The 230,686-nt window shown below is 71.9% G+C and carries 185 protein-coding genes, 4 tRNA genes and 3 pseudogenes (1 of these 192 cut by a window edge); 94 read left to right on the top strand and 98 right to left on the bottom strand.

Annotated features, from left to right (window positions below):
• From IG86_RS0104015 to IG86_RS0103995, 5 genes are all read right to left on the bottom strand, one after another.
• Positions 1-423, bottom strand: the beginning of a protein-coding gene (locus IG86_RS0104015) for a glutamate-5-semialdehyde dehydrogenase (protein WP_030819253.1). Its footprint begins 861 nt before the window's first position; 423 of the gene's 1,284 nt are visible here — the first part of the coding sequence; the start codon lies at positions 421-423; its stop codon lies off the left edge, out of view.
• A gap of 180 nt (positions 424-603) precedes the next feature.
• Positions 604-1,005: a hypothetical protein gene (locus tag IG86_RS0104010; protein WP_385871170.1), complete on the bottom strand. Its 402-nt coding sequence runs from the start codon at positions 1,003-1,005 to the stop codon at positions 604-606.
• A 105-nt stretch (positions 1,006-1,110) separates the two neighbouring features.
• Positions 1,111-2,238, bottom strand: coding sequence for a glutamate 5-kinase (gene proB, locus IG86_RS0104005; protein WP_030819251.1), 1,128 nt, complete (start codon positions 2,236-2,238; stop codon positions 1,111-1,113).
• Positions 2,239-2,315: 77 nt separating this feature from the next.
• Entirely contained in the window at positions 2,316-2,753 is a 438-nt protein-coding gene (locus IG86_RS0104000; RefSeq protein ID WP_030819250.1) for a GtrA family protein, read from the bottom strand.
• Positions 2,750-3,745: a glycosyltransferase family 2 protein gene (locus IG86_RS0103995; RefSeq protein WP_030819249.1), complete on the bottom strand. Its 996-nt coding sequence runs from the start codon at positions 3,743-3,745 to the stop codon at positions 2,750-2,752. The genes IG86_RS0104000 and IG86_RS0103995 overlap by 4 nt, the downstream gene beginning before the upstream one ends.
• A gap of 183 nt (positions 3,746-3,928) precedes the next feature.
• Here IG86_RS0103995 and IG86_RS0103990 point away from each other — a divergent pair, with 183 nt between their 5' ends.
• Both IG86_RS0103990 and IG86_RS0103985 read left to right on the top strand, forming a co-directional pair.
• Complete coding sequence (locus IG86_RS0103990; RefSeq protein WP_030894705.1) at positions 3,929-6,808, top strand: bifunctional glycosyltransferase/CDP-glycerol:glycerophosphate glycerophosphotransferase; 2,880 nt, start codon at positions 3,929-3,931, stop codon at positions 6,806-6,808.
• Positions 6,805-7,953, top strand: a complete 1,149-nt coding sequence (locus IG86_RS0103985) for a glycosyltransferase (RefSeq protein WP_030819245.1) — start codon at positions 6,805-6,807, stop codon at positions 7,951-7,953. Before IG86_RS0103990 ends, IG86_RS0103985 begins: the two co-directional genes overlap by 4 nt.
• Positions 7,954-8,054: 101 nt before the next feature.
• Here the strand turns inward: IG86_RS0103985 and galE are convergent, their stop codons facing one another.
• From galE to folC, 18 genes are all read right to left on the bottom strand, one after another.
• Positions 8,055-9,068: a UDP-glucose 4-epimerase GalE gene (galE, locus tag IG86_RS0103980; RefSeq protein WP_030819243.1), complete on the bottom strand. Its 1,014-nt coding sequence runs from the start codon at positions 9,066-9,068 to the stop codon at positions 8,055-8,057.
• A gap of 59 nt (positions 9,069-9,127) precedes the next feature.
• Positions 9,128-10,744, bottom strand: coding sequence for a glycosyltransferase family 2 protein (locus IG86_RS0103975; RefSeq protein WP_037941871.1), 1,617 nt, complete (start codon positions 10,742-10,744; stop codon positions 9,128-9,130).
• Between the two features lie 70 nt (positions 10,745-10,814).
• The gene (gene obgE / locus IG86_RS0103970; RefSeq protein ID WP_030819241.1) at positions 10,815-12,260 is read right to left on the bottom strand and encodes a GTPase ObgE; all 1,446 of its coding nucleotides are present in this window, start codon (positions 12,258-12,260) and stop codon (positions 10,815-10,817) included.
• 177 nt (positions 12,261-12,437) lie between these two features.
• Entirely contained in the window at positions 12,438-12,692 is a 255-nt protein-coding gene (gene rpmA / locus IG86_RS0103965) for a 50S ribosomal protein L27 (RefSeq protein WP_030027134.1), read from the bottom strand.
• A 13-nt stretch (positions 12,693-12,705) separates the two neighbouring features.
• On the bottom strand, positions 12,706-13,026 hold the full coding sequence (gene rplU / locus IG86_RS0103960; protein ID WP_015033583.1) for a 50S ribosomal protein L21: 321 nt from the start codon (positions 13,024-13,026) through the stop codon (positions 12,706-12,708).
• 275 nt (positions 13,027-13,301) lie between these two features.
• On the bottom strand, positions 13,302-17,081 hold the full coding sequence (locus tag IG86_RS0103955; RefSeq protein ID WP_037941868.1) for an Rne/Rng family ribonuclease: 3,780 nt from the start codon (positions 17,079-17,081) through the stop codon (positions 13,302-13,304).
• A gap of 235 nt (positions 17,082-17,316) precedes the next feature.
• Entirely contained in the window at positions 17,317-18,096 is a 780-nt protein-coding gene (locus IG86_RS0103950; protein ID WP_030819237.1) for a TIGR03936 family radical SAM-associated protein, read from the bottom strand.
• A 110-nt stretch (positions 18,097-18,206) separates the two neighbouring features.
• Positions 18,207-19,292, bottom strand: coding sequence for a hypothetical protein (locus IG86_RS0103945; RefSeq protein ID WP_037941866.1), 1,086 nt, complete (start codon positions 19,290-19,292; stop codon positions 18,207-18,209).
• A gap of 76 nt (positions 19,293-19,368) precedes the next feature.
• Complete coding sequence (locus tag IG86_RS0103940; protein WP_173429168.1) at positions 19,369-21,294, bottom strand: TIGR03960 family B12-binding radical SAM protein; 1,926 nt, start codon at positions 21,292-21,294, stop codon at positions 19,369-19,371.
• A gap of 72 nt (positions 21,295-21,366) precedes the next feature.
• Positions 21,367-22,887: a CYTH and CHAD domain-containing protein gene (locus tag IG86_RS0103935; protein ID WP_030894687.1), complete on the bottom strand. Its 1,521-nt coding sequence runs from the start codon at positions 22,885-22,887 to the stop codon at positions 21,367-21,369.
• A gap of 49 nt (positions 22,888-22,936) precedes the next feature.
• Complete coding sequence (gene rodA / locus IG86_RS0103930; protein WP_030819231.1) at positions 22,937-24,136, bottom strand: rod shape-determining protein RodA; 1,200 nt, start codon at positions 24,134-24,136, stop codon at positions 22,937-22,939.
• 15 nt (positions 24,137-24,151) lie between these two features.
• A complete protein-coding gene (gene mrdA, locus IG86_RS0103925; RefSeq protein WP_030819229.1) occupies positions 24,152-26,323 on the bottom strand; it encodes a penicillin-binding protein 2 in 2,172 nt (723 codons plus the stop codon).
• A 13-nt stretch (positions 26,324-26,336) separates the two neighbouring features.
• The gene (gene mreD / locus IG86_RS0103920) at positions 26,337-27,044 is read right to left on the bottom strand and encodes a rod shape-determining protein MreD (RefSeq protein ID WP_030894684.1); all 708 of its coding nucleotides are present in this window, start codon (positions 27,042-27,044) and stop codon (positions 26,337-26,339) included.
• Positions 27,045-27,057: 13 nt separating this feature from the next.
• Positions 27,058-28,005 (bottom strand): rod shape-determining protein MreC, encoded by a 948-nt coding sequence (gene mreC, locus IG86_RS0103915; protein ID WP_030819225.1) that lies wholly within the window; start codon positions 28,003-28,005, stop codon positions 27,058-27,060.
• Between the two features lie 133 nt (positions 28,006-28,138).
• Positions 28,139-29,158 carry a rod shape-determining protein gene (locus tag IG86_RS0103910; protein ID WP_030008578.1) on the bottom strand — a complete coding sequence of 340 codons (1,020 nt, stop codon included), beginning with the start codon at positions 29,156-29,158 and terminating at the stop codon, positions 28,139-28,141.
• Positions 29,159-29,453: 295 nt separating this feature from the next.
• Positions 29,454-29,864, bottom strand: a complete 411-nt coding sequence (ndk, locus tag IG86_RS0103905) for a nucleoside-diphosphate kinase (RefSeq protein ID WP_030027161.1) — start codon at positions 29,862-29,864, stop codon at positions 29,454-29,456.
• A 104-nt stretch (positions 29,865-29,968) separates the two neighbouring features.
• Positions 29,969-30,337, bottom strand: a complete 369-nt coding sequence (locus tag IG86_RS0103900; protein WP_030819222.1) for a DUF4233 domain-containing protein — start codon at positions 30,335-30,337, stop codon at positions 29,969-29,971.
• A 2-nt stretch (positions 30,338-30,339) separates the two neighbouring features.
• Positions 30,340-31,878, bottom strand: a complete 1,539-nt coding sequence (gene folC / locus IG86_RS0103895) for a bifunctional tetrahydrofolate synthase/dihydrofolate synthase (protein WP_030819220.1) — start codon at positions 31,876-31,878, stop codon at positions 30,340-30,342.
• Between the two features lie 117 nt (positions 31,879-31,995).
• Here folC and IG86_RS0103890 point away from each other — a divergent pair, with 117 nt between their 5' ends.
• The gene (locus tag IG86_RS0103890; protein WP_051784949.1) at positions 31,996-33,108 is read left to right on the top strand and encodes a rod shape-determining protein; all 1,113 of its coding nucleotides are present in this window, start codon (positions 31,996-31,998) and stop codon (positions 33,106-33,108) included.
• On the opposite strand, the gene IG86_RS0103885 is transcribed toward IG86_RS0103890, so the two are convergent.
• Both IG86_RS0103885 and IG86_RS0103880 read right to left on the bottom strand, forming a co-directional pair.
• Positions 33,105-34,253 (bottom strand): sensor histidine kinase, encoded by a 1,149-nt coding sequence (locus IG86_RS0103885; RefSeq protein ID WP_030819217.1) that lies wholly within the window; start codon positions 34,251-34,253, stop codon positions 33,105-33,107. The two genes, IG86_RS0103890 and IG86_RS0103885, sit on opposite strands and share 4 nt — an antisense overlap.
• 236 nt (positions 34,254-34,489) lie before the next feature.
• Positions 34,490-37,111 carry a valine--tRNA ligase gene (locus IG86_RS0103880; RefSeq protein ID WP_030819215.1) on the bottom strand — a complete coding sequence of 874 codons (2,622 nt, stop codon included), beginning with the start codon at positions 37,109-37,111 and terminating at the stop codon, positions 34,490-34,492.
• 127 nt (positions 37,112-37,238) lie between these two features.
• On the opposite strand from IG86_RS0103880, the gene IG86_RS0103875 reads away from it, so the two are divergent.
• Positions 37,239-38,165, top strand: a complete 927-nt coding sequence (locus IG86_RS0103875) for a hypothetical protein (RefSeq protein WP_030819213.1) — start codon at positions 37,239-37,241, stop codon at positions 38,163-38,165.
• A 74-nt stretch (positions 38,166-38,239) separates the two neighbouring features.
• On the opposite strand, the gene clpX is transcribed toward IG86_RS0103875, so the two are convergent.
• The 5 genes from clpX to IG86_RS0103850 all read right to left on the bottom strand — a co-directional run bounded on the left by clpX (position 38,240) and on the right by IG86_RS0103850 (position 42,965).
• Positions 38,240-39,526 carry an ATP-dependent Clp protease ATP-binding subunit ClpX gene (gene clpX / locus IG86_RS0103870; protein ID WP_030026955.1) on the bottom strand — a complete coding sequence of 429 codons (1,287 nt, stop codon included), beginning with the start codon at positions 39,524-39,526 and terminating at the stop codon, positions 38,240-38,242.
• Positions 39,527-39,679: 153 nt separating this feature from the next.
• Positions 39,680-40,348: an ATP-dependent Clp protease proteolytic subunit gene (locus tag IG86_RS0103865; protein ID WP_030649987.1), complete on the bottom strand. Its 669-nt coding sequence runs from the start codon at positions 40,346-40,348 to the stop codon at positions 39,680-39,682.
• A gap of 55 nt (positions 40,349-40,403) precedes the next feature.
• Positions 40,404-41,021: an ATP-dependent Clp protease proteolytic subunit gene (locus IG86_RS0103860; protein ID WP_030649990.1), complete on the bottom strand. Its 618-nt coding sequence runs from the start codon at positions 41,019-41,021 to the stop codon at positions 40,404-40,406.
• A 310-nt stretch (positions 41,022-41,331) separates the two neighbouring features.
• Positions 41,332-42,726, bottom strand: a complete 1,395-nt coding sequence (tig, locus tag IG86_RS0103855; protein WP_030819209.1) for a trigger factor — start codon at positions 42,724-42,726, stop codon at positions 41,332-41,334.
• A gap of 162 nt (positions 42,727-42,888) precedes the next feature.
• Positions 42,889-42,965 (bottom strand) — tRNA-Pro (locus tag IG86_RS0103850).
• Positions 42,966-43,133: 168 nt separating this feature from the next.
• On the opposite strand from IG86_RS0103850, the gene IG86_RS0103845 reads away from it, so the two are divergent.
• Positions 43,134-43,204 (top strand) — tRNA-Gly (locus IG86_RS0103845).
• Positions 43,205-43,273: 69 nt separating this feature from the next.
• Here IG86_RS0103845 and IG86_RS38320 read toward each other — a convergent pair.
• Complete coding sequence (locus tag IG86_RS38320; protein WP_244305767.1) at positions 43,274-43,780, bottom strand: site-specific integrase; 507 nt, start codon at positions 43,778-43,780, stop codon at positions 43,274-43,276.
• Between the two features lie 266 nt (positions 43,781-44,046).
• On the opposite strand from IG86_RS38320, the pseudogene IG86_RS42110 reads away from it, so the two are divergent.
• Positions 44,047-44,304 (top strand): annotated as a pseudogene (locus IG86_RS42110) (UTRA domain-containing protein); the annotation flags it as partial.
• A 90-nt stretch (positions 44,305-44,394) separates the two neighbouring features.
• Complete coding sequence (locus IG86_RS42850; RefSeq protein ID WP_157854761.1) at positions 44,395-44,532, top strand: hypothetical protein; 138 nt, start codon at positions 44,395-44,397, stop codon at positions 44,530-44,532.
• A 165-nt stretch (positions 44,533-44,697) separates the two neighbouring features.
• On the opposite strand, the gene IG86_RS43885 is transcribed toward IG86_RS42850, so the two are convergent.
• On the bottom strand, positions 44,698-45,159 hold the full coding sequence (locus IG86_RS43885) for a hypothetical protein (RefSeq protein ID WP_199839037.1): 462 nt from the start codon (positions 45,157-45,159) through the stop codon (positions 44,698-44,700).
• Between the two features lie 683 nt (positions 45,160-45,842).
• On the opposite strand from IG86_RS43885, the gene IG86_RS0103820 reads away from it, so the two are divergent.
• Complete coding sequence (locus IG86_RS0103820; RefSeq protein ID WP_157854760.1) at positions 45,843-46,079, top strand: hypothetical protein; 237 nt, start codon at positions 45,843-45,845, stop codon at positions 46,077-46,079.
• Between the two features lie 63 nt (positions 46,080-46,142).
• On the opposite strand, the gene IG86_RS0103815 is transcribed toward IG86_RS0103820, so the two are convergent.
• The 4 genes from IG86_RS0103815 to IG86_RS0103800 form a co-directional block, all read right to left on the bottom strand.
• The gene (locus IG86_RS0103815) at positions 46,143-46,877 is read right to left on the bottom strand and encodes a nucleotidyltransferase domain-containing protein (protein WP_030894670.1); all 735 of its coding nucleotides are present in this window, start codon (positions 46,875-46,877) and stop codon (positions 46,143-46,145) included.
• 8 nt (positions 46,878-46,885) lie between these two features.
• Positions 46,886-47,080 (bottom strand): membrane protein, encoded by a 195-nt coding sequence (locus IG86_RS0103810; protein ID WP_030008564.1) that lies wholly within the window; start codon positions 47,078-47,080, stop codon positions 46,886-46,888.
• A 155-nt stretch (positions 47,081-47,235) separates the two neighbouring features.
• Entirely contained in the window at positions 47,236-47,691 is a 456-nt protein-coding gene (locus tag IG86_RS0103805; RefSeq protein ID WP_030894664.1) for an HD domain-containing protein, read from the bottom strand.
• Positions 47,688-49,088, bottom strand: a complete 1,401-nt coding sequence (locus IG86_RS0103800; protein WP_030894661.1) for a pyridoxal phosphate-dependent decarboxylase family protein — start codon at positions 49,086-49,088, stop codon at positions 47,688-47,690. Before IG86_RS0103800 ends, IG86_RS0103805 begins: the two co-directional genes overlap by 4 nt.
• Before the next feature lie 180 nt (positions 49,089-49,268).
• Here IG86_RS0103800 and IG86_RS0103795 point away from each other — a divergent pair, with 180 nt between their 5' ends.
• Positions 49,269-49,970, top strand: a complete 702-nt coding sequence (locus tag IG86_RS0103795; RefSeq protein WP_051784946.1) for a DUF4232 domain-containing protein — start codon at positions 49,269-49,271, stop codon at positions 49,968-49,970.
• Positions 49,967-50,569: an AAA family ATPase gene (locus IG86_RS0103790; RefSeq protein WP_030894655.1), complete on the top strand. Its 603-nt coding sequence runs from the start codon at positions 49,967-49,969 to the stop codon at positions 50,567-50,569. Before IG86_RS0103795 ends, IG86_RS0103790 begins: the two co-directional genes overlap by 4 nt.
• A 77-nt stretch (positions 50,570-50,646) precedes the next feature.
• Here IG86_RS0103790 and IG86_RS0103785 read toward each other — a convergent pair whose 3' ends face one another.
• Positions 50,647-51,789, bottom strand: a complete 1,143-nt coding sequence (locus IG86_RS0103785; RefSeq protein WP_030650079.1) for a PP2C family protein-serine/threonine phosphatase — start codon at positions 51,787-51,789, stop codon at positions 50,647-50,649.
• A 117-nt stretch (positions 51,790-51,906) separates the two neighbouring features.
• Between IG86_RS0103785 and IG86_RS0103780 the strand changes: the two genes are divergently transcribed.
• On the top strand, positions 51,907-53,142 hold the full coding sequence (locus IG86_RS0103780; protein ID WP_030894653.1) for a GNAT family N-acetyltransferase: 1,236 nt from the start codon (positions 51,907-51,909) through the stop codon (positions 53,140-53,142).
• Between the two features lie 109 nt (positions 53,143-53,251).
• On the opposite strand, the gene IG86_RS0103775 is transcribed toward IG86_RS0103780, so the two are convergent.
• Positions 53,252-54,058, bottom strand: a complete 807-nt coding sequence (locus IG86_RS0103775; protein ID WP_030894651.1) for an Fpg/Nei family DNA glycosylase — start codon at positions 54,056-54,058, stop codon at positions 53,252-53,254.
• A 68-nt stretch (positions 54,059-54,126) separates the two neighbouring features.
• Positions 54,127-54,612 carry a ribose-5-phosphate isomerase gene (locus tag IG86_RS0103770; RefSeq protein ID WP_030650089.1) on the bottom strand — a complete coding sequence of 162 codons (486 nt, stop codon included), beginning with the start codon at positions 54,610-54,612 and terminating at the stop codon, positions 54,127-54,129.
• 219 nt (positions 54,613-54,831) lie between these two features.
• On the opposite strand from IG86_RS0103770, the gene IG86_RS0103765 reads away from it, so the two are divergent.
• Positions 54,832-56,268: an amino acid permease gene (locus IG86_RS0103765; RefSeq protein ID WP_030819144.1), complete on the top strand. Its 1,437-nt coding sequence runs from the start codon at positions 54,832-54,834 to the stop codon at positions 56,266-56,268.
• A gap of 84 nt (positions 56,269-56,352) precedes the next feature.
• On the opposite strand, the gene IG86_RS0103760 is transcribed toward IG86_RS0103765, so the two are convergent.
• A complete protein-coding gene (locus IG86_RS0103760) occupies positions 56,353-56,937 on the bottom strand; it encodes a biotin transporter BioY (RefSeq protein WP_030650093.1) in 585 nt (194 codons plus the stop codon).
• Between the two features lie 285 nt (positions 56,938-57,222).
• Between IG86_RS0103760 and IG86_RS0103755 the strand changes: the two genes are divergently transcribed.
• Positions 57,223-58,620, top strand: coding sequence for an amino acid permease (locus tag IG86_RS0103755; RefSeq protein WP_030819142.1), 1,398 nt, complete (start codon positions 57,223-57,225; stop codon positions 58,618-58,620).
• 90 nt (positions 58,621-58,710) lie between these two features.
• Here the strand turns inward: IG86_RS0103755 and IG86_RS0103750 are convergent, their stop codons facing one another.
• Positions 58,711-59,493, bottom strand: coding sequence for an SDR family NAD(P)-dependent oxidoreductase (locus tag IG86_RS0103750; RefSeq protein WP_045936768.1), 783 nt, complete (start codon positions 59,491-59,493; stop codon positions 58,711-58,713).
• Positions 59,494-59,673: 180 nt separating this feature from the next.
• Between IG86_RS0103750 and IG86_RS0103745 the strand changes: the two genes are divergently transcribed.
• Both IG86_RS0103745 and IG86_RS0103740 read left to right on the top strand, forming a co-directional pair.
• Positions 59,674-61,077, top strand: a complete 1,404-nt coding sequence (locus tag IG86_RS0103745; RefSeq protein WP_030819138.1) for an amino acid permease — start codon at positions 59,674-59,676, stop codon at positions 61,075-61,077.
• 160 nt (positions 61,078-61,237) lie between these two features.
• Positions 61,238-61,894 (top strand): superoxide dismutase, encoded by a 657-nt coding sequence (locus IG86_RS0103740; RefSeq protein WP_030036236.1) that lies wholly within the window; start codon positions 61,238-61,240, stop codon positions 61,892-61,894.
• 126 nt (positions 61,895-62,020) lie between these two features.
• On the opposite strand, the gene IG86_RS0103735 is transcribed toward IG86_RS0103740, so the two are convergent.
• Positions 62,021-62,671 carry a mycothiol-dependent nitroreductase Rv2466c family protein gene (locus IG86_RS0103735; protein WP_030819136.1) on the bottom strand — a complete coding sequence of 217 codons (651 nt, stop codon included), beginning with the start codon at positions 62,669-62,671 and terminating at the stop codon, positions 62,021-62,023.
• Positions 62,672-62,810: 139 nt separating this feature from the next.
• On the opposite strand from IG86_RS0103735, the gene pepN (IG86_RS0103730) reads away from it, so the two are divergent.
• The gene (pepN, locus tag IG86_RS0103730; protein ID WP_030894636.1) at positions 62,811-65,369 is read left to right on the top strand and encodes an aminopeptidase N; all 2,559 of its coding nucleotides are present in this window, start codon (positions 62,811-62,813) and stop codon (positions 65,367-65,369) included.
• 277 nt (positions 65,370-65,646) lie between these two features.
• Positions 65,647-66,609, top strand: coding sequence for a hypothetical protein (locus tag IG86_RS0103725; RefSeq protein ID WP_030819132.1), 963 nt, complete (start codon positions 65,647-65,649; stop codon positions 66,607-66,609).
• On the opposite strand, the gene IG86_RS0103720 is transcribed toward IG86_RS0103725, so the two are convergent.
• Entirely contained in the window at positions 66,585-67,469 is an 885-nt protein-coding gene (locus IG86_RS0103720) for a pyridoxamine 5'-phosphate oxidase family protein (protein ID WP_030894635.1), read from the bottom strand. The two genes, IG86_RS0103725 and IG86_RS0103720, sit on opposite strands and share 25 nt — an antisense overlap.
• Positions 67,469-67,927: a VOC family protein gene (locus IG86_RS0103715; RefSeq protein WP_030819128.1), complete on the bottom strand. Its 459-nt coding sequence runs from the start codon at positions 67,925-67,927 to the stop codon at positions 67,469-67,471. Before IG86_RS0103715 ends, IG86_RS0103720 begins: the two co-directional genes overlap by 1 nt.
• A 122-nt stretch (positions 67,928-68,049) precedes the next feature.
• Between IG86_RS0103715 and IG86_RS0103710 the strand changes: the two genes are divergently transcribed.
• Together IG86_RS0103710 and IG86_RS0103705 are read left to right on the top strand one after the other, a co-directional pair.
• Positions 68,050-68,610 (top strand): CGNR zinc finger domain-containing protein, encoded by a 561-nt coding sequence (locus IG86_RS0103710; protein ID WP_030894633.1) that lies wholly within the window; start codon positions 68,050-68,052, stop codon positions 68,608-68,610.
• 273 nt (positions 68,611-68,883) lie between these two features.
• Positions 68,884-72,207, top strand: coding sequence for a S8 family serine peptidase (locus tag IG86_RS0103705; protein WP_030819124.1), 3,324 nt, complete (start codon positions 68,884-68,886; stop codon positions 72,205-72,207).
• 74 nt (positions 72,208-72,281) lie between these two features.
• Here IG86_RS0103705 and IG86_RS0103700 read toward each other — a convergent pair whose 3' ends face one another.
• Positions 72,282-73,775 carry a M28 family metallopeptidase gene (locus tag IG86_RS0103700; RefSeq protein WP_030819122.1) on the bottom strand — a complete coding sequence of 498 codons (1,494 nt, stop codon included), beginning with the start codon at positions 73,773-73,775 and terminating at the stop codon, positions 72,282-72,284.
• Positions 73,776-74,035: 260 nt separating this feature from the next.
• On the opposite strand from IG86_RS0103700, the gene IG86_RS0103695 reads away from it, so the two are divergent.
• Positions 74,036-75,064 (top strand): aspartate-semialdehyde dehydrogenase, encoded by a 1,029-nt coding sequence (locus tag IG86_RS0103695; protein ID WP_030819120.1) that lies wholly within the window; start codon positions 74,036-74,038, stop codon positions 75,062-75,064.
• Between the two features lie 58 nt (positions 75,065-75,122).
• Here IG86_RS0103695 and IG86_RS0103690 read toward each other — a convergent pair whose 3' ends face one another.
• Positions 75,123-75,623 carry a DUF1203 domain-containing protein gene (locus tag IG86_RS0103690; protein WP_030894631.1) on the bottom strand — a complete coding sequence of 167 codons (501 nt, stop codon included), beginning with the start codon at positions 75,621-75,623 and terminating at the stop codon, positions 75,123-75,125.
• A 139-nt stretch (positions 75,624-75,762) separates the two neighbouring features.
• Here IG86_RS0103690 and pepN (IG86_RS0103685) point away from each other — a divergent pair, with 139 nt between their 5' ends.
• A complete protein-coding gene (gene pepN, locus IG86_RS0103685; protein WP_030894629.1) occupies positions 75,763-78,354 on the top strand; it encodes an aminopeptidase N in 2,592 nt (863 codons plus the stop codon).
• A 97-nt stretch (positions 78,355-78,451) separates the two neighbouring features.
• Here pepN (IG86_RS0103685) and IG86_RS0103680 read toward each other — a convergent pair whose 3' ends face one another.
• From IG86_RS0103680 to IG86_RS0103665, 4 genes are read right to left on the bottom strand one after another with little or no spacing between them, the layout of a single operon-like run.
• Positions 78,452-79,354, bottom strand: coding sequence for a LysR family transcriptional regulator (locus tag IG86_RS0103680; RefSeq protein ID WP_030819114.1), 903 nt, complete (start codon positions 79,352-79,354; stop codon positions 78,452-78,454).
• Positions 79,355-79,364: 10 nt separating this feature from the next.
• On the bottom strand, positions 79,365-80,285 hold the full coding sequence (locus tag IG86_RS0103675; RefSeq protein WP_045936767.1) for a DMT family transporter: 921 nt from the start codon (positions 80,283-80,285) through the stop codon (positions 79,365-79,367).
• A 49-nt stretch (positions 80,286-80,334) separates the two neighbouring features.
• Positions 80,335-81,267 (bottom strand): EamA family transporter, encoded by a 933-nt coding sequence (locus IG86_RS0103670; protein ID WP_030819110.1) that lies wholly within the window; start codon positions 81,265-81,267, stop codon positions 80,335-80,337.
• A gap of 51 nt (positions 81,268-81,318) precedes the next feature.
• Entirely contained in the window at positions 81,319-82,641 is a 1,323-nt protein-coding gene (locus tag IG86_RS0103665; protein ID WP_051784945.1) for an MFS transporter, read from the bottom strand.
• Positions 82,642-82,748: 107 nt separating this feature from the next.
• Between IG86_RS0103665 and IG86_RS0103660 the strand changes: the two genes are divergently transcribed.
• Positions 82,749-83,240: a MarR family winged helix-turn-helix transcriptional regulator gene (locus IG86_RS0103660; protein ID WP_030819106.1), complete on the top strand. Its 492-nt coding sequence runs from the start codon at positions 82,749-82,751 to the stop codon at positions 83,238-83,240.
• 110 nt (positions 83,241-83,350) lie between these two features.
• On the opposite strand, the gene IG86_RS0103655 is transcribed toward IG86_RS0103660, so the two are convergent.
• Both IG86_RS0103655 and IG86_RS0103650 read right to left on the bottom strand, forming a co-directional pair.
• Entirely contained in the window at positions 83,351-83,593 is a 243-nt protein-coding gene (locus IG86_RS0103655) for a hypothetical protein (protein WP_030650150.1), read from the bottom strand.
• Positions 83,594-83,613: 20 nt separating this feature from the next.
• A complete protein-coding gene (locus IG86_RS0103650; protein ID WP_030819104.1) occupies positions 83,614-85,608 on the bottom strand; it encodes a 4-alpha-glucanotransferase in 1,995 nt (664 codons plus the stop codon).
• A gap of 231 nt (positions 85,609-85,839) precedes the next feature.
• Between IG86_RS0103650 and IG86_RS0103645 the strand changes: the two genes are divergently transcribed.
• Positions 85,840-88,854, top strand: coding sequence for a glycoside hydrolase family 84 protein (locus IG86_RS0103645; protein ID WP_030819102.1), 3,015 nt, complete (start codon positions 85,840-85,842; stop codon positions 88,852-88,854).
• 39 nt (positions 88,855-88,893) lie between these two features.
• On the opposite strand, the gene IG86_RS0103640 is transcribed toward IG86_RS0103645, so the two are convergent.
• Positions 88,894-89,436 carry an HNH endonuclease gene (locus tag IG86_RS0103640; RefSeq protein ID WP_030650158.1) on the bottom strand — a complete coding sequence of 181 codons (543 nt, stop codon included), beginning with the start codon at positions 89,434-89,436 and terminating at the stop codon, positions 88,894-88,896.
• A 286-nt stretch (positions 89,437-89,722) separates the two neighbouring features.
• Between IG86_RS0103640 and IG86_RS0103635 the strand changes: the two genes are divergently transcribed.
• The 14 genes from IG86_RS0103635 to IG86_RS0103570 all read left to right on the top strand — a co-directional run bounded on the left by IG86_RS0103635 (position 89,723) and on the right by IG86_RS0103570 (position 108,712).
• Positions 89,723-90,805 (top strand): mechanosensitive ion channel family protein, encoded by a 1,083-nt coding sequence (locus IG86_RS0103635; RefSeq protein WP_385871164.1) that lies wholly within the window; start codon positions 89,723-89,725, stop codon positions 90,803-90,805.
• Positions 90,806-90,939: 134 nt separating this feature from the next.
• On the top strand, positions 90,940-92,184 hold the full coding sequence (locus tag IG86_RS0103630; protein WP_030819098.1) for an ROK family transcriptional regulator: 1,245 nt from the start codon (positions 90,940-90,942) through the stop codon (positions 92,182-92,184).
• Positions 92,185-92,296: 112 nt separating this feature from the next.
• A complete protein-coding gene (locus IG86_RS0103625; protein WP_030819095.1) occupies positions 92,297-93,637 on the top strand; it encodes an ABC transporter substrate-binding protein in 1,341 nt (446 codons plus the stop codon).
• A 4-nt stretch (positions 93,638-93,641) separates the two neighbouring features.
• Complete coding sequence (locus IG86_RS0103620; protein ID WP_030819093.1) at positions 93,642-94,586, top strand: carbohydrate ABC transporter permease; 945 nt, start codon at positions 93,642-93,644, stop codon at positions 94,584-94,586.
• Positions 94,583-95,437, top strand: a complete 855-nt coding sequence (locus IG86_RS0103615) for a carbohydrate ABC transporter permease (RefSeq protein WP_030819091.1) — start codon at positions 94,583-94,585, stop codon at positions 95,435-95,437. The genes IG86_RS0103620 and IG86_RS0103615 overlap by 4 nt, the downstream gene beginning before the upstream one ends.
• Positions 95,438-95,442: 5 nt before the next feature.
• Entirely contained in the window at positions 95,443-96,717 is a 1,275-nt protein-coding gene (locus IG86_RS0103610) for a 6-phospho-beta-glucosidase (RefSeq protein WP_030894619.1), read from the top strand.
• Complete coding sequence (locus IG86_RS0103605) at positions 96,708-97,697, top strand: N-acetylglucosamine kinase (RefSeq protein WP_030819087.1); 990 nt, start codon at positions 96,708-96,710, stop codon at positions 97,695-97,697. The genes IG86_RS0103610 and IG86_RS0103605 overlap by 10 nt, the downstream gene beginning before the upstream one ends.
• A gap of 209 nt (positions 97,698-97,906) precedes the next feature.
• Positions 97,907-99,316 (top strand): hypothetical protein, encoded by a 1,410-nt coding sequence (locus IG86_RS0103600; RefSeq protein WP_385871173.1) that lies wholly within the window; start codon positions 97,907-97,909, stop codon positions 99,314-99,316.
• A gap of 143 nt (positions 99,317-99,459) precedes the next feature.
• The gene (locus tag IG86_RS0103595) at positions 99,460-100,410 is read left to right on the top strand and encodes a glutamate ABC transporter substrate-binding protein (protein ID WP_234316104.1); all 951 of its coding nucleotides are present in this window, start codon (positions 99,460-99,462) and stop codon (positions 100,408-100,410) included.
• 122 nt (positions 100,411-100,532) lie between these two features.
• On the top strand, positions 100,533-101,807 hold the full coding sequence (locus IG86_RS0103590; RefSeq protein ID WP_030819081.1) for a hypothetical protein: 1,275 nt from the start codon (positions 100,533-100,535) through the stop codon (positions 101,805-101,807).
• Complete coding sequence (locus IG86_RS0103585) at positions 101,804-104,692, top strand: serine/threonine protein kinase (RefSeq protein ID WP_030894616.1); 2,889 nt, start codon at positions 101,804-101,806, stop codon at positions 104,690-104,692. The genes IG86_RS0103590 and IG86_RS0103585 overlap by 4 nt, the downstream gene beginning before the upstream one ends.
• A 3-nt stretch (positions 104,693-104,695) precedes the next feature.
• Positions 104,696-106,279 (top strand): PP2C family protein-serine/threonine phosphatase, encoded by a 1,584-nt coding sequence (locus IG86_RS0103580; protein ID WP_051784944.1) that lies wholly within the window; start codon positions 104,696-104,698, stop codon positions 106,277-106,279.
• A 33-nt stretch (positions 106,280-106,312) separates the two neighbouring features.
• Positions 106,313-107,638 (top strand): VWA domain-containing protein, encoded by a 1,326-nt coding sequence (locus IG86_RS0103575; RefSeq protein ID WP_030894613.1) that lies wholly within the window; start codon positions 106,313-106,315, stop codon positions 107,636-107,638.
• A gap of 45 nt (positions 107,639-107,683) precedes the next feature.
• On the top strand, positions 107,684-108,712 hold the full coding sequence (locus IG86_RS0103570) for an FHA domain-containing protein (RefSeq protein WP_030819073.1): 1,029 nt from the start codon (positions 107,684-107,686) through the stop codon (positions 108,710-108,712).
• Here the strand turns inward: IG86_RS0103570 and IG86_RS0103565 are convergent, their stop codons facing one another.
• Positions 108,713-109,696 carry a methyltransferase domain-containing protein gene (locus IG86_RS0103565; protein ID WP_030894611.1) on the bottom strand — a complete coding sequence of 328 codons (984 nt, stop codon included), beginning with the start codon at positions 109,694-109,696 and terminating at the stop codon, positions 108,713-108,715.
• An 83-nt stretch (positions 109,697-109,779) separates the two neighbouring features.
• Here IG86_RS0103565 and IG86_RS0103560 point away from each other — a divergent pair, with 83 nt between their 5' ends.
• Positions 109,780-110,184 carry a globin gene (locus IG86_RS0103560; protein ID WP_030819069.1) on the top strand — a complete coding sequence of 135 codons (405 nt, stop codon included), beginning with the start codon at positions 109,780-109,782 and terminating at the stop codon, positions 110,182-110,184.
• Positions 110,185-110,235: 51 nt separating this feature from the next.
• Here the strand turns inward: IG86_RS0103560 and IG86_RS0103555 are convergent, their stop codons facing one another.
• From IG86_RS0103555 to IG86_RS0103515, 9 genes are all read right to left on the bottom strand, one after another.
• Entirely contained in the window at positions 110,236-110,952 is a 717-nt protein-coding gene (locus tag IG86_RS0103555) for a DUF8010 domain-containing protein (RefSeq protein WP_030894608.1), read from the bottom strand.
• The gene (locus IG86_RS0103550) at positions 110,949-111,398 is read right to left on the bottom strand and encodes an acyl-CoA thioesterase (RefSeq protein ID WP_030655344.1); all 450 of its coding nucleotides are present in this window, start codon (positions 111,396-111,398) and stop codon (positions 110,949-110,951) included. The genes IG86_RS0103555 and IG86_RS0103550 overlap by 4 nt, the downstream gene beginning before the upstream one ends.
• A 22-nt stretch (positions 111,399-111,420) precedes the next feature.
• Positions 111,421-113,085 carry an energy-dependent translational throttle protein EttA gene (gene ettA / locus IG86_RS0103545; RefSeq protein ID WP_078848321.1) on the bottom strand — a complete coding sequence of 555 codons (1,665 nt, stop codon included), beginning with the start codon at positions 113,083-113,085 and terminating at the stop codon, positions 111,421-111,423.
• 191 nt (positions 113,086-113,276) lie between these two features.
• The gene (locus IG86_RS0103540; RefSeq protein WP_030894604.1) at positions 113,277-113,822 is read right to left on the bottom strand and encodes a hypothetical protein; all 546 of its coding nucleotides are present in this window, start codon (positions 113,820-113,822) and stop codon (positions 113,277-113,279) included.
• An 88-nt stretch (positions 113,823-113,910) separates the two neighbouring features.
• The gene (locus IG86_RS0103535) at positions 113,911-115,383 is read right to left on the bottom strand and encodes a bifunctional phosphatase PAP2/diacylglycerol kinase family protein (RefSeq protein WP_030819062.1); all 1,473 of its coding nucleotides are present in this window, start codon (positions 115,381-115,383) and stop codon (positions 113,911-113,913) included.
• A 101-nt stretch (positions 115,384-115,484) separates the two neighbouring features.
• Positions 115,485-116,804, bottom strand: a complete 1,320-nt coding sequence (locus IG86_RS38310) for a thioester domain-containing protein (protein WP_030894601.1) — start codon at positions 116,802-116,804, stop codon at positions 115,485-115,487.
• 68 nt (positions 116,805-116,872) lie between these two features.
• Positions 116,873-117,280, bottom strand: a complete 408-nt coding sequence (locus IG86_RS0103525; protein ID WP_030819059.1) for a single-stranded DNA-binding protein — start codon at positions 117,278-117,280, stop codon at positions 116,873-116,875.
• Positions 117,281-117,380: 100 nt separating this feature from the next.
• Positions 117,381-119,225 (bottom strand): GTPase, encoded by a 1,845-nt coding sequence (locus IG86_RS0103520; protein ID WP_045936763.1) that lies wholly within the window; start codon positions 119,223-119,225, stop codon positions 117,381-117,383.
• Between the two features lie 4 nt (positions 119,226-119,229).
• The gene (locus tag IG86_RS0103515; RefSeq protein WP_030894598.1) at positions 119,230-120,855 is read right to left on the bottom strand and encodes a dynamin family protein; all 1,626 of its coding nucleotides are present in this window, start codon (positions 120,853-120,855) and stop codon (positions 119,230-119,232) included.
• 332 nt (positions 120,856-121,187) lie between these two features.
• Here IG86_RS0103515 and IG86_RS0103510 point away from each other — a divergent pair.
• The 3 genes from IG86_RS0103510 to ctaF all read left to right on the top strand — a co-directional run bounded on the left by IG86_RS0103510 (position 121,188) and on the right by ctaF (position 123,611).
• A tRNA-Arg gene (locus IG86_RS0103510) sits at positions 121,188-121,260 on the top strand.
• Between the two features lie 250 nt (positions 121,261-121,510).
• Positions 121,511-123,232, top strand: coding sequence for an aa3-type cytochrome oxidase subunit I (gene ctaD, locus IG86_RS0103505; protein WP_107051831.1), 1,722 nt, complete (start codon positions 121,511-121,513; stop codon positions 123,230-123,232).
• Positions 123,222-123,611 carry an aa3-type cytochrome oxidase subunit IV gene (gene ctaF, locus IG86_RS0103500; protein WP_030819054.1) on the top strand — a complete coding sequence of 130 codons (390 nt, stop codon included), beginning with the start codon at positions 123,222-123,224 and terminating at the stop codon, positions 123,609-123,611. The genes ctaD and ctaF overlap by 11 nt, the downstream gene beginning before the upstream one ends.
• A 6-nt stretch (positions 123,612-123,617) precedes the next feature.
• Here ctaF and qcrB read toward each other — a convergent pair whose 3' ends face one another.
• Complete coding sequence (gene qcrB / locus IG86_RS0103495; protein WP_030894595.1) at positions 123,618-125,324, bottom strand: cytochrome bc1 complex cytochrome b subunit; 1,707 nt, start codon at positions 125,322-125,324, stop codon at positions 123,618-123,620.
• Positions 125,325-125,468: 144 nt separating this feature from the next.
• Here qcrB and IG86_RS0103490 point away from each other — a divergent pair, with 144 nt between their 5' ends.
• Both IG86_RS0103490 and IG86_RS0103485 read left to right on the top strand, forming a co-directional pair.
• Complete coding sequence (locus tag IG86_RS0103490) at positions 125,469-126,752, top strand: phosphoribosyltransferase family protein (protein ID WP_030894592.1); 1,284 nt, start codon at positions 125,469-125,471, stop codon at positions 126,750-126,752.
• A 49-nt stretch (positions 126,753-126,801) separates the two neighbouring features.
• Complete coding sequence (locus IG86_RS0103485; protein ID WP_030819048.1) at positions 126,802-127,923, top strand: sulfite oxidase; 1,122 nt, start codon at positions 126,802-126,804, stop codon at positions 127,921-127,923.
• Between the two features lie 35 nt (positions 127,924-127,958).
• Here the strand turns inward: IG86_RS0103485 and IG86_RS0103480 are convergent, their stop codons facing one another.
• Entirely contained in the window at positions 127,959-128,423 is a 465-nt protein-coding gene (locus tag IG86_RS0103480; protein WP_030819045.1) for a phospholipase, read from the bottom strand.
• 188 nt (positions 128,424-128,611) lie between these two features.
• Here IG86_RS0103480 and IG86_RS0103475 point away from each other — a divergent pair, with 188 nt between their 5' ends.
• Entirely contained in the window at positions 128,612-129,094 is a 483-nt protein-coding gene (locus IG86_RS0103475; protein WP_030819043.1) for a hypothetical protein, read from the top strand.
• 76 nt (positions 129,095-129,170) lie between these two features.
• Here the strand turns inward: IG86_RS0103475 and IG86_RS0103470 are convergent, their stop codons facing one another.
• Entirely contained in the window at positions 129,171-129,944 is a 774-nt protein-coding gene (locus tag IG86_RS0103470) for an alpha/beta fold hydrolase (protein ID WP_030894589.1), read from the bottom strand.
• Positions 129,945-130,090: 146 nt separating this feature from the next.
• On the opposite strand from IG86_RS0103470, the gene IG86_RS0103465 reads away from it, so the two are divergent.
• From IG86_RS0103465 to IG86_RS0103445, 5 genes are all read left to right on the top strand, one after another.
• A complete protein-coding gene (locus IG86_RS0103465; protein WP_030819039.1) occupies positions 130,091-130,504 on the top strand; it encodes a GNAT family N-acetyltransferase in 414 nt (137 codons plus the stop codon).
• Between the two features lie 116 nt (positions 130,505-130,620).
• Positions 130,621-131,883, top strand: coding sequence for a S8 family peptidase (locus IG86_RS0103460; RefSeq protein ID WP_244305766.1), 1,263 nt, complete (start codon positions 130,621-130,623; stop codon positions 131,881-131,883).
• A gap of 265 nt (positions 131,884-132,148) precedes the next feature.
• Positions 132,149-133,444 (top strand): hypothetical protein, encoded by a 1,296-nt coding sequence (locus tag IG86_RS0103455; protein WP_244305765.1) that lies wholly within the window; start codon positions 132,149-132,151, stop codon positions 133,442-133,444.
• Positions 133,445-133,536: 92 nt separating this feature from the next.
• A complete protein-coding gene (locus IG86_RS0103450) occupies positions 133,537-134,589 on the top strand; it encodes a WxL protein peptidoglycan domain-containing protein (protein WP_030894583.1) in 1,053 nt (350 codons plus the stop codon).
• A gap of 60 nt (positions 134,590-134,649) precedes the next feature.
• On the top strand, positions 134,650-135,819 hold the full coding sequence (locus IG86_RS0103445) for a hypothetical protein (RefSeq protein ID WP_030894582.1): 1,170 nt from the start codon (positions 134,650-134,652) through the stop codon (positions 135,817-135,819).
• A gap of 70 nt (positions 135,820-135,889) precedes the next feature.
• Here the strand turns inward: IG86_RS0103445 and IG86_RS0103440 are convergent, their stop codons facing one another.
• From IG86_RS0103440 to iolC, 4 genes are read right to left on the bottom strand one after another with little or no spacing between them, the layout of a single operon-like run.
• A complete protein-coding gene (locus tag IG86_RS0103440; RefSeq protein WP_030819029.1) occupies positions 135,890-137,389 on the bottom strand; it encodes a CoA-acylating methylmalonate-semialdehyde dehydrogenase in 1,500 nt (499 codons plus the stop codon).
• A 13-nt stretch (positions 137,390-137,402) separates the two neighbouring features.
• Positions 137,403-139,277: a 3D-(3,5/4)-trihydroxycyclohexane-1,2-dione acylhydrolase (decyclizing) gene (iolD, locus tag IG86_RS0103435; protein ID WP_030894580.1), complete on the bottom strand. Its 1,875-nt coding sequence runs from the start codon at positions 139,275-139,277 to the stop codon at positions 137,403-137,405.
• On the bottom strand, positions 139,274-140,149 hold the full coding sequence (gene iolB, locus IG86_RS0103430) for a 5-deoxy-glucuronate isomerase (RefSeq protein WP_037941854.1): 876 nt from the start codon (positions 140,147-140,149) through the stop codon (positions 139,274-139,276). Before iolB ends, iolD begins: the two co-directional genes overlap by 4 nt.
• 7 nt (positions 140,150-140,156) lie before the next feature.
• Complete coding sequence (gene iolC / locus IG86_RS0103425) at positions 140,157-141,143, bottom strand: 5-dehydro-2-deoxygluconokinase (protein WP_267886289.1); 987 nt, start codon at positions 141,141-141,143, stop codon at positions 140,157-140,159.
• A 26-nt stretch (positions 141,144-141,169) separates the two neighbouring features.
• Between iolC and IG86_RS0103420 the strand changes: the two genes are divergently transcribed.
• The 5 genes from IG86_RS0103420 (at position 141,170) to IG86_RS0103400 (ending at position 146,350) form a co-directional block, all read left to right on the top strand.
• Positions 141,170-142,084, top strand: coding sequence for a sugar phosphate isomerase/epimerase family protein (locus IG86_RS0103420; RefSeq protein WP_030894574.1), 915 nt, complete (start codon positions 141,170-141,172; stop codon positions 142,082-142,084).
• A 20-nt stretch (positions 142,085-142,104) separates the two neighbouring features.
• A complete protein-coding gene (locus IG86_RS0103415; protein ID WP_030819014.1) occupies positions 142,105-143,118 on the top strand; it encodes a Gfo/Idh/MocA family protein in 1,014 nt (337 codons plus the stop codon).
• Between the two features lie 282 nt (positions 143,119-143,400).
• Positions 143,401-143,601 (top strand): helix-turn-helix transcriptional regulator, encoded by a 201-nt coding sequence (locus IG86_RS0103410; protein WP_030655426.1) that lies wholly within the window; start codon positions 143,401-143,403, stop codon positions 143,599-143,601.
• A 140-nt stretch (positions 143,602-143,741) separates the two neighbouring features.
• A complete protein-coding gene (locus IG86_RS0103405; RefSeq protein ID WP_030819010.1) occupies positions 143,742-143,975 on the top strand; it encodes a heavy-metal-associated domain-containing protein in 234 nt (77 codons plus the stop codon).
• 116 nt (positions 143,976-144,091) lie between these two features.
• The gene (locus tag IG86_RS0103400) at positions 144,092-146,350 is read left to right on the top strand and encodes a heavy metal translocating P-type ATPase (protein WP_030894572.1); all 2,259 of its coding nucleotides are present in this window, start codon (positions 144,092-144,094) and stop codon (positions 146,348-146,350) included.
• Positions 146,351-146,731: 381 nt separating this feature from the next.
• Here IG86_RS0103400 and IG86_RS0103395 read toward each other — a convergent pair whose 3' ends face one another.
• Together IG86_RS0103395 and recD2 are read right to left on the bottom strand one after the other, a co-directional pair.
• Positions 146,732-148,021: a citrate synthase gene (locus tag IG86_RS0103395; RefSeq protein ID WP_030029946.1), complete on the bottom strand. Its 1,290-nt coding sequence runs from the start codon at positions 148,019-148,021 to the stop codon at positions 146,732-146,734.
• A gap of 182 nt (positions 148,022-148,203) precedes the next feature.
• Positions 148,204-150,459 carry an SF1B family DNA helicase RecD2 gene (gene recD2 / locus IG86_RS0103390; protein WP_030819006.1) on the bottom strand — a complete coding sequence of 752 codons (2,256 nt, stop codon included), beginning with the start codon at positions 150,457-150,459 and terminating at the stop codon, positions 148,204-148,206.
• 265 nt (positions 150,460-150,724) lie between these two features.
• Here recD2 and IG86_RS38305 point away from each other — a divergent pair, with 265 nt between their 5' ends.
• Both IG86_RS38305 and IG86_RS0103380 read left to right on the top strand, forming a co-directional pair.
• Positions 150,725-151,267 (top strand): DUF937 domain-containing protein, encoded by a 543-nt coding sequence (locus IG86_RS38305; protein ID WP_051784943.1) that lies wholly within the window; start codon positions 150,725-150,727, stop codon positions 151,265-151,267.
• Between the two features lie 153 nt (positions 151,268-151,420).
• Positions 151,421-151,912, top strand: a pseudogene (locus tag IG86_RS0103380) (GNAT family N-acetyltransferase); the annotation flags it as partial.
• Here the strand turns inward: IG86_RS0103380 and IG86_RS0103375 are convergent.
• Complete coding sequence (locus IG86_RS0103375) at positions 151,863-152,789, bottom strand: EamA family transporter (RefSeq protein ID WP_030894566.1); 927 nt, start codon at positions 152,787-152,789, stop codon at positions 151,863-151,865. The pseudogene IG86_RS0103380 and the gene IG86_RS0103375 sit on opposite strands and share 50 nt — an antisense overlap.
• 88 nt (positions 152,790-152,877) lie before the next feature.
• Between IG86_RS0103375 and IG86_RS0103370 the strand changes: the two genes are divergently transcribed.
• The gene (locus tag IG86_RS0103370) at positions 152,878-153,783 is read left to right on the top strand and encodes a LysR family transcriptional regulator (RefSeq protein WP_030819002.1); all 906 of its coding nucleotides are present in this window, start codon (positions 152,878-152,880) and stop codon (positions 153,781-153,783) included.
• Between the two features lie 86 nt (positions 153,784-153,869).
• On the top strand, positions 153,870-155,690 hold the full coding sequence (locus IG86_RS0103365) for a glycoside hydrolase family 3 protein (protein WP_030894565.1): 1,821 nt from the start codon (positions 153,870-153,872) through the stop codon (positions 155,688-155,690).
• A gap of 75 nt (positions 155,691-155,765) precedes the next feature.
• On the opposite strand, the gene IG86_RS0103360 is transcribed toward IG86_RS0103365, so the two are convergent.
• Positions 155,766-157,199 carry a S28 family serine protease gene (locus IG86_RS0103360; protein WP_030894563.1) on the bottom strand — a complete coding sequence of 478 codons (1,434 nt, stop codon included), beginning with the start codon at positions 157,197-157,199 and terminating at the stop codon, positions 155,766-155,768.
• Positions 157,200-157,933: 734 nt separating this feature from the next.
• Here IG86_RS0103360 and IG86_RS0103350 point away from each other — a divergent pair.
• Entirely contained in the window at positions 157,934-158,488 is a 555-nt protein-coding gene (locus IG86_RS0103350; RefSeq protein ID WP_030655453.1) for an EF-hand domain-containing protein, read from the top strand.
• Positions 158,489-158,520: 32 nt separating this feature from the next.
• On the opposite strand, the gene IG86_RS0103345 is transcribed toward IG86_RS0103350, so the two are convergent.
• Complete coding sequence (locus tag IG86_RS0103345) at positions 158,521-162,372, bottom strand: ABC transporter ATP-binding protein (RefSeq protein WP_030894561.1); 3,852 nt, start codon at positions 162,370-162,372, stop codon at positions 158,521-158,523.
• A 219-nt stretch (positions 162,373-162,591) separates the two neighbouring features.
• On the opposite strand from IG86_RS0103345, the gene IG86_RS0103340 reads away from it, so the two are divergent.
• Complete coding sequence (locus tag IG86_RS0103340; protein ID WP_051784942.1) at positions 162,592-163,536, top strand: hypothetical protein; 945 nt, start codon at positions 162,592-162,594, stop codon at positions 163,534-163,536.
• On the opposite strand, the gene IG86_RS0103335 is transcribed toward IG86_RS0103340, so the two are convergent.
• The 3 genes from IG86_RS0103335 to speB all read right to left on the bottom strand — a co-directional run bounded on the left by IG86_RS0103335 (position 163,526) and on the right by speB (position 166,953).
• The gene (locus IG86_RS0103335) at positions 163,526-164,158 is read right to left on the bottom strand and encodes a hypothetical protein (protein ID WP_030894556.1); all 633 of its coding nucleotides are present in this window, start codon (positions 164,156-164,158) and stop codon (positions 163,526-163,528) included. The two genes, IG86_RS0103340 and IG86_RS0103335, sit on opposite strands and share 11 nt — an antisense overlap.
• Before the next feature lie 128 nt (positions 164,159-164,286).
• Positions 164,287-165,972 carry a thiamine pyrophosphate-binding protein gene (locus IG86_RS0103330; RefSeq protein WP_030818991.1) on the bottom strand — a complete coding sequence of 562 codons (1,686 nt, stop codon included), beginning with the start codon at positions 165,970-165,972 and terminating at the stop codon, positions 164,287-164,289.
• 18 nt (positions 165,973-165,990) lie between these two features.
• The gene (gene speB, locus IG86_RS0103325) at positions 165,991-166,953 is read right to left on the bottom strand and encodes an agmatinase (protein WP_030032703.1); all 963 of its coding nucleotides are present in this window, start codon (positions 166,951-166,953) and stop codon (positions 165,991-165,993) included.
• Between the two features lie 116 nt (positions 166,954-167,069).
• On the opposite strand from speB, the gene IG86_RS0103320 reads away from it, so the two are divergent.
• The 4 genes from IG86_RS0103320 (at position 167,070) to IG86_RS0103305 (ending at position 172,008) form a co-directional block, all read left to right on the top strand.
• The gene (locus tag IG86_RS0103320; protein WP_030894549.1) at positions 167,070-168,467 is read left to right on the top strand and encodes a PucR family transcriptional regulator; all 1,398 of its coding nucleotides are present in this window, start codon (positions 167,070-167,072) and stop codon (positions 168,465-168,467) included.
• A 125-nt stretch (positions 168,468-168,592) separates the two neighbouring features.
• Positions 168,593-169,750 carry an acyl-CoA dehydrogenase family protein gene (locus IG86_RS0103315; RefSeq protein ID WP_030894547.1) on the top strand — a complete coding sequence of 386 codons (1,158 nt, stop codon included), beginning with the start codon at positions 168,593-168,595 and terminating at the stop codon, positions 169,748-169,750.
• 6 nt (positions 169,751-169,756) lie between these two features.
• A complete protein-coding gene (tesB, locus tag IG86_RS0103310) occupies positions 169,757-170,632 on the top strand; it encodes an acyl-CoA thioesterase II (protein WP_030818984.1) in 876 nt (291 codons plus the stop codon).
• A gap of 122 nt (positions 170,633-170,754) precedes the next feature.
• Positions 170,755-172,008: an acyltransferase family protein gene (locus tag IG86_RS0103305; protein ID WP_078905789.1), complete on the top strand. Its 1,254-nt coding sequence runs from the start codon at positions 170,755-170,757 to the stop codon at positions 172,006-172,008.
• A 69-nt stretch (positions 172,009-172,077) separates the two neighbouring features.
• Here IG86_RS0103305 and IG86_RS39665 read toward each other — a convergent pair whose 3' ends face one another.
• On the bottom strand, positions 172,078-176,019 hold the full coding sequence (locus IG86_RS39665) for an FG-GAP-like repeat-containing protein (RefSeq protein WP_051784940.1): 3,942 nt from the start codon (positions 176,017-176,019) through the stop codon (positions 172,078-172,080).
• A gap of 589 nt (positions 176,020-176,608) precedes the next feature.
• Here IG86_RS39665 and IG86_RS0103295 point away from each other — a divergent pair.
• On the top strand, positions 176,609-183,109 hold the full coding sequence (locus tag IG86_RS0103295; RefSeq protein ID WP_051784939.1) for a polymorphic toxin-type HINT domain-containing protein: 6,501 nt from the start codon (positions 176,609-176,611) through the stop codon (positions 183,107-183,109).
• A 580-nt stretch (positions 183,110-183,689) separates the two neighbouring features.
• On the opposite strand, the gene IG86_RS0103285 is transcribed toward IG86_RS0103295, so the two are convergent.
• The 3 genes and pseudogenes from IG86_RS0103285 to IG86_RS0103280 form a co-directional block, all read right to left on the bottom strand.
• Positions 183,690-184,958 carry a tyrosine-type recombinase/integrase gene (locus tag IG86_RS0103285; protein WP_030894533.1) on the bottom strand — a complete coding sequence of 423 codons (1,269 nt, stop codon included), beginning with the start codon at positions 184,956-184,958 and terminating at the stop codon, positions 183,690-183,692.
• Positions 184,958-185,103, bottom strand: a pseudogene (locus tag IG86_RS40805) (helix-turn-helix domain-containing protein). Before IG86_RS40805 ends, IG86_RS0103285 begins: the two are co-directional and overlap by 1 nt.
• Before the next feature lie 28 nt (positions 185,104-185,131).
• On the bottom strand, positions 185,132-185,449 hold the full coding sequence (locus IG86_RS0103280) for a replication initiator (protein ID WP_385872794.1): 318 nt from the start codon (positions 185,447-185,449) through the stop codon (positions 185,132-185,134).
• Between IG86_RS0103280 and IG86_RS45460 the strand changes: the two genes are divergently transcribed.
• On the top strand, positions 185,370-185,579 hold the full coding sequence (locus IG86_RS45460; RefSeq protein WP_037941848.1) for a MafI family immunity protein: 210 nt from the start codon (positions 185,370-185,372) through the stop codon (positions 185,577-185,579). The two genes, IG86_RS0103280 and IG86_RS45460, sit on opposite strands and share 80 nt — an antisense overlap.
• A 1,056-nt stretch (positions 185,580-186,635) precedes the next feature.
• On the opposite strand, the gene IG86_RS0103270 is transcribed toward IG86_RS45460, so the two are convergent.
• Both IG86_RS0103270 and IG86_RS0103265 read right to left on the bottom strand, forming a co-directional pair.
• The gene (locus tag IG86_RS0103270; RefSeq protein WP_030818980.1) at positions 186,636-187,442 is read right to left on the bottom strand and encodes a phosphatase; all 807 of its coding nucleotides are present in this window, start codon (positions 187,440-187,442) and stop codon (positions 186,636-186,638) included.
• 56 nt (positions 187,443-187,498) lie between these two features.
• A complete protein-coding gene (locus IG86_RS0103265; protein WP_030818978.1) occupies positions 187,499-188,077 on the bottom strand; it encodes an SACE_7040 family transcriptional regulator in 579 nt (192 codons plus the stop codon).
• Positions 188,078-188,189: 112 nt separating this feature from the next.
• Here IG86_RS0103265 and IG86_RS0103260 point away from each other — a divergent pair, with 112 nt between their 5' ends.
• The 10 genes from IG86_RS0103260 (at position 188,190) to IG86_RS0103215 (ending at position 201,460) form a co-directional block, all read left to right on the top strand.
• Positions 188,190-189,806, top strand: coding sequence for a carboxyl transferase domain-containing protein (locus IG86_RS0103260; RefSeq protein ID WP_030818977.1), 1,617 nt, complete (start codon positions 188,190-188,192; stop codon positions 189,804-189,806).
• 16 nt (positions 189,807-189,822) lie between these two features.
• Positions 189,823-191,880 (top strand): acetyl-CoA carboxylase biotin carboxylase subunit, encoded by a 2,058-nt coding sequence (locus tag IG86_RS0103255; RefSeq protein ID WP_030894527.1) that lies wholly within the window; start codon positions 189,823-189,825, stop codon positions 191,878-191,880.
• Positions 191,881-191,891: 11 nt separating this feature from the next.
• Positions 191,892-192,809, top strand: a complete 918-nt coding sequence (locus IG86_RS0103250; RefSeq protein WP_030818974.1) for a hydroxymethylglutaryl-CoA lyase — start codon at positions 191,892-191,894, stop codon at positions 192,807-192,809.
• Between the two features lie 7 nt (positions 192,810-192,816).
• On the top strand, positions 192,817-193,977 hold the full coding sequence (locus IG86_RS0103245; protein ID WP_030818972.1) for an acyl-CoA dehydrogenase family protein: 1,161 nt from the start codon (positions 192,817-192,819) through the stop codon (positions 193,975-193,977).
• A 148-nt stretch (positions 193,978-194,125) separates the two neighbouring features.
• Complete coding sequence (locus IG86_RS0103240; RefSeq protein WP_030818970.1) at positions 194,126-195,166, top strand: ABC transporter substrate-binding protein; 1,041 nt, start codon at positions 194,126-194,128, stop codon at positions 195,164-195,166.
• A 109-nt stretch (positions 195,167-195,275) separates the two neighbouring features.
• Entirely contained in the window at positions 195,276-196,175 is a 900-nt protein-coding gene (locus IG86_RS0103235; RefSeq protein ID WP_030818969.1) for a siderophore-interacting protein, read from the top strand.
• 147 nt (positions 196,176-196,322) lie between these two features.
• Entirely contained in the window at positions 196,323-197,813 is a 1,491-nt protein-coding gene (locus IG86_RS0103230) for a pyridoxal phosphate-dependent decarboxylase family protein (RefSeq protein ID WP_030818968.1), read from the top strand.
• A complete protein-coding gene (locus tag IG86_RS0103225) occupies positions 197,797-199,098 on the top strand; it encodes a lysine N(6)-hydroxylase/L-ornithine N(5)-oxygenase family protein (RefSeq protein ID WP_030818967.1) in 1,302 nt (433 codons plus the stop codon). Before IG86_RS0103230 ends, IG86_RS0103225 begins: the two co-directional genes overlap by 17 nt.
• A complete protein-coding gene (locus tag IG86_RS0103220; protein ID WP_030818965.1) occupies positions 199,095-199,682 on the top strand; it encodes a GNAT family N-acetyltransferase in 588 nt (195 codons plus the stop codon). Before IG86_RS0103225 ends, IG86_RS0103220 begins: the two co-directional genes overlap by 4 nt.
• On the top strand, positions 199,679-201,460 hold the full coding sequence (locus IG86_RS0103215; protein ID WP_030818963.1) for an IucA/IucC family protein: 1,782 nt from the start codon (positions 199,679-199,681) through the stop codon (positions 201,458-201,460). The genes IG86_RS0103220 and IG86_RS0103215 overlap by 4 nt, the downstream gene beginning before the upstream one ends.
• A gap of 169 nt (positions 201,461-201,629) precedes the next feature.
• Here IG86_RS0103215 and IG86_RS0103210 read toward each other — a convergent pair whose 3' ends face one another.
• Positions 201,630-203,219 carry a beta-N-acetylhexosaminidase gene (locus IG86_RS0103210; RefSeq protein ID WP_030818961.1) on the bottom strand — a complete coding sequence of 530 codons (1,590 nt, stop codon included), beginning with the start codon at positions 203,217-203,219 and terminating at the stop codon, positions 201,630-201,632.
• Positions 203,220-203,271: 52 nt separating this feature from the next.
• Here IG86_RS0103210 and IG86_RS0103205 point away from each other — a divergent pair, with 52 nt between their 5' ends.
• From IG86_RS0103205 to glmS, 3 genes are all read left to right on the top strand, one after another.
• The gene (locus IG86_RS0103205) at positions 203,272-204,159 is read left to right on the top strand and encodes a DUF4429 domain-containing protein (protein WP_030818959.1); all 888 of its coding nucleotides are present in this window, start codon (positions 203,272-203,274) and stop codon (positions 204,157-204,159) included.
• A 97-nt stretch (positions 204,160-204,256) separates the two neighbouring features.
• Positions 204,257-204,532 (top strand): hypothetical protein, encoded by a 276-nt coding sequence (locus IG86_RS0103200; protein ID WP_030025937.1) that lies wholly within the window; start codon positions 204,257-204,259, stop codon positions 204,530-204,532.
• A 71-nt stretch (positions 204,533-204,603) separates the two neighbouring features.
• Positions 204,604-206,421, top strand: a complete 1,818-nt coding sequence (glmS, locus tag IG86_RS0103195) for a glutamine--fructose-6-phosphate transaminase (isomerizing) (protein ID WP_030655524.1) — start codon at positions 204,604-204,606, stop codon at positions 206,419-206,421.
• Positions 206,422-206,506: 85 nt separating this feature from the next.
• On the opposite strand, the gene IG86_RS0103190 is transcribed toward glmS, so the two are convergent.
• Both IG86_RS0103190 and IG86_RS0103185 read right to left on the bottom strand, forming a co-directional pair.
• Positions 206,507-207,076 carry an acetate uptake transporter gene (locus IG86_RS0103190; protein WP_030655527.1) on the bottom strand — a complete coding sequence of 190 codons (570 nt, stop codon included), beginning with the start codon at positions 207,074-207,076 and terminating at the stop codon, positions 206,507-206,509.
• 98 nt (positions 207,077-207,174) lie between these two features.
• On the bottom strand, positions 207,175-207,708 hold the full coding sequence (locus IG86_RS0103185; RefSeq protein WP_030655530.1) for a universal stress protein: 534 nt from the start codon (positions 207,706-207,708) through the stop codon (positions 207,175-207,177).
• 323 nt (positions 207,709-208,031) lie between these two features.
• On the opposite strand from IG86_RS0103185, the gene IG86_RS0103180 reads away from it, so the two are divergent.
• The 4 genes from IG86_RS0103180 (at position 208,032) to IG86_RS0103165 (ending at position 210,892) form a co-directional block, all read left to right on the top strand.
• The gene (locus IG86_RS0103180; protein WP_385872802.1) at positions 208,032-208,457 is read left to right on the top strand and encodes a hypothetical protein; all 426 of its coding nucleotides are present in this window, start codon (positions 208,032-208,034) and stop codon (positions 208,455-208,457) included.
• A gap of 376 nt (positions 208,458-208,833) precedes the next feature.
• Complete coding sequence (locus IG86_RS0103175; protein WP_030655537.1) at positions 208,834-210,006, top strand: helix-turn-helix domain-containing protein; 1,173 nt, start codon at positions 208,834-208,836, stop codon at positions 210,004-210,006.
• Positions 210,007-210,111: 105 nt separating this feature from the next.
• Positions 210,112-210,714 carry an oligoribonuclease gene (gene orn / locus IG86_RS0103170; RefSeq protein WP_030818947.1) on the top strand — a complete coding sequence of 201 codons (603 nt, stop codon included), beginning with the start codon at positions 210,112-210,114 and terminating at the stop codon, positions 210,712-210,714.
• 105 nt (positions 210,715-210,819) lie between these two features.
• Positions 210,820-210,892 (top strand) — tRNA-His (locus tag IG86_RS0103165).
• Positions 210,893-210,957: 65 nt separating this feature from the next.
• Here the strand turns inward: IG86_RS0103165 and IG86_RS0103160 are convergent.
• Positions 210,958-212,001 carry a LacI family DNA-binding transcriptional regulator gene (locus tag IG86_RS0103160; protein WP_030818945.1) on the bottom strand — a complete coding sequence of 348 codons (1,044 nt, stop codon included), beginning with the start codon at positions 211,999-212,001 and terminating at the stop codon, positions 210,958-210,960.
• 105 nt (positions 212,002-212,106) lie between these two features.
• Between IG86_RS0103160 and IG86_RS0103155 the strand changes: the two genes are divergently transcribed.
• From IG86_RS0103155 to IG86_RS0103140, 4 genes are read left to right on the top strand one after another with little or no spacing between them, the layout of a single operon-like run.
• The gene (locus tag IG86_RS0103155) at positions 212,107-213,459 is read left to right on the top strand and encodes an ABC transporter substrate-binding protein (RefSeq protein WP_030894519.1); all 1,353 of its coding nucleotides are present in this window, start codon (positions 212,107-212,109) and stop codon (positions 213,457-213,459) included.
• 7 nt (positions 213,460-213,466) lie between these two features.
• A complete protein-coding gene (locus tag IG86_RS0103150; protein WP_030894517.1) occupies positions 213,467-214,462 on the top strand; it encodes a carbohydrate ABC transporter permease in 996 nt (331 codons plus the stop codon).
• Positions 214,459-215,283, top strand: a complete 825-nt coding sequence (locus IG86_RS0103145) for a carbohydrate ABC transporter permease (RefSeq protein WP_030818939.1) — start codon at positions 214,459-214,461, stop codon at positions 215,281-215,283. The genes IG86_RS0103150 and IG86_RS0103145 overlap by 4 nt, the downstream gene beginning before the upstream one ends.
• On the top strand, positions 215,280-216,683 hold the full coding sequence (locus tag IG86_RS0103140; protein ID WP_030818937.1) for a GH1 family beta-glucosidase: 1,404 nt from the start codon (positions 215,280-215,282) through the stop codon (positions 216,681-216,683). The genes IG86_RS0103145 and IG86_RS0103140 overlap by 4 nt, the downstream gene beginning before the upstream one ends.
• A gap of 2 nt (positions 216,684-216,685) precedes the next feature.
• Here IG86_RS0103140 and IG86_RS0103135 read toward each other — a convergent pair whose 3' ends face one another.
• The gene (locus tag IG86_RS0103135) at positions 216,686-217,504 is read right to left on the bottom strand and encodes an NAD(P)H-binding protein (RefSeq protein WP_030894513.1); all 819 of its coding nucleotides are present in this window, start codon (positions 217,502-217,504) and stop codon (positions 216,686-216,688) included.
• A gap of 118 nt (positions 217,505-217,622) precedes the next feature.
• On the opposite strand from IG86_RS0103135, the gene IG86_RS0103130 reads away from it, so the two are divergent.
• From IG86_RS0103130 to IG86_RS0103115, 4 genes are all read left to right on the top strand, one after another.
• On the top strand, positions 217,623-218,123 hold the full coding sequence (locus IG86_RS0103130; RefSeq protein ID WP_051784938.1) for a MarR family winged helix-turn-helix transcriptional regulator: 501 nt from the start codon (positions 217,623-217,625) through the stop codon (positions 218,121-218,123).
• A gap of 116 nt (positions 218,124-218,239) precedes the next feature.
• Positions 218,240-219,526 carry an MFS transporter gene (locus tag IG86_RS42840; RefSeq protein WP_157854758.1) on the top strand — a complete coding sequence of 429 codons (1,287 nt, stop codon included), beginning with the start codon at positions 218,240-218,242 and terminating at the stop codon, positions 219,524-219,526.
• 107 nt (positions 219,527-219,633) lie between these two features.
• The gene (locus IG86_RS40500; protein WP_037941842.1) at positions 219,634-220,761 is read left to right on the top strand and encodes a PKD domain-containing protein; all 1,128 of its coding nucleotides are present in this window, start codon (positions 219,634-219,636) and stop codon (positions 220,759-220,761) included.
• A gap of 194 nt (positions 220,762-220,955) precedes the next feature.
• Positions 220,956-221,330, top strand: a complete 375-nt coding sequence (locus IG86_RS0103115; RefSeq protein WP_030894494.1) for a hypothetical protein — start codon at positions 220,956-220,958, stop codon at positions 221,328-221,330.
• A gap of 40 nt (positions 221,331-221,370) precedes the next feature.
• On the opposite strand, the gene IG86_RS0103110 is transcribed toward IG86_RS0103115, so the two are convergent.
• The 6 genes from IG86_RS0103110 to IG86_RS0103085 all read right to left on the bottom strand — a co-directional run bounded on the left by IG86_RS0103110 (position 221,371) and on the right by IG86_RS0103085 (position 225,471).
• Positions 221,371-221,670 (bottom strand): DUF3303 family protein, encoded by a 300-nt coding sequence (locus tag IG86_RS0103110; RefSeq protein WP_030894492.1) that lies wholly within the window; start codon positions 221,668-221,670, stop codon positions 221,371-221,373.
• A 119-nt stretch (positions 221,671-221,789) separates the two neighbouring features.
• A complete protein-coding gene (locus IG86_RS0103105) occupies positions 221,790-222,452 on the bottom strand; it encodes an NADPH-dependent F420 reductase (protein ID WP_030818926.1) in 663 nt (220 codons plus the stop codon).
• Positions 222,453-222,497: 45 nt separating this feature from the next.
• The gene (locus IG86_RS0103100; RefSeq protein ID WP_030894489.1) at positions 222,498-223,148 is read right to left on the bottom strand and encodes a disulfide bond formation protein B; all 651 of its coding nucleotides are present in this window, start codon (positions 223,146-223,148) and stop codon (positions 222,498-222,500) included.
• 2 nt (positions 223,149-223,150) lie between these two features.
• Positions 223,151-223,315 carry a DUF5993 family protein gene (locus IG86_RS43480; RefSeq protein ID WP_167751130.1) on the bottom strand — a complete coding sequence of 55 codons (165 nt, stop codon included), beginning with the start codon at positions 223,313-223,315 and terminating at the stop codon, positions 223,151-223,153.
• Between the two features lie 52 nt (positions 223,316-223,367).
• Positions 223,368-224,774 (bottom strand): sensor histidine kinase, encoded by a 1,407-nt coding sequence (locus IG86_RS0103090; RefSeq protein WP_030894485.1) that lies wholly within the window; start codon positions 224,772-224,774, stop codon positions 223,368-223,370.
• A gap of 7 nt (positions 224,775-224,781) precedes the next feature.
• A complete protein-coding gene (locus tag IG86_RS0103085) occupies positions 224,782-225,471 on the bottom strand; it encodes a response regulator transcription factor (protein WP_030655573.1) in 690 nt (229 codons plus the stop codon).
• Between the two features lie 79 nt (positions 225,472-225,550).
• On the opposite strand from IG86_RS0103085, the gene IG86_RS0103080 reads away from it, so the two are divergent.
• On the top strand, positions 225,551-226,105 hold the full coding sequence (locus IG86_RS0103080) for a hypothetical protein (RefSeq protein ID WP_030894482.1): 555 nt from the start codon (positions 225,551-225,553) through the stop codon (positions 226,103-226,105).
• Between the two features lie 66 nt (positions 226,106-226,171).
• Here IG86_RS0103080 and IG86_RS0103075 read toward each other — a convergent pair whose 3' ends face one another.
• Positions 226,172-226,585 carry a hypothetical protein gene (locus IG86_RS0103075; RefSeq protein ID WP_030894480.1) on the bottom strand — a complete coding sequence of 138 codons (414 nt, stop codon included), beginning with the start codon at positions 226,583-226,585 and terminating at the stop codon, positions 226,172-226,174.
• A gap of 135 nt (positions 226,586-226,720) precedes the next feature.
• On the opposite strand from IG86_RS0103075, the gene IG86_RS0103070 reads away from it, so the two are divergent.
• Positions 226,721-227,614, top strand: coding sequence for a LysR family transcriptional regulator (locus IG86_RS0103070; RefSeq protein ID WP_030818915.1), 894 nt, complete (start codon positions 226,721-226,723; stop codon positions 227,612-227,614).
• A gap of 16 nt (positions 227,615-227,630) precedes the next feature.
• Here IG86_RS0103070 and IG86_RS0103065 read toward each other — a convergent pair whose 3' ends face one another.
• Together IG86_RS0103065 and IG86_RS0103060 are read right to left on the bottom strand one after the other, a co-directional pair.
• Positions 227,631-228,509, bottom strand: coding sequence for a spermidine synthase (locus IG86_RS0103065; RefSeq protein WP_030818913.1), 879 nt, complete (start codon positions 228,507-228,509; stop codon positions 227,631-227,633).
• 34 nt (positions 228,510-228,543) lie between these two features.
• A complete protein-coding gene (locus tag IG86_RS0103060; RefSeq protein ID WP_030818912.1) occupies positions 228,544-228,945 on the bottom strand; it encodes a hypothetical protein in 402 nt (133 codons plus the stop codon).
• Positions 228,946-229,195: 250 nt separating this feature from the next.
• On the opposite strand from IG86_RS0103060, the gene IG86_RS0103055 reads away from it, so the two are divergent.
• Positions 229,196-230,521 carry an NsdA family TPR-like regulatory protein gene (locus tag IG86_RS0103055; protein WP_030894477.1) on the top strand — a complete coding sequence of 442 codons (1,326 nt, stop codon included), beginning with the start codon at positions 229,196-229,198 and terminating at the stop codon, positions 230,519-230,521.
• Positions 230,522-230,686 lie beyond the last annotated feature (165 nt).

Genomic DNA, 230,686 nt, shown 5'->3' with positions numbered 1-230,686 from the left:
GGCGGCGTCGACGGTGACGTTGGGGCGGGCCTCGTAGATGATGCCGACGACGCCGAGGGGGACCCGGATCTGGCGGATGTCGATGCCGTTGGGGAGGGTGTTGCCGCGGACGACCTCGCCGACGGGGTCGGGGAGGGCGGCGACGTCGCGGACGTCGGAGGCGATGGCGGCGACCCGCTCCCGGGTCAGGGTGAGGCGGTCGATGACGGTCTCGCTGGTGCCGGCGGCGCGGGCCTTGTCCGTGTCCACGGCGTTGGCCGTGATGATCTCGGCGGTACGGGCCTCCAGCGCGTCCGCGATCGCCAGCAGGGCCGTGTCCTTGGCGGACCGCGGGAGTGGGGCGATGGCCGCGGCGGCGGTGCGGGCGCGGTGCGCCGTGGCGAGGACGGGCGAGGTGACGGTGGCGTCGTCGAGCGAGGTCATGCGGCCAGGGTAAGCCCCTGCCGGTACCCGGCCGACGGGGCTTCCATCTCGCGAGACGTCCCCCTGACGCACGCCGCTGCGCGGAGCCTCTCCCCGCCCCGCCCTTTCTCCGTTTCCCGGGCCCTGCCCGGACCCGCGCCTCGAACGCCGGCGGGCTGGAAGAGGCGGGGCTTCGACGGGTCAGTAGGGGTGGACGCCCACCGGGTGGGCCGGGGGCGGGCCGTAGCCCTCCGCCACGCGCAGGTGGTAGGTGGCGCGGTCGATGACCTCCAGGCCGACGATCTCCCAGGGCGGCAGCTGCGCCGAGGAGCGGTGCTCGCCCCACAGGCGCAGCGCGACGGCCGCCGCGTCGTGGAGGTCGCGGGCCTCTTCCCAGTACCGGATCTCCGCGTGGTCGTCGGCGTACCGGCTGGTCAGCAGGAACGGGTGGTCGTGTGCCAGTTGCTCCAGCCCCCGCCGGACCTCGGACAGCGGGGCCGGCTTGCCGGAGACGCTCAGGGTCACGTGCCACAGGCGCGAGGCCTGGTCCTGGTCCTGCTCGGGCCCGCCGCCGTCACCGTCCCCCGTACCGACGCTGGTCAGCGCTCGTCTCACCAGCCGCCTCCTGTCTCCGCTACGCGTGTCCGCCTGCTCCGCCCCTCACAGTTGACCAGTCCCCGGGCGGCCGCGCTGCGGTTTTGCCGAACCTCAGCCCTGGAGCAGGACCAGATCGTCACGGTGGACGACCTCCCGCTCGTACGCGGGTCCGAGTTCCCGCGCGAGCTCGCGAGTGGAGCGGCCGAGGAGCTGCGGCAGCTCCTTGGCGTCGAAGTTGACCAGACCCCGGGCGACGGCGCGGCCGTCCGCCGCTCGCAGCTCCACCGGGTCGCCCGCGACGAAGTCGCCCTCGACCGCGGCGATCCCGGCGGGCAGCAGCGAGCTGCCCCGCTCGGTGACCGCGCGGACGGCGCCGTCGTCCAGGACCAGGTGGCCCTGCGGGGTGGAGGCGTGCTGGAGCCAGAGCAGCCGGTCCGCGCTGCGGCGTCCGGTGGCGTGGAAGAGCGTGCCGGTCCCCCGTCCGGCCAGGGCGTCGGCGGCCTGGCTCGCGGAGGTGAGCACCACGGGGATGCCGGCGGCCGCCGCGATCCGTGCCGCCTCGACCTTGGTGACCATGCCGCCGGTGCCCACGCCCGCCTTGCCGGCGCTGCCGATGGAGACGTGCGCGATGTCCTCGGGCCCGTGGACCTCGTCGATGCGGGTGGTGCCGGGCTGGGAGGGGTCGCCGTCGTAGAGGCCGTCGACGTCGGAGAGGAGGACGAGGAGGTCCGCGCGGACGAGGTGGGCGACGAGGGCGGCGAGCCGGTCGTTGTCGCCGAAGCGGATCTCGTCCGTGGCGACGGTGTCGTTCTCGTTGACGACGGGGAGGGCGCCCATGGCCAACAGCTGGTCCAGGGTCCGGTACGCGTTGCGGTAGTGGGCGCGCCGGCTGGTGTCGTCGGTGGTGAGCAGCACCTGGCCGACGCGCAGGCCGTAGCGCGCGAAGGAGGCGGTGTAGCGGGCGACGAGGAGGCCCTGGCCGACGCTGGCGGCGGCCTGCTGGCGGGCCAGGTCCTTGGGGCGGCGGCGCAGGCCGAGCGGGGAGAGCCCGGCGGCGATGGCTCCGCTGGAGACGAGGACGATCTCCTTCTCACCGCCGCTGCGGGCCTTGGCCAGGACGTCGACGAGCGCGTCCACCCGGTCGGCGTCGAGCCCGCCCGCCGCGGTGGTCAGGGAGGAAGAGCCGACCTTGACCACGATCCTGCGGGCGTCCACGACACCTTGCCTAGCCGCTGACACGTTCTTCCCCTTGCCCCTTGCCGTCAATGCCTGCCACCTCAATCTACGGGGTGGCCGACGGGGACCGCTCCGGGGTTTCAGACCGTGGACGAGGTCCTGGCCCGCCCCTGGCGCTCCTCGTCCCCGGCGGCCCGGCCGGCGCCGGGCACGAGGATCTTGCGGGAGAGCAGGAAGGTGAACGGGATGGCGACGATCGCCGCGACCAGCGGGGCGATCCGGGTGTCCATCCCGGCCCAGGTCACCAGGGCGTAGAGGCCGGCGGACTGGATGACGTAGTTGGTGACGTTCGTCAGCGGGAAGAGGAGGAACTTCTTCCAGGTCGGCCGGGTCCGGTAGGTGAAGTAGGTGTTCATGAAGAACGAGCCGACCATCGCCAGCACGAAAGCGAGCGAGTAGGCGGCGAAGTACGGCATCCACGGGTGCAGGAGCAGGTAGATGCCGAAGAAGGTGCCGGTGTTGACCCCGCCCACCAGGGCGAAGCGGAATACCTGGCCGAGCTGTTCCCTGCGGGTCATCGGGTGCTGCGCTCCGCGATCGTCGGCTCCGCCGCCGGGGCGGTGCCCGCGGTCCTCGGGAGGGGTTCGGAGCCGTGCGACTCCTTCACCAGGAAGTGCGGCCGGCGCTTGGTCTCGTAGTAGATGCGGCCGATGTACTCGCCGACGAGGCCCAGCATGATCAGCTGTACGCCGCCCAGGCCCGTGATGATGGCCACAAGGGTGACGTAGCCCGGTGCGTCCACACCGTTGGTGATCGCCATGGCGGTGATCCACAGCGCGTACAGGCCGGTCAGGGCGACCAGCGACACGCCGAACCAGATACCGATCCGCAGCGGCCGGTTGTTGAAGGAGATCAGGCCGTCCATGCCGTAGTTCAGCAGGGCGCCGAACTTCCACTTGGTCTCGCCGGCCTCGCGCTGCGCGTTGCGGTAGTCGAAGTGGACGGTGTCGAAGCCGATCCAGGAGAACAGGCCCTTGGAGAAGCGGTTGTACTCCGGCAGGGACAGCAGCGCGTCCACGGCCGGGCGCGACAGCATCCGGAAGTCGCCGACGCCGTCGGTCAGCTCCACGTCGACCCAGCGGTTGACGCCCCGGTAGTAGAGGCGGCTGAGCGCGGAGCGCACCTTCTTGTCGCCCTCGCGGGTGCGGCGGGCGATGATCTGGTCGTGGCCCTGCCGGTAGTGCTCCAGCATGGTCGCGATGAGCTCCGGCGGGTGCTGGAGGTCGGCGTCCATGATCACGACGGCGTCGCCGGTGGCCTCGCGCAGGCCGGCGAGCATGCCGGCCTCCTTGCCGAAGTTGCGGCTGAATGAGACGTAGCGCGTCTGTTCGCCGTGCTCCGCGGCGATCTTCCGGAGCTTGCCGAGGGTGCCGTCGCGGCTGCCGTCGTCGACGTAGCAGACCTCGTACTCGACGGGCAGGGAGTCCAGGACCCTGCGGATCTCGACGTCGAAGCTGTCGATGACGGCTTCTTCGTTGTAGCAAGGGACAACTACGGACAGCTTGGTCATGAACACTTCCTGCTGGATCCGAACGGGTGATTGTCGGCGACCGGACCCGCCTCTCACCTCTTCCTTAGAAGTATGCACGGCGAGCGACCACCGAGAGTCGCCCTGCCTGAGCCGAGGGCGGCACACGGTAGCTTTGACGGGATAAGCGGAATGAGCGGAACGAAACGAAACGAAGGGATCGAGGTGCACGTGCCCGACGTCTCCGTGGTCGTCATCGTCTACAACGACGCAGAGCGTCTGTCGACAGCAGTCCAGTCGGTTCTCGACCAGACACTCCAGGGTGTCGAGGTCGTGATCGTCGACGACTGCAGCCAGGACCGCTCCTTCGCGGTCGCCCAGGAACTCGAGTCAGCGCACCCGGGGAGGGTGCGCGCCTTCCAGCTGCCGCAGAACAGCGGCGGCTGCGGTGCGCCGCGCAACCACGGCATCCAGCAGGCCACGGGAACGTACGTGATGTTCCTCGACAGCGACGACGTGCTGGAGCGCAACGCCTGCCGGAACATGCTGGCCGCCGCCGAGCGGACCGGCTCCGACCTGGTCTCGGGCATGTGCGTTCGCGTGCACCTCGACAACCGGTGGGGCAAGACCACCGAGTGGTACCCCTGGATCTACTCGCGCACGCGCACGCTGGAGTCGATCACCGAGTTCCCGGACCTGCTGGTCTACGACACCCTCTCCACGAACAAGTGCTACCGGCGCGCGTTCCTGCTGGAGCAGGGCCTGGAGTTCCCGGTCGGCATCCACTACGAGGACCTGCTGTTCTCCGCGCAGGCGTACGTGGCGGCCCGGCGCATCACGCTGATCCCCAACCACGTGTACTTCTGGAACGTCGTCGAGAAGGCCGCGGCCAAGTCGATCAGCAACCGGCGCCACGAGATCGCGAACTTCGTCCACCGGATGGAGATCCACCGGCGCGTCGACGAGCTGCTGGCGGCCAAGGGCCACACGGACATCAAGTCCGCGAAGGACGCCAAGTTCCTCAAGCACGACCTGGTCCTGCACCTGCGCGACCTGCCACTGCTGAGCGACGAGTACCGCCAGGAGTTCGCGGGCCTCGCCAACGGCTACCTCGCCGGCATCGATCCGGAGGCGTACGAGCACGTCACGCACCTCCAGGCGATCTGCGCCTACCTGCTGGGCAAGGAGGACTGGGACAACCTGCTCCCGGCCGCCGACGCGATGATCAACAAGGGTCGGCTGACCTCCTCGCTCGCCGAGCGCGACGGCCGGATCTACTGGTGCGCGCAGCACATCGACGGCCCCGACGCCGACGAGGCCCGCCGGATACTGGACGTCACCGAGCAGGGTTTCCACACCACCCCGCTGCCGTCCCTCACCCTGGGCAACCGCCTCACCTCCTACGAGGACGACGGCCGCGGCACCGTCACGCTGTCCGGCACCGTCGTGAACCCGCTGGGCCGCATCGACGCCGACGCCGAGCTGAAGGCCACGCTGGAGCTCCGGGCCCGCCGGCAGGTCGGCGTGCGTTCCTTCAGCTTCCCGGTGACGACCGTGCGCCACGCCGGTGACACGATCGAGTGGCGCACCACCGCCGACATCGGCGGCACCGTGCGCCCCCTCGGCATCATCGACGCCGTCTGGGACGTCCGCCTCAAGCTGACCGCCGGCGGCGAGCGGATCGTCACCCGCGTCTCGGTCGGCGGCCTCGACCTGGATTCGGCGGCCCGGCTGCGCGTCCGGCCGCGGCTGACCCGCCTGGTCTCCGACCGTTTCGCGGCGGAGATGACCAAGAAGGGCAACCTCTCCTACGTCCTGACCGCCGAGGGCGCCGCCGCCGTCCGCACCCAGTCGCTGATCAACAACGCCATACAGGGCAAGGCGGCCGGGGTGGTCAAGCGGGGCCTGCGCAAGGCCCTGCGGGCCCGCCGGAACATGGGCTCCGGCGAGCAGAAGGTGAAGATCTACCACGAGGTCTTCTCGAAGCTGCCCGTCAAGAAGGGCACGGTCGTCTTCGAGAGCCACATGGGCAAGCAGTACAGCGACAGCCCCAAGGCCATCTACGAGGAGATGGTCCGCCAGGGCGTGCCGTTCGAGGCGATCTGGTCGTACGCGGGCGCCAGGCCCACCGGCTTCCCGAAGGACGCCACCCTGGTCAGGCGCTGGAGCTGGCAGTACCTGCGCGCCCTGGCCCAGGCGGAGTTCTGGGTCGACAACCAGGGCTTCCCGCTGGCCCTGGCCAAGCGCCCCGGCACCACGTACATCCAGACCTGGCACGGCTCCGCGCTCAAGCGGATGGGGTTCCACGAGCCCCGCACCAAGGCGCAGGGGCGGGCCGGCCAGGCCCGCTTCCAGGCGGCCGTCGACCGTTTCGACCACTTCCTGATCCGCTCCGAGCACGACGCCCGCACCCTCGCCAAGGGCTTCCGGCTGCGCGACGAGGTACTGCTGCGCACGGGCTACCCGCGCAACGACGCCCTCGTCGAGGCGCACCGGGCCGAGGCGGACAGCGGCGAGCGGGTCCGCGGCGCCCTCGCCGCCGAGCTGGGCATCGACCCGGACAAGAAGGTGCTGCTGTACGCGCCGACCTTCCGGGCCGGCGCGGACGGCGCGGTGGAGGGCTTCGCCTTCCCCTTCGACGTGGAGGAGTTCGCGGACCGGCTCGGCGACCGCTTCACGCTGCTGGTGCGGACCCACTACCTCAACAGCGTCTCGCTGCCGCCGTCGGTGGCCGGCCGGGTCGTCGACGTGTCGCGGCACCACGACATCACCCCGCTGCTGGCCCTCGCCGACGGACTGATCACCGACTACTCGTCCGTGATGTTCGACTACGCGGTCCTGGACCGGCCGATGGTGTTCTTCGCGTACGACTACGAGAAGTACGCCACCGACATCCGCGGCACGTACTTCGACCTGAAGGAGAAGGCCCCGGGCCCGGTGGTGGCCACCGCGGACGAGCTCCTGCAGGCGCTGGCGGCCTTCGAGGAGGCGGACGCCAAGTACGCGGAGGCGCGGCAGCGCTTCCTCACCGAGTTCGGCGAGTACGACCGCGGGGACGCGGCCCGCCAGATCGTCGAGAAGTTCTTCACCGGGAGCGGCAAGTGAGCCGGGACATCTTCATCGTCTCCAACAGCGTCGACGAGATCGGCGGCGTGACCACCTGGTCGCACCAGATGGCCCGGCTGTTCACCGAACGCGGCCACCGGGTGCACATCGTCGGCATCGCCCCCGTCGCCGAGGAGATCCGGCACAAGCTGCCGCAGGACCTGCCGTACGAGATGACCACGCTCTACGACGCCCACCCGCCGGCGGCGCGCCGGCTGCGCGGCATCAAGGGCCGGCTGAACGCGCCCGAGCGGCGCCGCCAGGCGGCCCGGCGGGCGCAGATGCGGGTCAAGGCCGACCGGCTGAGCGATCTGCTGCGCGGGGCCCGGCCGGGCGGGGTGGTCATCGTCACCCAGGTCTGGGCGATGGAGTGGGTGGCGCTCGCCGACACCAAGGGGCTGTCCGTCGTCGGCATGAGCCACGAGTCGTTCGAGGCCAGCCAGAAGTCGACCCGCGGCGAGCGGGTCCGCCGGTACTACCCGGAGGTCGACCGGCTGCTGGTGCTGACCGCCGAGGACGCGGACCTGTGGATCCGGGCGGGCATGGAGAACGTCGGCAGCATGCCGAACCCGATCCCCTTCATGCCCGACACCCCCGCTCCGCGCACCTCGAAGGTCGTGGCCAGCGTCGGCCGCCTCGCCTTCGAGAAGGGCGTCGACCTGCTGCTCGACGCGTGGGCGGACGCGGCGCCGCACCACCCGGACTGGGTCCTGCGGATCTACGGCGCGGGCGTGGAGGAGGCGGCCCTGCGGGCGCACTGCACCAGCCTGGGCATCGACGACTCCGTCGAGTGGATGGGCAGCACGGACGACGTGCTGGGCGCGCTGCGCGGGGCCTCGGTCTTCGCACAGGCCTCGCGCGCCGAGGGCTTCCCGATCACGCTGCTGGAGGCGATGGCGGCGGGCGTGCCGGTGGCCGCCTTCGACTGCGCGCCGGGCGTGCGGGAGATCGTCGAGCACGGCGAGGACGGGCTGCTGGCGCGGCTGGGCAACACGATGGAGCTCGCCGGACACCTGCACGTGCTGATGTCCGACGGCGAGCTGCGCGACCGGCTCGGCGACAACGCCTTCCACGCGGTGAAGCGCTACTCCAGCGCCGAGATCACCGACCGGTGGGAGGCGCTGTTCTCCTTCCTGGAGCGCTGACGGCCCGGCCGCACGCGACATGACGAGGCCGCCCGCCCCGGAGGTGTCCGGGGCGGGCGGCCTCGTCATGTGACCAGGGTGGCCGTCAGGCCTTGTGGACCTCAGGCCTTGTGGACGTCGCGGTGCGCGTCCTTGCGGGCCACCTTGTTGGCCTCCCAGCCCGCCCAGGCGGAGGTGACCATCTCGCGGACGTCGTGGCGGGCCTTCCAGCCCAGCACGGTGTTGATCTTGTCGGCGGAGGCCACGACCTTCGCCGGGTCGCCGGGCCGGCGCGGGCTGATGACCGGGGCGCGGTCGTGCCCGGTGCCCTTGTTCAGCAGCTCGACCATCTCGGCGACCGATACGCCCTCGCCGCGCCCGATGTTGACGGTGAGGTCCTTGTAGTCCTCGGCCGCGGCCCACTCGGCCAGCTTGCGGGCGGCCGCCACGTGGGCCTCCGCCAGGTCCTCGACGTGGATGTAGTCGCGGATGCAGGTGCCGTCCGGCGTCGGGTAGTCGTCACCGAAGATCTTGGCGCCCTGGCCGGCGTCGTACCGCTCGAAGACCATCGGGACCAGGTTGAAGACGCCGGTGTCCGCGAGCTCCGGGGTCGCGGCGCCCGCCACGTTGAAGTAGCGCAGGCAGGCGGTGGAGATGCCGTGCGCCTTGCCCGCGGCGCGGACCAGCCACTCGCCGGCCAGCTTGGTCTCGCCGTACGGGCTCAGCGGCGCGCACGGGGTGTCCTCCGTGACCAGGTCCACGTCGGGCATGCCGTACACGGAGGCGGAGGAGGAGAAGAGGAAGTTGCGCACGCCCGCGTCGGCCACGGCCTGGAGCAGGACCGTGAGGCCCTGCACGTTCTCGTGGTAGTAGTACAGCGGCTTCTCGACGGACTCGCCGACCTGCTTCTTGCCCGCCAGGTGCACCACGCCCGTGATCTTGTGCTCGCGGATGGTCTTCTCCAGCACCAGCCGGTCCAGGACCGAGCCGACCACCAGCGGGACGCCCTCCGGGACGCGGTCCTCGTTGCCCGTGGAGAGGTCGTCGAGGACGACGACCTTCTCCCCCGCGAGCACCATCGCGCGGACGACGTGCGCGCCGATGTAACCGGCGCCACCGGTGATCAGAAACGTCATGTGTATCTCCTTGGTCCTGTCCGACTTCGGTGGGAAAAGCGCAGCGGGGCGCACCGGGTTCAGCCCGCCCCCCGGGCCGCCCGGGCCCGGTGGAGGCGGTTGCGCACGAGGTACAGGGCTCCCTCGGCGCCCGGCGCGAGGCGCAGCGCGAGGGCGCCGGCCCCCGTCCGGTAGGGCTGCGCCAGCAGAACACCGTACCGGCTGCTGGGCAGGGCCCGACGGCGGAGCAGCCGGCCCCGGGGGCGCAGGGAGGTGAACACCGAGCTCCCGTCGGCACACTGCACGCCCACCCCGACGTTCCAGGCCTGCATCCTGCGCAGCCCCTGGCGGCGGCCGGTGACGGCGAGGTCGGCGAGGCGGAAGGGCAGTACGGCCAGCCAGCCGCCGCTGCGGTCGGGCCGCAGCTCGACGGGGCGCGCGAGGACCGGTTCGCCGCCCGCGCGGGGCATGAAGCTCAGGCGGGCGGTCTGCGGGCCGGCCTCGGCGAGGCGCCCGTAGAGGTCGTGCACGCGGATGCTGACGGCGCCGCGGCCGGCCGGTTCGGCGTCGACGGTGACGGGCAGCTCCTCGACCGGCAGCGTCGACAGGCCGTCCAGCTCGACGGGGAGCTCCTCGCTCCACACCGGCTCGCCGGAGGCGCCGACCGCGTACGGGGGCAGCAGGCGCGGCGGCTGCGCGGCGAGGCGGGTCAGCCGCTCGACGTCGGCGGGCGGGGTCGCGGTGGCGCGCAGCACCCGCACGATCCAGCGGGCGTGGGCCGCGGCCGCCTCGACGTCCGCATCGGCGAAGGTGTCGACGTACTCGCGGGTGAGGGTCCACCAGGCGGCCCGGTAGTCGGGGTTCGAGCCGAGCTCGCGCAGGTACATGCGCAGGTCGTACTCGAGGAACTTCACGTGGCAGGCGCTGCCCAGGACCGGCGATGCCTCGGCCAGGGTCCGGGCGGCCGTGCGGTGGGCCTCGATGCGCGAGCGCCAGTTCCCGACGTCCTTGCGGTCCAGGGAGATCGACACCTGGGCGGCGCTGCGGCGCACGTGCCACACGTAGACGAGGTCGCCGGTGACGGCGATGCGCGGGGCCGCGGCGAGGACGCGGGCCGTGAAGGCGAAGTCCTCGTAGACGAACCGGCCGTCGGGGAAGCGCAGGCCGTGCTCCTCCAGGAAGGCGCGCTCGTAGAGCTTGTTGACGCAGAGGGTGTCGCGGACGAGTTCCGGCCGGTCCGCCGGGTGCTCGATGACGTCGCCGGGGGTGTAGAGGCCGGGCATCCACGGCACGTCGTGGTGCTGGGGCAGCTCGCGCCGCACGGCCGCGCCGACGGTGACCGGCGCGCGGTGCTCCTCGGCCGTGCGCACCAGGGCGTCCGCCGCGCCCGGCGGCAGGATGTCGTCGCTGTCGAGGAAGAGCACGTACCGGCCGGACGCCGCGGCGATCCCGTCGTTGCGCGGGGTACCGCACCCGCCGCTGTTCTCCGCCCGGTGCACGACCTTGAGGCGGGGGTGGACGGAGGCCAGTTCGTCCAGCACCCGCGCGGTGCCGTCGGACGAGGCGTCGTTCACCGCGATGACCTCGGTGACCACCGGGCCCTGGGCGAGGGCCGAGGAGACGGCCTCGCCCACGAGCCCGGCGTCGTTGTACGCGATCACCACGACGGAAACGGTGGGGAGGTTGCTGCTGTTCACCCGAAGGATCCTAGGCGACCGGGATAAAGGCGCCTTCAAACCCTCCGGGACCCATTCCCTCGGGAGTGGACTAGAACGGCCGGAATTCGTCGTACTCCTTCTGCGCCGAGTCCCCGCGCTGGGCTTCCTTGTCCTTGCGGCGGGTGGTCGCCGGACGCGGGGCGTCCAGACGGTGGTCCTCGCCGCGGCGGCCCAGCATCTCGGCGCCGGCCATCACGGTCGGCTCCCAGTCGAAGACGACCGCGTTGTCGTCGGAACCGATCGCCACGCCGTCGCCGGCGCGGGCCCCGGCCTTCTTCAGCGCGTCCTCGACACCGAGGCGGTTGAGGCGGTCGGCCAGGTAGCCGACGGCCTCGTCGTTGTTGAAGTCGGTCTGGCGGACCCAGCGTTCCGGCTTCTCGCCGCGCACCACGTACACGTCCTCGGCCTCGTCGTAGGCGACGGTGAAGCCGGCGTCGTCCACGGCCTTCGGGCGGATGACGATGCGGGTCGCCTCCTCCTTCGGCTTGCGGGCACGGGCCTTGGCGATGACCTCGGCGAGGAAGTAGGAGAGCTCCTTCAGGCCCGTACGGGCGACCGCGGAGACCTCGAAGACCTTGTAGCCGCGGGCCTCCAGGTCGGGGCGCACCATGTCGGCGAGCTCCTGGCCGTCCGGGATGTCGACCTTGTTCAGGACGACGAGGCGCGGGCGCTTCTCCAGACCGCCGCCGTAGAGCTTGAGCTCCTCCTCGATGACGTCGAGGTCGGCGATCGGGTCGCGGTCGGACTCCAGCGTGGCCGTGTCCAGGACGTGCACGAGCACCGAGCAGCGCTCGACGTGGCGCAGGAACTCAAGGCCCAGGCCGCGGCCCTGGCTGGCGCCCGGGATCAGGCCGGGGACGTCGGCGATCGTGTAGACGGTCGAGCCGGCGGTGACGACGCCCAGGTTCGGGACGAGGGTGGTGAAGGGGTAGTCCGCGATCTTCGGCTTGGCGGAGGAGAGCACCGAGATCAGCGAGGACTTGCCGGCGCTCGGGAAGCCGACCAGCGCCACGTCGGCGACGGTCTTGAGCTCCAGGACGATGTCGCCGGTGGTGCCGGGGACGCCGAGGAGCGCGAAGCCGGGGGCCTTGCGGCGGGCGGAGGAGAGCGCGGCGTTGCCGAGGCCGCCGCGGCCGCCCTCGGCGGCCACGTAGGTGGTGCCCTGACCGACGAGGTCGGCGAGGACGTTGCCCTCCTTGTCGAGGACGACGGTGCCGTCCGGCACGGGCAGGATCAGGTCCTGGCCGTCCTTGCCGGAGCGGTTGCCGCCCTCGCCGGGCTTGCCGTTGGTGGCCTTGCGGTGGGGGCTGTGGTGGTAGTCCAGCAGGGTGGTGATCGCCTGCTCCACCACCAGGATGACGTCGCCGCCGCGGCCGCCGTTGCCGCCGTCGGGGCCGCCGAGCGGCTTGAACTTCTCCCGGTGAACGGAGGCGCAGCCGTGGCCCCCGTTACCCGCGGCGACGTGCAGCTCGACGCGGTCCACGAAGGTGGTCATGGTTGTTCCTCCAGATACAGCGGGATCGTCCGGAAAAATCCGGTGGCAGGCCTTGCTGCCCATTAAACGTGTCTATGTGACAACGCGCCGAGGGCGGACCTCTCTTCCCGGCCTGAGCCGGGAAGAGCTGAGATCCGCCCTCGGGAAGTTACGAACGCTTGATCAGCAGAAGCTGGATCAGGCGGCCGGAACGATGTTGACGACCTTGCGGCCACGGTGCGTGCCGAACTGCACGGCACCGGCCTGCAGCGCGAACAGCGTGTCGTCGCCACCACGACCGACACCCGAGCCCGGGTGGAAGTGGGTGCCGCGCTGGCGGACGAGGATCTCGCCGGCGGAGACGACCTGACCGCCGAAGCGCTTCACGCCGAGCCGCTGGGCATTGGAGTCGCGCCCGTTCCGGGTGGACGATGCGCCCTTCTTGTGTGCCATGTCTCAGTCCCTCTTACTTCGCAGCCGCGGGGATACCGGTGACCTTGATCGCCGTGTACTGCTGGCGGTGACCCTGGCGACGGCGGTAGCCGGTCTTGTTCTTGTAGCGCAGGATGTCGATCTTGGCGCCCTTGTGGTGGTCCACGACCTCGGCCGTGACCTTGATACCGGCCAGGACCCACGGGTCGCTGGTCACGGCGTCGCCGTCGACAACGAGCAGGGTCGAGAGCTCGACCGTGTCGCCAACCTTGGCAGTGGAAATCTTGTCAACCTCAACGATGTCGCCGACAGCAACCTTGTGCTGGCGACCACCGCTGCGCACGATGGCGTACACGCGGATCTCTCTCTCACTCGGGACGGATGCTCCTGAAGCCAGCCGCTCAGACGGGCCGGGGCCCGCGCTGATCCGGAATGGACGAGCGGCCTCTCCCGCACAGCGCTTGCGCGCCGGAAGCCGGAGGAAGGTGCTCAGGAGCTCGACGCGCGCTGAACGGATTCGTACAGGACACGCCGACGGTCTAGGTTACGGGGCCGCTTCCGGAGGGTCAAACCGGGCCCCGCACGGCCGTGGGCCCCGCCGCTCGGCGGGGCCCACGGTCACGGGACGGATCAGGCTTCGGCCGGAGCCGAGACGGACGGGGCAGCCTGCTGCTCCGCCGCCGCGGTCTTCTTCGTCGCCCGCTTCGTCGCGGTCTTCTTGGTCGTGGCCGCCTTCTTGGCCACGGTCTTCTTGGCGGCCGCCGCCTTCTTGGCCGGGGCCTTCTTCGCCGCGGTCGCCTTCTTGGCCGGAGCCTTCTTGGCGGCCTTCTTGGCCGGGGCGGCCTCCGGCTCCTCGGCCGGGGCGGCCTCCTCGGCTGCCGGGGCGGCCGGCTCGGTCACCGGGGCCTCGACGACCACCACGGCGGCCTCCGCCGCGCCTGCCGGGGAACCGGCGGGTGCGGTGGCCTTGCGGGTGGCACGACGGCGCGGACGGGCCGGCGCGGCCTCCGCCACCGGGGGCTCCTCGGCCGCGGCGGCCGGCTCGGGCTCGGCGACGGGCTCGGGCTCCGGGACGACGACCGGCTCGGGGGCCGGGGCCGGCTCAGGCTCCGCCGCGACGACCGGCTCCGGGGCCGGCTCGGCGGCGGACGTCGGCGCGGTGGCCTTACGGGTCGCACGGCGACGGGTACGGCCCTTCGGTGCGGCCTCCTCGACCGGGGCGGCCGGGGCGGCCTCGACCGACTCCGCGGCCTCCACGGCCTCGGTGACGACCTCGGTGACCGGCTCCAGGACGGTGTCGGCCGGCTCGGTCACCGGCTCGGCGACGACCTCGGCCACGGGGGCCGGGGCCTGCGCCGGAGCGGCCTCACGCCGCGGGGCACCCGCGGGAGCGGTCGCCTTGCGGGTGGCACGGCGACGGTTGCGGCGCCCGCTCAGACCCGCAGCGGCCTCCGCCTCGGCCGCGGAGCCGTACAGCTCCTCGCCCGCGGTGAACTCCGGCTCGGGCAGCGCCTTCGGCGCGGCCACTTCGGCGGCGACCTCGGCCTCGGACTCGAAGGCCTCGGCCTCCGGGGTCTCGACGGTCTCGACCTCGTGGTCGTGCTGGTCGAACTCGGTGCGGCCGCCACGGCGCTTCGAGCGCTTGCCGTTGCCACCGCCGCCGATCGCGGCCGGCGTCTCCATGTGGACGATGACACCGCGGCCGTTGCAGTGGACGCAGGTCTCGGAGAAGGACTCCAGCAGACCCTGGCCGACCCGCTTGCGGGTCATCTGGACCAGGCCGAGCGAGGTGACCTCGGCGACCTGGTGCTTCGTACGGTCACGGCCCAGGCATTCCAGCATGCGCCGCAGGACCAGGTCGCGGTTGGATTCCAGGACCATGTCGATGAAGTCGATGACGACGATGCCGCCGAGGTCGCGCAGCCGCAGCTGGCGCACGATCTCCTCGGCCGCCTCCAGGTTGTTCCTGGTGACGGTCTCCTCGAGGTTGCCGCCCTGACCGGTGAACTTGCCGGTGTTGACGTCGATGACGATCATCGCCTCGGTCTTGTCGATCACAAGCGAGCCGCCCGAGGGCAGCCACACCTTGCGGTCGAGCGCCTTGGCGAGCTGCTCGTCGATCCGGTACGTCGCGAAGACGTCGACCTCGGAGGTCCAGCGCTGCAGCCGGTCGGCCAGGTCTGGGGCGACGTGCGAGACGTAGCCGTGGATGGTCTCCCAGGCGCCGTCGCCGCTGACGATGACCTTCGAGAAGTCCTCGTTGAAGATGTCGCGCACGACGCGGACGGTCATGTCCGGCTCGCCGTACAGCAGGGACGGCGAAGAGGTCGTGATCTGCTTCGACTTCTTCTGGATGTCCTCCCACTGGGCCTGCAGACGCTCGACGTCGCGGCGCAGCTCGTCCTCGCTCGCACCCTCGGCGGCCGTGCGCACGATGACGCCCGCGTCCTCGGGGACGATCTTCTTGAGGATGGTCTTCAGGCGCGCGCGCTCGGTGTCGGGCAGCTTGCGGCTGATGCCGGTCATCGAGCCCTCGGGCACGTAGACCAGGTAGCGGCCGGGCAGCGAGACCTGGCTGGTCAGGCGGGCGCCCTTGTGGCCGATCGGGTCCTTGGTGACCTGCACCAGGACCGACTGGCCGGACTTGAGGGCGGACTCGATGCGGCGCGGCCCGTTGGCCATGCCGAGCGCCTCGAAGTTGACCTCACCGGCGTACAGGACGGCGTTGCGGCCCTTGCCGATGTCGATGAACGCGGCCTCCATCGACGGCAGCACGTTCTGGACCTTGCCCAGGTAGACGTTGCCGACGTACGAGGTCGCTTCTTCCTTGTTGACGTAGTGCTCGACGAGCACGTTGTCCTCGAGGACGCCGATCTGCGTGCGCTCGCCGGACTGGCGGACGACCATCACGCGCTCGACGGCCTCGCGGCGGGCCAGGAACTCGGCCTCGGTGATGATCGGGACGCGGCGGCGGCCCTGCTCGCGGCCTTCGCGGCGGCGCTGCTTCTTCGCCTCCAGACGGGTCGAGCCCTTGATGGACTGGACCTCGTCGGACGGCTCGGCCTTCTCGCGCGCCGGGCGCGGCTCGCGGACCTTGACGACGGTGCGCACACCGTCCTCGTCGCCCGCTTCGGCGACCTCGGCGCCCGTGTCGCCGCTGCGGCGACGGCGACGGCGGCGACGGCGGCTGGAGGTGGATCCGAGGGCCTCGTCGCCCTCGTCGAAGTCGGCGGCCTCTTCCTCGGTGTCGGCCTCCTGCTCGGCGGCCTCGGCCTCGGTCTCCTCCTCGGCGGACTCGTCGAGGTCGGCGGCCTCACCGCGACGGCGGCGACGGCCACCACGGCGGCGACGGCGCGAGGGGCGCTCGCCCGACTCGTCGCCCTCTTCGAAGTCCGAGGCCTCGGCGGACTCGTCCTCGAGGTCGGCGGCCTCGGCCTCCGGCTCCTCCTCGGCGAGCACCTCGGGCAGCGAGACCGGCGCGGTCTCGGCGGCGCCACGGCCACGGCGGCGGCGACGGCCGGCGGGCTGCGCGGCCTCGACGGGAGCGGCGGCCTCGGTCTCCTCTTCCTCCTCGACCTCCTCGGCCTCGCTCGCGGCGGCGGCCGCGGCGGCCATGGCGGCGGTCTCGGGGGTCTGGAACATCGGCTCGGTGAAGACCGGCGCCTGGAAGACGGCCACGGCGGGACGCACCGCGCGGCGGCCACGGGCCGGCGCGGCGGGCGCCTCGGCGGCCTCGGGCTCGGCGGCGGCAGCGGGCTGCTGCGCGGCGGCGGCCGCGGTCGTGGAACGGGTGGCGCGGCGGCGGCCGCGCTTCGGGGCGTCCACGGCGTCGGCGACGGTCACGGCGCGGGCGGCGGCCTTGGGGGCCTCCTCCACCGCGGGGGCGGCCTCGGTGACGGTCTCGGCGGCCGGAGCGGCGACGGCGCGGGTGGCACGACGACGGGCACGCGGAGCCGGAGCGGCCGAGGCCTCCTCGACGACCGGAGCGGCAACGGCCTCGGCGGCAGCCGGGGCCTCCACAACCGGAACCTCGGCAGCCTCAGCCGCCGGAGCGGCCACGGCGCGGGTGGCACGACGACGGGCACGCGGAGCCGGAGCCGCCGCGGCCTCCTCGACGACCGGAGCGGCAACGGCCTCGGCGGCGGGCTCGACGACGGCCTCGACGGCCTGGGCCTTCGGAGCGGCCACGGCGCGGGTCGCACGACGGCGGGGACGGGCGGGGGCGGCGGCCGGAGCGGCCTCCTCGACGGGGGCGGGCTCCGCCACCGGCGTCACCTCGGCGGCTGCGGCGCCGCCGGGCGGACCGGCCGGCCGGGAGGCGGCGCGGCGACGCCTGCGCGGGGGCAGGTTGTCGCTGGGGCTGCCGCTGTCGGCGCCGGCGGGGGTGGTGTCGTTTTCGTTGTTGAGCATTGCGGGCGGTTCTCCCGTCACGCTCCCGGGCGCCGCGGCTGACTTCCGGTCCGGCACGGCTCCGCGCGATGACGCGGAGCCGGCCTCCGGGGCGCGTTCGCCACACGGGAGCTGTAGTCCATGGCCGCCGGTTCCGTACGTGTTTGTCCGTACGGCCTGGCGGAAGTCTTCAGGTCTGTACGCGGCCCGACCCAGGTGGCTCCCGAGTGCCAGGGCTGCGCGACGACGACGATCCCTACGCGGCGGGACCTTCCGGCGCCTTCGCGTCGGCGGTCACGGCGACCGTGGGTGGGGCGGCCGTGTCTGCCTCGCGGTCGGGCGCGAGCGGGTCGGTCACCGTGCCGGACTCCTCGTCGAAGAGCCCCTGCGCCAGCCTGGTCACCGCAGAGGGGACCGGCGGCGCCAGGTCGGCCACAGCTCGGAGACCGGACAGGACGTCGTCGGGTCGCACGGCAGGTGTCAGATGCCGAACAACCAGCCGCAGTATCGCACAAGCATTGTCCAGCGGCCTATCAGCCGGCGCGGGAAGCGCTTCGAGGCTGACGACCGCACCGCGGGTGTCGAAGGTCCGCACGCCGTTCTTGGTCCGGCGCTGCACCTCGACGGTCTCGGCGGCGAGGAAGACCTCCACCGCCCGCTCGGCCTCGGCGAGCTCCACGCCGTCCAGGCGCAGCTCCCACACGGAGGCGGTCAGCCGGTCCGCGAGGCCGGAGGTACGGGCCTCGACGGCGTCGATGATGTCGAGCCCGGCCGGCATGGACTCGTCGAGCAGCTTGCGGAGGGTCTCGGGGTCGCGGGACGCCGCGAGACCGATCTCCAGGTATTCGGCCTCGCTGCCGGTGCCGGTCGGGGCGGCGTTCGCGTAGCTGACGCGGGGGTGCGGGGTGAAGCCCGCCGAGTACGCCATCGGCACCTCGGCGCGGCGCAGGGCCCGCTCGAAGGCGCGCTGGAAGTCTCGGTGGCTGGTGAACCGGAGGCGGCCGCGCTTGGTGTAGCGCAGTCGGATGCGCTGCACCACCGGTGCGGGAGGCGGGCCTTCGGGCTGTCGCTTGCCCAGTGGTTCTTCTCCTTGTGCGGGGCTCCGCGGCTCGCGCTTCGCCCTGAGGTCTGTCGACCCGCTCCGGCTCACCCCTGCCGTCGGGGCAGGGAGATCTCGTCTGCGGGTGCCGCGTCGGCGGCTGTCGTACTACCCAGAGTACGCGCCCGTGACCTCGCCGGTTCCACCGGAGGAGTACCGAAGAGCGCCCGGCGCACGGTGGCCCTTGCCTCGCGGACGGCTGAGCGGCCGGTCCGCCAGACCTCGCGCACGGCGTGTCCGACGGGGGTGAGGACGTGCCGGTACACCTGGGAGGCGGGCCATCCGACCAGTACCCGGCCGACCCACTTGAGCCCGCGCCACAGGGCGGCGACGATCCGCCCGGCCACGCCCCAGGCCCAGACGAGGACCTGCCCGACCGGCGTGAGGACGTACCGGTAGAGGGCGGCGGCCAGCCACGCCACGCCGAGGCCGACGGGCCGCAGCAGGTACCGGTACCCGGCGACCACGAGCCATGCGAGGCCCAGCCCGACCGGCCGCAGCAGGTACCGGAACACCGCGACCGCCAGCCACACGAGGCCGTGGCCGACGGGGGTCAGCACGTACCGGTACACCGCGGCGGCCAGCCAGGCGATCCCGCGGCCGACGGGCGCGAGCACGTAGCGCCACAGCGCGACCCACGGCCAGACGAACAGCGTCATGCCGAGGACCCACCCGATCCAGGTCACGCCCTTGGCGAGGGGTGCGAGCAGGTAGCGCATGCCGCCGCGGCCGATCCAGGCCAGCGCCTCCCCGAGCGGACGCAGCACGCGGGCGGTCAGGAACCGCCCGGCCGGCGCCAGCACCTGGTCGTACAGGCCCCGCCACACCCGCGCCAGCCCTCGGCCGACCGGGGTGAGCACGTAGCGCCACAGCCCGACCCACGGCCAGACGAAGACCAGCTTGAACAGGGTGGTCAGCAGCCACCCCAGCGCACGGAGCAGCGGCTCGACGACATGGACGTACAGCGGCCCGAGGACGTGCCGGTGCACGGCCCGGCCCGCGGCGACCAGCAGTTCCCAGACCACTCGTACGGGCAGTACGGCGAGTACGGCGACGATCTTCACGGGGATCCTGATGACGCCCACCAGGCACCCGTCGCCGCCGCCGGCCGGAGGCCGTTTGTCCATGTCCATGCAGTGGAGGACACGGCGGAGGCCCCCACCCGTTGCGGGCGGGGGCCTCTCGTGACCCAAGGGTTACTTCGGCGGGCTACTTCACGACCGACAGCGGCAGCAGCTTCTTGCCCGTCGGGCCGATCTGGATCTCGGTCTGCATCTGAGGACACACGCCGCAGTCGAAGCACGGGGTCCAGCGGCAGTCGTCGACCTCGGTCTCGTCGAGGGCGTCCTGCCAGTCCTCCCAGAGCCAGTCCTTGTCGAGACCGGAGTCCAGGTGGTCCCAGGGCAGGACCTCCTCGTAGGTGCGCTCGCGCGTGGTGTACCAGGCGACGTCGACGCCGTAGGCGGGCAGCGTCTTCTCCGCGGCCTCCATCCAGCGGTCGTAGCTGAAGTGCTCGCGCCAGCCGTCGAAGCGGCCGCCCGACTCGTAGACGGCCCGGATGACGTCGCCGATGCGGCGGTCGCCGCGGGAGAGGAGGCCCTCGACGATGCCCGGCTTGCCGTCGTGGTAGCGGAAGCCGATGGAGCGGCCGTACTTCTTGTCGCCGCGGATCTTGTCGCGGAGCTTGCCCAGGCGGGCGTCCGTCTCCTCGGCCGACAGCTGCGGCGCCCACTGGAACGGGGTGTGCGGCTTGGGCACGAACCCGCCGATCGACACCGTGCAGCGGATGTCGTTCTGGCCGGAGACCTCGCGGCCCTTGGCGATGACGTTGACCGCCATGTCGCCGATCTGGAGCACGTCCTCATCGGTCTCGGTGGGCAGGCCGCACATGAAGTACAGCTTCACCTGGCGCCAGCCGTTGCCGTAGGCGGTGGCGACGGTCCGGATCAGGTCCTCCTCCGAGACCATCTTGTTGATGACCTTGCGCATGCGCTCGGAGCCGCCCTCGGGGGCGAAGGTCAGGCCGGAGCGGCGACCGTTGCGGGTCAGCTCGTTGGCCAGGTCCACGTTGAAGGCGTCCACGCGGGTCGACGGGAGGGACAGGCCCACCTTGTCGTCCGAGTAGCGGTCGGCGAGGCCCTTGGCGATGTCGGCGATCTCGGTGTGGTCCGCGGACGACAGCGAGAGGAGGCCGACCTCCTCGAAGCCGGTCGCCTTGAGGCCCTTCTCCACCATCTCGCCGATGCCGGTGATGCTTCGCTCCCGCACGGGGCGCGTGATCATGCCGGCCTGGCAGAAACGGCAGCCGCGGGTGCAGCCGCGGAAGATCTCCACGGACATGCGCTCGTGGACGGTCTCGGCGAGCGGGACCAGGGGCTGCTTGGGGTACGGCCACTCGTCGAGGTCCATGACGGTGTGCTTGGACACGCGCCACGGCACGCCGGAGCGGTTGGGGACGACGCGGCCGATGCGGCCGTCCGGGAGGTACTCGACGTCGTAGAAGCCCGGCACGTAGACGTTGCCCGTCTTGGCGAGGCGCAGCAGGACCTCTTCGCGCCCGCCCGGCCTGCCTTCGGCCTTCCACGTGCGGATGATCTCGGTCATGTCGAGGACGGCCTGCTCGCCGTCGCCGATGACCGCGCAGTCGATGAACTCCGCGATCGGCTCCGGGTTGAAGGCCGCGTGGCCGCCCGCGAGGACGATCGGGTGGTCGACGGTGCGGTTGCGGGCCTCCAGGGGGATGCCGGCGAGGTCCAGCGCCGTGAGCATGTTGGTGTAGCCCAGCTCCGTGGAGAAGGACAGGCCGAACACGTCGAAGGCGGAGACCGGGCGGTGGCTGTCCACGGTGAACTGCGGCACGTTGTGCTCGCGCATCAGCTCTTCGAGGTCGGGCCACACGCTGTAGGTGCGCTCGGCGAGGACGCCCTCACGCTCGTTGAGCACCTCGTAAAGGATCATCACGCCCTGGTTGGGCAGCCCGACTTCGTATGCGTCCGGGTACATGAGGGCCCAGCGGACGTCGCAGCTCTCCCACGGCTTGACCGTGGAGTTGAGTTCACCGCCGACGTACTGGATGGGCTTCTGCACGTGCGGAAGCAGGGCCTCAAGCTGAGGGAAGACCGACTCGGTCATCACGCGACTTTCGTGAAGCGGGCAGGGGGCAGCTATCAAGCGTACCCCGATGGCTCAGCCGCCCCCACCGCATGATCACTTCAGGGCGGTCCGCAGGGCGGGGGCCGAGGCCTTCGCCCAGACGCCGGGAAGTTCCCGTTCGCGCCGCTCGGCCAGGGCTTCTTCGCGACCGTAGAGCACACCCCAGGTGAAGGCCGGCTCCCCCGCGTCCGTCGCCTGGGCCGCGAGAGCGCGCAGGGCGTCGCGTGCGACCACGCTGTCCTGGTGGTCGCCGAGCAGGGTCTGGACCTTCTTGAGGGCCTTGGCCAGGTGTTTCGCCGGTTTGCCCAGCTCGGGCACGGCCGACTCCGCCGCGTAGCGGACGCGTTTGGCCGCCTTGCGGGCCTCGTGGAGGGCGAGGTCCCGCTCCCGGCCCTCGTCGAGGGCGAGCGCGCCGTCGATGCGGGTGGCGAGGCGGGCGTAGTCGCGGAGCACCGCCTTGGGGAGGATCTTCTCGGGAGGCTTGGCGGCGCCGGCGAGCAGCGGGGGCGCGTCCAGCAGCGCGTCGAGGGCGTTGAGCAGGGTGACGTAGCGGTCGCTGTCCAGCGCGGCCAGGGCCCTGCGCCGCGAGGCGGAACGCCGGCTGGTGTTCCATGTCCGCAGCCGGCTGCGGACCGGGCCGGTGAGGAGGGTGCGGGGCAGTTCGGCGAGGTGGTCCTGGAGCCGCTCCATCAGGACCTCCTGGTCGCGGTCGACGCCGAGTTCGGCGGCCAGCCAGCGCAGCTGCTCGCCGATGGGGTCGGTGACGTCGCGGTCCAGGACCTTGCGGTAGGTCTTGAAGGCGCTGCGCAGCCGGCGGGTGGCGACCCGCATCTGGTGGACGGAGTCGGGCAGGTTCCGCCGTACGGCCGGGTCCTGGGCGACCAGGGCGTCGCGCTGCTCGGTCAGGTACGCGACGACGTGCGCGCCGGCGGTGCCTTCGGGTCCTGCTCCGGCGGGCCGGGCCGGGGGCTCGGCGTCGGTCTCCACGAGGGCCCGGGCGAGCTTCGAGGGGGCGTCGGAGACGCGGAGGCCGGCCTTGCGGAAGGCCTTCTCGACGGCGTCGAGCAGCTCGGGGTCGACGCCGTCGGCGAGTTCCACCTCGACCTCGGTCCAGCCGGCGGTGGCGTCGCCCCGCTCGGCCACGACCTCGTCGGTGCTCAGTTCCGCGAGGAGCGCCCCGTCGGCGTCGAGGAGGTGGCTGACGCGGCGGGAGGAGACCAGTCGGACCTGCGGCCGGAGTCCGGCGTCGCGGACGCGGGAGCGGACGAGGGCGGCGAGGGCGGGCGGGACCGTGTCGCTGAGCGCGGCCCCGACCTCGTCGCGCACTCCCGGGGAGACGGGCAGTTTGAGGTGCCAGCCCTCGTCCGCGCCGCCCGTTCTGCGCCGCAGGGTGAGACCGTCGGCGGCGAGCCGCTGGTCGGGGGTGTCGTAGTAGACGGCGTCGAGGTCGACGGTGCCCTGGTCGGTGACGGCCGCGATGGCGGCCGTCCCCGTCAGGTCCGGCACCCCGCGCCGGGCAGATTTGGCCTTGGAGAACTCGAATTTCCGCTCGATCTCGCGCTTTGTGTCCGCCATGTACCGAACTTAGTCCTGAACGGAACACGTCTGCAGGATGAACGGAACATCAGGCTGACAATGGCCTTTGGACCTTGATCGACTGGAGGAGTCCGACCGCTATCCACACGGCGAACATCGACGAGCCGCCGTAGGACACGAACGGCAGCGGCAGGCCGGCCACCGGCATGATGCCGAGGGTCATCCCGATGTTCTCGAAGGACTGGAAGCCGAACCAGGCGATGATGCCGGCGCACACGATCGTCCCGTAGAGCTCGGTGGTCTCCCGGGCGATCACGCAGGCCCGCCACAGGATGACGCCGAGCAGCAGCAGGATCAGGCCCGCTCCGAGGAAGCCGAGCTCCTCGCCGGCCACGGTGAAGACGAAGTCCGTCTGCTGCTCGGGCACGAACTGGCCGGTGGTCTGCGAGCCCTTGAACAGCCCCGAGCCGGTCAGGCCGCCGGAGCCGATGGCGATGCGCGCCTGGTTGGTGTTGTAGCCGACGCCGGCGGGGTCGAGCTCGGGGTTGGCGAAGGCCGCGAAGCGGTTGATCTGGTACTCGTCGAGGACGCCGAGCTGCCATATCAGGACGGCCCCGGCCACGCCGGAGCCGAGGAGGCCGAACACCCAGCGGTTGGAGGCCCCGGAGGCGAGCAGCACGCCGAGCACGATGACGACCATGACCATGACGGACCCGAGGTCGGGCATCAGCATGACGATGCCCATCGGGGCGGCGGCCAGGCAGAGCGCCTTGACGACCGTGCGGTGGTCCGGATGGGCGAGGTCGCCCGCGTCCACCCGGGTGGCGAGCAGCATCGCCATGACCAGGATGATCGTGATCTTCACGAACTCGGACGGCTGGAGGGAGAATCCGCCGCCGATCACGATCCACGCGTGGGCGCCGTTGATGGTGGCGCCGAGCGGGGTCAGCACGGCGAGGATCAGCACCAGCGAGAGCCCGTAGAGGACCGGCACGGCTCCGCGCAGGGTGCGGTGGCCGAGCCAGACGGTGCCGATCATCAGCACCAGGCCGATGCCGGTGTTCAGGGCGTGCCGGGCGAGGAAGTAGTACGGGTCCCCCTGGTTCAGGCTGGTCCTGTTGCGGGTCGCCGACCACACGAGCAGGGCGCCGAGGAAGGACAGGGCGAGCGAGGAGAGCAGGATCGGCCAGTCGAGCCGGCGCAGCACGGAGTCGCGGGCGGTGAGCCTGGCCATCGGGCCGCGCTCGGGCGCGTACCGCGAGACGGAGAACTTGTTGGCGGTTGGCATGTCGGTATGGGGTCCTCAGTCGTGCCGTGTCGGGGGTGGCCCGGCGAGTGCCGGCGGTTCCAGGTCCTCCGGGGACGGCGGTACGTACGGCCGGATGTCGGGGGATTCGATGGAGCCGTCGGGGTTGATCCTGGGCAGTTTCGTCTCCGGGGCCGGCAGCAGGGCCCTCTTCGGGTCCGGCTTCCCTTCCATGGTCAGACCGTAGATGGCGTTGTAGAGGTTGCGCACGGCGGGGCCGGAGGCGCCGGAGCCGGTGCCGCCCTGGGAGATCGTCATGACGATCGTGAAGTCCTTGGTGTAGGTCGCGAGCCACGACGTGGTCTGCTTGCCGTAGACCTGGGCGGTACCCGTCTTCGCGTGCATCGGGATCTTGTCCTGGGGCCAGCCGCCGAAGCGCCACGCGGCGGTGCCGCCGGGTTCGACGACCATGCGCAGGCCCCTGTCGAGGTCGGCGATGGTCTGGGCGCCGATGGGGAGCCTGCCGTGGGACTGGGGCTTGAGCATCTCCACGTGCTTGCCGTCGGGGCTGATCACGGCCTTGCCGACGGTGGGGTTGTAGAGGGTGCCGCCGTTGCTGATGGCGGAGTAGGCGGTGGCCATCTGGATGGGGGTGACGAGGACGTCGCCCTGGCCGATGGCGAAGTTGATGCTGTCGTAGGCCTTGAGCTGGTTGCCTTCGAGGCAGCTCTCGTAGGCGATCTGCTCGACGTAGGTGCCGCCCCGCTTGCCCTGCTTGCACCAGGAGTTCTTGTTGGCCGCCCAGAAGCTCTGCTTCCACTGGCGGTCGGGGATGCGGCCCTTGACCTCGTTGGGCAGGTCGATCCCGGTCTCCGAGCCGAGTCCGAACTCCCGGGCGGTCCGGTAGAACCAGTCGTGGGCGTCCTTCTTCGGGCTGAGGCCGCCGTCGCGCTGCCACTCCTTGTGCCCGAGGGCGTAGAAGACGGTGTTGCAGGAGAACTTGAGGGCCTCGCCGAGGGTGATGGGGCCGTGTCCCTTGGACTCGAAGTTCGCGAAGCTCCGGCCGCCGAGGCTGTAGGAGCTGCTGCAGTTGTACTTGTCGTTGAACTTGTAGCCGGCCCGGACGGCGGCGCTCGCGGAGACCACCTTGAAGATGGAGCCGGCGGGGGCCATGCCCTGGATGGCCCGGTTGAGCAGCGGGTAGTTGGAGCTCTTGCTGGTGAGCTTGGCGTAGTCCGCGCCGGAGATGCCGCCGACCCAGGCGTTGGGGTCGTAGTCGGGCTGGGAGGCCATCGCGACGATGCGGCCGGTCCTGGCCTCCATGACGACGACGGCGCCCGAGTCGGCCTCGTACTTGCGGCCGGTGATGTTGTCGGTCTCGTTGCGGACGACCTTCATCGCCTGCTGGAGCTCGTACTCGGCGACGGCCTGGACGCGGGCGTCGATGCTGGTGACGAGGGTGGATCCGGCGATCCCGGGGTCGGACTTGGTCTGCCCCATGACCCGGCCGAGGTTGTCGACCTCGTACGAGGTGACCTCCGCCTTGCCCCGCAGCTGCCGGTCGTAGGTGCGCTCGATGCCGGAGCGGCCGACCTGGTCGGACCGCAGGTGCGGGGAGTCGGTGTCCTTGGCCTTCTGGATCTCCTCGTCGGTGACGGGCGAGAGGTAGCCGAGCACCTGCGAGGTGCGGGCCCCTCCGGGGGCCGGGTAGCGGCGGACGGCGGTGGGTTCCGCGGTGATGCCGGGGAACTCCTCCGGCCGTTCGCGCAGCTGGAGCGCCTGCTGGGTGGTGGCTTCGAGGGTGACCGGGATCGGCTGGTACGGGGAGCCGTTCCAGCAGGGCTTGGGCGTCTGGGAGTCGCAGAGCCGGACCTTGTCCATGACCTCCTTGGGGGTCATGTCCAGGACGTCGGCGAGGCGGGTCATGACGCCCTTGCCCCTGTCCTTCATCTTCATGAGCGCGGTGCGGCTTGCGGAGACGACCAGGCGGGTCTCGTTGTCGGCGAGGGGGACCCCGCGGGCGTCGAGGATCGAGCCGCGCACGGCGGGCTGGACGACCCGCTGGACGTGGTTGCTCTTCGCCTCGTGGTAGTACTCCGCGCCGTTGCGGATCTGGAGGAACCAGAGCCGGCCGCCGAGGGTGATGAGCATCGAGAAGACGAGGACCTGCATGATGACGAGCCTGATCTGCACCCGGGAGGTGCGGCCGGTCTCCGGGACGTTGGTCACGTCTGCTCCTCCCTCACAGCTTCTTGACGCTCTTCACACCCTTGGCCGGCTTGACGCCCTTTATGCGGACGGCCTTGTTGGCGCGGACCCGCGCGGTCTTCAGTCGCAGGCCGCCGCGCTGGCTGCCGATGCGCAGGCCGGTGCCGCCGGTCAGCCAGCCGGCGGAGACGTCGGCGGCCTTGTTGGCGGGACCGCCGCCGGCCTCGACGGCCATCGGGTCGTTCTCGGCCCGACGGGCGAGCGCCATGATCCACGGCACGGTGAACGGCGCGAGCAGCAGGTCGTAGAGGGTGGCGGTGAACACCAGCCCGGTCAGGCCGACGTGCCGGGCGGCGGTGTCGCCGACCAGGGCGCCCACGCCCGCGTAGAGCAGGGTGGAGCCGATCGCGGCGGCGACGACGGTCAGCATCGGGCCCCAGGCGGAGCGGAACCGCCCGCCGTCGGGGCGGACCAGGCCGGCGACGTAGCCGATGACGCACAGGACGAGCGCGTACCGCCCGGCCGCGTGGTCGGCGGGCGGCGCCAGGTCGGCGAGGAGTCCGGCGCCGAAGCCGATGAGCGCACCGCTGACGTGCCCGTACACGAGTGCGAGGGAGACGACGGTGAGGAGGAGCAGGTCGGGTACGGCACCGGGCAGTTGGAGCCGGCCCAGGACGGTGACCTGGATGACGAGGGCGACCACGACGAGCGTGGCCGAGAGCAGGATCCGGTTGAAGCGCATGCGGGGTCGGCTCCTAGTCGTCGGCCGGCTGGGCCGCCAGGCTGGCGGACCCGGACGGAGTGACCGTGACGGTGACCGTCGGGGTGGGCTTGGGGGCCTCGGGCTTGGGCGGCAGGACGGCGTCGCGGGGGTCCTCGCGCGGCGGCATCACGACGACTCCCACGATGTCGAGTCGCGAGAAGCCGACGAACGGACGCACCCATACGGTGCGGGTCAGGTCGCCGCGGGAGGGGTCGACCTTGACGACCTCGCCGATCGGGACGCCCGGCACGAAGGGCTTGTTGCCGCGCGAACCGAAGGTGACGAGCCGGTCGCCGGGGCTGACCTTGGCCTTGCCGTTGAGCATCTGGACCGACAGGGCGCGGTCGCCCTGGCCGGTGGCGAAGCCGAGTTCGCCGGTCTTCTCCAGGCGCGTGCCGACGGTGAAGTCGGGGTCGTTGGCGAGGACGACGGTGGAGGTGTCGGGGCCGACGGTGGTGACCCGGCCGACGAGCCCGTCGCCGTTGAGGACGGTCATGTCGCGCTCGATGCCGTCCTTGCTGCCGGCGTCGATGGTGACGGTCCAGGAGAAGCCCTGGGCCGCTCCTATGGCGATGACCTCGGCGCCCTTGATGCCGTACTGTCCGGCGCCGGCCCGCTTGAGCATCTCGTCGAGTTCGTGGATGCGGCTGCGGGTCTGGTCCTCGCTGCCCAGCTTGGCCTTGAGGGCCGCGTTCTCGCGCTCCAGCGTGGCGATGCGGTTGTGGCGCTCCCCGGAGTCCCGTACGGCCCCTATGGCGTTGGCGACCGGATCGACCGCGGTCGCCACACCTTCCTCGACCGGCCCGAAGACCGCTGCGGCGGCCTGCCGGGCACCGTCGACCGGTGACTCCTCGCCTGCCCTGATGTCCACCGTGATCAACGCGAACGCGATGGCGATCAGAAGCACCAGGAGCAGCCGGCTTTCTCGTGTGTCCCTCACGTGCGGCGGCCGTGCCTTCCTCGTCGGAATTCTCTTTTGCCTGTATATCAACGATCCGCCGCACGGGCCCGGTAGCACCCGTACGGCGGATCCTTGTGTTCCGCTTACCCCCTCCGGCGGGGAGGGGCCGTTGTCAGCGACGGGGCTGGGCGTCCAGGACCTGCTGGAGGGCCTCGAACTCCTCGACGCACTTGCCGGAGCCGAGGGCGACGGAGTCGAGGGGGTCCTCGGCGATGTGGATCGGCATGCCGGTCTCTCGGCGCAGCCGCTCGTCGAGGCCGCGGAGCAGGGCGCCGCCGCCGGTCAGGACGATGCCGCGGTCCATGATGTCGCCGGAGAGCTCCGGCGGGCACTTGTCGAGCGTCGTCTTGACCGCGTCGACGATGGAGTTGACCGGCTCCTCGATGGCCTTGCGGACCTCGGCGGCCGAGATGACGACCGTCTTGGGCAGGCCCGAGACCAGGTCCCGGCCGCGGATCTCGGTGTGCTCGTCCTTGTCGAGGTCGTACGCCGAGCCGATGGTGATCTTGATCTGCTCGGCGGTCCGCTCACCGAGGAGGAGCGAGTACTCCTTCTTGATGTGCTGGATGATCGCGTTGTCGAGCTCGTCGCCGGCCACCCGGATGGACTGTGCCGTGACGATTCCGCCGAGGGAGATGACGGCGACCTCGGTGGTGCCGCCGCCGATGTCCACGACCATGTTGCCGGTGGCCTCGTGGACGGGCAGGCCCGAGCCGATGGCGGCGGCCATGGGCTCTTCGATGATGTGCACCTGGCGGGCGCCGGCCTGCGTGGACGCCTCGATGACCGCGCGGCGCTCCACTCCCGTGATGCCGGAGGGAACGCAGACCACGACGCGCGGACGCGCCAGGTAGCGACGCTTGTGGATCTTGAGGATGAAGTACCGGAGCATACGCTCGGTGATCTCGAAGTCGGCGATCACGCCGTCCTTGAGGGGCCTCACGGCGACGATGTTGCCGGGCGTGCGCCCGATCATCTTCTTCGCCTCGGAGCCGACCGCCAGGATGCCACCGGTGTTCGTGTTGATGGCGACCACGGACGGCTCGTTCAGGACGATCCCCCGGCCCCTCACGTACACCAGCGTGTTGGCGGTCCCGAGGTCGATCGCCATGTCACGGCCGATGAACGACATGTTGTTCCCCTTGTTCCCCATGAGGAGCGTCTGGCCTTCCAGTTGAGAGCGGCTGCTGTCAGGTCGGCGAGGTGGGTGTGTGGGTGGAGGCCCCATCGTAGTGCCGGGGTACGGACACCGCGCGACGGGACTCCGGCAATCCCGCCGGAACGGATACCCGCCCCCTTAGTGGTGACGACGTGTCCTGCCCAGGCGTTCCCGCTCGGGCCCGGAATTACCTGGGGGCGACCGAAATTACTTCGGTCGCCCCAGGTCATGAGCGCTATTCGGCTGATGTCTCGTCAGGAGGGACTGATCAGAGCGCGGGGAAGAAGAGCTTCAGCTCGCGCTCGGCCGACTCCTCGGAGTCCGAGGCGTGGATCAGGTTCTCCCGGGTGACGGTACCGAAGTCACCCCGGATGGAGCCGGGCGCCGCGGCGATCGGGTCGGTGGGTCCGGCCAGCTGGCGGACGCCCTCGATGACGCGTTCCCCTTCGACGACCAGGGCCACGACCGGGCCGCTGGACATGAAGCCCATCAGCGGCTCGTAGAACGGCTTGCCCTTGTGCTCGCCGTAGTGCGCCTCCAGGGTCTCCTGGTCGAGCGTGCGCAGCTCCAGGGCGGGGATGGTCCAGCCGGCCTTCCGCTCGATGCGGCCGATGATCTCGCCGACCAGGCCACGACGGACGGCGTCGGGCTTGAGCAGGACGAGGGTGCGCTGGGTCATGTTGCGGCTCCTTGCGGCATACGGGTGCGGTGGGACGAATCTACAGGGCCGTCCGGGGCGCTCCGGCCGTCCGGGGGCCGGGATCGGAGCGGCCCGGAGATCCGTCAGGCGGTGTCGGACGCCGCGGGCGCCGCCGACGCCTCCTGCGCGGCCGCCCAACGCTCCTTGATCGAGTCGATCCTCCGGCCGTAGTGCACCGAGCACCACCACAGGCCGGCGAACACCGCGCCGAGGAAGAACATCGTCGGGACGACGAACCCGCTCGCGATGAGCCCGATCTGCAGGGCCCAGCCCAGCTGGACCGCCCCGGGGCGCGACAGCATGCCGCACAGCAGCACCGACAGCAGCATCGCGACCCCGCACACCGTCCAGACCGTGGCCTGGGTCAGGTCCGGGTCCTTCATGGCGACCAGTCCCGCGAAGCCGATCACGAAGAACTCGCCGATCAGCGTGCTCGCACACAGCGTGCGCATCCTCAGCCCCTCTTCAGCAGCAGGCGGGCCTCGCCCACCGTGATCACGGAACCGGTCACCAGGACACCGGCCCCTCCGTACTCGGCCTCTTCCTCGGCCAGGGTGATCGCCGCCTCCAGGGCGTCGTCCAGCCGCGGCTCCACCTGCACCCGGTCCGTGCCGAAGACCTCGACGGCGACCGCCGCCAGCTCGTCCGCGCCCATCGACCGGTGGCTGGAGTTCTGCGTGACCACGACCTCCGCGAAGATCGGCTCGAAGGCCTCCAGCACCCCGCGCACGTCCTTGTCCTCGCTCGCGGCCACGACGCCGATGAGCCGGCTGAAGCCGAACGCCTCGGTGACCGCCTCCGCGGTGACCGCCGCACCCGCCGGGTTGTGCGCCGCGTCCAGGATCACCGTCGGGCTGCGCCGCACGACCTCCATGCGGCCAGGCGAGGTCACCGACGCGAAGGCCTTCCGGACGGTGTCCACGTCCAGCACCCGCGCGTGCTGCCCGCCGACCCCGAAGAAGGCCTCGACCGCGGCGAGCGCCACCGCCGCGTTGTGCGCCATGTGCGCGCCGTACAGGGGCAGGAAGATGCCGTCGTACTCGCCGCCCACACCGCGCAGCGTCAGCTGCTGCCCGCCGACCGCGACCTCGCGCGAGACGACGCCGAACTCCATGCCCTCGCGGGCCACCGTCGCGTCCACCTCGACGGCCTTCTTCAGCAGCACCTGGGCCGCGTCGACCGGCTGCTGCGCCAGGATCACGGTCGCGTCCTGCTTGATGATGCCGCCCTTCTCCAGGGCGATCTCACCGGGTGTGGAGCCGAGCCGGTCGGTGTGGTCCAGGCTGATCGGGGTGACCACGGCGACGGATCCGTCGATCACGTTGGTCGCGTCCCAGCTGCCGCCCATGCCGACCTCGACCACGGCCACGTCCACCGGGGCGTCCGCGAAGGCCGCGTAGGCCATCCCGGTGAGCACCTCGAAGAAGGACAGCCGGAACTCCTCGGCGGCGTCGACCATCTCCACGTACGGCTTCACGTCGTGGTACGTCTCCACGAACCGCTCGGCCTCGATCGGCGCCCCGTCGAGGCTGATCCGCTCGGTGATCGACTGCACGTGCGGGCTCGTGTAGCGGCCGGTGCGCAGCTCGAAGGCGTTCAGCAGGGCCTCGATCATGCGGGCCGTGCTGGTCTTGCCGTTCGTCCCGGTGATGTGGATGGAGGGGTAGGCGCGCTGCGGCTCGCCCAGTACGTCCATCAGCGCCGCGATCCGCGACACCGACGGCTCCAGCTTGGTCTCGCCCCAGCGGGTGGAGAGTTCCTGCTCCACCTCCAGCAGCGCCTTGGCGACCTCCGGGTCTACTGGCCGGGCGGGCACCGGGTCCCCCTGGGGCGGCCCGGCCTGGGCGCGCAGGGTGCGGCTGCCGGCCTCGATCACCGCCAGGTCGGGGTCGCGGTCGGACTCTTCCGCCACGATCTGGTCGAACTCGTCGAAGGCACCGGCGAGGTCTTCGTCGTCGTGGCGGTCGTGGCTCTCGGGCTGCTGGTCACTCACAGGGCCAGTCTACGGACGGCCACCGGGAGGACTTTCGGCCCGGCCGTTTCGGGACCTTCGGCGCCGGAAGCGACCTGATCGTTATGCAAGCCTTGCGAGCAGCAGATAGGGGAGCAAATGCCGCAGGCCAGCACCAACAAGACAGCTTCCAGCCGCGACATAGGGATCGACCTGGGGACCGCGAACACCCTCGTCTACGCGCGGGGGCACGGGATCGTCCTCAATGAGCCGTCCGTGGTCGCCGTCAGGGCGGGCACCACCACCGCCCTCGCCGTCGGGGCGGAGGCGAAGGAGACCATCGGCCGCACCCCGGGGTCGATCACCGCGATCCGCCCCCTCAAGGACGGCGTGATCTGTGACTACGAGGCCGCCGAGGAAATGATCCGGCACTTCGTGCGCAAGGCGGTCCCCGGCCGGCGCACCCGCACCCGGATGGTGATCTGCGTGCCGTCCGGGGTGACCCCGGTCGAACGGCGGGCCATCGTCAACGCCTCCACCCGGGCCGGCGCCAAGGCCGTTCACCTGATCGAGGAGCCGATGGCCGCGGCGATCGGCGCCGGACTGCCCGTGGCGGAACCGCGCGGCTCCATGGTCGTGGACATCGGCGGCGGAACCTCCGAGGTCGCCGTCATCTCCCTGGGCGGCATCGTCACCTCCCGCTCGCTGCGCGTCGGCGGCGACCGGCTCGACGCGGCGATCATGGACCACGTGCGCAAGGAGCACGCGCTGCTCATCGGCGAGCGCACCGCCGAGCACGCCAAGCTGGCGATCGGCTCGGCCTGGCCGGTGCCGGACCGGCCGGAGCTGGAGGACCTCACCTTCACCGTGCGCGGCCGCGAGAAGGTCGGCGGCATGCCGAAGACGCTCGCGCTGGGCGCCCGGGACGTACGGGCCGCGCTCGACGAGCCGGTGGAGGCGATCATCGCGGCGGTCCGCGGCACGCTGGAGGAATGCCCGCCGGAGCTTTCGGGCGACGTGATGGAGCACGGGATCGTCATGACCGGCGGCGGCGCCCTACTGCCGGGCCTCGACCTGCGCATGGCCTCGGCGACCGGCATCCCGGTCTTCGTCGCCGACGACCCGCTGGACTGCGTCGCCCTGGGCTCCGGCCGCTGCGTGGAGGACCTGGACACGCTGAACGGCCTGCTGACCCCGGCCCGGGGCCAGGGAGTGTCCGCAATGCAGCGCCGGCCGCCCGCCGGGCGGGCGGGACTTTGCGGACCGCCCTAGCCGCGCGGCAGTGTGGCGACGACCTCGTACGTGGCGTCCGTGCGGGTCGCCGTCAGGGTGCCGCCGAGGCTGCGGACGCGCTCGGACATGCTCGCCGTGCCCGAGCCCGCCGAGACGGGGGCGCGGCCCGGGGTCCGGGCCGGCAGGGCGTTGCTGACGGCGATCCGCAGCCGCGGGCCGTCCGCCGCGATCGACACGTCGATGGTCTCGCCGTGCGCGTGCTTCGCGGCGTTGGTCAGGCACTCCTGCACCACTCGGTAGACGGCCGCCTGCCGCAGCGGTGACAGGCCGTGCAGCCCCTCGTCCATGGCCAGCCGGACGGGCGAGCCGGCCCGTCCGCTCTCCTCGGCCAGCGCCGGCAGCCCGTCCACGCCCGGGGTCGAGGCCCGTTCGCCCCGCTGCACGATGATCTCGTTGAGCACCAGGTGGGCCCGGCGCGCGGTGTCGGCCAGCTCCTCGAAGTCCTTGGCGTGCGCCGTCTCGCGCGCCCGTACCGACAGCACCTCGGAGCGCACCGTCAGGAGGGTCAGTTCCCGTCCGACGAAATCGTGCACGTCGCGGGCGACGGAGGTGCGTTCCTGCTGGACCGCCTGGAGCACGGCGGACTCGGCCCGCCGGGCGGCGAGTTCGCGCACCAGGTCGTGCCGGTAGGCGGCGATCCCCACCGCCGAGGCGAGCGCGCCGATGGGCACGACGATGCCGAGGAAGCCGCTGAGCGTCTGCCCCTCGGGCTCGGGCCAGCCGGGCACCCAGAACATGACCAGCGCGAAGGCGATGTACCCGAGCGTCGCCAGGATCCCCGCCCGGCGCCCGCGGAAGCGGCCGACCGAGTAGAGCGCGAACTGGATCAGGGTCAGCTCGTGGAGCCATCCGATGAAGAGCAGCGCGGCCAGGTACGGGATCCAGGGCAGCCGGCGGCGCACCAGCAGGGTCGCGCAGCCCAGGGCGAGCACGACGGCCGCGGCGGGTCCGCTCAGCGAGTTGTCGGCGGCGGCCAGACCCGGCAGGTCGAGGGCCATCAGTCCGAGGCAGCCCAGTGCGGTGAGCACGTCGACCGCCCGCGGTGAACCGGCCCAGGTGTCGGTCAGCCGCCGGCCGGCGGCCACGCACCGGTGGAACACCGGGGCGACGGGCTTGACGTGCATGCCCTCCATCATCCGTGGTCGGCGACCGGGATGAGATCCAGCCGACCGGGAAACGCAGTGATTTAGGGCACTTCGGACAGGCCGGAGGTCCCGGCGGCCCGCGACCCTGCGCCCTGCCGCGGGCCCCTCCCCCGCTCCCGGCCTCGGAGGAACGACAACGGGAACGGCGCACGGAGCACGGCGAAGGCCCCCGCACCGGCTGACCGGTGCGGGGGCCTTCGCCGTCGTACGAGGGACTACGCGGCGGGCAGCGTCTCCAGCTGGGCCTGGATCCGGGCGATGTCCGCCTCGGCCTTGGCCAGCCGGCCCTTGATCTTGTCCACGACGTTGTCGGGGGCCTTGGCCAGGAAGGCCTCGTTCCCCAGCTTCGCCTCGGCCTGCGCCTTCTCCTTCTCGGCCGCGCCGAGGTCCTTCGTCAGGCGCTTGCGCTCGGCCTCGACGTCGATGGTGCCGGACAGGTCGAGCGCGACCGTGGCTCCGGCGACCGGAAGGGTCGCGGTGGCGCTGAAGGAGTCGCCCTCGGGCTGGAGCCGCAGCACCTGGCGGATGGCGGCCTCGTGGGCGGCCAGCACGGTGCCGGTCAGGTCCAGGCGGGCCGGGACCTTCTGCTTGTCGTCGAGGCCCTGCTCCTTGCGGAAGCGGCGGACCTCCTTGGTCAGCGTCTGGATGCTGCCGATCTCCGCCTCGGCGGCGTCGTCGCGGAAGCCGCTGTCCTCGGGCCAGTCGGCGATGACCAGCGACTCGCGCCCGGTGAGGGTGGTCCACAGGGTCTCGGTGACGAACGGGACCACCGGGTGCAGCAGGCGCAGCATGACGTCGAGGACCTCACCGAGGACCCGCGCGGAGACCTTGGCCTGCTCGCCGCCGGCGAAGAAGGTCGTCTTCGACAGCTCGACGTACCAGTCGAAGACCTCGTCCCACGCGAAGTGGTAGAGCGCCTCGCTGAGCTTGGAGAACTGGAAGTCCTCGTAGTACGCGTCGACCTGCGCGATCGTCTTGTTCAGGCGGGAGAGGATCCAGCGGTCGGTGGCCGACAGCTGCTCGGCCGGCGGCAGCTCGCCTTCGATCGTGGCGCCGTTCATCAGGGCGAAGCGCGTGGCGTTCCAGATCTTGTTGGCGAACTTGCTGGACGCCTGGACCCAGTCCTCGCCGATCGGGACGTCGGTGCCGGGGTTGGCGCCCTTGGCCAGGGTGAAGCGGACGGCGTCGGAGCCGTACTTGTCCATCCAGTCCAGCGGGTCGACGACGTTGCCGAAGGACTTCGACATCTTCTTGCCGCGCTCGTCGCGGACCAGGCCGGTGAGCGCGATCGTCTTGAACGGGACCTCGCCGTCCATGGCGTACAGGCCGAACATCATCATCCGGGCGACCCAGAAGAAGATGATGTCGTGGCCGGTGACCAGGACGTCGGTGGAGTAGAACTTCGCCAGGTCCGGGGTCTTCTCCGGCCAGCCGAGCGTGGAGAACGGCCACAGGCCGGAGGAGAACCAGGTGTCGAGGACGTCGGTGTCCTGCGTCCAGCCCTCGCCGGTGGGCGCCTCGTCGTCCGGGCCGAGGCAGACGACCTCGCCGTCCGGGCCGTACCAGACGGGGATGCGGTGGCCCCACCACAGCTGGCGGGAGATGCACCAGTCGTTGAGGTTGTCGACCCAGTCGAAGTAGCGCTTCTCCATCTCCACCGGGTGGATCGCGACGCGGCCGTCGCGGACCGCGTCACCGGCGGCCTTGGCGAGGGTCTCGACCTTGACCCACCACTGGAGGGACAGGCGCGGCTCGACGGTGGTGCTGCAGCGCGAGCAGTGCCCGACGGAGTGCAGGTACGGGCGCTTCTCCGCGACGATCCGGCCCTGCTCGCGCAGCGCGCCGACGACCGCGGAACGGGCCTCGTAGCGGTCCAGGCCGAGGAAGGGGCCGTGGACGGTGATGACACCGTGCTCGTCCATGATCGTCAGGTTGGGCAGGTTGTGGCGCTGACCGATGGCGAAGTCGTTCGGGTCGTGCGCCGGGGTCACCTTGACGCAGCCGGTGCCGAACTCCGGGTCGACGTGGGTGTCCGCGACGACGGGGATCGAGCGGTCGGTCAGCGGGAGCTTGATGAGCTTGCCGACCAGGTGCTTGTAGCGCTCGTCGTCGGGGTGGACGGCGATGGCCGTGTCACCGAGCATCGTCTCGGCGCGGGTGGTGGCGACGACGAGGGTGTCCTCGCCCTCCCCGTACTGGATGGAGACGAGCTCGCCCGCGTCCTCCTGGTACTCCACCTCGATGTCGGAGATGGCCGTCAGGCAGCGGGGGCACCAGTTGATGATGCGCTCGGCGCGGTAGATCAGGCCGTCGTCGAAGAGCTTCTTGAAGATGGTCTGGACGGCCTTGGACAGGCCCTCGTCCATGGTGAAGCGCTCACGGGTCCAGTCGACGCCGTCGCCGAGGCGGCGCATCTGGCCGAGGATCTTGCCGCCGTACTCTTCCTTCCACTGCCAGACGCGCTCGACGAACGCCTCACGGCCCAGGTCGTGGCGGGACTTGCCCTCCTCGGCGAGCTGCTGCTCGACCTTGTTCTGGGTGGCGATGCCGGCGTGGTCCATGCCGGGCAGCCACAGCGACTCGTAGCCCTGCATGCGCTTGCGGCGGGTCAGGGCGTCCATGAGCGTGTGCTGGAAGGCGTGGCCCAGGTGCAGGGAGCCGGTGACGTTCGGCGGCGGGATGACGATGGTGTACGGGGGCTTCTCACTCGCGGGATCGGCCGTGAAGTACCCACGCTCTACCCAGCGCTCGTAGAGCTTCCCCTCTACATCGGCCGGCGTGTAGGCGGTCGGCAGTTCGGAGTCGGGGCTGCTGGGTGTCTGCGTGTTCTCGGTCACGGGGCTCAGTTTAGGGCCGTAACAGTCCAGTCATGAAACCGGTTAGAGAGGGGCCCGGCGCCCTGGCGGGCTTCGGCTTCCGACAGGATGTGAGGAACGTATAAGCAACCTCAGAGGGGGACGCGGGATGAGCTACAACCAGCCGGGGCCTTACGGACAGCAGCCTCAGCAGCCCGGACCGTACGGACAACAGCCTCCGCCGCCCGGCCCGTACGGCCAGCCCGCGCAGCCGGGCCCGTACGGCCAGCCCGCGCCCCCGCAGCCGGGCTACGGCTACCCGCAGCAGCCGGGCGTCCCGCCGCAGGGCTACCCCCCGCAGCCGCAGACCCCGGCCTACGGCTACCCCCAGCAGGCCCCGTACGGCGGCCAGCCCCCGAAGAAGTCCAAGGCCGGCGTGATCATCGGCGTGGTCGTGGCGGTCGCGGTGATCGCGGGCGGCGGCTGGTACCTCGTGGGCGGCGGCGCGGGCGGCAACATCTCCGCGGACACCAAGGGCTACAAGCTGGTCGCCCCGGAGTCGGTCGACGACTTCAAGAAGGACCCGAAGTACCAGGACAAGCCCTTCACCGACAAGGACAAGCAGGAAGCCGAGGCCGCGGGCATCAAGAACCCGACCAAGGCGTCCATGAACTACCAGGCGGGCGACCCCAAGAACCCGCTGTCGGCCAAGGGCCTCAACTTCTCGGGTGTCTACGGCGAGATCGCCGACCCGGAGAAGACCGTGGACGGCTACTTCGCCATGGCCAAGCTGGAGAGCGCCAAGGACGGCAAGTCCGATGTGGAACTCGTGGGCAGCCCCAAGGCAGTGACCCCGGCCGGGTTCGAAGGCGCCGTCATGAAGTGCCAGGACGTCAAGTTCACCGCGAAGGACACGAACACGAAGGGGCCCAAGGAGGCCACCCTCCCGATCTGCATCTGGGGCGACTACAGCACGCTGGCCATGGTCAGCGCGACGGACGTGGCCTCCATCCTCGCCGGCAAGCCGGGCTACAACCAGGAGCAGACCGCGGAACTCGCGGCGAAGCTCTACAAGACCGCCCGCGTCAAGAACTAGCGGACGGCGGAACACGCGAAAGGGGCGCCCCGGTGGGGGGCGCCCCTTTCGCGTACCGGGCCACTGCCCTGCGGCTAGGCCGACTTCTCGTGCGGGCCCTGGTCCTTCGGGACGATGCGCGGGACCAGCGTCGGGTTGACGTTGGAGCGGACCACGTCCGCCGTGATGACCACGCGGGCCACGTCCTTGCGGGACGGGACCTCGTACATCACCGACATCAGGACCTCTTCCATGATGGCGCGCAGGCCGCGCGCGCCCGTCTGGCGGAGGATCGCCTGGTCCGCGATGGCCTCCAGCGCCTCGCGCTCGAAGTCCAGCTCCACGCCGTCGAGTTCAAACAGGCGCTGGTACTGCTTGACCAGCGCGTTGCGCGGCTCGATGAGGATCTGGAGCAGGGCCTCGCGGTCCAGGTTGTGCACGGAGGTCAGCACAGGGAGGCGGCCGATGAACTCGGGGATCATCCCGAACTTCACCAGGTCCTCCGGCATGACCTCCTGGAACTGGTCGCTGGCCTCGATCTCGCGCTTCGAGCGGATCGTCGCCCCGAAGCCGATGCCCTTGGCGCCCGCACGCGACTCGATGATCTTCTCCAGACCGGCGAAGGCGCCGCCCACGATGAAGAGCACGTTCGTCGTGTCGATCTGGATGAACTCCTGGTGCGGGTGCTTGCGGCCGCCCTGCGGCGGCACGGAGGCCGTCGTGCCTTCCAGGATCTTCAGGAGGGCCTGCTGCACGCCCTCGCCGCTCACGTCGCGCGTGATCGACGGGTTTTCGCTCTTGCGGGCGACCTTGTCGATCTCGTCGATGTAGATGATCCCGGTCTCGGCCTTCTTGACGTCGTAGTCGGCGGCCTGGATCAGCTTCAGCAGGATGTTCTCGACGTCCTCGCCGACGTACCCGGCCTCCGTCAGCGCCGTCGCGTCGGCGATGGCGAACGGGACGTTCAGCATGCGGGCCAGGGTCTGCGCGAGGAGCGTCTTGCCGGAGCCCGTGGGGCCCAGCAGCAGGATGTTGGACTTCGCGAGCTCGATCGCGTCGTCGCGTCCCTGCGCGCCGCCGTTCTCGCCGGCCTGAACGCGCTTGTAGTGGTTGTAGACCGCTACGGAGAGCGCCTTCTTCGCCGGCTCCTGGCCGACGACGTAGCTCTCCAGGAACTCGTAGATCTCACGGGGCTTGGGGAGTTCCTCCCACCGGACCTCGGAGGTCTCCGCGAGTTCCTCTTCGATGATCTCGTTGCAGAGGTCGATGCACTCGTCGCAGATGTACACACCGGGTCCTGCGATGAGCTTCTTCACCTGCTTCTGGCTCTTTCCGCAGAACGAGCACTTGAGCAGATCGCCGCCGTCACCGATGCGTGCCACGAGGTGCTTCCCCTTCGCCTGGGAGACGCCTGGTTCAGCGCTCCTGGTGCCTCATATCCGACGGTACCTTGCCGGGGGCCCCGTGCGGGGCCCCCTTGACGTGGTTCACATCCCCGAATCCGGTGGTGTGCCCCCGCCAACTGTCGGCAAGGATCAGAGCTTGTTGCTCTTGCGGGTGGAGATGATCTGGTCGATCAGGCCGTACGCGAGCGCGTCCTCGGCCGTGAGGATCTTGTCGCGCTCGATGTCGTCGCGGATCTTCTCGATCGGCGTCGTCGAGTGCTTGGCCAGCATGGTCTCCAGCTGGTCGCGCATGCGCAGGATCTCGTTGGCCGCGATCTCCAGGTCGGAGAGCTGCTCACGGCCGGTGCCGCCGGAGGGCTGGTGGATCAGCACGCGGGCGTTCGGCAGGGCCATGCGCTTGCCGGGGGTGCCGGCGGCGAGCAGGACGGCGGCGGCGGAGGCCGCCTGGCCCATGCAGACCGTCTGGATGTCCGGCTTCACGAACTGCATCGTGTCGTAGATCGCCGTCAGCGCGGTGAAGGAGCCGCCGGGGCTGTTGATGTAGATCGAGATGTCGCGGTCCGGGTCCATCGACTCCAGGCACAGCAGCTGCGCCATGACGTCGTTGGCCGAGGCGTCGTCGATCTGCACGCCGAGGAAGATCACGCGCTCCTCGAAGAGCTTCGCGTACGGGTCGTACTCGCGCACGCCCTGCGAGGTGCGCTCGACGAAGCGCGGGATGACGTAGCGGTTGTCCACCTGCGGGCCGGAGTAGAGGCCGCTCGCGGAGAAGTTGTTCTGCATCTGGGTGTTCACCATCCTGGTGGCGTTCTGCGGGCTGTCGGCTGCTGGGTACTGACGGTGGTTACCGGGATCAGGCCCCGGTGCCGCCGCCGCCCGGAACGTTGGACGCGGCCGAGATGATCTCGTCGATGAGGCCGTACTCCTTGGCCTCCTCGGAGGTGAACCAGCGGTCGCGGTCACCGTCGCGGATGATCGCCTCGACGGTCTGGCCCGAGTGGAACGCGGTGATCTCGGCCATCCGCTGCTTGGTGCGCAGCAGGTACTGGGCCTGGATCTTGATGTCCGACGCGGTGCCACCGATACCGGCGGAGCCCTGGTGCATCAGGATGTCGGTGTTCGGCAGGGCGAAGCGCTTGCCCTTGGCGCCACCGGTGAGCAGGAACTGCCCCATCGAGGCCGCCATGCCCATGCCGATGGTCACGACGTCGTTGGGGATGTACTGCATGGTGTCGTAGACGGCCATGCCGGCCGTCACCGAGCCACCGGGGCTGTTGATGTAGAGGTAGATGTCCTTCTCCGGCTCGGCGGCCAGGAGCAGGAGCTGCGCGGTGATCTTGTTCGCGATGTCGTCGTCGACCTGCTGGCCGAGGAAGATGATTCGCTCGCCGAGCAGCCGGTTGTAGACATGGTCGCCGAGGCCGCCACCGATGGACGGCTCACCCGCGGCGTAAGGCTTCAGATTCGTCACGTATCCACCTGCTCGTCTCCGACGGCCATGTGCCGTCTCAGCGTCTCGTTCTGGGGCGCGGTCCGGCCGGAGCGGACGGGTCCGCCGGCGCCCGGGTACTCACGTGCCCTCGTATTCATGGACCCTAACGCGCAGGTCGGACAACGCCATCCCGCTTCCCGAACTGTTCGCTCGGAGCGCAAGCTCCGGGGGCCTTGCGGGGACCGTGCCCCGGCCATGCGGAAGGGCCCGGACGCGGCTGCGTCCGGGCCCTTCCGGGGCACTGCTCGGCGGGCTCGGCCAGGGGTGTCACCCGGCCTCACCCGAAGTGTTACTTGGCCTCGTCGGCCTTGACCTCGTCGTCGCCGTCAACGGCGGCCTCGACGGTCTCGGCGGCCGTCTCGACCTCGTCCTCGTCGTCGGAGAGGTCGACGACCTCACCGTTGGTGTCGACGACCTTGGCGGCCTCGACGACGACCGCGAGGGCCTTGCCGCGCGCGACCTCGCCGACCAGCATCGGGACCTGGCCACCCTCGACGACCGCCTGGGCGAACTGGTCGGGGGACATGCCGGAGGACTGGGCACGGCGCATGAGGTGCTCGGTGAGCTCCTCCTGGTTGACGCCCAGCTTCTCCTTGTTGACCAGGGCGTCCAGGACGAACTGGGTCTTGATGCCCTTGATCGCCTGCTCCTTGGTCTCGGCGTCGAACTCCTCGACCGTCTTGCCCTGGAACTCCAGGTACTTCGCCAGGTCCAGGCCCATCTGGCCGAGCTGGTGGTGCTCCAGGTTGTGCTTGCGGGTGTTGACCTCGTCCTCGAGCAGCTTCTCGGGGATCGGCACCTCGACGAGCTCCAGCAGCTTCTCCAGGACGCGCTCCTGGGCCTGCGTGGCCTGGTCGTACTGCTTCATGTTCTCGAGGCGCTTGCGGCTGTCCGCCTTGAGGTCCTCGAGGGTGTCGAACTCGCTGGCCATCTGGGCGAACTCGTCGTCCAGCTCCGGGAGCTCCTTGGCGGAGACCTTGGTGACCTTGACGGAGACCTCGGCGTCCTTGCCCTCGGCGGAGCCGCCCTTCAGCTGCGAGGTGAAGGTGGCCTCGCCGCCGGCCTCGAGGCCCGTGACGGCCTCGTCGATGCCCTCGAGCAGCTCGCCCGAGCCGATGGTGTAGGAGACGTCGGAGGCGACGCCGTCGGGCAGCACCTCGCCGTCGACCTTGGCCTCCAGGTCGATGGTGACGACGTCACCCTCGGCGGCGGCGCGCTCGACGTCCTTGGTGGACGCGAAGCGGCCGCGCAGCTGCTCGACCGACTTCTCGACGTCCTCGTCGGAGACCTCGATGGCGTCGACCTCGACCTCGATGCCGGAGTAGTCCGGGATCTCGATCTCGGGGCGCACGTCGACCTCGGCGGTGAAGGCCAGCAGCTCGCCGTCCTTCAGCTCGGTGATGTCGACCTCGGGCTGGCCCAGCGGGTTCAGGTCGGCCTCGTTGACGGCCTCGGTGTAGAACTTCGGGAGGGCGTCGTTGACGGCCTCCTCCAGCACCGCACCGCGGCCGAAGCGCTGGTCGATGACGCGGGCCGGGATCTTGCCCTTGCGGAAGCCCTTCACCGTGACCTGCTGGTTGATCTTCTTGTACGCCGCGTCGAGGCTGTCCTTGAGCTCCTCGAAGGGCACCTCAACAGTGAGCCGAACCCGCGTCGGGTTCAGGGTCTCAACGGCGCTCTTCACGGTTCGGTCTCCTTGTGGCTGACTGCTGGGGGATCTGCCGTCTCGCTGGAATCAGCGGCCCGGCGGACTTCGGCCCGGTACATCAGACACACGGGCACGCAGCTTGCATAGTAGCCGCAAGCGGCAATCAGCCCACAACGCGATCTTGCGGTGGGCCGCCGTTGGTCGGGGTGGCCGGATTCGAACCGACGACCTTCCGCTCCCAAAGCGGACGCGCTACCAAGCTGCGCCACACCCCGTCGGTGCGACACGTAGGGTACATGCCCGGAGACCCTCTGATGCGCGGTGTTTCACGAGCCGTTTCGGACAGGCGACGGCGCGGGCACGGAATGTGGTGTGCGCACGGCCGGAACGACCCGCTAGGATGCTGTCCGTGCCACGGTCCCCGGACCTGCGGCGCACGCAATGCGGGCGTAGCTCAATGGTAGAGCCCTAGTCTTCCAAACTAGCTACGCGGGTTCGATTCCCGTCGCCCGCTCTCAGTACTGAAGGGCCAGGTCAGAGGACATTTCCTCCGCCTGGCCCTTGGTCATTTTCGGGGCCGGGATCAGTCCGGCGTGCCCCCCGCGTGCCCGTTCCGATTCCCCGTGCCCCGTCGGCCCTGCTGCACGAGCCCGCTCAGCGCGTCGGCGATCAGCCGGTCCCGGTCGGCGCTGGCGTGCTGATAGATCAGCGCGGCCTGGGCGGTGCTGTGGCCCATCCTCGCCATCAACTCGCGGGTGCTGGCCCCGGTCGAGGCGGCCAGGGTGTTCCCCGTGTGCCGGAGATCATGGAAATGCAGCCCCTTGATCCCCGCCTTCCGACACGCCTTGTGCCACAGCAGATTGAAGTGGTTCCGGCGCGGAGTCGCTCCCTTGGCCCCGATGAAGACACGCCCGTCGGCCCCCGGTTCGGCGTAGGTGTCCAGGTGATCGCGGATCTCCTGCACGATCACGCCCGGGATGGAGACCGTCCTCTTGCCGGCCGCGCTCTTCGGCGCCTTGATCTCCCGCTGCCCGTTGCCCAGCTCGGCGACGGACCGGCGGACGCGAACAGTCCCGTGCTCCAGGTCCACATCCCGCCGGACAGCCCGATCAGCTCGCCCCAGCAGAGCCCGAGGAACCCCGCCATCAGCATCAGCGCCCGGAATCGGGGCTGCACGGCCGCGGCCAGGGCGTAGACCTCCTCGACGGTGGCGGTCGGCCGCTCCGGGGTGTGCACGGTGCTGGCGCCCTTGATCTGGCACGGATTCCGCCTGATCAACTGATCGGACAGGGCCGTACCCAGAATCGCCCGCAGCAGCGCATACGCCTTGGCCACGGTGGTGGGCCCGGTGCCGGCAGCTGGGAGCCGTACGAGCTCACCGCCGGCACGCTGGTTGTCCTGCCGGAGATCACCGTCAGCCATGCCGTGGAGCAGCCGGAGCCTCGGCAGGCGACAGCCGAGGAAGCATCACTCCTCGGGATTCAGAAGGCCGCCCTGGTCACGCACATCCGGCGGACGTACTACAGCGACGAGGGACAGCCCGTCGAGACGGCGGACATCGTCATCCCGTCCGCGCTCTGCGAGATCGTCTATGAGATTCCTGTCAGTCGCTAGCCGCGCCCAGCGCCACCCTGCCCGCCTGGCCGATGCAAGACCCTCCAGGAGTTCTTGAAGGGGATCGGTTGTGACGGCGTGGACGCGGTCATGGTGACCATGCAGGTCGTCGGATGCGACCTCGGCGAGGCACAGAGGATGTTTATCACCGCACCCTGCCGGGTCGCCGAGCTCATCTTCCACCATGCGTTCGTGGAAGGCCTTGAGCGGTCTCAGGGCGACCTCTGACCCCGCTGACCGGACTCCTGCGAGGGGCGGCCTATCGGGCCGCCGGATGCCGATGCAGGCGACCAGTGCGCCACCGTCGTCCGCGAGGAAGAAACTAAAGTTCCACGACCCATCGGAGGCTTTGACAACTCCGCTGAGGATCGACTGGGCGCGCTCGCTGTCGTGCTACTGCTGCTCAGGCTCCTGCTGCTGCCCGGGTTCATGCTGCTGCGTCTCAGGTTCCTGCTGCTGCCCAGGCTCATGCTGCTGCGTCTCAGGTTCCTGCTTCTGCCCAGGCTCATGCTGCTGCGTCTCAGGTTCCTGCTTCTGCCCAGGCTCATGCTGCCGAGTCTCGGGCGGGTCAATCACATGGTCGTGAGTGCCGTCAGAGTTCGTGTCCACTATGCATTGCCCCTTCGTCACCACCATGTCGACCTCTCCATCGAAATTGCGGTCGTACACAATGGCATCGATGTAGCCGTCGCCGTCGTTGTCCGCGTAAACCACGTCGGCCACTCCGTCCCCATTGGTGTCCTCGTTCACGCATTCCTGCGCGGGGGCGGCAGAGACCTGCGACACCGGGCCAAAGGCCATCCCCAGAGCCAGCACAGCCGACCCTATGCCGCACATTGCGATCCTGTACTTCATCGGGTCCTCCACTTCATCGGGAGGAGCTCCGACGTACCGGGCAAGCGCGTCGGCGCTGCTCTCTCTCATACTGCGCCGCAAACGAAGGCGATGTCGAGGCACTCTGATCACCCGGCGTGGTGCCCCTCAGAGCTGCTTACGCAGGTTCCGCAACGCGGATCTACCGCGCTCTTTCAGTAGGGGCTGAGACCGCACGCTCGTACGCCGCCCCGGGCCGTCTCGGGACGTTGGAGGATGTTCAACGACAACACCAACGCCGACAAACACCGACAGCTAAGTCGCAGGTCGCAGTGTTGATCGATCGCGCAGCCGCAGGCCCGACCCCTCACTCTCGACGCGGGCGTAGACCTTAAGGACGGATCAGCCGGCCTCATTCTGGAGCGTGACGACTCGATCTAGGCGTGTCCCCCACGTGCCCGGTGGAGCAGCGGCGGGCAGGCAGTCGCGGGGAACAGTGGCGCATGGGTGGGGAACCCACTGGTCAGCGACTTGGCAGATCAGGCGGCATGTGCGTACGCGATCTTCCAAACTAGCTACGCGGGTTCGATTCCCGTCGCCCGCTCTCAGCGGCTCAGGGCCAGGTCAGAGGACACCTCCTCGACCTGGCCCTGATGCGTTTTCCGGCCCTGTGGGTTTCGCGGGCCTGCCAGTACGATCATCGCGCACCGACCAGGGGGTATCGCATGAGCGCAGGTATGGCACTCGCCGTCAGCGGCGACCGGGAATGGATCATCCGTAACGCCAAGGGGCGGAAGTTCGTGTACGAGTCCGCGGAGGAGGCCTTCGAGGAGCTGCACGAGTACGGCGAGGGAGCCGTCGTGCTGACCCGCCTGGTCTACCGGGGCATGTTCCGCACCAAGCCCGTCACCGACTGGCAGGAGGTCCCGCCGCCGGCGGGCGACTCCGGCGCCGAAGGCTGATCCGGGCGTCCGGCCCCGTGCTGGAGCGTGACGGCTCGCTCCGGCCGTGAGGCAGCAGGTGGGTCAGTGGTCCTGCAGGCTTCGGGCGTAGCCCTCGCGGAGGGGGCCGCCCGCCAGGTCGAGGATCTCCGCCGCGGCGGACGCGAGGTCCTCGGGGTCGCCGTTCTCGCAGAGCCGGCGGCGGGCGTCCAGGAGGGTTCCGCCGCGCTCGGGGTCGGCCTGCAGCAGGCGGCGGGGCAGCCACTTTCCGCCACCCGTCCATGCCCGGTGGTGGTCGAAGAGGAGGTCGGCGGCGATGCCGAGGACGACGCCGGCCACGGCGAGCCGTTCGACGGCGTCCGAGGTGTCGGCGAGGTCGTCCAGCGCATCGGTGAGCGCGTAGCGGCGGTTCTCGACCGCGGTGGGTGCCATGGCGCCGGGGCCTTCGCGGAGCGCGTCCTCGGCTCGGCGCTTGAGGCCGTTGCCCGCTCCGTCCCGCTCGGTGAGGACCAGGCCCTCGGCGTACACGTGCTGCATGACGCCGCGCCGGGAGGCCCTGTCGGCGGCGAAGATCTCGTCGAGGCCGGCTCGGGTGTGGACGAACAGCTCGACCAGCCGTCCCTCGAAGCGGAGGGTCTCCCGGCGGGACGTGCCGCCGTCCTCCGTCAGGACCGCTATGTCCAGGTCACTGGTGTCGGTGGCCCGGCCTGACGCGGTGGAACCCGCGAGGACGACGCTCAGGGCGTCGGGGAATCGCTCGGCCGCGAAGCGCCGCGCCTGGTCGACGGGGTGGTTCGGGCCGTTGGCGTCACCGCTCATGCCGCCGGTCAGAGCTTGATGTTGGCGATCATCGTGGCCAGGGAGTTGAGGAAACGGTTCACGTCGTCCGCGATCGAGCTGGACGCCAGGAAGAAGCCGAAGAGGGCCGCGACGATGGCGGGGCCCGTCTTGATGTGGTTGCCGCGGATCAGCACCACCAGGATGACCGCCAACAGAACCACCACTGACAGCGAAATGGCCACTACTGATCACACCTTCGGTCGTCCCCTGGTCGGCCGGGGGCGCACGGCCGAGAATGCCCCCACATGGACCATCCTCCCACCAACCGGCCACGGTCATACGCCCCGTGACGAAAGGCCATGGTTCCGTTTTCGTCAACCGCCTTGGACGAGGGGGCTCAGGAGGCGGTGAGGCCCAGGAGGGAACGGACATACGCATACTTCGCGGACAGCCGGTCGCGCGTGGGGGCGTCCAGTACGGAGAGGCGCACGGGGTCGGCGTTGTGCGCGAGGTCGGCCTCCTTGACCAGCAGGGCGCCCGGCGTGGCCAGGATGCGGGCCGCGTACTGCTCCACCGGCTCGCCGGGGCGCTTGGTCACGGCGAGGACCATGTCCTTCACTGATTGCGGGAGAGCGGCGGCATCCAGCCACGTGAGGCTGAGCGCCTCGTCCTCGATCGCGTCGTGCAGCCAGGCCGCCGCCTGCTGTTCGGGGGTTCCGCCGCGTACGCGCACGCCGTCGGCGACGGCCGCGAGGTGCTCGGCATACGGCCTGCCGGCCTTGTCGGTCTGGCCCTCGTGCGCTTCGCGCGCCAGGGCCTCGACCTCCAGGAGGGTCAGGGGACTGCTCGTCATGCGATCTCCCTCGCTGCCGTGCGCAGGGCCCGGGCGGCCCTGTGGACGTCTGCCTGCGTCGTACACCAGTTGGAGAACGCGGCACGCAGCCCGGCGGTTCCCTCGTGGACGGTGGGCGTGACGAACACCTCGGCGGCCGCCGCCTCGCGCAGGGCGGTCAGGCGGGCCGGATCGGGGTCGTCGGCGAGGGTGAAGCAGACGACGTTGAGGCGGACCGGGGCGAGGAGGGCGAAGGCGGGGTCCTCCGCCAGGGCCGCGCCGAGGGCCCGGGCGCCGGCGATGTTGCGTTCGACGATCTCCCGGTGCCCCTGGCGCCCGTAGGCGCGCAGCGTGAACCAGGCGGCGAGGGCGCGCAGCCGGTGGGAGTTCTCCGGGGTGAGGTGGACCAGGTCGGGGTGTTCGCCGAGGGGGCCGAGGTAGGCGGCGGCGTTCTGGAACACGCGGGCCTGCAGGTCGCGTCGGCGGGTGAACTGGACGGCGCTGTCGTAGGGGACGTTGAGCCATTTGTGCAGGTCGACGCAGACGGAGTCGGAGGCGTCGAGGCCCGCGGCGAGGTGCGCGTGGTCCGGGGAGAGCGCGGCGAAGGCGCCGAAGGCGGCGTCGGTGTGCAGCCAGAAGTCGTGGCGCGGGCGGAGCGCGGCGACGGCGGGGAGGTCGTCGAAGTCGACGGTGTTGACGGTGCCCGCGTTGGCGACGACCACCGCCGGTCCGGGCGTGTCGGCCAGCGCCCGGTCCAGGGCGGCGGGGTCCACGGCCTCGCGGCCGGGCAGGGTCGGTACGCGCACCAGGGAGTTGCGGCCGAGGCCGAGGACGGAGAGGGCTTTGGCGATGGAGGAGTGCGGGGCTCCGGAGAGGACACGGACCGGGCCGAGGGCGCCGGCGCCGTCGTCGGCCGGGGACACGCCGAGGCGCGTCCCGAGCCATTCGCGGGCGATGGCGAGGCCGGCGGTGTTGGACATGGTGGCGCCGCTGACGAAGGTGCCGGTGTGGGCGTCGGAGAGGCCGAACAGCTCGCGCAGCCAGCCCACGGTCTCGCGTTCGAGGTCCTGGCCGGCGCCGTCCATGGAGGAGTTGGAGTTCTGGTCGTGGGCGGCGGTGAGCCAGTCCCCGGCGAGCGCCGCGGGGGTGGCGCCGCCGGTGACGAAGCCGAAGTAGCGGGGGCCGGCGGAGGCGGAGAGCCGCGGCTCCCAGCGGGCGCGGAACGCCGCGAGGGCGGTCTCCGTGCCACAGCCCTGCTCCGGGAGGGGTTCGGGTTCGGGGTCGCGGTCGGTCGGCTTCGGCGCGTCCGGTACGACGGCGCGCTCGTCGAGGGTGGCGAGCGCTTCGGCGGCGGCGCGGCGGGTGGCGTCGAGCAGGTCGGGGAGCCGCGCGAGGTCGGCGGCGAGCGTGCGGTCCATGGGGGCACCGTAGGGCCCGCGCGGGCCCGCGCGGGCGGGCCAATCCGGTGCGGGTGGCCCGCCCCTGCCCCGCCCGTCCCCCGCCCCTCCCCCGCGGGGGCGTCGTAGGCTCGGCGGATGATCTCGGAGCGGGGGCCAGGGCCGGTGCGGTGGGCACTACGGGTGCGGCGGGAACAGCGGATGCGGCGTGAACAGCGGATGCGGCGGGCGTGGCTGCGGGGCGTCCTCGGGGGCGTGCTGGCCCTGGGGGTGCTCGCGGGGGCCGCGGGCTGCGGCACGCCGTCGGCGCCGTCGGCCGCGCCCGGTCCGACCTTCGGGCCGCACGACCGCGCCACGCAGCCGGGTACCCAGCCGGGTACGCAGCAGCGCACGGAGCCGGACGCGACGCCCGGAACGGGAGCGGCGCCGAACCGCGGCGCGCCCGCGCCGACGTCCGGCCCGCCGTGCCCCGAGGGCGGGGTGCGGCTGGTGGAGACGGGCGGTGACGCGGCGATGGGTCTGCGGGTGGAGGGCTTCCAGCTGGTGAACTGCGGTACGGAGGCGTACGTGCTGGAGGGCTACCCGGGGGTGTCGCTGCGCGACGCCCGCAACGCTCCGCTGGAGGTCGCGGTGGAGCACGGAGCGGCGGGGATCGCCACGGGGGTGCCGAACATCGAGGCCGCGCCGCAGCGGGTGCCCCTGGCGCCGGGGCAGGCGGCGGCGTGGTCGGTGGTGTGGCGCAACCTCGTCACCGACTCGACGGTGCCGGCCACGACGGTGCCGGTCATCGAGATCGAACCCCGGCCCGGAGCGCCCCGGTTGTGGCTGCGGCTCGCCCGGCCGTTCGACCTCGGGAACACGGGGAAACTCGGGATCGGCCCGTGGACGGCGGTCACCCGGTGATCGTCTGGCTCAACGGGCCGTTCGGCGGCGGCAAGACGCAGACGGCGTACGAGTTGGGCCGCCGGCTGCCGGGAAGCGTCGTGTGCGATCCGGAGCACGTCGGATTCGGGCTGCACCGGATGCTGCCGCCCGCCCTCCGCGGTGACTTCCAGGACCTGGCGGCGTGGCGCCAGGGCGTGTTCGAGGTACTGGACCTCGCGGCCCGGCGGCATCCGGGGGTGCTGCTGGTGCCGATGACCGTCAGGGAGCCGGCCTATTTCGCGCAGACCGTGGGGCGGCTGCGGGAACGGGGCCACGACGTACGGCACTTCGCGCTGCTGGCGGAGCGGGAGACGGTACTGCGGCGGCTGCGCGAGCGGGGGCTCGGCCGGGGGCTGAAGCGGGAGAGCTTCGCGGTCTCCCGGCTCGACGGGTGCCTGGAGGCGCTGCGCGCACCGGAGTTCGCGCAGCACCTGGCCACCGACCGGCTGACCGTGTCCCAGGTGGCGGGCCGGGTGGCCGCCTCGGCCGGCCTGGACCTCGCTCCGGACACGGACGGCCCGCTGCGGGGCCGGATCCGCCGCGCGCTGGTCGGCGTACGGCACATCCGCTTCGACTAGGGGGTGTCCGGCCGATCAGGCCGGATCAGGGCGCCGGGTCCCGCGAGCCCGGCAGGCGGGACTTTCGCGGACACGACCTAGGGAGAGCGGCGGATGAGGAGGAGGGCGCGGTCGTCGTTGACGTCCTTGGCGACCTTCTCGATCAGGTGCCAGGCCGCGCCCTCCCAGCCGGCGGAGACGTAGCGGTCGGCTTCGCCGGTGAGGCGGTCGATGCCTTCGCTGATCTCCCGGTCGGCGGTCTCGACGAGGCCGTCGGTGAAGAGCATCAGGACGTCGCCGCGGCGGAGGTTGCCGCGGGCGGGGGTGAACTCGGCTCCGTCGTAGACGCCGAGCAGCGGGCCCTCTCCGGACTTCTCCTGCCAGCGTCCGGTACCGGCGCAGAGCTGGAGGGCGGGGAGGTGGCCGGCCGAGAGGAGTTCGTAGTCGCCGGTCTCCAGGTCCAGGACGAGGTGGATGGAGGTGGCGAAGCCCTCGTCCCAGTCCTGGCGGAGCAGGTAGCCGTTGGCGGCGGGCAGGAAGCCGTGCGGTGGCAGCGCGCCGAGTAGTCCGCCGAAGGCGCCGGACAGCAGCAGGGCGCGGGAGCCCGCCTCCATGCCTTTGCCGGAGACGTCGGTCAGGACGATCTCCAGGGTCCGGCCGCCGTTGGTGCGGGCGGCGACGACGAAGTCCCCGGAGAAGGACTGGCCGCCTGCGGGGCGCAGGGCCATCTCGCGGTGCCATCCGCGCGGCAGGGCGGGCAGCTTGCTCTGTACGCGGATGCGTTCGCGCAGGTCGAAGAGCATGGTGCCGCCGCGCCGCCAGGGCACGCCGACACGGCTGCGGAACTGCGCGATGACCAGTCCGAAGAATCCGCAGGCCGCGACGACCAGCACGGTGCCGGGGGTGACGCGGGCCGGACCCTGGGTGTACGGACCGAGGACGAGGGCCTCGACGATCAGTGCGGCCGCAGAGGCGGCGTACAGGGCGAGGAGGCTGGCGGGGCGCAGCAGGAGGCCGCCGGCGACGATCGGCAGGACGAGCGCGGACGGCGAGAACCAGACCGGCAGCATCAGCGTGCCGCAGGCTATGGCGGGGACGGTGAGCAACAGCCCGATGAAGGCGAGCCAGTCGGAGGCGTCGCCGCGGAAGTAGTCGACGGCGGATTTGCGCAGGGCGGTGCGGCCCCGGTGCGACCGCATGCGCATCCGGGCCAGAAGGGTCTCCACACGTGCTCCGGCCATTGCATCGGGACCCTATCCATCCTGGCTGTGAATGCGCAGGGGTACCCCCGGACCCGGGGCTCGGGGGCGCCCGAAAAATCTTCGACTGCGACGGAACGGCCGGGTGAGGATGGAGGTATGGATCTTGAGATGCGCGTTTTGCAGCAAGACGAGTGGGATGTCTGGTTCGATCATCTGGAACTGGCTTTCGGAGGGGTGGCCGAGCCGCCGGAGGGCCGGACACTGTTCCGGGCCCTGACGGAGCCGGACCGAGCGCTCGGTGTGTGGCAGGGCGGGACGTGCGTCGGCTCGGCGGCGGCCTTCAGCTTCCGCCTCTCGGTGCCGGGCGGCGCCCTGGTGCCCGCGGCCGCGGTGTCCTTCGTGGGAGTCACGCCGACGCACCGCCGTCGCGGCATCCTCGGCTCGCTGATGCGGCGCCAGCTGGACGACGTCCGGGCCGCCGGTGAGCCGCTCGCCGTACTGACGGCCTCCGACCCGGCGATCTACGGGCGCTTCGGGTACGGCCTCGCGACCTACGCCATGTCCCTGGAGATCGACACCACGCGCGTGCGGCTCGAGGTGCCTCCGGGGACGGACGAGGTGCGGCTGCGGCTCGCCGACCCGGAGGAGTCGCTGGCCGCCTGCGAGCGGGTGTACGCCGACCTGGTGACCCGCCGGCCCGGGGCGCCGGCCCGGCAGCCCGGCTGGGAGCGGATGGCCCTCACGGATCCGCCCGGAGCGCGTCGGGGCGCCTCCCCGCTGATGTGCGTGGTGGCGGAGCGGGCGGACGGCGAGATCATCGGATACGCCCGCTACCGGGTCAAACCGGACTGGAACGCATCGGGTTCGGACGGGACGGTCCAGGTCGAGGCCCTCGACGCACTGGATCCGGCGGCCACGGCCGCGCTGTGGCGCTACCTGTTCTCCATCGACCTGACGTGGACCGTACGGGCCGCCAAGCGCCCGGTGGACGACCCGCTGCTGCACCTGGTCAGCGACGTCAGGCGGTCGAAGCCGGCCACGCGGGACTCGCTGCACGTGCGCCTGGTGGACCTTCCGGCGGCCCTGGAGGCGCGCTCGTACGGGTCCGCGGTGGACGTGGTCGTGGAGGTCGAGGACGCGTTCTGCCCGTGGAACGAGGGGCGGTGGCGGCTGGTGGCCGACGCCGAGGGCGTCGCCCGGTGCACCCGGACCGCGGACCCGGCGGACCTGGAGCTGTCGGTCCGGGAGCTGGGCTGCGCGTATCTGGGCGGGATCACCCTCACCTCGCTGGCCGCGGCGGGCCGGGTACGGGAGCTGCGCCCGGGAGCTCTCGCGGAGGCCTCGCGCGCCTTCGCGGGCGATGTGGCGCCCTGGCTGCCCCACGGTTTCTGAACGGCGGGTCCGCCGGCGGCGGACCGGGCGCCGCGTCCTGGGGAGTGTCCGCGAAGCAGCGCCGGCCGCCCGCAGGGCGGCCCCCGCCGGGCGGGCCGGGGTTTGCGATCTAGCGCGCCTGGCAGGTGGGGCACCAGAAGAGGTTGCGGGCGGCGAGGCCGGCGGTGCGGATCTCGCCGCCGCAGATGTGGCAGGGCATGTTCGCCCTCCGGTAGACGTACACCTCGCCGCCGTGGTCGTCCACCCGTGGCGGCCGGCCCATCGCTTCGGGAAGGTGCTCGTCGCGGACGGTGTCGATGCGGTTGTCGCGCACGCCCTGGCGCATCAGGGCGGCCAGGTCCGCCCACATGGCGTCCCACTCGGCACGGGTGACGTCCTTGCCCGGGCGGTACGGGTCGATGCCGTGCCGGAAGAGGACCTCGGCCCGGTAGACGTTGCCGACGCCCGCGACGACCTTCTGGTCCATCAGGAGTGCGGCGACGGTGGTGCGGGAGCGGGAGATGCGGGCCCACGCGCGGTCGGGGTCGTCGGTCGCGCGCAGCGGGTCCGGGCCGAGCCGTGCGTGTATCGCCTTCTTCTCGCCCTCGCCGATCAGCGCGCAGGCCGTGGGGCCGCGCAGGTCGGCGTAGTGCTCCTCGTTCCGCAGGCGCAGCCGGACCGTGTCGGTGGCGGGCGGCACGGGGGCGGGGCCGAAGCCGAGCTTGCCGAAGAGTCCGAGGTGGATGTGGATCCAGGCGTCGCCCAGTTCGAGGAAGAGGTGCTTGCCGTGCGCCTCCGCGCTCTCCATCGCACGCCCGTCGAGCAGCGCCGCGCTCTCGGCGAAGCGGCCCTGGGGGCTGCTCACGCGGACCGGGCGCGCGGCGAACCGTTCGGTGTGGTCCTGGGCGAGGCGGTGGATCGTATGCCCCTCGGGCACGGCGGACTCCTGGGAGGAATGGAACGGCCGTGCCACCCCCGGAGGGAGCGGCACGGCCGGAGGCGGGATCAGCCCTGCGGGTGGTGGGCCGGGATCGGGGGGAGCTCGCCGGTCTGCTCGTAGGCGGAGAGCATGTCGATGCGGCGGGTGTGGCGCTCCTCGTCGGAGTACGGGGTCGCCAGGAAGGCCTCGATGAAGCTGACGGCCTCGTCCTGCGTGTGCATGCGGCCGCCGACGGAGATGACGTTGGCGTTGTTGTGCTCACGGCCGAGCTGGGCGGTCTGGACGCTCCAGGCCAGGATGGCGCGGACGCCCTTGACCTTGTTGGCGGCGATCTGCTCCCCGTTGCCGGAGCCGCCGATCACGATGCCGAGGCTGCCCTCGTCCGCGGCGGTCTTCTCCGCGGCGCGGAGGCAGAAGGGCGGGTAGTCGTCCACGGCGTCGTAGATGTGGGGGCCACAGTCGACGGGCTCGTGGCCGTTGTTCTTGAGCCAGTCCACGAGGTGGTTCTTGAGCTCAAAGCCGGCATGGTCGGATCCGAGGTACACGCGCATGTGACGAGTGTGGCACGAGGAGCCCCGACGACCCGCAGCGGGTGTCGCGTAAGTCACTTCTAAAGCTCAAGTAAACCCAAAGAACGCAGATGGGACACGGCAGGACGTCCGTCCTGGACGTTCGTCCCAACGCAACGATCCGGATTGAGGTCTTCCGTCCTGCGTTCATCTCAGGTTTGAATGCCGGGGCTCGCAACCCGAGAACCTAAGGATCCGTCCATGAGTTCCACGACGACCCTTCAGAAGGCAGGCGACCCCACCGGAAACTCCGGTGAGGGTCTGCCCTCCGACGGTCTGAAGGCCGGTCTCAAGAACCGCCACCTGTCCATGATCGCCATCGGCGGCGTCATCGGAGCCGGTCTCTTCGTCGGCTCCGGTGGCGGCATCGCCAAGGCCGGCCCCGCCATCCTGATCTCCTACGCGCTGGTCGGCGCGATGGTCGTCTTCGTGATGCGCATGCTCGGCGAGATGGCCGCCGCCAGCCCGAACTCGGGCTCGTTCTCCGCCTACGCCGACCGCGCGCTCGGCCGCTGGGCCGGCTTCTCCATCGGCTGGCTCTACTGGTTCTTCTGGGTCGTCGTCCTCGCCGTGGAGGCCACCGCCGGTGCCGCCATCCTGGAGAGCTGGATACCCGCCGTCCCGCAGTGGGCCTGGGCGCTGATCGTGATGGCGGTGCTGACCGCCACCAACCTCGGCTCGGTCGCCTCCTACGGTGAGTTCGAGTTCTGGTTCGCGGGCATCAAGGTCGTCGCCATCGGTGCCTTCGTGATCATCGGCATGCTGGCCGTCTTCGGTGTCCTGCCGGGCTCCGACAACCCGGGTGCGGGCTTCGCCCACCTGACCGACGCCGGCGGATTCTTCCCCAATGGCTACGGCGCCGTCCTCACCGGTGTGCTGATGGTCGTCTTCTCCTTCATGGGCAGCGAGATCGTCACCCTCGCCGCCGGCGAGTCGGAGAACCCCCGCAAGGCGGTCACCCAGGCCACCAACTCCGTCATCTGGCGCATCGGCGTCTTCTACCTCGGCTCGATCTTCATCGTGCTGACGCTGCTGCCCTGGAACGACAAGTCGATCACCGAGAAGGGCTCGTACGTCGCCGCCCTCGACTCGATCGGCATCGCGCACGCCGGCACGATCATGGAGGTCATCGTCCTGACCGCCGTGCTGTCCTGCCTGAACTCGGGCCTCTACACCGCCTCCCGCATGGCCTTCTCGCTCGGTGAGCGCGGCGACGCCCCCAAGGCGTTCGCGAAGGTCAACAAGAACGGTGTGCCGGTCGCCGCGATCCTCGGCTCCACGGTCTTCGGCTTCGTCGCCGTCTACTTCAACTACGCGTTCAAGGACACGGTCTTCAACTTCCTCCTGAACTCCTCCGGCGCCATCGCGCTCTTCGTGTGGCTGGTGATCTGCTTCACCCAGCTGAAGATGCGCGGGATCCTGGTCCGTGAGGCCCCGGAGAAGCTGACCGTGAAGATGTGGCTCTTCCCGTGGCTGACCTGGGCCACCGCCGCCCTGATCATGTTCGTGATCGGCTACATGTTCGTGGACGACGCCAACCGCGAGGTGGTCACCCTGTCCACCCTCGTCGCCGGCGCGGTCGTGGCCGTCGGTGTGGTCCTGGACTTCCGCCGCAAGCGGGCCGCCGTCCAGGGCTGACCAGCCCGGAGAAGTCCCGTACACACGCCGGAGCCCGGCCCGCCTCGTCAGGCGGGCCGGGCTCCGGCCGATACGGGGGGGGCGTCAGCCGCGGCGGCCGACCAGCTTCCAGGCGGCCGGCAGGGCGCCCATCGCGAGGGCCGCCTTGAGGGCGTCGCCGATCAGGAACGGGGTCAGGCCCGCCGCGACGGCGGCGCTCAGGGACATCCCGGTGGCGGCCATGAGGTACGGCACGCCCACCGCGTAGATCACCGCGGAGCCGAGCACCATCGTGCCCGCCGTACGCAGGACCGAGCGGTCGGCGCCGCGCCGCGCGAGGGCGCCGACGACGGTGGCGGCGAGCAGCATGCCGAGCACGTAACCGAAGGAGGCGCCGCCGGCGCCGGAGGTCCCGCCCGCGAACCACGGCACGCCGGCCATGCCGACGAGGGCGTACAGCGCCAGCGAGAGGAAGCCGCGGCGGGCGCCGAAGGCGGTGCCGACGAGCAGCGCGGCGAAGGTCTGGCCCGTGACAGGGACCGGGGAGCCGGGGACGGGCACCGCGATCTGCGCGGCGATCCCGGTCAGGGCGGCGCCGCCGACGACGAGCGCGATGTCGCGCACGCGGCTCGCGGGCAGCAGGTCGGCGAGGACGGCGCCGGGCCGGAGGGAGACGGAAGCAGTGCTCATGAGGGGGCTCCGCAAGGTGGTGGGGGTGGGGACGATCACCGACGTTAGTGCGCGGCCCGGGGCCGACCCACCGCCGCCCGGAACAAAGCCCCGCTCCCCCCGTTGGTGGGGACCGGACAAAGCCCGCTCCCCCGACCCGGTCGACGTGATCCTCGTCACGAGCAACATCCGACAACACGTCCGTTTTGCACGGACGGCCGCCGCTCAGCAAGACTGTTGGATCCCGCCAAGCCAAAGGCGGAGTCCCCATCACCGCTGGGCCGAACGAGAGTACGAGCACTCCTCATGCGTGAGCGCCTGCCAGAAGCACCTCCCACGACGGGCGACCTGCCCGCGGAACCCCTCAGCCACAGCCTCAAGCAGCGCCACCTGACCATGCTGGGGCTGGGCGGCGTCATCGGCGCCGGCCTCTTCGTCGGCTCCGGCGCCGGCATCGGCATCGCCGGTCCCGCGATCATCTGCTCCTACCTCCTCGCCGGCGTCCTCGCGATGCTGGTGATGCGCGCGCTCGGTGAGATGTCGGCCGCGATGCCCGCCTCGGGCTCCTTCTCCGTCTACGCGGAGCGGGCGCTCGGCCGCTGGGCCGGCTTCTCGGCGGGCTGGCTGTACTGGTTCCTGCTGGTCGTGGTACTGGCCGTGGAGGCCACCGGCGCCGCGAAGATCGCGAACGGCTGGGTGCCCGCGGTCGACCAGTGGATCTGGGTGCTGCTGTTCATGGTGGTCTTCACCGTGAGCAACCTGGCCGCGGTGAAGAACTTCGGCGAGTTCGAGTTCTGGTTCGCCGCCCTCAAGGTCGGCGCGATCGTGCTCTTCCTGATCCTGGGCACCCTCGCGATCTTCGGTGTGCTCCCGGACACGGATCCGGTCGGCATGGCCAACCTCACCGGGCACGGCGGCTTCTTCCCCGAGGGCTTCGGCGGCGTGGTCGCCGGCATGCTCGCCGTCATCTTCGCCTTCGGCGGCCTGGAGGTCGTCACCATCGCGGCCGCCGAGTCCGACGACCCGGCCCGGTCGGTGTCCCGCGCGGTGCGCAGCGCCGTGTGGCGCATCCTCTTCTTCTACGTCGGCTCGATGGTGGTCATCGTGACCCTGCTGCCGTGGGACTCGCTGGAGCCGGGGCAGAGCCCGTACGTCGCCGTCCTCGACTCCATCGGCATCCCGGCGGCCGGCCAGATCATGAACATCGTGGTGTTCGTGGCCCTGCTGTCGGCGCTCAACGCGAACCTGTACGGGTCCTCGCGCATGGTGTTCTCCCTGGCCGAGCGCGGCGAGGCGCCGAAGGGGCTGCTGAAGGTCTCGGGCGGCGGGGTGCCGCGCCGGGCGGTGTTCGCGTCGGTGGCCTTCGGCTTCGTCTCGGTGGTGCTCAACCTGCTGTGGCCCGACACGATCTTCCTCTACATGCTCAACGCGGTCGGCGCCGTCCTGTTGTTCGTGTGGGCGCTGATCGCCGTCTCGCAGCTGAAGCTGCGCCGCCGGATCGAGCGGGACATGCCCGAGCGGCTGACGCTGCCGATGTGGCTGTTCCCGTACGCCACCTGGGCCGCGCTGGCCGGGATGGCGGCGGTCCTGGTCCTGATGCTGTTCGACGACTCCGCGCGGCCGCAGCTGCTGTGGTCGACGGGCGCGGCCCTGCTGGTCCTCCTGGTCGCCTTCGTACGGGAGCGGCGCGGCCCGAAGTCCTGACCGCCCGCCGGTCCACGGCCGCTGTCCTCGGCCCGGGCCCCTGGCCCCACGCGAAGGCCCCCGCGCACCCGGCGCGGGGGCCTTCGCCCGTCAGGTGCGCAGGTAGGAGGCTCCGTTGACGTCGAGCACGGTGCCCGAGCTCCAGCGCGCCGCGGGCGAGGCCAGGTGCAGCACGGCGGCGGCGACCTCCTGCGGCGTGCCGACCCGGCCGAAGGGGCTCTGCGCCCGGATCCGCTCGCCCTCCTCCCCTTCGAGCCGCCCGGCGACCCGTTCGGTGGCCACGAAACCGGGCGCCACGGAGGCCACGGCGATGCCGTGCGGGGCCAGGGAGACGGCGAGGGACTGGCCGAGCGCGTGCAGGGCCGCCTTGGTGGCACCGTAGGCGGGGTGGTCGGGCTCGCCCCGGAACGCCCCGCGCGAGCCGATGTTGACGACGCGGCCCTCCCTCCGGCCGTCGATCATGCGGCGGGCGACGCAGTGGGTGAGGTTGGCCGGGGCGAAGAGGTTGACGGCGGCCGTCTGCCGCCAGGCCTCCTGCCAGTCGGCGTACGAGGTGGTGGGCAGCGGGTGCGCGAGCATCACGGCGGCGTTGTTCACGAGGACGTCGATGCCGCCGAGCGCCTCCTCGGTCTCGGCGGCGAGGGCTTCCACGCGGGCCGGGTCGCCGAGGTCTCCGACGACGAGGACGTGGCCCTCTCCGGGGAGGTCGGCGAGGGTGCGCTCGGCGTCCGCATGCCGGGCCGTGCAGTGCACCGCGACCCGGTCCCCCTGCTCGGCGAAGGCGGTGGCGACGGCCCGTCCGATCCCCCGGGAGGCCCCGGTGACGAGCACCCCCCGCCCCGTGGCGGCCAATTCCCTTACACCGTGGTCCATTCGGTCGTCCCCCGTCTCCTGTCGCCGCGTCGTCCGCGTCCTGTCGGCAGCGTACGGGGGTGATCACGGCCGGTCATTCGACTGTCCGAATACCGGACGCCGACCATCCGAAGATCGGACAGGGGTGAGACTGGGGCACCTCATCACGTCCCCCCGTACAACCGGACAGGCACACCCGCAATGAGCCAGAGCACCCTGACACCCCCCGAAGCACCGCAGACCGACTCCGGATCCCCGCTCGGCAACGGACTCAAGCAGCGCCACCTCTCGATGATCGCCCTCGGCGGTGTCATCGGCGCCGGACTCTTCGTCGGCTCCGGGGCGGGCATCGCGGCCGCGGGCCCCTCGATCGTGCTCGCCTACGCCGCGTCCGGACTGCTGGTGATGTTCGTGATGCGGATGCTCGGCGAGATGTCCGCCGCCAACCCCGCCTCCGGCTCCTTCTCCGTGCACGCCGAGCGGGCGATCGGCCCGTGGGCCGGGTTCACCGCCGGCTGGATGTTCTGGACGCTGCTGTGCGTGGGCGTGGCCATCGAGGCCATCGGCGCGGCGCACATCATGACGGGCTGGTTCCCGGGCACCCCGTCCTGGATGTGGGTGCTGGTCTTCATGGCGCTGTTCTGCGGCTCCAACCTGGCCGCCGTCTCGAACTTCGGCGAGTTCGAGTTCTGGTTCTCCGCCCTCAAGATCGGCGCCATCGGCCTCTTCCTGGGGCTGGGCGTGCTGGCCGTCCTCGGCCTGCTGCCCGGCACCGGCGCGCCCGGCACCGCCAACCTGCTCCACGACGGCGGCTTCCTGCCGAACGGCGTGGACGGACTGCTGGTCGGGCTGCTGGCCTCGGTCGTCGCGTACGGCGGCCTGGAGACGGTCACCATCGCGGCGGCCGAGTCGGAGGACCCGGTCAAGGGCGTGGCCAAGGCCGTGAAGACCACCATGTGGCGCATCGCCGTCGTCTACGTCGGCTCCATGCTCGTCATCGTCACCCTGCTGCCGTGGAACGACCCGAAGGTGACGGAGGACGGCCCTTACGCGGCCACCCTGGACCACCTGGGCATCCCGGCGGCCGGCGAGATCATGAACGTGGTCATCCTGATCGCCCTGCTGTCCGCGATGAACGCCAACATCTACGGCTCCTCGCGCATGGCCTACTCCCTCGTCTCCCGCGGCCAGGGCCCGAAGGCGCTGGGCAAGGTCACCGGCCGGGTGCCGCGCCGCGCGGTGCTCGCCTCCTCCGGCTTCGGCTTCGTCACCGTGCTGCTGTCGTACTGGTACCCGGACACCCTGTTCGCCTGGCTGCTGAACATGGTCGGCGGGGTCATCCTGATCGTCTGGGGCTTCATCGCCGTCTCGCAGTTCGTGCTGCGCCGCCGACTGGAGCGCGAGGAGCCCGGGAAGCTCGTCGTGCGGATGTGGGGCTTCCCTTACCTGACCTGGGTGGCGCTGGCCGGGGTGGCCGCGGTCCTGGTGCTGATGGCGCTGGGCGAGGACACACGGGTGCAGGTGATCTTCACCGGCGGGCTCACCGCAGCCCTCGCCGTGACCGGGTACGTGATGCAGCGCCGGACGGCGGCCGCCGCCCGCTGACAGCCCCTCGACCGCAGGTGGGCCCCGTGCGAACGCACGGGGCCCACCTGCGTTTCACAGAGGTGACCCTTACGTGTGAGGTGGAATAGATGCTGCTAGCGTGCAGTTGCGCATTAATTGCAATTAGCGATTGGCACGCTGAGGGGACCGGATAACACGCATGGCCATCTACACGCTTCCTGAGCTTCCGTACGACTACGCGGCGCTGGAGCCGGTGATCAACCCGCAGATCATCGAGCTGCACCACGACAAGCACCACGCGGCCTATGTCACGGGCGCCAACAACACGCTGGAGCAGCTGGCGGAGGCGCGCGACAAGGAGAACTGGGGCGCGCTCAACGGCCTGGAGAAGAACCTCGCGTTCCACCTCTCCGGTCACATCCTGCACAGCATCTACTGGCACAACATGGCGAGCCCGAAGACCGGCGAGGGCGGCGGCGAGCCCACCGCGGCCGACGGCCTGGGCGACCTGGCCGACGCGATCACCGAGTCCTTCGGCTCCTTCGCGAAGTTCAAGAAGCAGCTCACCTTCGCCTCCTCCGCCACCCAGGGCTCCGGCTGGGGCGTGCTCGCGTACGAGCCCGTCAGCGGCCGCCTGGTCGTCGAGCAGGTCTACGACCACCAGGGCAACGTGGGCGTGGCCAGCACCCCGATCCTGGTCTTCGACGCCTGGGAGCACGCCTTCTACCTGCAGTACAAGAACCAGAAGGTGGACTTCATCGAGGCGATGTGGAACGTCGTCAACTGGCAGGACGTGTCCCGGCGCTACGCCGACGCCAAGGCGAACACCCCGCTGCTGATCCCCGTCAAGGGCTGATCACACCCCAGAGCCCGTCCGCCTCGTGATCGTCTTCTCAACCTTCACCGGCGGGCGCGTCCAGCAGAAGACCCCCGTGAGGACGTGACTCACGGGGGTCTTCTGTGTCAGGTGCGGGCCTGCGGACTACTCGAAGGACGGGCCCTTGGTGCGGGTCCGCTTGATCTCGTAGAAGCCGGGGGTGGCGGCGACGAGCAGGGTGCCGTCCCACAGCCGGGCCGCGGCCTCGCCGCGCGGGGTCGGGGTGACGACCGGGCCGAAGAAGGCGACGTCGCCCTCGCCGTCCGCGCCCGGAACGGAGATCACCGGGGTGCCGACCTCCTGGCCGACCCGGTCGATGCCGTTGTTGTGGGAGGCGCGCAGCACCTCGTCGTACTCGTCGGAGTCGGCGTACGCGATCAGCTCGGCCGGCAGGCCGACCTCGGCCAGCGCCTCGGCGATGACCTCGCGGGTCGGGCCCTTGTCCTCGTTGTGGATGCGGGTGCCGAGCGCGGTGTAGAGCTTGCCGGTGACCTCGTCGCCGTGCTTCTGCTGGGCCGCTATCACCACGCGCACGGGAGCCCAGCCCTTGGGGCCGAGCAGCTCGCGGTAGACCTCGGGCAGCTCGTCGAGCTTGTTCTCGTTCAGCACGGCGAGGCTCATCACGTGCCAGCGCACCTCGACGTCGCGGACCTTCTCGACCTCCAGCATCCAACGGGACGTCATCCAGGCCCAAGGGCAGAGCGGGTCGAACCAGAAGTCGACCGGGGTCTTCTCGCGCACCTGGGTCTCGGTCATGTCTCTCCTCGGTGTCGGTCTCAGGCGGAAAAAGGCATCAACGGCGCATGTCCTCCGTGGCCAACCAGGACGCCGTCGCACGCATTCCCCTCGTGCGAGGATTCGACCCAAGAACGCGATCACGCACGAAGGAGTGCAGGTGCCCGGAGAGAATCTGTCCCGCGAGGAGGCCCGCGAGCGGGCCGAGCTGCTGTCCGTCGACGCGTACGAGGTCGTCCTCGACATCCGGTCGGCGGTGGACGAGGCCGAGCCGGCAGAGGGCCCGCGGACCTTCCGCTCGGTGACGACGATCCGCTTCCGGGCCGCGGTCCCCGGCGCCGCCACCTTCGCGGACCTGATCGCCCCTTCGGTCAACTCCGTGACCCTGAACGGGCGGGCACTGGACGTGGCCGCCGTCTTCGACGGGGCCCGCATCGCCCTGGACGACCTGGCCTCCGAGAACGTCCTGGTGGTGGACGCGAACTGCGCGTACAGCCGGACGGGCGAGGGCCTGCACCGCTTCGTGGACCCGGAGGACGGCGAGGTCTACCTCTACACGCAGTACGAGCCGGCCGACGCCCGGCGGGTGTACGCGAACTTCGAGCAGCCGGACCTGAAGGCGCCCTACCGCTTCGAGGTGACCGCGCCCGAGGGCTGGCAGGTGTGGAGCAACGGCGCCGAGGAGTCCCGCGAGGGGCAGACCCGCCGCTTCGCCGAGACGGCGCCGATCTCCACGTACATCACCTGCGTGGTGGCGGGCCCCTACCACTACGTGACGGACACCTACACCCGCGGGGACCTGACCGTCCCGCTGGGCGCGATGTGCCGCAAGGGGCTGGCGAAGCACTTCGACGCCGATGACATCTTCCTCATCACCAAGCAGGGCTTCGACCTGTTCCACGAGATCTTCGACTACCCCTACCCCTTCGGGAAGTACGACCAGGCCTTCGTGCCGGAGTACAACCTGGGCGCCATGGAGAACCCGGGGATGGTGACCTTCCGCGAGGAGTACATCTTCCGCGGCAAGGTCACGCAGGCCTCGTACGAGGCGCGCGCGAACGTCATCCTGCACGAGATGGCGCACATGTGGTTCGGCGACCTGGTCACCATGAAGTGGTGGGACGACCTGTGGCTGAAGGAGTCCTTCGCCGACTTCATGGGCTCCTTCGGGCTGGTCGAGGCCACCCGCTTCGACCAGGCGTGGATCACCTTCGCCAACCGACGCAAGTCGTGGGCCTACCGGGCCGACCAGCTGCCGTCCACCCACCCGATCACGGCCGACATCCGTGACCTGGAGGACGCCAAGCTGAACTTCGACGGCATCACCTACGCCAAGGGCGCCTCGGTGCTCAAGCAGCTGGTCGCCTACGTCGGCCGGGAGGCCTTCCTGGAAGGCGCGCGCCGCTACTTCAAGGCGAACGCGTACGGGAACACCACCCTGGGAGACCTGCTGTCGGTGCTCGGCGAGGTGTCCGGCCGGGACATGACCGAGTGGTCGCGGGCCTGGCTGCAGACGGCGGGCGTGAACGCGCTGACCCCGGTGGTGACCTACGACGCGTCGGGGCGGATCACCGAGCTGGCGGTCGTCCAGGAGGGCGACGAGCTGCGGCCGCACCGCGTCGGCGTCGGCCTGTACCGGCTGCAGCCGGACGGCGCGCTGGTCCGCTACGCGCGGGCCGAGGCGGACGTCGCCGGCGCCCGGTCGGTGATCGGGGAGCTGGCCGGGCAGGAGCGGCCCGACCTGGTCCTGGTCAACGACGAGGACCTCACCTACTGCAAGATCCGCTTCGACGAGGGCTCGCTGACGACGCTGCGCTCGCACCTGGGCGACCTGACGGATCCGCTGGCGCGGGCGCTGAGCTGGTCGGCGCTGTGGAACCTGACGCGGGACGGCCTGATGCCGGCGCGCGACTTCGTCTCGCTGGTGCTGGCGCACGCGGGCCGGGAGACGGACGTCGGCGTCCTGCAGATGCTGCACGCGCAGACGCAGACGGCGGTCAACCACTACGCGGCCCCGGACCGGCGCGAGCAGAGCGGCCGGGACCTGGCGGCGGGCGCGCTGCACGAACTGCGGGTGGCCGAGCCGGGGTCGGAGCACCAGCTGACCTGGGCGCGCTTCTTCGCGGCGAGCGCGGCGACGGAGGGCGACTTCCAGCTGCTGCTGGGGCTGCTGGAGGGGTCGGCGCGGATCGACGGGCTGGACGTGGACCAGGAGCTGCGCTGGGACTTCCTGCTGCCGCTGGCCGCGCACGGGGCGGTGGACGAGGGCGTCCTCGCCGCCGAACTGGCCCGCGACGACACGGCGTCGGGCAAGCGGCACCAGGTGCGGTGCCTGGCGGCGCGCCCCTCGCAGGCGGTGAAGGACCAGGCGTGGGCGGCGGTCGTCGAGTCCGACGCGCTGTCCAACGCACTGGTGGAGGCGACGATCGCGGGCATGCAGCAGCCCTCGCAGCGGGGCCTGCTGGCGGCTCACGCGGGCCGCTACTTCGAGGTGATCGAGCGGGTGTGGACGGACCGGTCGATCCAGATCGCGATGGACGTCGTGAAGGGGCTCTACCCCTCGCTCCAGGGCGACGCCGCCACGCTGGACGCCACGGACGCCTGGCTGGCGGGGCACGAGCACGCCGCCCCCGCGCTGCGCCGCCTGGTGCTGGAGTCCCGCGACGACCTCGCCAGGGCCCTGCGCGCCCAGGCCTGCGACGCGGCTGCGGGCAACTAGCCCGCAGCGCCGCTGCCGGGGGCTCCGCCCCGGACCCCGCGCCTCAGACGCCGGCGAGGCTGGATCTTCCAGCCCGTCCGGCGGTTGAGGACCGGGCCGGGCAGCGACCGGGAAACGGAGAAAGGGCGGGGCGAGGAGCAGCGCCGCGCACGGTCACCCAGACGGGCGCACCCCATCGGCAGTCGAACGCCCGTACTTTAGCCCCAGCTTGTCCGCATTTGTCGACAGGCGTGTAACAGGGGTTAGCAAGGCCATGGCCTGAGGGAATCACCGCGTCATGAACCACAACGCACCCCTCCCCCTCGCCCACCTCACCGGCAACCGCCCCCGCGTGCTGACCCTCGCACAGCTGCGCGAGCACGGCGTGAGCGCCTCCGACGCCGCCGAGCGGCCGTGGCGGCAGATCCTGCCCGGCGTGTTCCTGCTCCACTCCGGGCCGGCGACCAGTGAGGAGCGGTTGCACGCCGCGCTGCTGTACGCGGGACGGCGCGGCGGGGGCGAGTCAATGATCACCGGGCTGGCGGCGCTGGCCCTGTACCGCTTCGCCTCCGCGCCCCCGCTGCTCGCGCTGTCGCACATCGACGTGCTGGTGCCGGGCACCCGGCGGCTGCGGTCGACCGGCGACGTACGGATCGTGCGGGCGCGCACCGCGCCCCGGTCCCAGGAGGTCACCGGGCTGCCCGTGGCGCCCGTCGCCCGGGCCGTGGCCGACGCCGTCGCGCAGCTGTCCGACGCGGGCGCGGTGCGCCGGCTGCTGAGCGAGGCCGTCCGCAGCAGGCACTGCGAACCCGCCGCGATCGTACGGGAACTGACGGTGGCCCGGCTGCTGAACCGGCCGCACGTGGTGGACGCCGTCGAGTCCCTCCTCGCGGAGGGCCGGGCCATGGCCGAGGACCGGCTGTACCACCTCGTACGCGGCTACGAGCTGCCCGACCCCGTGTGGAACGTGGACCTGCGGATCCCCGGCGGCCCGCACCTGGGCGGGGTCGACGCGTACTGGCCCGAGCACTCCGTGGCGGTGGAGATCGACACCCGCGCCCCGCGCCAGGGCGAGGACGAGGAGTGGTCCGAGTGCGTACGCAAGCGGGAGACCCTGGAGCGGCTCGGGGTGACGGTCGTCCACGTCACCCCGCGCAAGCTCCGCGACTGGCCCGAGCAGCAGGCCGCCGTCATCCGGACCGCGCTGACGGCCGCCGACGACCGCGAACCCGCCGCCTACCTGGTGGTGCTGCCCAGGTGAGGCGAGTACTCCGGGGTGCTCCACAGCAGCCGCCCCGGATGCACACCCTCCACCACCGATTCCACCCGGAAGCGGGTGCGGCGGCCCCCGTCGGCCGCGAACTCCGTCCGGGCCCGGCCGCTGAGCTGGAGGACGGCCCCGCTCTCCCAGTCGGGGAAGAGCAGTCCGGCCCGCGGGTCGGCCGTCAGGTTCCCCAGGGTCAGGAACATCGCGTTCCCCGCGTAGTCCGGCCAGGCCAGCTCGACCGGGGAGAGCACCTCCACGAATCCCGGCAGGCCGCCGCGGTGACTGGCGTCGGCCCCGTCCGCCTCCGCCGTGGTGGCGACGAAGAAGGTGTCGGCGCGCCGGACGGCACGCACCTGGCCGGGGGTCAGCGCGTCCCCGCGGCGCACGACGCCGGCCCCCTGCGCGACCAGTTCCAGCGGCTGACGCTTCTGCAGGTACTTGGGGCAGTTGGCGAAGACCTGCTCGGCCTCGACGGCGAAGCCCCGCGGCGTCGCCGCGAGGGTTCCGTTCAGCCGCATCCGGCGCCGGGTGCGAGGGTCGAGCGCGATGGTCCCGATCCGGGTCCCGTCCGTGGCCAGCGCCTCGGCGAGCGGGTCCCCGGCCGGCACCCCCGCGGCGACGGCGATCCGGTGCGGGCCGGTGGCCCGTACGAAGCCGGGCGGGCCGGTGAGCAGGGAGGCCCACATCCGGCCGGCACCGTCCGCGGCCCCGACGACCAGGTGCGGCTGGAGTTCCAGGAAGGCCGCGGCGACGTCGCGGATGCCCGTACCGATCGAGCGGCCGACGTGCTCGGCCGGGCCGCGCACTCCGACCCTCTCCTGCACCGCCAGCGACCCCCAGTGGTAGACGCCCATTAGAAGAACCCGCAGGTCGGCGCCCCCGCGGTGGGGGCGGGCGCATCCTCGGCGCCGGTCGGTACGGAGATCTCCAGGCGGGTGCCGTCGGGGTCGTGGAAGAAGATGCCGCCGGATGCCGCGCCCTCGCGGTGCGCGACGACGCCCTCGTGGGCGAACGCTACGCCCAGGCCGCGCAGCCGCTCCTCGTAGGCGCGCACCTCCTCGACGGCGTCGGCCGTGAACGCCAGGTGGTGCAGTCCGGCCGCGGCCGGCGCGAAGGCGCCGTCGGCCTGCTGCCAGAGCGTGAGGACGAGCTCGCCGTCCCGGCCGAGGAAGGCGAAGCGGCGGTCCTCCTCCTTGCCCTCGCCGAGCACCTGGAAGTCCAGGGCGTCCCGGTAAAAGGCGAGCGAGCGCTCCAGATCGGTGACGTTCAGGCCGACGTGCCCGGTGCGGAGCTTGCTGATGACGGTGGTCATGACGGGTCCTTCCCCAGAGACCGTTCCACGAATTCTAACCTTCTAAATCTAAATTAACGGTTACACCCGACGACGTCAACCGTTCACGTACTCTTGAGGGGTTAGCGAGCGAGGAGACGGACATGACGACGGCTGACCCACGGCCCCTGACCGGGGAGCCGATCGCCCTCGATCTGCTGAACACCCGCTGGATGCGGGAGGGGGAACTCGTCGACCTCTTCGCGGGGGCCTTCGGGCTGAGCCGGGTCGAAGGGCTCGCGGTCTGGCTGGAGTCCGCCGGGCTGGCCGGCCGCTTCCGGGCCGACGCCTCGACCCTCGTCCATCTGATGACCGCGCGCGAGGCGCTGGCCCGCGCGGTGGCGGACCCGGCCGACGAGAGCGCCCGCGCGCTGGTCGACGCCGTACTGGAGCACGGCCGCATCCGCGCCACGCTGACCGCCGAAGGACCGGGTGAACGGGCCGAGTTCGACGACCCCACCTGGGGTCCGGCCTGGACGGCCGCCCGGAACTACCTGGAGCTGCTGGGCTCCGCGCCCGAGCGGATCCACAAGTGCGCCTCCGAGACCTGCGTCCTGCACTTCCACGACACCTCGCGCAACGGCACCCGGCGCTGGTGCTCGATGTCCGCCTGCGGAAACCGGGCGAAGGCCTCGCGCCACTACGCGCGCACGCGCGAGCGCTGACCGCTCGAAATCTGTCACACCTGCACCGACGGACGACCCCGCCCCGGTACCGACTTGGGGCCGCTAAGTCGATAAATCAACTCTTCGACCCCAGTGGTTCGCACCACTGTGCCCGGATACGGCCCCACTGGCGGATGTTCCGCGCTGGCGAGTCTCCGCCACCGTAGGTCTCGGTCGATGACATCCCTCCCCAAAGACCTGTCGGTTGAGGAAAGCTGACCGGTCATCCGGCACCGAAATCCGGACCGTATCTTTCACTTACCAGGGATGCTGATGACCCTCGAATCCCCCAGCTCCATACCCGGGGCCAGACGCGTCGCGCGCGTCGCGGCCGCGGCCGGCCTGGTCGCCGCCCTCGCGGCGACCGGCGCCGCGCCCGTGTTCGCGGCGACCGGCGCGGACACCCCGGGCACCTCGCCTGCGGTCAAGTCCGCCGACCAGAAGCTCGGTTCGGCCGACGTCGAGCTCCTCCAGGAGGCCAGGGCCAAGGGTGACGCGAACGTCACCGTCATGGTCGCGACCGCCCCCGGCCAGACCAAGCAGGTCGCCGACCAGCTGGACGCCGTCCAGGGCGCCTCGGTCGGCCGGACGTACGACAACCTCGGTTACGTGCGCGCCACCCTGCCGACCGGCCAGGCGGAGGCCGCCCTGAAGGCGGCCGCCAAGCTGTCCTCGGTGCACGGCATCGACCTGCGTCACGAGATCCAGCTGCCGGACCCGCGTCCCGACGCCGACCGGGAGACCGGCACGGTCAAGAAGACCGCGGCCGAGACGTACGCGGCGCCGGACAAGAACACCCCGGCGAAGAACCCGTACAACCCGTCCTTCGAGACCGGCGCGGTCGACTTCGTCGCGAAGAACCCGCAGGCCGACGGCCGCGGCGTGACCATCGGCATCATGGACTCGGGCGTCGACCTCGGTCACCCGGCACTGCAGAAGACCACCACCGGCGAGCGCAAGATCGTCGACTGGGTGACGGCCACCGACCCGATCACCGACAACGACGGCACCTGGCGCGCGCAGATCACCCCGGTCACCTCCGCGGGCGGCACCTTCACCGCGGGCGGCCAGAGCTGGAAGGCGCCCGAGGGCAGCTTCCAGTGGAGCCGGTTCAGCGAGTCGATCACCGCAACCGGCGACATGGCGGGCGACGTCAACCGGGACGGGGACACCACCGACCGGTTCGGCATGCTCTACGACGCCGCCGCCGGCACCGTCCGCGTCGACACCGACCAGGACGGCGACTTCACGAACAACGAGCCGATGAAGCCGTACAAGGACGGCTACCAGATCGGCTACTTCGGCACGGACAACCCGGCGACCGAGGTCGCCGAGCGGATCCCGTTCGTGATCGAGATCCGCAAGGACGTCCCGATGGACCCGCTGGGCGGGGACTGGGTCGGCAAGAAGGCCGACTTCGTCAACATCGGCATCATCGAGTCCGAGCACGGCACGCACGTCGCCGGCATCACCGCCGCCAACAGCCTCTTCGGCGGCAAGATGAACGGCGAGGCGCCCGGCGCGAAGCTCGTCTCCTCGCGCGCCTGCTCCTGGTCCGGCGGCTGCACCAACATCGCGCTGACCGAGGGCATGATCGACCTCGTCGTCAACCGCGGCGTGGACATCGTCAACATGTCCATCGGCGGCCTGCCGGCGCTGAACGACGGCAACAACGCGCGCGCCGAGCTCTACCGCAACCTCGTCGACACCTACGGTGTCCAGCTGGTCATCTCGGCCGGCAACTCCGGCCCCGGTGTCAACACCATCGGCGACCCGGCCCTCGCGGACAAGGTCATCTCCGTGGGCGCCTCGGTCTCCAAGGAGACGTGGGCCGCGAACTACGGCTCCGGCGTGAGCACGAAGTACAACATGTTCCCCTTCTCCTCGCGCGGTCCGCGTGAGGACGGCGGCTTCACGCCGACCATCAGCGCCCCCGGCGCGGCCATCAACACCATCCAGACCTGGCTGCCCGGCGCGCCGGTGAAGGAGGCGGGCTACACCCTGCCCGCCGGTTACGGCATGCTCCAGGGCACCTCGATGGCCTCGCCGCAGGCCGCCGGTGCGAGCGCCCTGCTGATCTCCGCCGCGAAGCAGCAGAACATCAAGCTGACGCCGGCCTCCCTGCGGGTCGCGCTCACCAGCTCGGCGAAGAAGATCGACAACGTCCCGGCGCACGCGCAGGGTTCGGGTCTGATCGACGTCGGCGGCGCGTGGGAGTCCATCCAGCGCGACGCCAAGGCGAACGAGTTCACCGTCAAGGCCCCGGTCGACACCGCGATCGACCAGTTCCTGAAGACCCCGGGCTTCGGCACCGGCCTGTACGACCGCGAGGGCGGCCTCAAGGTCGGCCAGAAGAAGGTCTACAACGTCGTCGTCACCCGCACCACGGGCGTCAAGTACGGCACCCGGCACGACCTGAGCTGGCGCAACAACGACGGCACCTTCAAGGTCATCGGCGGCTACGACTACGTCACCCTGCCGCTGAACAAGCCCGTCACCATCAAGGTCGAGGCCAACGCCAAGACCGCCGGCGTCCACAGCGGCATCCTGCAGCTGGACGACGAGACCACCGAGGGCATCGACAAGCAGATCCTCACGACCGTCGTGGCTTCCGCCCCCCTGGCCGCGCCGTCGTTCTCCCTGTCGCAGTCCTCCTCCGTGCAGCGCAACTCGCACACGTCGTACTTCGTGACCGTGCCGCCGGGCGCCAAGAGCCTGGAGGTCGCGCTCAGCGGTCTCGCGGCGGGCGCCCAGACGCGCTTCATCGCGATCCACCCGTACGGCACGCCGGTCGACCCGACGGCCACGACCAACTGCTACCCGAACTACGACAACCCGGCCAACACCTGCCGCCCCGACGTGCGCTCGTACCCCGAGCCGACGCCGGGCGTCTGGGAGATCGAGGTCGAGGCCCGTCGTACGTCGCCGGTCCTGGACAACCCGTTCAAGCTGGACGTCTCCGTGCTCGGCGCGGCCTTCGACCCCGCGGTCAAGGTCCTGCCCGAGGTGAAGCAGGGCACCCCGGCCCCGGTCCAGTGGAGCGTGAAGAACGCCGGCGCGGCCATCACCGGCGGCAAGCTCAAGGGCGGCCCGCTCGGTTCCGCGAAGGTCGCCAAGCCGACCCTCGCCAACGGTGAGACCCACACCACCGAGATCGCGGTGCCCGCGGGCACCTCGCGCCTCGACGTCGCCATCGGCAAGGTGTCCGACACCGCCGCCGACCTCGACCTCGAGGTCTACAAGGACGGCGTCAAGGTGGGCTCCGCCGCCGACGGCGACTCCGAGGAGGCCGTGAGCCTGGTCAACCCGGCCGCGGGCACCTACACCGTCAAGGTGATCGGCTACGCGATCCCGTCCGGTTCCACCACGTACGACTACCGCGACGTGTTCTTCTCGGCCGCCCTGGGCTCCGTCCAGGTCGACGAGGCCGCCGCGGTGAACCTCGCCACCGGCGCCACCGCGCAGGTCTCGGCGAACGTCCTGGTCACCAGCGCGGCCCCCGAGGGCCGTCAGTTCTTCGGCCAGGTCGAGCTGCTCAACGCCCGCGGCACCGCCGCCGGCACCGGCAGCGTGCAGATCGAGAAGGTCCTCCCGTAGCACCTTCCGCAACGAAACCCGAGGGGGCGGCGCTCTGACGAGCACCGCCCCCTCGGGCCGTTCCCCCCGGCCGGCTACGGCCTGCCGAGCGAGCGCAGCGACTCGGCGTAGGTGCCGACCGCGTGCGCGATCACGTCCAGGTTGGTGTCGAAGGCCTTGAGGTCCAGGTTCTTCAGGTCGTCGCCGCCCCCGTGGTAGTTCGGGTCGTACGGGGCCCCCGCCGTGCCGCCGTAACGCTTCGCCTGCTCGGCGGTCTTGATGCCCTCGGCCCCCGTGAAGGTGCCGCCGGCCGGGATGCCGCTCGCGATGAACGGCCCGTAGTCGGAGCGGCCGTCGAAGTCACTGCCCTCGTGCGGCTTGCCCTTGCGGTCGAGGAAGCCGTTGATGAGCGCCTCGATCTGCGCCGAGCCAGCCGGGCCGGCGCCCGCGCCCGTCCTGTCCGAGTCGTCGCCGTCGTAGACGAACTGCACCGGGTTCGGCGAGGCGATCATGTCGAAGTTCAGGTAGAGCGCGATGTCCTTCTTCTGCTGGTCGGACAGCTGCGCGACGTAGTGCTCCGAGCCCAGCAGGCCCAGTTCCTCCGCCGACCACCAGCCGAAGCGGACCTTGTTCGCGGGCCCCTTCCCCTTCTTGTTGGCGCCCTCCTCGGCCAGCTTCAGCGCCACCTCCAGCAGGCCGGCCGAGCCGGAGCCGTTGTCGTTGATGCCCGGCCCCTCGGGCACGGAGTCCAGGTGTGCCCCGACGGTGACCACGCGATCGGAGCGGCCGCCCCGGGTCTCGGCGATCACGTTGCGGGTGGTCTTCTTCACGTGCTCCTGGTCCAGCTCCAGGCGTACGGTCACCTCTCCCCGGCCGGCGGCGGCGGTGAGGGCCTCGCCGTCGGCGAGGCTGATGCCGGCGCTCGGGATGATCCCCTCCGCGGGCGAGGAGAAGCCGCCCCGCACCGGGGTCGTGCCGCTGTGGTTGTAGACGATGACGCCGAGCGCGCCCGCCGCGGCGGCGGCGTTCTGCTTCTCCACGAAGGTGCAGGAACCCCGCTTGACCAGGGCGATCTTCCCCGTGAACGCGCCGGCCGGATAGTCGTCCGCCGTGCAGCCGGGGGTCTCGTCGACCCGGGCGAGCGCCAGCGGCGCGGCCAGGCCGCCGGCCGGGGTGGACCGGGTGAAGGTGAAGGCGGCGGTGGCCAGCTCACGGGAGTCCTGGCCGAGGACGGTGGTCCGCTCCGTCCTCGTGCGCGCCTCGTGGATGTCGAAGTCCTGGTACGAGACGTCGTACCCGGCCTTCTTCAGCGTGTCGTGCACGTAGGCGGCGGAGGCCGCGTGGCCGGGCGTGCCGGCGGCGCGGTTGCCGCCGTTGGCGTCGGCGATCTGCTGGAACTTCTTCAGGTGGCGGTAGGCGCCCTTGGCGTCGACCTCCGCCACCAGCTCCCTGGCGAGCCGGCCCTCGCGCGGGTGGGCGGCGGCCGGGGTGGCGGCGAGCAGGACGGGTGCGGCGACGGCGGCGGCCGCGAGGGCGGCGAGCGCCGGTATGGACCGGCGGCGGTGGCTGTGGCGGCGGATGGCGCGCACGGTGGATCTCCCCCAGAGTGAGTTTCGGCCTTCGGTCGATCATGTCCGGATAACGGACATGACAGACCGGACGTTAACCGACCCCCACCAGGCAAAACGGTCGCTCGGGGGCCGTGAAACAAGGCCGCCACGCACTCGTCACAGGTGTTCACATTCAGAACACCGTCCGGTCCTCGGACAATGGATTGGACAAGGCTCGTGGGGTCGAACGCATGATGGCCCCACGCGCGCACGCGACATATGGATCAAGAGGAGTCAACGTGAGGGTCGGAATCGTCGGAGCCACCGGTCAGGTCGGCGCAGTCATGCGCAGCATCCTCGCCGAGCGCAAGTTCCCGGTGGACGAGCTGCGCCTGTTCGCCTCGGCCCGGTCCGCCGGCTCGACGATCGAGTGGGAGGGCCGCGAGATCACCATCGAGGACGCCTCCACGGCCGACTACTCCGGCCTGGACATCGTGCTCTTCTCGGCGGGCGGCGCCACCTCGAAGGCCCTGGCCGAGAAGGTCGCCTCGCAGGGCGCCGTCGTCATCGACAACTCCTCCGCCTGGCGCAAGGACCCCGAGGTCCCCCTCGTCGTCTCCGAGGTCAACCCGCACGCGATCAAGAACCGGCCCAAGGGCATCATCGCGAACCCGAACTGCACCACCATGGCGGCCATGCCGGTGCTGCGCCCGCTGCACGACGAGGCCGGCCTGTCCGCGCTGGTCGCCACCACCTACCAGGCCGTCTCCGGCTCGGGCCTGGCCGGTGTCGCCGAGCTCGACGGCCAGGTCAAGGCCGTCTCCGAGGGCGCGACCGGGCTGGTCCACGACGGCGGGGCCGTCGACTTCCCCGAGCCGGGCGTCTACAAGCGTCCCATCGCCTTCAACGTGCTCCCGCTCGCGGGCTCGATCGTCGACGACGGCTCGTTCGAGACCGACGAGGAGCAGAAGCTCCGCAACGAGTCCCGCAAGATCCTGGAGCTCCCGGAGCTCAAGGTGTCGGGCACCTGCGTGCGCGTGCCGGTCTTCTCCGGCCACTCCCTCCAGATCAACGCCCGCTTCGACCGCCCGATCAGCGTCGAGCGCGCCTACGAGCTGCTGAAGGACGCCGCGGGCGTGGAGCTCTCCGAGATCCCGACCCCGCTCCAGGCCGCCGGCAAGGACGCCTCGTACGTGGGCCGCATCCGCGTCGACGAGACGGTGGAGAACGGCCTCGCGCTGTTCGTGTCGAACGACAACCTCCGCAAGGGCGCCGCGCTGAACGCGGTCCAGATCGCGGAGCTCGTGGCCGACGAGCTGCGCGGCTGACCCCGCCGCCGGCACGAAGGGAGGGCGGGCGCCGCACGGCGCCCGCCCTCCCGGCACGTCAGGGCCTGTGCACCTCGAACTGGAAGCAGCCGAACTCGGCGGCGCGGACGTGTACGAGGGCCACTTCGGGCTCGGCGAAGGCGTCGGCAAGGGCCCGCTCGATCTCCCCGTCGGGATCCTCCCCGAGGTCCAGGACCCGCCCGCCGAGGATGTGCCCGCGGGCGTCGTAGCGCCGGGCGGTGCGCCGCACCCCGGCCCGGGCGAAGGGGTATCCGCCGCCCCCGGCCGGCCCCCCGCAGTCCCCGGCGTGGATGAAGACCGGCCCCTGCTCGTCATAGGCGCCGGGATCGGCCCCGGTCCGCGCCGCCCAGCGGCGCAGCGGCGCGTACGAGACGAGCGCGATCCGCTCCCCCGCCGCGCTGGTCCGCAGGCAGCAACGCAGCGGCGCCCCGCCCTCCCCGTCGGTGTGGGGGACGCAGTCGCGTCCCGCGTCGTCGCGTACGCGGAGCTCCTGGAGCGCCATCTCCTCGATGGGCATCGCCCGGTATCTGCTGGTCATGGCCACCAGCGTGCCGAGGACGGACGCCGCTGTCCGGCAGGTTTGCGACGTCGCGTTCGCCCGTGGATTACTCCGAGGCGGTGGCCCTCCCCCCATGGAAGGATGTCGGGGCAACGTCACCATCGAAGGAGATGACCGCGTGCCAGGCACGAATCTCACCCGTGAAGAGGCTCAGCAGCGTGCGAAGCTGCTCACCGTCGACTCGTACGAGATCGAACTCGATCTCAGCGGTGCGCAGGAGGGCGGGACCTACCCGTCCGTGACCACCGTGCGCTTCCAGTCGGCCGAGGCCGGGGCGGAGACCTTCATCGACCTGGTCGCCCCCGCGGTGCACGAGGTCGTCCTCAACGGCAAGTCGCTCGACGTCGCGGCCGTCTTCCGCGACTCGCGGATCGCCCTGGCGCACCTCGCCTCCGGGGCCAACGAGCTGCGGGTCGTCGCGGACTGCGCGTACACCAACACCGGTGAGGGCCTCCACCGCTTCGTCGACCCGGTCGACCAGCAGGCCTACCTCTACACCCAGTTCGAGGTGCCGGACGCGCGGCGGGTCTTCGCCAGCTTCGAGCAGCCCGACCTGAAGGCCACGTTCCAGTTCACCGTGACGGCTCCCGAGGGCTGGACGGTCATCTCGAACTCCCCGACGCCCGCACCCGCGGACGTCAAGGACAACGTCTGGCGCTTCGAGCCGACCCCGCGCATCTCCTCGTACATCACGGCGCTCATCGTCGGCCCGTACCACGCGGTGCACAGCTCCTACGAGGGCCCGGACGGCCAGAGCGTGCCGCTCGGCATCTACTGCCGGCCCTCGCTCGCCGAGTTCCTCGACGCGGACGCGATCTTCGACGTGACCCGGCAGGGCTTCGACTGGTTCCAGGAGAAGTTCGCCTACGACTACCCCTTCGCCAAGTACGACCAGCTCTTCGTCCCGGAGTTCAACGCGGGCGCGATGGAGAACGCGGGCGCGGTCACCATCCGCGACCAGTACGTCTTCCGCTCGAAGGTGACGGACGCGGCGTACGAGGTGCGCGCGGAGACCATCCTCCACGAGCTCGCCCACATGTGGTTCGGCGACCTCGTCACCATGGAGTGGTGGAACGACCTGTGGCTGAACGAGTCGTTCGCCACCTACACGTCCATCGCGTGCCAGGCGTACGCGGAGGGCTCGAAGTGGCCGCACGCGTGGACCACCTTCGCCAACTCCATGAAGACCTGGGCGTACCGGCAGGACCAGCTGCCGTCCACGCACCCGATCATGGCGGACATCCGTGACCTCGACGACGTCATGGTCAACTTCGACGGCATCACGTACGCCAAGGGCGCCTCGGTGCTCAAGCAGCTCGTCGCCTACGTCGGCATGGACGCCTTCTTCAAGGGCGTGCAGGCGTACTTCAAGGCGCACGCCTTCGGCAACACGCGCCTTTCGGACCTGCTGGGCGCCCTGGAGGAGACCTCGGGCCGCGACCTGACCGCCTGGTCGAAGGCGTGGCTGGAGACGGCCGGCATCAACGTGCTGCGCCCCGAGATCACCACCGACGCCAACGGCGTGGTCACCACCTTCGGCATCCGCCAGGAGGCGCCGCCGCTGCCCGCCGGGGCCAAGGGCGAGTCCACCCTGCGCCCGCACCGCATCGCGGTGGGCCTGTACGAGCTCCAGGACGGCGCGCTCGTGCGCACCGACCGGATCGAGCTGGACATCGACGGCGCGCTGACGTCGGTGCCGGAGCTCGTGGGCCGCGCCCGCCCGGCGGTCGTCCTGCTGAACGACGACGACCTGTCGTACGCGAAGGTCCGCCTCGACGAGGAGTCCCTGGCCACGGTCACCGCGCACATCGGCGACTTCACGGAGTCCCTGCCGCGCGCCCTGTGCTGGGCCTCGGCCTGGGACATGACCCGTGACGGGGAGCTCGCCACCCGCGACTACCTCTCGCTGGTGCTCTCGGGCATCGGCAAGGAGTCCGACATCGGCGTCGTGCAGTCGCTGCACCGGCAGGTGAAGCTGGCCATCGACCTGTACGCCGACCCGGCGTGGCGGGAGGAGGGCCTGGCGGCCTGGACCGCGGCCACCCTGGAGCACCTGCGCGCGGCGGAGCCGGCCGGCGACCACCAGCTGGCGTGGGCGCGGGCCTTCGCGGCGACCGCCCGCACCGAGGAGCAGCTGGCGTACCTGTCGGCGCTGCTGGACGGCTCGGCCGTCGTCGAGGGCCTGGCCGTCGACACCGAGCTGCGGTGGGCGTTCCTGGAGCGGCTCGCCGCGACGGGCGTCGCCGACGAGGCGGCCATCGCGGCGGAGCTGGAGCGGGACGCGACGGCGGCCGGCGAGCGCCACGCGGCGACGGCGCGGGCGGCCCGCCCGACGGCGGAGGCCAAGGCCGGGGCGTGGGCCTCGGTGGTGGAGTCCGGCGACCTGCCGAACGCGGTGCAGGAGGCGGTGATCGGCGGCTTCGTGCAGACCGACCAGCGCGAGCTGCTGGCCCCGTACACCGAGAAGTTCTTCGCGGCGGTCAAGGAGGTCTGGGAGACCCGCAGCCACGAGATCGCCCAGCAGATCGCGGTGGGCCTGTACCCGGCCCTGCAGGTCTCGCAGGAGACCCTGGACGCGACGGACGCCTGGCTGGCCTCTGCCGAGCCGAACGCCGCGCTGCGGCGGCTGGTCTCGGAGTCCCGCGCGGGCGTGGAGCGCGCGTTGAAGGCCCAGGCCGCCGACGCCGCCTCCGCTGCCGCTCAGGCCTGACGGCTCGCGCCGTAGCCGGGGCTCCGCCCCGGACCCCGTGCCCCAAACGCCGGCGGGGCTGGATTTCAGCCCCGCCCGGCGTGTGAGGGCACGGGCGCTAATGCCGGGCCGAGGCCACCTCGCGCAGGGCGGCCAGTACGTGCGCCACCGCGGGAGCGGACTCGGCCCCGCGGCGGACCGCCGCGATCACGTGCCGCGTCGGCCGGTCCCGCGAGAGCACCCGCACGGCCACGCCCGATGCCCGGCTCGACACCATCCGCGGCACCAGGGCCACGCCCATGCCCGCCTCGACCATGGCCAGGATGGCCGTCCACCCCGACGCCGAGTGGGCCTGCTCGGGGACGAAGCCCGCCGCCTCGCACGCGCCCCGGGCGATCTCCGACCACGGGCCGCTGCCCCCGTAGATCCACGGGTCCCCGGACAGGTCGGCCAGCCGCAGGTCCGCCGCGTCCCGCAGGGGGTGTCCCGGCGGGAGCGCCACGTCCAGCGGGTCCTCCATCAGCGTGACGCGGGTGAACCGCCGGTCCCGGGCGGTCGGCGCGTGGGCGGCGAGGGACAGCGCCAGGTCCACGCCGCCGGCCGAGAGCAGCTCGTAGGATTCCGCGGCTTCGGTCTCCCGGACGCGGACCTCCACCCCCGGGTGTGCCTTGCGCAGTTCGGCCACGGCCGGGACCACCAGCGCGGGCACGGCGGTGGAGAACGCGCCGACCCGTACCTCTCCCGCGTCCCCGGCGAGGTATCCCGCCAGTTCCGCGTCGGCCCGCTCCAGCTGGGCGAACACCGCCTCCGCGTGCCGCAGTACGAGGTGGGCGGCGTCGGTGAGGCGGACCCGGCGGCCCTGTGCCTCCAGCAGCACCACCCCCAGCTGCCGGGCGAGGTTCGTCAGCTGCTGCGAGACGGCCGAGGGCGTCATGTGCAGCGCCTCGGCCGCCCGGGTCACGGTCCCCTGTTCGGCGAGGGTCCGCAGGATCCGCAGCTTCTTGATGTCCCACTCGGTCATGGGCCCGAACCTACCGGCGGGCACTTCCCAGCCCGACCCCGCCGAGGATCAGCGCCATGCAGAGCAGCTGCGCCGGTCCGGTCGGCTCGCCCAGCAGCAGGAGGCCGAGGCCCGCGACGCACACCGGCTGGAGGTAGTAGACGACTCCCGCGCGGGCCGCGCCGATCACCGAGACGGCCTTGTTCCAGGCGAAGAAGGCGACGGCCGAGGAGAACACTCCGACGTACAGCAGCGGTCCGACCGTGCCGGCCGTCACCTCGAAGCCGCCCTGGACGTGGAGGGAGACGGCGTAGGCCGGGGCCAGCATCAGCGCGCCGAGCACGAAGGTGGTGATCAGGAAGGCGAGTCCGCCGAGTTCGGCGGGCTTGCGCTTGAGCAGGGCGCTGTACGTGGCGAAGGAGAGGGCGGCGGCGAACATCCACAGGTCGCCGGCGCCGAAGTCGAAGCCGATGGAGCCGTCCCCGACGAGCAGCAGCACTCCGAAGGCGGCGAGCAGCATGCCGAAGGTGCGGCGGGCGCCGAGGCGTTCGCCGCCGAGGCGGGCGTAGAGCGCCATGATGACGGGCGAGGCGGCCATGATCATGCCCATGTTGGAGGCCGAGGTGGTCAGTCCGGCCTGGTGCACGAGCGTGTTGTAGAGGGCGACGCCGAACAGCGAGGCGAGGGCGATGAAGCCCAGGTGGCGCCGGATGAGGGCCCGCTGCTGCCAGGCCTGGCGGGCGGCGAAGGGGGCGACGGCGAGCAGGGCGATGATCCAGCGCCAGAAGACCGCCTGGACGGGCGGGACGGTCTCGGCCATGCCCCGGGTGGCGACGAAGCTGCCGGACCAGACGACCGTCGCGAGCAGGGCGAGGAGCACGCCGAACCCGGCGGCACCCTTCTTGCCGGTGCTGCCGGGTTCGGCGTGCGAAACGGTGCGGGCGCGGTCCATGACGGCCACTGTGTGTCTCCCCCTCGGGGTCGGTCCGATGTCGAGGGACCTACCGTCGCACCCGCCCATCGGTCAGGTCCATCGAAATGTTTCGATCGTTCTGTTCAGAAGAACTGAACGATTGTGCGGTGCGGGCCGCCGCCAGCTGTCCGGCGAGGGTGGCCCCGAGGGCGATCGCCATGCCGACGAGCTGTACGGGCGTGAGCGCCTGGCCGAGGGCCGCCCAGCCGATGACGGCCGCGGTGAGCGGGGAGAGCGGTCCGAGCAGGGTGACCGAGGTGGCGCCGAGCTGCCCGATCCCGCGGAACCAGAGCCAGTACGCGATGCCGGTGTTGATCAGCATCATGTAGCCGTAGCCGAGGAGGGCCTGGCCGTCGAGCGCGGGCGGGGCGCCCTCGACGAGTGCGGCGACCGGGATGATGACCAGTCCGCCGGCGGTGAGCTGCCAGCCGGTCATGGCCAGCGGTCCGACGCCCTCGGGGCGGCCCCAGCGCTTGGTCATGACCGTGCCCGCGGCCATGGAGGCGGAGGAGACCACACCGGCGACGACACCGACGGGGTCGAGTGCGGCGTCGGCCGTGAGGACGACCATGCTCACGCCGAACGCCCCCACGACGGCGGCCAGTACCGTACGCAGGCTCGCGCGCTCCCCGAGGACGAGGGCGGCGAGGCCCACGACGAACAGGGGGCCGGCGGAGCCGAGCACGGCCGCGACGCCGCCGGGCAGCCGGTAGGCGGAGAGGAACAGGAGCGGGAAGAAGGCGCCGATGTTGAGGGTGCCGAGGACGGCGGACTTCCACCACCACTCGCCCTTGGGCAGGGTGCGGGCGAGTGCGGTCAGCAGCAGGCCCGCGGGCAGGGCCCGCATGACGCCGGTGAACAGCGGCCGGTCGGGCGGCAGCAGTTCGGAGGCGACCGCGTAGGTCGAACCCCAGGAGATCGGGGCGAGGGCGGTCAGGGCGACGGTGGCGAGACGCTTCATGGCAGATGGCTCCTCGTACGGGTGAGGAAGGGGGACGCGGGACCGGGCGGTTCAGGCGGCGGCGGTGGCCGGCCGCCCGGCTGCGGCTGCGGCTGCGGCTGCGGCTGCGGCTGCGGCCGGGGGCTCGGCGTGCACGGCCTCGGCCGGCAGGTGCCGTTCCAGCCGCAGCAGCGCCAGGGCGGCGCCGAGCGCCGCTGCGGTGAGGACGGCCCAGGGCAGGCGGCCGTCCACGGCGAGCAGGGCGGTGAACAGGGACGGGGCGAGGGCGGTGGCCAGCGAGTAGGACAGCTGGTAGGTGGCCAGGTAGCGGCCGCGGACCGGCTCGGGGGCGGCGGAGACCGAGAGGGCGCCGCCGGAGGGGCTGTGCACCAGCTCGCCGAGGGTGTAGACGATGACGATGACGAGCAGGGCGGCCAGGGTGGCGCTCTGGCCGGGGCGCAGCGTGCCGAGGACGATCTGGCCGGCGAAGGCGGCGGCGAAGAGCAGGGCGCCGAGTGCGGCCGAGCGGGTGCGGCGGGCGCCGGAGCGGCGGACCCGGCCCGCGACGAGTACGCCGATGCCGGCGCACAGGGCGGTGTTGAGGGTGAAGGCCGCTCCGGTGAGGGAGTCGGGGGCGGCCAGCCAGGTGGAGAGGTAGAGCGGGAAGAGGACGGAGAGGGCGGAGTAGCCGAGCGCGGTGAGGAAGTTGGCGGCGGTGAGCCCGAGGAAGGGGCGGTCGCGCAGGACCATCCGGTAGCCGGCGGCCGGCCGCCCGGCGCAGGGTCCGGCCGGCTCGGCCGGGACCGGGCGGACCCGGCCGACGAGCAGTCCGGCGAGGGCGAAGGCCAGGGAGTTGGCCCAGGCGGTGCAGGTGAAGGCGCCGGTGCCCCACAGCGCGAGCACTCCGGAGACGAGGAGGGCGCCCGCGCCCATCCCGGCGTTCTGCAGGGCGCGGGTGGACGCCTGGAGCCGGTCGCGGGCGGCGCCGCGCGCCACCTCCCCGATCAGGGACTGCTGCACGACGGAGAAGGAGCGGTCGGCGAGCGCGGTGACGAGGGCGACGGCGGCGAAGGCGGGCAGCGAGCCAGCGAAGGGGTAGAGGGCGAAGCCGAGCGCCCTGATCCCGTAGAGCACCAGGTTGACCCGCTTCGCCCCGAACCGGTCGACGGCCGAGCCGGCCAGGGGCATGAAGGCCAGCCCGGCCACCCCGGTGACCGTCATGACCAGGCCGACGAGGGTGAAGGAGAGGCCGGTGACGTGGTGGAAGAAGACGAGCGAGAAGGGGACGTACATGCCGATCCCGATCGCGCTGACACCGATGCCGAGGAGCAGCGACCGCTCCCCCGCGACCTTCGCCTCCCCGGCTGTGGACGTCTCGCCCCTGAACACTGCCATGACGGCCCCTCCCCCGATTCGGTTGCTGCTAAGTAGCTTATCGCTAAGCTACTTTTCGTCAAGCAACTTTCTTGCGAACGATCCGAGGCAACCGGAATACTGCGCTCATGAGTGAGGACAAGGACGCGGTCGACGCCATCACGGCCCAGTGGTTCGCCGTGCGCCCCGAGCTGGACACGGCCCCCATGGCCGTCTTCGGGCGCATCTACCGGATCGCCAAGGCGATGGGCGACGCGATGGAGGAGCGCTACCAGCGCTTCGGCATCTCGCGCGGCGAGTTCGACGTCGTCGGCACGCTGCGCCGTTCGGGCGCCCCGTACACGCTCTCGCCCCGCCAGCTGTCGGCCACGCTCATGCTCACCACGGGCGGCATGACGGGGCGGCTGGACAAGCTGGAGAAGGCCGGGCTGCTCTGCCGCAAGCCCGATCCGCACGACCGGCGGGGGCTCCAGGTGACGATCACCGACCGGGGCCTCGCGCTCGTCGACGAGGCCGTCACCGCCGGCCTGGAGGTGCAGCGCGCCGCGCTCACCGGGCTGACCGACGAGGAGGTCGCGCAGCTCACCGGCCTGCTGCGCAAGCTGCTGGCCGGCGTCTGAGGACATGACGAGGCGCCGGGGGTCGACGCACGGCCGATGCGGATCGGCGGTGCGGACCCCCGGCGCCCGGGAAGGTCACACGGCTGCGGCCCCACAGGGGCCGGGCCGGGTCAGGCCTGCTTCTTCTTCGGCCTGTCCGACTTGTCGAGGGCCATCACGAGACCCACGATGACCAGGAAGATGACGATCGGCAGGGCCACGTACAGGCCGAGCGTCTCGCCGATGCTCAGGCCCGGGCCCGGGTCGTCGCCGTCGTCGCGGGTCAGCGCGAGAGCGGGAGACGTCATCAGCAGCATCATCAGCGTCGTTCCGGCCGAGACGGCGCCGGCGCGCAGAGCGTTCTTCTTGTCCACGGTGCAAACGTAGCGAACACCTAAACGCCGCGCGCGCCCGGGGGTGCCGTACGGGGACCGGCCCCCTCGCGGACCGCGCTGAGCAGCGCGTTCGCCCGGGGCGAGGCCATCAGCTCCTCCAGCGTCAGCGGCCTGCCCGAGGCATCGGCGACCGGCAGGCGCCAGTTGGGGTACTGGTCCCAGGTGCCCGGCAGGTTCTGCGGCCGCCGGTCGCCCACCGCGTCCGGCAGCCATACGCCCACCAGGCGCGCGGGGGTGCGCAGCAGGAAGCCGTACAGGGCCTGGACGGCTTCCTCCTCGCCCTTGGTGTCCAGGCCCAGTCCGTCCAGGAGCGCCAGCCACTCGGCGGTGTCGGCGGCGTCCTCGGCCCGTTCCCGTTCGGCCGGCCGGGTCAGCAGGCCCAGGCGGTCGCGCAGTTCCACGTGGCCGCCGGCGAGCTTGGCGGCCGTGGGCGGCAGGTCGTGGGTGGTGACGGTGGCCAGGCAGTCCGCCCTCCAGGCCTGCGGGGCGAGCGGGCCGCCCTCGCCCGCCCAGTCCCGCTCGAACCACAGCACCGACGTGCCGAGCACGCCGCGCCGGGCCAGCGCCCGCCGCACGTGCGGCTCCACCGTCCCGAGGTCCTCGCCGATGACCGGGGCGCCGGCCCGGTGCGCCTCCAGCACCAGCACCGCCAGCATGGCCTCGCCGTCGTAGCCGACGTACGTGCCCTCGGCGGGCGGGGTCCCCTCCGGGATCCACCAGAGCCGGAAGAGACCCATCACGTGGTCGATGCGCAGGGCGCCGGCGTAGCGGAACACCCCGCGCAGCAGGGCTCGCAGGGGCTCGTAGCGCATGCCGGCGAGCCGGTCCGGACGCCACGGCGGCAGGCCCCAGTCCTGGCCCCGCGCGTTGAAGGCGTCCGGCGGGGCGCCGACGCTCATGTGGCGGGCGTAGAGGCCCGGCTCGAAGGCGTCCGACCCGCCCGGATGCACCCCGACGGCCAGGTCGTGCACGATGCCGACGCTCATGCCGGCCTCGCGGGCGGCCCGCTGGGCCGCGACGAGCTGGCCGTCCGTCAGCCAGACCGTCCAGCGGTGGAAGTCGGCTCTCGCATCCGGGTCGTCCCCGGCGCGCGAGGCCTGCCAGCCCGCGTGGAGGTCCAGCATGGCGCCCCCGTCCTCGCAGAACGCGCGGTAGTCCGCTTCCCGTTCGGCGCTCCGCGGGACGGCGTACAGCAGCTCCAGCGCCCGCCGCTTGAGGTCCCAGACGGCGTCCCGGTCGATCAGCGCGCCCTTCTCCAGCACCTCGTGGCGCAGCGCCGCGCCGCGGGAGGCCAGTTCGGCGAGGGCTTCCCGCTCGGGGCAGTCGGCGTACTCGGGGACGTCCTCGATCCGCAGGTGGACGGGGTCGGGGAAGCGGCGCGAGGACGGCCGGTACGGGGAGGGATCGGTCGGTGTCCCCGGCAGCGCCGCGTGCAGCGGGTTGACCTGGATGAAGTCCGTGCCGTGGGTCCGGGCGGCCCAGCGGGCCAGTTCGGCGAGGTCCCCGAGGTCACCCATGCCCCAGGAGCGCTCGGAGAGCAGGGAGTAGAGCTGGACGAGCAGCCCGTGGGCGCGTTCGGGGGCGGCGGGGGCCCGTTCGGGGGCGACGACCAGGGTGGCCTCGGCGATCCGCCCGTCGGGGGCCTGCGCGGTGATCCGGTGGATCCCGAGGGGAAGCCCCTCGCCCCAGGGGAGTTCCTCGCCCGACCCCTCCGCCACCACCAGGACCCGGCTGCCCGGCGGGAGCCCGGCGGGCAGCGGCGCGACGGGCTCCCCCTGCCAGAGCACCACCGTCGGCGGCAGCAGCCGGGCCGCCGCCGCCCTGGTGCCCTCCTCGGCGACCACCCGGACGCTCTCGGCGTCGTCCGTGACGACACCGAGCAGACCGAGGACCGTTCTCACGGTGGCCTCGGGGATCCGGACGGTGACGTCCGCTGCGGGCTGGTAGGCGGTGGCGATGCCGTGCAGGGCGGCGAGCCGGGCCAGGTCGTCCATGGACGGGCGCTCCTTCGTGCGTGCGGGCAGGCGGGGGTGAGGGTGGGTCAGAAGCGTGGAGCACATAAGCGGGACGCCGCCGGGGAACACCGCAGCCATACCCACTCGGAGGGATCGCATTCCTGCCACATCCGGGGCAGATCACCCACCCGCATTGACACTCCAGCCGCACGGGTGGTGGGCTCGGGCTCATTCGTACGAGCGGGGGACGTCTCGCGACGGGGAGGCTCTGTGCAGCTCAGGGGCAGGAAACGGTCGACGGCCGCGGCCATCGCGGTCATCGGGTCGCTGCTCGGCGGCGCCGTGGCCTCCGCGCCACCCGGATTCCTCGCGGGTCCCACCGTCCCGGACGCGCCGACGCCCGCGCCGGGCGCGGCAGGTGCTGCCGGTGTGGGCGCCAACGGCGCCGTCGGTCCCGCGCTCGACCCCGGCGCGGACACGCCCCGGGCCGCCTCCGAGGGGCCGGCCGTGTGGCCCCGGCCGCAGTCGATGGCCGCCGATCAGACGCGTGAGCTGGCCCTGGGCACGGAGGCCGTGCTGGTGGCTCCGGCCGACGCCGACCCGTACGCCGTCCAGGTGGTGCGCGAGGCCCTGCGCAGGGCGGGCGTGAAGACCCTGCACGAGCCGGAGCCCGGGGAGCCGCTGCCCGAGCGGGGCACCCTCGTACGGCTCCAGGACGCGGGCGCGCAGGAGGCACTGCTGGCGCTGGGAGCGACCGCGGCCACGGACCTGCCGCACGGCGGCTACCGGCTGGCCGTGGGGCGGCCCGGCGGGCGCGACACGGTCGCGCTGGCCGGCGTGGGCGAGGAAGGGCTCTTCCACGCGGCGCAGACGCTGCGTCAGCTGCTCGGCGCGGCCCGCGGGAAGGTGCCCGGCGTCATGGTGCGGGACTGGCCGGCCGCGCCGGTGCGCGGGATCACCGAGGGGTTCTACGGACAGCCGTGGACCCAGCAGCAGCGCCTGGCGCAGCTGGACTTCATGGGCCGCACCAAACAGAACCGGCTGCTGATCGCGCCCGGCGACGACCAGTACCGCACGACGGGCTGGCGCGAGGACTACCCGCGGGAGCGGCAGGAGGAGTTCCGCGCGCTGGCCGAGCGGGCCCGCGCCAACCGGGTCGTCCTGGCCTGGGCGGTCACTCCCGGACAGTCCATGTGCCTGTCGTCGTCGGCCGACCGGGCGGCGCTCGGGCGCAAGGTGGACGCGATGTGGGACCTGGGCTTCCGCGCCTTCCAGGTGCAGTTCCAGGACGTCAGCTACACCGAATGGGGCTGCCGCGCGGACCGGGAGCGGTACGGCAAGGGCCCGGAGGCCGCCGCGAAGGCGCACGCGGAGGTCGCGAACGAGCTGGCCGCCCACCTGGCCGCCCGGTACCCGGGGGCGCCCGCGCTGTCGCTGCTGCCGACCGAGTACTACCAGGAGGGCGCCACCGCCTACCGGACGGCCCTGGCCCGCGCGCTGGACACGCGGGTGGAGGTGGCCTGGACGGGCGTCGGCGTGGTGCCGCGCACGATCACGGGCAAGGAGCTGGCCGGGGCGCGCTCCGCCCTGGGGCAGAAGCCCCTGATCACCATGGACAACTACCCGGTCAACGACTGGGATCCGGGCCGGATCTTCCTCGGCCCGTACGCCGGCCGCGAACCGGCGGTGGCGGGCGGCTCGGCGGCGCTGCTGGCCAACGCGATGCAGCAGCCCGTCCTGTCGCGCATCCCGCTCTTCACGGCGGCCGACTTCGCCTGGAACCCGCGCGGCTACCGGGCCGGCGAGTCCTGGCAGGCGGCGGTCCGCGACCTCTCGGGCTCCGACCCCCGGGAGCGCGAGGCGGTGGCGGCGCTGGCCGGGAACACCGTGTCGTCCGGGCTCAAGCAGGAGGAGTCGGGCTATCTGAAGCCGCTGGTCGAGCAGTTCTGGAAGGCCCGGGCCGCGGGTGATCCGGCGGCCGGGACCGAGTTGCGCAAGGCGTTCACGGTGATGCGCGAGACCCCCGCCCGGCTGACCTCGCTGTCGGACGAGGCGGGCCCCTGGATGGAGCGGCTCTCGCGCTACGGAGCAGCCGGCGAACTGGCCGTGGACGTCCTGCAGGCCCAGGCCCGCGGCGAAGGGGCGGCCGCCTGGCAGGCCTCCCGGGCCCTCGCCGAGGCACGCCGGGCGCTGGCCGAGCCGGGACCGGCCCAGGTGGACAAGGCCGTCCTGGACCCGTTCCTGAAGAAGGCGGCGGCCGAGGCGGACGCCTGGACCGGTGTCGCGCGGAAGACCGGAACGGTGACGAAGGACGCGCAGTCCTGGACGGTCCGGCTGGACGCCGTGCGTCCGGTGTCCGCGGTGACGGTGATGACGGACCCGCTCGGGGCGGGCACGCGGGGCGCCGTGGTGGAGGTCCACGTACCGGGCGAGGGCTGGCGCAAGGTCGCCGACGCGGCGGCGTCGGGCTGGACCCAGGTCGACACGGCGGGGGTGCCCGCGGACGCGGTGCGCCTGGCCTGGGCCGGGGAAGCGCCCGCGGTGCACCAGGTGGTCCCGTGGTTCGGGGACGGCCCCCGGACCCGCTTCGAGCTGGCCGACGGGGGCCGGGCCGACGCCGAGATCGGCGGCGCGCCGCAGCGCGTCACGGCGCAGCTGTCCGCCCTGGGCCCCGGCGAGATCCGCGGCCCGCTGACGGCGCAGCCGCCGGCGGGCATAGAGGTCCGTCTGCCGCAGACCGCGGTGGTCCCGCGCGGCGGCCAGGCGTCGATCCCGCTGGAGGTCGTCGTCGCCGCGAACACCCCGCCGGGCGACTACCGCATCCCTGTGGCCTTCGACGGGGAGACCCGGACCCTGACGGTGCGGGCGGTGCCCAGGACCGGCGGACCGGATCTGCTGCGGACCGCGCGGGCGAGCTCCTCGGCCAACGAGACCTCCTCCTTCCCGGCCTCGGCGGCCGTGGACGGCTCCCCGTCCACCCGCTGGTCGTCGCCGGCGGTGGACGGCGCGTGGTGGCAGGCGGAGCTGCGCGCCCCGGTCCGGGTCGGGCGGCTGGAGCTGCACTGGCAGGACGCGTACCCCTCGGCCTACCGGGTGGAGACCTCCGCCGACGGGGTGACCTGGCGGCCGGCCGCGGCCGTCACGAACTCCCGCGGCGGCCACGAGTCGCTCCGGCTGGACGCGACGGCGCCGGACACCCGGTTCCTGAGGGTGACGTGCGAGCGCCGCGCGACGCGCTACGGCTGCTCGCTGTGGTCGGCGGAGGCCTACGCGGTCACGCCGTAGCCCTGCCGGAACCGGCTCCGCGGCCCCGGCAGGGGCCGGTCAGGAGGCCGCCACGCCGATCCCGATCCGTTCCAGCGCGTCGTCGGCCCCGTACGGCTGGAGGTACGGCATCCACCTCGGGTCCCGGTGTCCGGTGCCGATGATGCGCCAGGCCAGACCCGAGGGAGGGGCCGGCTGGTGGCGCAGGCGCCAGCCCAGTTCCAGCAGGTGCCGGTCGGCTTTGACGTGGTTGCAGCGCCGGCACGCCGCGACGACGTTGTCCCAGACGTGCTGTCCGCCCCGGCTGCGCGGAATGACGTGGTCGACGCTGGTGGCGACGGCGCCGCAGTACATGCAGCGTCCGCCGTCCCGCGCGAACAGGGCGCGCCGGGTGAGTGGAACGGGCCCCCGGTAGGGGACCCGCACGAAGCGCTTGAGCCGTACCACGCTGGGCGCGGGGACGACCCTTGTCGCGCTGTGCAGATAGGCGCCGGATTCCTCCAGGGAGACCGCTTTGTTCTCCAGGACGAGGACGAGCGCGCGGCGGAGCGGTACGACGCCGAGGGGCTCGTACGACGCATTGAGGACCAGGACGTGCGGCACGGACTGCCTCCTTGTACGCCGGCGGCGCGTGGCTCGCGCCGGGACGATCTGCTCTCCAGTCTCTCCTTACGGCTGGTCGAAGCGCCACCACTCGCCCGTAACGGGTCCGAGGTGTTTTCAACCACACCCAGTCATCCCCAGGTGAGTCTGGTCTCTCCCTCGAACACAGCGCCAAGGTGAAGGGATTGCCCCGTTAGTGTGGATGGTCTGCCCCGCATATCCCCCTCGCGGACTCCGTCCGCGGGGACCCCCGGCGGGCAGACCGCTACATGTGGAGGTTCCTGTCGTGCCCTGGCCCGCCGCTCTGCTGCCGCTGGCAGCCGATGTCCCGGACGCGCCCGCTTCGGTCAAGGAGGCGCAGGAGAGCGTCACCGAGGCCGCGAGCTTCATCGAGCAGAACTGGGCCACCTGGCTGAGCATCGGCCTGCGGATCCTGCTGATCGTGGTGATAGCCGCCGTGATCCGCTCGGCCGTCCGCAAGGCGCTGACCAAGCTCATAAACCGGATGAACACCAGCGCCGAGGCGGTCGAGGGCACCGCGCTCGGCGGCCTGCTGGTCAACGCCGAGCGGCGCCGCCAGCGGTCGGAGGCGATCGGTTCCGTCCTGCGGTCGGTGGCGTCCTTCCTGATCCTCGGCACGGCCGCGCTGATGGTCCTGGCCGCCCTGAAGATCGACCTGGCCCCGCTGCTGGCGAGTGCCGGTGTGGCCGGTGTCGCCATCGGTTTCGGTGCCCGCAACCTGGTGACCGACTTCCTCTCCGGCGTCTTCATGATCATGGAGGACCAGTACGGCGTCGGTGACAAGATCGACGCCGGGGTGGCCTCGGGCGAGGTCATCGAGGTCGGCCTGCGCGTGACGAAGCTGCGCGGGGACAACGGCGAGATCTGGTACGTGCGCAACGGCGAGATCAAGCGGATCGGCAACCTCAGCCAGGGCTGGGCGACCGCGGGCGTGGACGTGCAGGTCAAGCCGTCGGAGAACCTGACGCGGATCCGCGAGGTGGTCCAGCAGGTCGCCGACTCGATGGCGAAGGAGTCCCCCTGGGACGAGCGCCTGTGGGGTCCGGTGGAGGTGCTGGGCCTGGACGAGGTGCTGCTCGCCTCGATGACGGTGAAGGTGTCCGCGAAGACGATGCCGGGCCAGCAGTTCTCGGTGGAGCGGGAGCTGCGCTGGCGGATCAAGGAGGCCTTCGACGCCGCCGGCATCCGGATCATCGGCGGCCTGCCGGCCGCGGACGAGGAGGACGAGGCCCCTGCGGACCCCTCGGCCTCCGTCGCCGCGCCGTCCGCCCTGGCGAACCCCACCTCCCCGCAGTCCCTGGCCACGGCCCCGATCCCGTCGCCGTCCGGCCCGCGGATCACCAAGTAGGGCCGTACCCGCACTCCCGCTGCCCCGCAGGCCGGTCTTCACGGACACGACCTGCGGGGCAGCGGCATTGACACGGCTCGAACAGTGATAGGAAACTTACCTAACAGATCACCTCGGTGAGGGAGAGCCGCCGCATGCCCGCCGCCACGCCCGGAACGCCCAGCCTGTTGCGCGCCATGAACGACCGGGCCGCACTCGACCTCCTGCTGACGCACGGCCCGCTGTCCCGGACCCGCATCGGGCACCTGACCGGGCTGTCCAAGCCCACCGCCTCCCAGCTGCTGGCCCGTCTGGAGGCCGCCGGACTCGTCGTGGCCACCGGCACCGACGGCGGCCGCCCCGGCCCCAGCGCCCAGCTGTACGCGATCAATCCGCGGGCCGCGTACGTCGGCGGCGTCGACGTCACCCCGGGGCGCGTCCTGGCGGCCGTCGCCGACCTGACCGGCACCGTGGTCGCCTCCCACGAAGTCCCCTACACCGAGGGCGCGGACGCCGTCGACCAGGTGACCGAGGCCCTCGGCGGGGCCGTCAAGGCCGCTGGGCTGCACCGCTCCGACCTGCACCGGGCGGTCATCGGCACCCCTGGCGCCTTCGACCCGCAGACGGGCCGGCTGCGCTACGCCAGCCACCTCCCCGGCTGGCACTCCCCCACCCTCCTCGACGACCTGGCGGCGGCCCTGCCGATGCCCGTCGAGTACGAGAACGACGTCAATCTCGCCGCCGTCGCCGAACAGCGCCTCGGCGCCGCCCGCGGGCACGGGGACTTCGTCCTGCTGTGGAACGAGGAGGGGCTCGGCGCCGCGCTGGTGTTCGGCGGCCGGCTGCACCGCGGCTGGACCGGTGGCGCGGGCGAGGTGGGCTTCCTGCCCGTACCGGGCCGCCCCCTGGTCCGGCAGGTCACCCGGGCGAACTCCGGCGGCTACCAGGAGCTGGCCGGTGTGGAGGGGCTGCCCCGGCTCGCCGCGGAGCTGGGTGTCGAGGCCCCCGCCGCCCCCACCCCGTACGCGCCGGAGGCCCCGGACGCCCTGCCCGGGCCGCACGGCCCGGAGGTCGCCGCCGCCGTCGCGCTGCTCGCGCGGGCCGCCGCCGCTCCCGAGGGGGCGCACCTGCGCTTCCTCCAGGAGTACGCCACCGCCCTGGCCACCGGTCTCGCCTCGCTGGTCGCCGTACTGGACCCGGAGATCGTGGTCCTGGCCGGGGCCGCGATCAGCGCGGGCGGCGAACCGCTGCGCGAGCTGCTGGAGGCCGAGCTCGCCGAACTGGCCCCCTCCCGCCCCCGGCTGGTCCCCGGCGAGGTCCTGGAGCGGCCCGTCCTGCACGGCGCGCTGGAGAGCGCGCTGGCCGCCACCCGGGACGAGGTCTTCGACACCTCCCGCTGACCCCACGCCCGCCTTCCCTCCCTCCACCCCTCCTGCACCGCACGCCCCACGCTCCGCCGGCACCCCCAGGCCCCCCACCGGAAGTTCCCTCCCGCAGAGAGCGAGCCCCGCCATGCCCAGAACCGGACGCCTGACCACCGCGACCGCCCTCCTCGCCGCGATGTCCGCCCTCGCCACCGCGTGCACCGGCCAGGGCGCGGGCACCGCCTCCGACGATCCGAAGGCGGACGTCACCCTCACCTTCTGGCACGGCTGGTCAGCGCCGAGCGAGACCAAGGCGATCGAGGACAACATCGCCCGGTTCGAGAAGGCGCATCCGAACATCAAGGTCGAGGTCACCGGCAACATGACCGACGACAAGATCAACCAGGCGCTGCGCGCGGGCGGGGACAAGGCCCCCGACGTGGTCTCCTCCTTCACCACCGACAGCGTGGGCAAGTTCTGCAACTCCCGCGCCTTCGCCGACCTGAACCCGTTCCTGGAGAAGTCCGGGGTGGACAAGGCCAAGGTCTTCCCCAGGACCCTGCTGGAGTACACGGAGTTCAACGGCAACCAGTGCACGCTGCCGCTGCTGAACGACGCCTACGGCCTCGTCTACAACAAGACCGCCTTCGACGCCGCCGGCATCACCGAAGCCCCCAGGACGTGGAGCCGGTTCGTCGAGGTCGCCCGGAAGCTGACCACGGCGGACGCGTCGGGCGACTCCTACGAACGGGTCGGCCTCATGCCCACCTTCCACGGCTACGAGACCACCCCCATGCGGCTCGCCGCCCAGTGGAGCCCCACCTACTTCGCCGCCGACGGCAGCTCCAACCTCGCCCGGGACCCGGCCTTCGCGAAGATGCTGACCGCGCAGAAGGACCTGGTGGCGGCGCTCGGCGGCTACGAGAAGCTGGAGCGGTTCCGCAACACCTTCGGCGACGAGTGGAGCGCCGAACACCCCTTCCACACCGGCAAGGTGGCCATGCAGATCGACGGCGAGTGGCGCGCGCCGATGGCCAAGGAGGCCGGGGTCGGCTTCGAGATCGCCACCGCACCGCTGCCCGTCCCCGACGATCAGGCCGGTGACTACGGCAAGGGCTACCTCTCCGGCACGGTCATGGGCATCGCCTCGGGCAGCAGGAAGCAGAACGCCGCCTGGGAGCTGGTCAAGTACATGACCACGGACACGGAAGCGGTGGTGGCCTTCGCCAACGCCATCCACAACGTGCCGTCCACGCTCGCCGCCCTGGAGTCGCCGGCCCTCCGGGTGACCCCCGAGTCCAAGACCTTCCTCGACATCGCGCGGCACCCCAAGTCCAGCACCACCCCGGCCAAGGCCGACGGCGGCACCTACCAGCTGACCTTCACGGACTTCGCGTACGCCGTCGAGAAGGGCGACGTCGCCGACATCCCGGCCGGTCTCGCCAGGACCGACCGGCAGATCGACACGGACATAGCGAAGGCGAAGTAGTCCGATGACCGGCTCCCGCACCCTGCGGACGAAGCGGCGCCGCGGCGCCCTGCGGACCGCGGCCTTCATGTCCCCCTGGCTGATCGGCTTCTCGGTCTTCTTCGTCTACCCGCTGCTGTCCACCCTGTACTTCTCCTTCACCCGCTACGACGGCTTCCGGCAGCCGGTCCCGAGCGGCCTGGACAACTGGAGCTACGTCTTCACGGACTATCCGCTGTTCTGGCCCGCGATGCGCAACACCCTCTGGCTGGTCCTGGTGATGGTGACCTGCCGCGTCGTCTTCGGCCTCGGCGTCGGGCTGCTCATCACGAAGATCAAGACGGGGGCCGGGATCTTCCGGACCCTGTTCTACCTGCCCTACCTGGCCCCGCCGGTCGCCGCGACCCTGGCCTTCGTCTTCCTGCTCAACCCCGGTACCGGACCGGTCAACACCCTGCTGGACGCGGTGGGACTGCCCGCCCCCGGCTGGTTCACCGACGCCGACTGGTCCAAGCCGGCCCTCACCGCCCTCGCACTGTGGGGGGTGGGCGACCTGATGGTGATCTTCATGGCCGCGCTGCTCGACGTACCGAAGGAGCAGTACGAGGCGGCCGAACTCGACGGGGCGGGGCCCTGGGCGCGCTTCCGGCACATCACGCTGCCCAACATCGCGCCGATCGTCATGTTCGCCGTGGTCACCGGAGTCATCCAGGCCATGCAGTACTACGCCCAGCCACTGGTGGCCGGCAAGGTCGCGGCCGGCGTGATCGGCGGCTCGGGCCAGCAGTTCGAGCCCGGCTACCCCGACAAGTCGACCCTGACCCTGCCCCAGCTCGTTCACAACCTCGGGTTCCAGCGCTTCGACTACGGCGCCGCCTGCGTCGTCGCGCTGGTCCTCTTCGCCCTCTCCATGGCCTTCACCGCACTCCTGATGCGGCGCCGTGGCGGTCTGATCGGAGCGGATGGATGAGCAGCGCGCACGGCCCGAGGCGCCCCTCCTCGGCGGCCCTCCACTGGATCGGGGTGCACGCGCTCGGCGTGGCGGCCGCACTGTTCTTCGTCCTCCCCTTCGTCTTCCTCCTGCTCACCTCCCTGATGGGCGACCGGCAGGCGCTGACCCGCGACCTGTGGCCCGACACCTGGGAGTGGGACAACTACACGAAGGTGTGGCACACCCCGGGCTTCCTGACCTGGTGGCGCAACACGCTTCTGTACGCCGGACTGGGCACCCTGTTGACCGTGGTCTCCTCGGTGCCCGTCGCGTACGCGCTTGCCAAGTTCCGCTTCCGCGGCCGGCGGCTGTCGCTGCTGCTCGTGATCGCCATGATGATGCTGCCGCCGCAGGTGGTGGTCATCCCCATGTACCTCTTCTGGGCCAGGCAGCTCGACCTGTCGGGCACCCTGTGGCCGCTGATCGTCCCGATGGCCTTCGGCGACGCGTTCTCCATCTTCCTGCTCCGCCAGTTCCTGCTGACCATCCCCGACGAGTACCTGGACGCGGCCCGCGTGGACGGCTGCGGCGAGGTGCGCACCCTGCTGCGGGTGGTGCTGCCGATGGCCCGGCCCGGGATCGCCGCCGTCGCCCTCTTCCAGTTCTTCTGCGCCTGGAACGACTACTTCGGCCCGCAGATCTACGCCTCCGACAACCCCGCCGCCTGGACGCTCAGTTACGGACTGGAGTCCTTCAAGGGGGCGCACCACACCAACTGGAACCTGACCATGGCCGCGACCGTGCTGGTCATGGCCCCGGTGATCGTCCTCTTCTTCTTCGCCCAGAAGGCGTTCGTCGAGGGAGTCACCCTGACCGGCGTGAAAGGCTGACGACGTTGAAACTCGCAGTGGTGGGCGGCGGTTCCACCTACACCCCCGAACTGATCGACGGCTTCGCACGGCTGCGCGACACCCTGCCGGTGAGCGAGCTGGTGCTGATCGACCCGGCCACCGAGCGGCTGGAGCTGATCGGCGCCCTGGCCCGCCGGATCCTCGCCCGGCAGGACCACGCCGGCAAGGTCACCACGACCACCGACCTGGACGCGGGCGTCGCCGGGGCCGACGCGGTCCTCCTGCAGCTGCGCGTCGGCGGACAGGCCGCCCGGCTCCAGGACGAGACCTGGCCCCTGGAGTGCGGCTGCGTCGGGCAGGAGACCACCGGCGCGGGCGGACTCGCCAAGGCCCTGCGCACCGTCCCGGTGGTCCTCGACATCGCCGAGCGGGTCCGGCGGGCCAGCCCCGACGCCTGGATCATCGACTTCACCAACCCGGTCGGAATCGTCACCCGGGCCCTCCTGCGCGCCGGCCACAGGGCCGTCGGACTGTGCAACGTCGCCATCGGCCTCCAGCGCAAGTTCGCGGCCCTGCTGGACCTCGCCCCCTCCGACGTCCACCTGGACCACGTGGGCCTCAACCACCTCACCTGGGAGCTGGGTGTGCGCAGGGGCGGCCCGGACGGCGAGGACCTGCTGCCCGGGCTGCTCGCCGCGCACGGGGAGGCCGTCGCGTCCGACCTGCGGCTGCCGCGGGCGGTGCTGGACCGGCTCGGCGTCGTCCCCTCGTACTACCTGCGCTACTTCTACTCCCACGACGAGGTCGTCCGGGAGCTGGGCACCAAGCCCTCCAGGGCCGCCGAGGTCGCCGCGATGGAACGCGAACTCCTCGCCCTGTACGCGGATCCGGGCCTCGACGAGAAGCCCGCGCTGCTGGCGAAGCGGGGCGGCGCCTTCTACTCGGAGGCGGCCGTGGACCTGGCGGCCGCGCTGCTGGGCGACGGCGGCACGGACGTGCAGGTGGTCAACACGTACAACAACGGCACGCTGCCCTTCCTGCCCGACGACGCCGTCGTCGAGGTCCAGGCGCGCGTCCGCACCGCCGACGGCTCCGGCCCCGTACCGCTGCCGGTACCGCGCCTGGACCCGCTGTTCACCGGGCTGGTCTCACACGTGACGGCGTACGAGGACCTCGCACTGGACGCGGCCCTGCGGGGCGGCCGCGAGCGGGTGTTCAAGGCACTGCTGGCGCACCCGCTCATCGGCCAGTACGACCTGGCCGAAGGACTGGCCGACCGGCTCCTCGCGCACAACAAGGAGCACCTGCCATGGGCCTGAGCCTCCCTCCGGTCCTGGCGATCGACGCGGGCAACAGCAAGACGGACGTCGCGCTCCTCGGCCCCGACGGGTCCGTGCTGGCCACCGGGCAGGCCGGGGGCTTCCAGCCGCCGCGCACCGGGGTGGCCGCGGCCGTGGACGTACTGGCCGAGGCACTGGCCCGCGCGGGGGTACGCCCCGGCGCCGGGGGCGGGCCCGTCGCGGCGCACGTGTCGGCGTGCCTCGCGAACGCCGACTTCCCGGTGGAGGAGCGGCGGCTGGCGGACGAGATCGGGCGCCGCGGCTGGGGGCGCACCACCGCGGTGCACAACGACACCTTCGCGCTGCTGCGCGCCGGACTGCCGACGGGCGCCGAGCCGCGGGGTGTCGCGGTGGTCTGCGGGGCGGGCATCAACTGCGTCGGGATGACCCCGGACGGGCGGACCGCGCGCTTCCCCGCGGTCGGGCGGATCTCCGGCGACTGGGGCGGTGGGGGCGGGCTGGCCGAGGAGGCCCTGTGGTTCGCGGCCCGGGCGGAGGACGGGCGGGGCGCGGCGACGGAGCTGGCCCGGGCGCTGCCCGCACGCCTCGGCCACGGCTCGATGGCCTCGCTGATCGAGGCGATGCACCTGGGGGACGTGCCGGCCGGGCGGCGGCACGAACTGACCCCGGTGCTGTTCGAGGTGGCCGCCGCCGGCGACCCGGTGGCGCTCTCGCTGGTGCACCGCCAGGCGGACGAGGTCGTGGCCATGGCCGTGGTGGCGCTGGGCCGCCTGGGCCTGCTGGACGAGGAGGTGCCGGTGGTACTGGGCGGCGGGGTGCTGGCGGCCCGGCACCCGCGGCTCGACGAGCGGATCGCGGCGGGCCTCGCCGAACGGGCCCCGCACGCCCGCGTCACCGTGGTCACGGCACCCCCGGTGCTGGGCGCCGGGCTGCTGGGCCTGGACGCGGTCGGGGCCCCGGCGGAGGCCCACGGAAAACTCCGGGCCCATTTCGGTTGAACCCGCCCCGAAAGGCGCCCGGTCTGCAACCGTTACGGCCCTAAGGGCGTATTGACGGTGAAGGGGTGACGAAAGGCACCCGCGGGGGCGGATCGCCCCGGATCCAGCACCGGGTGCTGTGGTCCACCGGCACTACGGCCATACTGCTGCTGCGCAGGGGGACCCCCCGGCGCCGGCTGGGGGACGACAGGACCGAGGGGGAGGTCACGGTGGCGATCACATCACGCGCGCCCGCGCCCGGGGGTGGTGTCTCCGCGCCGCCCGCCGGCACGTCGGCGTCGCCGCCCGCCGGGCCACCCGGAAGACGCACCGCCTGGTCCGAGGGAGTGCAGCGGCTGCGCGAGGCTGCCACCACCGAGCCGGGCCGGCTGCGGATCATCGGCGCGGTACTGGCCGCGCTGATCGTGCTGTTCGGCACGGTCAGCGTGTGGGAGATCTCCGGCCGGGCCACCGCCGCCGACGACGTGGTGGGCCGCAGCCAGCCGCTGAGCGCGGACGCGGCCAGCATCTACCGCTCCCTGGCCGACGCCGACACCACCTCCTCCAGCGGTTTCCTCCTCGGCGCGCAGGAGCCGCGCGAGGTCCGCCAGCGCTACGAGAAGGACATCGCCAACGCCTCCCGCCTGCTGGTGAGCGCCGCCGCCAACACCGGCGGCAGCGAGGAGTCCCGCGAGCAGATCACCCTGCTGAGCGAACAGCTGCCGCGCTACACCGGCCTGATCGAGCAGGCCCGCGCCACCAACCGGCAGGGCCTGCCGCTGGGCGGCGCCTACCTCCGCTACGCCAACGAACAGATGACCACCCAGCTGCTGCCCGCCGCCCAGCGGCTCTACGAGGCGGAGACCCGGCGGCTGCACACCGACGACGACGACGCCCGGGCCTGGCCGCTGGGCTCACTCGCCCTCGGCCTGCTCGCCGTGGCCGCCCTGGTGTGGGCGCAGCGGCGCAACTACCGGCACACGAACCGGGTCTTCAACCACGGCCTGGTGGCGGCGACCGCCGCCTCCGTGGTGGTGCTGCTCTGGCTGTCCGTCGGCCACACGGTGGCGCGTTCTTCGCTGAGTGAAGCCCGTACGGACGGGCAGGAGTCGATGAAGGTGCTCAACGACGCGCGGATCGCCTCCCTCCAGGCCCGTGCGAGTGAGAACCTGACACTGATCGCGCGGGGCGCCGTACTGGCCGAGGACAAGAAGTCCGACAAGTACGACGTGGACTTCACGAACAACATGAAGCAGCTGGACGCGGGGCTCGCGACCGCGCTGCGGCTGGCCGACGACGAAGACGGCCGAACGCCCGTGAGCCGCGCCGCGGACGGCGTGGAGCAGTGGAAGCAGCGGCACGCGGCGGCCCGGGAGGCGGACTTGAAGGGCGACTACGAGGCCGCACTGCCCCAGGTCGTCGGGGACGATCACCACAAGGAGAGCAGCGGCGCCGCCTTCGACACGGTGGACGCCTCCCTGGAACTGGCCGTCGCCCACGAGCAGCGGGAGTTCACCCGCGCCGCCCAGGACGGGATCGGCGCGCTGGGCGGTCTGGTGACGGGCTCGGCGGTACTGGTGGTCATCGGCGCGACAGCGGCCCTGCTCGGTATCGGGCGCAGGCTTTCGGAGTACAGGTGAGAGCGATGCGGATACGGGCGCGGCGGGCCGCCGAGGGCCATGAGGAGTACGAGGAGCACGAGGGCCGCACGCGTGCCCCCGGCGCGCGGTCCGGGGTCCGGCGGGCCGCCGGCCGGCTGCGCGGCTGGGGCGGCGTGAGCGCGATGGCCGTCGCCTGCGCCGTGACCGCCGCGGCGGTGCTGCTGCCGCTGGCCCACGCGACGACGGACACCGCACCCGGTGTCCCCCGCCGTCCCGCCTCGGCGGTGGCGGCCCCGGCGGCGCCCTGGGTCCTCGCGGACACCTGCCAGGACCCCGAGGCCAGCCTGCGCCCGTCCGAGGTGGACGGGGCTGCCATCGCGCGGATCAAGGCGGCCGGCAAGCTCGTCGCGGGCGTGGACCAGAACAGCTTCCGCTGGGGGTACCGCAACCAGACCGCGGAGGGCGGCCGCCTCGACGGCTTCGACATCGACCTGGTCAAGGCCATCGCCAAGGACATCCTGGGCGACGAGAACGCGGTCATCTACCGGGCCATCCCGACGAGCCAGCGCATCCCCGCCCTCCAGGAGGGCCGCGTCGACGTCGTCGTGCGCACCATGACCATCAACTGCAAGCGGCTGGAGGACGTCGCCTTCTCGACGGCCTACTTCGAGGCCGGACAGCAGGTGCTGGCCCCGAAGGGCTCGCCGATCACCGGCTACGACGCCTCGCTGAAGGACAAGCGGATCTGCGTCGCGGCCGGTTCCACGGCGGAGAGCGCGCTCAAGGCCCAGTCGTACGGATCGCAGCCGGTCACCGTCGCCAACCAGCTGGACTGTCTGGTCCGGCTCCAGCTGCACGAGGTCGACGGCATCATCACCGACAACGCCCTCGCCGCCGGCCAGGCCGCGCAGGACCCGTCGGTGCGGCTGGTGGGCTCGCCCTTCACCCGCGAGTTCTACGGGGTCGCGATGAACAAGGACGCCCCCGACCTGGTCCGCCGGGTCAACAAGGTGCTGGAGAACTACCGCGCGGGCGGCAACGACAGCCCGTGGATGAAGGCGTACCTCAAGCACCTCCAGCCCGTGCTGCCCGGCGTGACCGCGCCGCCCGCGCCCAAGTACCGGGACGGCTGAGGCCGGTGGCGATTCCGGGCACGGGACCGGGCACGAGATCGGACGCGGAGCGGAGCGGGGAAGCGAACACGGAGGCGGCGGCGGAAGCGGAGGCACGGTCGGTGGAGACGGGGTCGGCAGTGATGGACCGGGACGGCGTCGACCGTGCCCTGGCCCGGCTGGGCGCTGAGCACGAGGCCGTCGAGACCTCACTGCTCGCCCTCCAGGACCACGCGGGGCGCCGGCTGCTGGAGGGCGCCGAGCTGGCCGGGCTCACCAAGGAGCGGTGGGCGGGGGCCGACGCGGACATCACCCGCCTGTGGACGTACTTCGACGCATACAGCGGCGCCCTGGCCGCCGCCCGGGAGATCCGTGAGCGGCGCCGCTGGCCCCACCGCGAGGACCTGATCGAGCTGACCGAGCGGCTGCGCGGGCCCGGCGTCCTGATCGCCGGGGCCGCCACGGAGGGCGCCGCGCTGGCGGAACGACTCTCCCTCGCCGAGCTGGTGACCCGGATGAACGACCTCTACGCGCGTTCGCTGGACGTGGTGGTCGCGGCCGACGCCGTGTGGTCGGCGCTGCCCGCCCGGATCGACCTGCTCGCCGCCGAACTGCACCGCACCCGTTCGCTGGCCCACTCGGTGGGCGTGCGCCCGGGCGAGCACCCCTCGGGCGACGACCTGGAGTACATCACCGCCGAGCTCACGGAGCTGCGCACCCAGGTGATCGCGGATCCACTGGCCTTCTGGCGTTCCGCCGCGGGGAGTTCCGCGCCCGGCGGTGGCCGGCCGGACACCGGCCGCTACGACCGGGCCGCGCTCGCGCTGGAGGACGTACGCCGGGAGGTCGAGGCGGTACTGGCCGTACGGCAGGACGCCGAGCAGCGGCTGATCAGCCTGCGCGACGTGCTCTCGCGGGCCGACCGGACCCTGGCCGAGGCCCGGACGGCGCGCGGCGAGGTGCTGGCGAAGATCGCCGCGTCCGAGGTGCCCGTGGTCAGCGGCCCGCCGACGGTGCTCCAGGAGCAGCTCGCGGCCGCTGCCGAGCACCGGCGTCACGCACGCTGGCACCGGCTCTCGCCGCTGCTGGAATCCCTGGAGGAACGGGCCGAGGAGGAACTGCGCAGGGCCCGTGAATCGTTGACCGCGGTGACGGCGCCACTGGCCGTACGGGCCGAGCTGCGCGGGCGTCTCGACGCCTACAAGGCGAAGGTGGCCCGGCACGGGCTGGCGGAGGACCCCCTGCTGATCGAGAGGTACGACGTGGCCCGGCGGATGCTGTGGAGCGCACCCTGCGATCTGCGGGCCGCCGAACAGGCCGTCCTGCGCTACCAGCAGGCGGCCGCCGAGTCGCTGGTGCCCCGGCGGCAGCCCGAGCAGACGATCCGGCCCGAGGGGCCGGGGACGGAGGACGCATGAGCATGATCGGAGCAGCGTGCGTTCGCCCCGGCTGCCCGGGTTCGTACGAGGACATGGGCGGCGGCGAGCTGTACTGCGACACCTGCGGCCTGGCCCCGGTCGGCTCGATCGCGGCGGGTGCGGAGGAACTGGTGTCACCGCCGACCGGCATGACGAGCGCGGCCCGCGGCTCGCTGGGATCCGGTGGGTCCCGGGCGTCGCACGGATCGCAGGGCTCGCAGGGGTCCCACGGCTCGGCGCGCTCCTCGGCGTCTGCGCGCTCCTCCCGGTCCTCCTCGTCCCGCCGTTCGGTGTCGGGGCGGCTCTCGCGGTCGCTCACGGGGCAGGCCTCCACCCGTTCGGTGTCGGTGCGCAGTTCGGGCTCGGCCGCCTCCTCCTCGGGGCGCAGCAGGCTGGGCGCCGGTCTGGTCAACGTGCCGGAGGTGCCCCGTCCGGACCCTTCGGCGGCGGTCCTGGAGAATCCGGAGGTGCCGGAGCGCAAGCGCTTCTGCTCGCGTTCGGACTGCGGCGCCCCGGTGGGCCGGGCCCGCGGGGACCGGCCGGGCCGGACGGAGGGCTTCTGCACCAAGTGCGGGCACCCGTACTCCTTCGTGCCCAAGCTGCGCGCCGGTGAAGTGGTGCGCGGCCAGTACGAGGTGGCGGGCTGCCTCGCGCACGGCGGTCTGGGCTGGGTGTACCTGGCGGTGGACCGGGCGGTCGCGGACCGGTGGGTGGTCCTCAAGGGCCTGCTCGACACCGGGGACCACGACGCGATGGAGGCCGCGATCTCGGAGCGGCGCTTCCTCGCGGAGATCGAGCACTCCAACATCGTGCGGATCTACAACTTCGTGGAGCACCTGGACCAGCGGACCGGTTCGCTGGACGGGTACATCGTCATGGAGTACGTCGGCGGCAAGTCGCTGAAGGAGATCGCGAACGAACGCCGCCGGCCGGACGGCCGGCGTGACCCGCTGCCGGTGGAACAGGCCTGCGCCTACGGCATCGAGGCGCTGGAGGCCCTGGGCCACCTGCACAGCCGGAACCTGCTGTACTGCGACTTCAAGGTCGACAACGCGATCCAGCAGCAGGACCAGCTGAAGCTGATCGACATGGGCGCGGTGCGGCGGATGGACGACGAGGAGTCGGCCATCTACGGCACGGTGGGCTACCAGGCCCCGGAGGTCGCGGAGTTGGGGCCGTCGGTGGCCTCGGACCTCTACACGGTGGCGCGGACGCTGGCCGTCCTGACGTTCGACTTCCAGGGCTACACCAACGTGTTCGTGGATTCGCTGCCGGACCCGGAGCACATCGAGGTGTTCCGTCGGTACGAGTCCTTCTACCGGCTGCTGGTGCGGGCGACCGACCCGGACCCGGGGCGGCGGTTCGCCTCCGCGCAGGAGATGGCCGACCAGCTGACGGGTGTGCTGCGGGAGGTGGTCGCGCTGCAGACGGGGCGGCCGCGGCCGCAGCTGTCCACCCTCTTCGGCCCTGAACTGCGGGTGCCGGACACCCTGCTGTTCACCGGCACGGACACGTCGGACACGGTCGTCTCCCGCCTGGGCCACCGCACCGTCGCCTCCCGGCCGTTCGCCTCCCGGCGGGGTGGCGGGCTCCTCGGTCTCGTCGGCCGCGGCCCGGCCCGGCCGGCGGCTGCGGCGCCGGGCAGAGCCGGGGTCCCGACCCCGTCGGCGGCCGCCGCCACGTCGGGCCCGCAGGGCCACACCCCGCCGACCGGCCTCGGCCTGCCCGGTACGGCCCCCGGCGGCACGCCCGGCACGTGGGCTTCCGCAGCCGGCGGCGCAGCCGCGTCGGGCGGAACGCCCGGTACCTGGCAGTCCGCAGTCGGCGGCGGGGGGCTCGGGACCACCGCCACGCACGTGGCGGGGGCTGCCGTGCCCCGGGCCCGGCAGGCTCCCGCAGCGGGCCCCGGCCCCGTCGCATCGCCGCCCGCCCCCGCCTCCGCCCCCGTGGCCGCAGCGACCGTCACGACCCTCGACGCCCGCGAAACGGCGCTGGCGCTGCCCGTACCGCTCGTGGACGCCGCCGACCCCAACGCCGGTTTCCTGACCGGTCTGCTGGCCTCCGCGCCCGCCGACCTGCTGGGCGCGCTGGCCTCCGCGCCCGCCGACTCGGCCGAGTTGCGGCTGCGGGAGCTGCGGGCCCGGCTGGAGCTGGGTGAACTGTCCGCGGCCGGGGACGCCCTGGCCGAGCTGGAGGCCCGCCACCCGGACGACTGGCGCGTCGTGTGGGCCCGCGGCATCGCCTCGCTCGCCACCGGTGACGACGAGATAGCGGCGCTGTCCTTCGACGCGATCTACGACGCCTTCCCGGGCGAGCCCGCGCCGAAGCTGGCCCTCGGGCTGTGCGCGGAGGTGCTGGGCCAGCTGGACAACGCCGCCGAGTACTACCGCCTGGTCTGGATCACCGATCCGGGATTCGTCAGCGCGGCCTTCGGACTGGCGCGGGTCCAACTGGCCGCCGGCGACCGGGGCGGAGCCGTGCGCACGCTGGAATCCGTACCGGAGGCGTCCATCCACTACACCGCCGCGCGGGTGGCGGCGGTACGCGCACGTCTGCGCGACCGGTCACCGGACGAGCCGCTGCTGGCCGATCTTTCGGCGGCCGCCGACCAGGTGGAGGCCCTGCGGAGGTTCGGGCTGGACCCGGAACGGCAGGAGTCGCTGGCGACGGAGGTTCTGGGCTCTGCCCTGGACTGGGTACTGTCGGGTAGCCGGGGTGCCGACCCCGGCCGTACCTCGCTGCTCGGCAGTCAACTGGACGAGCGGGGCCTGCGCTTCGGACTGGAGCGCTCGTACCGCGTCCTCGCACGGCTGGCACGGCGTGGCGAGGAGAGGATCGAACTGGTGGAACGGGCCAACCGTTTCCGTCCCCGGACGTGGGTGTGATTGATGTCGATGCATCGGCCGTCGGGCTGCCCCAGCTGCGCGGAACCCCTGGAAGAGGGTGACCGTTTCTGCGGCCTCTGCGGCTACGCCCTGACCTCTTCTCCCCCGGCCGCGTCCACGGACCACCCGACCATCCCCATCCCACCGGCGCCACCGGCGCCACCGGCGCCCGCCGCGCCGCCCGCGCCGGTCCAGGCCGCCCCCGCGGGCGGGTACGGGATGCCGGCGCCGGCCGGCCCGCACGGCTCGCCCGGCGCCGGTGAGCCCGCCCCCGGCTGGGGCAGCGTGGCCGCCGCCGCGCCGACCCTGGTGGGGGACCCGGCCGACTGGGCCACCGCCCCGGCGCAGCACCGCCCGGAACAGGAACCGGAGCAGGAGCCGGAGCCCCGGCCGGGCCCGGCGGGAGCCGCCTACCCGGGCCACGAGAACCCGTACGGCGCCGGCCAGGGCCCGGCGGACGGCCCCGAGACCCGCCACGACCGTCCCGGCGGCGACCCCGCCGGCGGCCACCCCGGCCCGCCCCCCGGGGCCACGCCCTGGGGCACGGGCGAGGGCGCCCACGAGGCCCCGCACGAGAACCCGTACGAGAACGGGTACGACGGCCCGCCCCCGTCCGGCGCGGCGCCCGGCGGGAAGACCTGTGTGGCCTGCCGGGCCGGGCACGTCGACACCGACGGGTACTGCGAGCACTGCGGGCACGCGCAGCCCCGCGAGCGCGACCACGTCGAGGAGGAGCTCGGCAGCGTCGCCGCCGTCAGCGACCGGGGCCTGCGCCACCACCGCAACGAGGACTCGTTCGCCGTGTCGGCCACCGCCCTGCCCGACGGCTCCGCCGCCACCGTCGCCATCGTGTGCGACGGGGTCTCCTCCGCGAGCCGCCCCGACGAGGCGTCGGCCGCCGCGGCGGCCGCCGCCAACGAGGCGCTGCTGGAGGCGCTCCCTCGTGGCGCGCACCCCCAGGAGGCCATGCACGAGGCGATCCTGGCCGCCGCCGCGGCGGTCAACGCCCTGGCTCCGGAGGTCCCCGGCGCGCAGAACGCGCCCGCCTGCACCCTGGTCGGGGCCGTCGTCAGCGGCGGCCTGCTCACCATCGGCTGGGTCGGCGACAGCCGCGCCTACTGGGTGCCCGACGACCGCGCCGCGCTGCCCCGCCGCCTCACCGAGGACGACTCCTGGGCCGCCCAGATGGTCGCCGCCGGCCTGATGGGCGAGGCCGAGGCCTACGCGGACGTCCGCGCGCACGCCATCACCGGCTGGCTCGGAGCCGACGCGTACGACCTCGAACCGCACACCGCGATCTTCAAGCCGGACCACCCCGGCGTGGTGGTGGTCTGCACCGACGGCCTGTGGAACTACGCGGAGTCCGCGCGGGAGATGGCCCAGGTGCTGCCCGCCGACGCCGCGGTACGCCCGCTGCACAGCGCGCAGGTGCTCGTGGGCCACGCCCTCGACGGCGGCGGCCACGACAACATCACGGTGGCCGTCGTGCCGTTCGCCACGCAGACCGAACGGGAACCGGGAGCGGCACCGGAGCCCGGACCGGCCGCAGCACCGGAACCGGAAGTGGAAGCGCGCCCGCAGGTCTGACCCGCCTGCCCGAGCCCTCTAGGAGTCCAGCCGATGGCGAATTTCGCCAAGCCGAGCGCCCCGCGCTTCAGCGTGGACGTGTACCAGAACGAGTTCCTTCCCGAAGGCGGGCGGGACGTCCACGCCATCGTCACCGTCACCGCCACGGGCGGCGGCAGCGTCACCCGCGGGACGCCCGCCGACGGCACGGCCGCCGTCGTGATCATGGTCGACTGCTCGGGTTCCATGGAGTACCCGCCGGAGAAGATGCGCGGCGCCCGCGAGGCCACGGCGGCGGCGATCGACACCCTGCGCGACGGCACCGCCTTCGCGGTGATCGCCGGCACGCACGTGGCCAAGGAGGTCTATCCGGGCCAGGGCCGCCTCGCCGTCGCCGACCCCGCCACCCGTGCCCGGGCCAAGGAGGCCCTGCGCGGTCTCAGCGCCGGCGGCGGCACCGCCATCGGCACCTGGCTGCGCCTGGCCGACGGTCTGCTGCGCGGCTCCACCGCCGCCATCCGCCACGGCATCCTGCTGACCGACGGACGCAACGAGCACGAGGAGCCGGCCGTCCTGCGCGCCACCCTCGACGCCTGCGCGGGTCGTTTCACCTGCGACGCCCGCGGTGTGGGCACCGACTGGGAGGTGAAGGAGGTCACCGGCATCGCGAGCGCCCTGCTCGGCTCCGCCGACATCGTGGCCGACCCGGCCCACCTCACCGAGGACTTCACGCTCATGATGGAGAACGTCATGGGCAAGGAGGTCGCGGACGTCTCGCTGCGCCTGTGGACCCCGGTCGGCGTGGAGATCCAGTACGTCAAGCAGGTCGCTCCGACCGTCCAGGACCTGACGGCCCGCCGCACCGACACGGGCCCGCGCGCCGGTGACTATCCGACCGGTTCGTGGGGGGACGAGTCCCGCGAGTACCACGTGTGCGTACGCGTGCCCGGTGCGGCCGTGGGCCAGGAGATGCTCGCCTCCCGCGCCACGCTCGTCCGGCCTGCGACGGGCGGCGAACCCGAGGCCGTCCTGGCCCAGGGCCTGGTGCGCGCGGTGTGGACGAACGACGTGGCCGCTTCGACCGCCATCAACCCGCAGGTCGCCCACTACACGGGGCAGGCGGAGCTGGCGCAGGCTATCCAGCAGGGCCTCGAAGCCCGCAAAATGGGCGATGTCGATGGTGCTACGGCCAAACTCGGACGGGCCGTACAACTGGCGAGCGTCTCCGGCAACGCCGACACAGCACGACTCCTGTCGAAGGTGGTGGATGTGGTGGACGCGGTGGCAGGTACTGTGCGGCTGAAAGCGAAGGTTGCCGACGCCGACGAGATGACTCTCGAAACACGTTCGACGCAGACCGTCCGAGTGAAGAAGTTCTGAGAGCCTCCCGCGATGACGCAGGGAGAAGAAGGGGGAAGAGCCGCCATGCCGACCTGCCCGAACGGGCACCAGTCCGCCTCCGACGACTGGTGCGAGGTCTGCGGCCACCGCATGGGTACCCCGGAGGGACCCCCCGCGGTGCCTTCCTACGGCTACGGCTTCCCCCCGACCGCCGGTGAACCGACCGCCCAGGCCGAGCTGTGCCCCCAGTGCCGGACCCCGCGCGAGGCCATGGCCCCGTTCTGCGAGGAGTGCCGGTACAACTTCCTGACCCGTTCCGCGACCTCGTACGCCTCCCCGACCACGGACCCGGGGCCGTCGGCGCACGGCGGCGGCACCGGTGCGGGTGCGGGTGCCCCTGCCGGGCCCCGTCCCGGCAGCCCGCCCCCGCCGCCCGTGCCCGCGCCGGGGACGTACGGACAGGACCACTTCGAGTACCAGGGTTCGCGGCCGTCCCGGGTCAACCGACCGGCCGAGCCGCTCCAGCGCGAGGACGACTGGATGCTGTCGCCGCCCGCGCACGAGCCGCCGCCGGCGTACCAGCAGGCTCCCCAGCCCCCGCAGCCCCAGTACCAGCAGCAGCCCCCGCCGTCGCACCAGCGGGAGTACCAGCAGGAGTACCGGCAGCAGCCCCAGACGCCGCCGTACCAGCCCCTCCCGCCGCAGGGCGGCTCCTGGTCCGCGACGATCGGCCCGGACCGCTCGTACTTCATGGCGATGATGCAGCGCAGCGGACCCGAGGCGACCGGGCTCAACCTGCCCGCGTACTCCCCGGAGCAGCACCTTCCGCTGTCCGGCGGCCAGATCACCATCGGCCGCCGCCGCGCCTCCACGGGCGAGTCCCCCGACATCGACCTGTCGGTGCCCCCGGAGGACCCGGGCGTCTCCCACCAGCACGCGGTGCTGGTGCAGCAGCCCGACATGAGCTGGGCGGTGGTGGACCAGAACTCCACCAACGGCACCACCATCAACGGCGGCGAGGACCCGATCCAGCCCTACGTCCCGGTCCCGCTCGCCGACGGCGACCGCGTCCACGTGGGCGCCTGGACCACGATCACCATCCGCCGCGGCTGATCACACCTGCCCCAGGGGCCACACGTAGGGCCCCTGGGGGTCGTCCAGCCACGACCACTGGCCCTCCGGGCCGACCGAGACCCCGAAGCGTTCGCGGCCCGGCCGGCCCTCGCTGCGCCACAGGTCCAGGGCCTCGCGGGGGTGCAGTACCCCGGCGGTCAGCACGAGCATGAACTGGAAGCGCTCGTTCTCCACCAGCTCGTACGGGAGCCCGCGCACCATGGCCATCCGGTCGGGCGGCGGTACGGCCGTGGCCCCGCGCAGCGGGACGAAGTACGCCGCGGTGTGCAGGAAGCGGCCCTCCGCGAAATCGGCGTCCCGCACCGTGAGGGCGATCAGCCCGGTCGACAGCGGGGCGAGGATCCGCGCCCCGGGCCGGCACTGGCCGAGCCAGGCGTGCGGGACCAGGGGGAGGGTGCAGGTCACCAGGATCCGGTCGAACGGGGCCCGGGCGGGACAGCCGCGGGCGCCGTCTCCGGTGACGACGGTCGGGTGGTAGCCGAGGTGGGCCAGGTGGGTCCTGGCGGACTCGGTGATCTCCTCGTCCAGGTCCACGGTGGTGACGTGCTCGTCGCCGAGGCGGTGGCTGAGCAGGGCCGCGTTGTAACCGGTGCCCGCGCCGATCTCCAGGACGTCGTCGCCGTCGCGCACGTCGAGGGCGGACAGCATCTTCGCCATCAGGGAGGGCTGGCTGCTGGAGGAGACCAGCCGGCCGTCGCGCAGCCGGGTCGCGAGCGGCGTGTCGACGTACACCCCGCGCAGCCAGCGGGCCCGCTGCGCGGGATCGGGGTCCTCGGCCCAGAGCCGTTCGTGGCCGGCGCCGCGGTCGGTCCAGAAGTAGGGGACGAAGACGTGCCGGGGCACGGCCGCGAAGGCCGCCCGCCAGCGCGGGTCGTCCAGTACGCCGGCCGCGGTCAGCTCCCGCACCTGGGCGGCGTGCGCGGTTTCCCGCAGGTCCCGCGTCTCGGTGGTGTGTGCGCCCATGCCTCCACTGTCCTGCGCCCGGCCGTCGCGTGCGAACGCGAAGGGACCCCCGGGCGGCACCGGGCGTCTGAGACGATGGTCGGGTGAATGAGATTCCGCGGGGCAGCCTTCAGGAGCAGACCTTCTACGAGCAGGTGGGCGGCGAGGACACCTTCCGTCGCCTCGTGCGGCGCTTCTACCAAGGCGTCGCGGAGGACCCGCTGCTGCGCCCGATGTACCCGGAGGAGGACCTCGGTCCCGCCGAGGAGCGGTTCGCGCTCTTCCTGATGCAGTACTGGGGCGGCCCGACCACCTACAGCCGGCACCGCGGCCACCCGCGCCTGCGGATGCGGCATGCGCCGTTCCAGGTGGACTCGGCGGCGCACGACGCCTGGCTGAAGCACATGCGGGTGGCGCTGGACGAGCTGGGGCTGGCGCCGGAGCACGAGGCGCAGCTGTGGAAGTACCTGACGTACGCCGCCGCGTCGATGATCAACACGGCGGGCTAGGCCGGGCTGGAGAGCGTACCCGTGGGCCGGCCGGCCCACGGGCCGCGCGGGTCAGACGGGGCTGACCCGGAAGGCGCCGAGGCCGCCGGTGGCGCCGGGGCGGCGGGTGGCGACGGAACCGTACGGGGTGCGCAGCCGCAGCCAGCTCCCGGCGGCGAGCAGCGCCACGGGGTCGGGGGCGGCGCCGGACGTGGGGGCGGGGGCGGACACGGTGGCCCGTACCGGCCTCAGGAAGCCCAGGGACTGCGCGGCGTGCGCGACGCGCAGCGGCAGCTCGGTGTCGCCCAGGGTGCGGGACCAGATCTCGCGGCCGATGCGGTCGCGCTCGGACCGGGTCCGGTGCTGCACGGGCAGGGCCTCGTCACGGGCCCGGAACTCGGCGACGGACGCCGCCAGGACCTGCGCGATCGCCTCGGGGCCGGGCAGCCCCGGCAGCTGCCGCCAGCCGCCGCGGGGCGGGAGCACTCCGGTCCACGGCGGGCCGGTGACCGGCCCGGGCACGGCGGCCTCGGCCGAGGCCTCGTCCACGGCTTCCAGGAGCTCTCCGGCGGAGACGGTCACGTCCAGCGGCGTCGCCACGGGGACGGCGAGCCGGACGGTGCGGATGGCCAGGACCTCGAAGGAGGGGGGCCGTCCGAAGACGCCGAGCGCGCCGCCGCCGGCCTGGAGGCGGACGGCGGCGGCCCGGTCGTAGTGCACCAGCCGGCCCAGGAAGGCGGCGAGGTCCGCCGCCTCCCCGGAGTCGGCGAAGCGCAGCTGCTCGGTCATGCCGCGATGGCCTCGGAACGCGGCTCGTCGAGGTACTCCTCCAGGAAGTGCCTCTCCTCGGCCGTGATGCGGCGCGGCCGGCCGGCGGCGAGGTTGTAGGGCACGACCACGGTCTCCGCGCGCACGTAGACCGTCTCGGGCCTGTCCTCGGTCGCCTCGTCCTTGACCTCGTAGCGGATGGTCAGGGAAGCGGCGCCTATCCGGGTCACCCAGGACTCGATGAGGACGGGCTCGTGACGGTGCACGAGGGGCAGCTTGTAGTCGATCTCGTGGCGGGCCACGACGGATCCGCCCGTGAAGGACTCGCTGCCCTCGCCCGGCGCGAGGCGGAACATGAAGTCGATCCGCGCCTCCTCCAGATAGCGGAGGAAGACGACGTTGTTGACGTGCCCGAAGGCATCCATGTCCGCCCAGCGCAGGGGGCAGCGGTAGTGGTGTCTGGCCATGGCCGTGACCTCAGCTCTCCCCTCAGCCTCGGGTGAGCTTCTTGTAGGTGGCGCGGTGCGGACGGGTCGCGTCCGGGCCGAGCCGCTCGATCTTGTTCTTCTCGTAGGACTCGAAGTTGCCCTCGAACCAGAACCACTTCGAGTCACCCTCGTAGGCGAGGATGTGCGTGGCCACTCGGTCCAGGAACCAGCGGTCGTGGGAGACGACCACGGCCGCACCGGGGAACTCCAGCAGCGCGTTCTCCAGCGAGCCCAGGGTCTCGACGTCGAGGTCGTTGGTGGGCTCGTCGAGGAGCAGCAGGTTGCCGCCCTGCTTGAGGGTCAGCGCGAGGTTCAGGCGGTTGCGCTCACCACCGGAGAGCACACCGGCCGGCTTCTGCTGGTCCGGGCCCTTGAAGCCGAAGGCGCTGACGTACGCGCGGGACGGCATCTCGACGTTGCCGACGTTGATGTAGTCCAGCTCGTCCGACACGACCGCCCAGAGGGTCTTCTTGGGGTCGATGTTGGCGCGGCCCTGGTCGACGTAGGAGATCTTGACGGTCTCGCCGACCTTGATCTCGCCGGAGTCCGGCGTCTCCAGGCCCTGGATCATCTTGAAGAGCGTGGTCTTGCCGGCGCCGTTCGGGCCGATGATGCCGACGATGCCGTTGCGCGGCAGCGTGAAGGACAGGTCGTCGATGAGGACCTTGTCACCGAACGCCTTGGAGAGGTTGTTGACCTCGACCACGATCGAGCCCAGACGCGGGCCCGGCGGGATCTGGATCTCCTCGAAGTCCAGCTTGCGCATCTTGTCGGCCTCGGCCGCCATCTCCTCGTAGCGGGCGAGGCGGGCCTTGGACTTGGCCTGGCGGCCCTTGGCGTTGGAGCGGACCCACTCCAGCTCTTCCTTGAGGCGCTTGGCGCGCTTCTCGTCCTTCTTGCCCTCGACCTTGAGGCGCTCGGCCTTCTTCTCCAGGTAGGTGGAGTAGTTGCCCTCGTAGGGGTGCGCGCGGCCGCGGTCGAGCTCGAGGATCCACTCGGCGACGTTGTCGAGGAAGTAGCGGTCGTGGGTGACGGCCACGACGGCGCCCTTGTACTGGGCCAGGTGCTGCTCCAGCCAGTTCACGGACTCGGCGTCGAGGTGGTTGGTGGGCTCGTCGAGGAGCAGCAGGTCGGGGGCCTCCAGCAGCAGCTTGCAGAGGGCCACGCGGCGCTTCTCACCACCGGAGAGGTTGGTGACGGGCCAGTCGCCGGGCGGGCAGCCCAGGGCGTCCATGGCCTGCTCCAGCTGGGCGTCGAGGTCCCACGCGTTGGCGTGGTCCAGGTCGTCCTGCAGCTTGCCCATTTCCTCCATCAGCTCGTCGGTGTAGTTCGTCGCCATTTCCTCGGCGATCGCGTTGAACCGGTTGAGCTTCTGCTTGATCGGGCCGACGCCGTCCTCGACGTTCTCCAGGACGGTCTTCGACTCGTCGAGCTTCGGCTCCTGCATGAGGATGCCGACGGAGTAGCCGGGCGAGAGGAAGGCGTCGCCGTTGGAGGGCTGCTCGATGCCCGCCATGATCTTCAGAACGGTGGACTTACCGGCACCGTTCGGACCCACCACACCGATCTTCGCGCCGGGCAGGAAGTTCAGGAAGACGTCGTCAAGGATCACCTTGTCGCCGTGTGCCTTGCGCGTCTTGCGCATGGTGTAGATGAACTCAGCCAAGAGAAACCGTCCGGCAGATCGATGGTGGGCAGATACACCCCATCTTGCCAGGCGTCCATACCTCGGGGGAAACGCGTATGGTCAGGGCCCCGGCCCACGGCCCGCGGGCGGCTCGGCGGCTGTCCTGCCGCCCGCCGTCTTCGCAGGTCGGGCGGCACGGCACAGCAAGACGCCCCCTAGGGGGTGTCCGGCTAGCCGCGGCGCAGCCGGGAATCGAGGACCGCGCCGAGGAGTTCGGCGTCGGGTGCGGTCAGCAGTCGTTTGGGCAGGACCATCACCCAGCTCTTGAGGCCGCTCCTGCCCACGACGGCGTAGAGGCTCGGGGTCTCGTGATACCGCGTCATCGCGTCCCAGCCCAGGCGCTTGATGTCCGCGCCGTCGAGGACGGCCGCGATGCCCGTGCCGTCGACGACGCAGTCCGCTCCCTCGTGGGCCCGCTGGGCCCGGAGTGCGTGCGTGACGATCCGCCGGGGCGCGAGCAGGGCGAACACCGTCGCGTAGACGGCGGCCGCGACCACGAGGCCGATGTTGACGGATCCGCCCTCGGCGTCGACGCGTACCCCCAGGAGCGCGATGAGGAGCGCGCCCGCGGCGGCGAGCATGCGCAGCAGGCGAAACGTTCCCGCGACCTTCAGTCCCTCACGGAGCTCGCTCTTCTCGACGCTGCCCGTGAACCGCAGGACGACATCGCCCGTGACCTGGGCCTGCTGCGGCTGTCGTATGTCGATGTCTTCCACAGGCGCGGAGCATAGCGCTCCGTCGGCCTCGCGGCCGGTGGCCGACAGCCCGCCCCGGGGCGGGCGGGGCGGGCTGTCGGCTCCCGGGTCAGAGGGGGCGGTAGACCGTGAGGGCGTCGGGGAGGGCGTCGAGGACGAGTTCGCTCGGTGCCTTGGCGTATTCGCCGTCGTAGGCGAGGGGGGTGCCCGCCGGGACGGACCCGATGCGCAGGCTGCGCAGGCGGGTGGCCGCGTGGACCGGGGACCGGCTCAGGGGGCCTGCGAAGGCGGCGGCCAGCAGGCGGGGGCCGGGCCGCCCGCCGCCGTGGACGAGGCGGAGGTCGAGCAGGCCCTCGCCGAGGCCGTCGCGGCGGCCGGGGGCGGGGCCGGTGCCGTGGTAGGTGCCGTTGCCGGCGAAGAGGAGCCACACGCTCCGGGGCCGCCCGGCCAGGCTCAGCCGTACGGGCCGCTCGGCGCGCAGGACCTTCCAGGCCGCCAGCAGCGCGGCCGGGCCGCCGCCGATGCGCGGGCCCCAGCGCAGCCGGTGGCGCAGCAGCTCCGGGTAGGCGCCGATGCTGAAGTTGTTCAGGAAGTAGCCGGGCTCTCCGTCGGGGCCCGGGGAGAAGCGGCCCACGCCGATGCGGACGGCCTCCCCGTGCTCCAAGGCCTCGCAGGTGCCCTCGGGGCCGATGAGGCCGAGGTCGAGCGCGAAGTGGTTGAGGGTGCCGCCGGGGAACACGGCCAGGGGCACGTCGGCACGGAGCGCGGCGGTGGCCGCCGCGTTGATGGTGCCGTCGCCGCCGCACACCCCGAGGACGGTGGCGTGCGAGGCCGCCCGCGCCAGCGCGGGCAGCAGCTCCGCGCCCTCGCACTCGATCACCTCGGCCTTGGGGAGCCGGGTGCGCAGCAGGTCGGGTACGGCCGCGGCCGTACCCGACCCGGTGTTGACCACCACGGTCAGCCCGGCCCCTTCGGGCAGCGCGGGCACGCCGATGGCCTTCCGCTCGTCGCCCGGCACGGCCCGGGCCTCCTGCACGTCGCGCGCGAGCCGGCGTACGACGAATGCCGCGCCCACGCCCAGCGCCGCGCCCGCCGCCACGTCCGAGGGATAGTGCACGCCGGTGTAGACGCGCGAGAAGGCCACGGACGCGGCGACCGGCGCCAGCACGGCGCCCCAGGCCGGCGAGGCCAGTGCCACCCCGGCGGCGAAGGCGAAGGCCGATGCCGAGTGCCCGGAGGGGAAGGAGGTGGTCTGCGGCTGCACGGCCAGCTGCCGCACCACGGGCACGCCCTCCAGCAGCGGCCGCGGGCGGCGCACCGACCACTTGCCGACGGTGTTGATGGTCGAGGAGGCCAGCGCCAGTGAGGCCGCCCCGCGCAGGGCCGCCTTGCGTGCCCCGGCCGATCCGAAGACGGCGATGGCCGCGGCGGCCCCGCCCCACAGCACCCCGTGGTTCGCGGCCCGCCCGAGGCGCGGCAGCACGCGGTCGGCGCCGGGCCAGTGCCTGCGGGCCACGGCGTCGAAGAGCCGGCGGTCCCACCGTGCGAGGACACCGGTCCAGGTCAGTTCTTGATCAACCATTTCCCGCCTCTACCCCGGATCCCGTACCGGAATCGGCACGGCGCTCCACGCCGGCCCGTTCGAGGCCGGCCTCGTTCCCCTTCTCGGCTGTCCCTCTCTTCCTACTCCTCCTCGTCGAGCGGGCGCTTGCGCAGCAGCAGGACGACCAGGCCGCCCAGTACGACCAGGCCCACCGCCAGGGAGGCGATGACGGGCGTGGCGGCCGAGCTGCCGCTGGTCGCCAGCCGCTCCTCGTCCGGGGAGGTCGTGGGCAGGGACGCGGACTGCGCGCCCAGCGCGACGGCCGCCGAGCCCGCTCCCGGGGCCGGGTCCGACGCCGGGGTCGCTCCGGCGTCGGGCGGCGGGGGCGGCGGCCATGCCGCCCGCGCCGTGGCGGCGGTCACGGACTCGCTGGAGCCGGCCACGATCTGCGCCTGGGCGGGGACGCCGCTGGTGAAGACCCGCCCGACCGGCACCCTGGTCGCCCCCTGGACGGTGACCGAGGCCGTCCCGTCGGGGGTGCCCGCCGGGACCTCGAAGTAGATCCGGCTCCCGTTGACCGCCGTGGCCAGCGGCTGCCCCTGGGCGTCCACCACCCGCACGCCCATGGCCACGGCCGCCGCGTCCGGGACGACCGACACGCTCCGCGCCCCGGTGCGCACGGTCACCGGGCCGAGGCGGGTGCCCACCGGTCCCGACACGTCGCCCGGGTCCAGCCCCAGCGAGGCGGGCGGCTCCGGCATCTGCCCCGCGGCCCGCTGGAGGTAGTCGGCCAGCTTCTCGGCGGACGGGTCCGCCGCCTCGACCCGCACGCCGTCCGCGAGCCGCCAGATCGCCACCTGGGTCCCGGCCGCCGCGCTCTCCGCGGTGAGCGCCACTGCTCCGGCCGCCTTGGCGAGCCCGGCCAGGTCGTTCAGCTGCGGGTAGGAGTGCTCCAGCACCCATCGGATCCGGCCCGCCTGCCCGTTGCCCGCCAGCGGGCTGCCGCTCCACCCGCTCTCGGTGTACCGGGCCTGCGGCTGGGCGTTGCCCGCCACCCCGACCCCGTAGGTCTGGAGCATCCCCCCGCCGTCCACCCGCATCTCGTACAGGCCGGCGGGAATGTGCCGCACCGATCCGTCGCCGGCGTGCAGGACCGCCTGCCCGTACGTCTTCAGCCCGTCCAGCACGGCGCTCGCACCCTCCGGTGCGCGGGGCGCCACCGGGCCGGAGTCGGCGGCGGCCCGGGCGCCGGGCGCGGCGGCGAGGGCCGCGGCCAGCAGGGCGGCCGCGAGCGGCCGGCGCGCGGAGCCCCGTACCGCGGCGGAGGGTTCGAGCGGCGCGGGAGCGGGAGCGGAGACCGCATGTGCGGGAACAGCGGGAACAGGAGCGGGAACAGCAGGAACAGGTGCAGGAGCGGGAGCGGGAGCAGGAGCGGAGGATGCGGGAACGGCAATCGACACAGTCTTCCCCTTCGGGCCAAAGACCCAGGTGCCCGTGAGTACCGGGGAATCCTAACCGCCTCGAACACTCAGACCACCGCCGCCTTCTGAGTGTCCATCAGCGGATGATCGGTTCTCACCACCCGCCTGAACGCCGCCGTGCCGCGGTTCAGGTCGTGCCCGACGGCGGTGGCGTCGATCTCCGCGCCGAACCGCCGGTTGCCCTCCCCGTCGGGCGGGTCCTCCCGCACGCGCAGCCGCCCGTGCACCACCAGCGGTTCGCCGACCGATACGGAACCGGCGAGGTTCACCGCGAGGGTGCGCCGCGCCCACACCGTGTAGAAGCTGGTGGCCCCGTCCGTCCAGGCTTCCTTGCGCCGGTCGAAGTACCGGGGCGTCACCGCGAACCGGAACCGCGCCGACGGACCGTTCACCGTCTCCTTGTAGTCGACCTGCGTCGCCACATACCCCACCAGCGTCACCTGGGTGTCGTACATCCCGGCCGCCCTCCCCCGTCGTCCCGGCCCGCACGGACCATCCGTACGGGCTACGAGCCATGCTGCGCCCGGCGGCCGGTCCCCCGCTGCGGCCTGTGGACTACTGGCGGGTTGTGGACAACCGGCTCCCCCCTGCGGCGACGGTGGCGTACTGCTCCCGCACCTCCCGGTAGCGCAGCAGCTCCGCCGCCACCGGTTCGAGCACCCGGGCCCGTCCGCACCCGGCCGCCGCCTCGCGCAGCTTGCGCTCCGCGTCCTGCCCGTACCGGCGTGCCGGGCCCCGGGCCGCGATCGAGCAGGCCCATTCCACGAGGGGCCCGCCGATGATGCCCGCCACCATCAGCAGCACCGGCGGCATCAGCTTCGGCTCCAGCACCCCGACGATCTGCCCGACGAGCCACAGTCCGCCGAAGATCTGGAGCAGCGTCATGGCCGCCTGGGTCAGCACCGCCGCCGGCCACCACGCGGGCCGCGGCGGTTTGGCGTTCGGCACCGCGACCGCGGCCCCGAGGGTCACCGCGATCTCGTCCAGGGCCTCCGGAAGCCCGTCGGCGCCGCGCACCGCCGTCTCGCGCACGGCCTGCGCCCACGGCTGGGGCAGCCCCGCGACCGCTTCGTCGGCGACGACGCGTACCGCCTGCTCGACCCGCTGACGTGCGGTCACCTCCTCCTCGACCGGCGCCTGCGGGACGGCCTGGCCGCGGCCGCCGATCGCCGCCAGGGCCGCCAGTCCCGCGAGGGTGCGCGGCGCGCGCCGGCCCTCGTACCAGCGCCACAGCCGCAGCCACGGGGTCCCGCACGCCTTGCCCGCGTTGCGCCGCCAGGCCCGTTCGGCGGCGAGCCCGGCCGCGCAGGCACCGACCGCCTCGGCGAGCCGGTCCTCGAACTCGGCGCGCGCCGTCTCCCCGATCTCGGGTCCGGCGTGCCCGTCGGCGACGTAGAGCGGCCGCAGCCGGACGGCCGCGCGGTCCACGTCCGCCGAGATCCGCCGGGTCGCGGCGCCCTTCTCCTGCGTGAACTGCCCGAGGAGTTCGCGCAGCTCGCCGACGCCGTCGCCGGTCAGGGCGGACAGCCCGAGGACCGTGGCGCCGGGCTCGCCGTGTTCGCCGAGTGCGATGCCGTCCTCGTCGAGGAGCCGTCGCAGGTCGTCCAGTACGAGGTCGGCGGCCTCGCCGGGCAGCCGGTCGACCTGGTTGAGCACGACGAAGGTCACCTCGGCGTGTCCGGCCAGCGGCCGCAAGTACCGCTCGTGCAGCACCGCGTCGGCGTACTTCTCCGGGTCCACGACCCACACCACGGCGTCGACGAGCGCCAGTACGCGGTCCACGTGGTCGCGGTGCGCGCCGAGCGCCGAATCGAGGTCCGGCAGGTCGACGAGGACCATCCCGCGCAGGGCCTCGGCCTCGGAGGTCTCGCGGGGCCGGCGCCTCAGCCGCCCCGGGATCTCCAGCCGGTCCAGCAGCCCGGCGGCCCCGTCCGACCAGCTGCACGCGATGGGCGCGGCGGTGGTCGGGCGGCGCAGTCCGGTCTCGGAGATCTGCACGCCGGCGAGTGAATTGAAGAGCGTGGACTTGCCGCTTCCGGTCGCTCCGGCGATCGCGACGACCGTGTGCTGGGGCGAGAGCCCGCGGCGTGCGGCGGCCTCGTCCAGGACCCGTCCGGCCTCGGCGAGGGTCTTGCCGTCGAGCCGGGTCCGGGACAGCCCGACCAGCTGGCGCAGCGCGTCGAGGCGCTGGCGCAGGGCCTGCGCCTCGGGGCTGAGCGGGGGCGCGGTCGACTTGCCGCCGTCGCTGCCGGCGCCGGAGACGGCCCGTACGAGCGCCTCGTCGCCCTCGTCGCCCGCCTCCGCGGCGTCCTCCTCGCCCGCGTCGACGGGGCGGGGGCGGGAGCGCGCGATGAACCCGTCGTCCCACCGGTCGTCGGTGCGGTCGGTCAGGGCGGTCACGGCGTCACCTCTCCTTCTGCAGTACGGACAGCGCGGCGATCAGTTCTGCCTGCGGTTCGGGGGTCACTGCGAGTGCCTCCAACGGGGCGAGGCGGCGGTCGCGTTCGCCGCGCAGCACCTCGTCGAGGTGGTCGCCGACCAGTTCGCCGCCCTTGTCGCGCAGTCGCAGGGCGGCCTGGGCGCCGATCCGCTCGGCGAGCTTCTCCCCGGCGGGCCGGGCTCGTTTGCCGCCGAGCAGCGCGGCGACGAGCAGGGCCGCGACGCCGTCGGCGTCGGGGGCGGGCTGCCTGTCGAGCCCGGCCACCTCTTCCTCGGCCAGTTCCTCCAGCACGCAGCGCCAGCGGCGCACGGCCATGCCGATACGTTCCGCCGCCTCCTTGTCGGGCCCGGGCACGACCAGCGCGCCGGAGGCCGGTTCGCGCCGCCAGGCTTCGGCGATCCGTTCGTCGGCGGCGGCGACGGCGCACTGGAGCAGTGCGGCGAGGGATTCGGCGAGCGAGTCCAGCAGTTCATCGGCGCTGGTGTCGAGGGGGTAGCCGCGCCAGCGGGTCAGCGCGTCGCCGGCCAGTACGGCCCCGTGGTCGAGGCGGCCCCGGACCCTCTTGCCCTCGCGCCGGTACGCGTCCTCGACGGCCGAGGTCAGCCGTACGGCGGCGGCGTGCTGGGCGGCGACGGCGGAGGCGAGTTCGGGCATCCGGCGGCGCAGCGAGTCCAGGGCGCCGAGGGCGGTGCGCCCGACGGCGTACTGCCGGGCGGCGGGGTCCTGTGCGTGGTGGGCGAGCCAGGCGAACAGCGGTGCGACGGCGCTGGCCGGGAGCAGCCCGCCGCCGCCGGCGGACTCGGGGAGTTCGGGGACGGTGAAGCGCGGTACGTCGCCCAGCCCGGCCTTGGTGAGGAGGGCGCCGTACTGGCGGGAGACCTCGGCGAGCACCTGGTGCGGCACCCGGTCCAGGACGGTGATGAGGGTGGCCTTGTACTGCTTGGCGGTGCGCAGCAGGTGCCAGGGGACGGCGTCGGCGTACCGCGAGGCGGTGGTGACCATCACCCAGACGTCGGCGGCGCAGATGAGTTCGGCGGCGAGTGTCCGGTTTTCGACCACGAGGGAGTCGATGTCGGGGGCATCGAGGATGGCGAGTCCGCGCGGCAGGGTGGAGGCGGTCTCGATCCGCATCTCGCGGGTCTCGTGGCCGCCCTGGGCGCCGCTGCGGCCGCGGCCGCGGCCCCGGGAGGCGGTTCTGGGGGGCGTGTCGTCGTCCTCGTGCGGTACCCAGACCCGCATCAGGTCGGGCAGTACGCGCATGCCGGCGAACCAGTGGTGGTCGTCGGGGTGGCAGACGAGCACGGGCGTGCGGGTGGTCGGACGCAGCACGCCGGCTTCGCTGACCTGGCGTCCGACGAGGGAGTTGACGAGGGTGGACTTACCGGCCCCGGTGGACCCGCCGACCACGGCGAGCAGGGGCGCCTCGGGCGCCTTCAGGCGCGGTACGAGGTAGTCGTCGAGCTGCGCGAGCAGCTCGGTTCTGGTCTGGCGGGCCCGTGGGGCGCCGGGCAGGGGCAACGGCAGACGTACGGACGCGACCCGGTCGCGCAGGGCGGACAGGGCATCGAGCAGCTGAGGCCGAACATCCAAGGTCACCACATGCGAAGAATGCCCAATTTAGGACCATTTTTGAAGCTTATACGCCCCCTGCGCGCCGAGCGCGACTCCAGTGGGACATTCTGGGCACGACGGACGAGTGGGGCGCAGGCATAACGAGTGCACAACACCCAGGGCGCCGCGGCGCAAAAGCGATGCGAGAATCGCACCTGCCTGCGATTATCGGGACCGCTTCACGGAACCTCCACATCGTGGCCCGCGAGTGAAGCAACCGGGACAAGGCGGCCGGAGCCCTATCCTTGACCCGGTACGGACCGAAGTCCCACCCCCACCAGGGGCTCCAGGCCCACCACGGCCACCTTCCGGCCCCCGTAGCTCAGTGGATAGAGCAGGTGCCTTCTAAGCACTTGGCCGCAGGTTCGAGTCCTGCCGGGGGCACACATTCTCCACCACCGAAGCCCTCCCTCCGCGGAGGGCTTTCGCGCAGGTCGCGGCGGTCGACGGGGCCCCGTCGAGGCCCCACCCGGGGCCCGCGCGGGCGCGGTTCGGGTCCGGTCCGACCGTGGCCGGCGGCGTTGCTCCAGACGCGCCGAAAGGTCACCCCTCCCGGCGCGTCGCCGGTTCGCCACCCGGCCCGGCCTGTAGGGCAAGGGGTGCAGCTGCCGCGGCGAGGGTCACTGGAGGGCGGATGACGTCGGTGGACCGTTCACCCGAAGAGGCACCCCGAGAGGCGACCGGGGAGGGCCTCGGAGAGGGGCTCGGGGAGGCGCCGCCCGGGGAACGGGCCGCGCGGCGGACCGAACGCCGGGCCGGCCAGGGATCCGCCGTCCTGCGGTGGCTGTCGACCACCGACCACAAGGTGATCGGCAACCTCTACCTGGTGACCGCCTTCGGCTTCTTCCTCTTCGCCGGCGTGCTGGCCATGGTCATGCGGGCCGAACTCGCCCGCCCCGGGCTCCAGATCGTCTCGAACCAGCAGTACAACGAGCTGTTCACCATCCACGCCACGATCATGATGCTGCTGTTCGCGACACCGACCTTCACCGGCTTCGCCAACGCGATCATGCCGTTGCAGATCGGCGCGCCCGACGTCGCCTTCCCCCGGCTGAACGCCTTCACCTACTGGGTGTACCTCTTCGGCGGCCTGCTGGTCGTCTCCGGGTTCCTCACCGCGGACGGGGCGGCCGCCTTCGGCTGGTTCGCGTACGCGCCGCTGAACGGCGCCCCGTACAGCCCCGGTACGGGACCCGACCTGTGGGCCATGGGGCTCGCCGTCTCCGGTCTGAGCACGATCCTCGGGGCCGTCAACTTCATCACCACCATCATCTGCCTGCGCGCGCCCGGCATGACCCTGTTCCGCATGCCGATCTTCACCTGGAACGTCCTCTTCACCTCGATCCTGGCGCTCCTGGCCTTTCCCGTCCTCACGGCCGCGCTGCTCGTCCTGGAGGCGGACAGGAAGTTCGGCGCGGTCGTCTTCGACGCGGCCAACGGCGGCGCGCTGCTGTGGCAGCACCTGTTCTGGTTCTTCGGGCACCCGGAGGTCTACATCGTGGCCCTGCCGTTCTTCGGCGTGGTCAGTGAGATCGTGCCCGTCTTCAGCCGCAAGCCGATGTTCGGCTACGTGTCCCTCATCGGGGCGACGATCGCCATCACGGGCCTGTCCGCCACCGTGTGGGCGCACCACATGTTCGCGACGGGGGCCGTCCTGCTGCCCTTCTTCTCCCTGCTGTCGTTCCTGATCGCCGTGCCGACCGGGGTGAAGTTCTTCAACTGGATCGGCACGATGTGGAAGGGGTCGCTCTCCTTCGAGACGCCGATGCTGTGGTCCGTCGGCTTCCTCGTCACCTTCCTCCTCGGCGGGCTGACGGGCGTGCTCGTGGCGTCACCGCCGCTGGACTTCCACCTGACGGACAGCTACTTCGTCGTCGCCCACCTCCACTACGTCCTCTTCGGCACCATCGTCTTCGCGACCTTCGGCGGCCTCTACTTCTGGTGGCCCAAGCTCACCGGCCGGATGCTGGACGAACGGCTCGGCCGGATCCACTTCTGGACGCTCTTCATCGGCTTCCAGACCACCTTCCTGGTCCAACACTGGCTCGGCGAGGCGGGGATGCCGCGCCGGTACGCCAACTACCTGGCCGCCGACGGGTTCACGCTCCTCAACACGGTCTCCACCATCGGCTCCTTCCTGCTCGGCCTGTCCACGCTGCCCTTCCTCCTCAACGTCTGGCGCACCCGCCGGTACGGGCCGCCGGTCACCGTGGACGACCCCTGGGGCTGGGGCCGCTCCCTGGAATGGGCGACGAGTTGTCCGCCGCCCCGGCACAACTTCCATTCCCTGCCGCGCATCCGCTCCGAATCCCCCGCCTTCGACCTGCACCACCCGGAGGTGCCCCGTGAAAGCTGAGGCCTGGCTCTTCACCGGCACGGCCCTGTTCTTCGGCGCGACCACGGCCGTCTACTGGTGGTTCTCCCGGGAGCCCGCGGGCACCGCGGCCCTCTGCGTGTCCTTCGTGATGGCGAGCCTGGTCGCCGCCTACCTCTGGCGCCAGTACCGGCGCGGCGGGGCCCGCCCGGAGGACCGCGGCGGGGCGGAGATCCGGGAGGCGGGCGGCCGGCGGGGCTTCTTCCCCGCCCGCAGCCACTTCCCCGCGCTGACGGCCGCCGGCACCGCGCTGATCGGCCTGGGCGTGGTCCAGGGCCTGTGGCTGTGCCTCATCGGTTTCGGCGTACTGCTGCCGGGCGTCGTCGGGTTCGCCTTCCAGAACCTCGGCCACGAGGACTGACGCCGCTCACCGCCGCCCCGGGCCCTCCCGCCGGTCCGGGCCCGCGGTGACGTCGGCGACCTTACGGCGCTCCCGCGCGCTCGCCGGGTACGGGTACGACACCTGGTCGCGGTAGTACCAGCGGCTGACGGCCACCCGCACCCTGACCACCCCGGTCCGCAGCCGCCCGGCCCCCGCTCCGGCCCCGGCCCCCGCCCCGGCCGCGTCCTCGTACACCAGGGGTCGCGGCCGCTCCCGTACGAGGACGGCGTACCGCTCGCGCGGCGCGAGGGCCCGGTGCTCCGGATGGAAGCCGCCGTCGGCCCGCTGGCGGACCATGCCGGACGCCTCCCCCGCCGTCAGCAGGTGCACCTCGCGGGACTGGAGGGCCAGGCACACCCGCCTGGTCAGCCAGAAGACGCCGGCCGGCACCACGAAGAAACCGGCGCGCAGCCCCCAGGTCAGAGCGGGCAGGGGCAGGTCGAAGACGAAGGCGAGGACGTCCTGGGCCCCGGCGAGGAGCAGTACGGCGTAGCAGGAGAGCGCCGCCGCGCCCAGGGCCGTGCGGACCGGCCGGTCGCGCGGGCGGTCGCACAGGTGCCGCTCCCCCGCCCCCGCGGTGATCCAGCGCTCGAAGAAGGGATAGGCGTAGAGCGCCGCGAACAGCGCACCGGGCAGGAGGACGGCCGTCAGCAGCGGGTTCCACATGATCGTGTGCCCCCACAGCCGGGTCTCCACCCCGGGCATCAGCCGCAGGGCCCCCTCCAGGAAGCCCACGTACCAGTCGGGCTGCGCACCCGTGGAGACCACGTCGGCGCGGTAGGGGCCGTAGGTCCAGATCGGGTTGATCTGGGCGAGTGCCCCGAGCGCGGCCAGCACCCCGAAGACGACGAGGAACAGCCCGCCGGACTTGGCCACGTACTGGGGGTAGAAGGGCAGGCCGACGACGTTGCGGCCGGTCCTGCCCGGGCCCGGCCACTGGGTGTGCTTCAGGGCGAAGACGAGCAGGAGGTGCACGGTGATCAGGCCCAGCAACAGGCCGGGGACCAGCAGGATGTGCACCGGATAGAGCCGGGGCACGATGTCGTCGCCGGGATACTCGCCGCCGAAGACCAGGAGGCTCAGGTACGTGCCGACGACCGGCACCGACAGCATGATCCCCTGGGCGATGCGCAGTCCCGTTCCCGACAGCAGGTCGTCGGGGAGGGAGTACCCGGCGAAGCCCTCGACCAGGGCCAGTACGAACAGCGTCACGCCCACCAGCCAGTTCAGCTCTCGGGGGCGGCGGAAGGCGCCGGTGAGGAACACCCGCAGCAGGTGCGCCCCGATGGCGGCCAGGAAGAGCAGCGCCGCCCAGTGGTGGATCTGCCGGATCAGCAGCCCGCCGCGCACGTCGAAGCTGATCTCCAGGGTGGTGAGGTAGGCCTGCGACATGAGGACGCCGCGCAGCGGCTCGTAGGAACCGCGGTACGGGGTCTCGCTCATCGAGGGGTCGAAGAAGAGGGCGAGGTAGGTGCCGGTCAGCAGCAGCACCACGAAGCTGTAGAGCGCCAGCTCGCCCAGGAGGAAGGACCAGTGGTCGGGGAAGACCTTGCGCACCACCGCGCGGGCCGCCTCCCCCAGGGGGAGCCGCGCGTCCAGGGCCTCGGCCCCGCGGGACACCGCTCGCCGCGGCCCTCCTCGCGTTCCCCGCTTCGGACCCGGCACCGGCACGCACCTCCTGTCCGCCCCCATTTAACACAAAGCTACCCAAACCGACTCTCCGTCATCAACGAAAGACACGGGGACGGACCGACTTGCGGGAAGCTGCGGCGTGGGGTTGCGTCGGTGGAGGGGGTGCGTGGCTTTCCGTCTCCCCTCGGGCTGGGGGTGAACCCCGTGTACTTCACCGACCGCGCTGACGCCGGCGAGCAGCTCGCCGAAGCCCTCCGCCCTCTGGAGGGCGAGCACCCCGTCGTACTGGGCCTGCCCCGCGGCGGCGTCCCGGTGGCCTTCCCCGTGGCGCGGGCCCTCGGCGCACCGCTCGACGTGATCGTGGTCCGCAAGCTCGGTGTGCCGTCCCACCGTGAACTCGGTTTCGGCGCCATCGGCGAGGGCGGCGTCCGGGTCATCAGCGAGGACATCGTCCGCATCGGCCGGGTCACGCGCGAGGACCTGGCGGCGGTCGAGCACGCCGAGGAGGCGGAGCTCGCCCGGCAGGCCCGCAGGTTCCGCGGCGACCGGCCCCGGGTGGCCCTCGGCGGCCGGACGGTGATCGTGGTGGACGACGGGATCGCCACCGGCGCCACGGCCGCCGCCGCGTGCGAGGTCGTACGGGCTCAGGGCGCGGCCCGGGTGGTGCTGGCCGTCCCGGTGGCGCCGCCCGACGCGGTCGCCCGGCTGCGCGGCGCGGCCGACGAGGTGGTGTGCCTCTCCGCGCCGCCCGCCTTCCGGGCCGTCGGCGAGTGGTACCGGGACTTCTCCCAGACCCCCGACGAGGAGGTCGTCTCCCTGCTGGCCAGGGCGGCGTCCGGCCCCGCGCCCGGGCGGGCCGCCCCGCGGGCCGTTGCCGTCGAGGTGGACGCCGGCGGCCTGCCCCTGGCCGGGGACCTGGCGCTGCCGGAGGGCGCCGGGGCAGTCGTGATGTTCGCCCACGGCTCCGGCAGCAGCCGCCGCAGCCCGCGCAACCGGGCCGTCGCGGCGGAGCTGAACCGGGCGGGCCTGGGCACCCTCCTCTTCGACCTGCTGACGCCCGCCGAGGAGGCCGACCGGGCCAACGTCTTCGACATCGAGGCCCTGGCCGGACGGCTCACGGACGCCACCGCCTGGCTGCGCCGGCGCGCTCTCCTCCCGATCGGCTACTTCGGCGCGAGCACCGGGGCCGCGGCCGCGCTGTGGGCCGCGGCCGCCGCCGACGCGGACGTCGGCGCCGTGGTGTCACGCGGCGGCCGGCCCGATCTCGCCGGTGCCCGGCTGGCCGACGTACGGGCCCCCACCCTGCTCGTCGTCGGCGGCGACGACACCACCGTGCTCGATCTCAACCGCCGGGCGCAGCGGGAGCTGCGCTGCGAGAACCGGCTGGAGGTCGTCGAGGGAGCCACCCACCTCTTCGAGGAGGCCGGCGCCCTGGAGGAGGTGGCCGCCCTGGCCCGCGCCTGGTTCGCCCGGCACCTGGAGCCCTAGGACGCGGCAACGAGGTGCCGCCCGGGTCGGGGCGCGCGACGATGGGGGGATGGAGCAGGCGTCCGTGGGGGATGTCAGCGGCCCGGCGCGCATCGCCCCGGCCGGCGAGGGCATCGGCCAGGAGGAGTTGGCGCTCGCGGCCCGCAACCACGGCCTGCCGCTGGAGGCCCTGCGCTACGAGGTGACCCCGCCCGGGCTGCACTACGTCCTGGTCCACTACGACATCCCCGCCACCGACGCGGACGGCTGGACCCTGACCGTGGGCGGCCGGGTCCGTAGGCCGCTGTCGCTGGACCTCGACGCCCTGCGCGCGTTCCCCGCCGTCACCCACCGCGTCACCATGGAGTGCGCGGGCAACGGGCGGGCGCGCCTGTCGCCCCGGCCGGTGAGCCAGCCGTGGCTGGTCGAGGCGGTGGGCACCGCCGACTGGACCGGGGTCCCGCTGGGCCTCGTCCTGGAGGGGGCCGGGGTGCGGCCCGACGCCGTCGAAGCCGTGTTCACCGGAGCCGACCACGGTGTGGAGCGGGGCGTGGAGCAGGACTACCGGCGCAGCCTGCCGCTGCCGTACGCGACCGGGGGCGACAGCGGCGTACTGATCGCCTACGCCATGAACGGGCTGCCCCTGCCGCCGCAGCACGGCTGTCCGCTGCGGCTGGTCGTCCCCGGCTGGTACGGCATGGCGCACGTCAAATGGCTGCGTGACATCACCCTCGTCGACGCGCCGTTCACCGGGTTCCAGCAGTCCGTGGCGTACCGCTACCGGCGGTCCGTCGACGATCCGGACGATCCCGGCGAGCCGGTCACCCGGATGGCACCGCGCGCCCTGATGGCCCCGCCGGGCTTCCCCGACTTCATGTCGCGCACCCGCGTCGTGCGCCCCGGCCCCGTACGGCTGCACGGGCGGGCGTGGTCCGGTCACGGGGCCGTCGCCCGGGTGGAGGTGAGCGCCGACGACGGCCTGACCCGGATCCCGGCCGAGGTGGCCCCGCCGCAGCGGCACCCGTGGGCCTGGCAGGCCTGGAGCTGTTCATGGACGGCCACGCCGGGCCTGCACACCCTCACCGTCCGCGCCACGGACGCCGAGGGCCGCGCCCAGCCCCTCGAACAGCCGTGGAACCGCGGCGGTTTCGGCAACAACGAGGTCCAGCGGGTGGCCGTGCTCTGCCTGTGATCTTCGCGGACACGGCCGGGACACCGCCTGGGAGATCAGGAAATGCCGAGGAGCCTGACCGCCTGGTAGTACGTCCACGCGGTGCCGTCGCACGAGCGCTTGCGGCTGCCCGTGTAGCGGGCGCACACGCGCTTCAGGTCGGCGTGGAACGCCTCGTCGAGCCGGGCCTTGGCGGCCGGGAACAGCCCTGCCGCCCGGTGGTTGCGGTAGCCGAAGTCGTGGCGGGCGCAGGCCGCCGCGAAGGGGAAGCCGAAGGGGTTGTCCGGGGAGGTGGTGCACTGGTCGGTCGACCAGTCGAAGCCGTACGCGGCCCAGGCGGCGCGGTGCTCGCGCGCATCGGCCCAGGCGTCGTAACTGGCGGCGCCGGGCTGGGTCCAGCGGCTCAGCACCTGCGGCTTGTCGGCCGGGACCTCGGGCGCTGCCCAGGCCGCGGGGGCGAGGGCGAGCACCGCGGTTGCGGTGGCGGTGGCGAGGGCGGGGAGGAGGCGGCGACGGCGCATGGGGGGTCCTCGGGAGCCGGACGGACGGTCACCCGGCCAACGGCGCGGAGCGCCACCCGGTTACTGCGCGTGGCCCGGCCGTGCCCGTGCACCCCCTGGGTATGAGGCCGTATGAGACCTTCGGCCAATGCGCGGTTCGTTCTGAGGAGGGACGCGCGAGGCGGTCGTCCCGGCCGAGACTGGGAGGCATGAACCGCCGCCCGCTCGTCATCGCCGCCGCCACCGTGGGAGTCCTCGCCACCGCCGCCTTCGCCCTGCCCAACCTGCCGCCCAACCCCGTGACGGACACGATCGACCACCGGGTGTACAAGGAGAAGGGCAAGCGCTTCGCCACCGCGGCCGACGCCCCGGCGCGCGCGGGAGCGGCGTTCGCGCTGCCCTCCTGGATACCCAAGGACGCCACCGACGTCCGCATACGGGTGCGCACCACCGGGAAGGCCCGGCTGATCCGGTTCGACCTCGGCAAGACCCCGCTGGACGGCCCGCGGTGCACGGCGGGCACGCCGAAGCAGCAGGACGCGCCGGACCTGCACGCCAAGTGGTGGCCGCGCGCCGTGCGGGCCGAAGTCCGCACCGAGTGCCGGGACTTCCACCAGTACCAGGTCGCGGTGCGGGGCAAGCGGGTCTACGCCTGGACCGACGGCACCCCGTCCCCGCGCGCCCAGGGCTGATCGCGCGGCCGGTTCACCGGCGCGTCCGCCCACCTGCACACGGTGCGACGCCCGTGCCCGTGCCCGTGCCCGTGCCCTAGGGAGTGTCGCGCAGGGCCGCGGCGGTGGCCTCGGCGAAGGCCTGCGGATTGTCCAGCATGATGTTGTGCCCGCAGTCGGGGACGGACACCACGGTGACGCCCGCGGCCCGGAGGGCGTCGGCGCCGGGGAGCGGGCCGTCGGCCTCGGGGAGCAGGAGGGCGCACGGGATCTTCAACTCCAGCAGCAGCTCGCGCATGGTGGGGTCGGTGCCCGCCGCGAGGTGGACGGCGCTGCGGTACAGGGCCGTACGGCCCGCCAGCCGCATCGTGGACCACCAGTGCGCGCCGGCCCTGTCGCGCACCTCTGCCCAGCCGCCGGCCAGGAACTCCTCCTCGGTGTAGGAGGCGATCCCGCTGCTCCCGGGGGCGACGGGGCGGGGCGCCACGGGATCCAGGTTGGCGTCGACGAGCACGAGCCGGGACACCAGGTGGGGATGACGGTCGGCCAGCACGATGGCCACGGCTCCGCCCATGCTGTGGGCGATCAGCTCGGCGCCCTGCACACCGGCGTCGGTGAGGGCGGCCGCCAGCGCGTCGGCGTGCTCTTCGAGGGTGTAGCCGAACTCCTCGGGGCGGTCGCTGTGTCCGTGGCCCAGCAGATCGACCAGCAGGGAACGCCGCCCCGCCAGCAGCGGGTGCGTGGCGACGGCCGCGAAGTAGGCGGGCGAGGTGGCCCCCAGGCCGTGCACGTACACCCGGGCCGGCTCCTCGCCCGGCAGCTCGACCCAGCGGATCCGGTCGCCCTCCGGCGTGACCACGGCGTCCCTCACGGCGTTCCCCCTCGTCCCTCAAGTCTTCGACGACCCGGACAGGTTAGTCAGCGTCGCGTACGGCCCGTCGGGAGTTTTCGGGCCGCCCGCCACGCCGTACCCGGCTTCGCCCCGCCATCGGCCGCGCGCGCATTATCGTGACCGCCATGGACATCCGCCGGGCCCTCACACCCGCCGAGCTCTCGGCCGCCGAGTCCCTCTTCGACGGGCCCGCCCGCGAGGAGTGGTCCGAGCGCTTCCTCGCCGCCCCCGGGCACCTGATGCTCATCGCGTACGTCGACGGCGTCCCCGCCGGGATGGTCTCCGGCATCGAGATGGTCCACCCCGACAAGGGGACGGAGATGTGCCTCTACGAGCTGTCCGTGGACGAGGGCTACCGGCGCCGCGGGATCGGCCGCGCCCTGACCCTGGCCCTCGCCGACGAGGCGAAGGCGCGCGGCTGCTACGGCATGTGGGTGGGCGTCGACACCGACAACGAGGCCGCCCTGGCCACCTACGACGCCGCCGGGGCCCGCGACGAGGGCGTGTTCTCGATGCGCGGCTGGCCGATCGGTTCCTGAACCGTCCGGCCCACCCGCCGGGCCGGGTCCGGCGGTACCCCGCCCGGCGGCGTGTCGTGCGGCCACTCGGCGCACCCTCCGCGCGCCCGTAGGGCCGCTCGCCGAGCATCGGCCGCATGACCCCATTCGCCCCGCTGTTCCCCGCCGCCGCGCTGCTGGCGGCGGCCGCCACGGCCGTCGCCCCACTACCGGACACCACCGCCGCCACCGCGACCGCCGACGACCCCGTCTCCCCGTACGTCGTCGTCCTCAAGGACACCGCCTCGCGCGCCCCGGCCCGCGCCCTGGCCGCCGAAGCCGCGGAGTCGGGGGACGAGGTCGGTCCCGTCTACGAGGCCGCCCTCGACGGCTTCGCCGTCCGCACCACCGCGGCGCGGGCCGCCGCCCTGGCCGCCGACCCCCGGGTGGCCTCGGTGGAAGCGGACACGGTCTTCCACATCACCGGAGCCGGAGCGGGGACCGAAACCCCCACCGGCGCCGGCTCCGAGGGCACCGCCTTGCTGCCGCAGAGCCCCGCGCCCTGGTCGCTGGACCGGATCGACCAGCGCGAGCTCCCGCTCGACGGCTCGTACACGTACGCCACGAAGGCCGGGGGCGTCACCGTCTACATCCTCGACACCGGGATCAACACCCGCCACCAGGAGTTCGGCGGCCGCGCCCGGGCCGGGCACAGCGCGGTGTTCCTGGAGGGCTCCCGGGACTGCAACGGCCACGGCACGCACGTCGCGGGGACCGTGGGCGGGGAGACGTACGGGGTCGCCAAGGGGGTCTCCCTCGTCTCCGTGAAGGTGGCCGACTGCCGCGGCGACGGGCGCCTGTCGGGCATGCTCAAGGGTCTCGACTGGGTGGTGAAGGACGCCGCCCGCACCCCGGCCTCCCCGGCCGTGGCGAACATGAGCATGGGCGGCAGCCGCAGCCGCGCCCTCGACGCCGCCGTGCTGCGGATCGTGTCCTCCGGGATCACCTTCGTCGCGGCCGCCGGCAACGACGGCAGGAACGCCTGCGGCGGATCCCCGGCCTCCGTCCCGCAGGCCGTCACCGTCGGCGCGACGGACGCCGCGGACCGCCGTGCGCCGTTCTCCAACCACGGCTCCTGCGTGGACCTGTTCGCGCCGGGCGTGGCCGTCACCTCCGCCCGGAAGGACTCCACCACCGGCACGGCCCGCTCCTCCGGCACCTCGATGGCCGCCCCGCACGTGGCGGGGGCCGCCGCGCTGCTCCTGGCCGGCGGTACGGTGCGCACCCCGGCGCAGGTGTCCGACGCGCTGGTGCGCGGCGCCGTGGCCGGCCGGATCACCGGGCTTCCGGCCGGCACGCCGAACCTGCTGCTGCACGTGCCCGGCACCACCATCCCCACCGGCACCGCCCGCCCGTCGTGAACACGGCCGGAGAACGCCGAAGAAGGCCGGATCAGGCCTGTACCGACGGCCCGACCGGCCGGCGCCGCTCCCACCCCGACCGGTCGGTATCCGGCGGGCCATCAGCCCCTCCCTGATGGCCCATCAATTTCTGTGTGCTTCGCGCGAAAGCAAGTCATTGACTTCTCATCACCGTGACGCGTCAATATCGGCCACCGCACCGGCTCGGCCTCCCCCACACAGCGGGTGGGGGGAGGGTTCGTCATGACGAAGGAGTCGCGACCCAGTGAGTACGAGAACGCATCGACGCAGAGTGCTGGCAGGGGCGGGGGCCCTGTCGCTGGCCCTCACCGGCGCAGTGGCGGGCCTGGCGGGCCCCGCGCAGGCCGCGACCAAGACCACGGCCGTCTTCGAGAACTGCGACGCACCGGCGCCGCAGCCGGACGGCTCGGGCAACCAGAACTGGACGGTCACGCTGCCCGACGGCGCCAAGGCGGGCGACGTCGTCCCGATCACGATCGACCCGGGTGCGAGCCCGCTGATCCCCTCGTTCTCCGTCACGACGGTGAACACCTCCAAGATCACCCTCAAGGTCGGCGCCACCACGCAGGTGGTCACCAGCCCGCCGGAGACCGTGTCCGTCGTGGCCGGGCAGCCGCTCGACCCCAAGGCCTTCTCCGGCACCATCAAGATCCCGGACGGCACCGAGGGCACGACCGTCCAGGTCGCCCTCGACCTCGCGGTGACGGACGCGGACCTCTCCGGTTCGGTGTTCACCACCACCTGTACCCCGGCCCCCCGCCCGAGCGCCTCGCTCGGCTCGGTCGCGGTCGAGGCCCTGCCCAAGGACCCCGTCACCACGAAGCTGACGCCCAACAGCGGCCCGGCGGGCACCGCCGTCGTGGTCAACGGCGCCAACTTCCCGGCGGGTCCGGTCACCTGCTCCGCCCTGCTCGCCGGGGCTGCGACCGGTGACACCGGCACCGGCACCGCGGACGCCTCCGGCGCCGCCACCTGCAACATCACGGTCACCAAGAAGGCCGACACGATCAAGATCGACGGTTCGATCACCCCGTACAAGGCCTTCGTCTTCCTGGAGGAGCAGGCCGGCGTGAAGAACCCGGTCGACGTCGAGGTCCTTCCCGGACCGCTGGCCCTGGGGCCGAAGGACGGCCAGCCGGCCGTCAGCTTCGGCGCGGTCACCCTCAACGGCAAGGCCCAGTCGGTGGTCGGCGTCTTCAACGCCGCGACCGTCCAGGACTTCCGCGGCGGCTCGCTCGGCTGGGACGTGACGGCGACGCGTACGCCGTTCCTGAACCAGACCACCGGGCACTCGATGGCGAAGGCGCAGATCGGCATCCAGCCGTCCTGCACCGTGACCAACCCGGACAGCCCGAGCACCTGCACCGCGGGCACGCCCGGCGCGATCTCCGACGTCCCGATGAAGGTGGCCTCACAGGCCGCCGGGGGTGACGAGCTGACCGGCGGTGAGTTCGCCGTCGGGGGCGCCGGGATGATCCAGCTCCCGCCCTTCATGTTCGCCGACACCTACCAGACGGTCGTCACCTTCTCGATCGCCTGACCCGCACGACCGCACGGCCGCTCCGTCAGGGTGGTGCGGCGCTCCGGCGCCGCGCCACCCCTTCCCCTTTCCGCGCCGACTGGAGACCGCCCATGCGCACCCGCAGCAGTACGCGTAGCCGCACCCGCACCTCCCTGTACGGTCTGCTCCTCGGCCTGCTGGCGCTGTGCGCGGGCCTGCTGCCGGCCGGCCCGGCGACGGCCGCGGACAACGGCACGTGGGGGGTGTTCCCGACGCCCGCCGCCGGCGCCGCCATGACCGATCGCGCGTACTTCTTCCACCAGGGCGCGGCCGGGACCACCCTCACCGACAGCGTGACGGTCCTGAACTCCTCCGACCGGGAACTGACGTTCCAGGTCTTCGCCACCGACGCCGTGAACACCCCGGCCGGCGGCGCGTTCGCGCTGCTGCCGGTGGAGACGAAGCCGAAGGACGTCGGCGCGTGGATCGCGCTGGACCCGGAGGCGGCGGGCACCGTCACCGTGCCGGCCAAGGGGCGCAAGGACATCCCCTTCACCGTGAAGGTCCCGGCGGACGCGACGCCCGGTGACCACGTGGGCGGGATCGTGGCCCTGGGCACCGCCGTGGAGGGCGTGCAGCAGGACGGCAAGGTCCAGGTCGGGGTGAAGCGTTCGGTGGGCGCCCGGCTGTACTTCCGGGTGCCGGGGCCCGTCACTCCCGGGCTGAGCGTGGAGGACGTGCGGGTCAGCCGGTCCGCCCCGCTGCTGCCCTGGGTGAAGGACGCCCGCGCCACCGTCCGTTACGCGCTGGTCAACCGGGGCAACCTGGTGGTCGAGCCCAAGGTGGCGATCTCCGCCCAGGGACTGTTCGGGCGCCGGGTGCTGGACCGGCCGGGACGTGAACTGAAGCTGACCCTGCTTCCGGGCCAGCGGATCGAGCTGACCGAACCGTGGCCGGACGCACCCCAGTCGGACTGGGTGACCGTCAGGATCACGGCGGGCGCGGCGGCCCACCCCGATCTCGTCTCCCGGTCCGAGACCGACTTCGTCGCCGTGCCCTGGCCCGCCGTGGGTCTGCTGCTGGTGCTGGCGGGCGCGGGCGTCACCGTGTGGGTGCTGCGCCGGCGCCGTCGCGCCGAGAGCGAACAGGAGGAATCCGTCCTGGACTTGGCTGGAAGGCGCTGACCGGCGAGGGTGTCCCCCAGTGACGGTATTCGGCCATCACCGGCTCAAGGGGGGACACCTGTGAGGGAACGACAGCACGGCGACGCGGCCAAGGGCACGGGACTGCTGACCCGCATCGAGCGTGCCCTGGGCACCGGCACCGCCGCCTACCTGCCGGGCGACGGCTGGATCCGCCTCACCCTCCCGCTCGACGACGGCGGCCCGGCCCCCGTCACCGTGGACGTGATCGCGGACACGGCGCGGGCACCTCGGGGGATCGTGTACCTGCTGCCCGGCGGCGGCCTGAACTTCGCGGCGGAGTTCTTCACCCCGGGCGGCCGGGGCGACCACAACCTCGCCCACGAGCTGCGCCGCCGGGGCCTGCTCGTCGTCGGGGTCACCCCGCGCGAGGACGCCGCCGCGGCGGCCGACGTCCGCGCCGAGTGGGGGCTGGAGTCGCACCGCCGGGACCTGGCCGGGGTGGTGGGCGCGCTGGATCACGTACTGGGGCTGCCGTACCAGTACGCGGGGCACTCGGCCGGGGCGGCCCTGGCGCTGGACGCGGCCTCTCACGACGCCTCGCCGCGGCTGCGCCGGGTCCTGGCCCTGGACACGACCGGTCCGTACACCGGGGACCTCGCGCTGCGGGCGGCCGACACCCGGGACGCGTACGCCACCCGGCTCGCGCAGGGCGTCCCCTTCGTCGATCCGGGACTCGCGGCCGTGATCGCCAAGGCGGTGGCCGATCCGGACGGTGTCTCCCCGGCGCCCTGGCCGCCGGACCCGGCACTGCGCTTCACCCACGCCGGGCTCGCCCACTTCGCGCTGATCCGCACGGCCGCGCTGCCGGGCCCGGCGAACTGGATCTACACCCGGGGCCACGGCGCCGGGACCTACACCTTCGGCGCCACCCCCGCCGAGGACCGCTTCGCGCTGACGCACACCCCGGTGGCCACCTGGCACGCCGCCACCTCGGCCCTCGGCAGCGGACTCCTGCCGGCCGCCCTGATGCGGGATCTCGCCGCGGTCTGGGCGGGCGACGACGCCACGTACGAGATCGCCTGGGAGCGCATCACGGCGGAGGTGGTCTGGGTCAACACCGAGCTGGGCCGCGGCGACCACCCGCGTGGCGCGGAGCTGATCCGCGCGGGCGGCAACGAGCACGTCTCCTTCACCGTGGTCCCGGGCTACGGCCACGGCGACGCGGTCTGGGCCACCGCGGCCGCCTCGGACGTATGGTCGCGCTTCTGACCCCTCCCCGGAACGGAACCCGCCCCCCGCGGTGAGGCTGCGGGGGGCGGTTCGGTCCTGCGGGGCTGGGTCAGTGGTTGCGGGGGAAGCCCAGGTCCACGCCGGCGGGGGCGTCCGACGGGTCCGGCCAGCGGGTCGTCACGACCTTGCCGCGAGTGTAGAAGTGGATGCCGTCGTTGCCGTAGATGTGGTGGTCGCCGAAGAGGGAGTCCTTCCAGCCGCCGAAGGAGTGGTAGCCCACCGGCACCGGGATCGGGACGTTGACGCCGACCATGCCCGCCTCGATCTCCAGCTGGAAGCGGCGGGCGGCGCCGCCGTCGCGGGTGAAGATCGCGGTGCCGTTGCCGAAGGGCGAGGCGTTGATGAGGGCCACGCCCTCCTCGTAGGTCTCCGTGCGCAGGACGCACAGCACCGGGCCGAAGATCTCGTCGCGGTAGGCGTCGGAGTCGGTGCGCACGTTGTCCAGCAGCGACAGCCCGATCCAGTGGCCGTTCTCGTTGCCCTCGACCGTGTACCCGGTGCCGTCCAGCACCACGTCGGCGCCCTGGGCGGCCGCGCCCTTGACGTAGGAGGCGACCTTGTCGCGGTGGGCGGCCGTGATCAGCGGGCCCATCTCGGAGGTCGGGTCGTTGCCGGGGCCGATCTTGATCTTCTCGGCGCGCTCGCGGATCTTGTCGACCAGTACGTCGGCGATGGAGCCGACGGCCACGACGGCGGAGATCGCCATGCAGCGCTCACCGGCCGAGCCGTAGGCGGCGGAGACCGCCGCGTCGGCGGCCGCGTCCAGGTCGGCGTCGGGCAGGACCAGCATGTGGTTCTTGGCGCCGCCGAGCGCCTGTACGCGCTTGCCGTTGGCGGAGGCGGTGGTGTGGATGTGGCGGGCGATCGGGGTGGAGCCGACGAAGGAGACGGCCGCGATGTCGGGGTGGGCGAGCAGCGCGTCGACGGCGACCTTGTCGCCGTGGACCACGTTGAGCACGCCCGCCGGCAGGCCGGCCTCGGTCATCAGCTCGGCCAGCTTGTTGGACGCCGACGGGTCCTTCTCGCTCGGCTTGAGGACGAAGGTGTTGCCGCAGGCGATGGCCAGCGGGAACATCCACATCGGGACCATCGCCGGGAAGTTGAAGGGCGTGATGCCCGCGACGACGCCCAGCGGCTGGCGGATCGCGGACACGTCGACCCGGTTGGACACCGACGTCGACAGCTCGCCCTTGAGCTGCGTGGTGATGCCGCAGGCCAGCTCGACGATTTCCAGGCCGCGGGCGACCTCGCCCAGCGCGTCCGAGTGGACCTTGCCGTGCTCGGCGGTGATCAGCTCGGCGACGGCGTCACGGTTGGCGTCGAGCAGGGCCCGGTAGGCGAAGAGCACCTTGGTGCGGGCGGCCAGCGAGGACTGGCCCCAGGACAGGAAGGCCTCCTTCGCGACCTGTACCGCGGCGTCGACCTCCTCGGCCGACGCGAGCGCGACCTGCGTGGTGACCTCGCCGGTGGCCGGGTCGGTGACCGGGCCGTAGTTGCCCGACGCGCCCTCGACGGTCTTGCCACCGATCCAGTGGTTGACGGTCTTCATGCCTATTGCTCCTTCACAGATGGCGACGTCGCTGCGCGGCTTGCCGGTCGTACTCTTCACGGGCCTGGGACGCCGCCTTGCGGGTCGCGGTCTCGGCCACAGGAACATCCCACCACGCCTGTGCCGGGGGTGGGCCCGACACAGTGTCGGGCGTTCGGGTCTGTACGTAGACACATGTGGGACGCGTCGCCGAGCGGGCCTCGGCGAGGGCTTCCCGCAGGTCACGTACGGTGCGGGCGCGGATCACGGCCATTCCGAGGGAGGCCGCGTTGGCCGCGAGGTCCACCGGAAGGGGGTCCCCGGTGTACGTGCCGTCGGCCGCCCGGAAGCGGTAGGCAGTGCCGAAGCCCTCGGCGCCCACCGCCCCGGAGAGGCCGCCGATGGAGGCGTAGCCGTGGTTGTCCAGGACGACCACCCTGATCGGGACGCCCTCCTGGACGGCCGTGACGATCTCGGTCGGGTTCATCAGGTACGTCCCGTCGCCGACCAGCGCCCACACGGGCCGGCCGGGCGCGGCGAGCGCGACCCCGATGGCGGCGGGGATCTCGTAGCCCATGCAGGAGTACCCGTACTCCACGTGGTACTGGTCCGCGGACCGGGCCCGCCACAGCTTGTGCAGGTCGCCGGGGAGCGAGCCGGCGGCGTTGACCAGGATGTCGGTGGCGTCGACGAGAGCGTCGAGGAGCCCGAGCACCTGGGCCTGGGTGGGCGGGAGCTCCTCGTCGGGCGCGGACACGGCGTACGCCCGGTCGACGACGGCGTCCCAGCGGGCGGCCCCCTGCCGGTACGCCGTCTCGTACGCGGCGTCCACACGGTGGCCGGCCAGCGCCTCCCGGAGTTCGTCGAGCGCCTCTCGGGCGTCGGCGACCAGGGGGCGGGCGGCGAGCTTGTGGGCGTCGTACGGGTCCAGGTTGAGGCCGACGAACCGGACGGCCGGATTCTGGAACAGGGTCGCCGAGGCGGTGGTGAAGTCGCTGAGCCGGGTCCCGGCGGCGAGGACCACGTCGGCCTCGCGGGCCAGGGCGTCGGCGGTGGCCGTGCCGGTGTGGCCGATCCCGCCGACGTCGGCGGGATGGCCGTACGGGAGCACGCCCTTGCCCGCCTGCGTGACGGCGACCGGGATCCCGGTGGCCTCGGCCAGGGCGGCGAGGGCGGCCTGCGCCCCGCTGTGCCGGATTCCGCCGCCGGCGACGATCAGGGGACGCGCGGAGCCCCGCACGGCGTCCGCGGCGGCGGCGAGCTCGGCGCGGTCGGGCCGCGGCCGGCGTACGCGCCAGACCCGCTCGGCGAAGAACTCCTCGGGCCATTCGTACGCCTCCGCCTGCACGTCCTGCGGCAGCGCGAGGGTGACGGCGCCGGTCTGCACCGGGTCGGTGAGCACGCGTACGGCCTGCAGGGCGGCCGGGACCAGGGCCTCGGGGCGGGTGATCCGGTCGAAGTGGCGGGAGACGGGCCGCAGGGCGTCGTTGACGGAGACGTCTGCGGCGTACGGGACCTCCAGCTGCTGGAGGACCGGATCGGCGGGCCGGGTGGCGAAGGTGTCCCCGGGCAGCAGGAGCACCGGGATCCGGTTGATCGTGGCGAGGGCGGCGCCGGTGACGAGGTTGGTGGCGCCCGGGCCGATCGAGGTGGTGACGGCGTGCGTGGACAGCCGGCCGCTCTGGCGGGCGTACCCGACGGCGGCGTGCACCATGGCCTGCTCGTTGCGGCCCTGGAGGAAGGGCATGGCGTCGGGGCCGGATTCCAGCAGGGCCTGGCCGATCCCGGCGACGTTCCCGTGGCCGAAGATCCCCCAGGTGGCGGCGACCAGCCGCCGGCGGCGGCCGTCGCGCTCGGTGTACTGCGCGGCGAGGAAGCGTACGAGCGCCTGGGCGACGGTGAGCCTCATCGGTGGTCCTCCGCTCCTGCTCGGGGGAAGGGCAGCCGGGGGTCGACGTCCTGCCCCTCCCAGCTGCCGCGGATCCAGCCGTGGTCGGGGTGGTCGCGGATCAGCCACTGCCTGGGCCCGCCGGTGTCCGGTCCGGCCATCACGTTCAGGTAGTACATGTCGTGGCCGGGGGCGGCCATGGACGGACCGTGCCAGCCGTCCGGGATCAGCACGGCGTCGCCGGTCCGCACCTCGGTCAGGATGTCGGTCTTCCCCGCCGGGGAGGGCGTGACGCGCTGGTACCCGAGGCCGGGGGTGTCCCCGTGCGGGGCGATCTCGTAGTAGTAGATCTCCTCCAGGCGGGACTCCTCGCCGGGGCGGTGCTCGTCGTGCTTGTGCGGGGGGTACGAGGACCAGTTCCCGCCGGGGGTGAGGACCTCGACGGCGATCAGCCGGTCGCACTCGAAGCCGGTGGGGCCCGCGGCGGCGAAGTTGTTGACCTGGCGCGAGCACCGGTCCGCGCCGCGCAGCTCGACGGCCACGGCCTCGGCGGGGCCGTACCGCGGGGGCAGCCTCGTCGCACACTGCGCACCGGCCAGGGCGAACCGGCCGCCTGCGGCGGAGGCCACTTCCACGTGCGCGTCGCGCGGCACGTACGCGAAGTCGGTGACGCCCTGGAACACCCCTGCCCGTCCCCGCAGTTCGAAGACGTGCGGCTCCGCTGCGGGGGCGCTGCCCCCGAACCCCCGCGCCTCAAACGCCGGCGAGGCTGGATCGCAACGGACCTCGCAGCCGCCCGACAGCGGGAGCACGATCCATTCGCACTCCCCCGAAGGGAACGCGTACGTCTCGCCCGGCTGCAGGGCCAGCACCCGCAGCCGCGTCCACTCCATCGCCCACTCAGACACCACCGGCACGCCCCAGCACCTCCTCCACCTCGTGAGAGAACGGCATCGCGCTGGAGCACGCCAGCCGCGAGGCCACGATCGCCCCCGCCGCGTTCGCGTACCGCACGACACGCTCCAACTCCCATCCCGCCAGCAGCCCGTGGCACAGCGCCCCGCCGAACGCGTCCCCCGCGCCCAGCCCGTTGACCACGTCCACCGCGACCGGCGCCGCCTGCGCCACCGTCCCGTCGCGGTGGACCGCCAGCACGCCCTCCGGGCCGCGTTTGACCACCGCCAGTTCCACCCCGGCGGCGAGCAGCGCCCGGGCCGCCGCGTACGGGTCGGACTCGCCCGTGGCGATCTCGCACTCCTCCGGGTTCCCGACGGCCACCGTGGCGTGCGCGAGCGCCCGCTCGTAGTACGGTTCCGGTTTCTCCCGCCACAGCATCGGCCGCCAGTCGAGGTCGAACACCGTCGTCGCCGACCGGTCGCTGCCGCGGGCCTCCAGCGCCGCGAGCGTCGCCGCCCGTGAGGGCTCTTCGCTCAGGCCGGTGCCCGTCATCCAGAACACCCGGGCCGCCCGTACCGACTCGAGGTCCACCTCGTCCGCCGCGATCTCCAGGTCCGGGGCCTTCGGCAGCCGGTAGAAGTACAGCGGGAAACGGTCGGGCGGGAACATCTCGCAGAAGGTGATCGGGGTGGGGAGCCCGGCGACCTCGGTCACCCACCGGTCGTCCACCCCGAAGCCCCGCAGCTCGGTGCGCAGATACGTGCCGAAGGGGTCCGCGCCGGTCCGGCTGATCACCGCCACCCGCCGGCCGAGCCGGGCCGCCGCCACGGCCACGTTCGCCGGGGAGCCGCCCAGGAACTTGCCGAAGGTCTCCGCCTCGGCCAGTGGTACGCCGGTCGTCAACGGGTAGAGATCCACCCCGATCCGGCCCATCGTGATCAGGTCGAACGGATACGGATCGCCGGTGCCGGTCACAGTCAGTCCTCCCACTCGTCCTCCACCCTAAGGTGGCCGTTATGACGTCCTCCCCGCCCGCGTTGACCCGTATCCGGATCGGTTCGGCTCCGGACTCCTGGGGTGTCTGGTTCCCCGACGACCCGCAGCAGACTCCCTGGCGGCGTTTTCTCGACGAGGTGGCCGAGGCCGGGTACGAGTGGATCGAGCTCGGCCCGTACGGCTACCTCCCCACGGATCCCGCCCGCCTCGCCGAGGAGACGGCCGCGCGCGGCCTGCGGGTCTCGGCGGGAACCGTCTTCACCGGACTCCATCACGGGCCCGCCGTGTGGGAGGAGACCTGGGAGCACGTGTCGCGGATCGCGGCGCTCACCCAGGCCATGGGCGCGGCCCATCTCGTCGTCATCCCCTCCTTCTGGCGGGACGACAAGACCGGGAAGGTGCTGGAGGACCGCACCCTCACCGCCGCCCAGTGGCGGGAACTGGCCTCCCAGACCGAGCGTCTCGGCCGCGAGGTGCAGGTCCGGTACGGGCTGCGGATCGTCGTCCATCCGCACGCCGACACCCACATCGACACCCCGGAGAACGTGGCCCGCTTCCTGGACGCCACCGACCCCGGTCTGGTCTCGCTCTGCCTGGACACCGGCCACTACGCGTACTGCGGCGGGGACAGCGTGCAGGCCGTGGAGACCTTCGCCGAACGGATCGGCTATCTCCACCTCAAGCAGGTGGACCCGCGGATCCTCGCCGAAGTCGTCGCCCAGGAGCTGCCCTTCGGGCCGGCCGTGGGCCGCGGGGTGATGTGCGAGCCGCCGTCGGGGGTGCCCGCGCTGGAGCCCGTACTGGCGGCGGCCCAGCGGCTGGGGGTGGACCTGTTCGCCATCGTGGAGCAGGACATGTACCCCTGCCCGCCCGACCGGCCGCTGCCGATCGCCCGCCGCACCCGCGCCTATCTGCGCTCCTGTGGCGCCCGCTGACATTCCGGAGGGAACACGACATGACCAGCACGCTCGGCATCGCCGTCATCGGCACCGGGAAGATGGGCGCGGACCACGTGCGCCGGTTCGGGCGGACCGTCGGAGGGGCCCGGGTGGTGGCCGTGGCCGATCCGGACGGGGACCGGGTCAAGGAGGTCGCGGGCGCCCTCGACGGCGCGAGCGCGCACACCGACCCGGCGGCTGCGATAGCCGCGCCCGGGGTCCGGGCCGTACTGATCGCGTCCCCCGGGCCCGCCCACGAGGAAGCGATCCTGCAGGCCCTGGAGCGGGAGCTGCCGGTGCTGTGCGAGAAGCCGCTGACCCCGGAGCCGGCGGGGGCGCTGCGCGTCATGGAGGCCGAGCAGCGGTTGGGTCGGCGCCTGGTGCAGGTGGGGTTCATGCGGCGCCACGACGCCGAGTACGAGCGGCTCAAGGAGCTGCTGGACGCGGGCGGGATCGGCCGTCCGCTCTTCCTGCACTGCCGGCACCGCAACGCCTCCTCGCCGTCCTTCTTCACCAGCGACATGCTGATCAGCGACTCCGTGGTGCACGAGGTGGACGCCGCCCGCTGGCTGCTGGGGCAGGAGATCACCGCGGTGACGGTGCTCTCGCCGCGGCCGACGTCGGCCGCGCCCGAGGGGCTGAGCGATCCCCGGATGGTGCTGCTGGAGACCTCCGGAGGGGCCGTCGTCGACGTGGAGATCTTCGTCAACTGCGGCTTCGGCTACCAGGTGCAGTGCGAGGCGGTCGGCGAGGCGGGCAGTGCCCGGATCGGCGACGGCCACGCGATGGTGGTGCAGGCGGCGGGCCGGTGGGGCGGCGCGATCGACCAGGACTTCACGGTGCGCTTCGCCGACGCCTACGACCGTCAGCTGCGGCGCTGGGTGGCCGCCGCCGCGCGCGGCCGGGTGGCGGGGCCCGACGCGTGGGACGGCTACGCGGCGGCCGCCGTCTCCGAGGCGGGCCTCGCGGCCGCGCGCAGCGGCGTGCGGACCGTGGTGGAGCTCGCGGAGCGGCCGGCGCTGTACCGCTGATCAGCAGGGGTGTCCGCACGCCGAGCCGCCGTTCGCCGGTCTCACGGCCCTCGCGCGTTCTCCCCATACGACCCCTGTGACGCTCCGGTCACAGGGGTCGCCTTCGTGTCACGCATGTCCGCGTTACGCGGGTTTTCCGTCACAGGGGGTCGACAGCCCCTCCCGGGCCCTCGTCCCGCGTCGTTCCCCGGGCACAACGCGAGTGATCGTCAGCGTCCACGCGCCGGATCCCCCCGACGGCCACCCGGCCGGCCCGGCGGCGTGGACCAGGAGGTGTCCGAAATGAGCGACCGACAGCTGTGGTCGTACAAGGAGATCGCCGCACACATCCGGGTCCAGCCGGACACCGTGCGCTCCTACCGCAAGCACGGCCTTCTTCCGCCGCCCGACCACGTGGAGGGCGGCAAGCCGTACTGGTACGCCGAGACGGTCCGGGCCTGGGTGGCCCGCCGGCCCGGCAACCGGGGGCGCCGCGAGGACTGAGCCCGCCGCCGCGCGAAAAGACCGGGAGCCGATGCTCGCTTTATACCCCCCAGGGGTATAGTCTCGGATCGTCGGGAGGACGGTGGAGTCATCGGCCACCCCTCCCGGTGACCGGACACACCCCTGAAGAGGAGAACGACATGACCGCCGAGACGGACACCCAGACCACCACCGTCTACCGGGTGACCGGCATGACCTGCGGCCACTGCGAGGGCGCGGTGACCGGCGAGATCGCCGCCCTGCCGGGCGTCACCTCGGTCAAGGCCGTCGCCTCGTCCGGCGAGGTCACCGTGGTCTCCGCCGCCCCGCTGGCCGACGAGGACGTCCGCGCGGCCGTGGACGAGGCCGGCTACGAGCTCGCCGGACGGGTCTGAGCGGCACCCGCCCCCTCCTTCGGCAGAACCCTCGGCACTTCGCAGCACCCCGCCGGGCCGTGCCGGCCAGCTCATACTGGACCCGTACGGCCCGGCCATCCCCCTGGAGCCGGAACATGACCAGCACAGTGCACGACGGACCGATAACGGCGGTCGAACTTTCGATCGGCGGGATGACCTGCGCCTCCTGCGCGGCCCGCATCGAGAAGAAGCTCAACCGGATGGACGGCGTCGAGGCCACGGTGAACTACGCCACCGAGAAGGCCCACGTCTCCTACGGTGACGGCGTCCGGGTCGCGGACCTGATCGCGACCGTCGTCAAGACCGGCTACACCGCCGAGGAACCCGCCCCGCCCGCCCCGGCGCCCCCGGCGGCCGGCCAGGAGGAGCCGCCCGCGGCTCCCGACCCGGTGCTCTCGGCCCTGCGGCAGCGGCTGCTGGTCTCCGCCGCGCTCGCCCTGCCCGTCGTCCTGTTCGCGATGATCCCCTCCCTCCAGTTCGACAACTGGCAGTGGCTCTCCCTGACCCTCGCCGCGCCCGTCGTGGTCTGGGGCGGCTTCCCCTTCCACAAGGCCGCCTGGACCAACGCCCGGCACGGCGCCGCCACCATGGACACCCTGGTCTCGGTCGGCACGCTCGCCGCCTTCGCCTGGTCACTGTGGGCGCTGTTCCTCGGCCACGCGGGCATGCCCGGCATGCGGCACGGCTTCGACCTCAGCATTTCCCGTACGGACGGCTCCACCGCCATCTATCTGGAGGTCGCGGCCGGGGTCGTCACCTTCATCCTCCTCGGCCGCTACCTGGAGGCCCGCTCCAAGCGGAAGGCGGGCGCGGCCCTCAAGGCCCTGCTGGAGCTGGGCGCCAAGGACGTCGTCGTCCTGCGCGCGGGCAAGGAGGTGCGCATCCCGGTGGCCGCGCTCACCGTCGGCGACCGCTTCGTCGTCCGCCCCGGCGAGAAGATCGCCACCGACGGCACGGTCGTCGAGGGCAGTTCCGCCGTGGACGCCTCCATGCTGACCGGCGAATCCGTCCCGGTCGAGGTGTCCGTCGGCGACGCCGTCACCGGCGCCACCGTCAACACCTCCGGGCGCCTGCTCGTCGAGGCCACCAGGGTCGGGGCCGACACCCAGCTCGCCCGGATGGCCAGGCTGGTGGAGGACGCGCAGAACGGCAAGGCCGAGGTCCAGCGCCTCGCCGACCGGATCTCCGGGGTCTTCGTACCCCTCGTCCTGGTCCTCGCGCTCGGCACCTGGATCACCTGGCTGCTCGTCACCGACGACCCGACGGCCGCCTTCACCGCCGCCGTCGCCGTCCTGATCATCGCCTGCCCGTGCGCCCTGGGCCTGGCCACCCCGACCGCGCTGATGGTCGGCACCGGGCGCGGCGCGCAGCTCGGCATCCTGATCAAGGGCCCCGAGGTGCTGGAGTCCACCCGCCGCGTGGACACCGTCGTCCTCGACAAGACCGGCACCGTCACCACGGGCCGGATGACCCTCGCCGGCGTCGTCGCCGCCGAGGGGGTCGACGAGCTCGAACTGCTGCGCCTGGCGGGGTCGCTGGAGCACGCCTCGGAGCACCCGATCGCCCGGGCCGTGGCCACGGCCGCCGCCGACCGGGCGGGCGCCCTGCCCGTGCCGGAGGGCTTCGAGAACCTCGCCGGTCTCGGCGTCCAGGGCGTGGTCGACGGGCACGCCGTGCTGGTCGGCCGCGAGCAGCTGCTGGCGGACTGGTCGATCACCCTGCCGGCCGGGCTGGCGCAGGCCAAGGCGGCCGCCGAGGCGGAGGGCGGCACCGCCGTGCTGGTGGCGTGGGACGGCGCGGCACGCGGGGTCCTGACCGTGGCCGACGCGGTCAAGGAGACCAGCGCCGAGGCGGTCGCCCGGCTGCGGGAACTGGGCCTGACCCCGGTGCTGCTGACCGGCGACAACCGGGCCGTCGCCGAGACGGTCGCCCGCGAGGTGGGCATCGACGAGGTGATCGCCGAGGTGCTCCCGCAGGACAAGGTGGACGTCGTACGCCGCCTCCAGGCCGAGGGCCGTACGGTCGCCATGGTCGGCGACGGGGTCAACGACGCGGCCGCGCTGGCCCAGGCCGACCTGGGGCTGGCCATGGGCACCGGCACCGACGCCGCCATAGAGGCCGGCGACCTGACCCTCGTACGGGGCGACCTGCGGGTGGCGGCGGACGCGATCCGGCTCTCCCGCCGGACCCTGGCCACCATCAAGGGCAACCTCTTCTGGGCCTTCGGCTACAACGTCGCCGCCCTCCCGCTCGCGGCGGCCGGCCTGCTCAACCCGATGATCGCGGGGGCCGCGATGGCCTTCTCCTCGGTCTTCGTGGTGACCAACAGCCTGCGGTTGCGGTCCTTCCGCTAGTGGATCGCCTTCGCATCGTTCCCACACTTCCTTCACGGGAGACGCAGATCACAGTGACCTCAACGTAACCATCCGGGGTCGCGACAGGTCTAATGGGGCGATGCCAGGAACGTCTTGGGGGACGTTCCACGGAAACCTTGGGGGTTTTCCGCGGCATCCGCCGGCCGGGACACGTGCCCGCGGGAGGCTTTGAGCGGCCCTCCCGACCCGAACGGGTCCCGGCTCAAGGACGCCCCGATCCGGGTCCCGTGGGGGGAATCCGTTTCGGGGGGAAAAGGGAAACGCCCCGACCGTCGACCCGTGGGGGGATCGACGGCGGGGCGCTTCTCGTGTGCCTGCGGTCGCGCCGCGCAGTCCTGCGGGGCGCCGGAGAGCCTCGGGTCAGCGGGCCTCGACCGGAACGAAGTCGCGCAGGACCTCGCCCGTGTAGATCTGGCGCGGGCGGCCGATGCGGGAACCCGGCTCCTTGATCATCTCGTGCCACTGGGCGATCCAGCCGGGAAGGCGGCCGAGCGCGAAGAGCACGGTGAACATCTCGGTCGGGAAGCCCATGGCCCGGTAGATCAGACCGGTGTAGAAGTCCACGTTCGGGTAGAGGTTGCGCGAGACGAAGTACTCGTCGGCGAGCGCGTGCTCCTCCAGCTTGAGCGCGATGTCGAGCAGCTCGTCGCTCTTGCCGAGCGCCGAGAGGACGTCGTGCGCCGCCGCCTTGATGATCTTCGCCCGGGGGTCGAAGCTCTTGTAGACGCGGTGTCCGAAGCCCATGAGGCGGACGCCGTCTTCCTTGTTCTTCACCTTGCGGATGAAGGCGTCGACGTCGCCGCCGTCGTTCTTGATGCCTTCCAGCATCTCGAGGACGGACTGGTTGGCGCCACCGTGCAGCGGGCCCCACAGGGCCGAGATGCCGGCGGAGATCGAGGCGAACATGTTCGCCTGCGAGGAACCGACCAGACGCACGGTGGAGGTCGAGCAGTTCTGCTCGTGGTCCGCGTGCAGGATCAGCAGCTTGTCGAGCGCGGAGACGACGACCGGGTCCAGGTCGTACTCCTGGGCCGGCACGGAGAAGGTCATGCGCAGGAAGTTCTCGACGTAGCCGAGGTCGTTGCGCGGGTAGACCACCGGGTGGCCGACCGACTTCTTGTACGCGTAGGCCGCGATCGTCGGGAGCTTGGCCAGCAGCCGGATCGTCGAGAGGTTGCGCTGCGTCTCGTCGAAGGGGTTGTGGCTGTCCTGGTAGAACGTCGACAGCGCGCTGACCACCGAGGACAGCATGGCCATCGGGTGGGCGTCGCGCGGGAAGCCGTCGTAGAAGCGCTTGACGTCCTCGTGCAGCAGCGTGTGCTGGGTGATCTCGTTGCGGAACGACGCGAGCTGGTCGACGGTCGGCAGCTCACCGTTGATCAGCAGGTAGGCGACCTCGATGAAGGTCGAGCGCTCCGCCAGCTGCTCGATCGGGTAGCCGCGGTAACGCAGGATGCCCTGCTCACCGTCGAGGTAGGTGATCGCGGACTTGTAGGCGGCGGTGTTGCCGTAGCCACTGTCCAGCGTGACGAGCCCGGTCTGGGCCCGCAGCTTCGAGATGTCGAAGCCCTGGTCGCCGACGGTGCTCTCAACCACCGGGTAGGTGTATTCGCCGTCCGCGTACCGGAGTACTACAGAGTTGTCGCTCACGTCATCCCTCACCGACGTAGTGCCTCTTCTTCGAGGTGCCCTGACTGCCTCTACCTTCCCCCATTTGGCGCAGGAGAGTGCACTCGGGGTCGGCCTTTGGTCTTTCTGACGGCACTGAGTGCCGCCAACCTGCTCATCCTGCCCCCTCCGCACGGTGGCGGGAACCCCAAATGATCGATCATCTAGGTGATGTTTCCCACCGGTATCCGTCCGGACAGCCGTGGCGCGACCGCCGTGTACCTCCTGCCTGCGGAAACGGTACGCACCGCCTGCCCGAGGGCTTTCCGGGACCCGACGAGGACGACCAGTTTCTTCGCCCTGGTCACCGCCGTGTAGAGCAGATTGCGCTGGAGCATCATCCAAGCGCCGGTGGTGACCGGGATCACCACCGCGGGATATTCACTCCCCTGGGAGCGGTGGATGGTGACGGCGTAGGCGTGGGCCAGTTCGTCGAGCTCGGAGAACTCGTAGGCGATCTCCTCGTCCTCCTCCGTCCGCACGGTCAGGCGCTGTTCGTCCGCGTCCAGGCCGATGACGACGCCGACGGTGCCGTTGAAGACGCCGTTCGCGCCCTTGTCGTAGTTGTTGCGGATCTGGGTGACCTTGTCGCCCACCCGGAAGACCCGGCCGCCGAACCGCTTCTCCGGCAGGTTCGGCCGGGCCGGCGTCATCGCCTGCTGGAGCAGCCCGTTGAGGTTGCCCGCGCCCGCCGGGCCCCGGTGCATGGGGGCGAGCACCTGGACGTCCCGTCTCGGGTCGAGGCCGAACCGGGCCGGGATCCTGCGGGCCGCCACGTCCACGGCCAGCACGCCCGCCGCCTCGGTGTCCTCCTCGGGGAAGAGGAAGAAGTCCGGCAGCCCGTCGGTGATGGGCTGGACGCCGGTGTTGATCCGGTGCGCGTTGGTGACCACGCCGGACTGCTGGGCCTGCCGGAAGATCCGGGTGAGGCGCACCGCGGGCACCGGGCCGCCCTCCGCGAGCAGGTCCCGCAGCACCTCCCCGGCGCCGACCGAGGGCAGCTGGTCCACGTCCCCCACCAGCAGCAGGTGGGCACCCGGCGCCACGGCCTTGACCAGCTTGTTGGCCAGCAGCAGGTCCAGCATCGAGGCCTCGTCGACCACGACCAGGTCGGCGTCCAGCGGCCGGTCCCGGTCGTACGCCGCGTCCCCGCCCGGTTTGAGCTCCAGCAGCCGGTGCACCGTGGAGGCCTCGGCCCCGGTGAGTTCCGAGAGCCGCTTCGCCGCCCGGCCGGTGGGCGCGGCCAGCACCACCTTGGCCTTCTTGGCCCGGGCCAGCTCGACGATGGAGCGCACGGTGAAGGACTTGCCGCAGCCGGGGCCGCCGGTGAGGACCGCGACCCGGCGGGTCAGCGCCAGTTTGACCGCGTCCCGCTGCTCGGGGGCGAGCGCGGCCCCCGTACGCCCGGCGAGCCAGCCGAGGGCCTTGTCCCAGTCCACGTCCTGGAAGGACGGCATCCGGTCGTCCTCGGCGTTCAGCAGCCGGCGCACCTGCCCGACCAGGGACAGCTCGGCCCGGTGGAAGGGCACCAGGTACACGGCGGTCAGCGGATCGGGCCCGCCCTGCGGATCCGGCACGGACTCCCGTACGACGCCTTCCGGATCGGCGGCCAGTTCGGCCAGGCACTCGATCACCAGCCCGGTGTCGACCTGGAGCAGTTTGACGCCGTCGGCGATGAGCTTCTCCTCGGGCAGGAAGCAGTGGCCCTGGTCGGTGGACTGGGACAGGGCGTACTGCAGCCCGGCCTTCACCCGCTCGGGGCTGTCGTGCGGGATCCCGACGGCCTGCGCGATGCGGTCGGCGGTGAGGAAGCCGATGCCCCACACGTCGGCGGCGAGCCGGTAGGGCTGGTTCCTGACGACGGAGATGGAGGCGTCGGCGTACTTCTTGTAGATGCGCACCGCGATGGAGGTGGAGACGCCGACGCCCTGCAGGAAGACCATCACCTCCTTGATGGCCTTCTGTTCCTCCCAGGCCGCCCCGATCAGCTTCGTCCGCTTGGGGCCGAGCCCGGGCACCTCGATCAGCCGCTTCGGCTCGGCCTCGATCACATCGAGCGTGTCGGTGCCGAAGTGCTCCACGATCCGGTCGGCGATCTTCGGGCCGATGCCCTTGATCAGGCCGGAGCCGAGATAGCGCCGGATGCCCTGGATGGTGGCGGGCAGGACCGTGCGGTAGTTCTCCACGCTGAACTGCCTGCCGTACTGCGGGTGGGAGCCCCAGCGGCCCTCCATGCGCAGCGATTCGCCGGGCTGCGCCCCGAGCAGGGAGCCGACCACGGTGAGCAGGTCGCCGCTGCCGCGGCCGGTGTCGACGCGGGCGACCGTGTAGCCGCTGTCCTCGTTGGCGTAGGTGATGCGCTCGAGCACGCCCTCGACCACCGCCAGTTGCACCGCCGCAGGTGCCCCGTCCGTTGCCATGACCCGAAGCTACCGGGCGGGGCCGACATCCCGTCAGGCCTGTGGACAGCGCGAAGGGGGTCCCGCCTCACGGCCGGACCCCCTCACGGTTACCCCTCCCTCGTCGGACTTCCCGATCCCCCCAGATCCCTCCCCGGAAGTGCCGACGCAACATACGACCCACGGCCCCCCGGGAGGGTTGCATCCGGAGTCGCAGATTTACGTTTCCGTTACCCAACGCCTACCCGAAGTGCCGGTGAATCGGCACAGAAGTAGCGTTTCAGGCATGAGCGAATCTTCATTCCAGGACGACGTGCTGGGCGAGCTCGGCGACGACAGGCTGAACGAGATCGCCTCGCTGCTCGGCACGGACACCGCCGGCGCACGCGACACGGTCGCCACCACGGTCGGCGCGATGACCGGCGGTCTCCAGCAGAAGGCCGGTGCCGACGACGAGGACGGCGCGGAGGTGCGCCAGGCCTTCGCCGAGGTCGCCGAGCCCCCGCTGGAGGGCGTGTCCACCCTCGGCGGCGGTCTCGGCGGGCTGCTGAGCGGCGCAATGATGGCCGGGGTGCTGGCCAAGCTGAGCCGGCCCGTCGCCAACGCCGTCTCGAAGAAGACCGGCATCCCCGCGGCCACCGTCAGCCGGGTCATCGAGATGCTGATCCCGGTCCTGCTGGCCGTGTTCGCCAAGCGTGCCGCCGCCGGCAGGGCCCCGGGCGCCCCGCCGGGGGCCGGTGCACCGGCGGGCGGGGCCCCCGGCGCCGCCGGCGCGGGCGGCGGGCTCGGCGACCTCCTGGGCCAGATCCTCGGCGGCGGCAAGAAGTAGGACACGCCCCGGGCCCGGGCAACCCGTACGGCGCAAGGCGGGCCGGGGGTCGCGGGACGTCCCCCCGGCCCGGCCCGCGCGCTATCCTCGGGCGCCATGGACACGCCCACGGCACCCCGGCCCCCTGAGGACCCCGAGGCGAAGGGAGTGCGCCTGCGCGATCCGGGGCCCGGCGAACTGGGCTGGATCGTGCAGCGGCACGGCGCGCTGTACGCCGCCGAGTACGGCTGGAACGCCGAGTTCGAGGGCCTGGTGGCCCGGATCGTCGCGGACTTCGCCGAGGACCACGACCCGTACCTGGAACGGGTCTGGATCGCCGAGCTGGACGGCCGCCCGGTGGGCTCGGTGATGTGCGTACGGGAGGACGGCGCGCCCGGCACCGCCCGGCTGAGGCTGCTCCTGGTCGACCCGGAGGGACGCGGCCGCGGCATCGGCGGCCTGCTGGTCGACACGGTCGTCGCCTTCGCCCGCTCGGTGGGCTACCGCGAGCTGGTGCTGTGGACCAACGACGTGCTGACCGACGCCCGCGAGCTCTACCTGCGGGCCGGGTTCACGCTGGTCGCCGAGCGCCCGCACCGCTCGTACGGGGTCTCCCTCATCGGGCAGGACTGGCGTCTGCCGCTGCAGGACGGCTCCCCGCGCTGACGGCCGCGGTGCGGGCCCGGGGCCGCACGGGGGCCAGCGACGTCAGCGCCACCCCGCCGACCAGCAGCACCGCCGCCAGCCAGCGCAGGCCGGACACCTGCTCCCCCAGCACCAGGGCCGCCGAGGACATCCCGAAGACCGGCACCAGCAGGCTGAAGGGGGCCACCGACGAGGCCGGGTAGCGGCGCAGCAGGTAGCCCCAGGCCCCGAAGCCGAAGACGGTCGAGACCCAGGCGACGTACGCGATGACACCGACCCCGGACCAGTCCAGGGCCCGCAGCGCGGCCAGGTCCCGCGCGGGGCCCTCCAGGAGCAGCGACAGGCCGAACAACGGCACCACGGGCACGGTGCACACCCACACCATGAAGTTCAGCGCGTCCGGCGGGGAGGCCTTGCGGGTCAGGACGTTGGAGACGCCCCAGCAGGCGGCGGCCGCCACGACCAGGGTGAAGCCGAGGACCGGCCCGGAGGTCCCCCCGTCCACGGCGGCCACCGCGATCCCGGCCAGCGCCACGGCCATGCCGGTCACCCGCACCCGGCCCGGCCGCTCGCGGAGCACGACGGCGGCGAGGACGGCGGTGAAGACGGCCTGGATCTGCAGCACGAGGGAGGACAGCCCGGCCGGCATCCCCGCGTCCATGCCGGTGAAGAGCAGGCCGAACTTGGCGATGCCCAGGGCGATCCCCACCCCCGCGATCCATTTCCAGGCCACCTTGGGCCGCCCGACGAAGAACACGGCGGGCAGGGCGGCGACGAGGAAGCGCAGCGCGGACAGCAACAGGGGCGGGAAGTGGTCGAGTCCGATCTCGATGACAACGAAGTTGAAGCCCCAGACGGCGGCGACGAGCACGGCGAGTGCGGTGTGTACGGGACGCATGCACCGAGCATCGACCCCGTGACCATGTAGCACCAGCGCGAATCCCTTCATCCATGGATGAAGCAATGCTGATGAATAAGATGAGGGCATGCTCGATCTCGCCCGGCTGCGCGCCCTGCACGCCGTATCCGTCCACGGCTCGGTCGCAGGCGCGGCGGCAGCCCTCGGCTACACCCCCTCCGCGGTCTCGCAGCAGATCGCCAAGCTGGAACGGGAGACCCGCACCACCCTGCTGGAGCGGCGCGGGCGCGGGGTCGCCCTCACCGAGGAGGCCCGCCACCTGGCCGACACCGCCCAGGAGTTGCTGGCGATCGTGGAGCGCGCCGAGACCACCCTGGAGGAGCGCCGCGGGCAGCCGAGCGGGCTGCTCACGGTCGCCGCGTTCGCCTCGGCCGCGCGCGGGCTGCTGCCGGGAGTGCTGGCCGATCTGGCCCACCGGCACCCGGCACTGGACGTACGCCTCACCGAGGTCGACCCGCACCTGTCGGTGGACCTGGTGGCCCGCGGCGTCACCGACCTGGCGGTGGCCCACGACTGGGACATCGCCCCGCTGCCCGCGCCCGAGGGGGTGGAACAGGCCCTCATCGGGGACGACCTCTGCGACCTGGTGGTACCGGCCGGCCACCCCTTCACCACCCGCGGGGCCGTCCGGCGCACGGACCTCGGCGGCCAGCGCTGGGTGTGCCAGCCGCCCGGCCGGGTCTGCCACGACTGGCTGATGCGGACGCTGCGCACCGCCGGCTTCGAGCCCGACATCGCGCACGTCGCGGAGGAGAACCACACCATCGTCGCCCTGGTCGCGGCCGGTCTCGGGGTGGCGGTCGTCCCCCGGCTGGGCACCGGTGCCCTGCCGCCGGGCGCCGTGGCCGTACCGCTGGAGCCGGGTCCCGTCCGCAGGCTGTACGCCCTGTGGCGCACCGGAGCCGCCCGCCGCCCGGCCATCACGGAAACCGTCCGCACCCTCCAGGACCACTGGGCCGTGTCCGCGGAGTAGCGGCAAGCCGCCACCCGCCCGCCCCGCGGGGCGACACGCCCCGACATGCCCGGCGGCGCCCGAACGGCACCGGTAGGGTCCGGCCCGTGCCGAACCACGCCTCCCGCCGGACCCTGCTCGCCGCGGCCGCCGCGGCCGCCGCCACGGCCGCGGGGGCGGTCGCGGCCACCTCGGGCACCGCCCGCACCGCCGCCGCCGCCGACGGCCTCAACCCCGAAGGGCCTCCGGGCCGTCGGCCCGACCGGGCCGGCCTCCGGCGCGCCGTGGACCGGATGAGCCTCGCCGAGAAGGTCGGGCAGCTCTTCGTCTCCCGGGCGTACGGGCATTCCGCGACCGCGCCCGACGCGGCGGACGCCGAGCAGAACCAGGCCCTGTTCGGTGTGCGCACCGCCGCCGAGCTGGTCTCCCGCTACCACCTCGGCGGGATCGTCTACTTCGCCTGGGCCCACAACACCCGCACCCCGCACCAGATCGCCGCACTGTCGACCGGCCTCCAGCAGGCGGCCCTCACCTCGGGCGCCCGGATCCCGCTGCTGCTCTCCACCGACCAGGAGCACGGCGTCGTGGCCCGCATCGGCAAGCCGGCCACGCTCTTCCCGGGGGCGATGGCGCTCGGCGCCTCCGGTTCCGCCGCCGACGCCCGGCGCGCGGCCCGCGTCGCGGGCTCCGAGCTGGCCGCCATGGGCATCCGGCAGGACTACGCCCCCGTCGCCGATGTCAACGTCAACCCGGCCAATCCGGTCATCGGCGTACGCTCCTTCGGCTCCGACCCGCGCGCCGTCGCGGAGCTGGTGGCCGCCCAGGTGCGCGGCTACCAGGGCGCCGGGGTGGCCGCCACCGCCAAGCACTTCCCCGGCCACGGCGACACCGAGACCGACAGCCACGTCGGCCTGCCGGTCATGCGGCACACCCGCGCCGAGTGGGAGGCGCTGGACGAGCCGCCCTTCCGGGCCGCGGTGGAGGCCGGCGTGGACGCGATCATGACGGCGCACATCGTCTTCCCCGCGCTCGATCCCTCGGGGGACCCTGCGACCCTCTCCCGGCCGATCGTGACCGGCATCCTGCGCGAACGCCTGGGCTTCCAGGGGGTGGTGGTCACCGACGCCCTCGACATGGCCGGCGTCCGCCAGAAGTACGGCGACGACCGCGTCCCCGTACTGGCCCTCCTGGCGGGCTGCGACCAGCTGCTGAACCCACCGGACCTGCCGCTCGCCCACCGCAGCGTGCTGTCGGCGCTCGCGTCGGGCGAGCTGACGGAATCCCGGATCGACGAGTCGGTGCTGCGGATCCTGGAAGTGAAGTCCCGCCGGGGGCTGTTCGACGAGGCGTACCCCCCGGCCTCGGCGGTGGACGCGGTCGTGGGCGTGCGCGAGCACCTCGATGCCGCCGACCGGATCGCGGCCGCCACCACGACCCTGCTGGCGAACCCCGGCGCCCTGGTGCCGGTCGACGCCAAGGCCGCGCCGCGGCTGCTGGTCACCGGGACGGACCCGGTCTCCCCCAGCGCGAGCACCGGCCCGCCCACCGTCGTCCTGGCCCGGGAGCTGACCGCGTTGGGCTGCCGGGCCACGGCGGTGGCGCCCGCGCGCGCGGTGGCCGCGGCGGCCGGCAACGCCGCCGTGCTGGTGTGCACGTACAACGTCCCCGAGGGCGACAGCCCGCAGCGCACCCTGGTGACGGACCTGATCGCCACCGGCGTCCCGGTGGTCCTGGTGGCGCTCCGCAATCCGTACGACCCGGCCCGGCTGCCGGCCTGCGCGGCGGAACTCGCGACGTACTCGTGGGGGGACGCGGAGATGCGGGCGGCGGCCCGGGTCCTCACCGGGGCCGCCCGGCCCGCGGGCCGTCTCCCCGTACCGGTCCCCGGCCGCTACCCGCTGGGGCACGGGCTCACGCTCGACGCGTGAGACCGGCCGCGGACACGACCGAGGGCGTGCCCGCGGGATGCGGGCACGCCCTCGTCGTTCACCGGCGGTACGTCCTTACGGGCGCAGCTGCGGCTCGCGCTCCAGGTCGCGCCGGTCGAGCTCGGCGTCCGGGGCCGCCAGCGGGGCCGCCCGGCCCGCGTCGGCGAGCGCGGCGGCCGGAGCCACCCCGGCCCACTGGAGGATCTTGGCGGTCGCGAGGGCCTTCTCGCCGTCGAGGAGCTTGGCGACGTTCGCCCCGTGGTTGGCGCCCGGCGCGATCATCACGTAGCTGTCGCGCGCCCCGTAGCCGATGCGGAACGGCTCGGCGCCCCACGGGTCGTTCTGCCCGTACACGAAGAGCATCTGGTTGGCGTTGTCGCGCACCCACTTGTCGACGTCGGCCATGGCTCCCGGCTGGAAGGTCATGGGGATGTCGCGGGGCACGAAGTTGCGCGGCGGCTGGTAGCCGTAGCGGCTCAGGTTGCCCAGGTGCGGCTGCTTGATGTCCGGGGAGCCGAGCTGGGTGCCCGCCTGGTAGTAGTACGGCGTGTACGTCTCCAGGCCCTGGTCGGTGTAGGCGGAGAAACCGGAGATCGCGTCGACGGAGTCCCAGATCTCCTGGTCCGTGGCGGTGGCGGCGGCCGGGACGGAGGCGCAGTCGGCCAGCAGGCTGTACTGCCAGAAGGCCCACACGTAGTCGAGGACGACGGCTTCGTAGGCCTTGTCGAGGTCGCCGACGGTGGTGAAGGTCCAGCCGTTCTCGGCGGCGGCGGCCGCGTACTTGGCCTGCAGCGGCTCACGGCGCACCAGTGCCTCGCGCTGCACCGCGTTCAGCCTGTCGCGGCACTCCTTGGTGCCGACCTTGGCGAAGAACCGGTCGTAGGCCGAGTCCTCCTTGTTGACGACGTCGTTGGGCGCGACGTACGCGACGACGCCGTCCATGTCGCGCGGGTAGAAGCGCTCGTAGTACGTCGCCGTCATGCCGCCCTTGCTGCCGCCGGTGGCCAGCCAGTTCTTCTTGTAGATCTTCTTCAGGGCGGTGAAGATGCGGTGCTGGTCACTGGCGGCCTGCCAGATGTCCAGGTTGGCCCAGTTGGCCGCGTCGGGCCGGGAGGGCGTGAAGAATCGATACTCCAGAGACACCTGGTTGCCGTCGACGATCGTCGTCGGCTCGCTGCGGCGCGGGTTGGTGTTGACGTTGTAGCCGGAGGTGAAGAACACCGACGGCCGCGAGACGTCCTTGTGCAACAGGGTCAGGCGCTGCTTGAAGGTGCCCTTCCACGGCTGCCGGTGGTCGACCGGCTGCTCGTAGTTCAGCACGAAGAATCGGTAGCCGGGGTACGGCTTCTCCTCGATCAGGCTCATCCCGGGAATGCCGAGGATCTGGTCCTTGATGTCCGCGGCGGCCGCCGGCTCCGCGGCGGTGGCCGCTTGTGCCGTGGAGCCGGCCGCACCCATGGTGCCGATGAGCACCACGAGCGACAGCAGCCATCCGAGCGTCTTGCGCATTCGCCCTCCCCTTGAGTTCACTTCGGTCGCCGTGAACCTAGCCGGGCCAACACGCCACTGAACAGACCCAGTTGGGACTGTCCCTCAGCACAGGATCCAGCCGGAGTCGGCCGAACCGCCTCCCACACTCCCCTTTACATACACACAGCGACTGATCGCCCCTACGGTGACAGGCCCGGCATATCGGGTGAATCGCCCCGCGTCGCGCACCGGTGCGCCGCCGCGCGGCTGGATGCTCACCGCCATCCGCCGGCGCTCGCCCGCCGTCCGGGCCACGGTCACCGCGCAGGCCTGGTTGCGGCTCTTGTAGACGCGCAGCTCACCCTCACCGAAGGCCACCGTGCGCGCGAGCCGGCCCGCACACCCGCCGCTCGCCGCCTGGACGGGCGGCCCGGCGAACAGCCCGCCGACACAGAGCCACAGGGCCGCTGTGAGCGCTCCCAGAGACGCGGCCCGGCGGCCCCGCCCGCTCCATCCCCGCACCATGCAGTCCCCCGATCGGTCGCGCGCACGGACGAAGCGCGCACGCACGTACGACGCCGGGACGCCCCGGAAGGTTGCGCCGGCCAAGGACCCGGCCGCCCCGCCGCGGGCCGCCCCTCCCTCGTACGGGTACATCCACAACTCCCCGCAGGGCGTAGGGAAGTTCGCGATCCGGCGGGAGATTACGCTAGGTGACCGCAACCCCGCACAACGTACCCACGGACGTGGACGTAGCCGTGAAAGGCACTCACATGACGAACGACCTGCTCGACCGCAAGCTGGAGCGCGCCTTCACGCACCTGGACGCCGACCGCAGCGGGGTGATCGACGCCGACGACATCATCGCGCTCGGCTCCCGGCTGCTGACCGCCCTCGCGGAGCCCGCAGACTCGCCCAAGGCCACCCTGGTGATGGGCGGGCTGGCCGACTTCTGGCAGGACCTCTTCACCGAGCTGGACCTGGACCGGGACGGCAAGGTCACGCCCGAGGAGTACAAGGTGGGCATGACCCGGCTGTACGCGCAGGGCGGGCCGGCCTACGACCGTTCGTTCCGTCCGATGATGCGGGCGATCCTCACGATCGTGGACACCGACGGCGACGGGCGCATCAGCCCGGAGGAGTTCCACCGGGCGCAGGAGGCCTTCGACACGGACCTGAGCCCCGCCCACACCGAGGCGCTCTTCCACCGGATCGACGCGGACGGGGACGGCACCCTGACGGTGGACGAACTCCTCGGCGCGGTACGCGAGTACTACACCGGTACCGACGAGGACGCCCCGGGGAACCTGCTGTTCGGCGAGTTCTGACCCCCGGGGCCGCCGCCGGCCCGCCCGTCCGCTCAGGCCGCGGCGTGCTCGTCCTCCCCGACGAAGGTGCGCCACAGTTCGGCGTACCGGCCGCCGCGCGCCAGGAGTTCGGCGTGGGAGCCGTCCTCGACGACGCGGCCGCGGTCCATGACCACGACCCGGTCGGCGCGCGCGGCGGTGGTCAGCCGGTGCGCCACCACCAGCGTGGTGCGCTTGCCGGCCAGCCGGTCCGTGGCCTGGTTGACCTGGGCCTCGGTGGCCAGGTCGAGGGCGGCGGTGGCCTCGTCGAGCAGCAGCACGTCGGGGTCGACGAGCTCGGCGCGGGCCAGCGCGATCAGCTGGCGCTGTCCCGCGGAGAGGTTGCGGCCCCGCTCGGCGACGGTGTGCAGGTAGCCGCCGTCGAGGGTGGCGATCATGGCGTGGGCGCCGACCGCGCGGGCGGCGGCCTCCACGTCGGCGTCGCTCGCGTCCGGCCGCCCGTAGGCGATGGCGTCGCGGACGGTCCCCGGGAAGAGGTACGACTCCTGGGGGACGACGCCCAGCCGGTGGCGGTACGCCGTCAGGTCGAGCTCCCTCAGGTCGGCCCCGTCGGCGGTGATCCGGCCGGAGGTCGGGTCGTAGAACCGGGCCACCATCTTGACCAGGGTGGACTTTCCGGCGCCGGTCTCGCCGACGAAGGCGACGGTCTGCCCGGCGGGTATGCGCAGGCTGATGCCGGCCAGGGCGTCGCCGTTCTCGCCGCGCTCGTGGGCCGTCCCGTACTGGAAGCGGACGTTCTCGAAGGCGATCTCGCCGCGCAGCGCGGACAGTTCGCGCGGGTTCTCGGGCCGCGGGGTGGTGGTCGGCTCGCGCAGCAGGTCCTGGATGCGGCCGAGGGAGACGGTGGCCTGCTGGTAGCCGTCGAAGACCTGGGAGAGCTGCTGGACCGGGGCGAAGAACAGGTCGATGTAGAGCAGGTACGCGACCAGCGCGCCGGTGGTGAGCGTCCCGGCCTCCACCCGGCCCGCGCCGACGATCAGCACGGCGGCCGCGGCGGCCGAGGACAGCAGCTGCACGAACGGGAAGTAGACCGATATCAGCCACTGGCCGCGGACCCGGGCCTGGCGGTAGGAGTCGCTGCGCTCGGCGAAGCGGGTGGCGCCGGAGCCCTCGCGGCGGAAGGCCTGGACGATCCGCAGACCGGAGACGGACTCCTGCAGGTCGGCGTTGACCAGGCTGACCCGGTCGCGGGCCAGCTCGTAGGCGGCGACGGACCGGCGGCGGAACACGATGGTCCCGACGACCAGGACGGGCAGGGTCGCGAAGACGATCAGCGCGAGCTCGACGTCGAGGACGAGCAGGGCGACCAGGATCCCGAAGAAGGTGAAGACGGAGACGACGGCCGTGACCAGCCCGGTCTGCAGGAACGTGGACAGCGAGTCCACGTCCGTGGTCATCCGGGTCATGATCTTGCCGGTCAGCTCGCGCTCGTAGTAGTCGAGGCCGAGCCGCTGGAGCTGGGCGAAGATCTTGACGCGGAGCGAGTACAGGACGCGCTCGCCGGTGCGGCCCGTCATCCGGGTCTCGGCGAACTGCGCGGCCCACTGGGCGACGACGACCGCGAGGGCGAGCCCGGCGGCCACCCAGACGGCGCCGAGCACGGCCTGCTCCACGCCCTGGTCGATGCCGTGGCGGATCAGGACCGGCAGGAGCAGTCCGGCGCCCGCGTCCACGGCGACGAGCGCGAGGCTGATGGCGAGCGGCGCCCAGAACCCCTTCAGCAGGCGGCGCAGGCCGTAGCTCTCCTCGGCGGCCGCGGCGCGGGTCTCGTCCACGTCGGGCCGGTCGTCGGCGGGCGGCAGCGCGGCCACCTGTGCGAGCAGTTCGGGGGTGGCGGGCATGCCGGCGACCGCACCGGCCATGGAGTGGCCCGCTCCGGGCGCCCCGCCGACGGCGGCGGGGGCGCCGGCGGGGGCCGCGTCGGGCTCCTCGCGGCGGCGCCACAGCTCGGGGGTGATCCCGGCGGGGACCCTGCGCTTGGCGTTGACGGGCTCGGAGTCGATCTCGGCCTCGAACTCGATGTCGCGTTCGAGGTCGCGGTCGAGGTCGCTCTCGAACTCGGCCATCGCGAGGGCGTCCGGGGTCCGCGGCGAGCCGGCGCCGAGCGCGTCGGGGTCGGTCAGCAGCCTGCGGTAGAGCGGCGAGCGCTTCTGGAGCTCCTCGTGCGTGCCGATCTCGGCGAGCCGCCCGCGGTCCAGTACGGCGATCCGGTCGGCCAGCGCGAGCGTGGAACGGCGGTGGGCGATCAGCAGGGTGGTCCGGCCGGCCATGACCGCGCGCAGGGCCTCGTGGATCTCGTGCTCGACGCGGGCGTCCACGGCGGAGGTGGCGTCGTCGAGGAGCAGCAGCCGGGGGTCGGTGAGGATCGCCCGGGCCAGGGCGATGCGCTGGCGCTGGCCGCCGGAGAGGGTCAGGCCCTGCTCGCCGACCTTGGTGTCGTACCCGGCGGGCAGGGCCCGCACGAACCCGTCGGCCTGGGCGGCGCGGGCGGCGGCCTCGATCTGCTCGTCGGTGGCGCCCGGGTGCCCGTAGGCGATGTTGGCGCGGATGGTGTCGGAGAAGAGGAAGGAGTCCTCGGGGACGAGCCCGATCGCGCCGCGCAGTGACGCGTAGGTCAGCTCGCGGACGTCGTGGCCGCCGATGCGGACGGTGCCGCGGTCGGCGTCGTAGAAGCGCGGCATCAGCAGCGAGACGGTGGACTTCCCGCTGCCGGAGGCGCCGACGACGGCGACGGTCTCGCCCTCCGCCACGGAGAGGGAGAACCCGTCGAGGACGGGCCGGTCGGGGTCGTAGCCGAAGTGGACGTCCTCGAACTCGACGGTGGCGGGCGCGTCGGCGGGCAGTTCGCGGCCGCCCTCCGCGATCGCGGGTTCGGTGTCGATGAGCTCGAAGACGCGCTCCACGCCGGCGCGGGCCTGCTGGGCGACGGTGAGGACCATGGCGAGCATGCGGACGGGGCCGACGAGCTGCGCGAGGTAGGTGGAGAAGGCGACGAAGGTGCCGAGCGTGACCTGCCCCTCGGTGGCCATCCAGCCGCCGAGGGCCAGCATGGCCACCTGGGCGAGCGCGGGCACGGCCTGGAGGGCGGGGGTGTAGCGGGAGTTGAGCCGGATGGCCCGCAGCCGTCCGGCGAAGAGCCTGCGCCCGGCCTCGCGGAGCTTGCCGGTCTCCTGCTCCTCCTGCCCGAAGCCCTTGACGACGCGTACGCCGGTCACGGCCCCGTCGACGACGCTCGCGACGGCGGCGGCCTGGCCCTGCGCGTACCAGGTGGCGGGGAAGAGCTTCTTGCGGCTGCGCTTGGCGATGAACCAGAGCGCGGGGGCCATCAGCAGCGCGACGACGGTCAGCAGCGGCGACAGCCACAGCATGATCCCGAGGGATATCCCGAAGAGCAGGAAGTTCCCGATCGTCATCGGGAGCATGAAGAGCAGGCCCTGGATGAGCTGGAGGTCGGTGGTGGCGCGTCCGACGACCTGCCCGGTGGACAGCTCGTCCTGGCGCCGCCCGTCGAGCCGGGAGATGGTGTCGTACATGTCGGTGCGCAGGTCGTGCTGCACGTCGAGGGCGAGGCGCCCGCCGTAGTACCGGCGTATGTAGGTGAAGGCGTACACGAGCAGGGCGGCGGCTATGAGCATCCCGGCCCAGGGGCCCATGGGCTTGGTCCGGTCCCCGATGACGTCGTCGATGATCACCTTGGTGACCAGGGGCACGAGCGCCATGACGGCCATGCCCGCCAGCGAGGAGCCGAGCGCGAGCAGCACGTTGGCCTTGTACCGCCAGGTGTAGGCGGCCAGCCTCTTGGCCCAGCCCTGTTTCTCCCCCGCCGCTGTCTGTGCCGCCGCCACGTAGGCCTCCCCGTTCGGTCGTGTCCTGCCGGAAGCGGGAACGCCCCGACCGGCGGATTTCATCCCGCCGCAACAATTCGAACGTGTACGCAGGTCGGCTCCGGCGCACCCGGGGAGCCCCGCCGTTGGGCCGCCCGGGTCGCACGCCGCTCCGCGCTCCGTTCGGCCGCCCGGCCCCGCCGGGGTGCAGGCTCCGGGATCGGCGAACAGACTGGGCGCATGCCGGAGCCGCACGATCAGCCGCCGCCCGGACCGCGGGCGGCGGACCCGGCGGCCCCACCGAGCCCGTCGAGGGCTTTCCTGGAGAAGGTCGCGTACATCGCGGCGCCGGGGACCATCGTCCTCGGACTCCTCTACTACTTCGGCACCACCTACACCCAGGCGTACTACGCCACGTTCGGCGTGCCGACGGCCGACCTCCAGCTGTCCGTCGAGGCGTATCTGGTGCGGAGCCCGAGCGCGATCTTCTTCCCGCTCTGGTTGCTGCTGTTCTGCGGGCTGGCCGTGCTGCTGGTGCTGGGGTGTGCGGGGCGGCTGCTGGGCCGGCCGGAGCAGCGGGCGCGGCGTGCGGCGGTGACCGGCTGGCTGCTCGCGACGGGGCTGCTGCTGGTGCTGGCGGGGTTCCCGGTCTTCTTCTGGGAGGACCGGCTGCCGCGATTGCCCGAGGGCTGGCTGCGCCAGTTCGTGCCCTGCCTGACGGTGGCCCTGGGCGCCACGCTGGCGTTCGCCGCCGTACAGCTGCGCCTGAGCAGCCCCGACGGACGGGACGGGGCGGCTCCCGGGCACCGTACGGCCGACCGTCTGTGGCTGGCGGCCGGCGCCCTGCTCCTCGGGGTCCTGACGATGAGCCTGTTCTTCGGCATGGCGCGGTACGTGGCGGCGGCGGGCCGCGTGGAAGCCATGAAGGACGCCGCGGGCGGCTACGTGTCCAGCCCGAGGGCCGTGGTCTACTCCCGGGTGCCCGTGACCCACCACGCTCCGGGCATCCTCTTCGACGACCTGGGCGGCGCCAGGGGCCCGTACCGCTACCAGTACCGCGGCTTCCGCGTCCTGGCCAAGACGCCGGCTCGCCTCTACCTCGTCTCCCACGTACCCGGCCAGAAGTACCGCACCCTGGTGGTGCTGCCCGACGACAACACGATCAGGATCGAGATCAGTCCGTGAGGCCGGGCTCAGGGGTGTCCGTGGGGCTCGGGTCGGCAGTCTCGGACTCGGTGGGGTCGCCGGTCGTCACGGACTGCGAGGGCGTCCCGGTACCGGTGGTGTCCTCGTCGCCGGGAGTGGCCTCGCCCACCGCCTGACCGGAAATCCCGACGGACAGGACACTGCCGTCGGACGTGGTGGCCGTCAGCTGCCCGCTGTAGGGGCCCGGCTCCGTCGCGACGTGCCGGATCCTGATCCGGCACGTGCCGCCGGGGGGCAGCTCGACGTCGGTACAGGTGTCCTCGATGATCGACGTCTCGCCGCTGTCGACCGTGGCGGCGAGGTTCTGGACGGTGACGGGGTCGCCGCCGGTGTTGACCACGGTGACGTCCCCGCTGGCGGGCTCGCCGACCGGCGAGGTCGGGACGTCGACGTGGGAGCTCGACTCGTCCGCCCCCTTGCCCAGGAACACCGATGCCGAGGCGTCGGGGGTGGTCGTCACCTCGGTCGAGGGCGTCGGCGGGAGGGTCGGCGGGGAGGTCGGCCCGGGCCGCTCGGGCTTCGGGTCGCCGCACCCCGCGGCGGCGGCCAGTGTCCCGGCCACCACTGCCGCGATGAGCCCCCGTACGACTGTGCGCAGCACGGCACCACCACCTCCGCTCCGGATCGGGTCCGCAGCCAAGGTCCCACAGTCGCGTCCGCGTCCCGTCCCACCCGCGTCGGTGACACAGCGTCATCACCCGAAGGAGCGCGCTGCGCGGCCGCGGAGGGTCACAGGTGGGTCGGGGCGAACATCCTGAGGGTGGCGGGCAGGACCAGGACCGAGGGGCCCGGGGTGGCGAGGGCCTTGCCGAGGTCGGCCGCCAGGGATTCGGGGGTGGTCGTGGCCGCCGGGACGCCGAAGGACTCCGCCAGGGCGGTGAAGTCGGGGCGGGTGAGCTCCGTGCCCGTGGTGCGGCCCTCGAAGGCGTCGGTCATGTACTCGCGCAGGATCCCGTAGCCGCCGTCGTCCACGATCAGCCAGGTGACGTCCAGGTCGTGCTGCCGGGCCGTGGCCAGCTCCGCGAGGGAGTACATCGCGCCGCCGTCGCCGGAGACGGCGAGCACCGGGGTGCCGGGCTCGGCGACGCACGCGCCGAGTGCCGCGGGGAAGGCGTAGCCGAGGCCGCCGGCGCCCTGGGCCGAGTGCATGGTGTTGGGGTGCTTGGGGTCGAAGGCCGACCACGCCCAGTAGGACAGGATCGTCATGTCCCAGAAGGACGGGGAGCGGGCCGGCAGCGCGGACCGGATCGAGGTCAGCAGGGACTGTTCCAGGGCCAGGTCCTGGTCCGCGAGGCGGGCCGCGATGTCCTCCAGGACCAGGCGGACCCGCTCGGGGGCGTGGTCGTCCTGCCGCTCGGGCACCGTCTCCAGCAGCGCCTGGAGGGCGAGGCGGGCGTCCGCGTGGATGCCCAGGGCCGGGTGGTTGGACTCCAGCTTGCCGAGGTCCGCGTCGATCTGGACGATCCGGCCCGTGGGGAAGAACGTGTGGTAGTTCGACGACAGTTCCCCCAGGCCCGAGCCGACGACGAGGAGCACGTCGGCGTCTTCGAGGAAGTCCGTCATGTGGCGGTCCTCCAGCCAGGACTGGAGGGACAGCGGGTGCGTCCAGGGGAAGGCGCCCTTGCCCCCGAAGGTGGTGACCACGGGTGCGTTCAGGCGCTCCGCGAGCTGCCTGAGCTTTCCGGACGCGTCCGAGCGGACGACCCCGCCGCCGGCGATGATCACCGGGCGGGAGGCGCGTGACAGCCAGTGGGCCGCCACCGCGGTCAGCTCGGGACGGGGGGCCAGCTCGTGGGGGGTCGCGTCCGCGCCCGTGACCTGCGGCACGATCGTCTCCGACCGCAGGACGTCCTCCGGGATCTCCACCCAGACCGGGCCGTGCGGAGCGGTGAGCGCGGACTCCCAGGCCTCGGCGATCACCGAGGGGATCTGGGAGGGGGTGCGCGCCTCGTGGACGGACTTGACCACGTCCCGGAAGGACGCGGCCTGGTCGCGCAGCTCGTGCAGGTGGCCGCGGCGCCCGCCGCCGAGGCCGGCGACCGGGACCTGGGAGGAGATGGCGAGGACCGGCGCGGAGGCGGCCGCCGCCTCCGCCAGGGCCGGCAGGGCGGTCAGCGCGCCGGGGCCGGTGGACAGCAGCAGGGGCGCCGCCTCGCCGGTGACACGGCCGTACGCGTCGGCCGCGAAGCCCGCGTTGTTCTCCACCCGGAGGGTGACGAGGCGCAGGTCGGAGCGCCCCACCGCGTCGAAGAGGCCGAGGGCGTGCTGCCCCGGCAGCCCGAAGACGGTGGTGGCGCCCAGCGAACGCAGCGTCTCCACGACCAGGTCCCCGCCCGTCCGCCCCGGCGGCGGGGCCAGGGCGGCGGCCGTCTGGGCCTCGGTGGGACGGAGTACCAGGTCGTGGTCGTGCGTCACGGGTGTGTGGTGCCCTTCTTACTTCGCCTTCGCCGCCGCGATCTGACGGCTCATGATCGTGGTGAGCTCGTACGCGGTGTGCGAGGCCGCGACCGAGGTGATCTCGGCGTGATCGTACGCCGGGGCCACCTCGACCACGTCGGCGGAAACGAGGTTGCAGGAGGACAGTCCGCGGATGATCTCCAGCAGCTCGCGGGAGGTCATGCCGCCGGCCTCGGGGGTGCCGGTGCCGGGGGCGTGCGCCGGGTCCAGGACGTCGATGTCGATGGAGATGTACAGCGGGCGGTCGCCGATGCGCTGGCGCAGCTGGTCGGCGACCTCGTCGGCGCCTCGGCGGTAGACGTCGGCCGAGGTGACGATGCCGAAGCCCATCTTGGCGTCGTCGTCGAGGTCCTGCTTGCCGTACAGCGGGCCGCGGGTGCCGACGTGGGAGAGGGCCTCGGTGTCGAGGATGCCCTCCTCGACGGCGCGGCGGAACGGCGTGCCGTGGGTGTACTCGGCGCCGAAGTAGGTGTCCCAGGTGTCCAGGTGGGCGTCGAAGTGCAGCAGCGCGACGGGGCCGTGCTTCTTGGCGACCGAGCGCAGCAGCGGGAGGGCGATGGTGTGGTCGCCGCCGAGGGTCATCAGGCGGGAGCCGCCCGCGAGGAGCTCGTCGGCGGCGGCCTCGACCGTCTCCACGGCCTCGTTGATGTTGAAGGGGTTCACCGCGATGTCACCGGCGTCCGCGACCTGCGCGAGGGCGAAGGGGGAGGCGTCCTGCGCCGGGTTGTAGGGGCGCAGCAGGCGCGAGGCCTCCCGGATGGCGTTGCCGCCGAAGCGGGCGCCGGGGCGGTAGGAGACGCCGGAGTCGAAGGGCACACCGACGACGGCGACGTCGGCGGAGCCGACCTCGTCGAGGCGGGGCAGCCGGGCGAAGGTCGCCGGGCCCGCGTAGCGCGGGATGCGGGAGGAGTCGACGGGTCCGCGCGGCTGCGTGCTCATGGCTGTGCCTCTTTCTCTGGCCTGACGTGTGCGGTCCTTCGAGCGTAAGCGGGCCACCGGAGGGTGGGGAGTGTACGTTTCATCCATCTGGCCCTACCGATGTGTACGGAGTATCCATGCCCGCCGCTCCCCGCGACCCGGAGTACGGCAACGGCCCCGCCGGGGAGCCGCTCACCCCGCCGGTGCTCCTCGCCTCGCTGCTCGCCGACCGGGAGCTCGGCCTGCGCCACCTCGCCGGGCCGGCCGCCGCCGGGGTGCACGGCGTGCACGCCTCCGAGATGCCCGACCCCTCCCCCTACCTGCTCGGCGGCGAGCTGCTGCTGACCGCCGGGGCGGGCCCCGCCGAGGACCCCGACGGCTACGTGGCCCGGCTGGCCGGGGCGGGGGCGGCCGCCCTCGGCTTCGGCGTGGCCCCGGTGCACGAGGAGGTCCCGGCGGCGCTGGCCGAGGCCTGCGCCCGGCACGGGCTGCCCCTGCTGGAGGTTCCGCCGCGGACCCCGTTCTCGGCGGTCGCCAGAGCGGTGGGGCGGCTGACGGCGGAGGCCCGGACCCGCGAGCTGCGCCGGACCACCGAGGCCCAGCAGGCCCTGGCGGCGGCCGCGGCCCGGCCCGATCCGGTCCCGGCGGTGCTGGCCCGGCTCGCCGCGAGCCTGGGCGGGTCGGTCGCCCTGTGGCCGGGCGGCCGGACGGCGGGCCCGGAGCTGCCCGCCCCGGCCCGGGAGGCACTGTCGGCGCTGCTGGCCCGGGTCGGCCGCGAGGGCGGGCCCGCCACGGCCACGGACCGGGCGGGCGGACACCACCTGGCCGCCTACGCCCTGGCCGGACGGGCCGCGCTGGGCACCGCGACCCCGGCCCGCGCGCCCGGCGACCACACCGTGGCCTCGGTGGCCGCCGTACTGCTGACCCTGCTCACCGCCGAGCGGCCCGCCGGCGCCGAGGCCGCGGCCCTGACCCGGCTGCTGCTCGACGGGGATCCGGCCGCGGCCCTGACGGCCGGGCCGTGGTACGCCGTCCACGCCCGCGGCAGCGGGGATCCGCAGGCCCTCGCGGCCGCACTGGGCACCGTACTGCTGGACCCGCACGAGGGCGGCGTACGGCTGCTGACCGACCGGGAGCCGGGCGCGCAGCCGGGCTGGCGGCTGGGGGTGAGCGCCCCCGCGGCGCCGGACGCCCTGGCCGCGGCCGACGCCCAGGCCGGGCGGGCCCTGCAGCGCGCGGAGGCGGCCCGCACCCCGCTGGCCCGGCACGCCGACGCCGGTTTCGCGGGCCTGGTCGGGCGGGCCGAGGCCCGCGCCCACGCCGAGGCTCTGCTCGGTCCGCTCTCCCCCGCGTTGCGCGAGACCCTGCGCGCCTGGCTGGCGCACCACGGCAGCTGGGACCGTACGGCGGCCGCCCTGGGGATCCACCGCAACACCGTGCGCCAGCGCGTGGCGCGCTGCGCGGTCCTGCTGGAGCGGGACCCGGACGACCCGGACGTGCGGATGGAGCTGTGGTTCGCGCTGCGGCAGGAGTGATCCGGCCACCGGTGTGACGCACGCGCGTGCGACCACATCTGGACAGCGTGGCCAACTCGTCGGTAACTTAGTCTGAGCAAGCGCTTAATTTAGGCGGCGGACCGCCGCGACGAAGGGAGCCGGCCGTGCGCCGTACGGTGTTCAACGAGGACCACGAGGCGTTCCGCGAGACCATCCGCGCCTTCATCGAGGCCGAGGTCGTCCCCGTCTACGACGAGTGGTTCGCTGCCGGACAGGCTCCGCGCGACTTCTACTACAAGCTCGGCGAGCTGGGCGTCTTCGGCATCAACGTTCCCGAGGAGTTCGGCGGCGCGGGCCTGGACACCCACAAGTTCGAGGCCGTCCTCTACGAAGAGACCTCGCGCGCGGGCGTCAACTTCGGCGGCTCCGGCGTCCACGTGCTGCTCGCCCTGCCCTACATCAAGATGCTCGCCGACGACGAGCAGAAGAAGCGCTTCCTGCCGAAGTTCGTCTCCGGCGAGGAGATGTGGGCACTGGCGATGACCGAGCCGGGCACCGGCTCCGACGTCGCGGGCATGAAGACCACCGCCAAGCTCTCCGAGGACGGCACCCACTACGTCCTCAACGGCTCCAAGACCTTCATCACCGGCGGCGTCCACGCCGACCGCGTGATCGTCTGCGCCCGCACCTCCGCCCCGAGCGCGGACGACCGCCGCTTCGGCATCTCCCTCTTCGCCGTGGACACCAAGTCCGAGGGCTACTCCATCGGCCGCAAGCTCGACAAGCTCGGCCTGAAGACCTCCGACACCGCCGAGCTGGCGTTCGTCGACGTGAAGGTCCCCGTCGAGGACCTCCTCGGCGAGGAGGGCAAGGGCTTCTACTACCTCGGCCACAACCTGGCCTCCGAGCGCTGGGGCATCGCCTTCGGCGCGTACGCCCAGGCCGCCGCGGCCGTCCGGTTCGCCCAGAATTACGTCACGGAGCGCACCGTCTTCGGCAAGCCCGTCGCGCACTTCCAGAACACCAAGTTCGAGCTGGCCGCCTGCCAGGCCGAGGTGGACGCCGCCCAGGCCGTCGCGGACCGCGCCCTGGAGGCCCTGGACGCCGTCGAGCTGACCCCGGCCGAGGCCGCCTCCGCGAAGCTGTTCTGCACCGAGGTCGCGCACCGCGTCATCGACCGCTGCCTGCAGCTCCACGGCGGCTACGGCTACATGAACGAGTACCCGATCGCCCGCCTGTACGCCGACAACCGCGTCAACCGCATCTACGGCGGCACCAGCGAGATCATGAAGTCGATCATCGCCAAGTCGATGGGTCTGTAAGTCCCCTTGAACGAGGCACTGACGGATCTCCTCGATCTGCTCGACCTGGAGCAGATCGAGGAGAACATCTTCCGCGGCACCAGCCGCACCTCCCTGGTGCCGCGCGTGTTCGGCGGCCAGGTGGCCGCCCAGGCCCTGGTCGCGGCCGGGCGCACGGTGCCCGCGGACCGTCTGCCGCACTCGCTGCACTCGTACTTCCTGCGCACCGGCGACTCCGGCGCGCCGATCGTCTACTCCGTGGACCGGATCCGCGACGGGCGGTCCTTCACCACCCGGCGCGTGGTCGCCGTCCAGCACGGCCAGCCGATCTTCCACCTCTCCGCGTCCTTCCAGACGTACGAGGAGGGGCTGGAGCACCAGGTCCCGATGCCGGCGGCACCGGACCCCGAGTCCCTGCCGACGGCCGCCGAGGCGCTGCCGCCGTACCGCGAGATCTTCCGCGACCCGGGCACCGTCGAGCGGCTGCTCGAAGCGCGCGGCGCGGTGGACCTGCGGTACGCGACCACCCCGCCCTGGGGCACGGTCGGCGAACCGCTGGAGCCGCGCTCGCAGGTCTGGTTCCGCACGCAGGGCAAACTCGCGGACGACCCGCTGCTGCACACCTGCCTCGCCACCTACGTCTCCGACATGACCCTGCTCGACGCGGTCCTGCTCGCGCACGGGCGCGGCGGCTGGGCGGTGGGCGACGTGGTCGGCGCGTCGCTGGACCACGCGATGTGGTTCCACCGGCCCTTCCGCGCGGACGAATGGCTGCTGTACGACCAGGAGTCCCCCTCGGCCCACGGCGGCCGGGGCCTGGGCCAGGCCCGCATCTACACCCAGGACGGCCGCCTGGCGATCACGGTCATCCAGGAGGGCGTGGTCCGCATCCCGCGGACCTGACTTCGCGGGGACCTGCGCACGGCCACCGTGACCTGCGCCACTTCACACGAAGTGGATTGGACAGGGGGCCTCGGGCCCCGGCAGCCTTTTGCGGTTGACCGAACCAGGGGATGGGCGCATAAGTGGACAACCGCACTTCTCGGCGGTCGGGGCGGTGGTCCCACGGCACCGTTGCCGAACTACTGACCGGCCGGAACAACAGCCTGGGCTTCATAAGGCTGGTTCTGGCGACGGCCGTTGTCGTCTCCCACGCGCGTGTGCTCGGATTCGGAAAGACGGAATTCGGCCACTCATTCACCCAGGGTCAGGTGGACCTCGGAAAGTGGTCGGTCTACGGATTCTTCATCCTCTCCGGAATCCTGGTGACGCGCAGCGGGGTGCGGCTGGGGCTGGGAAGATTCCTGTGGCACCGCGCCTTGCGCCTGCTGCCCGGGCTGTGGGTCTGCCTTTTCCTGACGGCTTTCGCCGCCGCTCCGGTCCTGTACTGGAAACTCCACGGAACGCTTGACGGCTTTTGGGGGCACGGCTGGGGGCCGGTGGAATACCTGCGGTCGAACGGGGCGATCCAGCTCAACCAGAACGACGTGTCCAACGTGATGTCCGACGCGATGGCACAGGGTGTCGCCCATGACCGGAGCATCGACGGGGCGTTGTGGTCGCTGTACTACGAGGTCCTCTGCTACGGGGGCGTGGCGCTCCTGGCCCTGACGGGCGTCCTCGCGCGCGCCCGGCGCGCGGTGCTGCTGATCGCCGGCCTCCTGGGCTGGCTCGTCGTCAGGCAGGCCGTCGGCGACCGCTTCTGGGCGGGCTCGTTCGACGCCACCTACTTCCACCCGGTGGACCTTCCCGTACTGGGCTTCACGAACCCGGTCCTCGTCATCTACCTCGGGTTCGCCTTCGCACTGGGCACGGTCATCGAGCTGTACCGCGAGCGTGTACCGGTCAGCGACGTGCTCGGCCTCGCCTCGCTCCTGGTGCTCGTGCTCAGCGCGCACTACGGATTCCTCTTCGTGGTCGGCCTGCCGGCCTTCGCCTACTTCCTGGTGTGGCTGGCGATCCGTCTCCCGGCCCCCTTCCGCCGGATCGGCGCGCGCAACGACTACTCGTACGGCATCTACATCTACGGCTTCGTGGTCGAACAGGTGCTGGTCATCCTGGGCTTCGCCCGCTGGGGCCTGCTGCCCTACCTCGCTCTGAGCCTCGCGGTGACCGTCCTGCTGGCGATGCTGTCGTGGCACTGCGTGGAGAAGCCCGCGATGCGCCTGAAGGACCTGGGCGGCCGCCGAGGCGGAGCGCGAGGCGCCGGCCGCACCCCGGCAGCGCCGGCCTCGGCCGCCGAGGCGGGCGAACGGGACAAGGTCGCCGTCCGCTCCTGAAGCCTGCGGAAAGCAGTGAGGGGGGTGAGATCCTAACGGGATCTCACCCCCCTCACCGGCTTTCAGGGGTCAGAGGAGGATGTCGTATCCGACCCAGCCGACGCCGATCAGGCTTCTGCCCTCGGGGAGGAAGTCGAACAGGTCCCCGGTACGGGTGACTCCGACCTGCTCCGGCTTTCCGTCGACGTTGAGGTCGCCGGCGTAAGGGGTCCACTCCCCGTTCCACCAGCCCTCCCCGATGACGCCGGAAGCACCGAAGCTGATGGAATCGGTACCGCTGGTGTTCGGGTAGAGGTGGAGCTTGCCGGTGCCGTTGTTGCTGTGCGCCATGATGTCGACCTTGTTGTCGCCGTTCATGTCGGCGAACCGCAGGCTGGGCCAGTACCCGGTGTGCCAGCCGACGCCGATGGAGACGCGGTTGCCCAGGGTGTCGGTGCCGGTGCCGCCCTTGTGGGGGTAGACCCACAGGTTGCCGTCGCCGCCGCGGCCGATGACGTCGGTACGGCCGTCGCCGTTGAGGTCCCCGAAGCCGAGGTCGGCGTAGGTGTCCCAGCCCGTGCCGATCAGGACCGGGTTGGCGAGCGTCTCGGTCCCCGCCCTGCCGGTGCCCGGGTACAGGTACAGGTCTCCGAACTTGTTGCGGGTGACGACGTCGGTGTAGCCGTCGTTGTTGAGGTCGGCGGAGTGCACGTCCGTCCAGTAGTCACGCCACCAGCCGTTGCCTGCGAGGTACCGCTGGCCGAGCGTGTTGGTGCCGGAACCGCCGGTCCCCGGGTAGATCCAGAGGTGGCCGTTGACGTCACGCACCGCCACGTCGGTGTAGCCGTCGCCGTTGTAGTCCGGCCGGCTCTGGCTGCCGCTGCTCCACAGGCTCTGCCCCGAAGCGGTGTAGATGACGAGCACACCACGCGGCTGGAGCAGCGCGTACGAGCCCGGAGTGCTGGTCTTGCTGGTCCACAGGGTGTCCTTGGCGTCGGCCGACAGGACGATGAAGCTGCCGTCGCTCTGCATGCGCGCCGTGGCACCCGGGTGCCCGGCGGTGCCGGTGGCCCAGAGCTGCTTGCCGTCCTTGCTCAGCAGAACGAGGTTGCCGTCGGACTTCATCAGCAGCTTGGAGTTTCCGCTGGGGAACTCCTGCCCGGAGGCAAGGGTGGTGCCGGAGGGGATCCGTGCGCCCGGTACGCCGTCGAGCTTGAACTGGGCGGTGAAGGAGCCGACGGTGGAGCCGTCGGAGGTGCGCTTGCCAGGCCAGCCGACCATGGTGTTGTCGGCCTGGCGGGCCCACAGGTCGGGGATCTGGTCGCCGTTGAGGTCACCGGACGAACCGACCTGCGGATAACCGGACTGGGTTACGCCGGAGTGCACCTTGGTACGCGTCTGGGTACCCCAGCTGGCCAGGTCGACGATCTGACTCTCGTCCAGGCCCTTCTTGCCGTGGGTGCTGTAGACGTCGCCGGTGGCGTTGTCCCTGAGCCACAGGTCGGGGACCTGGTCGCCGTTGACATCACCGGGGGCGACGACCGTGTACTTGTTCCAGTCCGTCCCGCCGACGAGCACGGGGTCCTTGTCGTCGTCCAGGTTGCCCCAGTAGGTGTTGTAGTAGGCCCAGAGCTTGTCGCCCTGCTTGACGAGGACGTCCGGGATCCCGTCGTAGTTGAGGTCGCCGGGGGCGATGATCTGCTCGGCGTCGGACCAGTGGTTGTTCTTGGCCTGGCCCACGTTCTTCTCGGTGGGATTGCCCACGGTGCCCTGGCCGTCCTGGTTGCTGTAGACCCACAACGTCTTGGAGGTCATACCGGGCCGCTTCTGGAGGGCGAGCAGGTCGTTGTACGCGTCGTCGTCCCCACGCCCGAGCGTGGCGACCTGGGAACCGGTGAAGGACTCGGAGGAGGCGATCGACGCGGAGACCTTGCCGTTGCCCTGACCGTGGTAGGTCAGGAGGCTGCCGAAGAGGTCGTTGCTCCAGATGTCGCGGTAGCCGTCCCCGTTGACGTCGTGGGGCCCGTCCTCGGCGTCCTTGCGGGCGGCGTAGAACTGGTACACGTTGGTGTCCGACCGGTTCCCGGCTGCGTCCTGGCTGAAGGCGTAGACGAAGTGCGGGCCGGCGCCGGGCGGGGTGAGCTTCGCGGTGAACGATGCGCCGGGAGCGACCGTGGTGCTCTTCACCTGCGGGTCCCAGTCGGTGTAGTAGCCGTACCAGGTGACGCCGTCGGCACCGTTGGAGGAGAGGGTGAAGTCCCCTTCCTCGCGGGCCTGGCCGGTACCTTGCGGCCAACCCTTGCTGCCGTCGGGGAACTTCGTCGAGGTGATCTTCGGTGCGTCCGCCGGATTCGTGCGGTCAACAGTGAACTTGCAGGTCTGGGACCAGCCGGACTGGGCTCCGTCCTGGTCGGTCGTGCGCGCACGCCAGGTGTAACTACCGTCCGGGAGAGCGGCGTCCGGGACGACCCACGTGGCGAACTTGCCGTTGTTGGACGGGATGGTCTGGGTGACGGGGTTGGTGCTCTGACCGGCCTTGAAGATCTGGAACTCGGTGTTCAGGTTCCCCGCATCACGGTCGGAGGCCGTCGCGTAGAGCCTGACCATGGTGTTGCCGACCGAGCCGCCCTGCTCACACGGTACCCAGGGCGCGATGCCCAGGTCGGACGGCGTGCTGGGCGGGTTGTTGTACTCGATCTCCAGCGTGACGGTCTTGGGGTCGAAGCGCTTCCAGTGGTACTGGTCGCTCTCGTTGGACGCGTACAGGCCCACGGTCATGTTGGACCAGCCCTTGGACGCCGCCTCCTGGACTGCGGAGGTGGCGTTGAACTCCAGGTTGCCCGCTTCGCACTCGGCCCGACCCTTGGCCGCATTGACCGTGTCGAGCTTGTTGCGCCGATCGGGCTGGTACTTCCAGGTGGTGTCCCGCGAGATGGGGTTGGTGGTCCACAGCTCCACGGGCTTGGGGGTGCAGGACCAGGACCAGGTTTCCTTGATCCGGAACGTCGCCTTGGAAACCTGGGCGCCCTTGACGGCGGAGGTGTCGAGCTGGAAGAAGGACCGTGAGAGCCCGTTCGTCTCGGACTCGTAGCCGACCCGCACGTCCTCCTTGGTGTTCCAGTAGGAGTTGTTCTCCCACGTGCGGTAGACCCACGACCAGTTCTGCCGCTCGCCCCACGCCACCGACGGGTCGATGTAGACGGGGTACTTGGTCGCGGGGCTCGTCAGGAGGGCCTGGTCGGGCTTGATCTCCAGGTTGCCGCCCGTGATCGTGGTGGGCATCTGGGCGTTCTTGGCCCCGGACGGCGTCACGAAGACGTCCGAAGGGTCACCGGTCGCCCCGGCGTCGGCGCTGGCCACTGCCGCCACACGCGCGGGTGCCTGTGCGGCGCCTCCTGTGGTGGTGGAGTCCCACATCACCGGGTTAGGGGAGGTGAAGATGATCTCGCCGGCCGGATTGGTCGCGGTCAGCAGACCCGTCGTCGCGTTCTTGGTGACGTTCAGGCCCACCGTGTCGAGCTTGAACTTGAGCGTCGCGAGGTCGGGGTGCTTGGCCGCTGCGGCGGTCTTGACCACAAGCAGCTGGGAAAAGCCCTCGACCTCGGCCTTCAGCTGGAGGTCCACGTCCGGGAGCACATTCGCGTACGTCGCCACGTTCGCGGCGAGCGTCGGCTTGGGCAGCGCCTGCGGCCAGGTGAACGACAGGGTCCGTCCGTTCTTCACCCCGGTCAGCAGCGGACCGGTGCCACCCCCGGAGAAGGCGATCGCGACGGCCGAGGCCTTCGGCTTCACCTTCCCGTCCACCGCGAACTGCAGCGTCGGATCGGTGGCCACCCAGCCGCCGGCGCGGCGGACGCGCACCGTCGTCCCGTGCCGCTTCACCGACCACTTTCCGGTCGGCAGCGCCCAGGTGTCCGAGTTCTCGGTCCGGGCGGACGTCAGCTCGTAGGGCTGACCGGTCTCCTTCGCCTTGGCGAGCGCGAAGTCCGCTGCGGTCATCGACCCCTCGGCCACCGGATCGGTGGCCGCCACGGCAATCGTTGAAGAATTAACCACACTCAATCCGGTAGCGATCATTCCGCTTACCAGAGCCATCGAAATGACCCGTGAAATCCCCCGCCCACCCGGCACGCCGAGTAGGGCCTCTCTTCTTCTCACACGAACTCCATCTGCCCGATATCTACGGGGCTGACTCTACTCGGAGCCCCCGACAACACCCGCACCCTGACCTGCGATTTTTAGGTCGGTCAGACGCGTGTCATCCCATATGGACCACAAGTTCCCCTTGGCCCGAACAGGACTCTCCCCGGGATGTCGGATTAGCGAATTCTGCCTGTTAGTCTGCGCCGTAAATCTTTCTAGAAGCATGGGGTGGGGTGTGAGAAAATTCAGTGCGCGAGGACTTTCTGTGGCGTTGGCCGCAGCCGTCCTCTCGGGCTTGTTGCCCAGCGCTGTAGCCGTAGCGGATGGCAAATCCAAGCCGTCGCTGCCGGAGCTCAAGCAGCCGAAGGCGGTACCGGTCAAGCCGGTCCGCGCGGGTGGCGCGAAGAAGGCCGATGATGCGGGTGCGACTCCGTGGAAGGCGCCGAAGGTCTCCTGGCCGGCTGCCGGTTCGGCGGAGGTGAGCCTGACTTCGGCTGCCTCGGAGCCGGTCTCGAAGTCGTTCCTGTCGGGTGCCGCTCGCGGGCCGGTCGTCGACCCGGGCTCGCCGCAGGCCGGCAAGCTCCCGGTCGCGGTCTACGTGCCGCCGGGCAAGGCGGCCGAAGCGCCGTCGAAGGTGAAGGTCTCCGTCGTCGGCAAGGACGCGGCGCGCAAGGCGGGCATTGACGGCGTCCTTCTGTCGGTCGGCCGGTCGGACGGCCGTGCGCAAGCCGCGCCGGCGAAGGTCGAGGTGGACTACAACTCCTTCCGCGGCGCATACGGCGGCGACTACGCCTCCCGACTGCGGCTGGTGGAGCTTCCGGCGTGTGCGCTGACGACTCCGGAACGCGCGGAGTGCCGTACCCAGAAGCCACTGCAGACTCAGAACGACACCCGCGCCGGCAAGCTCTCGGCGCAGGTGACCACGCAGGGCACGGCTTCTTCGGCCAAGTCCGCAGGCGTGTCGGCAAAGTCGGCATCCGCGGCTTCGGGCGGCGCGACCGTCCTCGCCACGACGGCGGGCGACGCGGGCCCGACAGGTGACTACAAGGCGACGTCGCTGCAGCCCTCCGGCTCGTGGAGCGCCGGCGGCTCGACCGGCGCCTTCTCCTGGTCCTACCCGGTCGCAACCCCCGCGGTGCCCGGCGGTCTGGGTCCGCAGATCTCGCTCGGCTACAACTCCCAGTCCGTCGACGGCCGCACGGGCATATCCAACAGCCAGGGCTCATGGATCGGTGACGGCTGGAGCTGGGAGCCCGGCTTCATCGAGCGCAAGTACAAGCCCTGCAACGACGACAAGACCGGTGGCACCAACACCGCCAAGGTCGGCGACCAGTGCTGGTTCAACGACAACGCCACGTTGTCCCTGGGCGGCAAGTCGACCGAGCTCGTGTACGAGCAGGGCAAGGGCTGGCACCCGGCCTCGGACTCGGGCGAGAAGGTCGAGAAGCTCACCGGCGCCGTCAACGGCGACAACGACGGCGAGCACTGGAAGATCACCACGACCGACGGTACCCAGTACTTCTTCGGTCTGAACCGTCTCCCGGGCTGGAAGGACGCCTCCACGCCGACGACGAACTCGGCCTGGACCGCGCCCGTCTTCGGCAACCAGGCGGGTGAGCCCTGCTACAACGCCTCGTTCGCGAGCGCCTCGTGCAAGCAGGCCTGGCGCTGGCAGCTCGACTACGTCGTCACCCCCGGCGGCGACGCGATGGCGTACTACTGGAAGACCGAGACCAACAACTACGGCCGCAACGTCGACATGACCACCGGCAAGGCAACGGTCACGCAGTACGTCCGCGGCGGCTGGCTCGACCACATCGACTACGGGCTGCGCTCCGACGCCGTCTACAGCGGCAAGGCCATGGCTCAGGTGAAGTTCGGTGTCGACGAGCGCTGCCTCACCAACTGCGGCACCTTCGACGAGGCCAACGCGAAGAACTGGCCGGACTCCCCGTACGACCTGTTCTGCAAGGACGGCTCGACGGAGTGCAAGGGCCAGTACTCACCGACGTTCTGGTCCCGGATGCGCCTGACCGGCATCCACACCAAGCTCCTCACCGGCGGCGCGTACCAGGACGTCGACTCCTGGACCCTGGACCAGAACTTCCCGCCGGCGGGCGACGGCATCTCCACCCCGATGTGGCTTAAGTCCATCTCCCGCACGGCCAAGGCGGGCTCCGCGCAGGACGTCCCGCTCGACCCGGTCACCTTCGAGGGCGTACAGCGGGCGAACCGGGTGGACAAAACCGGCGACGGTCTGGCCCCGTACGTCCGCCTGCGCATGTCACAGGTCAACACCGAGTCCGGCGGCACCATCGGTGTCACCTACTCGCAACAGGACTGCACACCCACCACGCTTCCTGCCTCGGACGGAACGAACACCACCCGCTGCTTCCCGGTCAAGTGGGCCTGGGAGGGCGATGCCTCCAAGCTCGACTGGTTCAACACCTACGTCGTCAACCAGGTCGTGGAGGGCGACAACCTCGCCTCGACACCCGACAAGGTGACCTCGTACACCTACGTCGGCGGAGCGGCCTGGGACAAGGACACCAGCGAGTTCATCAAGGCCGAGGACCGCGTCCACTCCGTCGCCCGCGGCTACGAACTCGTCCAGACCCGCACCGGTGCGGCCAGTGACCCGAAGACGCTGTCGGAGACCCGCTACTTCCGGGGTCTCGACGGCAAGGACGTCAAGGACGGCACAGGCACCGCGGTCACCGACCGGCCCGAGTTCGCGGGCATGGTCCGCGAGACGGCGACGTACGAGGGAGACGACACGGCCAAGCTCCTGAGCGCGACGTCCAGCACACCGTGGCGTTCGGGCGAGGTGGCCAAGCGGCTGCGACCGGGGCTGCCCAACCTCACCTCCTACAAGACGAACGTCGAGAAGGAGTCGACCCGCACCACCGTCACCGGTGGTGCCCGGACGACCGAGACCAGCCGGCACTTCGACGAGTACGGCATGGCCGACTGGCAGTCGAGCACCGGCGACACCGCCAAGAGCGGTGACGAGTCCTGCACCACGACCACCTACGCACGCAACACGGCCACGTGGATCCTGGACCGGCAAAGCCAGGTCAAGACCGTCGCGCTGCCGTGCGGGACGACCGGTGCCGGTCCGGCGGACGTCATCAGCGACACCCGGACCTACTTCGACAACGGCACGCTCGGCACCGTACCCGGCCGGGGTCTGGTGACGAAGACCGAGAAGATCAACGGCAAGGGCGACGGCTACGACACGGCGTCGAGTGTCCCGTCCACCTGTGGCGCGGCCAAGGACCAGCTCTGCTACGACCTGTACGGCCGGGCGCTGGCTGCCGCCGACGCCTACGGCAAGGTGACCACCACCGCGTACACCCCGGCCACCGGCGAGGTCCCGACGTCGATGACGGCGACCAACGCGCTCGGCCACGCCGCCACCAGCCAGCTCGACCCGCTGCGCGGCCAGGCCACCAAGGTCACCGACCCCAACGGCAAGGTCGTCACGACGGCGTACGACGCACTGGGCCGGGTCACGAAGGTCTGGGTCCCGAACTGGACCCAGGAGGCCAACCCGGACCTGCCGAGCCGGGTGTTCGAGTACAACGTCCGCAACAGCGGTCCCAACGTGGTCACGTCAAAAACCCTGACGCACGACTACAAGTACTCCGTCGTCCACTCCATCCACGACGGTCTGCTGCGTGAGCGCCAGACGCAGACCCAGTCGCCCGACCTGTCCGGCCGTCTGGTCACGGAGACGTTCTACGACACCCGCGGCCTGGCGTGGCGTTCCTCCGGTACGTACTACGCCGAGGGCGCGCCTTCGACCGACCTGGTCACGGGACAGGAACTCAACTACCCCGCCTCCACCGACACCTTCTTCGACGGCGCCGGCCGCCCGACGGCGGTGATCGCGAAGAAGTTCGGTACCGAGACCAAGCGCACCACGAGCAGCTACACCGGCGACACCACCACGGTCAGCCCGCCCCCGGGCGGCACTACGACCACCACCGTCGTCGACGCACTGGGGCGCACGGTCGAGACCAAGCAGTACACCGACCCGGCGCGCACCGCCTCGCAGTCGACCCTGTACACCTACAACAAACTCGGTCAGCTGGCCCAGGTCACCGACCCGGGCAACGCCAAGTGGACGTACACCTACGACGTCCGTGGCCGCCAGGTCGAGGTGAACGACCCCGACAAGGGCGTCTCCAAGACGGCGTACGACTCTGGGGACCGCGTCACCGATGTCACGGATGCCCGAGGCATCACTCTGCACACCGACTACGACGACCTCGGTCGCGCCGTCGCCACGAAGCAGGGCGCGACGACGCTGACGTCGTCCGTCTACGACACGGTGGCCAAGGGGCAGCTCACCAAGTCCACGCGCCATGTCGACGGCAAGGCGTACACCTCGGAGGTTCTTTCCTACAACGACCTCTACCAGCCGCTCGAAACCCAGGTCACGATCCCGTCCACGCCCGACACCGGCGCGATGGCCGGTACGTACAAGTGGACGAACACCTACAACATCGCCGGCCAGGTCCTCACGACCAGGCACCCGGCCATGGGCGGCCTCCCGGCCGAGACCCACGGCAGCACCTACAAAACCGTCTCGGGCCTGCTCAACAGCATGGGCGCCGGCAGCAGTCGCCTCGTCGGGGCGATGACGTACGACCACTACGGCCGCGCGATCCGCCAGGAGCTCGGCTCGTCCACCCAGAGCCTGTACCGGACGAACGAGTACGACGAGCACACTGGTGCCCTCACCCGCACCGTCGTCGACCGGGCCCTGGCACCCCAGCGGATCGAGGAGACCAAGTACACCAATGACCCCGTCGGCAATGTAACGGCGATCGCCTCGGCCTATGGCCAGGACGCCTCCCGGACGACGGACACCCAGTGCGTCAACCTCGACTCCCTGCGCCGCATCACCGAGGCGTGGACCAACGAGGGTGAGACCTGCGCGACCACCCCGTCGGCCACCGTCATCGGCGGCGAGGACCCGTACTGGACCACGTACACCTACGACGCCGTCGGCAACCGCAAGACGGAGACCAAGCACAAGACGGCCTCGGGCCCGACCGCAGACACGGTCCGCACCTACGCTCCCCCGACGCCCGGTAAGCACGACCTTCCGAAGGTCACCCAGACCGGCACCGCCCCGCACGACGAAACATTCACCTACGACGCCACCGGCAACACCAAGACCCGCAAGAGCGGCACCGGTGAAACGCAGTACCTCGACTGGGACGCGGAGGGGCGCCTCAAGTCCCTCGTCCAGGGCCTCGCCACCGACGGGTTCATCTACGACGCGTCCGGCAACCGCATCCTCCGCAAGGAGAAGGACAGCACCACGCTGTACCTGCCGTCCGGCAATGAGCTGAAGCTCGACAAGTCGGGCACGATCACCGGCACTCGCTACTACGGCGACGTCGGCGTCCGCACAGGCGGCAAGCTCACCTTCACCTTCGCGGACCACCACAACACCAGCACCACCCAGGTGACCGCCGACGCGACCCAGACGGTCACCCGCCGCAAGACGGGCCTGTTCGGCGAGACCCGCGGCACCCAGCCGACGACGTGGACCGGCGAGAAGACCTTCGTCGGAGGCACGAAGGACAACGACAGCGGCCTGACCCACATCGGCGCCCGCGAGTACGACCCCCTGATCGGCCGCTTCATCTCGGTGGACCCGATCATGGACCTCACCGACTCCCAGCAACTCCACGGCTACACCTACGCCGCTAACAACCCGTTCACCTACTCCGACCCTGACGGCCTCAAGTACTTCGAGGGCGGCAACGAGGACCGCGGCTTCCAGTCGTCGCCCCAGAGCGTCGTCCAGGCCGCGACCAAGCATCACAAGAGGTACTACGAGGGCCGCTGCTGGAAGAACTGCAGCGCCCCTCCCAAGCCGTCCAAGACGCCGAAGGGCGACGGCAAGCGCTGCGCCGGCGTGCGCTTCTGCACCCCGGCGAAGGGCTTCGACGGGGCTCCGCCTGCAAATGCGGCAGCCGGGTTTGCAAGTGCAGCGATCCACAGCGCCGAATTCAGTGCCGAGCTGACAATCTCGCCCGAGTGCTTCCTGAATACCTCACCCGAGTGCAACGAGGGTGACATGTTCGACAACTGGGCCACGGAACAGGGTCTGGATCTCGATTCAGGTGCTGCCATCGGCGGCGGTTTCTTCGCATATCTGCTTCCCGGCCCCAAATTCCTGCGTCCGGGGAAGACGAAGGGGGGGCAATGCTTCCTCGCCGGAACGCTTGTCCTCATGGCGGACGGCTCGCAGAAGAAGATCGAGGAGGTCGAAGTTGGCGACCTCGTTCTCGCCACCGATCCGGTTACGGGCGAGTCGGAAGCCAAACCAGTCGAGAAACTCATCCGGACGGAGGGCGATCGCGAACTGAACAAGCTCTCCATCGCCACATCCGACGGCATCGACGAAATCACTGCAACGCACGAGCACCCCTTCTGGTCGCCCTCTGAGAAGTCCTGGGTCGAGGCCGCCGACCTCCGGCCGGGCATGACCCTGGCAACCGCAGGCGGAACCACTGCGATCGTCACGGACAACCGCGCATTCACCGACCACGTCAAGACCTACAACTTCTCCGTGGCCGACTTCCACACGTACTATGTGCTGGCAGGGGCTACGCCGGTCCTGGTTCACAATTCAAACTGTCCGCCTGCCGAAACAGTCAAAAACCTGCCGGAGGTCACAGCCCCCAAGCCCCTTAAGCCTTCTCAGGCCGATCAGGCGTGGAGTGATTTCTTGGGGCCTGGCCCGTACACAAATATTCACCCGCGAACTGGGCAGGTGGATCCCAACCGTCTCGTATCTTCCGATGGGCGCCGTAGCATCCGGATGGGCGATCATGAGATGAACAGCAAGCCCACGAAGTTCCACTTCCATATGGAGACGTGGGATTGGAACTCCGTCACAAACACATGGACTGTCGGCAATACGATGCAGCGAGTTCCCTTGGGGGTGAAATGATGAGAGTAGAAGTTCTGCAAGTCCTAGCCCCATCGCAAGGGATCGTGCGCTTCAAGTGCGAGTCTGGCATCGCATCTGGCCGCTGGATGGGGTCGAACCCCGCCGAAGTAGGTCAATTCGATGTCGAGATCGAAGTTCCGGAAGAGGTCGCAGATTGGACGGCGGGCCCCTCGGGTGCTACTTCCCTCTCGGAGGTCGGGGCGGATTCTGCCACCCTCATCACGGGCCGAGTTGTCAGATTCGACGATGGTGATGATTCGGTCGTGGAGATCAGGGTAGGGTCGGACATTCTCCTGATTGAAATCCCTAACCGAAGGTCGGAGCTTCCTGTGGAGGGTTTCATTTCCTTCCGGGCCTCCGAAATTCAGCTCTACCCGTATGATCTGTAATGACCTACCCGAAAGGCGTAGGTAGGAATTCCACGGGATTCACCCTGGAGGGCCCTGCGTGGGTTCTCGTGAGATTGGTGTTTGACTCTCGGTAGCTTCGGCCAGCTGGGATTCCAATACCGCCGATGAAGCCCCACCGAGCGTTTTCGGTGGGGCTTCTGGGGTTCTTGACGGCAACGGTGACGGCAACGTCAATGGACGATTGCCGCGGCGGGTGGGTCGTCGGGGCTGTCGTTGCCCGTACGGAGTGCGCTGTTGAGAGTGTCGATGGCTTGGCGTTGGAGGCGGAGCCGGACGTGGGCGTAGACGCCGGCAGTGACGCCGATGTGGGCGTGGCCGAGGAGTTCCTTGATCACGACGAGGTCCACTCCCTGTTCCAGTAGCAGGGTGGCGGTGGAGTGCCGGAGGTCGTGGAAGCGGATGCGCCGGAGCCCGGCGCTGTCGAGGAATCGGCCGAAGCGCCGGGTCATGTTGGCCGGGTCGATCGGTCCGCCGGTCGGCGTGGTGAAGACGAGCCCGCTGTCCTTCCAGCTGACCCCGGCCGCCTTGCGCTCTACTTCCTGACGTTGCTGGTGGCTCTTCAGCGAGTGGACGGACTCGGTCGGTAGGGCGATGCGGCGTTCGGAGGCACGGGTCTTGGTGGGCAGGGTTGTCAGGCCGCTGCTCTGGGTGCGTTGGAGGGAGCGGCGAACGCTCGCCGTTCCCCCGTCGAGGTCGAGGTCTTCCCAGTGAAGGCCGAGGAGTTCGCCCTTGCGGAGTCCGGTGCGGAGGGCGAGTTCGTACAGCGCGTGGAGCCGATCGGCGCGGGTCGCGTCGAGGAACTGACGGGCCTCTACTGCGGTGAGCGGACGGAAGCGCCTGGGCTGGTGCGTGGTGGTCTTGACGTTGCGGGCGACGTTCCGGGGCAGCTCGTCTTCGCGGACCGCGTGTTCCAGCGCCGACTTCAGCACCGAGTGCACGTAAGTCACGGTCAGAGCGGACAGCTGCTTCTGGCAGCACTCGCCGACCGCGCAGCACCGATTTCGTTCGGTGTCGAGTCCCTGGGTGCAGCACTGGCAGGTGGTGCGGAGGCGGTCGAGGAAGGCGCGGATGTCCTTGGCGGTGAGGCGGGCGACCTTCTTGGTGCCGAGTCCGGGGATGAGGTGGAGGCTGACGCAGGCGGCGTAGCGGGTGTGGGTGTTCTCCCGAAGCCGGTGGACGGCGACGCTGCCGAGCCAGTAGGTGAGGTAGTCGCCCACGGTGCTGTCGGCGGTGGCGACGGGCAGTCCGCGGTTGCTGTCGGCGATCTTCTCGGCGAGCTTGTCGGCAGCTTCCCTTCGCGTGCTGCCGTAAACGCGGACGCGTTTGCGCGTGCCGTTGGCAGCGAGGACGTAGCCGGCGGCTTCCCAGCGGCCGTCCTTGCGTTGGTAGATGGTGCCTTCGCCGTTAGCGCGGGCCTTCTTGCGCTTGGGGGCGGTCATCAGGCGGCCTCTTCCAGGTGGTGCTGGACGTAGTCAGCGAGGGCGTGGGCGGGGATGCGTCGGGCGCGGCCGAGGTCAGGGAGGCCAGGCGGCGGGTGCGCAGGAGGTCGTAGAGGGCAGAGCGGCCGATCTTGAGGCGGGCCATGGCCTCGGGGACGGTGAGGAGTTCGTCGTTACGCACCGGCTGTCACCGCCTGTTCGCGTGTCGGGCCGCCGTTGATGAGTGCGGCGAGGCGTTCGAGGTCGGGGGTGAGGCCGGTGCCGTCGTAGGCCCAGTGGGTGAGGACGAGGGTGGTCGGGGAGGGCGGAGGGGTGTGGCGGCGGTGCCAGGCGGCGCGGGCGGCTCGGAGGACGCCGAGGGTGGTGGAGTAGGCGCGGGTCTTGGTGGAGAAATGGCCGCGGAAGCCCAGCATGTGGGCCACTGCGTCTTCAGTCGCAGTCGACGTGCGCGACCTTCTGGTGGCCGGAGAGTTCGCCCTAGCTTTCGACACGATGTGCTCATGGATTTACGAGGACGAGTTGTCGATTAGCGAGGAGCATTACGGGCGGCTTGTTCGAATGTCGACGGACCTCGGATCTCGTGATCTAATCGCGCGAATGCGTGAGCTGGTTACGGGATAAGCGGGTGGGATCCTGTCGCCACTTCGGATTGCGGTGCGTCGTGATCCTCTGATGCGGACTGGATCGGAGTGGGCGACCGCAAATCTGAAGCCCCGCCAGGTGCATCCTGGCGGGGCTTCTGCGCGGGGTGACGGCAGTGCTTGACGGCAGCGTCAGCGGACGGGGGCTGCTCAGAGCGGCGGTTCGTTGCCGTCGTCGGGTTTCCGGTGGCGGCGGGAGCGCGGAGGGCGCATCCGAGGAGGTCGATACCTTCGGTCCTGAGCGGGCCAGACCGAGCCAGAACCGCTTGCCCCAGACCTGCAGATTCCCACTCGCCGACACCACCCGCTCGAACTCCACCGGCCCACCCTCTTCCACCTGCACCACCTCGGGAAGAGGGGCAGGAGCAGGCGACACGACGACCATGGCGTCCTCGACGCCCTTCATGCCGACGGTCAGCGGTCCGAAGGTCGTCTAGTGCCGCAAAAACGAGCCGGTGTGCTCCCGCCTCACCGCTGATGCCGCTGTGGTGGCCACGCGGTGGTAGTAGCGGGCCAGTTCGTCCTCGGCGTGCAGCTAACCGGAGGTGGCGCCGCAGTCGTGGTCTTAGGCCTGGCGAACTCGATAAGATCCATGCCCGGTGGATTCAGCACAGGAATCGCCGCACGGACGATCCAGAATATCGATAGTCCTGGTACGACGAACAGTGCGGCGGGCGTCGGTTCTGGATTCCACTTTCCGGAGCAGTCGGCGCATTACGGAGCATGCATGAATTCGATGCCACTCTTCGACGGAACTATTCAATTCAAGCATGACGGCTGCGAGGGATTCGAGGAATCTGGATTCTGGGCTGTACCTGAAGATACGTAACAGACTATCTGCGTGAAAACCTGATGCCCCACCAGCTCAGACTGGTGGGGCATCAGGACTCTTTGATGGCACTAGTTGATGGCAGCGACAGCGGCGGAGGCAGGTCTAGAGGCCATTCTGCGGGCGTGGTGAAGAAAGCAGTCGGCCCGAGATTCCTCGGCAAGGCGTTCCGGCCCGGGGGCTCCGACCGGGGACTCCGTCCGTGCGTCAGTGCAGGCCCGCCGCGTGGAGGAGGTACGCCACCAGCGGGTCGTAGTAGCGCGGGTCGCGGACGTGGTCGTCCAGGGGGATCGCGACCTGGAGGGTGCCCTCGGCCTCGCCGAGGAAGAGGGCCGGGTCGTTGCAGTCGGCGTAGCCGACGGCGTCCAGGCCGCGCTGGGCCGCGCAGCCCGCCCAGCCGTGGTCGGCGACGACCAGGTCCGGCTGCGGGCGGCTCGAAGCCGTCAGGCCGTCGAGGATCGCGGCCATCGGCTCCGGCGAATGGGTGTGCCACAGGGTCGCGCCCCGCTCCAGCACCGCGACGTCCGCGAACTGCCACACCGAGCCCTCGTCCGCGCTCAGGCCCTGCGGGATCACCACGATCTCGCAGCCCGCGGCGCGCAGGGCCGCCGCCGTCGCCCGGTGGACGTCCAGCAGGCCGCCGGGGTGACCGGTGGCGAACAGCACGCTCTGCCGGTCGGCCGCCGCCTTGCGCAGCCGCGCCGCCAGCCGGTCCAGGCCGGCGACGGTCAGCTCGGGGTCGATGGTGTCCTGGCCGAACCGGAACGCCGGGTCGTCCACGACCCCGCACCGCTCCGCCATCACCGCGAGCACGTCCTGCTCGTCCGTCCAGCGGTCGCCCAGTTCCAGGCCGAGCCAGTAGTGCCGGTCGCCGTTGGCGAGCTTGCGGTAGTGGGAGAGGTTGTTCTCGCGCGGCGTCGCGACCTGCCCCGCGATGCGCGTGCGGACCAGGTGGTCGATGAGTTCGGCGCGGCTGGGGACGGACGTCTCTATCGGCTTCGGCATGCGGGCCATTCTGCCGCCGCCGAGCCGGAGGCGGCGCGTCCATTCCGGTCGGCGGACGCCCCGGGTCATGCCGACAGCGCCCCGAACGCCCCGTGGGCCAGGCGGCGCAGCAGCGACTCCGTCGCCTCCCGGCCCAGGGCCGCCAGGTGCGGGGTGGAGTTGAGCAGGCCGAAGACCGCGTGCACGGCGACCCGTACCTCCGCCTCGCCCACCTCGGGGTGCAGTTCCCGTACGACCTCCACCCACAGCTCCACGTACTGGCGCTGGAGCTGCCGGACGAGCTTGCGGTCGGCCTCCCGCAGCCGGTCGAGCTCCCGGTCGTGCACGGTGATCAGCGCCCGGTCGTCGAGCGCGAAGTCGATGTGCCCGTCGATGAGGGAGGACAGGACCCGGCCCGGGTCGCCCGCCGCCTCCGCGACCCGGTGGCGGCCGCCGGTGAGCAGCCGTTCGCTGATGCCGACGAGCAGCTCGGCGAGCATGGCGTCCTTGCCCGCGAAGTGCCGGTACAGGCCGGGGCCGCTGATGCCCACCGCGGCCCCTATCTCGTCGACGCCTACGCCGTGGAACCCGCGCGCGGCGAAGAGGCGGGCGGCCTCGCTGAGGATCTGCTCGCGTCGGGTCGGGGCGGCCGCTCTGGTGCTCATGGGAAACCATTCTAGACAGGGCCGTTAGCGGTCGTTAACCTAATGCGCAGAAGCGTTAACGCTCATTAACAACGTGTACCGAGCAAGTGGAACGAGCAAGGGAGCTCGACCGATGCAGCAGGCACCAGTGCTGACGAGCGCCGCGGACCCGGCGTCCGAGGCCTGGCGGACCAACGAGGCCGCCCACCGCGAGCTGACCGAGGGCCTGCGCGCCCGGCTCGACGCGGCCCGGCTCGGCGGCGGCGAGAAGGCCCGCGCCCGCCACACCGCCCGCGGGAAACTCCTACCGCGCGACCGCGTGGACACCCTCCTCGACCCGGGCTCCCCCTTCCTGGAGCTGGCGCCGCTGGCCGCCGAGGGCATGTACGGGGGCTCCGCCCCCGCCGCCGGAGTCATCGCGGGCATCGGCCGGGTCAGCGGCCGCGAGTGCGTGATCGTCGCGAACGACGCCACCGTCAAGGGCGGCACGTACTACCCGATGACCGTCAAGAAGCACCTGCGCGCCCAGGAGGTGGCGCTGGAGAACCGTCTCCCCTGCCTGTACCTGGTCGACTCGGGCGGCGCCTTCCTGCCGATGCAGGACGAGGTCTTCCCCGACCGGGAGCACTTCGGCCGCATCTTCTACAACCAGGCGCGCATGTCGGGCGCCGGCATCCCGCAGATCGCCGCCGTCCTCGGCTCCTGCACCGCGGGCGGGGCGTACGTACCGGCGATGAGCGACGAGGCCGTCATCGTCCGCAACCAGGGCACGATCTTCCTCGGCGGTCCGCCGCTGGTGAAGGCCGCCACCGGCGAGGTGGTCACGGCCGAGGAGCTCGGCGGCGGCGAGGTCCACTCCCGCGTCTCCGGCGTGACGGACCACCTCGCGGAGGACGACGCGCACGCGCTGCGGATCGTGCGGAACATCGTGGCGACCCTGCCCGAGCGCGGGGCCCTGCCCTGGTCGGTCGAGGCCCCGGAGGAGCCGAAGGTGGACCCGGCCGGGCTGTACGGCGCGGTCCCGGTCGACTCCCGCACCCCGTACGACGCCCGCGAGATCATCGCGCGGATCACGGACGGCTCCCGCTTCCAGGAGTTCAAGTCCGAGTTCGGCCAGACGCTGGTCACCGGCTTCGCCCGGATCCACGGCCACCCGGTCGGCATCATCGCGAACAACGGCATCCTGTTCGCCGAATCCGCCCAGAAGGGCGCCCACTTCATCGAGCTGTGCGACCAGCGCGGCATCCCGCTGCTCTTCCTCCAGAACATCTCCGGCTTCATGGTCGGCCGCGACTACGAGGCGGGGGGCATCGCCAAGCACGGCGCCAAGATGGTCACGGCCGTGGCCTGCGCCCGGGTGCCGAAGCTGACGGTGGTGGTCGGCGGCTCGTACGGCGCCGGCAACTACTCGATGTGCGGGCGGGCCTATTCGCCGCGCTTCCTGTGGATGTGGCCCAACGCCAAGATCTCCGTGATGGGCGGCGAGCAGGCCGCCTCGGTCCTCGCGACGGTCAAGCGCGACCAGATCGAGGGCGCCGGCCAGGAGTGGCCGGCCGAGGACGAGGAGGCCTTCAAGGCCCCGGTCCGCGCCCAGTACGAGGAGCAGGGCAACGCCTACTACGCCACGGCGCGGCTGTGGGACGACGGGGTCATCGACCCCATGGAGACCCGGCAGGTGCTGGGACTGGCCCTGACCGCGTGCGCGAACGCCCCGCTGGGCGACTCGGGCTTCGGCATCTTCCGTATGTGACGTGAGGACCTCACTGATGTTCAGCACTGTTCTGGTCGCGAACCGCGGCGAGATCGCGGTCCGGGTCATCCGCACCCTGCGGGAGCTCGGCATCCGCTCCGTGGCCGTCTTCAGCGACGCGGACGCGGACGCCCGCCACGTACGGGAGGCGGACACGGCCGTCCGGATCGGCCCGGCGGCGGCCGCGGAGAGCTACCTGTCGGTGGAGCGGCTGCTGGATGCCGCGAAGCGGACGGGCGCCGAGGCCGTCCACCCCGGCTACGGCTTCCTCGCGGAGAACGCCGTCTTCGCGCAGGCCTGCACGGACGCCGGACTGGCCTTCATCGGGCCGCCCGCCTCCGCCATCTCCCTCATGGGCGACAAGATCCGCGCGAAGGAGACGGTGAAGGCGGCGGGCGTGCCCGTGGTCCCCGGCTCCTCGGGCAGCGGCCTCACCGACGCCGAACTGGTCGCGGCCGCCTCGGAGATCGGCATGCCGGTCCTGCTGAAGCCCTCGGCGGGCGGCGGCGGCAAGGGCATGCGGCTCGTACGCGACGAGGCGGTGCTGGCCGAGGAGATCGCGGCGGCCCGCCGCGAGGCCCGCTCGTCCTTCGGCGACGACACCCTCCTGGTGGAGCGGTGGGTGGACCGGCCCCGGCACATCGAGATCCAGGTGCTGGCGGACTCCCACGGCAACGTCGTGCACCTCGGCGAGCGCGAGTGCTCCCTGCAGCGCCGGCACCAGAAGGTCATCGAGGAGGCCCCCTCGGTCCTGCTCGACGAGAAGACCCGCGCGGCGATGGGCGCGGCGGCCGTGGACGCGGCCCGCTCCTGCGGTTACGTCGGCGCGGGCACGGTGGAGTTCATCGTCCCCGGCGGCGACCCGTCCTCCTACTACTTCATGGAGATGAACACCCGCCTCCAGGTCGAGCACCCGGTGACGGAGCTGATCACCGGCCTGGACCTGGTGGAACTCCAGCTGCGGGTCGCCTCCGGCGAGGCGCTGCCCGTCACCCAGGACGACGTCCGGCTGACCGGGCACGCCATCGAGGCACGCGTCTGCGCGGAGGACCCGGCGCGCGGCTTCCTGCCGTCCGGCGGTACGGTCCTGGCCCTGTCGGAGCCGTCGGGCGGTGCGGTCCGTACGGACTCGGGCCTGACGGCGGGCGTGCCGGTGGGCTCGACGTACGACCCGATGCTGTCGAAGGTCATCGTCCACGGCCCGGACCGGCCGGCCGCGCTGCGCATGCTGCGGGCCGCTCTCGCCGACACCGTGATCCTGGGCGTCCAGACCAACGCCGGTTTCCTGCGGAGGCTGCTGGCCCATCCGGACGTGGTGTCCGGGGACCTGGACACGGGGCTGGTCGAGCGGGACCTCGCGGGGCTCCTCCCGGAGGGGGTTCCGGCCGAGGTGTACGCGGCGGCCGCGCTGCTGGCGGGCACCGCGCCGGAGCAGCGGGCGACGGGGTGGACCGACCCGTTCGACGCCGCGAGCGGCTGGCGCCTGGGCGGCACCCCCGCCTGGACCGTCCACCACTTCCGCCTCCCGGGCCAGGACCCGGTGGAGGTCCGTACCCGCCCCCTGGGCGGGGACACCGAGGTCCTCGTTTCCGACCTCGCCGGGGCGGATTCAGCCCCGCCGGCGATTGAGGCGCGGGGTCCGGGGCAGAGCCCCGGCGCACCGGCGCGAGCCCGGATCGCGGTCCGCACCGCCGACCACTTGACCATCGAACTCGACGGCGTCACCCACCGCTTCAGCCACGCCACCTCCCCGGAGGGGACCTGGCTCGGCCGCGACGCCGACTCCTGGCACGTCCAGCGCCACGACCCGGTGGCCGCTCACGGCGCGGCGAGCGCGGGGGCCGACACCCTCGCCGCCCCCATGCCCGGCACCGTCACCGTCGTCAAGGTGGCCGTCGGGGACAAGGTGACGGCCGGTCAGAGCCTGCTCGTCGTCGAGGCGATGAAGATGGAGCACGTCATCTCCGCCCCGCACGCGGGCACGGTCACCGAGCTGGACGTCTCTCCCGGCACCACCGTCGCCATGGACCAGGTGCTGGCCGTCGTCACCCCGGACGAGGAGGAGGACGCGTGATCGGGCTGCCCATGAACGTCCCGGCCCCCGGCCTGCCGGCCCGGGTCCGCATCCACGAGGTCGGCGCCCGCGACGGCCTGCAGAACGAGAAGACGGCCGTCCCCACGGAGGTCAAGGCGGAGTTCGTCCACCGCCTGGCCGCCGCCGGCCTGAGCACGATCGAGGCGACCAGCTTCGTGCACCCCAAGTGGGTGCCCCAGCTCGCCGACGCCGAGCAGCTCTTCCCGCTGCTCGCCGACGTGGACGCGGCCCTGCCCGTCCTCGTGCCGAACGAGCGCGGCCTGGACCGCGCGCTCGCCCTCGGGGCCACCCGGATCGCGGTGTTCGGTTCGGCCACGGAGACCTTCGCCTCCCGCAACCTCAACCGCACCGTCGCCGAGTCCCTCGCCATGTTCGAGCCCGTCGTGGCCCGGGCCCGGCAGGGCGGGGCGCACGTGCGCGGCTATCTGTCCATGTGCTTCGGCGACCCCTGGGAGGGCGCCGTGCCGGTGCACCAGGTCGTCTCCGTGGCCAAGGCCCTGCTCGACCTCGGCTGTGACGAGCTGAGCCTCGGCGACACGATCGGCGTCGCCACCCCGGGCCATGTCCAGGCCCTGCTCTCCGCGCTGAACGAGGCCGGTGTCCCCACCGACCGCGTCGGCGTGCACTTCCACGACACCTACGGCCAGGCCCTGTCCAACACCCTCGCCGCGCTCCAGCACGGCGTCACCACCGTCGACGCCTCCGCGGGCGGCCTCGGCGGATGCCCGTACGCGAAGAGCGCCACGGGCAACCTCGCGACCGAGGACCTGGTGTGGATGCTCGACGGTCTCGGCATCGAGACCGGGGTCGACCTGGCCGCCCTCACCGCCACGAGCGTGTGGATGGCCGAACGGCTGGGGCGCCCCAGCCCCTCCCGTACCGTCCGCGCCCTCTCCCACAAGGAGTAGTCACACCATGTCCCTCGACCACCGGCTCACCCCTGAGCACGAGGAACTCCGCCGTACCGTCGAGGCGTTCGCCCACGACGTGGTCGCCCCGAAGATCGGCGACCTGTACGAGCGGCACGAGTTCCCCTACGAGATCGTCGCCGAGATGGGCCGCATGGGCCTGTTCGGCCTGCCCTTCCCGGAGGAGTACGGCGGCATGGGCGGGGACTACCTCGCCCTCGGCATCGCCCTGGAGGAGCTGGCCCGCGTCGACTCCTCCGTCGCCATCACCCTGGAGGCCGGGGTCTCGCTCGGCGCGATGCCCCTGTACCTCTTCGGCACCGAGGAGCAGAAGCGGCAGTGGCTGCCGAAGCTGTGCTCCGGCGAGGTCCTGGGCGCCTTCGGCCTGACCGAGCCGGGCGCGGGCTCGGACGCCGGCGGCACCCGCACCACCGCCGTCAAGGACGGCGACGAGTGGGTCATCAACGGCTCGAAGTGCTTCATCACCAACTCCGGTACGGACATCACCGGTCTGGTCACGGTCACCGCCGTGACGGGCCGCAAGGCGGACGGCCGCCCGGAGATCTCCTCGATCATCGTCCCGTCCGGCACCCCGGGCTTCACGGTGGCCGCCCCGTACTCCAAGGTCGGCTGGAACTCCTCGGACACCCGTGAGCTGTCCTTCGACGACGTACGGGTCCCGCTGGCCAACCTGGTGGGCGAGGAGGGCCGCGGCTACGCCCAGTTCCTGCGGATCCTGGACGAGGGCCGGATCGCCATCTCCGCGCTCGCCACGGGCCTCGCCCAGGGCTGTGTGGACGAGTCGGTGAAGTACGCCAGGGAGCGGCACGCCTTCGGCAAGGCGATCGGCGACAACCAGGCCATCCAGTTCAAGCTGGCCGACATGGAGATGCGCGCCCACATGGCCCGCATCGGCTGGCGCGACGCGGCGTCCCGCCTGGTGGCCGGGGAGCCGTTCAAGAAGGAGGCGGCGATCGCGAAGCTGTACTCCTCGACGGTGGCCGTGGACAACGCCCGTGACGCGACGCAGATCCACGGCGGCTACGGGTTCATGAACGAGTACCCGGTGGCTCGAATGTGGCGGGACTCCAAGATCCTGGAGATCGGCGAGGGCACCAGCGAGGTCCAGCGCATGCTGATCGCACGCGAGTTGGGCTTCGCGGGCTAGTCCGCACGCCCGTGCGGGCGCGGGTGGCGTGAGGGGGTCCGGAGAAAACTTAGGGCCCCCTTACCGTTTTCGGCCAAGGTTAGGCTAACCTTCCCCACGAACGGCACGCTGGTGGCCGCCCCGGTACGCACGAAAACGGACATCGATTATGCCCAAGTCCCGCAACTTCTCCTTCACCCGTCGCGGCTTCGTCGCCGCGGGCGGCGCCCTCGGCCTCGTCGCCGTGCTCGCCGCCTGCGGAGGCACCGACTCGGCGAAGGGTGACGGCGACAAGGGCAGCACCGCCGCCGCGTCCTCCGGTCCCTGGACCTTCAAGGACGACCTCGGCAAGGACGTCAGCACCAAGTCCACGCCGAAGAACATCGTCGCGTTCACCGGCACCGCCGCCGCGCTGCACGACTACGGCGTCCCGGTCAAGGGCGTCTTCGGCCCGACCAAGACCGCCGACGGCAAGCCCGACGTCCAGGCCGGCTCGATGGACATCTCCAAGGTCAAGATCATCGGCAACGTCTACGACGAGTTCAACGTCGAGGAGTACGCCTCCCTCCAGCCCGACCTGCTCGTCACCAACACCTGGGACGGCTCGTACTGGTACGTGCCCGAGGCCTCCAAGGACAAGATCCTGAAGCTGGCCCCGGCCGCCGCGATCGGCGTGGGCGGCAACGTCTCCATGGACAAGGCCCTGGAGCGCACGGCGGACCTCGCCAAGTCGCTGGGCGCCGACATGAACGCCAAGGCCGCCGTCGACGGCAAGGCCCGCTTCGAGGCCGCCGCCGCCAAGGTCCGCGAGGCCACCAAGGCCAACCCGGGCATCAAGGTCCTCGTCGGCTCCGGCTCCGCCGACCTGTTCTACGCCTCCACCCCGGACACCTCCGCCGACCTGAAGTACTTCAAGACCCTCGGCGTCGAGTTCGTCACCCCCGAGAAGCTCGACGAGGGCGGCTTCTTCGAGAGCCTGAGCTGGGAGAACGCCGGCAAGTACAAGGCCGACCTGGTCCTGCTCGACAACCGCACCGGCACCCTGCAGCCGGAGGAGCTGAAGGCCAAGGCCACTTGGGCCGAGATGCCCGCCGTGAAGGCCGGCCAGGTCGCCCCGCGCACCACCGAGCCGATCTTCTCGTACGACAAGTGCGCGCAGATCCTCGAGGACCTCGCGAAGGCCATCCAGAACGCCAAGAAGGTCGCCTGACCCTCGCGCGGCGCCCGGTGACCCCGGGCGCCCGCTCCCAGGGCGTGTCCACGCGGACACGCCCTGGACCCGCCTCAGGCCGTACCGAGTTCCAGGGGGGACCTTCCGCATGACCGTCACCGCGTCCGACACCCCGGCCGCCTCGCACTTCCGCTTCTTCGCGCTCGAAGTGCTGCGTACGCGCCGTCTGGGTCACTCGTTCCTGCGGGTCACCTTCGGCGGGGAGACCCTCGCGGACTTCCGTTCGGGCGGCTTCGACCAGAGCCTGTCGCTCTTCCTGCCCCCGTCCGGCGTGGAGCACACCGTGCTGCCGTCCACGGACGAGGACACCTGGTTCACCGCCTGGCGCGGCATGCCGGAGGCCGAGCGGCCGGTGATGCGCTCCTACACCGTGCGCGAGCAGCGCCGCGACGACCGGGGAGCCGTCGAGGTCGACATCGACTTCGTCCTGCACGGGGACTCGTCCCCCGCCTCCCACTGGGCCGGGCGCGCGAGCGCCGGCCGCCGGATCCTGGCCATCGGCCCGGCCGTCGCCGAGAACAAGTCCGTGCGCTTCCAGCCCCCGGCCGGCACCGACGCGGTCTGGATGTACGCGGACGAGACCGCCCTGCCGGCCGCGGCCGGGATCCTGGACCGGCTGCCCGCGGGCACCCGCGTCCGGGCCTGGTTCGAGGTCCCGCACGAGGACGACCGGCTCGAACTCGACACGCTCGCCGACGCGGACATCACGTGGATCGTGCGCGAGGGCGACGACCGGGAGCGGACCGCCCGGGTGCTGGACGCGGTCCGCTCGGCGCGGCCGCCGGCCGCGGCGGCCCCGTACGCATGGCTGGCGGGCGAGGCGGGCACGGTGCGCGCGGTGCGCCGCCACTTCGTGCAGGAACGATCCGTCGACCGCCGCTCGGTGCGCTTCACCGGCTACTGGCGGCTCGGCGCGAGCGAGGAGCAGCTCCTCGCCGAGGCGTACGCGGGCAAGGCTCCCAGCGAGGACCCCGCTTCCGAGCTGTAGTCAGCTCCCCCTTCCCTCCACAGCAGTTCGAGATGGGCCCTGGTCGAAACCAGGGCCCATCTTCATTTGGCCATTTTGTTAGGTTAGGCTAACCTAAACATCACACACCCCACCCTCCCCTTCTCCCCCCTGCCCGGAGGAAAGTTGATGCGCCAGCATCTGCTGAACGAGACGACCGCGGATATCTACCGCCGTTCTGTCACCGAGGGCGTCGACCGCGTCGCCGCCAAGCTCGCCACCACCGAACGGCCCCACACCGGCATATCCGTCGACGAACTCGCCCCGGTCATCAACGGGATCGACCTCGACACCCCGCTCGGCGACTCCTCCGCCGCGCTGGCCGAGCTGGAGGACGTCTACCTCCGCGACGCCGTCTACTTCCACCACCCGCGCTACCTGGGCCACCTCAACTGCCCGGTCGTCATCCCCGCGGTGGTCGGCGAGGCCGTCATGGCAGCCGTCAACTCCTCCCTCGACACCTGGGACCAGTCCATCGGCGGCACGCTCATCGAGCGCCGCCTCATCGACTGGACCACGCGCCGCATCGGCCTCGGGGAGAACGCGGACGGCATCTTCACCTCCGGCGGCAGCCAGTCCAACTTCCACGCCCTGCTGCTGGCCCGCGACGAGGCCTGCCGCATCGTCATGAAGCGCGCCATGGACGCCGGGATCGGCCTGACCAAGGCCGAACTCCTCCCGAAGCTGCGCATCTTCACCTCCGAGGCCAGCCACTTCAGCGTGCAGAAGTCGGCCGCCATGCTGGGCCTGGGCTACGAGGCCGTCATCTCCGTGCCCGTGGACCGCAACCGCCGCATGGACACCTCCGTCCTCGCGCTGGAGCTGGAGAACTGCGCCGCCGAGGGCCTCTTCCCCATGGCCGTCGTCGCCACCGCCGGCACCACCGACTTCGGGTCCATCGACCCGCTCCCCGAGATCGCTCGCCTGACCGCCGAGCACTCCGCGTGGATGCACGTGGACGCCGCCTACGGCTGCGGACTGCTGGTCTCCCCCACCCGCCGGCACCTCCTCGACGGCATCGAGCACGCCGACTCGGTCACGGTCGACTACCACAAGTCGTTCTTCCAGCCCGTCAGCTCCAGCGCGATGCTGGTCCGCGACCGCGACACCCTCAAGCACGCCACGTACCACGCGGACTACCTCAACCCGCGGCGGATGGCAGAGGAGCGGATCCCCAACCAGGTCGACAAGTCCATCCAGACCACGCGTCGCTTCGACGCCCTCAAGCTCTGGATGACGCTGCGCATCATGGGCGCCGACGGCGTCGGCTCGCTCTTCGACCAGGTCATCGACCTCGCCGCCGCCGGCTACGACGTCATCACCGCCGACCCGCGCTTCGAGGTCGTCGTCGAACCTCAGATCTCCACCCTCGTCTTCCGCTTCCTGCCCGGCGACGACGTCCCCGCAGAACTCCTCGACGAGGCCCAGCTCCACGCCCGCAAGGCGCTCTTCGCCTCCGGCGAGGCCGTCGTCGCCGGCACCAAGGTGGACGGGAAGCAGTACCTGAAGTTCACCCTCCTCAACCCGCAGACCACGACGGCCGACATCGCAGCCGTCCTCGACCTCCTCGCCGCACACGCCGAGCAGTTCCTGGGAGAATCCCTTGCCGTCCACCACTGAGCCCCACGACTTCATCGGCATCGGCCTCGGTCCCTTCAACCTGGGACTGGCCTGCCTGACCGCGCCGATCGACGAGCTGAGCGGCCTGTTCATCGAGTCGAAGCCGCACTTCGAGTGGCACGCGGGGATGTTCCTGGACGGCGCGCACCTCCAGACGCCCTTCATGTCGGACCTGGTCACCCTCGCCGACCCGACGTCGCCCTTCTCCTTCCTGAACTACCTGAAGGACCAGGACCGGCTGTACTCCTTCTACATCCGGGAGAACTTCTACCCGCTGCGCGCCGAGTACAACGACTACTGCCGCTGGGCCGCCGACCGGCTCGACAACGTCCTGTACTCGACCTCCGTCACCGAGGTCACCTACGACGAGGCCGCCGCCCTGTACGAGGTCCGCACCGACAAGGGCGAGACCCACCGCGCCCGCCGCCTGGTCCTGGGCACCGGCACCACGCCGTACGTCCCTGAGGCCTGCGCCGGCCTCGGCGGCGACTTCCTGCACAACTCCGCCTACATGCCGAACAAGGCGGAGCTGCAGAAGAAGAAGTCCATCACCCTGATCGGCTCCGGCCAGAGCGCCGCGGAGATCTACTACGACCTCCTCGCCGAGATCGACGTGTACGGCTACCAGCTCAACTGGGTCACGCGCTCCCCGCGCTTCTTCCCGCTGGAGTACACCAAGCTGACGCTGGAGATGACCTCCCCCGAGTACGTGGACTACTTCCACGCCCTCCCGGAGGACACCCGCTACCGGCTGGAGACCCAGCAGAAGAACCTCTTCAAGGGCATCGACGGCGACCTGATCAACGCCATCTTCGACCTGCTCTACCAGAAGAAGATCTCCATGCCGGGCGCGGTGCCGACGACCCTGCTGACCAACACCTCGCTGAACAGCACGGCGTACGACACCACCACGGGCACCTACACCCTCGGGCTGCGCCAGGAGGAGCAGGAGCGGGACTTCTCCCTCGCCACCGAGGGCCTGGTCCTCGCCACCGGCTACAAGTACCGCACCCCCGACTTCCTGAACCCGGTCCGGGACCGCCTGAACTTCGACGGCCGCGGGCGCCTGGACGCCGCCCGCAACTACAGCGTCGACACCACGGGCCGCGGGGTGTACCTCCAGAACGGCACCACCCACAACCACTCCCTGACCTCCCCCGACCTGGGCATGGCCGCCTACCGCAACGCGTACATCGTCGGTGAGCTGCTCGGCCGCGAGTACTACAAGGTCGAGAAGTCCATCGCGTTCCAGCAGTTCGCCGCCCCGGAAGGCACCCACGCATGAGCACCACCGACACCCTCTACTCCCGGACGGACTCCGTCCTCGGGGACTTCGCGATCCGCCCCCTGGATCCCTTCGCCGACGCGGAGCTGCTCCACGGCTGGGTCACGCACCCCAAGGCCTCGTTCTGGATGATGCAGGACGCCTCTCTGCCGGACGTGGAGCGCGAGTACATGCGCATCACGGCCCACGAACACCACCAGGCCTACATCGGCCTGCACGAGGGCCGCCCGGCCTTCCTGATGGAGACGTACGACCCGAGCGAGCTGGAGCTGGTCGGCCTGTACGAGGCCCAGCCCGGCGACGTCGGCATGCACTTCCTCGTCGCGCCCAGCGACCGGCCGCTGCACGGGTTCACCCGCGCGGTCATCACCACCGTCATGGCCGCGGTGTTCGCCGATCCGGCGACCGTCCGCGTCGTCGTCGAGCCGGACGTCGCCAACACCGCCGTGCACGCCCTGAACGAGGCCGTCGGCTTCGTGCCGGAGCGCCGCGTCACCAAGCCGGAGAAGGAAGCGCTGCTGAGCTTCTGCACCCGCGCGCAGTTCGAGGCCGCCACCGGCATCACCCAGGGGGTGTCGATATGAGCCTCTCCGACGCCGTCTCCCACCTCTCCCCCGAGCTGTGGGCCCGCGCCAACCGCGCCCTGGTCCGCAAGGCCATCGCCGAGTTCGCGCACGAGCGCCTCCTGACCCCCGTGTCCCTCGGCGGCGACCGCTATTCGGTCGTCTCCGACGACGGTGCGGTGGAGTACCACTTCGAGGCCACCCGGCAGGTCCTGGACCACTGGGCGGTGGACGAGGCCGCCATCACCCGGCTGCGGGACGGCGAGTCGCTGCCGCTGGACGCCCTCGACTTCCACATCGAGTTCCAGCGGACCCTGGGGCTGAGCGCGGAGGTCCTGCCGGTCTACCTGGAGGAGATCTCCTCCACCCTGGCGGGCTCGGCCTTCAAGTACACCAAGCCGCAGATCTCCGCCGACGTGCTGGCGAAGTCCTCCTTCCAGGACATCGAGACCGGCATGACCGAGGGCCACCCCTGCTTCGTCGCCAACAACGGCCGGCTCGGCTTCGGCGTGCACGAGTACCACGCGTACGCCCCCGAGGCCGCGAGCCCGGTGCACCTGATCTGGGCCGCCGCGCACAAGGACGTCGCCACCTTCACGGCGGGCGCCGGCCTGGAGCACGACAGCTTCATGCGCGCCGAGCTGGGCGACGCGGCGGTCGAGCTGTTCGCGGCGAAACTGCGCACCCTGGACCTGGACCCGGCGGACTACCTCCTCTTCCCGGTCCACCCCTGGCAGTGGTGGAACAAGACCACGATCACCTTCGCCGCGGAGATCGCGAACCGCCGGCTGGTCCTGCTCGGCGAGGGCGAGGACGCCTACCTCCCGCAGCAGTCGATCCGTACGTTCTTCAACACCACCACCCCGACCAAGCACTACGTCAAGACGGCCATCTCCGTCCTGAACATGGGCTTCATGCGGGGCCTCTCGGCCGCCTACATGGAGGCCACCCCCGCCATCAACGACTGGCTCCACCAGCTGATCGAGTCCGACGAGGTCCTGCGGGCCGTCGACTTCTCGATCATCCGCGAGCGGGCGGCGATCGGCTACCGGCACCTGCAGTACGAGCGCGCCACCGACCGCTACTCGCCGTACCGCAAGATGCTGGCGGCCCTGTGGCGCGAGTCCCCCGTGAACTCCCTCGGGGACGGCGAGCGCCTGGCCACCATGGCCTCGCTCCTCCACGTGGACGCCGAGGGCAAGTCGTTCGTCGGCGCCCTCATCGAGGAGTCCGGCCTCACCCCGGCCGAGTGGCTGAAGCCGTACCTGAAGGCCTACCTGCTGCCGCTGGTGCACTGCTTCTACCAGTACGACCTCGCGTACATGCCGCACGGCGAGAACACCATCCTGGTCATCAAGGACGGCGTCGTACAGCGCGCGATCTTCAAGGACATCGCCGAGGAGATCGTCATCATGGACGCGGACGCGGTGCTGCCGCCCGCGGTCGAGCGGATCCGGGCGGACGTCCCGGAGGACATGAAGCTGCTGTCGATCTTCACGGACGTCTTCGACTGCTTCTTCCGCTTCCTGTCCTCCATCCTCGTCACCGAGGGCATCTGCACGGAGGACACCTTCTGGCGGGCCGTGGCCGACTGCGCCCACGACTACCAGGAGTCCATGCCGGCCCTCGCCGAGAAGTTCGAGCGCTACGACTTCTTCGCGGAGGAGTTCCAGCTGTCCTGCCTCAACCGCCTCCAGCTGCGCAACAACAAGCAGATGGTCGACCTCTCCGACCCGTCCGCCGCCCTCCAGCTGGTCGGCAACCTCAAGAACCCCGTCGCGCCCTTCGCCCGACGGTGAGACACGGGGCGGGGCGGGTGTCGACACGGTCCCTCGGCACCCGCCCCGTCCCGCCGGTGTGAGGGCGTGACCGCGACGTCAGACGGCCCTCTTCGCGGTCACGTCCCCGCCCCTCCGGCCTCTCCGGCCCCTCCGGCCCCTCCGGCCCTCCGGCGCGAGGGCCTTCCGCTCACCGCGACCACGGAACGTCCGGGGCCCGGTGGTAGGTGATGTCCTGCGCGTCCAGCCGGGGGGCCTGGGCGGCCAGGCGGCGGCTGTACGAGGTCCAGTCGAGGGCGGCCGCCGGGGACCAGCCCAGCTCCGCCAGGCCCAGCACCCGCGGGAACGCCATCAGCTCCCACTCGGCCCGCGTCGCGACGTTCTCCGTCCACAGCGGGGCCTCCACCCCGAGCACCGCGGACTCCGGCACCCCGGCCAGGTAGGCGCCCGGGTTCCAGGAGTAGGACCGTGCCACCGGGACGTAGCCGGCCCACGCCAGTCCCGGCTTCGTCGCCGCCTCGTACTTCATGTCCAGGTACACCCGGTCCGCCGGGGACAGGATCAGCGGGTGCCCGGCCTTCGCGGCCGCCGCCACGGCCGACCGGTCCGCGGCGGAGGTCTTGTCGTGGCCCCAGTACTGGAGCACGGCCCCGGCCGCGGGCCGCGCCGACGCCAGCTGGTGCCAGGCCACCACCGTCTTCCCGTGGCGGCCCACCACCTCCTGCGCCCGGTCCATGAAGGCCGCGTAGTCGGCCGCCGGCGTCGCGTGCGCCTCGTCGCCGCCGATGTGCAGGTAGCGGCCGGGCGTCAGCTCGGCCAGCTCCCCGAGCACCTCGTCGACGAACTCGTAGGTCCGCTCCTTGCCGACGCACAGGGAGCTGAAGCCGACCTTGGTCCCGGTGTACCGCCGGGGCGCCTTCCCGTCGCAGTTCAGCTCGGCGTAGGAGGCCAGCGCCGCGTTCATGTGCCCCGGCATGTCGATCTCCGGGACGACGTCCACGTACCGCTCGCCCGCGTAGGCCACCAGTTCGCGGTACTCCTGCTTCGTCCAGTGTCCGCCGGGGCCGCCGCCGACCTCGCTCGCGCCGCCGTACTGCGCCAGCCGCGGCCAGGAGTCGATCGCCAGGCGCCAGCCCTGGTCGTCGGTGAGGTGCAGGTGCAGCGCGTTGACCTTGTACTGGACGAGCTGGTCCACGTACCTCTTCACCTGTTCCACCGTGAAGAAGTGCCGTGCGATGTCCACCATCGCGCCCCGGTAGGCGAACCGCGGCCGGTCGGTGACCGTGCCGCCCGGCACCGTCCCGGGCCCGGCCACGGGCACCAGCTGACGCAGGGTCTGGCCCGCGCGGAACAGACCCGCCGGGGTCCGCGCGACGAGGTCGACACCGCTCGGCCCCGACTCCAGCCGGTAGCCCTCGTCGTCCGGATCGCCGGCCTCCCCGCCCCGGCCGTCGATCCTGAGCCGGATCCCGTCGCCCCTGGCCCCGTCGACGACCGGCAGCGGCAGTCCGCTCGGCCCGCGCAGCTGCTCCGCGAGGAGCTCTCCCACCCGGCGGACCTCCTCGCCCGCGCCCGGCCCCGTACGGATGACCGTGCCGGGCCCGAAGGCGTAGCCGGGGCCCTCGGCACGCGCGGAGACCGGCGCCGGCAGGAGCCGCTCGAAGGGGGCGAGGGCCGCGGGCGGGTCGTCGCCGGCACTCGCGTCGTCGCCGTGGGCGGCGGTGCAGGAGACGGCACCGAGGACGAGGAGGGTACCGAGCGCGCGTCGCAGGACTCTCATGTGCCCAGGTATAGGCCAACTGGCCCGTCCTGTGCGGTGGGAGAATCGCCGAATGGCGGAAATCATCCAGAAGGACGGAACCTGGACGTTCGACGGCGACGCGGTGCGCATCGTGCCGGGCCGCGACAAGGGGGTGGGCCTGCTGCGGCAGACCCTGGGCGAAGTGCTCGTGCCGTTGCACGCGCTCGCGGGGATCAGTTACGAGCCGGGCCGCAAGGCGGGACGGCTGCGCCTGCGGCTGCGGGAGGGGGCCGACCCGCTGACCCAGGTGACGGGCGGACGGCTGCCGGAGGCCTCCGACCCGTACCGGCTGAGCGTGGAGCCGGACCGGACGGGGGTCGCGGAGTACTTCGTGGACGAGGTGCGCAACGCCCTGCTGCTGGATCAGGTGGATCCGGGTCCGTCGGAGACCTATCTGCTGCCCGGTCCCAGCGTGCCGATAGCGGTGGGCGCGGGCGACGGGACCGTCACCTTCGACGGCGACCGGGTCGCGCTGGAGTGGAACTGGACGACCGAGGAGGCCAAGCGCTCCGGCGGGCCGCGCGAGTTCCGGGTCACGGATCTGCGGACCGTGGAGTGGGCCCCGGCCAAGGGGCTCGAGAACGGCTGGCTGCGCTTCGGTCTGGCGGGCGCCCCGCAGCCGGCCGCGCCCAAGTACGACCCGCACACGGTGGAGCTGTTCGGTTTCAAGAAGGACCCGCTGATGGCGCTGGTCGCCGCGGCGGTGGCGATGCGGCTGCCGCACCCGGCGGCGCCGGCGCAGGACCGGCCCGTCGAGGACGCCCCTCCGAAGGAGCTCGCCGCGCCGGCGGTCGGCGTCGCGGAGGACCACGACGCGCTGCTGCGACGGCTGCGGGAACTGGGCGAGCTCCACCAGACGGGGGTGCTCACGGCCGATGAGTTCGCGGCAGCCAAGCAGGCCGTTTTGCGTAGATTCTAACCGGATGCATCCATTCCACTGGTCCAGACCAGAGAGATCCTGCCCGGAATCGGGCAGGATCTTTGCGTTGGGCGGCTGGAGCAGTCAATATCTACGGGTGCTCGACCGCCGCCCGTCCTATGACGATCTCGTCGAACACCTGGTGCGCAGCACCTCGCTGCAGCGGGGCGAAGCGGCCCGGGTGGTCCTCGACGTGCTCGCCTACTTCGACGAGACGACGGAGGACTTCGTCCGCCGCCGCCACCGTGAACTGCAGGCCGGCGGAGCCGTGAACGCGGAGATCTTCGAGCGGATCGCGGCCGAGCTGCCGCACCGCGCCGTGGCGCCTCCGGAGCTCTCGCTCCGACAGCTGCGCCGCATCGTCTACGGCTGACCGGCCGCGGCCGGCGCGGCCGCGGGCGGGTGACGGGTACACGAACCGAACTTCAGGAGGGGCAAGACCGTATGTGCGGAATCGTCGGTTACATCGGAAAGCGTGATGTGGCACCGCTGCTGCTGGAGGGCCTGGCGCGGCTGGAGTACCGCGGGTACGACTCCGCGGGCATCGTCGTGAACAGCCCGAAGGCCGGCGCGCTCAAGATGGTCAAGGCCAAGGGCCGCGTCCGCGACCTGGAGGCCCGGGTCCCCAAGCGCTTCGCCGGCACCACCGGCATCGCCCACACCCGCTGGGCCACGCACGGCGCCCCGAGCGACGTGAACTCGCACCCGCACCTGGACCCGGAGAACAAGGTCGCCGTCGTCCACAACGGCATCGTCGACAACGCCGCCGAGCTGCGCGCCAAGCTGGAGGCCGAGGGCGTCGTCTTCGCGTCCGAGACCGACACCGAGGTCATCACCCACCTGATCGCCCGCTCCCAGGCCGACACCCTGGAGGAGAAGGTCCGCGAGGCCGTCAAGGCCATCGACGGCACCTACGGCATCGCCGTGATGCACGCCGACTTCACCGACCGCATCGTCGTCGCCCGCAACGGCTCGCCGGTCATCCTCGGCATCGGCGAGAAGGAGATGCTCGTCGCGTCCGACGTCGCCGCGCTGATCGCCCACACCCGCCAGGTCGTCACCCTGAACGACGGCGAGATGGCCACCCTGAAGGCCGACGACTTCCGCACGTACACCACGAGCGGCACGACGACGAACGCCACCCCGGAGACCGTGGAGTGGGAGGCCGCCTCCTACGACATGGGCGGTCACGACACCTACATGCACAAGGAGATCTCCGAGCAGCCCGACGCGGTCGACCGCGTGCTGCGCGGCCGGATCGACGACCGCTTCAACACGGTCCACCTGGGCGGCCTGAACCTGGACCCGCGCGAGGCGCGCGGCATCCGCCGGGTCAAGATCCTGGGCTGCGGCACCTCGTACCACGCGGGCCTGATCGGCGCCGGCCTCATCGAGGGCATGGCCCGCATCCCCGCGGACGCCGAGCCGGCCTCCGAGTTCCGCTACCGCAACCCCGTCGTGGACCCCGACACCCTCTACATCGCGGTCTCCCAGTCGGGTGAGACCTACGACGTGCTCGCGGCGGTGCAGGAGCTCAAGCGCAAGGGCGCCCGCGTCCTCGGCGTCGTCAACGTGGTCGGCTCCGCGATCGCCCGCGAGGCCGACGGCGGCGTGTACGTGCACGCCGGCCCCGAGGTCTGCGTCGTCTCCACCAAGTGCTTCACCAACACGGTCGTGGCCTTCGCGCTGCTCGCCGTGCACCTGGGCCGCATCCGGGACCTGTCGGTCACCGACGGCAAGCGGATCATCGAGGGCCTGCGCAAGCTGCCCGCGCAGATCCAGGAGATCCTCGACGGCGAAGAGGACATCAAGAAGCTCGCGGCCGAGTTCGCCGAGGCCAAGTCGATGATGTTCATCGGCCGGGTGCGCGGTTACCCGGTGGCGCTGGAGGCCTCCCTCAAGCTGAAGGAGATCTCCTACATCCACGCCGAGGCCTACCCGGCCTCCGAGCTCAAGCACGGCCCGCTGGCCCTGATCGAGCCCTCGCTGCCGACGGTCGCGATCGTCCCGGACGACGACCTGCTGGAGAAGAACCGCGCGGCGCTGGAGGAGATCAAGGCCCGCAGCGGCCGGATCCTCGCGGTCGCCCACCGCGAGCAGGAGAAGGCGGACCACACCATCGTGGTCCCGAAGAACGAGGACGAGCTGGACCCGATCCTCATGGGCATCCCGCTCCAGCTGCTGGCGTACCACACGGCCCTGGCCATGGGCCGGGACATCGACAAGCCGCGCAACCTGGCGAAGTCGGTCACCGTCGAGTAGCAGCCCCGGCGCTCACCGGACACGGGAGAGCCCCCGTGCGCACCGCGCACGGGGGCTCTCCGCGTTCCGCTCAGCCCGCGGCCGCTCAGCTCGCGGCGACCGCGCCGCTCCGCCCGGCCTTGCCGACGGCCATCGGCCAGTGCGCCAGGGCCGCGGTGGCCCCGTACCAGGCCAGCAGTCCGGAGACGGCGGCGACCCAGCCGCCCGCCTTGGCCAGCCCGCCGCTGTCCATGAACGAGGCTATGGCCAGCAGGACGAGGGAGAGGGTCAGCAGGGCGTAGACGCCCTGGCTGAACAGGCCGCTCGCGGCGGCGACCGTGAGGGTCAGCGCGAGCATGGCGAACAGGACAAGAAACGTTCCGGCGGCCTCGTCGGAGGCAGAACCGCCGGCCCCCTTGGCCCACGTGAACCAGAAGATGCCGAGGCCCGCGAACGCGGTGCCGTTGAATCCGTTGCCGCCGCGGTACTCCACGAGGCCGAGGAGGAAGAGGGCGGCGCCGCCGACGTACATCGCGAGCGACACGGAGCTGGCAGCGGACACGCCGTCGATGACACCGGTGTGGCCGATACCGAATGCGAGAAGGGTGAGACCCAGGGCGATGTTCCCGAGGGTCGAAGTCGAGGCCGTGCTTCCCGCAGAGACACCATTGTCCACGGCGGGCTCCCTTCGATCTGCAGTTGTTTGCTGCGTCCCAGCAGCATTTATCTACCCTTTACACGGGGGCACAACCGCACAATCGGCTTAACAGCCGGTCACGGAATGACAACAACCGGTCGCTGTGCGCGCTTGGCGAGTCGGCCGGCCACCGAGCCGAAGATCCGGCCGACGATCCCGTGCGTGGAGCCGACCACGATGGCGTCGGCCGAATACTCCCGGCCGACCTCCTCCAGCTCATGGCAGATGTCACCGCCGCGCTCGACCAGGATCCACGGCACTTCCGCCAGGTAGTCGGCGCACGCCAGCTCCAGCCCGAGCACCTCGGTGCGGTGGTCCGGTACGTCCACGAAGACGGGCGGCTCGCAGCCGGCCCACACGGTGGTGGGCAGCCGGTTGGCGACATGGACGATGATCAGACCGGATCCGGAGCGGCGGGCCATGCCGATCGCGTAGGCGAGCGCGCGCTCACTGGAGGTGGATCCGTCGAATCCCACGACGACGCCGTGCCGGAAGGCCGGGTCGCAGGGCGAGCGTGTCTGTTCCACCGCGCGCAGCTCGGCGGCCGACGCGGGGTCGGCGAGCCGTTTGCGCTTGCGGTCCGCGGGTTCGGAGAATTCGTGACCGGCCATGGGTGTCTCGGCGAAGAGGTCCTTGGAGGAAGCAACAGGGGCGATATCGGCGACGCAGTGTGACGGAGCTCTGTCCGGGAAGCATCTTCCCAAGCCCATACCCACCAGGGTACGGCGACACTCCTGTCCTGCACAGGGCTTGCCGCACTTGGAGAGCGTCCCAGGGAGCATGCCGGAGCGAGCGCGCCTTGGCAATGGCCGCTGTCCCCTACAGCCAGTGACGGCAGCGGGGAGTTGCCACCCGTGCGCGCAGTGACCGAGCCCCGCCGAGCGGCGTTGGACATGCGTCCGACCGTTCAGGAAGAGCCCGCAGGGAGTACGCCGTGCCCGGCCATCCGGTTCACCCCGACCAGCCAGCTCAGCCGACCCAGTCCGTCCACTTCCCCGACCCGGGCGCGCACTTCGCCGCCTCTGCGCGTCAGCCGCTTCACCCGTCCGTGCAGCCCTCCGGCCGCCCGCACGACGACCCCGCGGGTGACGTCGTGCGCTGGGCCGCCTTCAGCTGTCTGCTCGTCCCGGTGGTCCTCGTCGTCTACGGAACGACCCTGGGCGGGGCGGCGTTGGCCACCCTCGGCCTGTTCGCCGTCACGGCCGCCTGCCTGGTCCTGCTGCGGCAGTCGGAACGGGCCGCGGCCCGCGTCCGCGCGCGGGAGCGCCCCGCGTCCGCACACCGCCGGCGGCACTCGCGCGGTGGCACCCCGGGCCGCCGGGGCTGCCGCACCTCCGACTCCGCCTCCCCGCACGACTGACTCATTCGCACACCCACACCCGCACGTTTTCAGCCAACTTCCCGGCAGGGTGCCCACCTTGCCGGAATGTCCCACCGACCCCCCCACCACCAGCGACGACATTCGCCGGGGGGCGTTTTGGCCCTACGGGTACTGGCCACAGGCGCGATCCGCGCTTCCCACCCGGGTAGCGGAGTGGAACGCTTCCTGATCGAATGCTTTTCGCCAAGTTGAGAAGTCGACATAGCGCTGCGTGCTGAACTTGTCACGCCGACACCACGGGACGCAGTAGATTCGATCATGTATTTACGGCGGGGGATCCACGTGCAAGGCCGAGGGGAAACGTGCAGGTGCGACCAGACCAAGGAGTCGCGACACCCAAGGGGGGCTTAGCGCCATGAGCCAGGATTCCACCGCCGTCGTCGCAGACGCCGGCCGGAAGCTCGCGGGGCGTCGCCGCAGGGAGATCGTCGCGGTGCTGCTCTTCAGCGGCGGACCGATCTTCGAGAGCTCCATTCCACTATCCGTGTTCGGCATTGACCGGCAGGACGCGGGAGTTCCACGCTACCGACTGCTCGTGTGCGCCGGTGAGGACGGTCCGCTCAGGACCACCGGCGGACTCGAACTGACCGCGCCATACGGGTTGGAGGCGATCGCCCGGGCAGGCACGGTCGTCGTTCCCGCCTGGCGCTCCATCACTTCACCGCCGCCTCCGGAGGCGCTCGACGCACTGCGTCTGGCGCACGAGGAGGGGGCCCGGATCGTCGGACTGTGCACCGGGGCCTTCGTGCTCGCGGCCGCCGGTCTGCTGGACGGCCGGCCCGCGACGACGCACTGGATGTACGCGCCGACGCTGGCCAAGCGCTACCCGTCCGTGCACGTCGACCCGCGCGAACTGTTCGTCGACGACGGCGATGTGCTCACGTCCGCGGGCACGGCGGCCGGAATCGACCTGTGCCTGCACATCGTGCGCACCGACCACGGCAGCGAGGCGGCCGGGGCCCTGGCCCGCAGGCTCGTCGTGCCGCCGCGCCGCACGGGCGGACAGGAGCGCTACCTCGACCGGTCGCTGCCGGAGGAGATCGGTGCCGACCCGCTGGCCGAGGTCGTCGCCTGGGCGCTGGAACACCTCCACGAGCAGTTCGACGTGGAGACCCTCGCCGCCCGCGCCTACATGAGCAGGCGTACCTTCGACCGGCGGTTCCGTTCGCTCACCGGCAGCGCGCCGCTCCAGTGGCTGATCACGCAGCGGGTGCTGCAGGCCCAGCGGCTGCTGGAGACCTCCGACTACTCGGTCGACGAGGTCGCCGGACGCTGCGGGTTCCGCTCGCCGGTCGCCCTGCGCGGTCACTTCCGCCGGCAGCTGGGGTCCTCCCCGGCCGCGTACCGCTCCGCCTACCGGGCACGCCGCCCGCAGGCCGACGTGGCACAGGTCTCGGAGATCTCCGGCGGGCCGGTTCCGCACCAGCGCACTCCGCAGCCCCACCGGGCGGCGGCGGCCCTGGCCGCTGCGGGTCCCACGGTCACGGAGCTGTACGCCCCGGGCCGGGTCCTGCGCGAACACGCGTAACCCCCACAACGGGTACGACAGCGAAGGTCCTCCGTCGGTCACCGCCGACGGGGGACCTTCCGCATATGCGGTCCGCTCCGCAAGGGACCGCATAAGGTGGGACACATGAACGATCGCATGGTGTGGATCGACTGCGAGATGACCGGGCTCTCGCTGACGGACGACGCACTTATCGAGGTGGCCGCACTGGTCACCGACTCGGAGCTCAACGTGCTCGGCGAGGGCGTGGACATCGTGATCCGCCCGCCGGACGCGGCCCTGGAGACCATGCCCGACGTGGTCCGCGAGATGCACACCGCCTCCGGCCTGCTCGACGAGCTGGCCGGAGGAACCACCCTCGCGGACGCCGAGGCGCAGGTCCTGGCGTACGTGCGGGAGCACGTGAAGGAACCGCGCAAGGCGCCGCTCTGCGGGAACTCGGTCGGCACCGACCGCGGCTTCCTGCTGCGCGACATGGCCGCCCTGGAGAGCTACCTGCACTACCGGATCGTGGACGTGTCCTCGGTCAAGGAGCTGGCGCGCCGCTGGTACCCGCGGGCCTACTTCAACAGCCCCCCGAAGAACGGCAACCACCGGGCGCTGGCGGACATCCAGGACTCCATCACCGAGCTGCGCTACTACCGGGAGGCGGTCTTCGTGCCGCAGCCCGGGCCCGACTCGGACACGGCCCGCAGCATCGCGGCCAAGCACACGGCGCCGGGCGCGTAGGTCCGCGCGCCGGCCCTCCGGAGGGGGGTGCGGGAAAAGGGTGGAGCGAGCACCCTCCCGGACCCTGTACCCTTTTCTTCGGCCGGTCGGTTTCGACCGGACATGGTGGGTGTAGCTCAGTTGGTAGAGCACCTGGTTGTGGTCCAGGTGGCCGCGGGTTCAAGTCCCGTCACTCACCCTGTGGGAAGGCCCCGATCCGCGGAAGCGGACCGGGGCCTTCTGCATGTTCCGGGGCCGGGGTGGTCAGGAGGACTCCCGGACCACCAGTCTGTTCTGCAGGACGACCGCCGGGCCGCCCGCGTTCGCGGCGCTTCCCCGCCGTCCCGCGACGCGCTCCAGCAGCATCCTCGCCATGGTCCGGCCCATTTCCTCGATGGGCTGGCGGACGCTCGTCAGCGGCGGGTCCATGTGCCGGGCCACCACCGAGTCGTCGAAGCCGACGAGTGCCACGTCCTGCGGGATCCGGCGCCCGGCGGCACGCAGCTCCCGCCGGGCGCCGGCCGCCATGACGTCCGAGGAGGCGAAGACCGCGTCGAGGGCGGGGTTGCGTTCGAGCAGCTCGCGCATGGCCCGGCGGCCGCCCTCCTCGGTGAAGTCGGCGACCGCGACCAGCCGCTCGTCGACGGGCCGGCCGGCGGCGGCCAGGGCCTGCCGGTAGCCGTCGAGCCGGCAGTGGGCCCCGTACACGTCCAGCGGGCCGGTGATCGTGGCGATCGTACGGCGGCCCCGGTCGAGCAGGTGGCGTACGGCCTCCGCGGCGCCCGCCAGGTTGTCGGAGTCCACGCAGGGCAGCGTCTCGGCGGCGGAACGGCGGCCGCTGATGACCGTCGGGATGCCCAGCTCGGCCAGCAGCTCCGGGAGCGGGTCCCCGGCGTGGACGGAGACCAGCAGCACGCCGTCGACGCGGTGCCCGGAGAGGTACTGCGCGAGGCGGCGGCGCTCGCGGTCGCTTCCGGCCAGGGTGAGGACGAGCTGGATGTCGGTCTCCGCGAGGGCGGCCCCGACCCCGCGGACCACTTCGGAGAAGTACGGCTCCGCGAAGAACCGGGCCTCGGGCTCGGGGATCACGAGGGCGATGGCGTCGTTGCGGTTGGCCGCGAGGGCGCGGGCCGCGCGGTTCGGCACGTACCCCAGCTCGGTCACGGCCGCCTCGACCGCGGCCTTGGTCTGCTCGCTGACCTTGGAGGACCCGTTGATCACCCGGGACACGGTGCCGCGCCCGACTCCGGCGCGTACCGCGACCTCTTCCAGGGTCGGCCGTCCCCCGCTGCGCCCGTTCCCGTTCATGGCTTCCTCCCGGTTGTGAATCTACCCCTTGACTACTGTGGGAGCGCTCCCACACTGTGTCACACGACACCCCCACGTTGTCGCCCACCCTTCAGGGAGGAACCCATGCGAGCCCAGTCCCCGGCCCGAGCACGAGCCCGAAGAACCCTCGTCACGGCGGTCGCCGCGGCGGGCGCCGCCGCGCTGCTGCTCGGGGGGTGCGCGCAGGACCCCGAGACGGACCCGAAGGCGGGTCCCTCCTCGGCCGGCGGAAAGGGGCAGACCACCCTGACCGTGGGCGTCTTCGGGGCCTTCGGCCTCCAGGAGGCCGGGCTCTACGACGAGTACATGGCACAGAACCCGGGGATCCGCATCGAGCAGACCTCCATCGAGCGCAACGAGAACTACTACCCCCAGCTCCTCACGCACCTGGGGACGGGCAGCGGGCTCGCCGACATCCAGGCCGTCGAGGTCAACAACATCGCCGAGATCACCGCGACCCAGGCCGACAAGCTGGTGGACCTGGGCAAGGCACCCGGCGTGGACAAGGCCGCGTACCTGCCCTGGAAGTGGGCGCAGGGCACGGCGCCCGCGGCCAAGGGCGGGGCCACGGTCGGCCTCGGCACCGACATAGGCCCGCAGGGCATCTGCTACCGCAAGGACCTGTTCGAGGCGGCCGGGCTGCCCTCGGACCGGGAGGCGGTCGGCGCGCTGTGGGCGGGCGACTGGAACAAGTACCTGGAGACGGGCAAGGCGTACAAGGCGAAGGCCGGCGACGGCAAGGCCTTCGTGGACTCGGCGTCGGGGGTCATGGCCGCGGTGACGGGCAGCAGCGCCCAGCGGTTCTACGACGAGCAGGGCAAGGTCGTCTACAAGACCAACCCGGCGGTGCGCGGGGCCTTCGACCTGGCGGCGTCCTTCGCCACCGAGGGGCTCAGCGCCAAGCTGCAGCAGTTCACTCCGGGCTGGGACCAGGGCTTCGCCAACGGTGCCTTCGCGACGGTCTCCTGCCCGGCCTGGATGCTCGGCTACATCCAGGACAAGGCGGGTCCGTCGGGCAAGGACAAGTGGGACGTGGCGCAGGCGCCGAAGCCCAGCAACTGGGGCGGTTCCTTCCTGGTGGTCCCGAAGGCGGGCAAGAACGCCGAGGCGGCGGCGAAGCTGGCGGCCTGGCTGACCGCTCCGGAGCAGCAGGCGAAGCTCTTCGAGAAGCGGGGCAGCTTCCCGAGCGCGAGCGCCGCGTACAAGCTGCCGGCGGTGTCGGGGGCGAAGCACGAGTACTTCGGCGGGGCGCCGATCGGCGAGATCTTCTCGAAGGCGGCCCAGGGGGTGCCCGTGGCCCCGGTGGGGCCGAAGGACCTCGTGATCTCGCAGAACCTCGCGGACATCGGGATGCTGCAGGTCGACCAGAAGGGCCGCAGCCCGCAGGAGGGCTGGGCGGCCGCGGTGAAGGCCATCGACAACGCCCTGGACCAGTGAGGCGCCGGTGACGGACGAGACGGCACTCCTGTCCCCCTCCGCCGCCGCCCCGGAGCGGGCTGCGGCGGAGGGGGGCGGCCGTGGCCGGCCGGGCCAGGTGTGGCGCTCGCGCCGCTACCGCTGGGACCTGCGCTGGAGCCCGTACGCCTTCGTGGCGCCCTTCTTCCTCTTCTTCGCCGTCTTCGGGCTGTTCCCGCTGCTGTACACGGGCTGGGCGGCGCTGCACCAGGTGGAGCTGACCGATCCGGACAGCATGACGTGGGTGGGGCTGCGCAACTTCACCCGGCTGTGGGACGACGAGTTCTTCTGGAACGCGCTGCGCAACACGGTCACCATCGGCCTGCTCTCGACGGTGCCGCAGCTGGCGATCGCGCTGGGCGTGGCCCATCTGCTCAACTACCGGCTGCGGGGCTCGGCGTTCTTCCGGGTCGCCGTACTCACCCCGTACGCCACCTCGGTTGCGGCGGCCACCCTCGTCTTCGTGCTGCTCTTCGGCCGGGACTACGGGATGATCAACTGGCTGCTCTCGGCGGTCGGCTTCGGGGCGGTGGACTGGCAGAACGGCACCTTCGCCTCCCAGCTGGCGGTGTCCACCATCGTGATCTGGCGGTGGACCGGCTACAACGCGCTGATCTACCTGGCGGCCATGCAGGCCGTGCCCGGCGAGCTGTACGAGTCGGCCGCGCTGGACGGGGCCTCGCGCTGGCAGCAGTTCGTGCACGTCACCGTGCCCTCGCTGCGGCCGACGATCCTCTTCACCTGTGTGGTGTCGACGATCGGGGCGACCCAGCTGTTCGGTGAGCCGCTGCTGTTCAACGGCGGCGCGGGCGCGACGGGCGGCTCGGACCACCAGTTCCAGACGCTCGGGCTGTACCTGTACGAGCAGGGCTGGGTGAACCTGCACCTGGGGCGGGCCTCGGCGATCGCCTGGGCGATGTTCCTGATCCTGCTGCTGATCGCCGGAGCGGCGCGGCTGCTGCGCGGACGGGGGGACTCGCGATGAGAACGCTGCGCGCGGGCCGGCTCACCTATGTGGTGCTCGGCCTCTTCACCGCCGGTTCGCTCTTCCCGCTCCTGTGGACGGCGATCGCGGCCTCCCGCACCAACACGCGCCTGGCCCAGACCCCGCCGCCGTTCTGGTTCGGCGGCAACCTGGGACGCAACCTGCAGATCGCCTGGACCGACGCCAACATGGGCACGGCCCTGCTGAACACGGTGATCGTGGCGGGCACGGTCACCGTCGGGACGGTCCTCTTCTCCACGCTGGCGGGCTTCGCCTTCGCCAAACTCCGCTTCCGCGGACGCCGGATGCTGATGGCGATGGTGGTGGGCACGATGCTGATCCCGCCGCAGCTGAGCGTGGTGCCGCTGTACATGCTGATCGCGAAGCTGTCGTGGACCGACCGGCTCCAGGCGGTGGTCCTGCCGTCCCTGGTGTGCGCCTTCGGGGTGTTCTTCATGCGCCAGTACCTGGTGCACGCGCTGCCGACGGAACTGGTGGAGGCGGCCCGCACGGACGGGGCGAGCTCCCTGCGGGTCATGTGGCACGTGGTCTTCCCGGCGGCCCGGCCGGCGATGGCGGTGCTGGGGATGCTGACCTTCGTCATGTCCTGGAACGACTTCTTCTGGCCGATCGTCGCGCTGACCCAGAACGGCAGCCCGACGGTACAGGTGGCCCTGACCGGGCTGGGCCGGGGCTACATCCCCGACCAGTCCGTGATCATGGCGGGTGCGCTGCTGGGCACGCTCCCGCTGCTGCTGGTGTTCCTCGTCTTCGGCCGCCAGATCGTCGGCGGCATCATGCAGGGAGCGGTAAAGGGATGACTGACACCCCGACGCACGCGACGGACACGTCGAACGCGTCGCACACGTCGAAGGCGACGGCTCAGGCCGGGGAACTCCGCTTCCCCGACGGGTTCTTGTGGGGCACCGCCACGGCCGCCTTCCAGATCGAGGGCGCGGCCGCCCTGCGCGGGCCGTCCATCTGGGACACCTTCTGCCGCACCCCGGGCAAGGTGTACGGCGGTCACACCGGCGACGTCGCGGTCGACCACCACCGGCTGTGGCGCGAGGACGTCGCCCTCATGGCCGAACTGGGCCTCGGCTCCTACCGCTTCTCGGTGTCCTGGCCGCGGGTCCTCGCCGGCGGGATCGGCTTCTACGACGAGCTGGTCGACGAGCTGCTCGCCCACGGCATCCAGCCCTGCGTGACCCTCTACCACTGGGACCTCCCGCAGGAGCTGGAGGACGCCGGCGGCTGGCCGGAGCGGGAGACCGCCTACGCCTTCGCCCAGTACGCCGGGCAGGTCGCGGACGCTCTCGCCGACCGCGTGGAGCTGTGGACCACCCTCAACGAGCCCTGGTGCAGCGCCTTCCTCGGCTACGCCTCCGGCGTGCACGCCCCCGGTCGCACTTCGCCCGCCGACTCGCTGCGCGCCGCACACCACCTCAACCTGGCCCACGGCCTGGCCGCGACGGCCCTGCCGGCCCGCACCCGGGTCGGGATCGCGCTCAACCCCAGCGCGGTGCGGCCGCTGACCGGCTCGGCGGCCGACCTGGACGCGGCCCGCCGTATCGACGCGCTCGCCAACCGGATCTTCACCGGGCCACTGCTGCAGGGCGCCTACCCGCAGGACCTGCTCGCGGACACCGCCGCCCTGACGGACTGGTCGTTCGTCCGCACCGGCGACGAGGCGCTGATCCGCCAGCCGCTGGACTTCCTCGGCGTGAACTACTACACCCCGGCGGTGGTGTCGGCGGCCCCGGACGGGGCCGGCCCGCGCGCCGACGGCCACGGCGCCACGTCCCACTCCCCCTGGCCCGCCGCGGACGCGGTGGCCTTCCACCAGCCCCCGGGCGAACAGACCGACATGGGCTGGTCGATCGACCCCACCGGCCTGTACGACCTGCTGATGCGCTTCACCCACGAGGCACCCGGCCTGCCGCTGATGGTCACCGAGAACGGCGCGGCCTACGCCCCGGACCTGCACGACCCTCAGCGCATCGCCTACCTGGAGGCCCACCTCGCCACCGTCCACCGCGCGCTGGCGGACGGCGCCCCCGTGGGCGGCTACTTCCTCTGGTCGCTGCTGGACAACTTCGAGTGGTCCTACGGATACAGCAAGCGCTTCGGCATCGTGCACGTCGACTACGACACCCAGGTCCGCACGCCGCGCTCCAGCGCCCACTGGTACGCCCGCCTGGCCCGGAAGGGGGTCATGTAGCGTCACGCGAAGACGTCGGCGTGGTCCTCGGCCCAGGTCCTGAACGTGCGGGCCGGATGGCCGGTGAGCTGCTCGACGGCGCCGGTGATCTCGACCGGGAGGCCGTCGGAGGAGGCCCAGAACTCCAGGAGCGCGTCGGCGTAGGGGCCGGGGACGTAGCCGTCCACCTCGGCCTTCCACTGCTCGGCCGAGACGGCCTCGAAGGGTATGGACCGGCCGAGGACTTCGCCGAGTATCGAGATCTGGGCCGCGAAGGTCAGCGACTGCGGGCCGGTCAGCGTGTACGCGCGGCCGGACAGGGCCGGGTCGGTGAGGACCGCGAGGGCCGATTCGGCCAGGTCGGCCTCGTGCACGGGGTCGCAGTAGGCGCCGGGGTAGGGCAGGCGGACCGGCCGGCCCGACTTCAGCGACCAGGCCCAGCCCCGGGCGTTGCTCGCGAAGGACCCCGGCCGCAGCACGGTGGTGCGCAGCGGGGAGGCCGAGAGTGCCTGCTCGACGACGAGGTGGGAGGCCGACAGCGGGCTGTCGGCTGCATGCGGCGCGAGCACCGAGGAAGAAGACAGGAGCACGACGTGCTCCACTCCTGCCGTGACGGCCTCCTCGACGAAGGCTTCGATGCCGGACGCCTCGGCGTAGAGGAAGACGGAACGGATGCCGGCGAGGGCGCCGGGATACGTCGCCGGATCGGTGAGGTCGCATTGGACCGCACCGGGGGTGTCCCGCTCACGGGAGCCCAGGCGGTACGGGATGCCGTGGGCGGCGAGCAGGCCGCCGAGACCGCGGGCGACGGCACCGCGGCCGCCGGTCACAAGAATGGACATGACTGGTTCCTCTTTCTGGAGTGAGGGTGCTGACTGACGCTAGGATTACTACGCGACACAGATTCTGCACTACACATCCTCTGCGTCACACAGATAAATTTGGAGCACGGAGAATCCGATGTCAACCGATTCCCCTCGTACGGGTGATGAGTGGAGCCGCGCCGAGCTGCTCGCGCGCATCGTCACCGAGAGCCAGCGGCACTACGCCGACTACTCCCTCTTCAACCAGGCCATGGCCGACTCGGTCGGCCTGCATCCCACCGACATGCAGTGCATCGCCCTGCTCGACATGGAGCCCGGCCCCGTCAGCACCGGCGACATCGCCCGCCTCACCGGCCTGACCTCGGGCTCCGCCACCCGCCTCGTCGACCGGATGGTCAAAGCCGGCATCGTCGAGCGGCGGGCCGACCCGAACGACCGCCGCCGCTCCCTCGTCGCCCTCTCCCCCGAGGCACGCCGGCGCATCGGCGCGGCGTGGGACACCCCGGGCCGCGCCTTCGGCGCCGTACTGGAGAGCTACTCCGACTCCGAACTCGCCGTCATCGCCGACTACCTGCACCGCGCCGCCGAGGTGGGACGGACCCAGGCCAAGCGGCTGACCTCGGGCGAGCCCGGCTGACGGCCCCTGCCGCGGGAGGGCTTCCACAGGGGCCGCCGCGGCAGTACGGTCCGGGGCGACGGGCAACGGCGCGCGCCGGAGAAACGGGAGGGTCGGCGCGCGGTTGGAGGTTGTCCGTGTCCCAGCCCTCGCCCGCGCCCATCCCCACACCTGCGCCCGTACCCGTACCCACGCCCGCACCCCCTCCCGGCGGGCTGCGCGCGGTGCTCGCCCTCGGCGGCACCGCCCTCCCCCTCTACGGATTCCTCGCGCGGCTCCCCGCAGCGCTGTGCCCCATCGGCACGCTCCTGCTCATCACCGGACGGGACGGCATCGGCGCCGCGGGCCCCGTCGCCGCCGCGCTCTGGCTCGGCCAGGCCCTCGGCGGCCCCGTCATCGGCCGGCTCGCCGACCTGCGCGGGCACCGCCCCGTCCTGCTCCTCGCCTGCGCCGCGAACGCCGCCGTCCTCCTCGCCCTCGTCGCAGCCGTCCTCGGCGGGCTGCCGCCGGCCGCCCGGCCGGCGCTCGCCGCCGCGGCCGGCCTCACCGTCCCGCAGGTCGGCCCGCTCGCCAGGGCCCGCTGGGCACGGCTGGCCGACGGGGACAAGGCGGTGCTCGGCTCGGCGCTGTCCTTCGACACCACCCTGGACGAGGTCGGCTTCATGGTCGGCCCCGCGCTGGCCGGCGTGCTGGCCGTGACCGTCCACCCCGCCTCGGCGCTCGTCCTCGCGGCCGGGCTGATCCTGGTGTTCGGCACCCTGTTCGCGGTGCACCCGACCGCTCCGGGCCCGGCCGCCGGATCCCCCGGCGAGCGGGCCGGCGTACGGCTGTGGTCCCCCGGGCTGGTGCTGCTGTTCACGATGGCCGTGCTGCAGGGGGCCGCGTGGAGCGGCGCCAACACGGGCGTCAACGCGCTCGCCGCGTCGCTGGGCGAGCCCGGCGCTGCCGGACTCGTATGGGCCGCCATGGCCGTGACCAGCTCGATCGCCGGTTTCATCACGGTCGCCCGGCCCGGCTCGGCGGACCTGACCGTGCGGCTGCGGTGGACGATCGCCCTCCAGGCGCTGCTCACCCTGCCGTTGCTGTGGGTGTCCGGACTGTGGGCGGCCGCCTTCGCCGTCGCGGGCATCGGGCTGGCCGTGGCACCGCACCTGATCGCGCTGTTCGGTCTGGTGGAACGGTCCGGCCCGGCGGAGCGGATGGGCGAGGCCATGACCGTGATCGGCAGCGGCCTCATCCTCGGTCAGGCCCTGGCCGCGGCCCTCGCGGGCCCCCTGGCGGCCGCCCACGGCCACCGGGCCGCCTTCACGCTCTCCTGCGCCGCGGTCACCGCCTCCGCGCTCCTCGCCCCCGCCCTGACGGCACACGGAAGGAACCGGTCCGCCGCCCCGCCCGGTCCGGGCGGCGGCCCGGACCCGACGTGATCAGACCGTGCCCCGACCAGGCCCGGAAAGGCGTATGACATGTCCGGGTCGATCGCTAGGCTGAACCGGTTCGAAATCGTCTGTTCAACAACGGAATTGGGGGGCCGGTGCGCAGTCGCCGACTCGTTGTCTCAGCTGCCGCTCTCGCGGTCGGCGCAGGTTTCCTACCGGGCACGGCACAGGCCGCCGGCCCCGCGACACCCGGCGTTTCCGCACCGCCCCCCGAGTCCGCTCCCGACGAGGCGGCCGCCTCCGAGAGCGGAACCTTCCGCAGCCCGGGGGAGCGCACGGTCCGCACGGTCCTGCCCGGCGCCGGGGCGAAGGGCGCCTCGGCGCAGGGGTCCGCCGACGCCTCGAACCTCGAACTCGCCATGTGGGCCGACATCAGGACCGCGCGCAGCGTGTCCTTCGGCGTCAACCTCTACAACGGCGCGCCCGTCCCCCACGAGGTCACCATCGACTGGGGCGACGGCACGACGCACCAAGCCACCACCAACGGCGGTGAGATCCTGCGCGACGTCAGGCACACCTACCCGCGGCCCGGCGACTACACCATCACCGTGACCGCGACGGACAGCGTGAACCACGTCCAGGCGGCCAACCAGCTCCAGTTCTCGACAGCGGGCTCCTTCTTCGTACCGCACGCCCCCACCCGGCTGCTCGACACCCGGACCGGCACCGGCGCGGCGAAGGCCAAGGTGGGTGCGTACACGCCGGTCAGGCTGAAGATCGCGGGCAGCGCGAAGGTACCGGCCGGCGTCGCCGCGGTGGTCCTCAACGTCACGGTCACCAACACCACCGCCGCCGGGCACGTCAGCGTCTATCCCTCGGGCAGGGAACGGCCCGAGAGCTCGAACCTGAACTACGACGCCGGCCAGACCGTCCCGAACCAGGTGATCGTTCCGGTCGGCAAGGACGGGTGCATCGAGCTGTACAACGGCGGCTGGAAGGCGGTGGACCTGATCGCCGACGTGACCGGCTACTTCGACCGTGCAGCCGCCGACGGCTACACCTCGCTGAACCCGGTCCGCTTCGTCGACACCCGCGAAGGCCTCGGCACGGCGCGCGGGCAGGTCGCCGGACAGGGCACCTTCGGCGTCCAGATCACCGGCAGGAGCGGCATCCCGGCCGGGGCGACCGCCGTGGCGCTCAACGTCACCGTCACCGACCCGAAGCAGGCCGGCCACCTGACGGTCTTCCCGAGTGGTCAGGCGGCCCCGTCCACCTCCACCTGAACTTCACTCCCGGCCAGACGGTCGCCAACTCGGTCATCGTCCCCGTCGGCGCCGACGGGAAGATCAACGTCCGCAACGGCGCCTGGGCCGGGACGGACGTCATCATCGATGTCGTCGGCTACTACGGCGCCGGCAGCAAGGCGGCCTTCACCAGCACGACGCCCGGCATCTGGAAGGGCGCGCCATGGCGGCTGATGGACTCCAGGCGCCTGCCCGCCGGCAGCTGGCCCTGCCTCGCCGGCGGGTACTACCCGATGAACATGGACTCCATGAACCGCGGCGACCTCCCCATCGAGGCCTACGTCCTGAACCTCACCGTCGCCGGCACGACCGGAGCGGGTCACCTCTCCGTCGCCCCCGACCCGTACTCGATGGACGCGTACCGCAACGGCCGTCCGACTCCGCCGCCCCGCCCCTCCACCTCCGCGCTGAACTGGACGGCGGGCAAGGACGTCTCCAACCTGGTCCAGGCGAAGCCCGGCCCGCACGAGGTCGTCGACCTGTGGAACCAGAGCACCCGGGAGGTCCACTACGTCGTCGACTGGTTCGGCGAGTACGACGCCTACTGATCCGCGGGCGGGCTGCCGGAAGAGGGCACGGGACAGAGCGTCAGGGTGAGGACTTCATGGCCGCCAGGCCCTTCGCCAGGTCCTCGGCGTTCATCACGGGGGCGACCTCGACCTCGGCGTTGAACTGCAGGAACAGGTCCTCCATCAGCGACGGCATCAGCGAGCTGTCCTGGAGGTCGAAGACGATCCAGCAGGAGCGCACGCCTTCGTGCAGCCCGAAGTAGGCCGCCTCCGGCTTCACCCTGTCCATCAGCGTACGCATGGCCTGGGGCAGGCCTCCGGTCCTGATGGACTCGTTGGTGGCGACCGTGTCCATGTGCGCCCTGAGCATGACCCTCATGCGTGGCTCCTTCCGTCACGCCCACCCTCGGCGCGGGCCGGGGGCGCGGCAACATATGCGCCCCCGTCCGGGCCGTAGGGCGCCCGGACCGCCCCGGCCGGCCCCGCACCACCGCCCCGTCAGGCGCCCTGGATGTGGAAGTTGAAGTCCGTGTGGCCGAGCGCGCTCATCAGGCGCAGCCAGACCGGCAGCAGCATCTCCGTGCCCCGGGCCGTCTCGATGCCGCCGAGGTCGAGGACGCTCGACTCCGGCCATCCGAAGGAGTGCAGCAGCTCACGCACCGCCTTCTTGGCGTCCGCGTCCTCCCCCGAGACGAACACGTGGTGCTCGCCGGCGACCCGCGCCGGGTCCACCATGATCTGGCAGTTCATCGTGTTCAGCGTCTTGACCACCCGCAGCCCCGGGAACGTCCGCTGGATCAGCTCGCCCAGGCTGTCGTCGTCCACCGGGTCCAGGCCCGGCGGGAAGCCGCCCGAGAAGTCCAGCGGGTTCGCGATGTCGATGAGGATCTTGCCGTCCAGGTGGGCCGCGTCCGCCTCCGTCAGCGCGGCGACGCTGACCTGCCCGCCGGTGGCGTTGACGAGGACCTCGCCGTCCCGCGCGGCCTCCGCGAACCCGGCCAGCCCCACCTCGGGGTGGACCTCCTGCCAGTCCGAGTACTCGGCCCGGCCGAGGGTGGCGTCCGGATCCCGGGTCCCGATGACGACCTGGTGGCCCAGGGAGTCCAGCCGGGCGGCCACCGTGCGGCCGACGATCCCGGTGCCGAGGACTGCGTAGCGCATCTGCTGCTTCCTTCCGGTCGGTACGGGAGCCCGGGCGGGCACCCGCTAGCCCAGCATCCCGACCTCGTCGAAGAACCGGTACCGGTTCGGGTGATCCGGGAGGAACCAGTGGTAGCCCTCCTCCAGGAAGACGAGCACCATGTTCACGGCGATGACGGCGCCCAGGAACCACAGCGCGAACAGCCCCGCCGTCCGCAGCAGCCCCGGACCCGTCGCCGGAACGCTGCGGTCCGCCGTCGTGTGCGCGGTGGCCAGGACGATGCCGATGACGAGCACCGAGGCCTGGAAGAGGATCAGGGCCCACACGTACAGGTGCAGCCCGAACACCTCGCTCCCGTATCCCTTCGCACCGGGCAGGATGTGCAGCGTCGTCTGCCGCCAGGACGCGAAGGAGCCTCCGGCCACCGCGACCAGCGCCAGGCCCCAGCCCGTCATGTAGTGGCGGCCCGTCACCGAGCCGCGCAGCAGCGCCGTGCGGACGATGTACGCCGCTCCCATCGCCGCCAGCAGCATGAACATCCGCTGCACGACGCAGAGCGGGCACGGGTGCTCCCAGACCCTGAACTGCTGGAAGAGGCCGACGCAGACCACACCCGTCCAGCCGATGGCGAAGAGGCAGGCGAACCAGTACTGGACCTTGCCCGGCGGCGCGGCGTCGGGCGCGGTCTCCGGGATGAGGCTCTCGATCGTGGCCATGGTCAGTAGCTCAGCGTCAGGGCCAGGCTGCTGGTGATGTGGTGCGCCATCAGCAGGAAGACGGCGATGAGCATGACCCACCACGCCCCGAGCACGACCATCCGGGACGTCTCCCGGTACATGGCGATCAGCGTGGCGAGGAGCCCGCCGAAGATGAGGGTGTCCATGCCGCGGACCGTACCGAGACGAGGACATCCCGCCTGCTAGGCGCGCCCCCGGTCACGGCGTGGCGCGCCCCCGGTTACGTCGGTTGCCGCGTCGGCCGCGGCCGGTCCGCCCCGCGCCCGGGCCGCCCGCGCTCCGGCCGTCCAGGCCGATCCACACCCGGACCTCGGTGCCGCCGAGGACCGAACGCCCCAGCCGTACGTCGCCTCCGGTCGACTCCGCGACCCGGCGCACGATGTCCAGGCCCAGGCCCGTGGACCCGTCCCGGCCGCCGTCGTTGCCGCGGCGCAGGGCGGCGTCCGGGTCGGAGATGCCGGGGCCCGCGTCGGAGACGAGCACGATCACCGCGTCGCCCGCGTCGTGGACGTCCACCGCGAAGGGGGTGCCCTCGGGGGTGTGCCGGAAGACGTTGCCGAGCATGGCGTCGAGGGCGGCGGCCAGTTCGGGCCGCGCCACCGGGATGCGTACCGTACGGTCCACGCCCGCCAGCCGCACCTCTCGGCCCTCGTCCTCCGCGAGCGCCGACCAGAAGTCCATCCGGTCGCGGATCACCTCGGAGGCGTCGCATCCCGCCCCCGCCCCCGCTCCGACCAGTCCGGTGGCCGGTCGCTGCTCCCGGGCCGTGCGGATGATCGTGTCGACCTCGCGCTCCAGCTGCTCCACCGCCGCCCGGGTCTGTTCGGCGGCCGGGCCGTCCCCGAGGGAGGCCGTGTTGAGCCGCAGCACGGTCAGCGGGGTGCGCAGCCGGTGCGACAGGTCGGCGGCCAGCTCCCGCTCGTTGGCCAGGAGCTCGACGACCTGGTCCGCCATCGCGTTGAACGCGACGGCCGCCGAGCGCAGTTCCTTCGGCCCGGCCTCGGGCACCCGTGCCCCGAGCCGTCCCTCACCGAGCTGGTGCGCGGCGTCCGCGAGCCGCTCGGCCGGCCGGACCAGCCGGGCGCCGAGCCGGTCGGCGACCGCGACCGAGCCGACGATCAGGGCCAGTCCGACGCCCGCGAGGACCAGCCAGGCCGTGGCGACTCCGTTGCTGACCTCGCTCTCCGGTACGAAGATCTCCACCACGGCGATGTCGCCGGACCCCAGTGCGGTCGGCTGGAGCAGCGCGGAGCCCGCGCCGGACACCTTGGCCGTCGTGGCCCGCCCCATCCGCCGGGTCTCCGCGACGGCGCGCTCGCCCGCCCGGCCCTCGCCGATGCTCACGGGCGCGCTGTCGCCGATCGCGGGCACGTGTACGGCCATCCGCCGGGCGGCGCCCATCTGCGTGGACTCCACCGCCTTGCGCAGCTGCACCGGGTCGGTGGTGATCGACAGGGTCGGCCCGATGGTGGCGGCCTGCCGCTCGGCGTTGGAGAACGCCCGGTCGCTGGCCATCTCCTGGACGACGAGACCGAGCGGTACGGCGAAGGCCACGACCACCATGGCCGTGACCGCGAGGCACACCTTGACCAGGGCCCATCTCATCGCGGCATCACTGCGGTGGCTCCAGCTTCACGCCGACCCCGCGCAGGGTGTGCAGGTACCGCGGCCGGGCGGCGGTCTCGCCGAGCTTGCGGCGCAGCCAGGACAGGTGGACGTCGATGGTCTGGTCGTCCCCGTACGACTGCTGCCAGACCTCGGCGAGCAGTTCGCGCCGGGCCACGACCACGCCCGGCCGGCCGGCGAGGAAGGCCAGCAGGTCGAACTCCCGGCGGGTGAGGTCCAGCACCGCCCCGTCGAGTTCGGCCTGGCGGCGCAGCGGGTCGATGGCGAGGCCGCCGACGCGCAGGACGCGCGAGGGCGGTTCGGCCCCGGCGGCGGCCCGGGCGCGGCGCAGGACGGCGGCCATCCGGGCGGAGAGGTGTTCGACGGAGAAAGGTTTGGTCAGGTAGTCGTCGGCGCCGTCGTTGAGCAGCCGGACGATCTCCGCCTCGTCGTCGCGCGCGGTGGCGATGATCACGGGGACGTCGGTGATGCCGCGCAGCATCTTGAGCGCCTCGGATCCGTCCAGGTCGGGCAGGCCGAGGTCGAGGATGACCACGTCGAAGCGGTGGTGCGCGACCTCGCGCAGGGCCTCCAGGGCCGTACCGACGCTCCGCACGGTGTGCGAGGCCTCGGTCAGGTGCCGGATGAGGGCGGAACGTACGAACTGGTCGTCCTCGACCACGAGCACACTTGCCATGGGCCGCACCGTAGTCCATCCGGGCGACCGCACGGGGTGTCGGGCCACTGTTGTGGCGCGTGGTGCAGTATGTGCCCTGATGCGAAGAGGACTTGTGCATGCCATGGCCTGGATGCTCGCGACCGGGGCGGCGGTGACGCTGTGCTGGTGGGGCGTCCACACCGTCATGTCGGGCACGGCCTACGACCGGCCGCTCGCGGTGCCGCTGACCGGGCAGCCGCTGTCCTCCTCGACCCAGCGCGCGCAGCCTCAGGGATCCCCGTCGCCGGCCCCGTCCGCCTCGCCCTCGCCCTCGCCCTCGCAGTCGCCCGGCGCGACCGCGTCGCCGTCCGCCGGAGCCTCCGCCGACAAGCCTTCGCAGAAGCCCTCCGCCTCCCCGGACGGCCGGCAGCGGGAGGGCGGCCAGGACTCGGGGAAGGTGCAGGCCTATCCGGTGTCCGGCGGCAGGGTCACCTTCTCCCTCGGCGACTCCTCGGCCGAGCTGGTCTCGGCGACGCCGGCGGCCGGCTGGCGGATGCAGGTGTGGAAGCAGGATTTCTGGATCCGGGTCACCTTCACCCGGGACGGCCGTGAGGTGTCGGTGTTCTGCACCTGGCACGACCACCCGCCGATGGTCGAGATCGTCGACCCCTGAGGGCGGCGTACTCCGTGAAGGGCCGCACCCCCGTTGGCGCCGGCCCTTCACGGATCACACCCTGTCTCAGAACTTCGGCGCGAGCTCCGATCCGAAGGTGTAGGTCCCCGAGAGGTGCAGCTCGTTGGTGTCGGCCAGGGTGGCGGTGGCCGAGCCCGGCTTGGACAGCCAGGACTGCTGGTTGTAGAAGCCGTTGCGGGTGATGATGCAGTCCTTCCAGGTGTACCAGCCGGCCGCGATGTATATGTCACGGTTGGGGATGCGCGCGCCGCCGAGGATCTGCGACCACTTGTAGTCGCCGGTCGCCAGGTAGACGTCCCTGGTCACACAGGCGTCCGGCATGGTCGCGACCGGGTCCGCGACCAGCGTCACCGAGCGCGTGTTGTACGCCGTGGCCGCCGCCTCTGCGGGGGCACCGGCGAGGGCGAGAAGGGCGGTGGCGGAAGCCGCTGTCGCGGCGATCTTGGCGAGCTTGTTCATGGTCCGGGGGGCTCCTTTGTGATGAATTCGGCCTCACTGATCGACTTCACGCTATCCAGTTGACGGGAGGGTGATCTACGTAAAATCTGGGGTCATCTCGATAAGCGCGAGTTATCAATGCACGGGGGCTCCGAGTTGGAACTGCGGGACGTAGAGGTCTTTCTGGCGCTGGCGGACGAGCTCCACTTCGGGCGGACGGCCGAGCGGTTGCACATCACTCAGGCCCGGGTCAGCCAGGTCATCAGGAAGCTGGAACGATCCACCGGGGCAACCCTGTTCGAGCGCACCACCCGCACCGTGCGCCTCACCCCGATCGGCCGCCGCCTTCGTGACGACCTTGCGCATGCGCGGGACCTGTTCCAGGACGCGCTCGTGAGGGCGAACTGCTCGGCCCGGGGGGTGGGAGCGGCGTTGCGGGTGGGGGTCCTCGGAGCCATGGGCCATGAAATTCGGCCTTTGATCGAGGAATTCAAGTCACGCCACGACGGCGGCGAAGTCCAATTGATAGAGTCCCGGCTTTCCGATCCGTTCGGTCTTGTTCGCGCCGATGAGGTCGACGCACAGATCCTGTGGCTACCGGTACAGGAAACCGATCTGATCGTCGGCCCGGTGGTGATGACCGAAAGGCGCGTGCTCGCCGTTCCCGCCGATTCCGAGCTGGCCGTCCTCGATTCCGTGACGTGGGAGCAGCTCGACGACCACCTTGTAGCCGATCTCGGCAGCCCGGCACCGCCCTACTGGGTGGAGGCGCTGACGCCGAGACGGACGCCGAACGGACGGCTGGTCAAGCGGGGTCCGACGGCGCGCACCCTGCAGGAGGTGCTCGCCCTCGTCGCGGACGGAAAGGTCGTCAGCCCCCTGCCACAGCACTCCACCCGATACTTCCCCTACCCCGGCATCACCTACGTACCCCTCCGCGACGCCCCGAGCACCCAGTGGGCGCTGGTGTGGTCCAGCACCACGGACCGCAGCGGCGTCGTGCGCGCCTTCGCCCGGGTGGCGGAGGAACTCGGGAGCCCTTCCGCGTGACGGCCGAAGACACCCCCTAGCGGAAGACGGAGGACGGCGGCTGCGGCGAGGCCACCGCGGAGGCGTCGGCGACCGGGGCCGCGCCGCCCGCGAAGTCCGCGAGCGCCCGGCCGTGCTCGACCCGGCCCGGATGCGGGTCGCTCGCGACCCGGCGGGTGAACTCCGCGACGGGCAGCTCCCGGTCGGCCGCCACCAGCACGGCGTTGCCGAAACGCTTCCCCCGCCACACCACCGGATCCGCGGCCAGCGCCAGCTCCGTGAACCGGGACGCCGCCGTCGCGATCTGACCGCGCAGGTGCGTCAGCGGTGGCCCGTCCGCGAGGTTCGCGACGTACCACCCGGTGGGCGCCAGCGCCCGGCGTACGTCGTCCAGGAACTCGGTGCTCGTCAGGTGCGCCGGGGTGCGCGCCCCGCTGAACACGTCCGCGATCACCAGGTCCGCCCAGCCGTCCGGCACCTTGGCCAGACCGGCCCGCGCGTCCACCGCCCGGATCCGGACCCGCGCCTGCGGGTCCAGCGGCAGGTGCTCCCGTACGAAGGCCACCAGGGCGGCGTCGATCTCCACCACCTGCTGGGTGGAACGGGGGCGGGACGCGGCCGTGTAGCGGGCGAGGGTGAGGGCGCCGCCGCCCAGGTGCACCACGTTCAGGGGCCGGCGGGCGGGCGCCGCGAGATCGATGAGGTGGCCGATCCGCCGCTGGTAGGAGAAGTCCAGGTACGCGGGATCGTTCAGGTCGACGTGCGACTGCGGGGCGCCGTCGATCAGCAGGGTCCAGGCGCCGGGGCGCTCACGGTCCGGCTCCAGCTCCGCCCGGCCGCCGTCCACCTGCCCGACGACCGCCTCCGCGCCGCCGCGCCCGCGCTGCCTGCCCTTGTTCCTGTCCTTGCCCGCCACCACCCCATTGTGCGGGGCGGCCGGCCGGGAGCGGTCAGCGGCAGTTGTCCGCGGCCTCGATCAGCCGGGCCGCCTCGCCGAGCGCAGCACGCAGCACCTCGGGGTCGGTCACCGGCCCGACGGCCTCCGGCGGGAGCAGCCAGCCCGTGGCGCCCGCGGTGGGCGAGACGGCATCGCCGAAGCGCATCCCCCGCCCGTCGGACTGCGTGCACGCGCTGCCCGGGAGGTCCCAGGCATCGGCGGTGCCGGGCGGGACGAGGAAGCCGAGGGTGTCGCCGGACCCGTCGTGCAGAACGGGCCCCACCGGGCCGGACCGGCCGGCGGCGCGACGGATGATGTCCACCGCCTCCAGGCCCTGGCGGGCGGGCACGGTCACCAGGTCAAGGTCCGGGGCCGCGCCGGGCTCGGGTGCGGTGTTCGTTCCAGTGCTCTCCATGCCGGCCTCCACCAAGGGGAACCCCTCCTCGATCCGTATCCGCATGAGTTCAACGCACGGGAACGTCAACGGGTGCGGCACCAAGACGCCGCAAAGGATGGCAGTTCATGGCGGATCGCGGGTGAGATATCCGTTTTGTAGCTAAACATCGCGTGAACACCCCGTCGCTGGCGGTACGTTCATGCGCGCCGGGCCCAGCTTCACCACCCACCGCACCGGCGCTGCGTTCCTTGCCAGAGAGGTCACGTCCATGGCGGCGTTCCCCCACTCACCCAACTCCACGTTCCGGCGGCTGCGCGGGCAGCACTCCCCTGCCGAGTTCGCGGCCCTGGTGCGCCGGGCGGCGAAGGAAATCGGAGAAACGGTTTCCTGCGACGCGCGCTACATCGGCCGGGTCGAGTCCGGCGAGATCCGCTGCCCCAACTACGCCTACGAACGGGTCTTCCTCCACATGTTCCCCGGCCACACCCTGGCCGACCTGGGCTTCTCCCCCCGCGAGAGCGTCCGCGGGCGCTCGGCGCAGCGCGGCCCGCACCCCGTGTCCGTCCCCGTCCCCCGTTCCCCTTCCAGTGCCAAGGAGAGCGACGTGCTGCGTCGCGCGTTCATGGCGGGCGGCTCCGCGACCGTGGCGGCCGCGACGCTCGGCCTCACCCTGCTCGGCGACACCCGCCGGCTGCCCGCACGCGCCGGCGAGTCCGAGGCGGCCGCCGTCGAGGACGCCGTACGCCGGATCCGGCTGCTGGACGACCGGCACGGGGCGGACGCCCTCTACCGCAAGGCGTCCGAGCCCCTGCGGACCGCCTACGCCCTGCTCGACGCCGGCGCCACGCGGCAGTCCACCGAGGACAGGCTGCACGCGGGCGCCGGTGAACTGGCCGTCTCGGTCGGCTGGCTGGCCCACGACTCCGGCCGCTTCGACGACGCCCGCTCGCACTACGCGGAGGCGCTGGCCACGGCCCGGGTGGCCCGGGACTCGGGCCTGGAGGCGCACGCCTTCAGCAACATGTCCTTCCTGGCCCGGGACACCGGTCGCTCGCGCGAGGCGGTACGGGCGGCCCAGGCGGGCCGGCGCGCCGCGGCCGGCCTGGGCTCACCGCGGCTGCTGGCGCTGCTCGCCCTGCGGGAGGCAGGCGGGTGGGCGGGGCTCGACGACCGCAAGGCCTGCGAGGAGTCGCTGACGCGGGCCCACCGGGAGTTCTCCCGGGGACCGGCGGAGGCCGACCCCGAGTGGATGTCCTTCTTCGGCGAGGCCGAGCTGGAGTCGCTGGAGGCGCGCTGCTGGTCGACGCTCGGGGAACACGCCCGCGCGGCCCGGCACGCGCGGCGGGCGGCGGACCTGCAGGACCCGCACTTCGCCCGGAACGTGGCGCTCTACACCGCCGAGCTGGCCGGTGACCTCGCCCGGGCGGACGCGCCCGACGAGGCCGCCTGGGCCGGTGGGCGGGTGCTGGACCTGCTGACGGAGGTGCAGTCGACGCGGGTGCGGTCGATGCTCGCGGGTACGGCCGCGGCCCTCGTCCCCCACCAGCGGTCCCCGCGCGTGGGAGCGTTCCTGACCCGCCACGCCTCTGTCTGACGCCGGCCTCGGCTGGTGTTCTGGGGCTCTGCCCCAGGCCCCGCGCCTCAATCGCCGGCGGGGCTCGGTGGTGTGGGGCGGTGCCCCGCCGGAGTGTCTCCTCGGCTCGCGCGGTGCTGCCTGTCTCGGTTGTGCCCGGTGGTGCGCGCTCGTCCTGCGGGGACA

The organism is Streptomyces virginiae (assembly GCF_000720455.1).
Classification (GTDB): domain Bacteria; phylum Actinomycetota; class Actinomycetes; order Streptomycetales; family Streptomycetaceae; genus Streptomyces; species Streptomyces virginiae.
Note: the sequence above shows the minus strand (reverse complement) of the source record. Positions and strands in the feature narration are given on the sequence as shown.

Excerpts from the sequence above, each read along its gene's own strand:
- IG86_RS0104000 (WP_030819250.1), bottom strand. The coding sequence starts at position 2,753 with ATGACCCGCAGGGAACAGCTCGGCCAGGTATTCCGCTTCGCCCTGGTG.
- IG86_RS0103995 (WP_030819249.1), bottom strand. The coding sequence starts at position 3,745 with ATGACCAAGCTGTCCGTAGTTGTCCCTTGCTACAACGAAGAAGCCGTC.
- galE (WP_030819243.1), bottom strand. The coding sequence starts at position 9,068 with ATGACGTTTCTGATCACCGGTGGCGCCGGTTACATCGGCGCGCACGTC.
- obgE (WP_030819241.1), bottom strand. The coding sequence starts at position 12,260 with ATGACCACCTTCGTGGACCGCGTCGAGCTGCACGTCGCCGCGGGTAAC.
- rpmA (WP_030027134.1), bottom strand. The coding sequence starts at position 12,692 with ATGGCACACAAGAAGGGCGCATCGTCCACCCGGAACGGGCGCGACTCC.
- IG86_RS0103955 (WP_037941868.1), bottom strand. The coding sequence starts at position 17,081 with ATGCTCAACAACGAAAACGACACCACCCCCGCCGGCGCCGACAGCGGC.
- IG86_RS0103945 (WP_037941866.1), bottom strand. The coding sequence starts at position 19,292 with ATGGACATGGACAAACGGCCTCCGGCCGGCGGCGGCGACGGGTGCCTG.
- IG86_RS0103935 (WP_030894687.1), bottom strand. The coding sequence starts at position 22,887 with ATGGCGGACACAAAGCGCGAGATCGAGCGGAAATTCGAGTTCTCCAAG.
- rodA (WP_030819231.1), bottom strand. The coding sequence starts at position 24,136 with ATGCCAACCGCCAACAAGTTCTCCGTCTCGCGGTACGCGCCCGAGCGC.
- mreD (WP_030894684.1), bottom strand. The coding sequence starts at position 27,044 with ATGCGCTTCAACCGGATCCTGCTCTCGGCCACGCTCGTCGTGGTCGCC.
- IG86_RS0103910 (WP_030008578.1), bottom strand. The coding sequence starts at position 29,158 with ATGTCGTTCATCGGCCGTGACATGGCGATCGACCTCGGGACCGCCAAC.
- ndk (WP_030027161.1), bottom strand. The coding sequence starts at position 29,864 with ATGACCCAGCGCACCCTCGTCCTGCTCAAGCCCGACGCCGTCCGTCGT.
- IG86_RS0103900 (WP_030819222.1), bottom strand. The coding sequence starts at position 30,337 with ATGCGCACGCTGTGTGCGAGCACGCTGATCGGCGAGTTCTTCGTGATC.
- IG86_RS0103890 (WP_051784949.1), top strand. The coding sequence starts at position 31,996 with ATGCCGCAGGCCAGCACCAACAAGACAGCTTCCAGCCGCGACATAGGG.
- IG86_RS0103885 (WP_030819217.1), bottom strand. The coding sequence starts at position 34,253 with ATGCACGTCAAGCCCGTCGCCCCGGTGTTCCACCGGTGCGTGGCCGCC.
- IG86_RS0103875 (WP_030819213.1), top strand. The coding sequence starts at position 37,239 with ATGAGCTACAACCAGCCGGGGCCTTACGGACAGCAGCCTCAGCAGCCC.
- IG86_RS0103865 (WP_030649987.1), bottom strand. The coding sequence starts at position 40,348 with ATGGTGAACACCCAGATGCAGAACAACTTCTCCGCGAGCGGCCTCTAC.
- IG86_RS42850 (WP_157854761.1), top strand. The coding sequence starts at position 44,395 with ATGGTGACCATGCAGGTCGTCGGATGCGACCTCGGCGAGGCACAGAGG.
- IG86_RS43885 (WP_199839037.1), bottom strand. The coding sequence starts at position 45,159 with ATGAAGTACAGGATCGCAATGTGCGGCATAGGGTCGGCTGTGCTGGCT.
- IG86_RS0103820 (WP_157854760.1), top strand. The coding sequence starts at position 45,843 with ATGAGCGCAGGTATGGCACTCGCCGTCAGCGGCGACCGGGAATGGATC.
- IG86_RS0103815 (WP_030894670.1), bottom strand. The coding sequence starts at position 46,877 with ATGAGCGGTGACGCCAACGGCCCGAACCACCCCGTCGACCAGGCGCGG.
- IG86_RS0103805 (WP_030894664.1), bottom strand. The coding sequence starts at position 47,691 with ATGACGAGCAGTCCCCTGACCCTCCTGGAGGTCGAGGCCCTGGCGCGC.
- IG86_RS0103800 (WP_030894661.1), bottom strand. The coding sequence starts at position 49,088 with ATGGACCGCACGCTCGCCGCCGACCTCGCGCGGCTCCCCGACCTGCTC.
- IG86_RS0103795 (WP_051784946.1), top strand. The coding sequence starts at position 49,269 with ATGCGGCGTGAACAGCGGATGCGGCGGGCGTGGCTGCGGGGCGTCCTC.
- IG86_RS0103785 (WP_030650079.1), bottom strand. The coding sequence starts at position 51,789 with ATGGCCGGAGCACGTGTGGAGACCCTTCTGGCCCGGATGCGCATGCGG.
- IG86_RS0103780 (WP_030894653.1), top strand. The coding sequence starts at position 51,907 with ATGGATCTTGAGATGCGCGTTTTGCAGCAAGACGAGTGGGATGTCTGG.
- IG86_RS0103770 (WP_030650089.1), bottom strand. The coding sequence starts at position 54,612 with ATGCGCGTGTACCTCGGATCCGACCATGCCGGCTTTGAGCTCAAGAAC.
- IG86_RS0103765 (WP_030819144.1), top strand. The coding sequence starts at position 54,832 with ATGAGTTCCACGACGACCCTTCAGAAGGCAGGCGACCCCACCGGAAAC.
- IG86_RS0103760 (WP_030650093.1), bottom strand. The coding sequence starts at position 56,937 with ATGAGCACTGCTTCCGTCTCCCTCCGGCCCGGCGCCGTCCTCGCCGAC.
- IG86_RS0103755 (WP_030819142.1), top strand. The coding sequence starts at position 57,223 with ATGCGTGAGCGCCTGCCAGAAGCACCTCCCACGACGGGCGACCTGCCC.
- IG86_RS0103750 (WP_045936768.1), bottom strand. The coding sequence starts at position 59,493 with ATGGACCACGGTGTAAGGGAATTGGCCGCCACGGGGCGGGGGGTGCTC.
- IG86_RS0103745 (WP_030819138.1), top strand. The coding sequence starts at position 59,674 with ATGAGCCAGAGCACCCTGACACCCCCCGAAGCACCGCAGACCGACTCC.
- IG86_RS0103740 (WP_030036236.1), top strand. The coding sequence starts at position 61,238 with ATGGCCATCTACACGCTTCCTGAGCTTCCGTACGACTACGCGGCGCTG.
- IG86_RS0103735 (WP_030819136.1), bottom strand. The coding sequence starts at position 62,671 with ATGACCGAGACCCAGGTGCGCGAGAAGACCCCGGTCGACTTCTGGTTC.
- IG86_RS0103725 (WP_030819132.1), top strand. The coding sequence starts at position 65,647 with ATGAACCACAACGCACCCCTCCCCCTCGCCCACCTCACCGGCAACCGC.
- IG86_RS0103720 (WP_030894635.1), bottom strand. The coding sequence starts at position 67,469 with ATGGGCGTCTACCACTGGGGGTCGCTGGCGGTGCAGGAGAGGGTCGGA.
- IG86_RS0103715 (WP_030819128.1), bottom strand. The coding sequence starts at position 67,927 with ATGACCACCGTCATCAGCAAGCTCCGCACCGGGCACGTCGGCCTGAAC.
- IG86_RS0103710 (WP_030894633.1), top strand. The coding sequence starts at position 68,050 with ATGACGACGGCTGACCCACGGCCCCTGACCGGGGAGCCGATCGCCCTC.
- IG86_RS0103705 (WP_030819124.1), top strand. The coding sequence starts at position 68,884 with ATGACCCTCGAATCCCCCAGCTCCATACCCGGGGCCAGACGCGTCGCG.
- IG86_RS0103690 (WP_030894631.1), bottom strand. The coding sequence starts at position 75,623 with ATGACCAGCAGATACCGGGCGATGCCCATCGAGGAGATGGCGCTCCAG.
- IG86_RS0103680 (WP_030819114.1), bottom strand. The coding sequence starts at position 79,354 with ATGACCGAGTGGGACATCAAGAAGCTGCGGATCCTGCGGACCCTCGCC.
- IG86_RS0103675 (WP_045936767.1), bottom strand. The coding sequence starts at position 80,285 with ATGGACCGCGCCCGCACCGTTTCGCACGCCGAACCCGGCAGCACCGGC.
- IG86_RS0103670 (WP_030819110.1), bottom strand. The coding sequence starts at position 81,267 with ATGAAGCGTCTCGCCACCGTCGCCCTGACCGCCCTCGCCCCGATCTCC.
- IG86_RS0103665 (WP_051784945.1), bottom strand. The coding sequence starts at position 82,641 with ATGGCAGTGTTCAGGGGCGAGACGTCCACAGCCGGGGAGGCGAAGGTC.
- IG86_RS0103660 (WP_030819106.1), top strand. The coding sequence starts at position 82,749 with ATGAGTGAGGACAAGGACGCGGTCGACGCCATCACGGCCCAGTGGTTC.
- IG86_RS0103650 (WP_030819104.1), bottom strand. The coding sequence starts at position 85,608 with ATGGACGACCTGGCCCGGCTCGCCGCCCTGCACGGCATCGCCACCGCC.
- IG86_RS0103630 (WP_030819098.1), top strand. The coding sequence starts at position 90,940 with ATGCCCGCCGCCACGCCCGGAACGCCCAGCCTGTTGCGCGCCATGAAC.
- IG86_RS0103625 (WP_030819095.1), top strand. The coding sequence starts at position 92,297 with ATGCCCAGAACCGGACGCCTGACCACCGCGACCGCCCTCCTCGCCGCG.
- IG86_RS0103620 (WP_030819093.1), top strand. The coding sequence starts at position 93,642 with ATGACCGGCTCCCGCACCCTGCGGACGAAGCGGCGCCGCGGCGCCCTG.
- IG86_RS0103615 (WP_030819091.1), top strand. The coding sequence starts at position 94,583 with ATGAGCAGCGCGCACGGCCCGAGGCGCCCCTCCTCGGCGGCCCTCCAC.
- IG86_RS0103605 (WP_030819087.1), top strand. The coding sequence starts at position 96,708 with ATGGGCCTGAGCCTCCCTCCGGTCCTGGCGATCGACGCGGGCAACAGC.
- IG86_RS0103595 (WP_234316104.1), top strand. The coding sequence starts at position 99,460 with ATGGCCGTCGCCTGCGCCGTGACCGCCGCGGCGGTGCTGCTGCCGCTG.
- IG86_RS0103590 (WP_030819081.1), top strand. The coding sequence starts at position 100,533 with ATGGACCGGGACGGCGTCGACCGTGCCCTGGCCCGGCTGGGCGCTGAG.
- IG86_RS0103585 (WP_030894616.1), top strand. The coding sequence starts at position 101,804 with ATGAGCATGATCGGAGCAGCGTGCGTTCGCCCCGGCTGCCCGGGTTCG.
- IG86_RS0103580 (WP_051784944.1), top strand. The coding sequence starts at position 104,696 with ATGTCGATGCATCGGCCGTCGGGCTGCCCCAGCTGCGCGGAACCCCTG.
- IG86_RS0103575 (WP_030894613.1), top strand. The coding sequence starts at position 106,313 with ATGGCGAATTTCGCCAAGCCGAGCGCCCCGCGCTTCAGCGTGGACGTG.
- IG86_RS0103570 (WP_030819073.1), top strand. The coding sequence starts at position 107,684 with ATGCCGACCTGCCCGAACGGGCACCAGTCCGCCTCCGACGACTGGTGC.
- IG86_RS0103565 (WP_030894611.1), bottom strand. The coding sequence starts at position 109,696 with ATGGGCGCACACACCACCGAGACGCGGGACCTGCGGGAAACCGCGCAC.
- IG86_RS0103555 (WP_030894608.1), bottom strand. The coding sequence starts at position 110,952 with ATGACCGAGCAGCTGCGCTTCGCCGACTCCGGGGAGGCGGCGGACCTC.
- IG86_RS0103550 (WP_030655344.1), bottom strand. The coding sequence starts at position 111,398 with ATGGCCAGACACCACTACCGCTGCCCCCTGCGCTGGGCGGACATGGAT.
- IG86_RS0103535 (WP_030819062.1), bottom strand. The coding sequence starts at position 115,383 with ATGGTTGATCAAGAACTGACCTGGACCGGTGTCCTCGCACGGTGGGAC.
- IG86_RS0103525 (WP_030819059.1), bottom strand. The coding sequence starts at position 117,280 with ATGTACGACACCCAGGTGACGCTGGTGGGGTATGTGGCGACGCAGGTC.
- ctaD (WP_107051831.1), top strand. The coding sequence starts at position 121,511 with ATGACGTCGGTGGACCGTTCACCCGAAGAGGCACCCCGAGAGGCGACC.
- qcrB (WP_030894595.1), bottom strand. The coding sequence starts at position 125,324 with ATGGGGGCGGACAGGAGGTGCGTGCCGGTGCCGGGTCCGAAGCGGGGA.
- IG86_RS0103485 (WP_030819048.1), top strand. The coding sequence starts at position 126,802 with ATGGAGCAGGCGTCCGTGGGGGATGTCAGCGGCCCGGCGCGCATCGCC.
- IG86_RS0103480 (WP_030819045.1), bottom strand. The coding sequence starts at position 128,423 with ATGCGCCGTCGCCGCCTCCTCCCCGCCCTCGCCACCGCCACCGCAACC.
- IG86_RS0103475 (WP_030819043.1), top strand. The coding sequence starts at position 128,612 with ATGAACCGCCGCCCGCTCGTCATCGCCGCCGCCACCGTGGGAGTCCTC.
- IG86_RS0103465 (WP_030819039.1), top strand. The coding sequence starts at position 130,091 with ATGGACATCCGCCGGGCCCTCACACCCGCCGAGCTCTCGGCCGCCGAG.
- IG86_RS0103460 (WP_244305766.1), top strand. The coding sequence starts at position 130,621 with ATGACCCCATTCGCCCCGCTGTTCCCCGCCGCCGCGCTGCTGGCGGCG.
- IG86_RS0103450 (WP_030894583.1), top strand. The coding sequence starts at position 133,537 with ATGCGCACCCGCAGCAGTACGCGTAGCCGCACCCGCACCTCCCTGTAC.
- IG86_RS0103440 (WP_030819029.1), bottom strand. The coding sequence starts at position 137,389 with ATGAAGACCGTCAACCACTGGATCGGTGGCAAGACCGTCGAGGGCGCG.
- iolD (WP_030894580.1), bottom strand. The coding sequence starts at position 139,277 with ATGAGGCTCACCGTCGCCCAGGCGCTCGTACGCTTCCTCGCCGCGCAG.
- iolB (WP_037941854.1), bottom strand. The coding sequence starts at position 140,149 with ATGGAGTGGACGCGGCTGCGGGTGCTGGCCCTGCAGCCGGGCGAGACG.
- IG86_RS0103420 (WP_030894574.1), top strand. The coding sequence starts at position 141,170 with ATGACGTCCTCCCCGCCCGCGTTGACCCGTATCCGGATCGGTTCGGCT.
- IG86_RS0103415 (WP_030819014.1), top strand. The coding sequence starts at position 142,105 with ATGACCAGCACGCTCGGCATCGCCGTCATCGGCACCGGGAAGATGGGC.
- IG86_RS0103410 (WP_030655426.1), top strand. The coding sequence starts at position 143,401 with ATGAGCGACCGACAGCTGTGGTCGTACAAGGAGATCGCCGCACACATC.
- IG86_RS0103405 (WP_030819010.1), top strand. The coding sequence starts at position 143,742 with ATGACCGCCGAGACGGACACCCAGACCACCACCGTCTACCGGGTGACC.
- IG86_RS0103400 (WP_030894572.1), top strand. The coding sequence starts at position 144,092 with ATGACCAGCACAGTGCACGACGGACCGATAACGGCGGTCGAACTTTCG.
- recD2 (WP_030819006.1), bottom strand. The coding sequence starts at position 150,459 with ATGGCAACGGACGGGGCACCTGCGGCGGTGCAACTGGCGGTGGTCGAG.
- IG86_RS38305 (WP_051784943.1), top strand. The coding sequence starts at position 150,725 with ATGAGCGAATCTTCATTCCAGGACGACGTGCTGGGCGAGCTCGGCGAC.
- IG86_RS0103375 (WP_030894566.1), bottom strand. The coding sequence starts at position 152,789 with ATGCGTCCCGTACACACCGCACTCGCCGTGCTCGTCGCCGCCGTCTGG.
- IG86_RS0103370 (WP_030819002.1), top strand. The coding sequence starts at position 152,878 with ATGCTCGATCTCGCCCGGCTGCGCGCCCTGCACGCCGTATCCGTCCAC.
- IG86_RS0103360 (WP_030894563.1), bottom strand. The coding sequence starts at position 157,199 with ATGCGCAAGACGCTCGGATGGCTGCTGTCGCTCGTGGTGCTCATCGGC.
- IG86_RS0103350 (WP_030655453.1), top strand. The coding sequence starts at position 157,934 with ATGACGAACGACCTGCTCGACCGCAAGCTGGAGCGCGCCTTCACGCAC.
- IG86_RS0103340 (WP_051784942.1), top strand. The coding sequence starts at position 162,592 with ATGCCGGAGCCGCACGATCAGCCGCCGCCCGGACCGCGGGCGGCGGAC.
- speB (WP_030032703.1), bottom strand. The coding sequence starts at position 166,953 with ATGAGCACGCAGCCGCGCGGACCCGTCGACTCCTCCCGCATCCCGCGC.
- IG86_RS0103320 (WP_030894549.1), top strand. The coding sequence starts at position 167,070 with ATGCCCGCCGCTCCCCGCGACCCGGAGTACGGCAACGGCCCCGCCGGG.
- IG86_RS0103285 (WP_030894533.1), bottom strand. The coding sequence starts at position 184,958 with ATGACCGCCCCCAAGCGCAAGAAGGCCCGCGCTAACGGCGAAGGCACC.
- IG86_RS45460 (WP_037941848.1), top strand. The coding sequence starts at position 185,370 with ATGTGGGCCACTGCGTCTTCAGTCGCAGTCGACGTGCGCGACCTTCTG.
- IG86_RS0103270 (WP_030818980.1), bottom strand. The coding sequence starts at position 187,442 with ATGGCCCGCATGCCGAAGCCGATAGAGACGTCCGTCCCCAGCCGCGCC.
- IG86_RS0103265 (WP_030818978.1), bottom strand. The coding sequence starts at position 188,077 with ATGAGCACCAGAGCGGCCGCCCCGACCCGACGCGAGCAGATCCTCAGC.
- IG86_RS0103260 (WP_030818977.1), top strand. The coding sequence starts at position 188,190 with ATGCAGCAGGCACCAGTGCTGACGAGCGCCGCGGACCCGGCGTCCGAG.
- IG86_RS0103255 (WP_030894527.1), top strand. The coding sequence starts at position 189,823 with ATGTTCAGCACTGTTCTGGTCGCGAACCGCGGCGAGATCGCGGTCCGG.
- IG86_RS0103250 (WP_030818974.1), top strand. The coding sequence starts at position 191,892 with ATGAACGTCCCGGCCCCCGGCCTGCCGGCCCGGGTCCGCATCCACGAG.
- IG86_RS0103245 (WP_030818972.1), top strand. The coding sequence starts at position 192,817 with ATGTCCCTCGACCACCGGCTCACCCCTGAGCACGAGGAACTCCGCCGT.
- IG86_RS0103240 (WP_030818970.1), top strand. The coding sequence starts at position 194,126 with ATGCCCAAGTCCCGCAACTTCTCCTTCACCCGTCGCGGCTTCGTCGCC.
- IG86_RS0103235 (WP_030818969.1), top strand. The coding sequence starts at position 195,276 with ATGACCGTCACCGCGTCCGACACCCCGGCCGCCTCGCACTTCCGCTTC.
- IG86_RS0103230 (WP_030818968.1), top strand. The coding sequence starts at position 196,323 with ATGCGCCAGCATCTGCTGAACGAGACGACCGCGGATATCTACCGCCGT.
- IG86_RS0103220 (WP_030818965.1), top strand. The coding sequence starts at position 199,095 with ATGAGCACCACCGACACCCTCTACTCCCGGACGGACTCCGTCCTCGGG.
- IG86_RS0103215 (WP_030818963.1), top strand. The coding sequence starts at position 199,679 with ATGAGCCTCTCCGACGCCGTCTCCCACCTCTCCCCCGAGCTGTGGGCC.
- IG86_RS0103210 (WP_030818961.1), bottom strand. The coding sequence starts at position 203,219 with ATGAGAGTCCTGCGACGCGCGCTCGGTACCCTCCTCGTCCTCGGTGCC.
- IG86_RS0103205 (WP_030818959.1), top strand. The coding sequence starts at position 203,272 with ATGGCGGAAATCATCCAGAAGGACGGAACCTGGACGTTCGACGGCGAC.
- glmS (WP_030655524.1), top strand. The coding sequence starts at position 204,604 with ATGTGCGGAATCGTCGGTTACATCGGAAAGCGTGATGTGGCACCGCTG.
- IG86_RS0103185 (WP_030655530.1), bottom strand. The coding sequence starts at position 207,708 with ATGGCCGGTCACGAATTCTCCGAACCCGCGGACCGCAAGCGCAAACGG.
- IG86_RS0103175 (WP_030655537.1), top strand. The coding sequence starts at position 208,834 with ATGAGCCAGGATTCCACCGCCGTCGTCGCAGACGCCGGCCGGAAGCTC.
- orn (WP_030818947.1), top strand. The coding sequence starts at position 210,112 with ATGAACGATCGCATGGTGTGGATCGACTGCGAGATGACCGGGCTCTCG.
- IG86_RS0103160 (WP_030818945.1), bottom strand. The coding sequence starts at position 212,001 with ATGAACGGGAACGGGCGCAGCGGGGGACGGCCGACCCTGGAAGAGGTC.
- IG86_RS0103155 (WP_030894519.1), top strand. The coding sequence starts at position 212,107 with ATGCGAGCCCAGTCCCCGGCCCGAGCACGAGCCCGAAGAACCCTCGTC.
- IG86_RS0103145 (WP_030818939.1), top strand. The coding sequence starts at position 214,459 with ATGAGAACGCTGCGCGCGGGCCGGCTCACCTATGTGGTGCTCGGCCTC.
- IG86_RS0103140 (WP_030818937.1), top strand. The coding sequence starts at position 215,280 with ATGACTGACACCCCGACGCACGCGACGGACACGTCGAACGCGTCGCAC.
- IG86_RS0103135 (WP_030894513.1), bottom strand. The coding sequence starts at position 217,504 with ATGTCCATTCTTGTGACCGGCGGCCGCGGTGCCGTCGCCCGCGGTCTC.
- IG86_RS0103130 (WP_051784938.1), top strand. The coding sequence starts at position 217,623 with ATGTCAACCGATTCCCCTCGTACGGGTGATGAGTGGAGCCGCGCCGAG.
- IG86_RS0103115 (WP_030894494.1), top strand. The coding sequence starts at position 220,956 with ATGGACTCCAGGCGCCTGCCCGCCGGCAGCTGGCCCTGCCTCGCCGGC.
- IG86_RS0103110 (WP_030894492.1), bottom strand. The coding sequence starts at position 221,670 with ATGAGGGTCATGCTCAGGGCGCACATGGACACGGTCGCCACCAACGAG.
- IG86_RS0103105 (WP_030818926.1), bottom strand. The coding sequence starts at position 222,452 with ATGCGCTACGCAGTCCTCGGCACCGGGATCGTCGGCCGCACGGTGGCC.
- IG86_RS0103100 (WP_030894489.1), bottom strand. The coding sequence starts at position 223,148 with ATGGCCACGATCGAGAGCCTCATCCCGGAGACCGCGCCCGACGCCGCG.
- IG86_RS43480 (WP_167751130.1), bottom strand. The coding sequence starts at position 223,315 with ATGGACACCCTCATCTTCGGCGGGCTCCTCGCCACGCTGATCGCCATG.
- IG86_RS0103090 (WP_030894485.1), bottom strand. The coding sequence starts at position 224,774 with ATGAGATGGGCCCTGGTCAAGGTGTGCCTCGCGGTCACGGCCATGGTG.
- IG86_RS0103085 (WP_030655573.1), bottom strand. The coding sequence starts at position 225,471 with ATGGCAAGTGTGCTCGTGGTCGAGGACGACCAGTTCGTACGTTCCGCC.
- IG86_RS0103080 (WP_030894482.1), top strand. The coding sequence starts at position 225,551 with ATGCGAAGAGGACTTGTGCATGCCATGGCCTGGATGCTCGCGACCGGG.
- IG86_RS0103075 (WP_030894480.1), bottom strand. The coding sequence starts at position 226,585 with ATGAACAAGCTCGCCAAGATCGCCGCGACAGCGGCTTCCGCCACCGCC.
- IG86_RS0103060 (WP_030818912.1), bottom strand. The coding sequence starts at position 228,945 with ATGGAGAGCACTGGAACGAACACCGCACCCGAGCCCGGCGCGGCCCCG.
- IG86_RS0103055 (WP_030894477.1), top strand. The coding sequence starts at position 229,196 with ATGGCGGCGTTCCCCCACTCACCCAACTCCACGTTCCGGCGGCTGCGC.